The 228516-nt window shown below is 59.3% G+C and carries 207 protein-coding genes, 1 tRNA gene and 1 pseudogene (2 of these 209 cut by a window edge); 122 read left to right on the top strand and 87 right to left on the bottom strand.

Going from position 1 to position 228516, the window contains the following annotated elements; all coding sequences use genetic code 11:
• The 4 genes in view from HPQ64_RS15120 to paaG are tightly spaced (at most 59 nt apart) and all read right to left on the bottom strand, a layout consistent with a single transcriptional unit that may run on beyond the window.
• Nucleotides 1-284, bottom strand: partial view of a TetR/AcrR family transcriptional regulator gene (locus tag HPQ64_RS15120; RefSeq protein ID WP_172889337.1) — the start only. The gene continues 316 nt to the left of window position 1, outside the view; only the first 284 of its 600 coding nucleotides appear in the window; it begins with the start codon at nt 282-284; the stop codon falls past the left edge of the window.
• Nucleotides 285-334: 50 nt separating this feature from the next.
• Nucleotides 335-1645 carry a phenylacetate--CoA ligase PaaK gene (gene paaK, locus HPQ64_RS15115; protein WP_172889336.1) on the bottom strand — a complete coding sequence of 437 codons (1311 nt, stop codon included), beginning with the start codon at nt 1643-1645 and terminating at the stop codon, nt 335-337.
• A 59-nt stretch (nt 1646-1704) separates the two neighbouring features.
• The gene (paaI, locus tag HPQ64_RS15110) at nt 1705-2130 is read right to left on the bottom strand and encodes a hydroxyphenylacetyl-CoA thioesterase PaaI (RefSeq protein WP_172889335.1); all 426 of its coding nucleotides are present in this window, start codon (nt 2128-2130) and stop codon (nt 1705-1707) included.
• Nucleotides 2130-2939: a 2-(1,2-epoxy-1,2-dihydrophenyl)acetyl-CoA isomerase PaaG gene (gene paaG, locus HPQ64_RS15105; protein WP_172889334.1), complete on the bottom strand. Its 810-nt coding sequence runs from the start codon at nt 2937-2939 to the stop codon at nt 2130-2132. Before paaG ends, paaI begins: the two co-directional genes overlap by 1 nt.
• Nucleotides 2940-3134: 195 nt before the next feature.
• Between paaG and paaN the strand changes: the two genes are divergently transcribed.
• The 7 genes from paaN to lhpI all read left to right on the top strand — a co-directional run bounded on the left by paaN (nt 3135) and on the right by lhpI (nt 10611).
• The gene (paaN, locus tag HPQ64_RS15100) at nt 3135-4796 is read left to right on the top strand and encodes a phenylacetic acid degradation protein PaaN (protein WP_172889333.1); all 1662 of its coding nucleotides are present in this window, start codon (nt 3135-3137) and stop codon (nt 4794-4796) included.
• Between the two features lie 65 nt (nt 4797-4861).
• Nucleotides 4862-6019, top strand: coding sequence for an ABC transporter substrate-binding protein (locus HPQ64_RS15095; protein ID WP_172889332.1), 1158 nt, complete (start codon nt 4862-4864; stop codon nt 6017-6019).
• A gap of 127 nt (nt 6020-6146) precedes the next feature.
• Complete coding sequence (locus HPQ64_RS15090; RefSeq protein ID WP_172889331.1) at nt 6147-7019, top strand: branched-chain amino acid ABC transporter permease; 873 nt, start codon at nt 6147-6149, stop codon at nt 7017-7019.
• Between the two features lie 2 nt (nt 7020-7021).
• On the top strand, nt 7022-7966 hold the full coding sequence (locus HPQ64_RS15085) for a branched-chain amino acid ABC transporter permease (RefSeq protein ID WP_172889330.1): 945 nt from the start codon (nt 7022-7024) through the stop codon (nt 7964-7966).
• Nucleotides 7963-8751, top strand: a complete 789-nt coding sequence (locus HPQ64_RS15080; RefSeq protein ID WP_172889329.1) for an ABC transporter ATP-binding protein — start codon at nt 7963-7965, stop codon at nt 8749-8751. Before HPQ64_RS15085 ends, HPQ64_RS15080 begins: the two co-directional genes overlap by 4 nt.
• Nucleotides 8738-9460 carry an ABC transporter ATP-binding protein gene (locus HPQ64_RS15075; protein ID WP_246270716.1) on the top strand — a complete coding sequence of 241 codons (723 nt, stop codon included), beginning with the start codon at nt 8738-8740 and terminating at the stop codon, nt 9458-9460. Before HPQ64_RS15080 ends, HPQ64_RS15075 begins: the two co-directional genes overlap by 14 nt.
• A 203-nt stretch (nt 9461-9663) precedes the next feature.
• Nucleotides 9664-10611 (top strand): bifunctional Delta(1)-pyrroline-2-carboxylate/Delta(1)-piperideine-2-carboxylate reductase, encoded by a 948-nt coding sequence (lhpI, locus tag HPQ64_RS15070; RefSeq protein WP_172889327.1) that lies wholly within the window; start codon nt 9664-9666, stop codon nt 10609-10611.
• A gap of 61 nt (nt 10612-10672) precedes the next feature.
• On the opposite strand, the gene HPQ64_RS15065 is transcribed toward lhpI, so the two are convergent.
• Entirely contained in the window at nt 10673-11038 is a 366-nt protein-coding gene (locus tag HPQ64_RS15065; RefSeq protein WP_172889326.1) for an SPW repeat protein, read from the bottom strand.
• Between the two features lie 305 nt (nt 11039-11343).
• Between HPQ64_RS15065 and HPQ64_RS15060 the strand changes: the two genes are divergently transcribed.
• From HPQ64_RS15060 to dhaK, 13 genes are all read left to right on the top strand, one after another.
• Entirely contained in the window at nt 11344-11766 is a 423-nt protein-coding gene (locus HPQ64_RS15060) for a hypothetical protein (protein WP_172889325.1), read from the top strand.
• 206 nt (nt 11767-11972) lie between these two features.
• A complete protein-coding gene (locus HPQ64_RS15055) occupies nt 11973-13292 on the top strand; it encodes an ABC transporter substrate-binding protein (RefSeq protein ID WP_172889324.1) in 1320 nt (439 codons plus the stop codon).
• A gap of 67 nt (nt 13293-13359) precedes the next feature.
• Complete coding sequence (locus HPQ64_RS15050) at nt 13360-14307, top strand: carbohydrate ABC transporter permease (protein WP_172889323.1); 948 nt, start codon at nt 13360-13362, stop codon at nt 14305-14307.
• Nucleotides 14304-15248: a carbohydrate ABC transporter permease gene (locus tag HPQ64_RS15045; RefSeq protein WP_172889322.1), complete on the top strand. Its 945-nt coding sequence runs from the start codon at nt 14304-14306 to the stop codon at nt 15246-15248. The genes HPQ64_RS15050 and HPQ64_RS15045 overlap by 4 nt, the downstream gene beginning before the upstream one ends.
• Nucleotides 15245-15439 (top strand): hypothetical protein, encoded by a 195-nt coding sequence (locus tag HPQ64_RS15040; protein ID WP_172889321.1) that lies wholly within the window; start codon nt 15245-15247, stop codon nt 15437-15439. The genes HPQ64_RS15045 and HPQ64_RS15040 overlap by 4 nt, the downstream gene beginning before the upstream one ends.
• A 19-nt stretch (nt 15440-15458) precedes the next feature.
• Entirely contained in the window at nt 15459-16556 is a 1098-nt protein-coding gene (locus HPQ64_RS15035; protein WP_172889320.1) for an ABC transporter ATP-binding protein, read from the top strand.
• Nucleotides 16549-17568: an ABC transporter ATP-binding protein gene (locus tag HPQ64_RS15030; RefSeq protein ID WP_172889319.1), complete on the top strand. Its 1020-nt coding sequence runs from the start codon at nt 16549-16551 to the stop codon at nt 17566-17568. The genes HPQ64_RS15035 and HPQ64_RS15030 overlap by 8 nt, the downstream gene beginning before the upstream one ends.
• An 11-nt stretch (nt 17569-17579) precedes the next feature.
• Nucleotides 17580-18185 (top strand): dihydroxyacetone kinase subunit DhaL, encoded by a 606-nt coding sequence (dhaL, locus tag HPQ64_RS15025; RefSeq protein ID WP_172889318.1) that lies wholly within the window; start codon nt 17580-17582, stop codon nt 18183-18185.
• Nucleotides 18182-18571 (top strand): dihydroxyacetone kinase phosphoryl donor subunit DhaM, encoded by a 390-nt coding sequence (gene dhaM / locus HPQ64_RS15020; protein WP_172889317.1) that lies wholly within the window; start codon nt 18182-18184, stop codon nt 18569-18571. The genes dhaL and dhaM overlap by 4 nt, the downstream gene beginning before the upstream one ends.
• On the top strand, nt 18568-18864 hold the full coding sequence (locus HPQ64_RS15015; protein ID WP_172889316.1) for an HPr family phosphocarrier protein: 297 nt from the start codon (nt 18568-18570) through the stop codon (nt 18862-18864). The genes dhaM and HPQ64_RS15015 overlap by 4 nt, the downstream gene beginning before the upstream one ends.
• Entirely contained in the window at nt 18857-20476 is a 1620-nt protein-coding gene (ptsP, locus tag HPQ64_RS15010) for a phosphoenolpyruvate--protein phosphotransferase (RefSeq protein ID WP_172889315.1), read from the top strand. Before HPQ64_RS15015 ends, ptsP begins: the two co-directional genes overlap by 8 nt.
• Nucleotides 20466-20891 carry a hypothetical protein gene (locus tag HPQ64_RS15005; RefSeq protein WP_172889314.1) on the top strand — a complete coding sequence of 142 codons (426 nt, stop codon included), beginning with the start codon at nt 20466-20468 and terminating at the stop codon, nt 20889-20891. Before ptsP ends, HPQ64_RS15005 begins: the two co-directional genes overlap by 11 nt.
• Before the next feature lie 22 nt (nt 20892-20913).
• Nucleotides 20914-21909, top strand: coding sequence for a dihydroxyacetone kinase subunit DhaK (gene dhaK / locus HPQ64_RS15000; RefSeq protein WP_172889313.1), 996 nt, complete (start codon nt 20914-20916; stop codon nt 21907-21909).
• A gap of 5 nt (nt 21910-21914) precedes the next feature.
• Here dhaK and HPQ64_RS14995 read toward each other — a convergent pair whose 3' ends face one another.
• The 5 genes from HPQ64_RS14995 to HPQ64_RS14975 all read right to left on the bottom strand — a co-directional run bounded on the left by HPQ64_RS14995 (nt 21915) and on the right by HPQ64_RS14975 (nt 26520).
• On the bottom strand, nt 21915-22523 hold the full coding sequence (locus tag HPQ64_RS14995) for an HhH-GDP family DNA glycosylase (protein WP_172889312.1): 609 nt from the start codon (nt 22521-22523) through the stop codon (nt 21915-21917).
• Nucleotides 22524-22583: 60 nt separating this feature from the next.
• Nucleotides 22584-23426, bottom strand: coding sequence for a universal stress protein (locus HPQ64_RS14990; RefSeq protein WP_172889311.1), 843 nt, complete (start codon nt 23424-23426; stop codon nt 22584-22586).
• A gap of 145 nt (nt 23427-23571) precedes the next feature.
• The gene (locus HPQ64_RS14985) at nt 23572-24276 is read right to left on the bottom strand and encodes a GntR family transcriptional regulator (RefSeq protein WP_172889310.1); all 705 of its coding nucleotides are present in this window, start codon (nt 24274-24276) and stop codon (nt 23572-23574) included.
• Entirely contained in the window at nt 24269-25372 is a 1104-nt protein-coding gene (locus tag HPQ64_RS14980) for a Gfo/Idh/MocA family protein (protein WP_172889309.1), read from the bottom strand. Before HPQ64_RS14980 ends, HPQ64_RS14985 begins: the two co-directional genes overlap by 8 nt.
• On the bottom strand, nt 25369-26520 hold the full coding sequence (locus HPQ64_RS14975; RefSeq protein WP_172889308.1) for an isocitrate/isopropylmalate dehydrogenase family protein: 1152 nt from the start codon (nt 26518-26520) through the stop codon (nt 25369-25371). The genes HPQ64_RS14980 and HPQ64_RS14975 overlap by 4 nt, the downstream gene beginning before the upstream one ends.
• A 178-nt stretch (nt 26521-26698) precedes the next feature.
• Between HPQ64_RS14975 and HPQ64_RS14970 the strand changes: the two genes are divergently transcribed.
• The 5 genes from HPQ64_RS14970 to HPQ64_RS14950 all read left to right on the top strand — a co-directional run bounded on the left by HPQ64_RS14970 (nt 26699) and on the right by HPQ64_RS14950 (nt 30955).
• Nucleotides 26699-27727: an aldo/keto reductase gene (locus HPQ64_RS14970; protein ID WP_172889307.1), complete on the top strand. Its 1029-nt coding sequence runs from the start codon at nt 26699-26701 to the stop codon at nt 27725-27727.
• A complete protein-coding gene (locus HPQ64_RS14965) occupies nt 27720-28544 on the top strand; it encodes an N-acyl homoserine lactonase family protein (RefSeq protein ID WP_172889306.1) in 825 nt (274 codons plus the stop codon). The genes HPQ64_RS14970 and HPQ64_RS14965 overlap by 8 nt, the downstream gene beginning before the upstream one ends.
• A 226-nt stretch (nt 28545-28770) precedes the next feature.
• Nucleotides 28771-29412 (top strand): N-formylglutamate amidohydrolase, encoded by a 642-nt coding sequence (locus tag HPQ64_RS14960; protein WP_172889305.1) that lies wholly within the window; start codon nt 28771-28773, stop codon nt 29410-29412.
• Nucleotides 29409-30008 (top strand): DJ-1/PfpI family protein, encoded by a 600-nt coding sequence (locus tag HPQ64_RS14955; RefSeq protein WP_172889304.1) that lies wholly within the window; start codon nt 29409-29411, stop codon nt 30006-30008. Before HPQ64_RS14960 ends, HPQ64_RS14955 begins: the two co-directional genes overlap by 4 nt.
• Complete coding sequence (locus HPQ64_RS14950) at nt 29906-30955, top strand: NAD(P)-dependent oxidoreductase (RefSeq protein WP_343036018.1); 1050 nt, start codon at nt 29906-29908, stop codon at nt 30953-30955. Before HPQ64_RS14955 ends, HPQ64_RS14950 begins: the two co-directional genes overlap by 103 nt.
• 15 nt (nt 30956-30970) lie before the next feature.
• Here HPQ64_RS14950 and HPQ64_RS14945 read toward each other — a convergent pair whose 3' ends face one another.
• Nucleotides 30971-31918, bottom strand: coding sequence for a GlxA family transcriptional regulator (locus HPQ64_RS14945; RefSeq protein ID WP_172889302.1), 948 nt, complete (start codon nt 31916-31918; stop codon nt 30971-30973).
• Between the two features lie 525 nt (nt 31919-32443).
• Between HPQ64_RS14945 and HPQ64_RS20815 the strand changes: the two genes are divergently transcribed.
• Nucleotides 32444-32590, top strand: a complete 147-nt coding sequence (locus HPQ64_RS20815; RefSeq protein WP_172888616.1) for a hypothetical protein — start codon at nt 32444-32446, stop codon at nt 32588-32590.
• Nucleotides 32591-32758: 168 nt separating this feature from the next.
• On the opposite strand, the pseudogene HPQ64_RS14935 reads toward HPQ64_RS20815, so the two are convergent.
• Nucleotides 32759-33625 (bottom strand): annotated as a pseudogene (locus HPQ64_RS14935) (LysR family transcriptional regulator).
• A gap of 110 nt (nt 33626-33735) precedes the next feature.
• On the opposite strand from HPQ64_RS14935, the gene HPQ64_RS14930 reads away from it, so the two are divergent.
• Nucleotides 33736-34953, top strand: coding sequence for a pyridoxal phosphate-dependent aminotransferase (locus tag HPQ64_RS14930; RefSeq protein ID WP_172889301.1), 1218 nt, complete (start codon nt 33736-33738; stop codon nt 34951-34953).
• Nucleotides 34954-35346: 393 nt separating this feature from the next.
• Here HPQ64_RS14930 and HPQ64_RS14925 read toward each other — a convergent pair.
• A tRNA-Gln gene (locus tag HPQ64_RS14925) sits at nt 35347-35420 on the bottom strand.
• A gap of 407 nt (nt 35421-35827) precedes the next feature.
• Between HPQ64_RS14925 and HPQ64_RS20235 the strand changes: the two genes are divergently transcribed.
• Nucleotides 35828-37294 (top strand): Ppx/GppA phosphatase family protein, encoded by a 1467-nt coding sequence (locus HPQ64_RS20235; protein WP_425483830.1) that lies wholly within the window; start codon nt 35828-35830, stop codon nt 37292-37294.
• Nucleotides 37295-37316: 22 nt separating this feature from the next.
• A complete protein-coding gene (locus tag HPQ64_RS14915; RefSeq protein WP_172889300.1) occupies nt 37317-38024 on the top strand; it encodes an RlmE family RNA methyltransferase in 708 nt (235 codons plus the stop codon).
• 1 nt (nt 38025) lies between these two features.
• Here HPQ64_RS14915 and HPQ64_RS14910 read toward each other — a convergent pair whose 3' ends face one another.
• Nucleotides 38026-39456, bottom strand: a complete 1431-nt coding sequence (locus tag HPQ64_RS14910; RefSeq protein WP_343036017.1) for a DHA2 family efflux MFS transporter permease subunit — start codon at nt 39454-39456, stop codon at nt 38026-38028.
• A 257-nt stretch (nt 39457-39713) separates the two neighbouring features.
• Here HPQ64_RS14910 and guaB point away from each other — a divergent pair, with 257 nt between their 5' ends.
• Complete coding sequence (guaB, locus tag HPQ64_RS14905; RefSeq protein ID WP_172889299.1) at nt 39714-41216, top strand: IMP dehydrogenase; 1503 nt, start codon at nt 39714-39716, stop codon at nt 41214-41216.
• Between the two features lie 54 nt (nt 41217-41270).
• Nucleotides 41271-42566: an RsmB/NOP family class I SAM-dependent RNA methyltransferase gene (locus HPQ64_RS14900; protein WP_172889298.1), complete on the top strand. Its 1296-nt coding sequence runs from the start codon at nt 41271-41273 to the stop codon at nt 42564-42566.
• A 15-nt stretch (nt 42567-42581) separates the two neighbouring features.
• Here HPQ64_RS14900 and HPQ64_RS14895 read toward each other — a convergent pair whose 3' ends face one another.
• Nucleotides 42582-43814 (bottom strand): tetratricopeptide repeat protein, encoded by a 1233-nt coding sequence (locus tag HPQ64_RS14895; protein ID WP_246270715.1) that lies wholly within the window; start codon nt 43812-43814, stop codon nt 42582-42584.
• 256 nt (nt 43815-44070) lie between these two features.
• Here HPQ64_RS14895 and HPQ64_RS14890 point away from each other — a divergent pair, with 256 nt between their 5' ends.
• Complete coding sequence (locus HPQ64_RS14890; protein ID WP_172889296.1) at nt 44071-44547, top strand: MarR family winged helix-turn-helix transcriptional regulator; 477 nt, start codon at nt 44071-44073, stop codon at nt 44545-44547.
• Nucleotides 44548-44614: 67 nt separating this feature from the next.
• Nucleotides 44615-46162: a glutamine-hydrolyzing GMP synthase gene (guaA, locus tag HPQ64_RS14885; protein WP_172889295.1), complete on the top strand. Its 1548-nt coding sequence runs from the start codon at nt 44615-44617 to the stop codon at nt 46160-46162.
• A gap of 18 nt (nt 46163-46180) precedes the next feature.
• Here guaA and HPQ64_RS14880 read toward each other — a convergent pair whose 3' ends face one another.
• The gene (locus HPQ64_RS14880; RefSeq protein ID WP_172889294.1) at nt 46181-48625 is read right to left on the bottom strand and encodes a GcvT family protein; all 2445 of its coding nucleotides are present in this window, start codon (nt 48623-48625) and stop codon (nt 46181-46183) included.
• Nucleotides 48626-48887: 262 nt separating this feature from the next.
• Between HPQ64_RS14880 and HPQ64_RS14875 the strand changes: the two genes are divergently transcribed.
• The 3 genes from HPQ64_RS14875 (at nt 48888) to HPQ64_RS14865 (ending at nt 53329) form a co-directional block, all read left to right on the top strand.
• Nucleotides 48888-49673, top strand: coding sequence for a DeoR/GlpR family DNA-binding transcription regulator (locus HPQ64_RS14875; RefSeq protein ID WP_172889293.1), 786 nt, complete (start codon nt 48888-48890; stop codon nt 49671-49673).
• 292 nt (nt 49674-49965) lie between these two features.
• A complete protein-coding gene (locus tag HPQ64_RS14870) occupies nt 49966-52389 on the top strand; it encodes a GcvT family protein (RefSeq protein WP_172889292.1) in 2424 nt (807 codons plus the stop codon).
• Nucleotides 52390-52396: 7 nt separating this feature from the next.
• The gene (locus HPQ64_RS14865; RefSeq protein WP_425483823.1) at nt 52397-53329 is read left to right on the top strand and encodes a phosphotransferase; all 933 of its coding nucleotides are present in this window, start codon (nt 52397-52399) and stop codon (nt 53327-53329) included.
• 52 nt (nt 53330-53381) lie between these two features.
• On the opposite strand, the gene HPQ64_RS14860 is transcribed toward HPQ64_RS14865, so the two are convergent.
• The gene (locus HPQ64_RS14860) at nt 53382-54158 is read right to left on the bottom strand and encodes an inositol monophosphatase family protein (protein WP_172889290.1); all 777 of its coding nucleotides are present in this window, start codon (nt 54156-54158) and stop codon (nt 53382-53384) included.
• A 225-nt stretch (nt 54159-54383) separates the two neighbouring features.
• Between HPQ64_RS14860 and HPQ64_RS14855 the strand changes: the two genes are divergently transcribed.
• From HPQ64_RS14855 to HPQ64_RS14840, 4 genes are all read left to right on the top strand, one after another.
• Complete coding sequence (locus HPQ64_RS14855) at nt 54384-55325, top strand: ABC transporter substrate-binding protein (RefSeq protein ID WP_172889289.1); 942 nt, start codon at nt 54384-54386, stop codon at nt 55323-55325.
• 194 nt (nt 55326-55519) lie between these two features.
• Nucleotides 55520-56548, top strand: coding sequence for a quaternary amine ABC transporter ATP-binding protein (locus tag HPQ64_RS14850; protein WP_172889288.1), 1029 nt, complete (start codon nt 55520-55522; stop codon nt 56546-56548).
• A complete protein-coding gene (locus tag HPQ64_RS14845; RefSeq protein WP_172889287.1) occupies nt 56545-58590 on the top strand; it encodes an ABC transporter permease in 2046 nt (681 codons plus the stop codon). Before HPQ64_RS14850 ends, HPQ64_RS14845 begins: the two co-directional genes overlap by 4 nt.
• The gene (locus HPQ64_RS14840) at nt 58587-59462 is read left to right on the top strand and encodes a phosphotransferase (RefSeq protein WP_172889286.1); all 876 of its coding nucleotides are present in this window, start codon (nt 58587-58589) and stop codon (nt 59460-59462) included. The genes HPQ64_RS14845 and HPQ64_RS14840 overlap by 4 nt, the downstream gene beginning before the upstream one ends.
• Nucleotides 59463-59603: 141 nt before the next feature.
• On the opposite strand, the gene HPQ64_RS14835 is transcribed toward HPQ64_RS14840, so the two are convergent.
• Together HPQ64_RS14835 and HPQ64_RS14830 are read right to left on the bottom strand one after the other, a co-directional pair.
• Complete coding sequence (locus HPQ64_RS14835) at nt 59604-59861, bottom strand: PilZ domain-containing protein (RefSeq protein ID WP_172889285.1); 258 nt, start codon at nt 59859-59861, stop codon at nt 59604-59606.
• A gap of 99 nt (nt 59862-59960) precedes the next feature.
• A complete protein-coding gene (locus HPQ64_RS14830) occupies nt 59961-60305 on the bottom strand; it encodes a TraR/DksA family transcriptional regulator (protein ID WP_172889284.1) in 345 nt (114 codons plus the stop codon).
• A 159-nt stretch (nt 60306-60464) separates the two neighbouring features.
• On the opposite strand from HPQ64_RS14830, the gene HPQ64_RS14825 reads away from it, so the two are divergent.
• The 4 genes from HPQ64_RS14825 (at nt 60465) to der (ending at nt 64704) form a co-directional block, all read left to right on the top strand.
• Complete coding sequence (locus HPQ64_RS14825; RefSeq protein ID WP_172889283.1) at nt 60465-61043, top strand: NnrU family protein; 579 nt, start codon at nt 60465-60467, stop codon at nt 61041-61043.
• 198 nt (nt 61044-61241) lie between these two features.
• On the top strand, nt 61242-61916 hold the full coding sequence (locus HPQ64_RS14820) for a tetratricopeptide repeat protein (RefSeq protein WP_172889282.1): 675 nt from the start codon (nt 61242-61244) through the stop codon (nt 61914-61916).
• Nucleotides 61913-63280: a PQQ-like beta-propeller repeat protein gene (locus HPQ64_RS14815; protein ID WP_343036016.1), complete on the top strand. Its 1368-nt coding sequence runs from the start codon at nt 61913-61915 to the stop codon at nt 63278-63280. The genes HPQ64_RS14820 and HPQ64_RS14815 overlap by 4 nt, the downstream gene beginning before the upstream one ends.
• A 23-nt stretch (nt 63281-63303) precedes the next feature.
• Complete coding sequence (gene der, locus HPQ64_RS14810) at nt 63304-64704, top strand: ribosome biogenesis GTPase Der (protein WP_172889281.1); 1401 nt, start codon at nt 63304-63306, stop codon at nt 64702-64704.
• A 16-nt stretch (nt 64705-64720) separates the two neighbouring features.
• On the opposite strand, the gene HPQ64_RS14805 is transcribed toward der, so the two are convergent.
• The 9 genes from HPQ64_RS14805 to rpsF form a co-directional block, all read right to left on the bottom strand.
• Nucleotides 64721-65458, bottom strand: a complete 738-nt coding sequence (locus tag HPQ64_RS14805; RefSeq protein ID WP_172889280.1) for an SDR family NAD(P)-dependent oxidoreductase — start codon at nt 65456-65458, stop codon at nt 64721-64723.
• Complete coding sequence (gene purF, locus HPQ64_RS14800) at nt 65458-66936, bottom strand: amidophosphoribosyltransferase (protein ID WP_172889279.1); 1479 nt, start codon at nt 66934-66936, stop codon at nt 65458-65460. The genes HPQ64_RS14805 and purF overlap by 1 nt, the downstream gene beginning before the upstream one ends.
• A gap of 119 nt (nt 66937-67055) precedes the next feature.
• Complete coding sequence (locus tag HPQ64_RS14795) at nt 67056-67676, bottom strand: CvpA family protein (RefSeq protein WP_172889278.1); 621 nt, start codon at nt 67674-67676, stop codon at nt 67056-67058.
• An 80-nt stretch (nt 67677-67756) separates the two neighbouring features.
• Nucleotides 67757-69148, bottom strand: coding sequence for a DNA repair protein RadA (gene radA, locus HPQ64_RS14790; RefSeq protein WP_172889277.1), 1392 nt, complete (start codon nt 69146-69148; stop codon nt 67757-67759).
• Entirely contained in the window at nt 69148-70278 is a 1131-nt protein-coding gene (alr, locus tag HPQ64_RS14785; protein ID WP_210260284.1) for an alanine racemase, read from the bottom strand. The genes radA and alr overlap by 1 nt, the downstream gene beginning before the upstream one ends.
• A gap of 148 nt (nt 70279-70426) precedes the next feature.
• The gene (locus HPQ64_RS14780; RefSeq protein WP_172889276.1) at nt 70427-71908 is read right to left on the bottom strand and encodes a replicative DNA helicase; all 1482 of its coding nucleotides are present in this window, start codon (nt 71906-71908) and stop codon (nt 70427-70429) included.
• A 221-nt stretch (nt 71909-72129) separates the two neighbouring features.
• Entirely contained in the window at nt 72130-72738 is a 609-nt protein-coding gene (gene rplI, locus HPQ64_RS14775; RefSeq protein WP_172889275.1) for a 50S ribosomal protein L9, read from the bottom strand.
• Nucleotides 72739-72889: 151 nt separating this feature from the next.
• The gene (gene rpsR / locus HPQ64_RS14770) at nt 72890-73138 is read right to left on the bottom strand and encodes a 30S ribosomal protein S18 (protein WP_029057383.1); all 249 of its coding nucleotides are present in this window, start codon (nt 73136-73138) and stop codon (nt 72890-72892) included.
• 12 nt (nt 73139-73150) lie between these two features.
• Nucleotides 73151-73573: a 30S ribosomal protein S6 gene (gene rpsF / locus HPQ64_RS14765; RefSeq protein ID WP_172889274.1), complete on the bottom strand. Its 423-nt coding sequence runs from the start codon at nt 73571-73573 to the stop codon at nt 73151-73153.
• A gap of 437 nt (nt 73574-74010) precedes the next feature.
• Between rpsF and HPQ64_RS14760 the strand changes: the two genes are divergently transcribed.
• From HPQ64_RS14760 to gmk, 9 genes are all read left to right on the top strand, one after another.
• Nucleotides 74011-75303 (top strand): hypothetical protein, encoded by a 1293-nt coding sequence (locus HPQ64_RS14760; RefSeq protein ID WP_172889273.1) that lies wholly within the window; start codon nt 74011-74013, stop codon nt 75301-75303.
• A gap of 596 nt (nt 75304-75899) precedes the next feature.
• A complete protein-coding gene (locus tag HPQ64_RS14755; RefSeq protein WP_172889272.1) occupies nt 75900-76520 on the top strand; it encodes a glutathione S-transferase family protein in 621 nt (206 codons plus the stop codon).
• Between the two features lie 263 nt (nt 76521-76783).
• Nucleotides 76784-77728 (top strand): ACP S-malonyltransferase, encoded by a 945-nt coding sequence (gene fabD, locus HPQ64_RS14750; RefSeq protein WP_172889271.1) that lies wholly within the window; start codon nt 76784-76786, stop codon nt 77726-77728.
• A 26-nt stretch (nt 77729-77754) separates the two neighbouring features.
• Nucleotides 77755-78492 carry a 3-oxoacyl-[acyl-carrier-protein] reductase gene (gene fabG / locus HPQ64_RS14745; protein WP_172889270.1) on the top strand — a complete coding sequence of 246 codons (738 nt, stop codon included), beginning with the start codon at nt 77755-77757 and terminating at the stop codon, nt 78490-78492.
• Nucleotides 78493-78777: 285 nt separating this feature from the next.
• Nucleotides 78778-79014: an acyl carrier protein gene (locus HPQ64_RS14740; RefSeq protein WP_160774673.1), complete on the top strand. Its 237-nt coding sequence runs from the start codon at nt 78778-78780 to the stop codon at nt 79012-79014.
• Nucleotides 79015-79090: 76 nt separating this feature from the next.
• Nucleotides 79091-80356, top strand: a complete 1266-nt coding sequence (gene fabF, locus HPQ64_RS14735) for a beta-ketoacyl-ACP synthase II (protein WP_172889269.1) — start codon at nt 79091-79093, stop codon at nt 80354-80356.
• A 97-nt stretch (nt 80357-80453) separates the two neighbouring features.
• Nucleotides 80454-81641, top strand: a complete 1188-nt coding sequence (gene mltG, locus HPQ64_RS14730; RefSeq protein WP_172889268.1) for an endolytic transglycosylase MltG — start codon at nt 80454-80456, stop codon at nt 81639-81641.
• 37 nt (nt 81642-81678) lie between these two features.
• Nucleotides 81679-82569, top strand: a complete 891-nt coding sequence (locus HPQ64_RS14725; protein WP_172889267.1) for a YicC/YloC family endoribonuclease — start codon at nt 81679-81681, stop codon at nt 82567-82569.
• Nucleotides 82570-82573: 4 nt separating this feature from the next.
• Entirely contained in the window at nt 82574-83266 is a 693-nt protein-coding gene (gene gmk, locus HPQ64_RS14720; protein ID WP_172889266.1) for a guanylate kinase, read from the top strand.
• A gap of 89 nt (nt 83267-83355) precedes the next feature.
• On the opposite strand, the gene rsmA is transcribed toward gmk, so the two are convergent.
• The 6 genes from rsmA to lptF all read right to left on the bottom strand — a co-directional run bounded on the left by rsmA (nt 83356) and on the right by lptF (nt 91046).
• Nucleotides 83356-84195 carry a 16S rRNA (adenine(1518)-N(6)/adenine(1519)-N(6))-dimethyltransferase RsmA gene (rsmA, locus tag HPQ64_RS14715; protein ID WP_172889265.1) on the bottom strand — a complete coding sequence of 280 codons (840 nt, stop codon included), beginning with the start codon at nt 84193-84195 and terminating at the stop codon, nt 83356-83358.
• A gap of 14 nt (nt 84196-84209) precedes the next feature.
• Nucleotides 84210-85229 carry a 4-hydroxythreonine-4-phosphate dehydrogenase PdxA gene (gene pdxA / locus HPQ64_RS14710; protein ID WP_172889264.1) on the bottom strand — a complete coding sequence of 340 codons (1020 nt, stop codon included), beginning with the start codon at nt 85227-85229 and terminating at the stop codon, nt 84210-84212.
• A gap of 2 nt (nt 85230-85231) precedes the next feature.
• A complete protein-coding gene (locus HPQ64_RS14705; protein WP_210260283.1) occupies nt 85232-86158 on the bottom strand; it encodes a SurA N-terminal domain-containing protein in 927 nt (308 codons plus the stop codon).
• 165 nt (nt 86159-86323) lie between these two features.
• Entirely contained in the window at nt 86324-88759 is a 2436-nt protein-coding gene (locus HPQ64_RS14700; protein ID WP_172889263.1) for an LPS-assembly protein LptD, read from the bottom strand.
• Nucleotides 88759-89856, bottom strand: a complete 1098-nt coding sequence (gene lptG / locus HPQ64_RS14695) for an LPS export ABC transporter permease LptG (protein WP_172889262.1) — start codon at nt 89854-89856, stop codon at nt 88759-88761. The genes HPQ64_RS14700 and lptG overlap by 1 nt, the downstream gene beginning before the upstream one ends.
• Nucleotides 89857-89858: 2 nt before the next feature.
• The gene (lptF, locus tag HPQ64_RS14690; RefSeq protein WP_172889261.1) at nt 89859-91046 is read right to left on the bottom strand and encodes an LPS export ABC transporter permease LptF; all 1188 of its coding nucleotides are present in this window, start codon (nt 91044-91046) and stop codon (nt 89859-89861) included.
• 306 nt (nt 91047-91352) lie between these two features.
• Between lptF and HPQ64_RS14685 the strand changes: the two genes are divergently transcribed.
• The gene (locus HPQ64_RS14685) at nt 91353-92858 is read left to right on the top strand and encodes a leucyl aminopeptidase (RefSeq protein WP_172889260.1); all 1506 of its coding nucleotides are present in this window, start codon (nt 91353-91355) and stop codon (nt 92856-92858) included.
• Between the two features lie 81 nt (nt 92859-92939).
• Here the strand turns inward: HPQ64_RS14685 and HPQ64_RS20640 are convergent, their stop codons facing one another.
• Nucleotides 92940-93062 (bottom strand): hypothetical protein, encoded by a 123-nt coding sequence (locus tag HPQ64_RS20640; protein ID WP_281358302.1) that lies wholly within the window; start codon nt 93060-93062, stop codon nt 92940-92942.
• A gap of 389 nt (nt 93063-93451) precedes the next feature.
• Here HPQ64_RS20640 and HPQ64_RS14680 point away from each other — a divergent pair, with 389 nt between their 5' ends.
• The 3 genes from HPQ64_RS14680 to HPQ64_RS14670 are packed head-to-tail and all read left to right on the top strand — an operon-like array spanning nt 93452 to nt 95318.
• Nucleotides 93452-93901 (top strand): DNA polymerase III subunit chi, encoded by a 450-nt coding sequence (locus tag HPQ64_RS14680; protein ID WP_172889259.1) that lies wholly within the window; start codon nt 93452-93454, stop codon nt 93899-93901.
• Nucleotides 93898-94596 carry a class I SAM-dependent methyltransferase gene (locus HPQ64_RS14675; protein WP_172889258.1) on the top strand — a complete coding sequence of 233 codons (699 nt, stop codon included), beginning with the start codon at nt 93898-93900 and terminating at the stop codon, nt 94594-94596. The genes HPQ64_RS14680 and HPQ64_RS14675 overlap by 4 nt, the downstream gene beginning before the upstream one ends.
• Before the next feature lie 20 nt (nt 94597-94616).
• Entirely contained in the window at nt 94617-95318 is a 702-nt protein-coding gene (locus tag HPQ64_RS14670) for a class I SAM-dependent methyltransferase (RefSeq protein ID WP_172889257.1), read from the top strand.
• A gap of 6 nt (nt 95319-95324) precedes the next feature.
• Here HPQ64_RS14670 and HPQ64_RS14665 read toward each other — a convergent pair whose 3' ends face one another.
• The 3 genes from HPQ64_RS14665 to HPQ64_RS14655 all read right to left on the bottom strand — a co-directional run bounded on the left by HPQ64_RS14665 (nt 95325) and on the right by HPQ64_RS14655 (nt 99531).
• A complete protein-coding gene (locus tag HPQ64_RS14665; RefSeq protein WP_172889256.1) occupies nt 95325-96029 on the bottom strand; it encodes an HAD family hydrolase in 705 nt (234 codons plus the stop codon).
• A 105-nt stretch (nt 96030-96134) separates the two neighbouring features.
• On the bottom strand, nt 96135-97418 hold the full coding sequence (locus HPQ64_RS14660) for a hypothetical protein (protein ID WP_172888615.1): 1284 nt from the start codon (nt 97416-97418) through the stop codon (nt 96135-96137).
• A 358-nt stretch (nt 97419-97776) separates the two neighbouring features.
• Nucleotides 97777-99531 (bottom strand): adenylate/guanylate cyclase domain-containing protein, encoded by a 1755-nt coding sequence (locus HPQ64_RS14655; protein WP_172889255.1) that lies wholly within the window; start codon nt 99529-99531, stop codon nt 97777-97779.
• Nucleotides 99532-99724: 193 nt separating this feature from the next.
• On the opposite strand from HPQ64_RS14655, the gene HPQ64_RS14650 reads away from it, so the two are divergent.
• Complete coding sequence (locus tag HPQ64_RS14650; RefSeq protein WP_172889254.1) at nt 99725-99964, top strand: hypothetical protein; 240 nt, start codon at nt 99725-99727, stop codon at nt 99962-99964.
• Nucleotides 99965-99971: 7 nt separating this feature from the next.
• On the opposite strand, the gene HPQ64_RS14645 is transcribed toward HPQ64_RS14650, so the two are convergent.
• Both HPQ64_RS14645 and HPQ64_RS14640 read right to left on the bottom strand, forming a co-directional pair.
• A complete protein-coding gene (locus HPQ64_RS14645; RefSeq protein ID WP_172889253.1) occupies nt 99972-101855 on the bottom strand; it encodes an ABC-F family ATP-binding cassette domain-containing protein in 1884 nt (627 codons plus the stop codon).
• 57 nt (nt 101856-101912) lie between these two features.
• Complete coding sequence (locus HPQ64_RS14640) at nt 101913-102749, bottom strand: CE1 family esterase (protein WP_172889252.1); 837 nt, start codon at nt 102747-102749, stop codon at nt 101913-101915.
• Between the two features lie 232 nt (nt 102750-102981).
• Between HPQ64_RS14640 and HPQ64_RS14635 the strand changes: the two genes are divergently transcribed.
• On the top strand, nt 102982-103806 hold the full coding sequence (locus HPQ64_RS14635) for a cyclase family protein (RefSeq protein ID WP_172889616.1): 825 nt from the start codon (nt 102982-102984) through the stop codon (nt 103804-103806).
• A 394-nt stretch (nt 103807-104200) separates the two neighbouring features.
• Here the strand turns inward: HPQ64_RS14635 and HPQ64_RS14630 are convergent, their stop codons facing one another.
• Both HPQ64_RS14630 and HPQ64_RS14625 read right to left on the bottom strand, forming a co-directional pair.
• Nucleotides 104201-105325, bottom strand: coding sequence for a M20 family metallopeptidase (locus HPQ64_RS14630; RefSeq protein ID WP_172889251.1), 1125 nt, complete (start codon nt 105323-105325; stop codon nt 104201-104203).
• A 479-nt stretch (nt 105326-105804) separates the two neighbouring features.
• Nucleotides 105805-106332, bottom strand: coding sequence for a DinB family protein (locus tag HPQ64_RS14625; RefSeq protein ID WP_172889250.1), 528 nt, complete (start codon nt 106330-106332; stop codon nt 105805-105807).
• A gap of 229 nt (nt 106333-106561) precedes the next feature.
• Between HPQ64_RS14625 and HPQ64_RS14620 the strand changes: the two genes are divergently transcribed.
• The 3 genes from HPQ64_RS14620 (at nt 106562) to HPQ64_RS14610 (ending at nt 110176) form a co-directional block, all read left to right on the top strand.
• Nucleotides 106562-107266 (top strand): glutathione S-transferase family protein, encoded by a 705-nt coding sequence (locus HPQ64_RS14620; protein ID WP_172889249.1) that lies wholly within the window; start codon nt 106562-106564, stop codon nt 107264-107266.
• A 210-nt stretch (nt 107267-107476) separates the two neighbouring features.
• Nucleotides 107477-107899 carry a nucleoside-diphosphate kinase gene (ndk, locus tag HPQ64_RS14615; RefSeq protein ID WP_172889248.1) on the top strand — a complete coding sequence of 141 codons (423 nt, stop codon included), beginning with the start codon at nt 107477-107479 and terminating at the stop codon, nt 107897-107899.
• A gap of 195 nt (nt 107900-108094) precedes the next feature.
• Entirely contained in the window at nt 108095-110176 is a 2082-nt protein-coding gene (locus HPQ64_RS14610) for a molybdopterin-containing oxidoreductase family protein (protein WP_172889247.1), read from the top strand.
• A gap of 8 nt (nt 110177-110184) precedes the next feature.
• Here the strand turns inward: HPQ64_RS14610 and HPQ64_RS14605 are convergent, their stop codons facing one another.
• Entirely contained in the window at nt 110185-110910 is a 726-nt protein-coding gene (locus tag HPQ64_RS14605) for a glutathione S-transferase family protein (protein ID WP_172889246.1), read from the bottom strand.
• Between the two features lie 97 nt (nt 110911-111007).
• Here HPQ64_RS14605 and HPQ64_RS14600 point away from each other — a divergent pair, with 97 nt between their 5' ends.
• Nucleotides 111008-111730: a helix-turn-helix transcriptional regulator gene (locus HPQ64_RS14600; protein ID WP_172889245.1), complete on the top strand. Its 723-nt coding sequence runs from the start codon at nt 111008-111010 to the stop codon at nt 111728-111730.
• Here the strand turns inward: HPQ64_RS14600 and purN are convergent.
• Together purN and purM are read right to left on the bottom strand one after the other, a co-directional pair.
• Nucleotides 111727-112383, bottom strand: a complete 657-nt coding sequence (gene purN, locus HPQ64_RS14595) for a phosphoribosylglycinamide formyltransferase (protein ID WP_172889244.1) — start codon at nt 112381-112383, stop codon at nt 111727-111729. The two genes, HPQ64_RS14600 and purN, sit on opposite strands and share 4 nt — an antisense overlap.
• 1 nt (nt 112384) lies before the next feature.
• Entirely contained in the window at nt 112385-113461 is a 1077-nt protein-coding gene (gene purM / locus HPQ64_RS14590) for a phosphoribosylformylglycinamidine cyclo-ligase (RefSeq protein WP_172889243.1), read from the bottom strand.
• Nucleotides 113462-113608: 147 nt separating this feature from the next.
• On the opposite strand from purM, the gene HPQ64_RS14585 reads away from it, so the two are divergent.
• From HPQ64_RS14585 to HPQ64_RS14565, 5 genes are all read left to right on the top strand, one after another.
• On the top strand, nt 113609-114211 hold the full coding sequence (locus tag HPQ64_RS14585; protein ID WP_210260282.1) for a CDP-alcohol phosphatidyltransferase family protein: 603 nt from the start codon (nt 113609-113611) through the stop codon (nt 114209-114211).
• Nucleotides 114208-115302 (top strand): AI-2E family transporter, encoded by a 1095-nt coding sequence (locus HPQ64_RS14580; RefSeq protein ID WP_172889242.1) that lies wholly within the window; start codon nt 114208-114210, stop codon nt 115300-115302. The genes HPQ64_RS14585 and HPQ64_RS14580 overlap by 4 nt, the downstream gene beginning before the upstream one ends.
• Nucleotides 115295-115984 carry an HdaA/DnaA family protein gene (locus tag HPQ64_RS14575; protein WP_172889241.1) on the top strand — a complete coding sequence of 230 codons (690 nt, stop codon included), beginning with the start codon at nt 115295-115297 and terminating at the stop codon, nt 115982-115984. Before HPQ64_RS14580 ends, HPQ64_RS14575 begins: the two co-directional genes overlap by 8 nt.
• 120 nt (nt 115985-116104) lie before the next feature.
• A complete protein-coding gene (locus HPQ64_RS14570; RefSeq protein WP_210260281.1) occupies nt 116105-118339 on the top strand; it encodes an RNA degradosome polyphosphate kinase in 2235 nt (744 codons plus the stop codon).
• Entirely contained in the window at nt 118332-119861 is a 1530-nt protein-coding gene (locus HPQ64_RS14565) for a Ppx/GppA family phosphatase (RefSeq protein WP_172889240.1), read from the top strand. The genes HPQ64_RS14570 and HPQ64_RS14565 overlap by 8 nt, the downstream gene beginning before the upstream one ends.
• A gap of 36 nt (nt 119862-119897) precedes the next feature.
• On the opposite strand, the gene rnd is transcribed toward HPQ64_RS14565, so the two are convergent.
• A complete protein-coding gene (gene rnd, locus HPQ64_RS14560) occupies nt 119898-121124 on the bottom strand; it encodes a ribonuclease D (protein ID WP_172889239.1) in 1227 nt (408 codons plus the stop codon).
• Between the two features lie 478 nt (nt 121125-121602).
• On the opposite strand from rnd, the gene aspS reads away from it, so the two are divergent.
• On the top strand, nt 121603-123390 hold the full coding sequence (aspS, locus tag HPQ64_RS14555; protein WP_172889238.1) for an aspartate--tRNA ligase: 1788 nt from the start codon (nt 121603-121605) through the stop codon (nt 123388-123390).
• A gap of 165 nt (nt 123391-123555) precedes the next feature.
• Nucleotides 123556-125340 carry an ABC transporter ATP-binding protein gene (locus HPQ64_RS14550; RefSeq protein WP_343036015.1) on the top strand — a complete coding sequence of 595 codons (1785 nt, stop codon included), beginning with the start codon at nt 123556-123558 and terminating at the stop codon, nt 125338-125340.
• A gap of 53 nt (nt 125341-125393) precedes the next feature.
• Here the strand turns inward: HPQ64_RS14550 and HPQ64_RS14545 are convergent, their stop codons facing one another.
• The 3 genes from HPQ64_RS14545 to HPQ64_RS14535 all read right to left on the bottom strand — a co-directional run bounded on the left by HPQ64_RS14545 (nt 125394) and on the right by HPQ64_RS14535 (nt 129771).
• A complete protein-coding gene (locus HPQ64_RS14545) occupies nt 125394-127466 on the bottom strand; it encodes a hypothetical protein (RefSeq protein ID WP_172889237.1) in 2073 nt (690 codons plus the stop codon).
• A 75-nt stretch (nt 127467-127541) separates the two neighbouring features.
• Nucleotides 127542-128723, bottom strand: a complete 1182-nt coding sequence (locus tag HPQ64_RS14540) for a hypothetical protein (protein WP_172889236.1) — start codon at nt 128721-128723, stop codon at nt 127542-127544.
• Between the two features lie 154 nt (nt 128724-128877).
• The gene (locus tag HPQ64_RS14535) at nt 128878-129771 is read right to left on the bottom strand and encodes a sugar kinase (RefSeq protein ID WP_172889235.1); all 894 of its coding nucleotides are present in this window, start codon (nt 129769-129771) and stop codon (nt 128878-128880) included.
• Nucleotides 129772-129935: 164 nt separating this feature from the next.
• Here HPQ64_RS14535 and HPQ64_RS14530 point away from each other — a divergent pair, with 164 nt between their 5' ends.
• The gene (locus HPQ64_RS14530; protein WP_172889234.1) at nt 129936-131537 is read left to right on the top strand and encodes an EAL domain-containing protein; all 1602 of its coding nucleotides are present in this window, start codon (nt 129936-129938) and stop codon (nt 131535-131537) included.
• 636 nt (nt 131538-132173) lie between these two features.
• Here the strand turns inward: HPQ64_RS14530 and HPQ64_RS14525 are convergent.
• The 7 genes from HPQ64_RS14525 to HPQ64_RS14495 form a co-directional block, all read right to left on the bottom strand.
• Nucleotides 132174-132536, bottom strand: coding sequence for a hypothetical protein (locus HPQ64_RS14525; protein ID WP_172889233.1), 363 nt, complete (start codon nt 132534-132536; stop codon nt 132174-132176).
• Nucleotides 132537-133343: 807 nt separating this feature from the next.
• The gene (locus HPQ64_RS14520; protein ID WP_172889232.1) at nt 133344-134246 is read right to left on the bottom strand and encodes an N-carbamoyl-D-amino-acid hydrolase; all 903 of its coding nucleotides are present in this window, start codon (nt 134244-134246) and stop codon (nt 133344-133346) included.
• Nucleotides 134243-135475: a Zn-dependent hydrolase gene (locus HPQ64_RS14515; protein WP_172889231.1), complete on the bottom strand. Its 1233-nt coding sequence runs from the start codon at nt 135473-135475 to the stop codon at nt 134243-134245. Before HPQ64_RS14515 ends, HPQ64_RS14520 begins: the two co-directional genes overlap by 4 nt.
• Nucleotides 135472-136716: a diaminopropionate ammonia-lyase gene (locus HPQ64_RS14510; protein WP_172889230.1), complete on the bottom strand. Its 1245-nt coding sequence runs from the start codon at nt 136714-136716 to the stop codon at nt 135472-135474. The genes HPQ64_RS14515 and HPQ64_RS14510 overlap by 4 nt, the downstream gene beginning before the upstream one ends.
• Before the next feature lie 88 nt (nt 136717-136804).
• A complete protein-coding gene (locus HPQ64_RS14505) occupies nt 136805-137842 on the bottom strand; it encodes a TRAP transporter substrate-binding protein (RefSeq protein ID WP_172889229.1) in 1038 nt (345 codons plus the stop codon).
• A gap of 31 nt (nt 137843-137873) precedes the next feature.
• On the bottom strand, nt 137874-139157 hold the full coding sequence (locus HPQ64_RS14500) for a TRAP transporter large permease (RefSeq protein WP_172889228.1): 1284 nt from the start codon (nt 139155-139157) through the stop codon (nt 137874-137876).
• Nucleotides 139157-139690 (bottom strand): TRAP transporter small permease, encoded by a 534-nt coding sequence (locus HPQ64_RS14495; protein ID WP_172889227.1) that lies wholly within the window; start codon nt 139688-139690, stop codon nt 139157-139159. Before HPQ64_RS14495 ends, HPQ64_RS14500 begins: the two co-directional genes overlap by 1 nt.
• A gap of 125 nt (nt 139691-139815) precedes the next feature.
• Between HPQ64_RS14495 and HPQ64_RS14490 the strand changes: the two genes are divergently transcribed.
• The gene (locus HPQ64_RS14490) at nt 139816-140685 is read left to right on the top strand and encodes a MurR/RpiR family transcriptional regulator (RefSeq protein ID WP_172889226.1); all 870 of its coding nucleotides are present in this window, start codon (nt 139816-139818) and stop codon (nt 140683-140685) included.
• 159 nt (nt 140686-140844) lie between these two features.
• On the opposite strand, the gene HPQ64_RS14485 is transcribed toward HPQ64_RS14490, so the two are convergent.
• On the bottom strand, nt 140845-144540 hold the full coding sequence (locus HPQ64_RS14485; RefSeq protein ID WP_172889225.1) for a vitamin B12-dependent ribonucleotide reductase: 3696 nt from the start codon (nt 144538-144540) through the stop codon (nt 140845-140847).
• A 728-nt stretch (nt 144541-145268) separates the two neighbouring features.
• Between HPQ64_RS14485 and HPQ64_RS14480 the strand changes: the two genes are divergently transcribed.
• Nucleotides 145269-145913, top strand: coding sequence for a response regulator (locus HPQ64_RS14480; protein ID WP_281358301.1), 645 nt, complete (start codon nt 145269-145271; stop codon nt 145911-145913).
• A 140-nt stretch (nt 145914-146053) separates the two neighbouring features.
• Nucleotides 146054-146440 (top strand): NADH:ubiquinone oxidoreductase subunit NDUFA12, encoded by a 387-nt coding sequence (locus HPQ64_RS14475; RefSeq protein WP_172889223.1) that lies wholly within the window; start codon nt 146054-146056, stop codon nt 146438-146440.
• Between the two features lie 113 nt (nt 146441-146553).
• Here the strand turns inward: HPQ64_RS14475 and HPQ64_RS14470 are convergent, their stop codons facing one another.
• Nucleotides 146554-147210, bottom strand: coding sequence for an alpha/beta hydrolase (locus tag HPQ64_RS14470; RefSeq protein WP_172889222.1), 657 nt, complete (start codon nt 147208-147210; stop codon nt 146554-146556).
• A gap of 322 nt (nt 147211-147532) precedes the next feature.
• Between HPQ64_RS14470 and HPQ64_RS14465 the strand changes: the two genes are divergently transcribed.
• From HPQ64_RS14465 to HPQ64_RS14430, 8 genes are all read left to right on the top strand, one after another.
• Entirely contained in the window at nt 147533-148714 is a 1182-nt protein-coding gene (locus HPQ64_RS14465; RefSeq protein WP_172889221.1) for an aminotransferase class V-fold PLP-dependent enzyme, read from the top strand.
• Between the two features lie 106 nt (nt 148715-148820).
• A complete protein-coding gene (gene sufB / locus HPQ64_RS14460) occupies nt 148821-150293 on the top strand; it encodes a Fe-S cluster assembly protein SufB (protein ID WP_172889220.1) in 1473 nt (490 codons plus the stop codon).
• Nucleotides 150294-150341: 48 nt separating this feature from the next.
• Nucleotides 150342-151097: a Fe-S cluster assembly ATPase SufC gene (gene sufC, locus HPQ64_RS14455; RefSeq protein WP_172889219.1), complete on the top strand. Its 756-nt coding sequence runs from the start codon at nt 150342-150344 to the stop codon at nt 151095-151097.
• Between the two features lie 22 nt (nt 151098-151119).
• The gene (gene sufD, locus HPQ64_RS14450; protein WP_210260279.1) at nt 151120-152436 is read left to right on the top strand and encodes a Fe-S cluster assembly protein SufD; all 1317 of its coding nucleotides are present in this window, start codon (nt 151120-151122) and stop codon (nt 152434-152436) included.
• A 2-nt stretch (nt 152437-152438) separates the two neighbouring features.
• Nucleotides 152439-153695 carry a cysteine desulfurase gene (locus tag HPQ64_RS14445; RefSeq protein WP_172889217.1) on the top strand — a complete coding sequence of 419 codons (1257 nt, stop codon included), beginning with the start codon at nt 152439-152441 and terminating at the stop codon, nt 153693-153695.
• Nucleotides 153696-153703: 8 nt separating this feature from the next.
• Nucleotides 153704-154099 carry an SUF system Fe-S cluster assembly protein gene (locus tag HPQ64_RS14440; RefSeq protein ID WP_172889216.1) on the top strand — a complete coding sequence of 132 codons (396 nt, stop codon included), beginning with the start codon at nt 153704-153706 and terminating at the stop codon, nt 154097-154099.
• A gap of 57 nt (nt 154100-154156) precedes the next feature.
• Entirely contained in the window at nt 154157-154531 is a 375-nt protein-coding gene (sufA, locus tag HPQ64_RS14435) for a Fe-S cluster assembly scaffold SufA (protein ID WP_172889215.1), read from the top strand.
• 86 nt (nt 154532-154617) lie between these two features.
• A complete protein-coding gene (locus HPQ64_RS14430; protein ID WP_172889214.1) occupies nt 154618-155010 on the top strand; it encodes a TfoX/Sxy family protein in 393 nt (130 codons plus the stop codon).
• Between the two features lie 9 nt (nt 155011-155019).
• On the opposite strand, the gene HPQ64_RS14425 is transcribed toward HPQ64_RS14430, so the two are convergent.
• The 5 genes from HPQ64_RS14425 to parE all read right to left on the bottom strand — a co-directional run bounded on the left by HPQ64_RS14425 (nt 155020) and on the right by parE (nt 161352).
• Entirely contained in the window at nt 155020-156081 is a 1062-nt protein-coding gene (locus tag HPQ64_RS14425) for a GGDEF domain-containing protein (RefSeq protein WP_172889213.1), read from the bottom strand.
• A 159-nt stretch (nt 156082-156240) separates the two neighbouring features.
• Nucleotides 156241-157653, bottom strand: a complete 1413-nt coding sequence (locus HPQ64_RS14420; protein WP_172889612.1) for a DEAD/DEAH box helicase — start codon at nt 157651-157653, stop codon at nt 156241-156243.
• A gap of 182 nt (nt 157654-157835) precedes the next feature.
• Nucleotides 157836-158267: a hypothetical protein gene (locus HPQ64_RS14415; protein WP_172889212.1), complete on the bottom strand. Its 432-nt coding sequence runs from the start codon at nt 158265-158267 to the stop codon at nt 157836-157838.
• A gap of 96 nt (nt 158268-158363) precedes the next feature.
• Nucleotides 158364-159281 (bottom strand): sulfotransferase family 2 domain-containing protein, encoded by a 918-nt coding sequence (locus HPQ64_RS14410; protein ID WP_172889211.1) that lies wholly within the window; start codon nt 159279-159281, stop codon nt 158364-158366.
• Nucleotides 159282-159285: 4 nt separating this feature from the next.
• Nucleotides 159286-161352: a DNA topoisomerase IV subunit B gene (gene parE, locus HPQ64_RS14405; RefSeq protein WP_172889210.1), complete on the bottom strand. Its 2067-nt coding sequence runs from the start codon at nt 161350-161352 to the stop codon at nt 159286-159288.
• 914 nt (nt 161353-162266) lie between these two features.
• Between parE and HPQ64_RS14400 the strand changes: the two genes are divergently transcribed.
• Complete coding sequence (locus HPQ64_RS14400; protein ID WP_172889209.1) at nt 162267-163106, top strand: tetratricopeptide repeat protein; 840 nt, start codon at nt 162267-162269, stop codon at nt 163104-163106.
• A gap of 54 nt (nt 163107-163160) precedes the next feature.
• Here the strand turns inward: HPQ64_RS14400 and HPQ64_RS14395 are convergent, their stop codons facing one another.
• The 4 genes from HPQ64_RS14395 to erpA all read right to left on the bottom strand — a co-directional run bounded on the left by HPQ64_RS14395 (nt 163161) and on the right by erpA (nt 165871).
• Nucleotides 163161-163442 carry a hypothetical protein gene (locus tag HPQ64_RS14395; RefSeq protein ID WP_172889208.1) on the bottom strand — a complete coding sequence of 94 codons (282 nt, stop codon included), beginning with the start codon at nt 163440-163442 and terminating at the stop codon, nt 163161-163163.
• Nucleotides 163443-163509: 67 nt separating this feature from the next.
• A complete protein-coding gene (locus HPQ64_RS14390) occupies nt 163510-164658 on the bottom strand; it encodes an alanine racemase (protein ID WP_172889207.1) in 1149 nt (382 codons plus the stop codon).
• Nucleotides 164659-164690: 32 nt separating this feature from the next.
• Nucleotides 164691-165479, bottom strand: coding sequence for an exodeoxyribonuclease III (gene xth / locus HPQ64_RS14385; protein ID WP_172889206.1), 789 nt, complete (start codon nt 165477-165479; stop codon nt 164691-164693).
• Nucleotides 165480-165526: 47 nt separating this feature from the next.
• Complete coding sequence (gene erpA, locus HPQ64_RS14380) at nt 165527-165871, bottom strand: iron-sulfur cluster insertion protein ErpA (protein WP_172889205.1); 345 nt, start codon at nt 165869-165871, stop codon at nt 165527-165529.
• Between the two features lie 166 nt (nt 165872-166037).
• Between erpA and HPQ64_RS14375 the strand changes: the two genes are divergently transcribed.
• From HPQ64_RS14375 to HPQ64_RS14310, 14 genes are all read left to right on the top strand, one after another.
• Complete coding sequence (locus HPQ64_RS14375) at nt 166038-167255, top strand: deoxyguanosinetriphosphate triphosphohydrolase (protein ID WP_172889204.1); 1218 nt, start codon at nt 166038-166040, stop codon at nt 167253-167255.
• 93 nt (nt 167256-167348) lie between these two features.
• Nucleotides 167349-169115: an arginine--tRNA ligase gene (gene argS, locus HPQ64_RS14370; protein ID WP_172889202.1), complete on the top strand. Its 1767-nt coding sequence runs from the start codon at nt 167349-167351 to the stop codon at nt 169113-169115.
• A 104-nt stretch (nt 169116-169219) separates the two neighbouring features.
• On the top strand, nt 169220-171346 hold the full coding sequence (locus HPQ64_RS14365) for an SPOR domain-containing protein (RefSeq protein WP_172889200.1): 2127 nt from the start codon (nt 169220-169222) through the stop codon (nt 171344-171346).
• Nucleotides 171347-171411: 65 nt separating this feature from the next.
• Nucleotides 171412-172422, top strand: a complete 1011-nt coding sequence (gene nagZ, locus HPQ64_RS14360) for a beta-N-acetylhexosaminidase (protein WP_172889199.1) — start codon at nt 171412-171414, stop codon at nt 172420-172422.
• 43 nt (nt 172423-172465) lie between these two features.
• Nucleotides 172466-173350: a segregation and condensation protein A gene (locus HPQ64_RS14355; RefSeq protein ID WP_172889198.1), complete on the top strand. Its 885-nt coding sequence runs from the start codon at nt 172466-172468 to the stop codon at nt 173348-173350.
• 82 nt (nt 173351-173432) lie between these two features.
• Entirely contained in the window at nt 173433-174062 is a 630-nt protein-coding gene (gene scpB / locus HPQ64_RS14350; protein WP_246270752.1) for an SMC-Scp complex subunit ScpB, read from the top strand.
• 2 nt (nt 174063-174064) lie between these two features.
• A complete protein-coding gene (locus HPQ64_RS14345) occupies nt 174065-175183 on the top strand; it encodes an ABC transporter ATP-binding protein (RefSeq protein WP_210260322.1) in 1119 nt (372 codons plus the stop codon).
• Between the two features lie 233 nt (nt 175184-175416).
• Nucleotides 175417-175653 (top strand): twin-arginine translocase TatA/TatE family subunit, encoded by a 237-nt coding sequence (locus tag HPQ64_RS14340; protein ID WP_172889196.1) that lies wholly within the window; start codon nt 175417-175419, stop codon nt 175651-175653.
• Between the two features lie 38 nt (nt 175654-175691).
• Nucleotides 175692-176162 carry a Sec-independent protein translocase protein TatB gene (gene tatB / locus HPQ64_RS14335; protein WP_172889195.1) on the top strand — a complete coding sequence of 157 codons (471 nt, stop codon included), beginning with the start codon at nt 175692-175694 and terminating at the stop codon, nt 176160-176162.
• Nucleotides 176159-176950, top strand: a complete 792-nt coding sequence (gene tatC, locus HPQ64_RS14330; protein WP_172889194.1) for a twin-arginine translocase subunit TatC — start codon at nt 176159-176161, stop codon at nt 176948-176950. Before tatB ends, tatC begins: the two co-directional genes overlap by 4 nt.
• 95 nt (nt 176951-177045) lie before the next feature.
• Entirely contained in the window at nt 177046-178320 is a 1275-nt protein-coding gene (serS, locus tag HPQ64_RS14325) for a serine--tRNA ligase (RefSeq protein WP_172889193.1), read from the top strand.
• A gap of 5 nt (nt 178321-178325) precedes the next feature.
• On the top strand, nt 178326-179084 hold the full coding sequence (gene surE / locus HPQ64_RS14320) for a 5'/3'-nucleotidase SurE (protein WP_172889191.1): 759 nt from the start codon (nt 178326-178328) through the stop codon (nt 179082-179084).
• Nucleotides 179085-179107: 23 nt separating this feature from the next.
• Nucleotides 179108-179788 carry a protein-L-isoaspartate(D-aspartate) O-methyltransferase gene (locus HPQ64_RS14315; RefSeq protein ID WP_172889189.1) on the top strand — a complete coding sequence of 227 codons (681 nt, stop codon included), beginning with the start codon at nt 179108-179110 and terminating at the stop codon, nt 179786-179788.
• 282 nt (nt 179789-180070) lie between these two features.
• The gene (locus HPQ64_RS14310; RefSeq protein WP_172889187.1) at nt 180071-181390 is read left to right on the top strand and encodes a peptidoglycan DD-metalloendopeptidase family protein; all 1320 of its coding nucleotides are present in this window, start codon (nt 180071-180073) and stop codon (nt 181388-181390) included.
• 33 nt (nt 181391-181423) lie between these two features.
• On the opposite strand, the gene HPQ64_RS14305 is transcribed toward HPQ64_RS14310, so the two are convergent.
• Entirely contained in the window at nt 181424-182311 is an 888-nt protein-coding gene (locus HPQ64_RS14305; RefSeq protein WP_172889185.1) for an ATP-binding protein, read from the bottom strand.
• A gap of 239 nt (nt 182312-182550) precedes the next feature.
• Between HPQ64_RS14305 and yajC the strand changes: the two genes are divergently transcribed.
• From yajC to HPQ64_RS14280, 5 genes are all read left to right on the top strand, one after another.
• Complete coding sequence (yajC, locus tag HPQ64_RS14300) at nt 182551-182886, top strand: preprotein translocase subunit YajC (protein ID WP_160774776.1); 336 nt, start codon at nt 182551-182553, stop codon at nt 182884-182886.
• A gap of 67 nt (nt 182887-182953) precedes the next feature.
• Nucleotides 182954-184564: a protein translocase subunit SecD gene (gene secD, locus HPQ64_RS20450; RefSeq protein ID WP_172889183.1), complete on the top strand. Its 1611-nt coding sequence runs from the start codon at nt 182954-182956 to the stop codon at nt 184562-184564.
• Nucleotides 184565-184574: 10 nt separating this feature from the next.
• Nucleotides 184575-185531: a protein translocase subunit SecF gene (secF, locus tag HPQ64_RS20445; protein WP_172889181.1), complete on the top strand. Its 957-nt coding sequence runs from the start codon at nt 184575-184577 to the stop codon at nt 185529-185531.
• Between the two features lie 22 nt (nt 185532-185553).
• Nucleotides 185554-185952 (top strand): Mth938-like domain-containing protein, encoded by a 399-nt coding sequence (locus HPQ64_RS14285; RefSeq protein WP_172889179.1) that lies wholly within the window; start codon nt 185554-185556, stop codon nt 185950-185952.
• Nucleotides 185953-185979: 27 nt separating this feature from the next.
• Nucleotides 185980-186843, top strand: a complete 864-nt coding sequence (locus tag HPQ64_RS14280; RefSeq protein WP_172889177.1) for a phytoene/squalene synthase family protein — start codon at nt 185980-185982, stop codon at nt 186841-186843.
• A 4-nt stretch (nt 186844-186847) separates the two neighbouring features.
• Here the strand turns inward: HPQ64_RS14280 and trmFO are convergent, their stop codons facing one another.
• Nucleotides 186848-188257 carry a methylenetetrahydrofolate--tRNA-(uracil(54)-C(5))-methyltransferase (FADH(2)-oxidizing) TrmFO gene (gene trmFO / locus HPQ64_RS14275; protein WP_172889176.1) on the bottom strand — a complete coding sequence of 470 codons (1410 nt, stop codon included), beginning with the start codon at nt 188255-188257 and terminating at the stop codon, nt 186848-186850.
• Nucleotides 188258-188333: 76 nt separating this feature from the next.
• Nucleotides 188334-189170 carry a hypothetical protein gene (locus tag HPQ64_RS14270; protein ID WP_172889174.1) on the bottom strand — a complete coding sequence of 279 codons (837 nt, stop codon included), beginning with the start codon at nt 189168-189170 and terminating at the stop codon, nt 188334-188336.
• Nucleotides 189171-189428: 258 nt separating this feature from the next.
• Here HPQ64_RS14270 and HPQ64_RS14265 point away from each other — a divergent pair, with 258 nt between their 5' ends.
• Entirely contained in the window at nt 189429-190064 is a 636-nt protein-coding gene (locus HPQ64_RS14265) for a hypothetical protein (protein WP_172889172.1), read from the top strand.
• Between the two features lie 255 nt (nt 190065-190319).
• On the opposite strand, the gene HPQ64_RS14260 is transcribed toward HPQ64_RS14265, so the two are convergent.
• The 3 genes from HPQ64_RS14260 to uvrA form a co-directional block, all read right to left on the bottom strand.
• Complete coding sequence (locus HPQ64_RS14260) at nt 190320-190469, bottom strand: DUF1127 domain-containing protein (protein WP_172889169.1); 150 nt, start codon at nt 190467-190469, stop codon at nt 190320-190322.
• A gap of 375 nt (nt 190470-190844) precedes the next feature.
• On the bottom strand, nt 190845-190994 hold the full coding sequence (locus HPQ64_RS14255) for a DUF1127 domain-containing protein (protein WP_172889167.1): 150 nt from the start codon (nt 190992-190994) through the stop codon (nt 190845-190847).
• Nucleotides 190995-191283: 289 nt separating this feature from the next.
• Nucleotides 191284-194187: an excinuclease ABC subunit UvrA gene (gene uvrA / locus HPQ64_RS14250; RefSeq protein WP_172889610.1), complete on the bottom strand. Its 2904-nt coding sequence runs from the start codon at nt 194185-194187 to the stop codon at nt 191284-191286.
• Between the two features lie 520 nt (nt 194188-194707).
• On the opposite strand from uvrA, the gene HPQ64_RS14245 reads away from it, so the two are divergent.
• Nucleotides 194708-195217: a single-stranded DNA-binding protein gene (locus tag HPQ64_RS14245; RefSeq protein WP_172889165.1), complete on the top strand. Its 510-nt coding sequence runs from the start codon at nt 194708-194710 to the stop codon at nt 195215-195217.
• Between the two features lie 68 nt (nt 195218-195285).
• Here HPQ64_RS14245 and HPQ64_RS14240 read toward each other — a convergent pair whose 3' ends face one another.
• The gene (locus HPQ64_RS14240; RefSeq protein WP_172889163.1) at nt 195286-196236 is read right to left on the bottom strand and encodes a cation diffusion facilitator family transporter; all 951 of its coding nucleotides are present in this window, start codon (nt 196234-196236) and stop codon (nt 195286-195288) included.
• A gap of 137 nt (nt 196237-196373) precedes the next feature.
• Here HPQ64_RS14240 and HPQ64_RS14235 point away from each other — a divergent pair, with 137 nt between their 5' ends.
• Entirely contained in the window at nt 196374-196778 is a 405-nt protein-coding gene (locus HPQ64_RS14235) for a hypothetical protein (protein WP_246270713.1), read from the top strand.
• A 9-nt stretch (nt 196779-196787) separates the two neighbouring features.
• Here the strand turns inward: HPQ64_RS14235 and HPQ64_RS14230 are convergent, their stop codons facing one another.
• Nucleotides 196788-197459: a MarC family protein gene (locus HPQ64_RS14230; protein WP_246270712.1), complete on the bottom strand. Its 672-nt coding sequence runs from the start codon at nt 197457-197459 to the stop codon at nt 196788-196790.
• Nucleotides 197460-197720: 261 nt separating this feature from the next.
• Between HPQ64_RS14230 and gyrA the strand changes: the two genes are divergently transcribed.
• The gene (gyrA, locus tag HPQ64_RS14225) at nt 197721-200426 is read left to right on the top strand and encodes a DNA gyrase subunit A (RefSeq protein WP_425483829.1); all 2706 of its coding nucleotides are present in this window, start codon (nt 197721-197723) and stop codon (nt 200424-200426) included.
• Nucleotides 200427-200537: 111 nt separating this feature from the next.
• Here gyrA and HPQ64_RS14220 read toward each other — a convergent pair whose 3' ends face one another.
• On the bottom strand, nt 200538-200885 hold the full coding sequence (locus HPQ64_RS14220; protein ID WP_172889160.1) for a hypothetical protein: 348 nt from the start codon (nt 200883-200885) through the stop codon (nt 200538-200540).
• Nucleotides 200886-201517: 632 nt separating this feature from the next.
• Complete coding sequence (locus HPQ64_RS14215; RefSeq protein WP_172889158.1) at nt 201518-201901, bottom strand: hypothetical protein; 384 nt, start codon at nt 201899-201901, stop codon at nt 201518-201520.
• A 44-nt stretch (nt 201902-201945) separates the two neighbouring features.
• Between HPQ64_RS14215 and coaD the strand changes: the two genes are divergently transcribed.
• The 5 genes from coaD (at nt 201946) to tgt (ending at nt 206013) form a co-directional block, all read left to right on the top strand.
• Entirely contained in the window at nt 201946-202446 is a 501-nt protein-coding gene (gene coaD / locus HPQ64_RS14210) for a pantetheine-phosphate adenylyltransferase (protein ID WP_172889156.1), read from the top strand.
• Nucleotides 202447-202502: 56 nt separating this feature from the next.
• Complete coding sequence (locus HPQ64_RS14205) at nt 202503-203042, top strand: peptidylprolyl isomerase (protein ID WP_425483821.1); 540 nt, start codon at nt 202503-202505, stop codon at nt 203040-203042.
• A gap of 55 nt (nt 203043-203097) precedes the next feature.
• Complete coding sequence (locus tag HPQ64_RS14200; RefSeq protein WP_484496826.1) at nt 203098-203559, top strand: peptidylprolyl isomerase; 462 nt, start codon at nt 203098-203100, stop codon at nt 203557-203559.
• Nucleotides 203560-203773: 214 nt separating this feature from the next.
• Nucleotides 203774-204859 carry a tRNA preQ1(34) S-adenosylmethionine ribosyltransferase-isomerase QueA gene (gene queA, locus HPQ64_RS14195; RefSeq protein ID WP_172889153.1) on the top strand — a complete coding sequence of 362 codons (1086 nt, stop codon included), beginning with the start codon at nt 203774-203776 and terminating at the stop codon, nt 204857-204859.
• Nucleotides 204856-206013, top strand: a complete 1158-nt coding sequence (gene tgt, locus HPQ64_RS14190; RefSeq protein ID WP_172889152.1) for a tRNA guanosine(34) transglycosylase Tgt — start codon at nt 204856-204858, stop codon at nt 206011-206013. Before queA ends, tgt begins: the two co-directional genes overlap by 4 nt.
• Before the next feature lie 36 nt (nt 206014-206049).
• Here tgt and HPQ64_RS14185 read toward each other — a convergent pair whose 3' ends face one another.
• Both HPQ64_RS14185 and galU read right to left on the bottom strand, forming a co-directional pair.
• On the bottom strand, nt 206050-206481 hold the full coding sequence (locus tag HPQ64_RS14185; protein WP_172889150.1) for a DUF4864 domain-containing protein: 432 nt from the start codon (nt 206479-206481) through the stop codon (nt 206050-206052).
• A gap of 146 nt (nt 206482-206627) precedes the next feature.
• On the bottom strand, nt 206628-207518 hold the full coding sequence (gene galU / locus HPQ64_RS14180; RefSeq protein ID WP_172889148.1) for a UTP--glucose-1-phosphate uridylyltransferase GalU: 891 nt from the start codon (nt 207516-207518) through the stop codon (nt 206628-206630).
• A gap of 197 nt (nt 207519-207715) precedes the next feature.
• On the opposite strand from galU, the gene kdsA reads away from it, so the two are divergent.
• The 3 genes from kdsA (at nt 207716) to eno (ending at nt 211339) form a co-directional block, all read left to right on the top strand.
• Nucleotides 207716-208564, top strand: a complete 849-nt coding sequence (kdsA, locus tag HPQ64_RS14175; protein WP_172889146.1) for a 3-deoxy-8-phosphooctulonate synthase — start codon at nt 207716-207718, stop codon at nt 208562-208564.
• 90 nt (nt 208565-208654) lie between these two features.
• The gene (locus HPQ64_RS14170; protein ID WP_172889144.1) at nt 208655-209971 is read left to right on the top strand and encodes a UDP-glucose dehydrogenase family protein; all 1317 of its coding nucleotides are present in this window, start codon (nt 208655-208657) and stop codon (nt 209969-209971) included.
• A gap of 93 nt (nt 209972-210064) precedes the next feature.
• A complete protein-coding gene (gene eno / locus HPQ64_RS14165) occupies nt 210065-211339 on the top strand; it encodes a phosphopyruvate hydratase (RefSeq protein ID WP_172889142.1) in 1275 nt (424 codons plus the stop codon).
• Between the two features lie 69 nt (nt 211340-211408).
• Here the strand turns inward: eno and HPQ64_RS14160 are convergent, their stop codons facing one another.
• The 4 genes from HPQ64_RS14160 to HPQ64_RS14145 all read right to left on the bottom strand — a co-directional run bounded on the left by HPQ64_RS14160 (nt 211409) and on the right by HPQ64_RS14145 (nt 216843).
• A complete protein-coding gene (locus HPQ64_RS14160; RefSeq protein ID WP_172889140.1) occupies nt 211409-212071 on the bottom strand; it encodes a DsbA family oxidoreductase in 663 nt (220 codons plus the stop codon).
• A 64-nt stretch (nt 212072-212135) separates the two neighbouring features.
• On the bottom strand, nt 212136-213326 hold the full coding sequence (locus HPQ64_RS14155; protein WP_172889138.1) for a hypothetical protein: 1191 nt from the start codon (nt 213324-213326) through the stop codon (nt 212136-212138).
• 5 nt (nt 213327-213331) lie between these two features.
• On the bottom strand, nt 213332-214957 hold the full coding sequence (locus HPQ64_RS14150; protein WP_172889136.1) for an AMP-binding protein: 1626 nt from the start codon (nt 214955-214957) through the stop codon (nt 213332-213334).
• A gap of 5 nt (nt 214958-214962) precedes the next feature.
• The gene (locus HPQ64_RS14145; protein WP_172889134.1) at nt 214963-216843 is read right to left on the bottom strand and encodes an extracellular solute-binding protein; all 1881 of its coding nucleotides are present in this window, start codon (nt 216841-216843) and stop codon (nt 214963-214965) included.
• A 439-nt stretch (nt 216844-217282) separates the two neighbouring features.
• Here HPQ64_RS14145 and HPQ64_RS14140 point away from each other — a divergent pair, with 439 nt between their 5' ends.
• Entirely contained in the window at nt 217283-217906 is a 624-nt protein-coding gene (locus tag HPQ64_RS14140; protein ID WP_172889132.1) for an invasion associated locus B family protein, read from the top strand.
• A 78-nt stretch (nt 217907-217984) separates the two neighbouring features.
• Here HPQ64_RS14140 and hspQ read toward each other — a convergent pair whose 3' ends face one another.
• The 3 genes from hspQ to HPQ64_RS14125 form a co-directional block, all read right to left on the bottom strand.
• A complete protein-coding gene (gene hspQ, locus HPQ64_RS14135; protein WP_172889130.1) occupies nt 217985-218308 on the bottom strand; it encodes a heat shock protein HspQ in 324 nt (107 codons plus the stop codon).
• Nucleotides 218309-218506: 198 nt separating this feature from the next.
• Nucleotides 218507-219547, bottom strand: coding sequence for an HpcH/HpaI aldolase/citrate lyase family protein (locus HPQ64_RS14130; RefSeq protein WP_172889128.1), 1041 nt, complete (start codon nt 219545-219547; stop codon nt 218507-218509).
• A 107-nt stretch (nt 219548-219654) separates the two neighbouring features.
• Nucleotides 219655-220533: a lysophospholipid acyltransferase family protein gene (locus HPQ64_RS14125; protein ID WP_210260277.1), complete on the bottom strand. Its 879-nt coding sequence runs from the start codon at nt 220531-220533 to the stop codon at nt 219655-219657.
• Between the two features lie 175 nt (nt 220534-220708).
• Between HPQ64_RS14125 and HPQ64_RS14120 the strand changes: the two genes are divergently transcribed.
• Complete coding sequence (locus tag HPQ64_RS14120) at nt 220709-221662, top strand: AEC family transporter (protein WP_172889127.1); 954 nt, start codon at nt 220709-220711, stop codon at nt 221660-221662.
• A 59-nt stretch (nt 221663-221721) separates the two neighbouring features.
• On the top strand, nt 221722-222801 hold the full coding sequence (locus HPQ64_RS14115; RefSeq protein WP_172889125.1) for a CaiB/BaiF CoA transferase family protein: 1080 nt from the start codon (nt 221722-221724) through the stop codon (nt 222799-222801).
• A gap of 3 nt (nt 222802-222804) precedes the next feature.
• On the opposite strand, the gene HPQ64_RS14110 is transcribed toward HPQ64_RS14115, so the two are convergent.
• Complete coding sequence (locus HPQ64_RS14110; RefSeq protein ID WP_172889123.1) at nt 222805-224043, bottom strand: UbiH/UbiF family hydroxylase; 1239 nt, start codon at nt 224041-224043, stop codon at nt 222805-222807.
• A 221-nt stretch (nt 224044-224264) separates the two neighbouring features.
• Here HPQ64_RS14110 and HPQ64_RS14105 point away from each other — a divergent pair, with 221 nt between their 5' ends.
• The 5 genes from HPQ64_RS14105 to HPQ64_RS14085 all read left to right on the top strand — a co-directional run.
• Entirely contained in the window at nt 224265-225215 is a 951-nt protein-coding gene (locus HPQ64_RS14105; RefSeq protein WP_210260276.1) for a DUF2182 domain-containing protein, read from the top strand.
• Nucleotides 225216-225433: 218 nt separating this feature from the next.
• Nucleotides 225434-226156 (top strand): CDP-alcohol phosphatidyltransferase family protein, encoded by a 723-nt coding sequence (locus HPQ64_RS14100; protein ID WP_172889121.1) that lies wholly within the window; start codon nt 225434-225436, stop codon nt 226154-226156.
• A 22-nt stretch (nt 226157-226178) separates the two neighbouring features.
• The gene (locus tag HPQ64_RS14095) at nt 226179-226910 is read left to right on the top strand and encodes a TerC family protein (protein WP_172889119.1); all 732 of its coding nucleotides are present in this window, start codon (nt 226179-226181) and stop codon (nt 226908-226910) included.
• A gap of 272 nt (nt 226911-227182) precedes the next feature.
• Nucleotides 227183-228160, top strand: coding sequence for a quinone oxidoreductase family protein (locus HPQ64_RS14090; RefSeq protein ID WP_172889117.1), 978 nt, complete (start codon nt 227183-227185; stop codon nt 228158-228160).
• Between the two features lie 12 nt (nt 228161-228172).
• Nucleotides 228173-228516, top strand: the start of a protein-coding gene (locus HPQ64_RS14085) for a LysR family transcriptional regulator (RefSeq protein ID WP_210260275.1). The gene runs 658 nt beyond the window's last position; only the first 344 of its 1002 coding nucleotides appear in the window; the start codon lies at nt 228173-228175; its stop codon lies beyond the right edge, outside the window.

Raw genomic sequence — 228516 nt, 5'->3', positions numbered from 1 at the left:
AGCGCACCGACATAGTTGCGCAGGCGCTGCTCGGCCGCTCGTGAAGGATCGTGAGCGGCTTCGACGCCGGCGATCAGCTCGTCCAGATGGTCGCGGATAATGTCGAAGAGAAGCTGATCCTTGTTCGCATAGTAATGGTAGAGCAGCGCCTTGGAGACGCCGCAGCCTTGCGCGATCTGGCTCATCGATGCGCGGTCGAAGCCATGCTCGGAGAACAATTCCGCCGAGGTCTTGAGGATCGCCTTGCGCTTCTCGTCGTAGTCTTCCGCGCGCGGACGCGCCATCTGCCTGCTCCGTTATCGATGAACCATGTGAGGGGACGGACGCTCCGTTATCAGGATTTCGGCCTATGGTCGACCACGCGCTTCGCTTTGCCCATGGATCGTTCGATCGATCCCGGAGCGGCGACGAAAACGCGGGCGGAAATGCCGATGACGTCCTTAATGTGTTTCCTGAGCTCCGCCGCCTGTATCTCGCGGCTTGATGAATCGGCCTGTGTCTCCGTCGCCTCCACATGAACGGTCATATCGTCCATGCGGCCCTCGCGCGTAAGCTCGATGTAATAGTGCGGGGCAAGCCCGCTGCAGCGAAGGATCTGCTCTTCGACCTGTGTCGGGAAAACGTTAACGCCACGCACGATCATCATGTCGTCCGACCGGCCGGTAACCTTTTCCATGCGGCGCATGGAGCGCGCGGTGCCAGGAAGCAGGCGCGTAAGGTCCCTCGTTCGGTAGCGCACGACCGGCATCGCTTCCTTGGAAAGGGAGGTGAAGACAAGCTCGCCGACTTCCCCGTCGGGCAGGACTTCGCCCGTCGCCGGGTCGATGATCTCCGGATAGAAGTGATCCTCCCAGATGTGCAGGCCGTCCTTCGTCTCCACGCATTCGTTGGCGACACCCGGACCTATCACCTCCGACAGGCCGTAGATGTCGACGGCGTGCATGTCGAAGGCCTGTTCGATCTCGCCGCGCATCGCGTTTGTCCACGGTTCGGCGCCGAAAATGCCGACTTTCAGTGAAGAGGCGCGCGGGTCGATGCCCCGGTGGCGGAATTCGTCAAGGATCGCCAGCATGTAGGACGGCGTCACCATGATGATGTCCGGCTCGAAATCCTGAATGAGCGAGACCTGGCGCTCGGTCATGCCGCCGGACATGGGGATAACGGTGCAGCCCAGTTCCTCGGCTCCGTAATGCGCGCCGAGACCGCCGGTGAAAAGGCCGTAGCCATAGGCCACGTGAACCTTCATGCCCGCACGCCCGCCCGAAGCGCGGATGGAGCGCGCGACCACCGTCGACCATGTCTTGATGTCGTTTATCGTGTAACCGACGACTGTGGGTTTGCCTGTGGTGCCCGATGATGCGTGCACACGCACCACCTGCTCGCGCGGGACGGCGAACATGCCGAAGGGGTAATTGTCGCGCAGGGTCTGTTTGGTCGTGAAGGGGAAATGCCTGAGGTCGGCCAGTTCCTTCAGATCTCCCGGGTGAACGCCCTTTTCGTCGAACGCCTGCCGGTAATGCGGCACGTTTTCATAAGCGTGGGCGAGCGACCATCTGAGCCTTTGCAGCTGTAGCGCGGAAATTTCGTCGCGCGAAGCGGTCTCGATCGGCTCCAGATCGCCGGGACGGGGGGAGAGGTCGAGCATTTGGACGTTCCTCCGATAACCGTGCCTTGCTGTTGCGACACGGTGATTATTTCTTGTTTTCAGACATCGACGAGGGTGCCGGCAATGGTGCGGGAGTTTCCGCGAAATTCGGCGACCGTTTCGCCGGCTTCATTTGTGACCGTCACATCCGTGATGCCGGAGCGGCCTTCGCGGTAACGTTCCACCGCGCTAGCCGTCAGTCGTTCTCCCAGACGGGCTGGCCTGAGGAAGGATACCGCACAGTGGCTTGCCACCGTGCTCTGGTTCCAGCTGTTGCAGGCAAACGCAAAGGCGGAATCGGCAAGCGTGAAGATGTAGCCGCCGTGGCAGATGCCGTGGCCGTTCACCATGCGCTCGTCGATGGTCATGGCGATCTCCGCCTTGCCCGGGCCGACGTCCACGATTTTCATGCCAAGCCCCTGGCTGGCTTTATCCTCGGCCCACATGGCCTCCGCGCAGGCTTGCGCAAGTTGCTGTGGCGTCATCACTTGTCCTCCACGGGCGGCTTGCCGGTGAATTCGGCGGCGCGCTTTTCCATGAACGCGCGGACGCCTTCCGCGTAATCGGGGGAGCGTCCGGCGCGGCCTTGAAGATCACGCTCGAGATCAAGCTGAGTGTCGAAATCGTTCGTAGCCGAGGCTTCCATCGCTTGCTTGATCAGGCCAAGGCCGTAGGTCGACGCCCGCGCCAGATCATGCGCGATCTTGGAAGCTGTGGGGATGAGATCGTCATCGGGAACGGCCCTCCAGATCATGCCCCATTCCTCGGCTTGAACGGCCGGAACCGGCTCGGCCAAAAGCGCCAGCGCCTTCGCCCGCGCCATGCCGACAAGACGCGGCAAGGTCCATGTGCCGCCGGAATCCGGCAGGAGGCCGATCTTGGAAAACGCCTGGATGAATTTCGCGCTCTCGCCCGCTAGCACGATATCGCAGGCGAGCGCGATATTGGCGCCGGCACCGGCAGCGACACCGTTCACGGCGGCAATGACGGGCTTGGGCAGCGCCTTTATGCGTCGAAGCAGCGGATTGTAGTAATTTTCGATGGTGACTGTGAGATCGGGCGGCGCACCATCCTTCGGCGTGACCCTGTCCGATAGGTCCTGGCCGGCCGAAAAGGCACGTCCCGCGCCCGTCAGGAGCACGGCGCGGATCGTATCGTCCTTTGACGCTTTCTCCAGCGCTTCGGCCAGATGCTCATGCATTTCCACGTTGAAGGAATTCAGCTTGTCGGGCCGGTTGAGCGTGATCGTGAGCACGCCTTCGGCGGTCTCGGTCAATACCGGTGCGTCGGCCATCGATGTTTCCTCCCAATACCCGCAGACCGGGCGATTGTGAGTCCGGTCTTGCGGTTACACGTCGGCAGTTCGTGAATTTTTCACTTGACTGACCGTCCGGTCGGTTAATTATTATGTCTTAACGAAATGCGCTGTCAATCACCGGCGGCAAATCCAATTGAGCGGGACACCAAGTCTCTGCAGGGGAGGAAGCTCATGGCCGATTTTTTCGCCACCCACAGGGCGACGCTCGACAAGGCGTTGGAGACGATCCGAACGCGCGGCTATTGGTCCGCCTATCCGGAAATGCCGTCCGGCAAGATCTATGGCGAGACGGCGAAGGACGATGGCGAGGCGGCCTTCAAGGCGCTTCTTGGAAAGCCGTTCGATCTCAGCCAGCCTTCTGATGGCGGAAGCGTTGGGGAGGAAGTCAGCCCCTATGGCCTGAAGCTTGGCATCACTTATCCGAGTGCGTCGGCGGATACTCTGGTCAGTGCCGCCAAATCGGCGATGAAGGGCTGGGCCCACGCGACGCCGCAGGAGCGGGCGGGCGTGTGCATCGAAGTCCTCCATCGACTGAACAAGCAAAGCTTTCTGCTGGCGAACGCGGTGATGCATACATCGGGGCAGGCATTCATGATGGCCTTTCAGGCAGGTGGCGCGCATGCGCAGGACCGGGGCCTGGAAGCTGTCGCCTATGCTTATGACGAGATGACGCGCATCCCCGCTCATGCGCGTTGGGAGAAACCGCAAGGCTCCAAGGAGCCTCTCGTTCTCGAAAAACAGTTTCGCATCATCCCGCGCGGCGTGGCGCTCGTCATCGGTTGCTCGACATTTCCGACGTGGAACTCCTATCCGGCGTTTTTCGCGAGCCTTGCGACCGGCAATGCGGTGATCGTCAAGCCGCATCCGGGCGCGATCCTGCCGCTTGCGCTGACCGTACGCGTGGCCCAAGAGGTGCTGAAGGAAGCGGGATTTGACCCGAACACCATTCTTCTTGCCGCCGACAGCGCCGAAAAGCCGCTGGCGAAAGACCTCGTCACGCATCCCGATGTCGCCATTGTCGACTACACCGGATCGCCCGCATTTGGAGAATGGGTGCGGGAAAATGCGAAAGGCAAGCAGGTCTATACCGAGGAGGCGGGCGTCAATTCCATTGTCGTCCACTCCACCGACAACCTGAAGGGAATGGCGAGCAACATCGCCTTTTCGCTTTCGCTCTATACGGGGCAGATGTGTACGGCCCCTCAGAACATCTTCGTACCGAAGGAAGGCATCGAGACGGAAGACGGGCACAAATCCTTCGACGAGGTGTGTGAGGCGATCAAGGTTTCCATCGACAAGCTGCTGGGCGATCCGCAGCGCGCGGCTGCGGTGCTGGGTGCGGTACAGAGCACGGCGACGATGGAGCGCGTTAATGCATCGAGATCGCTCGGGCGCGTGGTGCGCGACAGCACCCCAGTCGAGGGCATGGACGAGGCGCGCACGGCAACGCCGCTCGTCATCGCCGTCGAGGCTAAGGACGAGGGCGCCTATCTGCAGGAGCGCTTCGGCCCGATCAGCTTTATCGTCGCGACCGACGGCATCGAGGACGCAATAGAGCGGGCGGCGAATTCGGCGAAAACGCGCGGTGCGATAACCGCTTCGCTCTACTCCACCGACGAGGCGGTGGTGGAGAAGGCGATCGAGGCGTTCGGTGAAGGAGGCGTGTCGCTGTCGCTGAACCTCACCGGCGGCATATTCGTCAATCAGAGTGCCGCATTTTCGGATTTTCACGTCACGGGCGCAAATCCGGCCGGCAATGCCAGCCTTTGCGACAGTGCGTTTGTGGCAAACCGTTTCCGCGTGGCAGGCGTGCGGCGGCCCGTCGCCGCCTGAGGGAGAAACCGCGCGAGGAGTCTCGATCAGGGCAAGTCCTCATCGGACATTACAGGGAGGAAGACATGGCAAATTTCTGGAACAAGATCGGGCGTGCCGCCGCGACCTCGGTTGCGGTGCTGGCGCTGGGCGCGGCAGCCCATGCCGCGGATACCATCAAGATCGGCTCGTCGCTTTCGATGACCGGCCCGGCCTCCTTCCTGGGCGACCCGGAAGGCAAGACGCTTGAGATGTATGTCGAGGAAATCAACGCCAATGGCGGCGTCAACGGCAAGCAGCTTGAGCTCGTTGTTTATGATGATGCGGCCGACGCCAACAGCGCGCGCACCTTTGCGACCCGCCTTGTCGAGGATGATGAGGTGATCGCGGTCGTCGGCGGCTCGACCACGGGCGCGACCATGGCCATGGTGCCGGTGTTTGAGGACGCGGGCATTCCGTTCATCTCGCTTGCGGGTGCCGTGGTCATCATCGATCCGGTGAAGGAATACGTCTTCAAGACGCCGCATACCGACCGCATGGCCTGCGAGAAGATCTTCGAGGACATGAAGAAGAACGATATTTCGAAGATCGGTATGATTTCCGGCACCGGCGGTTTCGGCAAGTCGATGCGCGGCCAGTGTATGGATGTGGCCGGCAACTACGGCATCGAGATCCTGGCCGACGAAACTTACGGGCCGAAAGACGCCGACATGACGCCGCAGCTTACCAAGATCAAGGGAACGCACGGCATTCAGGCCGTGGTCAATCCCGGCTTCGGCCAGGGGCCGGCCATCGTGACCCGCAACTATCGTCAGCTCGGGATCGACGTGCCGCTCTATCAGAGCCATGGCGTTGCGTCCAAGTCGTTCATCGATTTGGCGGGCGAAGCGGCTGAAGGCGTGCGCCTTCCCGCGGCCGCGCTTCTGGTCGCGGAAAAATTGCCTGACGACGATCCGCAAAAGGCGGTGGTGACCGGCTACAAGACGAAGTACGAGGAAACGACGGGCGAGCCGGTTTCCACCTTCGGCGGCCACGCCTATGACGGCTTGATGATCCTTGTCGAGGCGATGAAGCGTGCCGGCTCCGAAGACCCGGCCGCAATCCGCGACGAGATCGAAAAGACGCAAGGTTTCATCGGCACGGGCGGTACGGTCAACATGTCGGCGGAAGACCATCTCGGTCTCGATCTGTCCGCCTTCAAGATGCTGGAGATCAAGGACGGCGACTGGACGATCGTCAACTGATCCATCCTGTATGACCGACAGGTCCGGGGGCGCTTCCCGCGCACCCCGGACCACCTCCAGGCAAAACCATGCCGGATCGTGACGGGCCCGAGCCCTCTCGTTTCCGGCATCAAGGATGCGAAATGGCATGGCCGAATTCCTGCAATTCTGCGCGTCCGGGCTGACCGTTGGCGCGGTCTACGCGCTCGTCGCGCTGGGCTTCACGATCATCTACAACGCTTCCGACGTCGTGAATTTCGCGCAGGGCGAGTTCGTCATGATCGGAGGCATGACGACCGTATTCGCGACCGCTGCCGGGGTTCCGCTGCCTGCCGCCGTATTGATCGCCATCCTTGCTGCGATGGCCATCGGGCTGCTGCTGCATCGCCTGGCGATCGAGCCGGCAAGGGGCGCTTCGCCCGTGACGCTGATCATCATCACGATAGGGGCCTCGATCTTCTTGCGGGGCCTTGCGCAGATCGTCTTCGACAAGCAGTTTCATTCCCTGCCGTCTTTTTCAGGAGATACGCCCATAAATATAGGCGGGGCGCTCGTGCTGCCGCAAAGCTTCTGGGTGCTTGGCGGGGCGCTTGTCATCGTTATCGCGCTCTGGGCCTTCTTCAACCGTACGGTCATCGGCAAGGCAGTGCTTGCCACGGCGGCTAACCGGCTGGCCGCGCGGCTTGTCGGCATCAACACATCCTTCGTGATCGGCCTTTCCTTCGTGCTTTCCGCGGCAATTGGCGCAATCGCCGGCATCCTCGTTACGCCGATTACCCTGACAAGCTACGACATCGGCACGCTTCTGGCGCTGAAAGGCTTTGCCGCCGCGATGCTGGGCGGGATGGGCAATCCCATCGGCGCGATTATCGGCGGGCTTCTCGTTGGCCTGCTGGAAGCCTTCGGCGCGGGCTATATCTCCTCCACCTACAAGGACGCGATGGCCTTCATCGTCATTCTCGCTGTTCTTTTCGTCATGCCCTGCGGCCTGCTTGGCCGTGCCAGCGTGGAAAGGGTGTGACCATGCGCAAGCTCATGTCAAACCGCCTTGTCGTACCGGCGTTCCTCGCTCTGCTTGTCGTCGCGCTTGCCTTCGTCATGCCGTCGAATTTTTATTTCCGGGTCGCGGCTCTCGTCTGGATTTCAGCACTTGCCGTGATCGGGCTGAACCTCTTGATGGGGTTCGCAGGTCAAGTGAGCCTGGGTCATGCGGGTTTCTTCGGCCTTGGTGCTTATTCGGTGGCGATCCTGCCGGCTCAATTCGGCTTGCATCCAGTCATCGCGCTGATCGCCGGGGCGGCAGGTTGCGCTTTGCTCGCATTCGTCGTCGGGCGGCCGATCCTGCGCCTCAAGGGGCATTATCTTGCCGTCGCTACCCTCGGCTTCGGCATTCTGGTATCGATGGTGATCTCCAACGAGGCGTGGTTGACGGGTGGGCCGGACGGGATGCCCGTGTCCCGGCTCACCCTGTTCGGTTGGCGTGCGCGCGGCGCAGACACGTGGTACTGGATCACCGGCGGGCTGATGGTGGTCGGCGCGCTGCTTGCGGTGAACCTTGTGGCGAGCCCGACGGGTCGCGCACTTCGCGCCCTGCATGATTCCGAAGTCGCGGCGCGCGTCGTGGGCGTGGATGTCGCCCGCTACAAGCTGATCGTATTCGTCATCTCCGCCATTTATGCGTCGGTCGCAGGTTCGGCGCTCGCCCTCGTCAACGGCTTCATCACGCCGGATGCCGCCGGCTTCCTGCATTCAATCCAGCTTGTGACCATGGTCGTGCTGGGCGGCATGGGCTCGATCCTTGGCTCGGTCGTGGGCGCTGCGGTGCTGGTGGTGCTGCCGCAGGTGCTCACGGTTTTCCATGAATACGAGCACCTGATGCTTGGCTTCATGATGATGGCTTTCATGATCCTGCTTCGCAGTGGAATTGTTCCAAGCCTGTCCACGCTGATCGCCGGGAGGCGGGCATGAGTGTGATCAAGGTCGAGGAAATTGGCATTTCCTTTGGCGGCGTGAAGGCGGTCGATCATGTGAGCTTTTGCGTCAATGAAGGCGATGTCTTTTCGATCATCGGGCCGAACGGTGCGGGCAAGACGACGCTCTTCAACCTCGTCTCGGGCGTCTATCAGCCGAAGTTTGGGAAGGTGTTTCTGGAAGGCGCGGATGTGACGGGCCTTGAACCGCAGGTGCTGGCCAGGCGCGGTCTGTCGCGGACGTTCCAGAACCTGCAGGTCTTTTTCCGTATGACGGCACGGGAAAATGTCATGGTTGGGCGACACCTGAAGGAGGAGCGTGGGCTTTTGGCCCACCTGCTGGCGCTTCCGGCGACCGCCCGCCAGAACCGCGAAAGTGCCGCGTCGGCCGATGTTTATCTGGAGCGCGTCGGGCTCGGCGCCTATGCCGACACACCTGCATCGGCCATGCCCTACGGGGCGCTGAAGCGGCTTGAAATCGCGCGTGCGCTTGCCGCTGAACCGAAGGTGCTTCTGCTTGACGAGCCGGCTGCCGGCTGCAACGCGGTGGAGACGGAAGAGATCGAGAAGCTCGTCCGAAAGATCGCCGATGAAGGAACGACTGTCGTCCTCGTCGAGCATGACATGAAGATGGTGATGCGCATTTCCGACCGTGTACATGTTCTGGAATTCGGCAAGACGCTTGCCGAAGGCACGGCGGAAGAGGTGAGAACGCACCCGAAGGTGATTGAGGCATACCTCGGCACCCATGGTTCGAAGGAGGCCGCCGTTGCGCTCGGATGAAGCCCTTTTGCAAATCGATGCGCTGCGCTCCGGCTACGGGCGGATCGAGGCGCTGCACGGCGTTTCGATGGAAGTTAATCGTGGCGAGATCGTTGCGCTCGTCGGCAGCAACGGGGCCGGTAAGACGACGCTTTTGCGCGCGGTGTCCGGCGTCCAGCCGGTGTCGGCGGGTTCGATCTTCTTCGATGGGCGGGAGATCACGAAATCCGAACCGCATTCGCGCGTCAAACGCGGCATAGCGCAGGTTCCTGAAGGAAGGCAGATTTTCTCGCCGCTTTCTATCGAGGACAATCTGCGCCTTGGCGCCTACTTGCGTAAAGGAGTGGAGATCGACCGTGACCTTGACATGGTCTACGATCTGTTCCCGGTCCTCAAGGAAAGACAGCGGAACCCGGCGGGCGGCCTTTCCGGCGGCCAGCAGCAGATGCTGGCGATCGGCCGCGCGCTGATGAGCGGGCCGAAGCTTCTGCTCCTCGACGAACCCTCGATGGGGCTGGCGCCCATCCTCGTCGAACAGGTGTTCGGGATCGTGGAAAGGCTGAGGGACGAAAGCGGCGTCACCGTTTTTCTGGTCGAGCAAAATGCCTTTGCCGCGCTCTCCATTGCAGATCGGGGCTATGTCATTGAAACCGGCGAGATTGCCATAAGCGGAACCGGCAGGGAGCTTCTGGACGACGAACGCGTGCGTGAAGCTTATCTCGGCGTTTGATGGATAGGCAAAAAATCCGTGGAGTGAATTGGCATTCGATCGGTATAGCGCAATGAAAATTCAGGATTTCCCGATATTTTCTTCCGCACCGGGTTTACCTGCGCTGTCTGAGGGTTGTCTTATGTGGCCGATCGGGGATTCCCGGATGGGCAGGCAAGATGCCGCGTGCCGGGACCGACCAAACAGAATTTCGGGAGCCGGCCATGCTGCATCTGGACGAACGCGCCACACGTGAAGCCCTTGAATGGCGACCGCTCGTCGAAGCGCTGCGGGAGATGTTCAAGACAGGCTGTGAAATGCCTGTGCGCCATCACCACGATTTCGAAGTGCCGGGAGAGCCGGACGGAACACTTTTGCTCATGCCCGCATGGCTTCCGGGAAAGTACATCGGCGTGAAGATGGCGACCGTCGTGCCCGGAAATGGTGGGCGCGGACTTCAGGCGGTGATGGCGAACTACTGCCTTTCGAGCGCAATGACCGGAGAGATGCTGGCGATGATCGATGGTGGCGAATTGACCGCACGCCGCACCGCCGCCACCTCGGCTCTTGCAGCCGACTATCTGGCGCGAAAGGACGCGAGCCATCTTCTGGTTGTAGGGACCGGGCGCATCGCGCGAAACCTGGTGCCCGCGCATGCCGCCGTCCGCAAGATCGAATACGTTCGGGTATGGGGGCGGGACCCCGTGAAAGCTCTGGCATTCGCGGAAGAAATCGCCAGGGAAGAAGGCATCGCCTGCGCGCCGGTGAGCAACCTGGATGAAGCGGTATCGGAAGCGGATATCGTGACTGCCGCCACGCTTTCCGATCAACCTCTGATCCGGGGTGAAGCCTTGCGCGAGGGGACGCATGTCGATCTCGTCGGCGCTTTCAAGCCGTCGATGCGCGAAAGCGACGATGAAGCGGTCCGCCGTTCCGCCGTCTTCGTCGATACGAGGGCGGGCGCGCTCAAGGAAGCCGGCGATATCATTCAAGCTATCGATTCAGGTGCAGTCGGGCCGGAGGCCGTCAAAGGCGATCTCTTCGACCTTGTGCGTGGCGCGCAGCCGGGCCGGACGAGCGCTTCCGAGGTCACGCTGTTCAAGATGACCGGGGCCGCGCTCGAAGACCTTGCCGCAGGCATTCTGGCCTATGAGGCCTCGGCGAAGGAATAAATGGCGATTGCCGGCGCGCCCGGTTCTCCCGGGTGGACGCCGGGAAGCGTCCCGGCTCTCTTCAGGTCATGAGGCCGGGAGTGTCCGACGCCGTGATGACCGTCCAAAGCGACAGGACGACAACGCAAGCACCCACGACGATATGGTTCCACGTCGCGACGGGCATGCTCGAGAACTCGAGCGCCCATGGCGCGATGACAAGCCACAGGCCGAAGATGACGCTGAACCATTCTTCCGACTTGTGGAAGGCGGAAAGCGCCGCAAAGGCCGCGGCCGTTATCAGGGCACCCATTATCCAGGCATTCCAGGTCGGGTTCATGGCGTCGGCATAGGCCAGGGTCCAGGGCGAAACGATCATCCAAAGCCCAAGGCCAAGGCAGATTACATCCTTCCACTGCAGCGACAGTTTTCTCGAAAGCGTGCTCATGGCTTACTTCCTTTCGCAAGTTTTGTGCGAAATCAGGCCGGTGGCCGTGTAGCCCCCAATTTCTCCGTCCTTGCGAATATCAGGATACCACTGGAACACATGTCGCCAAATCCGAATGGAATTTGGCAGCATGGATACGTTCAAGATACTGACATTGAAAAGTTCTCTGGTTCAATACAGGCCGTTTCCGAAAGATGCATCGGCATTTTTCGGGTTTTAACTTCTGAAATTGTCGGAAAGCTCGGTTCATCGACCACGATAATTGGTGGGTGGTTACGAAGCTTTTTTAAGCGGTGCCGCTTTTCTTGGAACATATCCTGAAATTTTCGAGCCGGATTTCGCTTTCGTGGAAAGCGCTCCATGCGCGGGAAAACGTCTATCCGCGCCTGCCCGGCATCGCCACCCGTGACCGGTCATCTGATGTCGAGATCGGCCGGCCCGATGCCGGCAAGTCCGCCCGCCCAGGCCGCTTGCCAATGCCGGGCTGTCGGCAAACGAAGCCGTCAGCCTCTGCAAACCGTGTCCGGTTCCGGGAAAAATCTCAATTTTGTAGGTTTTTCAATACGATCGTCGAAAACGGGCATTTTTTAAACCGGGTGGCAGTGGCCTTACACCGGGCGGCAGTCGCCCGCGCCCGGGGATCCCAACTTCCTCTGCCGAGAAGGCTGCACAGGTTTATTTCCGGTTCGAAATTACGACGGCAGGATCATGAATCACACTTCATCTAAATTGAAGCGGGTCAAATAAATCAATAAGATCAATGGTATAAAGCGGGTTCCTTCACGGTTAGGCGTTCGGGAATTCTTCTTGACATTGTTTAATTTGTTAGTTTAGCTAAACATAACCGGCGGAAAATTTTTGACTGCCAGCCGTCGGAGGGGCGGCCGTTTGTCTCGACAAAAGAATGGGCGGTCATCAATCTTGGGAGGAAATTATGCGCATCCTCGTGACGACTGCGCTGGCCGCAGCTGTGTCCGCTGTGTCCTTTTCTGGCGCGAACGCTCAGGACAAGGAGATCACTCTGTGTTGGGCCGCCTGGGATCCGGCGAACGCTCTTGTCGAGCTTTCCAAGGATTTCACGGCGAAAACCGGTATCGGCATGAATTTCGAATTCGTGCCGTGGACGAGCTTCGCCGACCGTATGCTGAACGAACTAAACTCCGGCGGTAAACTCTGCGACCTGATGATCGGCGACAGCCAGTGGATTGGTGGCGGCGCCACCTATGGTCACTATGTCAAGCTGAACGATTTCTTCGAAAAGGAAGGCATCTCGATGGATGACTTCCTTCCCGCAACGGTAAACGCTTATTCGACATGGCCGAAGGGAACGCCGAATTACTACGCGTTACCCGCGATGGGTGACGCCCTTGGCTGGGTCTACCGCAAGGACTGGTTCGAGCGCCCGGAAATCCAGGAAGCGTTCAAGGCCGAATATGGCCGCGATCTGGCCGTGCCAAAGAACTGGACCGAGCTGCGTGAAATCGCCCAGTTCTTCCAGGGCCGTGAAATCGACGGCAAGAAGGTCTACGGCGCCGCAATCTATACCGAGCGCGGCTCGGAAGGCATCACCATGGGCGTGACCGCGGCCCTTTATCCGTGGGGCTTCAAATACGAAAACACCCCCGGCAAATACGATATGGAAGGCGCGGTAAACTCGGCCGAAGCCGTAGAGGCTCTCGAGTTCTACAAGTCGATGTATGAAACCGCGACGCCTCCGGGCCATTCCGATGCTTACATGGTGGCCAATCTGGACGCCTATAAGTCCGGCCAGGTGGCGATGCAGATGAACTGGTTCGCCTTCTTCCCTGGCATTGCCAAGGATGAAACCGTCGGTGGCGACGTGTCCGGCTTCTTCGCCAACCCCCCGCAGAATGTGGAAGGCTCCACGCTCGGCGGGCAGGGCATTTCGGTCGTTTCCTACTCCGACAAGCAGGAAGAAGCGCTTGAATATATCAAGTGGTTCGCACAGCCCGACGTCCAGGCCAAATGGTGGGCGCTCGGCGGCTATTCCTGTCACGTCGCGGTCGCGGGAGCTGATGATTTCGCCGAATCCACGCCGTTTGCGGGCGAATTCCTGAAGGCGATGGGGTCAGTGAAGGACTTCTGGCAGGAGCCGATCTACGCCGAACTCCTGCAGGCCATGCAAAAGCGCGTGCATGACTATGTCGTGGCCGACCAGGGTACGGCGCAGGAGGCGCTCGACAAGCTGATTGAAGACTGGACCATTTCCTTCGAGGACGACGGCAAGCTCTGAAGAGCCTCGTCGCAATCAGCGCGGGCCGGCATCGCCCGGCCCGTGTCCCTTCCGGAGGCCCAGGATCATGACGGATCAGACAATTCAAAGAATTGCCTCTGACACGCCTGACGTTGCGCCGCGTTTCGTCAGGCGGGTGCGCGGCCTTTCTGACAGGGCGATCACCTGGCTGTTCATCGGCCCGACCCTCGCCATTCTTCTGGCGATCAACATCTTCCCGCTTATCTGGACGGTCTATCTGTCCTTCACGAACTATCGCGCGAACCAGCCGGGGCGTGAGGTCAAATGGGTCGGCACGCGCAACTACGAGCGCCTGCTCGGCTCGGAGGATATCTGGGGTTATCTGCAGGCAACCGCGCATTTCGTTGTCTGGACGATGGTGCTGCAGGTCCTTGTGGGGTTCGGTCTTGCGCTGCTGATCAACCGGAATTTTCGCGGCGCCAGTTTCTGGACGACGCTTATCCTGATCCCGATGATGCTGTCGCCCGCCGTCGTGGGCACCTTCTGGACCTATATCTACCAGCCGCAGACGGGCATCTTCTCCTACATCATCGATTTCTTCGCGGGCACCGGCGCAATCGACATGATCGGTTCCGTAACGCTCGCTCCATGGGCGATCATCATCGTCGATACGTGGATGTGGGCTCCCTACATTATGCTGCTTTGCCTCGCCGGGCTTCGCTCGATTCCCGACTATCTTTACGAGGCGGCCGAGATCGACCGGGCGAACGCGCTCCAGAAGTTCTGGTACATCACGCTTCCGCGCGTGCTTCCCTTCCTGATGCTGGCAGTGCTTTTCCGCGGCATCGAGAATTTCAAGATGTTCGACATGGTGGTGGAACTGACCTCGGGCGGTCCCGGCTCGACGACGGAGCTTGCCTCGATAAACCTCAAGCGCGAAGCATTCGAGAAGTGGCGCACGGGCTTCAGTTCCGCCTTCGCCATCATCCTTTTCGTCACCGTGTTCGGTCTCGGAAACATCTACGTCAAGGCGCTGAACAAGGTGAAGTCATGAGCATTGCCGCAAATCCGGGCCGGACGGGCGCGCGCGGCAGATGGTTCGCCGGCAGCGCGGTCGCGCTCTATGCCCTTATCGCGATGATCCCGCTTTTCTGGATTTTCGCGACGGGCTTCAAGTCGCCGCCCGACTCCATCGCCTATCCGCCGAAGGTCTTCTTCGATCCGACGCTGGAAGGCTATGTGAACCTCTTCACCAGCCGCTCGCGCCAGACGGACGAATACATCGAGACGCTCGGGCCCCCGAAGACCTGGTATGAGGAGATCGCCCGTTCGCGCAACATGGTGATCACCGGTCCAAGCCGCTTTGCGGACCGATATTGGAACTCCGTGGTGATCGGCTTTGGCTCGACATTCCTCGCTGTTTTTCTCGGCACGCTGGCGGCCTATGCCTTCTCGCGGTTCAAGGTGCCTTTGAAGGATGATCTCCTGTTCTTCATCCTTTCCACGCGGATGATGCCGCCGATTGCCGTCGCGATCCCGATATTCCTGATGTATCGCGAACTTGGCCTATCCGACACCAAGGCTGGCATGATCCTGCTCTATACGGCGGTCAATCTATCGCTTTCCGTATGGCTGTTGAAAGGCTTCGTCGACGAGATCCCGCGTGAATACGAGGAAGCAGCGGTCGTCGACGGCTATACCCGGCTGCAGGCTTTCCGGAAGGTGGTGCTGCCGCAGATGCGCGCCGGGATCGCCGCCACCGCGATCTTCTGCCTGATCTTCGCCTGGAACGAATATGCCTTCGCTTTGCTGCTCACATCTGGCCAGGCGCAGACCGCACCTCCCTTCATCCCGATCATCATCGGCGAGGGTGGCCTCGACTGGCCGGCGGTCGCTGCGGGTACGACGCTGTTCCTGCTTCCGGTTGTGGTCTTCACGGTGCTGCTCAGAAACCAGCTTTTGCGCGGAATAACTTTCGGAGCGGTCAGAAAATGAGCAAGACAGGAACCTCCGTACCTTCGCGCCTCTTTCGCCGCGCTCCCTGGGAAAACGCCGCAACCGTGCTCATCGCGCTTGGCATCGTCATGCTCATGCAGCCGTTTTCCATGTGGGCGTTCGGCTGGTCGTTCGCGGTCATTCTCACCGGCACGGTCGCGTTCGTGATCGTCAGTCACTTTCCGGAATGATGGAGGGAGGCGCTTCGATATGGCCGAGATAAGACTTGAGAACCTGCACAAGGCGTTTGGCGATTTTACCGCCGTGCGCGAATCGAGCTTTACCATCGCAGACGGTGAGTTCTTCGTGATGCTGGGGCCGTCCGGCTGCGGCAAGACCACGACGCTGCGCATGATCGCGGGCCTCGAGCTGCCGACCTCGGGCCGCATCCTGCTGGATGGCGAGGACGTGACGTGGAACCGCGCTTCGGCGCGTGACATCGCCTTCGTGTTCCAGCTCTTCGCCCTTTATCCGCATATGACGGTGCGGCGGAACATTTCCTTCCCCTTGCGTATCGCGGGCTTGCCGAGGCGCGAAGTTCGCGAGCGCACGGAAGCTGTCGCTAAACTTCTCCAGATCGAACATTTGCTGGATCGCGGCGTCGGCGGCCTTGCGGCGGGCGATCGCCAGCGTGTCGCGCTCGGGCGTGCCATCGTGCGCCGGGCGAAGGCTTTCCTGATGGACGAGCCGCTCGGCGCGCTCGATGCAGAATTTCGCGATGTCATGTGCGAGGAGCTTCGCGTCCTGCACAACCGGATCGGCGCGACGACTGTTTACGTCACCCATGACCAGGTCGAGGCCATGTCGATGGCCGACCGTATCTGCGTCATGAACCACGCCGAAGTGCTGCAGATCGGCTCTCCGCTGGAAGTCTACGACCGTCCGGCGACGAAATTTGTGGCCGGTTTTATCGGCTCTCCGTCGATGAATTTCCTGCCCGCCAAAGGCGGGTTGCCTACCGGCAGCCGTGCCATCCGGGTGAATGGCTCTGAAATCGCGATTCCCGAAACGCAAGCCTCGCTTGAAAGCGCGGAGGCCTTCGTCGGCGCCCGGCCTGAGCATATCCGGATCACGGGGGAAGGAGCCTTGAGGGGACGGGTCTTCGGTGTCGAATATATGGGCGCGCGTCAGCTTGTGACCGTGGATACCGACGTCGGGCGGCTCAGGGTGCGCTCGCCGAATACGTTGCGTGTCAATGACGGGGAGACCGTCGGTCTCGATTTCATGACGGAACGGCTTGCCGTCTTCGATGCCGCGACGGACCGGGCGGTCCCGACCTTGCGGGCGCAAGGAGGCTTGAATGGCTGAAGCTTCGCTCGCCCGCGTCACGAAGCGCTTCGGCGAAACGCTTGCCGTCGATAATGCCGACCTTACTGTCGCGAACGGCGAGTTCATGGTCCTGCTCGGGCCGACGGGGGCGGGAAAGACGACGCTCCTGCGCCTGATCGCGGGCCTTGAGACGCCGGACAGCGGCAAGGTCACCATTGGCGGCAGCGACGTGACGGTGCTTGCGCCCGCCATGCGTGATGTCGCCTTCGTCTTTCAGCAGTATTCGCTTTATCCGCATTACACGGTTTTCGAGAACCTTGCCTTTCCGCTTCGCGCGCCCGGGCGGCGCATGGGCGAGCAGGCGATCCGCAAGCGTGTGTCCGAAATCGCGGAAATGCTCCGCATCGGCCACAAGCTGAAGAACAAGGCGACGCAGCTCTCAGGCGGCGAGATGCAGCGCGTATCCATCGGGCGGGCACTGGTGAGGGAGCCGAACGTCTTTCTCATGGACGAGCCCTTGAGTTCGCTCGATGCAAAATTGCGTGAGGATCTTCGCGTCGAATTGAAGCGCATCCAGCGTGACCTCGGAGCGACGATTGTTTATGTCACGCACGATCAGCTCGAAGCCATGACGCTGGCAGACCGGATCGGCATCCTGGACAAGGGGAAGCTGGTGCAGGTCGACGAACCGCGCACGATCTATGAACGTCCGGCAACGGTCTATGCGGCGCAAAGATTGGGTAGCCCGCAGATAAACCTTCTGCCTGCGGGCCGGCTCGGATTGACACCCGGCAATGCGAACGCGATTACCGCCGGCGTCAGGCCCGAGGATGTGGAAGTGGGAACGCCCAGTGGGTTCGACGCTCGCGTCATCGCGGTGGAACGTCGTGGCGCGGAGATGATCGCGCTGCTCGAGGTGGATGGCGGTCAGCAGGTTCATGCGCTTCTCGACGCTCACCGGCCGGTCGGGGAAGGCGCGAGCCTTCAGATCGCGGTTCGGCCCGGTGCTCCGGTCTGGTTCGACGGCAAGCAGCAACTCATCAACGCATAGGGAAAGGCCGAATGACTTCCGATGTTCTGAATGCGCGCCTGATCGACCTGATCGGCGACCGGATAGAGGCGCACGCCGACGAACTGACCGAGCTCGATCAGGCGATCGGCGACGGCGACCACGGAGACAACATGCGCCGTGGGTTCAGGGCGGTTTCCGCCGAAAGGGATGCGCTTGCGAACATGACGTTCGGCGAGGCGCTAAAGAAAGCCGGCATGACGCTTGTGATGAAGGTCGGCGGTGCGTCGGGCCCGCTCTACGGTTCGGCGTTCATGGCCATGGGCAAATCGACCGAGGCGATGCCGGAAAGCCGGGCGCAGGCCGCACAGCTTCTGGAAGCGGGCATAGAGGCGGTCAAGGCTCGCGGAAAATCCGATGTCGGCGCCAAGACCATGCTCGATGTTCTGGTGCCGGTGCTGAAATCGATAGAGGCCGGCGCGGATATCGCGGATGTCCGAAAGGCGGCGGATGAGGCCGTCGAGGCCACGAAGCCGATGCTGGCGACCAAAGGGCGCGCTGCCTTTCTCGGCGAACGTTCTGTCGGGCATATCGATCCGGGTGCGCGGTCCTCTGCGCTGATCGTTCACGCCGTTTGCGATGCGTTGGAGGAAAAATGACCGATAAGGTTTCAATCGTAATCGTTTCGCATTCCCCGGAGGTTGCCAAGGGTGCCGCCGACATGGTTCGCCAAATGGTCGGCGACGACATTGCGATAGCAAGCTGCGGCGGCAATTCGGAAGGCGGATTGGGCACGGACGTCGCGGCGATCATGAAGTCGATAGAGGCGGTCTGGTCGCCCAGGGGCGTTGCGGTTCTGGTCGACCTTGGCGGAGCCGAAACCAACAGCGAGATGGCGATAGAGCTGCTCGGTCCGGAAAAGGCGAAACAGATCGTGATCTGCAACGCACCGGTGGTGGAAGGCGCGGTCATGGCCGCTACGGAAGCGGCCGGCGGCTCCGACCTTGAGACCGTGCGGCAGACAGCGGAGGACTTCAAGGCATGAGCGAGGCTGCGTCGAATATCGAATGGATCACCGCATCGGCGATGATCGTAGACGAGACAGGGCTGCACGCACGCCCCGCCGTGAAGTTGACGAAGCTTGCGAAAACATTCGAGGCGAGCGTGGAAATCCGCTCCCAGGCGCAGGACCGCTGGGTAAATGCCAAATCGCCCAATGCCGTGATGAAGCTCAAGGCGGCCTATAACACGCCGCTTCTGATCCGTGCGAGCGGGCCGGACGCGGCGGCTGCAGCCGAAGCTCTGGCCGATCTTGTTGAGCGGAATTTCGATGCCTGAGACTTTGAACGAGCGGATCCTGACAGGTGTCCCGGTATCGGGCGGATCCGTTCTGGGCGTCTGTCATCGTCTTGCCGACAAAAGGTTCACGCGGGTCAAGGGCAACCCCGGGGAAGAGGCGGTAGCCTTGAGGAACGCGATTTCGCGCGCTGGAAAGGAGCTTGAAGAGCTTTCCGCCGGGCTTGATCGGCTCGCTGCCGAAATCCTGGAATTCCAGCAGGTCCTGCTCGAAGATGATGATTTGCTTGAACCCGTATTCTCCCGCATCGACAGTGGGGAAAGCGCGGATGGCGCATGGGCTGCCGTGTTTGCCGGCGAAATCGCCGAATACCAGGCGGCAGATGACGAATATATGGCGGCACGCGCGGCCGACCTGGGTGATCTGCGCGATCGCGTCCTGCGCGCTCTCTCCGCGCCTCAGTCCGCCGGCGACACGCCGCCGGACGGCGCTATCGTGGTGGCGGGCGACCTTACGCCGTCCGCGTTTCTCGAACTGGATTGGACAAGGCTTTCAGGCGCTGCTCTCGGTGCGGGGAGCGCGACGAGCCATGTGTCGATCCTCGCGCGGGCGCGTGGCGTGACGATGGTTGTCGGCCTCGGGGAACTTGACGAAACGCCCAGTGGCGCAACGCTAGCGCTCGACGGGCGAACGGGAACGATGATCGTCGCGCCATCGAGTGAGACGCGAGCGCGGTTCCAGGAGCGGATTGCGCAAGAGGCCGGCCTCAAGGCTCAGGAGGCCGAAATCGCCCGCAAACCCGCAATCACACGCGCCGGGCGGAAAATCCGCGTTCTCGTCAATGTCGACGATCCGTCGATACTGGACACCCTCGACCCTGACATCTGCGACGGGATCGGCCTCACCAGAACGGAATTCCTCTTCTCCGAAGGCCCGCCGGACGAAGAGACGCAGCTTCAAGCCTATGAAACCATCGTGCGATGGGCGAACGGACGTCCGGTCACGATCCGCACGCTCGATGCCGGCGGCGACAAGCCGGTGCCGGGTGTCACGCTCGATGGCGAGCAGAACCCGTTCCTCGGCGTGCGCGGCCTTCGGCTTTCACTGCTTGACCGCTCGCTGTTTCGCGTTCAGTTGCGGGCGATTGCACGCGCCGCGCGGCTTGGCCCCGTCAAATTGATGGTGCCGATGGTCACCGCGCCCTTCGAGCTGGAAGAGGCGAGGGAGGAGCTTGATCTGGCAATTGCCGAACTCTCCAAAGAGGGGCTTGCGCATGCCCGTCCCGAATGCGGCATCATGATCGAAACGCCCGCAGCGGCCCTGACAGCGGCGGACTGGGATGCGGATTTCTATTCAATCGGCTCGAACGATCTCATCCAATATGTGACCGCCTGCGCGCGTGATAACCCGAACCTTGCGAAGCTTGCGGACCCGTGCAATCCGGCGGTGCTGGAGCTGATCGGGCGAACGGTCGCGGCGGGCAAGGCACGCGGTGTTGAGGTCAGCCTTTGCGGTGACATGGCTTCCTCGCCGGAGCTTGTGCCCCTCCTGCTTTCGCTCGGGCTGGAGTGTTTCTCGGTTGCCCCGGCGCAGGTCGGCCCCGTAAAGCTTGCCATCTCTTCAACCGAGGGAGATATGGCGAATGGCGAGTGATACCCAAGCCGGCGAAGATCCGCTCTCGGAATACAAGATCATGCTGCGCGACCTGATCGAGCGGCGGCCATCCGGCACGCGCCAGCGCATTGCTGAAGCCTTCGGAACGCACAAGAGCTTCATCAGCCAGATCATCAATCCGAATTACCGTGTTCCGCTGCCCGCACAGCATATTCCAGCGCTTTTCGACGTTTGCCACTTCTCGGCAGAGGAGCAGGAAGCGTTCTTGAAGGTCTATGCCCGCGCGCACCCCAACCAGGCGGCGGCGATCGAGGAACTCGCCGGTATCGAACGGGATGTCGTGCATATCAAACTGCCGGAGTTCGCGAATCCTATGATCCGCCGGGAAGTGGAGACGGCAATCCGCGCCAATGCGGAGCAGATAATCAAATTGGCCGAGAAGCTTTTGAAGTAAAACTGATTTCGGGAGGAGACCGATGAAAAAGCTGATCAACGCGACCGACGACATACTTGCCGAAAGCCTTCGCGGGTTCGCAGCGGCACATGCGGATATCGTGGAGCTTTCCGAGGAGCCCCGCTTCGTCATGCGCAAGGGTGGCGCGGTGAAGGGCAAGGTGGCGCTGATTTCCGGCGGCGGGTCGGGCCACGAACCGCTTCACACCGGCTTCGTGGGCAAGGGCATGCTGGACGCGGCCTGTCCGGGGCAGGTTTTCACCTCGCCGACGCCGGATCAGATGATTGCGGCTGCGCAGGCGGTTGACGGTGGCGCCGGCGTCCTTTGGATCGTCAAGAATTATTCGGGCGACGTGATGAACTTCGAAATGGTGTCGGAGTTTCATGACGGGAAAAGCGCGACCGTGCTGACGAACGATGATGTGGCGGTTGAAAGCTCCACCCACAGCCAGGGCCGGCGGGGCGTCGCAGCAACCGTGATCGTGGAAAAGATCGTGGGCGCGGCCGCAGAGCAGGGGGCGGATCTTGCGGCCTGCAAGGAGCTTGGCGACCGGGTGAACGCGGCCTCCGGCACCATGGGCGTTGCGCTGACAAGCGGCATCGTGCCGGCCGCCGGCAAGCCGACGTTCGATCTCGGCGAAGGCGAGATCGAGATGGGCGTTGGCATTCACGGCGAGCCCGGACGCCGCCGCGAAGCGCTGAAGCCGGCCGATGCGATCGTGGAAGAGTTCGTCGAGACGATCCTTGCGGACCTGAAGCCGCCTTCCGGTCAGGAAGTCCTGGTTCTGGTGAACGGCATGGGCGGAACGCCCTTGATGGAGCTTTATCTGGTTTACGATGCCGTCGCCCGGCAGTGCGCTGAGCGCGGGCTCAAGATCGCGCGTTCTCTGGTCGGCAACTACTGCACGTCGCTGGAAATGCAGGGGTGTTCGGTCACGATCACGAAGCTGGATGACGAGATGAAGTCGCTGTGGGATGCACCCGTCAGGACCGCGGCGCTGAACTGGGGCAACGGTTGACGATCTTAATGCTTCAGATGGGCCTGCCGTATCAGGCCGGCCTCCACCCGGGCGAATGTAAGGCTCTTGCGATCATAGGCTGAAAGGTCGATGCCAAGCGCCTCGGCCGTCTTCGCAACGACGGTAAGGGGTGTGGGGTCGGCCTTTCGCCAGAAGGGGCGCAATTCCCGCAGGAATATATTCGCGGTAACCGGGCCGATCCCGTGAAAGGCGCAAAGGCGCGCTTCGAGATCGGTGCTGTCGGTTGCATCATCCTCTATCCGGTAAACCCGGCCGCCGTATTCCTCCAGCAGCCTTGCGCAGTTGCGCAGGAACTGTCTCGATTTACTCTCGTCGTAGCGAACGTAACCGCCTTCCCGCATAACCGGGCTCACCAGAAAATCCCAACCGGCGGCGATGATCTTCTCAGGCGTCAGCAAGCCGTGACGCTCGAACGAACGATAGGTGTTTTCCGCGATGGCGCCGGAAATGCGCCCGCCATAAAGCTGGCTTGCCAGGAACCAGCGGAAATATGCATCCTCGCCACCCGCACTCAGATCGATACCGAGAGCTTCGGAATAAAGCTCGCTCTTTTCCAGTGCTTCGAAATCGATTTGCCCCTTGGTTTGCGTCATGTCGATGCTCTCGGGGACTTAGGAAGCTTCAGGCGGCGTTCCTTGCTCTCGTGTGTGCGGTCAATGCGAAAGCAGGAGCGGCACGTTGCTGTTCTCGAGCATTTCCCTGGTCGTTCCGCCAAGGATATTCTGACGCAGCCTTGAGTGACCGTAAGCGCCCATGACGAGCAGGTCGATATTCAGATCGCGGGCCCTGTCGAGCAGGACTTGGGAGACTGGACGGCCAGCCGAGGCGACGCTCGATACATCGACCTTCAGTTCGTAGCGGGAAAGCACGAGCGCGATATCCGCTCCGGGCTCTTCACCATGGTCCTCCTCGCCCACCACCGGATCGACGATCAAAACGCTGATGTCCTTGGCGCCTTGCAGGAAAGGATGAGCGTCGGAGACCGCACGGGCTGCTTCGCGCCGTGCGTTCCAGGCAATCATGGCGCGTTCGCCGAATTTGTCGGATTTCGTATTTTTCGGCACGAAAAGCACGGGCCTGCCGGAATCGAACAACGCCCCGTCGATTGCTTTCATCTCCGCGGACGTCAGTTCGCCTTCCGTGGAACGGAGAACGATGGCGAGATCGCAGTAAATCGCATGGCGCGCGACGATGTCGTCCTCATGCCCCGGTAAAGATATTTGGGGGCGAATGTCGAAGGAAATGCCTTCGCGGGTGAGCCTTGCGTTTATGTCCGCGGTCGCGGCCTTCAGGTCCTCCTCGCGCTGTTTGCCCTCTTCGGCCCAGATATCGATGTAACCTTGGCTGCCGTAACCGTAGAACGGCAGGATCGGGATTTCGCCCAGGATCAAGACGGAAAGATGCGCACCGAAGGCCTTTGCAAGCGAAACGGCCGCCTCGATGTCGGCGGGCCCGGTCTCTATTTCCGTCAGCGCTAACAGGGTCTTGAACGGCATTCCGGTTATTCCTGAAGGGAGGCGACGTAGGGTCAAATTTCGTTTCAGTATTGCGCGCATTTCATGCGTCGAACAAGGCGTTGCCGCTTTTGCCGGACCTCTTTCGCCAGATCTGATCCGGATTTTGCGGGATACGCCCCAGGTTTCAAACGGCGCGCAGACCGTGCGATGCGATCAACTTGATCATCATTGTCTTTGCGCGGATACGGTGTTCGCGGTGGATATTGCGCGCACGTTCCGCATCGCCCGCCGCAATGGCTTCGACCAGCGCGCGGTGGTCCTCGTTAGATCGGTGCGGCGTGGGGCGCATGTGCAGCGTAAGCAGTCTCGCGCGGTGCACCTGGTCGGAATAGGTCGCAACGATCGTCTGCAGGCGACGGTTCCCGGCAAGGCTGACGAGCTTGTGGTGAAACCGCTCGTCAGCCTCCGCCCAGCGGTGTCGGTCGTCATCTGCAAGGGCGGTCTCCATCTCCTGGATCAGGGCGCGAAGCCTGGCGAGGTCTTCCTCGTCCGCCCCGTTCTTGGCGACATCGTGGGCGGCAAGGGATTCAAGCTCCGTCAGGATGGAGTAGATCTCTTCCATGTCCGCCGGAGAAAGCGGCAGGATCCGAACGCCCCGGCGCGGCTTTACTTCAACGAGGCCTTGCCCCTCCAGAACGATCGCCGCCTCGCGCACCGGCGTCCGCGACATGCCGAGCATTTCCGCCAGTTCCGTTTCAAGGTGGCTGGAGCCCGGCAGCAGCTTGTTCGTGATGATCATCTCACGCAGCATCCGCGTTGCGCGCTGCGTTTGGGACAGGGGCTTTTTGCCGGATTGCGCCTGCGGAATTACGGTCGGGGTCTCAGTCATCGTTTTCGCCGGTCTGGCTGTCACGCAAGCTGATGAAGCGCCCCTTCATGGCCGCGCGGTAGACCGCCTCTTCAATTTCCATATTGCGAAGATAAGCCGAGGCTTCGTTTTCCAGCGCGGTGCCTTTTAACAGGTGATCTGTAACATGTTTTTGCAGCTCGAAGACGCAGTCTCCGCCGAAGCCTTCCCTCGACCGGGGCGAAAAAAGGACAATCCAATGCTGGTCGCCGAGGGCCCTGAAGGAAAGATTGCCGTTTCCGTCGAGCGCGAGCACGCCCTTCGATCCCTCAACGAGACATTCGCCCATGGTCAGGCGCGGGTTTTCGGCCACGTGGTCGACAAGCCGGTTGCCGTCGAAGACCGCCCGTCGCCCGTCGCCGTAACGGTAGATGAATATGCCGCTGTCTTCGCCGGCGATTGCCGGGTTTAGGCGGCGCAGGTCCGCGAACACCGCTTCCGGTTCGCCAAGCAGAAATCTGAAAGTGTCGATCCAGTGAACGGCGGTTTCGTGGATCAGGAACCGTTCCATCTTCTGGAAATAGGGCTGGCGCGACAGATAGGCGTCCTTTCCCTGTCCGTCGCCTGGCCTGAGCCGGAAGGTCGCCTGGTAGACTTCGCCGATGCGGCCTGTTTCGATCTCCCACCTGATCGCCCGATACCAGGGCTGGAAGCGAAAATTCTCATGGACGATAAGTTTTATCCCCGCATCGGCGGCGAGCCGGATGGCCTCTCGGGCTTCCTTTAGGGAAGTACAGAATGGTTTCTGACAGATAATTGCCGTTACGGTACTTTTTGTCGCCTCGCGAATGAGGCCGAGGTGGGCTGAAGGCGGTGCCGCGATGTCTACAATGTCGGGCTTCAGGCCGCGAAGGATTTTTAAGGCGTCGGATTGGACCGCAATGGAATTTAAATCGGCCCCGTTTGCCACGAGCACGGCGCGCGCCTTTTCAACCTCGGAATCGGCAAGGCCGACGATTTCGGCGCCGTCGTTTCTGAGCCATCCATCAACATGAAACGTGCTGAAAAAACCCGCGCCGACCATGACGACACGCAGCTTTTTCAATGATTTACCGGAGTGTTCTCCATCGTCGTTCATGCTTGCGCGCCGTTTCGATAGGCTTCCAGAACGGCCTCCGCCACGCCGTTTGTAGAAGCGGTACCGCCAATGTCGGGCGTGAGGCAGGAACCCGAGGATAAGACTGAATTCACAGCTTCGTGAAGCCTCCTGCCGGCTGTCAGCATATCTTCCATTTCGTGTTCGCGCCCAAGCCAGTCGAGCATCATGGAAGCCGAAAGGATCATGGCGAGCGGATTGGCGATATTGCGCCCCGCAATGTCCGGCGCGCTGCCGTGGCAAGGCTGGAAAACGGCATGATCGGCACCGATGTCGGCGGACGGCGCAAGGCCGAGACTGCCCATGATACCGGCGCCAAGGTCGGAGAGGATATCGCCGAACATGTTTTCGGTGACGATGACATCGAACATCTGCGGCCTCTGCACCATCCATAGCGCTGCCGCGTCGACGTAGGCGCATTGCGCCTCTATGTCTGGATTTAGCGCCGCGCGCTCCTGAAAGATCTTCCGGAAGAAGGCAAATGCCTGAAAAACATTGGCTTTATCGACGCAGTGGACTCGGCCCGGCCCCTTGCCGTTCTCCTTTCTTTGGCGCGCAAGCCGGAAGGCGAAATCGAAAAGCTTCTCCGAAACCCTGCGCGTGATCACCAACGTTTCGCGGGCTTCCTCGTCGCGGATAACTTCGCCCTTTCCGTGAGACGCGAACAGGCCTTCGGTCGACTCGCGGATGATGACGAAATCGACACCGCCTGTGTCCGCGATACGCAGTGGCGATCCCTGGCCGGGCATCAGGAATACCGGCCGCACGCCCGCGAATAACTCCAGCGCGAAACGCAGTTCTATCTGGGGCGCTATCTCGGTCCCGTCAGGGTAGCGGATATCAGGAAGGCCCATCGCCGAAAGCAGAATTGCATCCGCGTCTCTCGCAGCGTCGAGGGAGCTATGCGGCAATGCCACTGCGTGATCTCGGTAATGGCCGGCACCTGCCGGCAGGGGTTGGAATTGCAAGCAGAAGCTGCTGGAGGAAGCTGAAATCTCACCGAGGATATCCAATGTCGGGCGCATGATCTCCGGCCCGATCCCGTCACCGTCGAACACTGCGATCGCGAACGTCTTCTTATTGGATTGAGGGCGGTTTTGCGCCTCCGGCCCGGCCGTCGTCTTGTGCATGGTCGGCTCTTTCTCCGTTCGACCTGGGAGGTTGTTCAAATTGGGCTCATGTATAATGTATAAATTTATGTATACAATAAACATTAGTCGATTGGAGAATGTGAATTTTGGAAGCGTTCGACGTTGGAATTGCCGATATGCTTCACTGGAAAAATGTTCGGACAGGGAGCGGCAAATAATGACAAAGCTTGAAAAAAGACGTTTGTTTGAAAACGGTCAGGAGGTCTCCAGCCTCTGTCTCGGCACGATGATGTTCGGCGACCAGACCAATGAGGCCGAATCGGCAAGGATCCTGGACGCCTTTTTCGAGGCGGGGGGCAACTTCGTCGATACCGCGGATACCTATGCGAAGGGGGCGTCGGAGCGAATTCTCGGCCGGTTGCTGAAGGAGCGCGGCGAGGAGTGTTTTCTCGCGACCAAAGTCGGTAATCCCGTTCCTGAAATCGACGACCAGGGTGGATTGGCGCCGGAACGCATCCTTCGCGCCGCCGACCTTTCACTGGAACGGCTCGATCGCGAGACGATTGATCTCTACTACCTTCACCTCGATGACGCGCGGGTTTCGCTCGACGAAATAATTTCCGTACTTGGCGAGCTGATTGACGCAGGCAAGATCCGTCATTGGGGTTTTTCGAATTTCCGGCCCTGGAAGATCGCCGAGATGGTTCGCACTTGCGACAATCTGGGTATCGCGAGGCCGGTTGCCGCCCAACCCTACTATCATATTCTCAATCGCGTCGTTGAAACCGACTACATACCCGCTTGCCGCCACTTCGGTATCGGCGTCGTGCCGTATTCCCCGCTCGCGCGCGGTGTGCTGACCGGAAAATACCGGGGAGAAGCGCCCGAAGGATCGCGCGGCGCACGGGGGGACGCGCGCATTCTCGAAACCGAATTCTTTCCCGAGACGATCAGGCTTGCGAACCAGGCGGCCGATCATGCGGTGAAAACCGGACGAGATCCTGTGGGGCTGGCGCTCAACTGGGTGCTCGCGAACGACGCGGTTTCCAGCGTGTTGATCGGCCCAAAGACACTGTCCCAGGTCGAAGCCTATATCTCGGCGGTCGATACCGATTATACGGCGGCCGACGAAGCATTCCTCAGCGGTCTTTGCGCAACGGGACACACGCCGGTCTCCGGCCACAACGACCCGCGCTATCCGATCGACGGCAGGCGCACGCCTTTGGGGAGCAGCACCGATGGATGAAACCTACGAAGTCTACGCCTTGAAGTATGCGCAGCGTGGCGGGCGGACGCGTGGCGACTCGTTTCTGTTCGATGATGACCACGCCTCGCCGCATGACATCGACTACTATATCTGGCTCATCCGCAACGAAAACCGCATGATAGTGGTCGATACCGGCTATGACGAAGAGGAGGGGATAAGGCGGGGGCGGCCGGTACTGCGCGACCCCGCGGTTTGTCTCGCCGACTTTGGCGTTGATCCTGATGCGGTCGAGACGGTGGTCGTAACCCATCTCCATTATGATCATGCCGGTTCGCTGGACCGCTTCGCCAACGCGCGGTTCCACCTGCAAGAGGCCGAGATGGCATATGCGACAGGCCCTTGCATGTGCCATCAGGCGCTCAACCATCCGTTCACAGCCGATCATGTGTGCCAGATGGTGCGCAAGGTCTATTCAGGACGGGTCGTCTTTCATGACGGAGTGGGCTCGGTTGCGCCCGGCGTTGAGGTACATGCCCTTGGCGGCCACTCGCGCGGACTTCAATGCGTAAGGGTCAAGACGAATGCAGGATGGCTTGTTCTCGCTTCCGACGCTTCGCATTACTACGAGAATTTCAGGCGCAGAAAGCTTTTTCCGATTGTCGAAAATGCCGAGGCAATGCTTGAAGGGTTCCGGCGTCTGCCGCTGCTTGCGAGCAATGCGAAGCTTGTTGTGCCAGGCCATGACCCGCTGGTCCGGCAGATCTTCCCGTCCGTCGCAGAAGGCGCTGAAGGAACGGCCATCCATCGGCTCGATGCCGGTCCGTCGGCTGGCAAATGGGAGCAGTTTGTCCCATGATCCTTGGCTGCACCGGCGACGATTTCACGGTCTCCTCCGGCCCTACCAACACGCTGATGAACCGTGGAATGCGGACGGTGCACCGCTAAGGTTTGTCGAAAGATGATGCAACGGCATGTTCGGTCTATGTGCTTTGTCGCGTTGGATAAGGCAATCGCGCTTCTTGCCTAATTCAGGCTTTTTCTCAAGCTGCGAATAGCGCCCATCGGCCCAAGGGAACGGCATATTGCGTGACCGGCAAAGCTGCCGTGAAGAACGGTATTGCACGATCCGATTTGGCAGAAATTTAATCTATTATGACATTTCCGCCAAATCGTTTGAGCGTTATCCCAGACAAGAATGCGCGGAGTTATGGAAGCCGGGTCAAGCGCTCGATGCACAGGAGTGTGAGCTGCCGATGCGCCCTGTGTTGCGGCCCTACCATGAGGCTTTGAAGCGGATGCTCGACCAGGCCCGGCGTTCGCACGGCACCGCGCTGCTGCTGTATACACACTCGATAAGGTCTCTTGTTTCCTTGGTTTCGTCCGTTCCGCTTCCCGGTGCTTGCCTGGGTTCCAACAAATACGCGCGCGCGGGCTTAAAGATGGTGGGCCCGATCGCGAACGTGGTTCGAGCACATGGTCTGGAATGCTCGATAGACGAGCATTCCCTTGGCGGATGCGTGACCGGAAACGCGGGAGACCCGAAAAACGACATCCATGCCATTTGGATGGAAACGGCGAAGAGGGTCTATCTCGATGAATCCGATCAGCGGGCCGAGCCGGCGCGCATGCATGTTCTGCTCGATCTTTACAGCGCCGTTTTTGAGGCGCTTGCAACGTTCAAACCGATTTTTCCTACAAGCGTAAATGAAGGTACCAACTTATGAAATCCGTTGCTTTCCTTGTCTTTCCAAATGTAGAGGACCTCGATCTCGTCGGTCCCTGGCAGGTTCTTACAACCGCCGGCGTGATGACTGAAAAGCTGAAGTGCTACACCGTCGCGAAAGACGCAGGAACGCTTCATTGCTCGAAGGGGCTTCGGATCATCCCCGACATGACGCTTTCTCAAATGCCGAACCCGGACATACTGCTGGTCCCTGGTGGCCGGGGTGTCGATGATGCTCTGAAAGACGAGGCCACGATGGAGTGGATCACCGAGGCCGCAAAAACAGCGGAATGGGTCACTTCGGTCTGTGCGGGCGCCTTGATGCTGCTTGGAGCCGGTCCCGCGCGTGGCCGCCGTATCACCACGCATTTCAACCGAATCGCGCAGGCGCGCGGAATGGGTAGCGCCAAAGAGGTCCTCGAAAACGTTCGTTATGTCGACGATGGAAACGTTGTCAGCTCCGCAGGCGTGTCCGCGGGGATCGACATGGCGTTATGGCTGACGGGGCAGATCTTCGATCCGGAGTTTGCCGTTCAGGTGCAGAAACGGATGGAATACACCCCCCTGCCTCCTTATCAGGACCTCTGGACCGACTGATGAAGCCGAAGCCAGCTTGCCTGATCCTCGACCAGATACATCCAGCCGGCCTGGAGTGGCTTGAGGAGGGTGGTGTCGAACCGGTTTTGGCATGGCGGGGAGCATCGCCGCCTCGGGACAGAGTGCGTGCGATCATAACCAGACGGTCGGAGGTTGATGCGAACCTGATGGGTGCCTATCCGCTGCTCGGCGTGGTCGTCGTTCACGGGTCCGGGACGGACGGAATTGACAAAAGTGCTGCCGGGCAACGGGGTATTGTCATCGACAATACCCCCGGCACGAATGCAAAAAGTGTGGCGGAGCATTGCCTGGCGTTGGTATTGGCCATGCTCCGCCAAATCCCGCAGTCGGATGCGGCCATGCGGCAGGGAGACAGGGAATTCCGGGACCGCGCCAGGATCGTGTCTCTTTCCGATCTTGAGTTCGGCGTCTTCGGGTATGGGCACACGGGGCGAGCGATGGCTGCTTTGGCGAGTGCCGTCGGTGCAAGGGTCGTCGTGCATGGACGAGAAAGGGCCTTGGCCGATGCCGCGTCCGCCGGATTCCGCGTCACGTCTGATCTTTCCACTTTTCTTCGTCAGATCGACGTTTTGTCCCTCCACATACCGTTGACGCAAGAGACCCGCGCTCTGATCGGAGCCGAAGAGATCGCCCTGATGAAGCAAGGCTCGTTCCTCGTAAACGCGGCGAGGGCGGGGCTCGTAGACGAACTGGCCTTGGCGCTTGCCCTGAACGAAGGGAAACTGGCGGGCGTGGCAGTCGATACGTTATCCGGAGACGAAAGGACAGCCACAGGTCCGTTGGCGCAGGCGAAAAACTGTATCCTATCTCCGCATCTTGCGGGATCGGGAACACTTGAAAAAAAGACGACGGCCCTGGAAGCGAGCAAGAAGGTTCTCGCGCACATCAAAGATTTGTCCGCGAGAACGACCGGCTCGCATTCATGACGAAACCGCTGCCGACTAACGTCGTGGAAAGCTGCCGCGCAACTGACGTTTCCAGGCTTGTACGAGATGCGTCCGCGATGCGAAGCCGCAACGGGTCGCGATCTGCGGGATGGACAAAGAAGTCTCGCCGATGAAACGGGCTGCCGCTTCGATCCGCATAGCTTCGACAGCCTTGGCGGGTGTGCGCCCGGTCGCGGCCTTGTAACGCCGGGCAAAGCTGCGCGGCGACATGCAGCAATGCGCCGCGAGAGCTTCGACACTCAGGCGCTGGTCCAGCCGCTCCAGAATCCACGCGTGGAGAGCGTCGAACTCGCCTTTTTCGGTCGCGCTTTGCCTGAGCAGCGAGGCGCTGAATTGAGCTTGGCCGCCGTGGCGGCGCAAAAAAACGACAAGTTCGCGCGCGACGGCGAGGCTCAGCGAGCGTCCGTGGTCTTCTTCGATCAGGGCAAGCGCGAGGTCGATGCCCGCGGTAACACCTGCCGATGTCCACAGTTTGGCGTTTATGCGTGAGAAAATCGCGTCGTGATCAACGCGGATCTCGGGGTGCTCTCGCGCCAGCTTTTCGCACCAGCGCCAATGCGTCGTCGCCGTGCCGCCGTCGAGCAAGCCGGTGCGTGCCAACAAAAGAGCCCCGCTGCACACCGACACGATCCGTGCATTTTCAGCAGCGGCCTTCCGGATAATTGAGGACAACTCATCGCGAGTTTTGGCCTCCATCCGGCGTATCCCGGGGCCACCGGGGATGAGCAAAGTCATCGCCTCAAAGCCTGATATTTCGCAAACCGGAATTGTTTGAAGAACGATCCCTGCGCTGCTGCGAACTGGCCCGCCGGACAAGGAGGCGATTTCTGTCTCGTAAGCTGCATGCCCGCCCAGGGAAGAGGCAGATGAAAACACCTGGAGCGGGCCGGTGATGTCGAGAAGCTGAACGCCTTCAAAGGCCAATGCGATCACTTTTGTCATATTCGGTCACCTCTGGCAGGAAATTAACCGATTATGATATTTCTGCCAATTCTTCACGATGTTAAACACGCAATCACTGCAAGGAATTCCGCAAGCGGCGGATATCTCTGTGCATGGCAACAGGACGCCTTCGGCGGCTTCATGGCGTGGTCATTGCGTTGCCAAAGCCGGCAGGAGGCACACTTGCCGTTGCGTACAATTTTTTCGAGGAAATCGATTGGATCCGGGCAGAAGCTTGAAGGTCCTCAACCGGTTCAGTCCTTTTGCGCACCGGCTGGTATTCGAGCGGTTTGGCGCGGAGCCTGGGGACCGTGCCCATCCAGGTGGGTGCTGATGAGGGAAGACCTGTCCAGCTCACCACCTGAAGTTCGCGTCACGTGAAAGCCCGCAGTTGCAAACAGGTGCAAGCCGAAACGCGCGACACAGGAAACGAAAGTAGGCCAGAGGGAGATACGAATTGTTGTCCAATATCAAGTCGTTGCTCACTGCGGCAGCCGTAGCCGCCGTGATGGCCCTGCCGCAGGCGTGGCGGAGGAATTCATAACGATCGGCATAGGCGGCGTGACTGGCGTCTACTACCCGACGGGTGACGTCGTTCATCATCGCCATCCGCCGGCCTACAAGGGTGCCGGCGTGCGCGACGCAATAGAAAGGGTCCGCGCGCGACCCTAATATTTCTGCCGCCCTACAGCCTGGGCTTCGATCCGAGCGAGAACGCTTTTTCAAAGCTCAAGGTGTTGCTGCGCGCCAAGGCTCGGCGAACGGTCAGCGCCTTTGCGGGATGTTGTCGGCTCTCTCATTTGCTTGTCCATTCCCACCGAGTGCGCCAACTATTTTAGGTCACGGATTTTTGCCGCTACAGAAGTCGACGAGCGCATTTACGGCGGCGATCTGGGCCGTCGAAGTGTTCCACAGAATTCCGACTTCCCGCGCCTCGCCGTCTTGCAAAATCTTTTTTTCCAAGGGCAGCCCTTCGGGCCAGGTTGGCGGCCAGTCAGGCAGAATTGCAACGCCCAGCCCCCGGCTGACGAGAGCGGCGATCGCATCCAGCGTATCCAGCTCCAGCCATTCCTTCACCGCCAGACCGTGCGCGCGAAGATAGCGGTCAACAATCTGGTCGCCCCACTGATTGCGGTCATATCTGATGAAGACCTGTTCCGAGAGTACAGCGTGAGGTTCGCTCAGGTTCATGCCTTCCGGCGCGATTAGCACCAGCGGCTCTTTGCGTTAGGTGAGCCATCCAATTGATTTCGGGATAACGAAGTGCGGACGAACGATTACAGCCGCGTCGAGTTCTCCAGCCAGCACGCTGTGATAGAGATTTACCGATGAATCGGGACGCAGGAAGAACTCGATTTTCGGGTGACGCTTTCGCAAACCGGCAACAAGCTCGGGCATCAAGCCGGTCATCGCGGTGGCTGTGGCTCCGATGCGCAGCCTTCCCTCGGGTTCGTCACCGGCGGCGATGGTGTGAAGGTCTCGGATGCCGTCGATCAATGGGCGCGCATGGCGCAGCACCGCCAACCCGGAGGCGGTGGGCCGCACTGTTCGCCCGGCGCGCTGGATCAGCTTATGCCCCAGGTCTTTTTCCAGTGCCCGCAATTGTTGAGCCAGGGCAGCCGGAGTGACGTTCAATCGTCGGGATGCCTCGGCTATCGAGCCACACTCGGCTATGACTACGAAACTTTCGAGAAAGCGGGTATTCATAGATAAAATATCCATCTTTTAAAGATGCTAAAAACAATATTTTCCTTCTTTTGATTTCGTTCTAACAACATTTCATTCTTGAAAACGACCCTGTTTTGCGAGGAGCCGGCATGGCAATCGAAACCAAGTTCAACAAGTTGGGTACAGACGAGGCACCCGGGCAGGAGACGCGGCAGAACGCTCAACACGTTGAGCTGCTGTTAAAGGGAGGCAAGCTAGCCGGGCGCGTGGTCGATTTCTCGCACGGTGATGTCGACGCTCATGAGCCGACACCAGGTGCTTTCGACCTCTTTACAGCGGGTGTCGAACGGGGCGGGAGCCAAGCCTATACGGAGTATCGTGGCGATCTGGATATTCGCTCGCTTGTCGCCCCCAGACTGGCGGACTTCACGGGCGCTCCGGTTGATGCCTTTGATGGTTTGATCGTGACGCCCGGGACCCAAGGAGCCCTGTTTCTCGCCATCGCCTCAACCGTCGACCGAGGCGACAAGGTTGCGATAGTTCAGCCCGACTATTTCGCGAACCGAAAACTGGTCGAGTTTTTTGAAGGCGAAATGATTCCGGTCCAGATGAACTATAAGCAGGCCTCGGAAAGCGAGGCTGGCCTTGATCTTGACCAGCTTGAAGAAGCGTTCAAGGCAGGAGCCCGCGTGTTCCTGTTTTCCAATCCCAACAATCCGACGGGCGTTGTTTATTCCGCCCGCGAGATTTCACGGATTGCCGATCTTGCTGAAAAATACGGCGCCATCGTTATCGTCGACCAGCTTTATTCACGCCTGCGCTACACGGGTACATCTTACACGCATTTCCGGGCGCAAGCCGTCAATCCGGAAAACGTCATCACCATTATGGGGCCGTCGAAGACCGAATCGCTTTCGGGCTATCGGCTCGGTGTCGCCTTTGGGTCGTCCAGGATTATCGCCCGGATGGAGAAGCTTCAGGCCATCGTCAGCCTTCGGGCGGCGGGCTACAGTCAGGCTGTCCTGCGTGGCTGGTTTGACGAGCCGGTTGGCTGGTTGGAAGAGCGCATCCGCAAGCATCAGGCTATTCGCGATGGCTTGGTCAATGTGCTGCGCGGCATGGAAGGCGCCTTCGTGCGACCCTCGATGGCAGGCAGTTATTTGTTTCCGCAACTGCCTGACCTCGCGGTGAGCTATTCCGATTTTGTCAAAATTCTTCGCCTTCAGGCGGGAGTTATCGTTACGCCGGGGACAGAGTTCAGCCCCCATACCGCAAACAGCGTGCGGTTGAACTTCTCGCAGGATCACGAAGCCGCGGTCGCCGCAGTCGAGCGCCTGGCTCTTCTCGTCGAAAGGTACCGCAAATGAGCGCTTCGATGCCGATCCCGCAGGGCAACTATGTACCGGCTCTACGTCTGGGCAACATGGTCTACACATCGGGGATGATCCCTCGAAAAGAGGCAAACTCCAGGCGACTGGCCAAGTACCTGTGAAGGCAACTATCGAGGACTATCGCCGTGCTGTGGAATTGGTTTGCGGGAATGCACTAACGGCGGCTCGCGGTCAGTTGCGAGACGGCGAAGATATCGGCCGGATCGCAAGCATGACCGTTTTTTCGCAGCCGAATCCTGCTTCACCGCCCATTCGAAGCTGGCCGATTTTGCGTCCAACCATCCTATTGCCTCTTCTCGGAATTCGGCGGAGGGGGATTGGAGCGAAGCGGAGGGAGATTCGCTAGATTATTGTGATGTCTCGGTAAGATGGCTGGGGAACCTGGATTCGAACCAGGACTAACGGAGTCAGAGTCCGCGGGTCTACCGTTAACCTATTCCCCAGTGTAAGAGGCAATGCGCGGGAAGAAGACGTCCGCGGTGCCGATGGCGTTGTTATATACAAATCGGCTGGGCCGATGCAACACCGTGCGGCGAATTTTTCGTGCGCTCCAAACGCCTGTGCAAAACGGTGGCGGTGCCAAATAGACAGGCATGTCCAACACTCGCGCTTCCATCTGAGATCCGCATGTTGGATTTGCTCAATGGGCGCAAGCTGCTACACTCACGTCAACTATAGATTGGAGGGCGGCGCTTTAAAGGAGCGCTGCCGAGGGCTTGAAGTGAGCGACACGGGCGAAATCGGGCCGGAGATATTCCGGTCTGTGCCCGATACCGCGGAGACATCGGATGATGGACGCAAACCATCGCGACGAGGGCCTCACAAGAGGCAATGGGCGGATGGCGGACGTCTGACCGAGGCTCCGCAACCGGCAACCGCGGGTGGCTTGTCCGTCCATGCGGCTCCGGGCGGATCGGGCACGAGGCAGTCAAGAAAGAAGAGGCGTCGGCGCCGTCCGAACAGGGCCGAGCGCAGAGCGGAGCAATTCTCCGAGATCCCGGAGAACTCGCAGGCTCAGCCGTCGTCTGCAGGGCCTTGCAAGGCTGCACCTGCCCATTCCGGAAACTCAAATCGCAAATCCTTGCCCGATTCCGCCCGTCCCCGCGTGGTGGACGACGGGCATGTCATCAATGGGCATGCAAGCAAGGAAATGGCCGCAGAGTGTGCGGAATACCGCGGGAATGAGGAAAGCGCCGCGATTTCCAAATCGCGGTATCTCAACGGCAGGAATTCCGGGCATTCTCCCACGAGCGCGGAGAAGGGCAGGGAAGCTGAAGACGCACGCAGGCAGACGCCTCTATATGCCGCACTCGATCTCGGGACGAACAACTGCCGCTTGCTGGTGGCGCGCCCGGAAACGCGCGGGTTCAGGGTCGTTGATGCTTTTTCCAAAATCGTTCGCCTTGGCGAGGGGCTTGGACATACACGGAGACTTTCCAACGAGGCGATGGACCGTGCCGTCGAGGCGCTCGACTGTTGCCGGGACAAGCTCATCCAACGCGGTGTTGAAAGGTTTCGCCTGATCGCGACCGAAGCGTGCCGGGCCGCTGAGAACGGTGAAAGATTTATCGACCGCGTGCGCGATCAGACGGGTCTTTCCCTTGAGATCGTTTCGCGGGAAACTGAAGCCCGGTTGGCGGTCGCCGGATGCGCATCGCTAGTGGATCCGGAGGCCGACGGCGTCGTGCTCTTCGATATTGGCGGCGGCTCCTCGGAGATCGTCTGGCTTGACTTGCGCAACCGCTGCGGAGCGCGGGGCTACGCCTTGACGAAATTCATACGCGCATGGATTTCGCTTCCTGTGGGTGTAGTCAATCTGGCCGAGCGCCATGGTGGGCGGAACGTCACGGTGGATGTCTTCGAAGCGATGGTGGGGGACGCGGCGGCCCATCTGGAATCTTTCGCTCTCGGTGAGCAACTGACGGAAGCGATTTGCTCCGGCAAGGTTCACATGCTGGGCACTTCGGGCACGGTGACGACGCTCGCGGGTGTGCATTTCGGCTTGAAGCGCTATGATCGCCGCCGGGTGGACGGTGCGTGGCTCGACCATGAAGACGTTTCGGCGATGATAGATCGTTTGCGGTCGATGCCTTACGAAGAGCGGGTGAAGAACCCTTGCATCGGCGCGGATCGTGCCGATCTCGTACTTGCCGGCTGTGCAATTCTCGAGGCAATTCGCCGGCGCTGGACCTGCCAGCGGCTCAGGGTCGCCGACAGGGGCTTGCGCGAGGGAATCCTCATGGAGTTAATGTCGGCCGACGATGTCTGGCGCAGATCGCGACCCGGCAAATGGCACGGTAGGCGCCGGCAAAGATAATCTGGCAAACCGGAAAGGTTTCATGACCACTTCAGGGCGGGGTCGCGGCGAGCGCGGCCTTCATCAACGCGTCAAGACGGCGGGTAAGCGCACGGAATCCTCCACGCGCTGGCTCGAACGCCATCTGAACGATCCTTATGTCCGGCGCTCGAAGATCGACGGCTATCGCTCTCGCGCGGCATACAAGCTGTTGGAGATCGACGAGAAACATAAGCTTTTGAAGCCAGGGATACGTGTCGTGGATCTCGGCGCCGCCCCTGGCGGTTGGTGCCAGATTGCAGCCGATGTGACCGGATCAATCGATGGGGCCCCGCTCGTGGTTGGCATCGATTATCTGGATGTCGAACCGATCCCCGGTGTGACGCTCTTGAAGAAAGACTTTCTGGATGACGACGCGCCGCAAGCATTGATAGATGCACTTGGCGGCCTCAAGCCCGACCTTGTCTTGTCCGATATGGCCGCGCCGACGACGGGTCATCGAAAGACGGACCATCTTCGGACAACTTACCTCTTTGAGGTCGCAGCGGATTTTGCCCGGGAGAACCTTGCCCCAGGCGGCAATTTCCTGTCCAAGGTCTTTCGTGGCGGCACGGAGAATGAACTGCTTCGCCAATTGAAGCAGGATTATCATTCCGTCGTTCACGTAAAGCCACCGGCGAGCCGCAAGGAGAGTCCTGAGCTTTATGTTCTTGCCAAGGGATTTCGCGGGTGCAGAGACAGCAATGGGTAACTTAAGCCCTTGTGTCGGAAGGGGGACGAGACGCTCCGCCCACCGTAGCCGCATGCCCTGAAACCGAAGCCCCGGCACCGCGGTCCAGCGTCAGAAATGAGATTGCGGACAAGAGCACGATGCCAGCGATGACGAGAAATGCGATCGCATAGTCCTGCGGGCCGGCGCCTTCGTTACCGCGAATCATAGACGCCGCCGAAAGTGTCAGCGCGGCCAAGCTCACCCCTATCGACAATGACAGTTGCTGTGCCATTGAGGTGAAGCCGGTCGCGCGGCTCATCTCAGCATCGTCCAGGTCCGCAAATGCGATTGAGTTCAACGCGGTAAATTGCAGCGACCGAAAGAATCCGCCGATAAAAAGAACCGCGATCATGAGAGCTGCCGGTGTTTGGGGCGAGAAAGCGGCGCAGGCTGCAATCGATATGGCTGCGAGCAGTGCATTGAGGCTGAGCACGTTTCTGAATCCGGCCCGCGCCAATATGCGCGGTGCGGCGAATTTCATCGAGATCGCGCCGGCCGCCGCGGCGAATGTGATAAGGCCGGAGTTTATTGCGCTCTTGCCGAATCCCTGCTGCAGCATCAGCGGCAACAGGAATGGGATCGCCCCGATACCGAAGCGGAAAAAAGATCCTCCGAAAAGGCTGACACGGAATGTCGGAATTCTCAGCAGCGACAGATCGAGGATCGGCGCGGACGCTGTATTCGCATGTTGGACATAGGCAATTCCCGAAAGCAAACCGATCGCAACCAGGAAATGGCCCGTGTGTCCGGCAATATGGGTATTGGGCACCAGTTCGGACCCGAACAATAGGCCCGAAATGGCAACGGCGGAGAGGCAGAAACCCTTCAGATCGAAAGGCGGTTTCTCCTTTCCTCGAATGTCCTCGAAATAGAGGGTTGCAAGCCCGACCCCGAGCAGGCCGACGGGGACGTTTATCCAGAATATCCAGGGCCATTCGGCATAGGTGACCAGGAAACCGCCGAGCGGTGGACCCACCACCGGACCGATCAACGCGGGCACCGTTACCCAGGTCATCGCCTGAACGAGCTGAGATTTCGGAACCGCGCGCAGCAATGCAAGCCGGGCGACAGGCACCATCAGGGCGCCGCCCACCCCCTGAACGACACGCATGAAAATGAGCTCGGCGACACTTGACGCAGCGCCACAACCGACCGACGCCAGAACAAATATCGCGACCGCCCAACGAAACACATTGCGCGTGCCGAAACGGTCGGCAATCCAGCCGCTGACTGGCATGAAAACGGCCAGCGCGATCAGATAGGACGTCATAGCCAGATGCAGGCGAACGGGATCGATCGAAAAACTTTTCCCGATTGCCGGCAACGCGGTGCCCAATATCGTGGAATCGAGCGTTTGCATGAAGAGGGCGCAGGCGACGACAAGCGCGACCAGTCTTTGGCGAGGAAGCACTGGAAACTCTGAAATGTGGAGGTTTTGACGACTTATAGCAGGATTTGATGTGATCGGATCAATTGCAAGTCGATGTTATATGATAGATTTCTATCAAGTTGCGCGAAAATTGCGTGATCATGCCGCTTCCCATCCCGTCACGGCCATGTTATTGACCCGCGCCAACTTCTCCGGCACTGCCTGAGTCGCTCATCGTTCGCCATGGTTCCCGGCGCGCGACCGGTCGGTGCTATTTCGCAAGCAGGGAGAACTGGCCCATGCCGTCCATTTACGAACCGACTTTCGGTCGCGAAGCACTGACTTTCGACGACGTTCTCTTGCTCCCCGGCCATTCGGAGGTTCTTCCGGCGGAGGCCGACCTGCGCGGACGCGTCACGCGCAGCCTGTCGCTCAATTTGCCGATTCTGTCTTCCGCGATGGACACCGTGACGGAGGCGCGATTGGCCATCGCCATGGCGCAGGCCGGCGGCATTGGCATTTTGCATCGCAATTTCACGCTGGATCAGCAAGCCGAGCAGGTTCGCCAGGTCAAGAAGTTCGAGTCCGGCATGGTAGTCAACCCGCTGGTGATTGGACCGGACGCGACTCTTCAGGACGCTCTGGACCTCATGAAACATGCGGGCATCTCTGGCATTCCTGTCGTTGAAAATGGCGGCAAGGGAGGGCAGGTGACGGGTCGTCTCGTTGGTATCCTGACGAACCGTGACGTTCGGTTCGCATCTTCGCCGGCGCAACCCGTTCGAGAACTTATGACCCGCGAAAACCTGATTACGGTTCGCGACACCGTTAACCAGGAAGAGGCCAAGCGCCTCCTGCACCAGCACCGGATCGAAAAACTCGTCGTCGTGGACGATGATTACAATTGCACGGGCCTAGTCACGGTCAAGGACATAGAAAAAGCCCAACTTCACCCGAATGCGTCCAAGGATGATCAGGGCAGACTGCGGGTCGGCGCCGCAACCTCCGTCGGCACCGAAGGCTTTGAGCGAGCGGAGCGCCTTATAGATGCGGGTGTGGACCTCGTCGTCGTCGATACCGCGCACGGACATTCGCAGCGTGTCCTGGATATGGTCGGCAGGGTGAAGACATTGTCGAACTCGGTGCAGGTGCTTGCAGGCAATGTGGCGACGCGTGACGGAACCAAAGCGCTGATCGATGCTGGTGCTGACGCGGTGAAAGTCGGTATCGGACCGGGGTCGATCTGCACGACCCGTGTCGTCGCGGGCGTCGGCGTGCCTCAGCTGACAGCTATCCTCGAAGCTTGTGAAGAGGCCAACAAGCAGGATGTTCCGGTCGTTGCCGATGGCGGCATCAAATACTCCGGCGATCTTGCCAAGGCGCTTGCCGCCGGCGCCGCTTGCGCCATGGTCGGCTCCCTCCTTGCCGGTACGGAGGAAAGCCCGGGCGAGGTTTATCTTCACCAGGGGCGTTCCTACAAATCCTATCGCGGCATGGGGTCGGTGGGCGCCATGGCCCGCGGTTCCGCCGACCGTTACTTCCAGGCAGAAGTGCGCGACTCCCTGAAGCTCGTTCCCGAAGGCATCGAAGGTCAGGTGCCTTACAAGGGGCCCCTTTCAAGCGTCCTGCATCAGCTTGCCGGGGGCTTGCGCGCCGCAATGGGCTACGTCGGCGCCAAAACAATTCCTGAACTTCAGGAAAAAGCGCGTTTTGTGCGGATTTCCGGTGCAAGTTTGCGGGAAAGTCATGCCCATGACGTCACGATCACCCGTGAATCGCCGAATTACCCGTCGAACGTCTGATTTTGAAGTGATCGATCAGGGCGTGCCGGCCCGTTTCAATGGAGCGCAGATAGGATGAAGGATGGCGGACGTATCGCCGCGGCGATCGATGTCCTGACCGATATCGAAAGCCGCCGCCGCCCCGTGCAGGATGCGCTCAAGGATTGGGGAACCAGCCATCGTTTCGCAGGCTCCGGCGACAGGGTCGCGATAGGCAACCTCGTGTTCGACGCATTGCGGTCGAAAGCATCGCTCTCGTTCATGATGAACGATGCGAGCCCGCGCTCGCTTGCCCTCGCTGTTTATGGAATATCCTGGGGCGGGGGCATGGAAGGAATCGCAAGCGCGCTTGAAGACGACAGACATGCTCCGCCGCCGCTTTCGGAAGAAGAGGCCGAAAGGCTCAAAGCCGCTTCGCTTGAAGGTGCGCCGGATTGGATTCGGGCCGACGTACCTGAGTGGCTTTGGCCAGAGTTTTCCACCGAATTCGGCGAAGATGCGGTCACGGAGGGCAGGTCTCTCGCAAGCCGCGCGCCGATCGATATGCGGTTGAACCGGTTGAAGGCTTCCCGCGAAAAGCTGTTGAAACGGCTGCATCATCTGGGTGCGGAGCCAATGTCGCTTTCTCCTCTCGGTCTGCGCATCGCGCCAGCTGAAGGCGCAGGTCGGATGCCGCATGTTCAAGCCGAAGAAAGTTTTCGGAAAGGGTGGTTCGAGCTTCAGGATGAAGCAAGTCAGATAGCGGCCCTGCTGGCAGGCGCCAAAGGCGGCGATCAGGTTCTGGACCTTTGCGCAGGCGGCGGCGGCAAGACGCTCGCGCTGGCGGGCGAAATGGAAAACCGTGGGCAGATCTACGCTTATGATGCAGATCGCCTGCGCCTTGCGCCGATACATGAGAGGCTTCGCCGCGCGGGCGTTCGTAACGTTCAAATTCGCGATCCTCAAACTGGCGGCTTGGAGGACCTTGAAGCGCGGATGGACCTGGTTTTCGCGGATGCTCCGTGTTCGGGAACCGGGGTTTGGCGCAGGCGTCCGGATTCAAAATGGCGCCTTTCGGAAAGGGCGCTCGGCGGCCGCAAGGCGGAACAGCGGGACGTCATTCGCACAGCAAGCAAATATGTTCGTCCCGGCGGGCGGCTTGTCTACGTCACCTGCTCGCTGCTTCCATCCGAAAACCGAGACCAACTCATCAGCTTTCTCGAAGAAGATCGTCGTTTCAAGCCGCTGGACTTGAAGGCCGAATGGGGAAGGGTGCTTGGAGGTACTGCCGATCGGGCACGATTCGATGACTCCGGCTTCGCTACCTTGTCGCCCGCCAGAAGCGGTACGGATGGCTTTTTCGTCAGCATTCTCCGCCGGGAAGATGTTTGAAAATCTCTGCTGGCATTAGATCTTGCGCAAGAGCGGGAAGGCCTTGCCCTGCTCGTCTTCGCCTTCGCGATCTTCTTCGGGAGATTGATCTTCATCACCGAGGTTTGCCTCGTCAGGCCGATCGACCGGCCCCGCTTCGGCTCCTCCGTTGGGCTGGGGCGCTTCTTCTTGTTCCGCGTGACCGATTGAATGCGATTTCGGCGCTGGTGCCCGGTCGGTGTCAGACAGGAACAGGGGGGCTTCACCGTCCGCATTTCGGGCTTCTTCCGCAAGCTTGCGAATATTAACCAGCGTTTCCGCTTTGATATCCGCCCGGGCGCCGCCGGCCAGCAGAATTTCTCGGGCGAGCGAGTTTTTCCCGAGGGCCGAGAGCGAAGAGCCGAGAGCCTTGCCGGCGTGCTTGTTCGTCGGATCGAGCGTCCATGCCTGCTCCGCATAGGCCACCGCGCGTAGAGGCTTGCCCGCTTTTCGCGCGGCTTCGGTCAGATGAATCAGGATCCGGGTATCCCGGGGAGTGATTTCGAGCGCTCGCAGGAAAGCATTCTCCGCAGCTTCATAGTCCTGCATTTCGGCAAGGATTGCGCCTTTGAGGTCATAACCTTCCGGATTGGACGGTTCACGCTCGATAACCGCGCAGGCGCAGTCGTAGGCTTCCTTGCTGCGTTTGCGCTGTTGCAAGGCGCGTCCGAGACCGAGATAAGCCGGAATATAGTTGCTATCGATTCTGAGTGCCTGCCTGTAGCGGGCGATGGCCGCGTCAAGTTGAGTGGTATCAAGCGAGCTTGCATCGGCGGCAATTGTGAGGGCGGCGGGATTGCTTGGCAGTTCATTGACTAGGCGTTGCGCCAGCGGCAAGGCTTCGCCGGGTAGGCCCTGTTTTATGAGGATCGTCGCCAGGCCAAACAGGGCGTTTTTGTTTTTCGGATCGAAATCTAGAACGGCACGGAACGCTTCTGCCGCGTAGTCGTAATTTTCCAGCAGCAGGTGAGCATTGCCAAGGTTCGAGCGTGCCCTGGTATGGTCGGGATCGTTGAAGACGACCTGACGCAACACAGGAACAGCTTCCTCCAGTCGTCCCACGCGCAGCAAGGCGGTTCCCGTCCGGTATTTTAGGTCGAGGTCCGTCGGGTGGCGTTGGTGGAGGTTTTCATAGATCGCAAGGGCCGCGTCGTAATCGCCGTTCCGCTCAAGCCGGGCGGCTTCGGCGACGGCCGCATCTATGGAGATCTTGTCGTCGAACACTGCCATATCGAGCGTTGTCCCGTCGGTGAAGATCGAAAACCGCTTTCATCCGGCCCCGGTGGGCATGCTCGGCGCGGTTTTACAGCCGAATCGTCCCCAATCCCCACGCAAAAGGGTAGGTGTCGCACGACCTGCGGTCAAAGCGCCATTTGAGCGTCCTTCGGATTATGGACAGCTTTATGTCGTAAACCGTTGCGCCGCTGGTTTGTATCGTTTCAAATGAATTGAGTTTACGCTGGAAGATTTTCGGAGGCGTGGCTTCATGGGACGTAATAAGGCGCAAGCCGCCGATCAGATATCGCTGTTCGACAGCGAAGTCGCATTTTCGGAAAACTATCTTCCGTTTCGCGTGTTGCACGCCGCACGGCTTGTCGAACGAAGGATCGCCAAGGCGCTGTCGGAAGAGTTCGATCTTTCGCTTGCCGAGTGGATGGTGCTACGCGCGTTGCTCGATGCCGATTGTGTGTCAGTGCGCGATCTCGTACCGCTTACCGGGCTTGATACGGTGGCTATAAGTCGCGCCGCGACGAGGCTGTCGGATAGGCGCTTCCTCAAAAAAATAATCAACAAGCAGGACAGGCGTCTGGTTGTACTGACCCCTTCGAAAGCCGGGCGAACGCTGGCGTGCGAGGTCGACCGCAAGTTATCGGATCTGGAAACCGCCTTCCTCAAGGGGCTGGGTGTTCAGGAACGCGTGCGCCTTGGACAATTGCTCGGCGCCATTATCGACAGCGCATGAATATCCAGTGCCGAGTGGGGCGCATTTTTGGGTTTAAAACGCGTGGGTAAGGGGCTAGAAGCGGCGCATGACAGATAGCGTTCTCATCATCGACTTTGGCTCCCAGGTCACCCAGCTCATAGCGCGGCGCGTGCGCGAGTGCGGGGTCTATTCGGAAATTGTGCCTTTCCAATCTGCCGAGAAGGCATTTCGAGAAATGCAGCCCAGGGCGGTGATCCTCTCCGGCGGGCCTGCTTCAACAACGGATGTCGGCAGTCCCCGCGCCCCGCAAGAGGTTTTCGAGGCGGGAATTCCGGTTCTCGGTATCTGCTACGGACAGATGACGATGGTCGCGCAATTGGGCGGTGAGGCTGAACCTGCCGATCACCGGGAATTCGGCCGGGCCTTCGTGGAGATCAAGAAGAACAGCCGTATTTTCGACGGGGTCTGGGAAGCGGGCGAGCAGCACCAGGTGTGGATGAGCCACGGCGACCGTGTGATCAGTCTCGCGCCGGGATTCGAGGTTTTCGCAAGCTCGCCGAACGCTCCCTTCGCGGTATCGGCGGATGAAGAACGCAACTTCTATTCCTTTATGTTCCACCCCGAGGTGATCCATACGCCGGACGGCGCTAAACTCTTGCGGAATTTCGTGCAGAAGATCGCGGGATGTTCCGGCGACTGGACGATGGCCTCATTCCGCGAGGATGCGGTGGCGCGCATTCGAGAACAGGTTGGGGATCGAAAGGTCATTTGCGGCCTGTCGGGTGGCGTCGATAGCGCGGTTGCCGCCGTCCTCATTCATGAGGCAATCGGCGATCAACTGACCTGCATTTTCGTCGACCATGGGTTGTTGCGCATGAAAGAAGCGGAGCAGGTCGTCACCCTTTTCCGCGAACATTACAACATCCCGCTTGTCCATGTGGATGCTTCGGACACTTTCATCAGCGCGCTTGAAGGCGAGAGAGACCCGGAAGCCAAGCGAAAGACGATCGGACGCTTGTTCGTTGAGGTATTCGAGGCCGAGGCGAAGAAGATCGGCGGGGCGGAATTCCTGGCACAGGGGACGCTCTATCCGGATGTCATTGAGAGCGTATCCTTCACCGGCGGTCCGTCGGTGACAATCAAGTCGCACCACAACGTCGGCGGCCTGCCCGAGCGTATGAACATGAAGCTCGTCGAGCCGCTGCGCGAACTCTTCAAGGACGAGGTGCGCATACTCGGTAAGGAATTGGGCCTGCCGGATGCTTTCGTTGCCCGTCATCCGTTCCCGGGGCCCGGTCTCGCCATCCGCTGCCCGGGTAGTATCAGTCGCGAAAAACTCGATATATTGCGCAAGGCTGATGCGATCTATCTCGACGAAATCCGCAAGGCCGGACTATACGACGCGATCTGGCAGGCGTTTGCCGTGCTTCTTCCGGTGCAGACCGTGGGCGTGATGGGTGACGGGCGGACGTACGAATATGTCTGCGCCTTGAGGGCCGTCACCTCCACAGACGGGATGACCGCGGACTTCTATCATTTCGATATGGAATTCCTGTCGAAGGCGGCGACCCGCATCATCAACGAGGTCAAGGGCATCAACCGCGTCGTCTACGACGTGACGTCCAAGCCCCCCGGAACGATCGAGTGGGAGTGAGAAAGCCGACTTCGGGCGTCAGGCTTTCACGCGCTCCATTTTCGGATCGTAAAGGGGGCTGAGCGTGACGCTGCAAGGCACGCGTTCGGTGGCGACCTCAAGCTCATACTCGCCCTCGGCAATGTAATCCGCGCTGACACCTTGCGGATTGCGGATGTAGCCCATGCCGATCGACTTTCCGATCGTATGGCCGAAACCTGCTGACGACAGCCAGCCAACCCTTTCGCCATTGCGGTAGATCGTTTCACGGCCGAGCAAAATGACGCTTGGGTCTGCGATGAAAGTCGCCATCCTCTTCTTCACGCCTTTCTGGCGTTGGGCTTCCACAGCGGCGCGCCCTTTGAAGTCGAAGTTTTTCTTCATTTTTACCGCCCAGCCGAGGCCGGCTTCGTCCGGGGTGTGGTCGGGCCCGATGTCGGAACCCCATGCGCGGTAGCCTTTTTCCAGGCGCAAGGTTTCGATCGCTCGGTATCCGGCATTGACGAGGCCGAGGGGGGCGCCGGCTTCGTGAAGCGCGGCATAAACGGTCGCTGCGTATTCCACCGGAACATGCAGTTCCCAACCGAGTTCTCCGACATAGGTCACGCGCAACGCCGTGACCGGGCAGCCGGCGATGCCGATCACCCTTGCCGTGCCGAAGGGGAATGCTTCATTGGAGACGTCAGCCGACGTGACCTTGCTCAGGATATCGCGCGCTCTCGGGCCCATCAGCGACAAGACCATATTGGATGAGGTGATGTCCACGAGCTGGACGTTCATTCCATCTGGAATGTTTCGCGATATCCAGTCGAAATCATGCGTCGCGAAACCGGTGCCGGTGACGATGTAATATTCGTCGGGCTTCATGCGCGCGACCGTCAGATCGCACTCGATGCCTGCGCGGTCGTTCAGCATCTGGGTATAGACCAGGCTGCCGACGGGCTTGTTGACGTCGTTGGAGGCGATCCAGCTCAGCGCGTCGCAGGCGTCCGGCCCTTTGAGGACGAATTTGGCAAACGAGGTCTGGTCGAAAAGGGCGGCCGCTTCACGGCAGGCTTTATGCTCGCGCCCGACAGCATCGTGCCAGTTCGGCCGCCCGAAGGTGTAGATATCCTTCTGCTCCTCTCCGGCTGCGGCATCGGCGAACCAGTTCGGCCGCTCCCAGCCGAGTTTTTCCCCGAACACCGCACCGTCGGCCATAAGCTTATCGTAGAGCGGCGATTTTCTGCAAGGACGGCCAGAACGGTGCTCTTCGGACGGCCATGCCATCGTGTAGTGCTTGCCGTAAGCTTCATAGGTGCGCTTGCGGATCCAGTCGTCGTCGAAATGCGGACGCCCGAAACGGCGGATGTCGGCAGGCCAGAGGTCGAAAGGCGCTTCGCCGTTTCGCACCCATTCGGCCAGCGCCATTCCTGCGCCGCCACCGGCTGCGATGCCGAAGGCATTGAAGCCGGCGCCCACAAAGAAGTTTTGCTGCTCCGGGGCTTCGCCGAGGATGAACATCCCGTCGGGCGTGAAGCTTTCCGGGCCGTTGACGAGTTCCTTGATCCCTGCCGTTTCAAGGGCGGGTACCCGGCCTAGCGACAGTTCCATCAATTGCTCGAAGTGATCGAAATTGCTGTCGAGCAAGGTGTAATGGAAACCCTTTGGAATGCCGTCCTTTGCCCAGAGGATCGGGTTAGGCTCATAGCCGCCCATGACCAGGCCGCCAACCTCTTCCTTGTAGTAGGTGAGGCGGTCCGGGTCGCGCAGTGTCGGCAGGTTTGAAGGCACGCCCTCAATTCGTTCCGTGACCATGTACTGGTGCTCTACCGGTACGAGAGGCACATTGACGCCGCAGGACTTCGCGAAGGCGCGCGTCCATTGTCCGCAGCAGGCGACGACCTTTTCGCAATCTATGCGCCCGTGTTCCGTCTCAACGCCTTTGATGAAGCCATCCTGAATATCGACCGAGAGCACCTTCGTGTCCTCGATTATCCGGGCGCCTGCCATCCGCGCGCCTTTCGCCAGCGCCTGAGTGATATCGGAGGGGTTGGCTTGCCCGTCCGTCGGCAGGAAGGCCGCGCCGACGACGTCATCGATGTTCATCAGCGGCCAAAGGTCGAGCGCTTCTTTCGGTGACAGAAGCTGCATGTCCAGGCCGAAGCTGTGTGCCGTCGTCGCCTGACGGCGTACTTCCGTCCAGCGTTCCTCGTTGCAGGCAAGGCGGAGGCCGCCATTCATTTTCCAGCCGGTTGCCTGCCCGGTTTCTTCTTCCAGCTTGTTATAGAGATCGATGGAATAACCCAGAAGTTGTGTCACATTGGCGTTCGACCGCAACTGCCCGACAAGGCCTGCCGCATGGAATGTCGTTCCGGATGTAAGCTTTCTGCGCTCAAGCAGGACGACTTCGACCCCGGCTTTTGCGAGATGATAAGCGGTTGAACAGCCGATAATGCCACCACCGATGACAACCACCTGAGCGGAAGAGGGAATTTGGGTCATCTGGTCCTCTGTGAGCCTTGAGCTTTCTACAGGCTGGCCGTCAATACCTTCAGGCGTGCCGACTCGCCGTTGTTAACGTAGGACGTTCCAAGAAATCCACAAATTTCCTCAAAACATGCACAACTATCCGCAAAAGTCCACGTTTTGACTGAAATGAACGTTGAATAATGTGATATTGTCATGAAACCCACAGTGAATGTGGCCTTGCGTGGGAATTTCTCTTAGCGTGAGTCGTTCGGCCACTCGCAGGAGACTGATACGCATGGATGCATTTCCCAATCACACGCAACGACAGATCCTGAACGAGTTGCGTAAGGTCGGCGGATTGCAGAAGATCAGCGTTCTGGCGGAGGCGTTGGGTATTTCCGGAGAAACCGTTCGTCGTAACGTCAAACGGCTCGTGGAAATGGGGGCTGTGGAGAAGTCGCACGGCAGCGTTCAACTGATCGACCAGGAAGAACAGGAAGAGGGTAATCTGCAGGAGCGGCTTAGTCTGAACCGGACGGCAAAAAAACGCATTGCCGGTTATGTAGCCAGAATGATCCCCAATGAATGTTCGCTTTTTCTCGATATCGGCAGCACTACCGCTTTTATCGCCGATGCGCTTCGCGGTCACCGCAAGCTGACGATCGTGACCAACTCCGTCTATGTCGCCTACCGCCTTTCCATGCGCAACGACAACCGCGTTTTCATGGCCGGTGGCGAACTGCGAGGCGAAGACGGCGGTGCCTTTGGCGCGGATGCGATGGCGTTCGTCTCCAATTTCCATACGGAATTCGCTATCCTCTCCACCGCCGGCCTCGATCCGCGAAACGGCTTTACGCTCTTCGACCTGGAGGAGGCCAAGTTTTCCCGGCATATAATGAAAAATTCCGGCACGCGGATTATGGCTTGCGATTCAAGCAAGTTCGGACGCGAGGGGCCCGTAACGATCGGCAATCCCGATCAGGTGGATCATCTTGTGACCGATGAAGGGCTTCCGGAAGACTTGCGGGCGGCAATGCGCAATTGGGGCATTGAGGTCCACCTTGCCGATTGGGTGGGGTAACAACGCGTGAGGATATTGGCGCTCGCTTAGTGTTCGTCCGTGCCATGCTGACAAGGTGTCTTTTTCGCGTATGCCGGCTGCGCATGATTATCGCGGCGAAGGTATTGAAGCCGATACCCTTTCCGGATCGAGCGGCCTTTGCCTGCGAGTCAGGGCTTCGGGCCCGAATTCGCCTTGTGGGCTGATTTGCACAAAAAGCTACAATCAGTGTTGATATATGTGGAGTAATGTTGCTTTTTGAAAGGGCCGCCGTTCAGCATGCCGTTCGCGTCGTCAAAGCGGGGAGCCGGGAATGGGCCAGTTCGAAGCAAAGCACCTGATCATTGGCGGTGGCATCATCGGGTGCTCGATTGCCTACCATCTGGCAAAGAACGGCGAAGAGGATGTCGTGCTTCTGGAGAAGGCATCTCTCACCGAGGGGGCGACCTGGCATGCCGCGGGCCTTGTTGGCCAGCTTCGGTCTTCGCGCAATACGACCAGAATGTTGCAGCGTTCTGTCGCCATGTACGACAGCCTTGAAGAAGTTTCGGGCATGGCATTCGACTGGAAGAAAGTCGGCAGTCTTCGTCTAGCGGTGACCAAGGAGCGCCTTCTGGAAGCCCGGCGACTGACCACCATGGCGCGCAGCTTCGGCCTCGAAATGCATATGATCACCGCCGAAGAAGCGAAGGCGCTCTTCCCCTATATCGATGCTTCAGGGGTTCTCGGTGCGGCCTATATCCCTTCCGATGGCTATGTGGATCCGGCGAGCCTGACCCAGGCGATCGCAGCCGCTGCGCGAAAAGCCGGTGCCACGATCAGGCAGGGTATCAAGGTCGAGGGTTTCGAGGTCAATGATGGCCGCATTACGAAGGTGTCGACCTCCAGTGGTGACTACACGGCGGATGTCGTCGTCCTTGCCGCCGGCATGTGGAGCCGCGAGCTTGGCGCGAAGCTTGGGATTCGCGTGCCGGCATGCGCTGTCGAGCACCAATATATCGTCACCGAGCCGCTGCCCGACCCGGAGTTGGTCAAGAATCTGCCCACGCTGCGTGATCCGGAACGGCTGGTCTACTATAAGCCCGATGCTGGCAGCCGATTGGTGATCGGAGGTTATGAGGAGGGAACCTTGCCGTTCGGCGACGACGGCATTCCCGGCGAGTTCACCCGCCAGCTTCTTCCCGATAATCTGGATCGCTTCGCGCCTCTGGCGGCATTGGCGGCCGAGGTGACGCCCATTCTGAATGAGGTCGGCGTCAGGACTGTGATCAATGGTCCGATCCCGTATTCCGCCGACGGCGACTTCGTCATGGGTTGGGCGCCGGGCTTTGACAATCTGATGATGGCGACAGGCTTCCTTTATGGAATAGCGGCTGGCGGCGGTGTGGGCGAAATGATTGCCGAATGGATTACGGAAGGACGGCCGAGCCTCGATCTCTGGCCGCTGGACGTTCGCCGCTTCGGCCCGCATCACGGTACGAAAGCCTTCATGTACCCACGCGCGGTGGAGCACTATGCCCACCATTACAAGATGCGCTATCCGGGTGAGGAGCATGAAAGCGCCCGTGGACTCCGCCTCTCGCCGCTCTACGGGATCCTGAGGCATCGTGGCGCGGTTTACGGCTCCAAAAACGGCTGGGAAAGGCCGCTCTGGTTCGCGCCTGAAGGGGTGGAACCGGTCGACCAGCTTGATTTCCTGCAGCCGGGCTGGCACGCGTTTGCAGCCGAAGAGCACAAGGCTGTTCGCGAAGGCGTTGCTTTGATCGACCAGTCGAGCTTCGCCAAATTCGAGATGATCGGCCCGGGTTCTCTCGATCTCCTGCAAAGGCTCGCGGCCTGCGACATGGACAAGCCCGCCGGCTCTGTCATCTACGCCCAGTTGTGCAACGAGCGCGGCGGGATCGAGGCGGATTTGACGATCACCCGCCTCGGCAAGGATCATTTCTATATCGTTACAGGTTCGAGATTCGGAACGCACAATGCGGACTGGATCCGCCGGCACATGCCAAAGGATGGCTCCGTTCAGCTTGTCGAAATGACGTCGGCGCGCGCGGTCATCAACATTTGCGGGCCTAGGTCGCGTGAGGTCTTGCAGGCGGTCTGCGAGCAGGATGTTTCAAATTCCGCATTTCCTTTCGCCACGGCGCAGGAGGTCATTGTAGGCGCCGCGCCGGTGCGTGCGGTCCGCATCGGTTTTGTCGGCGAACTGGGCTGGGAGTTGCATGTGCCGACCGAATTCGGCGCGCATGTCTACAGTGTTCTGCGCGAAGCGGGCGAAGCATACGCAATCCGCGATGTCGGTTATCGCGCGATCGACAGCTTGCGCCTCGAAAAAGGCTATCTCTACTGGTCTGCCGACATCTCTCCCGACTATACGCCGATTGAGGCCGGGCTCGGCTTCCGGGTCCATCTGAAGTCGGGCGGAAACTTTATCGGCCGCGACGCGCTGGAGAAGCAGAAAACGGGCGGTCCGCGGCGCAAACTCTGCACTTTCGTAACCGCATCCAGGCTTCCGGTCTTTGGCGGAGAGACCATTCTTCATGGGGGTGAACCGGTCTCCCTCGCGACATCGGCCGGGTTCGGTCACACCGTCGGGAAGACGATAGTCTTCGGCTATCTGGATGCCGCGTTATGGGATCGTGGAATGTTCGAGGTAGAGGTCTTCGGTGACCGTCATCCGGTCGAGCGTGTCGATGGGCCGCTATACGACTCGCGCAACGAACGGCTGAAATCCTGAGGAGAGTTTGATGGCAAACAATGCGGAGTTGGTCCTTGCAGCTCTTCGCAACGCTCCAGGTTTTTCCGATATCAAATCGGAGGAATGTTCGATCACCCGCCTCGGTGGTTTGACCAATCTGGTGCATCGGGTGACGGCCCCGCAGGGCGACGTGATTGTTCGCATTCCGGGAGAGGGCACGGAAGAATATATCGACCGCGCGGTCGAGATTACCAATGCGAGGGCTGCCCATCGTGCGGGCGTGTCGCCTGAGGTCATCTGGGCCAGTGCCGAAAGCGGCGTCATGATCACGCGCACCATAGACGGCATCGCCACCATGACGCCCGATCTTTTCAAATCCCGTTCGGGTTCGCCCGTGCGGGCCGGAGAGGCGCTTGCGAGATTGCATCGGTCTGGCGAGGCATTCGACTTCCGGTTCGAGCTGTTTTCCATGATCGACGGTTATCTGAAGGTGCTCTCCACAAGGGATGTGGAACTGCCTGACGGATACCATGACATCGTAACGGCGGCGGAGCCGGTCAAGGATGCGCTAGCTGCCAATCCGGCCGAACTCGCACCCTGCCATTGCGATCCGCTATGCGAAAACTTTCTGGATGATGGCAAGGTCATGTGGGTCGTCGATTGGGAATACTCAGGCATGAACGATCCGCTATGGGATGTAGGGGACCTCTCGGTCGAAGCGGGCATGGACGAGGCGCGCGAAGCGGAGCTTCTTCACGGTTACTTCGGCAGGGCGCCTACGGCGGCGGAGAAGGGCCGTGTCGTAGTCTACAAGGCGATGTGCGACCTGCTTTGGACCTTGTGGGGGCTGATCCAGCATGCCGACGAGAACCCGGCGGAAGATTTCTGGGTTTACTCTACAACCAGGTTCGAGCGCTGCAAGGCGCTGATGCAGAGCGAGGAGTTTGCGGGCCACGTTGCGGCGGTCAGAGCAGGATAGCCTTCCTGCAAGCTGGCACTATCCAGGTCGTTGTTCCGCCCCTGCCGATTGTTCAGGCGTTTAGAACGGCGAGTATTTCGTCGCGCAGAGCCGGAGTCGCGGCGGTGACGACGCGACCGTCGGAGGCAAGGCCAAGCGGGCCGCCGTTCCAATCGCACATCACGCCACCGGCGGCTTCGACAAGCCCGACAAGGGGGAGGTAGTCGTAAGGTTCGAGCCCGAAGTCCACCACAGCGTCGATTTGGCCCGAGGCGACGAGGGCGTGGGGATAGCAGTCATAGGCCATTCGGCGAGTATGCCCGATGCTGCAAAGGCGCGAAAAACGCGCTGGGTCGTCCGCGTTCATCTGCTCTGCCTCGTTGATATAGACCATGGCGTCGCAAAGGCGCGTGGTGCCGCGAGAGGTTATCGTCTTTGTGTTAAGCGTTGCGCCATGGCCTTTAACGCCGACATAGGTTTCGTTAAGCGCCGGCATCCGTACGATCCCGAGTTGGGGCAGATCCTTCGCATAGCGCCCGAGCAACATTCCGAACAGCGGATTTCCGGTGATGAATGAGCGCGTTCCATCGATAGGATCGATGAACCAGACTGCCTCCGCATCCGGATTGTCCGTCCCGAATTCCTCTCCGAATATTCCGTCCTGGGGAAATGCCGAGGCAAGCTCCTTGCGAATAAATGTTTCCGTTTCCCGGTCCGCGATGGTTACCGGGCTATTGTCGGCCTTGGCCTCAAGAGCCAGCGGCGCACGGAAGTGCGCCATCGCGATAGGGCTTGCCCGTTCCACGATTTCAGTAGCCAACTGAGCGATCTTTTCAATATCCGTTTTCATGCTCGCTTCCAGCCGCGCGGGTCGTTGGGGGGGCTCGGCAATCGATAGTCGGCATTACACGTGAAGTTTGCACTAAAGGCCATGCAAAAGCACGCTGGGCAGCCATGCAAGACGTCTATATCCACAAATCATGTTGGTTTATGTTGCGTTTTGTGGAATCGTTGATACGTTTTTATTCCGGTCGTCGAAAGGATCGGACAAGGAAAATCAGCGGGGAATTCTGAGATGGCTCGTAAATTCTTGGCGGCCGTGGCCGCTTTCTCCACCTTGGCGGTTCATACGGCGGCAGCGGGGCCGGAATCGACAGACCCGATCAAGCTGACGACCCATGATTGGACCGGTCAGATCGTGACCACCACGATCATGGGCGAAGTGCTCAAGAACGCCGGCTATAATATCGAATATGTTCAGGCCGATTACATTGCCCAGTTCGCCGGCCTGAAAACCGGCGATCTCCACGTCGCCATGGAAATCTGGGAGACAACGGGTCGCGAAGCCATGGATGAGGCGACCGCAACCGGCAATGTCGTGAACATGGGCGAAACGGGCATGGTCGCCATTGAGGAGTGGTGGTACCCCGCCTATATGGCGGACGTCTGCCCCGGCCTGCCGGATTGGAAAGCCCTTAATGATTGCGCGGAAGAATTCGCCACACCGGAGACCGCGCCGCTTGGCCGTTATCTCGGCGGGCCCGTTACCTGGGGCGGCTTTGATGATGAACGCGTCGAGGCTCTCGGCATGGATTTCGAAGTTGTCCATGCCGGCACGGACGCCGCCCTTTTTGCGGAGCTTGAATCCGCCTATCAGCGCAAGGCGCCAATCGTGTTGTGGCTCTACTCGCCTCACTGGGCTCCTTCGAAATATGAAGGCAGCTTCGTGAAATTCCCGCCTTTCTCCGTGGAGTGCTATAACGATCCGTCCGCCGGCATCAACCCCGATGCCGCCTACGACTGCGGCAAGCCGACCGGTCCGATCTGGAAAGTTGCCTGGAAAGGCGTCGAGGAAAAGTGGCCGGGCGCCGCCAAGGCGATCAGGGCATTCCACGTCAGTAACGAAGATATGGGCGAGATGGTCGCGAAGGTCGATCTTCAGGGAATGTCGGTTGAGGATGTGGTCGCAGAATGGATGGCGGCAAACAAAGATAGCTGGAGTTCCTGGGCTCAGTAATGAAAACTTCATCGGCGGTGTCCGGAAAGGCACCGCCGTTATTGTGTCTGACGACCTGATGCCCTGGAGCGCTTGTCCTGAAAGCGAGATCGCATTCGTAACGAGAAATCGCTGCAGAATCAAAGATTTGAGCATGTCCTTATCGCGAAATCCGATTCTGAATTCGCGGGATATGCTCTAGACCGGAGTTGGCGATGGAGCGCCCTGTCATCCTTGATTGCCGCGGAGTCTGGAAACTCTATGGGCCTCAAGCCAAGGGTTTTCTTGAAAAGCACAACGGCGCACCCACCGACCGGGAGTTGGCGGATGGTAACATCATCAGTGCCGTGCGGGACGCTAGCGTTGAGATCCGGAAGGGCGAAATTTTCGTCATCATGGGATTGTCCGGATCTGGAAAATCCACCCTGGTGAGGTGTTTGTCCCGCCTTGTCGAGCCGACGGCGGGTGAAATCCGTTTCGAAGGCAATGATTTGCTGGCGATGAGTGAGAGCGAACTCATTCATCTTCGGCGCAAGAAAATGGGCATGGTTTTTCAGCACTTTGCCTTGTTGCCGCATCTCACTGTACTGCAGAACGCGGCTTTCCCGCTTGAGGTTCAGGGGGTGAACCGCCGCACCCGGGAGGAAAAGGCGCGACAGATGATAGATATCGTCGGCCTGACGGGGCGGGAAGACTATTACCCGCGTCAGCTTTCCGGCGGTCAGCAGCAGCGCGTCGGCATCGCCCGCTCGTTGGTCGCGGACCCTGACCTTTGGTTCCTCGACGAACCCTTTTCCGCGCTTGATCCGCTTATCCGCCGTGAAATGCAGGACGAGTTTCTCCGTCTTCAGTCCATGCTGCACAAGACGATCGTCTTCATCACGCATGATTTCGATGAGGCGATCCGCCTTGCCGATCGTATTGCGGTCATGAAGGGGGGGCGTATCGAGCAGACGGCAACGCCCGAGGAACTGGTTCTCGATCCGGCGACGCCTTATGTCGAGGAATTCACCCGTCATGTTCCGCGCGCCAAGGTGACGAAGCTGCGCTCAATCATGTCGCCGGGCGTTCCCGAAGGCACTTATGCCGGAGAACTTTCAGGCAATCTAACTGTCGCGGACACCGTTCGCCGGATCGATGCCGCGACGCATCCCTTCAAGGTGACCGGCGAAGGAGGAGAGGCAATCGGAACCGTAGACGCCCGGACCGCAATAGATATCATGATAGGGCGGGCGGGCGCATGACGGATGGGGTGCACCACCATGCTGAATCGGCTCAGGCCCCGGCACCGGTTTTTGCCGCCGTACCCTCTGTTTCCCGGATCTTCTGGATAATACTTTTTTTAATCACATGGGCGCTGTCGACCTGGTCGTTTGCGCTCTACAAGGCATTCGATGCACGCTGGATCATCCGCTATCCAAAGAATCTGGAAATACCTCTCGACAGGTGGATTTCCAATGCGACGAACTGGCTCGTCGAGGACTTAAGCTTCGGGCTATTCACCTTTCGGGATTTCACCCGGTTCATCTCATCCCTTGTCGAGGCACCATATGACCTTACGCGGTCATTTCTGATCGAGGGTTTTACGATCGGGCAAGGGCAGCAGGCGCTGGAAGTTGCGCCGCCCCTCAGTTGGATCGCGATCATCGCAATTGTCGTTGCCCTTGCCCTTTACGCCAAGGATTGGGCGCTCGCCCTGTTGGTGGGGTTCTGCTTTTCTTATCTTGCCATCTTCGGGCAGTGGGAAAGCGCCATGGTCACGCTCGCATCGGTGCTCATCGCCGTTCCCATTGGCGTTGTCGGAGGGCTTGCGCTCGGCATTGCCGCCTATCGGATGCCCGCTTTTGAACGATTCCTGCGCCCCGTTCTCGACTTGATGCAGACGGTCCCGGTCTTTGCGTATCTCGTCCCGATCCTTGTCCTTTTTGGTTTCGGTCCGGTGGCCGCACTGATCGCGACGGTGATCTACGCAATGCCGCCGATGGTGCGCATCTCGACTGTGGCACTACGCACGGTGCCGGAGGAAGTGATCGAAGCCGGGCGCATGGTTGGCTGCAGGCGCGGGCAACTCATGTGGAAGGTGCTTGTGCCCACCGCGATGCCGTCGCTCATGGTCGGCGTCAATCAGGTCATCATGCTCAGTCTCAATATGGTCATCATAGCATCCATGATCGGGGCAGGCGGGCTTGGCTACGACGTTCTGACCGCATTGCGGCGTCTTGATATTGGCGGAGGCATAGAAGCCGGGCTCGCTATCGTCGTCATGGCCATAGCATTGGACCGTCTAAGCCAGGCATTCGCCGTGCGGCGGGTTCGCCCACCCGGAAATTCGCAAATGCCATTTCATAAGCGCCACCCCGTTTTGACGCTTGTTGCCCTGATTACGATCTCGACAACGCTGGCGGGTGTCTATTTTCCGGAATTTCGGGAATATCCGGCAAATCTTACCGTCACGACGGGAACGTTCTGGAATTCCGCGATAGAGTGGATAAACATCAATTTCTTCGACGCGATCGAGGCGGTCAAAACGGTTTTGCTGAATTTCCTGCTCCTTCCGGTAAAGCGCTTCTTCACCGGTATCCCGTGGGCTTGGGGCATCGTCGTCGTCGGTTTGGCGGCAGCACGTATCTGCGGTTGGAGGTTGGGCATGATGGCCGCTGTGATGACGTTCTTCATCGCAGCGTCAGGCCTCTGGCGTGAGGCAATGACGACCATCTACCTTTGCTCGGTTTCGGTTCTGATCGCGAGCCTGATCGGTATTCCGTTGGGGATATGGGCCGGCCAGAACCCGAGGGCCAATTCCATTATCGGCGCAATGATCGATACGCTGCAGACGCTGCCAAGTTTCGTCTATCTGATCCCGGTCGTGATGCTTTTCCGCGTTGGCGACTTTTCGGCAATGATAGCCGTCGTGCTTTACGCGCTGGCGCCGGCCGTGCGCTATGCGGCGCATGGCATTCGTTCTGTCGACGAAGAACTGATTGAGGCGGGCAAGGTGTCCGGCTGTACCGAGCGTCAGATCCTCTGGAGGATCAAGCTGCCTCTTGCGGCGCCGTCCCTCCTGCTCGGCCTCAACCAGACCATCATGCTGGCGATATCGATGCTTGTCATAACGGCTCTCGTTGGTACGCGGGATCTCGGCCAGGAGGTTTATATCGCGCTTACCAAGGCCAATATTGGCCAGGGCATCGTCGCTGGACTATCGGTTGCCTTCATCGCGATAATCGCGGACCGGGTGGTCACGGCGCTGGCCCGCTCATCTCAACAAAGGCTGGGACTGGAATGAGCGCACTTGAAGAGGCGATAAAAAAAGCGCGGGCATTGTCGTGTTGGGCCGATCCGCAGGACATAGAGCCACTTGAGGGTGGCATTACCAATGTCAATCTGACGCTTAAGGACCAGGGCCGAAAATACGTGGTCCGCTTCGGAGATGACATCCCCGAGCATGGCGTCATGCGGTTCAATGAACTGGCCATCAGCCGGGCCGCGGCAGCTGCAGGCATTTCACCGGCGGTACATCATGCCGAAGCCGGCATTCTCGTGCTTGAATTCGAAGAAGCCACGGCGTTGTCCGAGGCCGATCTGCACGATCAGGGCACGCTGGTGGACGTAACCCGTCTTGTCGCCAGGGCGCACCGAGAGGTTACCGTGCTTGCGCGAGGGCCGATAATGACCTTCTGGGTGTTTCATGTCCTGCGTGACTATTGCGGGTTCCTTTCGGCGCGCAATTCACCTCACATCCAGAAGCTCCCGCAGTTGATGCAGGAAGCCGAAAGGCTGGAAAAAGCGGTTGGCAAGATCGATCTCGTACTTGGGCACAACGATCTGCTGCCGGCCAACATCTTGCGTGGAGAAGACCGCTATTGGCTCGTGGATTGGGAATATGGCGGCTTCAACTCACCGCTTTTCGACCTCGGCGGTCTCGCGACCAATTGCGTCCTGCCGGATGAGGCTGAGCGGCTGATGCTGAAGACCTATATCGGTAGGGAACCGGACACCCGCCTTATGCAAAGCTATGGCGCAATGAAATGCGCCTCGCTATTGCGCGAAACGATGTGGAGCATGGTGTCGGAACTCACGTCGTTTATCGATTTCGATTACCTGACTTACACCGAAACCAATCTTGAGCGTTACCGACGAGCCTACGAAAGACTTTGAGGGTGCCTATAGGCGCCAATAACACGCGCTTCAAGTCGAGGAGCGGGGTGGCAAACGTGGGATGCGGGACAGGTCTGTTTGTGTCGGTTGTCGAAACCTTCGCTCGCCTTCCCGTTTCTTTCGCGTATTGGTGTGTTGGCCTTAAAGAAACCGTTCGAAGGATACGCCCATTTCCCGGTCGTTGCGCCATTTGACGAGTGCGATGACGTGGATGTCTTCGTTGACGATCCTGAATTCGAACTCCGTCGGGATGCCGATAGTGCTCTCAAGCTTCAGCCGGGCGCCGGTATCCGAAAGATTGCGGACCATGCAATCGTAGACGGAGTTGCCGTTGATAATGATCTTGCCGCCTTTGATGGTGCGGCGGCGAGGAGCTATTCGGCGATCCTGCTCCGACATTCTGCTCTCCAAAATCCCTGAACCCATAACCTTTTTCTCGGTTTTCCGTTTGGGATCAAGTGCCATCCAAAAGCTTGAGAAATCGCAAATGCAATTTGCTCAGTTTTCCCTCGCGCCTGCGCAGTGGACGCAATGACTGGCGGATGGGTCGATTTCCAGGCGCTTCTCGGCGATCTCCTCCCCGCAGTCGAGGCAATATCCGTAGTCGCCTGTCTCGATTCTGGCTAACGCAGCGTCGATACGTTGAAGTTCCGCGCTTCTGCTGCGTTCGGAGGCCTGTGCCATCGCCTGCATTTGCAAGGCATCCATCCTCGAAAGGCGCCCGACGGATTGCTGGTCCAGGTTGACTGTCGCGCGCGAATCCTCGGAGATTTCGCTCAGTCGCTTGATCTCGTTTTTCCGTTCAAGAAGTCGTGTTCTTGCAGCATCGATATCGATGGACATTCGTGCATTCCTGATCGCAAGGCGCCCGTCAGTTTCAAAGCTTAACCGAAAAAGTATCGCTTCGTCACGGAGTTGACACGGCATCCGCAATCCTTCAAAGCCGGGTGACGGCGGGTGCGGTTGGCATCGGCTTTACTGACAAGCTGGAGTGCGGAACGGATGGCATATCTTGTCCTGGGGCTGGTTCTCTTTCTCGGCACACACAGTTTGCCGATGTTTCCGGATGCCGATTCCCACCTGAAAGCCCGACTTGGCGAAGGGGCCTTCAAGGGTATCTTTTCGCTGGTTTCCGTGGTCGGTCTCGTTTTCATTGTGATCGGTTACGGGGATGCGCGTTTCGCCGGGCCAGCACTCCTTTACGAGCCGCCGGTCTGGTTGGCGCATTTGGTCATGCTCCTGATGTTGCCCGTATTCATCCTCGTCCTTTCCACATATCTGCCGGGAAGGATAAAGGCGGGCGCAAAGCATCCGACGATCCTGGCGGTAAAGATTTGGGCTTTCGCGCATTTGCTGGCGAATGGCGACGCGGCGTCCGTTCTGCTGTTCGGGTCGTTTCTTGCCTGGGCCGTTGCCGACCGCATATCGCTCAAACGCCGGGGCATGCCAGGTGGTGTGGCGCCGGGTGAGGGGGCTCTGCGCAACGATGTCGCGGCGATTGCCGGCGGACTTGTCATCTATGGCCTGTTTGTGTGGCAACTTCATTCGTGGCTCATTGGCGTTCCGATATTGCCGGCCTGAATTAGCGCTGTATTTTGCCGAAAAATTCTGGCATTCCGTGCCTCGCCTCACTGCCGCCATCAATGCGTTGGAGGGAGGGGCGCTGTACGTTTGCCAGCGACAGCACGAGTGGATACTGTGGCGCGCCGCCAAACAAGCGGAGCGGCGACTTGACGAGCCGCACGAGGCGGCTTCAACCGGATTGGGAATACTGAAGGCATGTCCGATATTTTCCGCGAAGTCGACGAGGAAATCAGACGCGAGCGATATAAATCGCTCTGGGACAGGTTTGGTCCTTACGTCATCGCCGTGGCGGTGTTGATCGTCGTCGCAACCGCGGGCTATCGGGGTTGGCAGTATTGGCAGACCACCGCGGCCCGGGAGGCTGGAGACCGTTTCATTCAGGCGATCAACCTTTCCGACGAAGATCAGCAGCAGGAGGCGATTGCGCGGCTTGAAGGCCTGAGCGATGCAACGGGCGGTTATCCGTTGTTGTCGCGCATGCGCAAGGCAACGGACCTTGCCCTGTCGGGCCAGAAGGAAGAAGCCCTGGCCGAATTCGATGCGGTTGCCGCCGATGGTTCATACGATGGGGTCTACCGTGACCTTGCAGCGTTGCGGGCCGGGTATCTTGCCATGGAATCTGAGGATTATGCCGGAGTGGCGGATCGTCTTGAAGCGCTGACGGGAGAGGACAATCCATGGCGTTTTCTTGCGCGCGAGGCGCTGGCATTTGCCGCCTGGAAGGATGGCGACAATGCGAATGTGCGCAAATGGCTCGATGGTATCGTGGAAGCGGAGGGCGTTCCCGCCGAGGTTGAAAGCCGGGCCAATCTCCTTCTTGAGCTGTTGAACGCCGCCGAGGGCACGCCGGAAGAAGGAAAGAATTCGTGACGCGCGCTGCCATTCGTCAAGGGCCGCTCCGCACGGCCTTGGTCATCTCCGTCGGGCTGATGCTTGCCGGCTGCGGAACCGTTTCCGACTTCGCGGATTCGGTAAACCCGTTTTCCTCCAAGGAGAAGATCCTTCCCGGCGAGCGTCAGGCTCTTTTTGACGTTGATAATAATCCTGCCCGGATTACGGGGCAGGAAGCATCGGTTGGCCCGGCGAGCGGCGGTCAGGCGTGGCCGCAGTCCGGTGGGGACGCAAGCAACAATCCGGGCAATGTCGCCGTGTCGGCGTCGGGTGCCCGCGCCTGGCGTGCTTCGCTCGGTTCCTCCGGCGGAGGTATCGGCAGCTTCGTTTCCTCGCCGATGCGCCTTGCCGCGCGCCCGGTGTCCGATGGCGGGCGGATTTACGTCTACAAGCAGGACGGCACCGTTGTAGCGCTTTCCGCCGGCAACGGTGGACGCGTATGGACGCGCAGCCTTCGCCCGGAGGGCGAGCGGGATGTCGCCGCCGGGGGCGGTGTTGCGACGGACAATGGCGGCGTCTTCGTCGCCACCGGTTACGGCCAGCTTGCCGCGCTCAATGCATCCAGTGGCGCCGTGCTTTGGACGGTCGATCTCGATTCGCCGGCTCGTGAGGCGCCGACAGCCGCGAACGGGCACGTTTTCATTGTAACGCAGAACAACGAGGTGGTCGCCGTTTCGCAGGAAGACGGAGCCGAGAAGTGGACTTTCTCCGGCATTCCGGAAACGGGCGGCGTTTTGTCGGCGGCCAATCCGGCGGTTTCCGGCGATACGGTCGTCTTTCCGTCTTCTTCCGGTGAAGTGCTCGCCATGGATATCGAAAAGGGCGAGCCGAGGTGGATCGACGGTGTATCCCGGTCTTTCCGCACGCGCGCTGTTTCCGGCTTGGTCGATGTGGCGGGAAGTCCTGTCATCGCGGATGGGACGGTCTTTACAGCAGGTGTCGCAGGCCGCGTGATCGCGACCGATCTCAAGACGGGCGAGCGCAAATGGGAACTCGACTATGGTTCGGTTCACACGCCTGTTGCATCCGGCAATGCGCTGTTTTTGATCGACCTTGACGACAATCTCGTTGCGATCGAGCGTAAATCCGGAACGCCTTTGTGGCAGCTTCCGTTACCGCAGCCTGAGGACGACGACGACCGCGCGAATTGGGCGGGGCCGCTCCTGGCGAACGGTACGCTCCTTGCGTTTTCCAGCGACGGGCGGATCGCGCGGGTGGATGCCAGGACGGGCCGCCTGCTGGATACGCGTGAAACCTCGGTCGATATTTACGTCAGCCCGATCGTCGCCGGCGGACGCATCGTCGCCGTTTCGTCCAAGGGCGAAGTGGTGGCGTTCAACTGAACCCAATTTGAAAAGGCGCACCCGTGGTTGCGAAGGTTGCGATTGTCGGCCGGCCGAACGTCGGCAAGTCGACGCTGTTCAATCGTCTGGTCGGCAAGCGTTTGGCGCTTGTCGATGATACTCCCGGTGTCACGCGCGACCGCCGGGTCGGTGATGCGCGCCTCGGCGACCTGAAGTTTCAGGTGATCGATACAGCCGGCCTTGAAGAGGCTGCCGCCCATTCTCTTGAAGGGCGGATGCGCAAGCAGACGGAAGAAGCGATCGGCGAGGCCGATGTCGCTCTTTTCGTTATCGATGCGCGCTCGGGCCTGACGCCGACGGACGAAACCTTCGCCGATCTTTTGAGGAAGTCGCCGACACCCGTTCTCCTTCTTGCCAACAAGGCTGAAGGGCGCGCGGGAGAGGGTGGCTTGCTCGAAGCCTATTCGTTGGGCCTCGGCGATCCGATCGCAATATCCGCTGAACACGGCGAGGGCCTCGCCGATCTTTACGAAGCGCTTCGTCCCGTTGTCGATGCGGCAGAAGAGCGGGAGGGCGCTGACACTGCCATAGCCGAGACGGACGTCGACGTTGAGGACGTGGAGGAGAGTGCCCCGGCCGGTTCCGCTGAGCGCCCCTTGCGGATCGCGATTGTCGGCCGGCCGAACGCCGGCAAATCCACGCTGATCAACCGTGTTCTCGGGGAAGAACGGCTTTTGACCGGACCGGAGGCCGGGATCACGCGCGATTCCATCGCTGTCGACTGGGTTTGGAAAGACCGGCATGTGAAGCTTTTCGACACGGCAGGCCTGCGTCGCAAGGCGCGCGTACAGGAGAAGCTCGAAAAGCTCTCCGTCGCCGATGCGCTACGCGCTATCCGCTTCGCCGAGGTTGTGATCGTCACGCTTGACACCACGATTTCCTTCGAAAAGCAGGATTTGCAAATCATAGACCTTGTCGCCCGCGAAGGGCGGGCCGTGGTCATCGCGCTGAACAAGTGGGACCTTGTCGAGGACCGCGCGGAAGCCATGCAGGCGGTCCGTGATGCCAGCGAGCGCTACCTCAACCAGATCCGCGGCGTTCAGATCGTCACCCTGTCCGGATTGCACGGACAAGGCCTCGACAAGCTGCTGGATGCCGCCTTCAAGGCGCATGAGGTCTGGAACCGGCGCGTGTCGACATCGCGGCTGAACCGTTGGCTAGACGGTGTGTTGACTCACCATCCGCCGCCGGCCGTTTCAGGCAGGCGCATCAAGCTGCGCTACATGACGCAGCCGAAAACGCGCCCACCGCATTTCGTGGTGTTTTGCTCCAAGCCGGACAATCTCCCGGAAAGCTATACGCGCTACCTGGTAAACGGCCTGCGTGAAACATTCGACATGCCGGGCACGCCAATCCGCCTGTCTTACCGCAAGGGCGAGAACCCTTATCACTCGAAGCGGTAACGTTTGAAGTTTCTTGTTAGCCGACGGCGGTAAGCCGTTCATCAACCAAAGAAAAAGTCTCTCCGGTATCAGTGCAGTCCGGCGTCAGAAGGGCCAGTAAAGCAGGCACAACATCTTCCGGTTTCTGCAGCGTTTCCGGATTTTCACCGGGCATCGCCTTGGCCCGCAAGGCGGTGCGTGTCGGACCGGGATCGAACAGATTGGCGTTCACGGACATGGATTGCGTTTCGTTCGCATAGGTGTGAACGAGCGCATCGAGCGCGGCTTTCGTCGTTGCCTGAATGCCCCAGTACGGCTTGCAGTCCTCCGCCATATCGGAAGTGAGGAACACGGCGCGCCCCGCGTCGGACTGGCGAAGCAGCGGGTCGAGCGAGCGGAGCAAGCGCCAGTTGGCGGTAACGTTCACCGCAAGCGCCTCTTCGAAGACTTTGGGTGTTATGTGGCCAATCGGGGAAAGCACGCCGAGCACGCCCGCGTTGCCGACGAGGATGTCGAGCTTTTTCCAGCGTTCGTAAATCGCGGCTCCGAGCCGGTCGATCGCTTCAAAATCCTTCAGGTCGAGCGGCACCAGTGTTGCCGAGCCACCTGCCGTCCGGATTTCGTCGTCAAGTTCTTCCAGTCCGCCGACGGTGCGTGCGATCGCGATCACATGCGCGCCTTCGGCCCCCAGTGCCTTGGCGACTTGATAGCCAATACCGCGCGAAGCTCCGGTAACGACGGCCACTCGCCCCTCGAAACGCTTGGCTTCAGTCATCATCCGGCCTCCGCCAGGCGGGTCGCCTTCACCACGTCGTCAGGCTTTTCGTGGTCGGTTAGCGCGGTCGGATATTCGCCGGTGAAACAGGCATCGCAGAACTGGGGAATTTCGTTGTTCCTCTTGGCTTCGCCGACGGCCCGGTAAAGCCCGTCGATGGTAAGAAAGGCGAGGCTGTCGACCTTGATATAGGCAGCCATTTCCTCGATCGACATGCGCGAGGCAAGCAACTTCGCTTTTTCCGGCGTGTCGACGCCGTAGAAACAGGAATTTGAGGTCGGAGGGCTCGCAATGCGCATATGCACTTCACGCGCGCCCGCCTCGCGCACCATTTGCACGATCTTGAGCGATGTCGTGCCGCGCACGATGGAGTCGTCGACCAGTATGACGCGTTTGCCGTTCAGCATTTCGCGGTTTGCGTTGTGTTTCAGCTTCACGCCCATATGGCGGATGGAATCCGTCGGCTGGATGAAGGTGCGCCCCACATAATGGTTGCGGATGATGCCGAGTTCGAAGGGCAGGTTGGCGGCCTGCGCGAAACCGATCGCGGCGGGCGTGCCGGAATCTGGCACCGGCACCACCAGGTCGGCATCCGCCGGGGCCTCGCGTGCCAGTTCTTCGCCGATCCGCTTGCGCACGCCGTAGACGTTCACTCCGTTGACCTCGGAATCCGGCCTTGCGAAATAAACGTATTCGAAGATGCAGAACCGGGGATGGTTGCGCTGATCGAAGGGGCGAAGTGACTGCAGCCCGTCCTTGGAAACGACGACCATTTCTCCGGGCTGGATATCGCGTACGAAGCGCGCGCCGATGATATCCAGTGCGCAGGTTTCGGAGGCGAGAACGTAGGATCCGTGCAGGTCGCCAAGAATGAGCGGCCGAACGCCGAGTGGATCGCGCGCGCCTATCAGCTTTTTCTCCGACAGTGCGACGAGGGCATAGGCCCCTTCCACCTGGCGCAAGGCGTCGATCAGCTTGTCGACGAGCTGCTTGCCGTCGCTGGTGGCGATCAGATGCAGGATCGTTTCGCTGTCGGAAGTCGACTGAAAGATCGAGCCGCGTTGTTGCAACTGCCGCTGCAGCGTCATGGCATTGGTGAGATTGCCATTGTGCGCCATGGCAAAGCCGCCGCCCGCGAAGTCGGCATAAAGTGGCTGAACGTTGCGCAACGCCGATGCGCCGGTCGTGGAATAGCGCGTGTGGCCGATCGCACAGGAGCCGGCGAGACGGTCGAGCACGGTCTTTTTCGTGAAGTTGTCGCCGACGAGGCCCATATGCCGTTCGCTGTGGAACTGGTTCCCGTCGAAGGTGACGATCCCGGCCGCCTCCTGTCCCCTGTGCTGGAGGGCATGCAGGCCGAGCGTGGAAAGCGCTGCGGCGTCGGAGTGGCCGAAAATGCCAAAAACCCCACATTCTTCGCGCAGATGGTCGCCATCGGCATCGATGAAGGGGTTGGTATTCAAGGTATCGCCGGACATCTTGTCCTATCTCTCGATCCTGGAACCGCCAGCAGTGTGGCAGGCTTGATCGCGTTCAGGTTCCTGGTCGCAAGCCGCATAAGTATTTCCCTGGCGGCTTGCCCCGTATATCAAACGGATCAATTGCCGCCCGAAGTCGTCAATTGATCAAGGCCTTGCCGCTCGTTTTCCGAATAGTTCGGCTCATCCGCCGGCGCGGAGGCGGCATCTCCGCTTGTCCTCTCGCCACGGTTTCGTATCCGCTCGAGGATTGCCTTCTCGGGGTCTTCGGGAAGCGCGGCAATGAGCCGGTTTCCGATGCTGTCCATCAGCGGTTTGGACTTCGCCCTCGCGATCCACTGCGGCTGGGTCTCCTGCGGCACGAACCAGTTGAAGAACAACATTGCCACGACGACGAGAAGCAAGCCGCGAACGGCACCAAAGACGAAGCCAAGCGTACGGTCCAATGCTCCGATCCGGCTGTCCAGCACGAAATCGGAAATTCGCATGGTGATATAGCTCACGATGATCAGCGTGACCAGAAATACTGCCGCCACAGATACGCCGAGTGCCACATATTCCTGCGAGACGTATTGCTTCACCAGGGGAAGAACCTGCCCGTATAGCAGATAGGCTGCCACGGCGGCCGCCACCCATGATGCGATCGACAGGACTTCGCGTACGAAGCCGCGGATCATGGCCAGAACCGCCGACAAAAGCATGATCACGAGAAGGATTCCGTCGAGAAGCGTGATTGGCATTGCTCGGTTCAGCCCCTGATCCTCGCCGCCGTGGGCGTTTGTCGGTCCAGATTGCCGCGTGGACCCGTCGCGGATGTCCTTCAGTCCTGCGCTTCGCTGCTCCGGCCCGCAGCGATACGGGCAACCATGTCGCCAAGCTCCGCCAAGCCTGTGATCGACGGCATGTCCTTCAAACCGTCCTTCAGATTTGCCTGCGGCGCAAGTGCGCTTGAGAAGCCGAGTTTCTGCGCTTCCTTCAGCCTTGATTGCGCCTGCGAGACGGGCCTGACCGCACCCGACAGGCTGACTTCGCCGAAATAGACGCAATCGGGAGGAAGGGCAACCCCGCTAAGGCTGGATACGAGTGCCGCGGCAACCGCCAGATCCGCCGCCGGCTCGTTGATCCGAAGGCCGCCGGCCACATTCAGGTAGACGTCGTGCTGTGTGAATTTCACCCCGCATCGCGCCTCAAGGACGGCCAGGATCATGGACAGACGCGCGCTGTCCCAGCCGATAACCGCCCGACGCGGCGTGCCGAGCGGCGAGGGCGCGACGAGCGCCTGGATTTCGATCAGGAGGGGGCGAGTGCCCTCGAGGCCCGCGAAAACCGACGCGCCCGGGCTTGAGGAGTTGCGCTCGCCCAAAAAAAGCGCGGAGGGGTTGGCGACCTGCTTCAGCCCGTTGTCGGTCATCTCGAAGACGCCGATCTCGTCCGTTGCGCCAAAGCGGTTCTTGACCGACCGCAAGATGCGGTACTGATGCGCACCGTCGCCTTCGAAATAAAGAACGGCGTCGACCATATGCTCCACCACGCGCGGCCCTGCGATCTGGCCGTCCTTCGTCACATGGCCGACCATGACGACGGTTGCCCCGCTCGTCTTGGCGTATCTGACAAGGGCTTGCGCCGAAGCGCGGACCTGGGTGACCGTGCCGGGTGGCGAATCGGCAAGTTCCGTCCACAGCGTCTGGATGGAATCGATAATGACGAGTGCCGGCGGCGGGCCGGATTTCAGCGTTGCGAGTATATCTTCGACGGAGGTTTCAGCCGCAAGGCCGACATCCGCGTCGGTGAGGCCGAGACGTTCGGCACGAAGGCGCACCTGATCGACCGCCTCTTCGCCGGAAATATAGACGGTCTTGTGGCCGAGGCGTGCGATCTGGGCCGCCGCCTGGATCAGAAGCGTCGATTTGCCGATGCCCGGATCGCCGCCGACGAGAAGCGCGGAACCGCGCACGAAACCACCACCGGTTACCCGGTCGAGTTCGGCGACCTTCGTGCTGATCCGCGGAGCTTCCTTGTTTTCTCCGGTAAGGCCGACGAGCGGAACGACACGCCCTTTTCGTGCCAGCGCCTGACGCGGGGCGGCTCCCACGCCGCCGGTTTGTTCCTCGACGATGGAGTTCCATTCGCCGCAGGATTCGCAGCGTCCGGCCCATTTTCCCGTAACCGCGCCGCAGTTCTGGCAGACGAAGGAGGATGCGCGCCGCGCCATCAGGTTTGCACTCCCGCGGGAGCGTCGATGTATTCCCGCCCGAATCGGCGGCCAAGCGCAGTCAGGAATTCATAGCCGATGGTGCCGGCGCGCTCGGCCGTTCTGTCGATCGGCATGTTCGGCCCGAAGACTTCGATCATCGTTCCGGGTGTCAGTTCGCTTTCCGGCACGTGGCTGACGTCCACCACCGTCTGATCCATGGAGACACGCCCCACAACCGGCAAGTCCTTGCCGGATAGATGAAAATTCGCGCCCTCCCGCTCGTCCGTGCCGCCTGCGCGGCGCAGGAAACCGTCTGCGTAGCCGATCGCGACAAGGCCGGCGCGCATGTCCTGCGGGGCCGTGAAGCGGGCGCCGTAGCCAATCGTTTCGCCTTGTCTGAGCGTGCGGACCATGAGCAGGCGTGCTTCCACAGTGACGACGGTTTCAAGCGGAGTATCGGCGGTTATGCCCGCCTTCGCGCCGTATAGCGCGATTCCCGGGCGGGTGAGATCGAAATGATAGTCCGGCCCGATCATTATGCCGCCGGAATTGGCGAGGGAATGCCGTGCACCGGGGAAAAGTCTGGAAACATGCTCGAACCTGTCGCGCTGGCGGGCGTTCATCGGATGGCCCGGATCATCCGCGCAAGCCAGATGCGACATGACGAGGTCTGGCGAAAAAGGCGCATAATTTCCGATAGTTGCGGCGAGGTTCTCGGCTTCGGAAATTGACAGGCCAAGCCGGTTTATCCCGGTGCAGACGTGCAATCCGGCAGGCAGAATAAGGTCCGAATGACGGAGGAAATCCGCCCATTCCTCGACCTGCGGAAGCGAACCGAGGATGGGGCGAAGGCCGTTTTCCGCGTAAGCGCCGGCAGCACCCGGGTAAAGCCCGTTCAGAATATATATCCCCGCCCCGGGGAGGATGGCGCGAAGCTCAAGGCCCTCATCCGGCGTGGCGACGAAAAACGTCCTTGCGCCAGCGGCATATAGCGCCTCCGCAGCCGGTTTTATGCCTATACCATAAGCATTTGCCTTGACCACGGCACCGCATTCCGACGTAACGGAATGACGCCCGGAAAGCGCGCGCCAATTGCGGGCGAGGGCGCCAAGGTCAATGGTTATCCGGCCGTTCGAAAGTGGGTTCAATGCTCGCACCGGTGCTGAGGCGCTAGAATGCGCCGAATCGGTTTCCGCCTTCACCCTAGACCACCGAATTACGTCACGAAAACGATCCGCGAGGAAATATCCAGAAAGGGATTTTTCAATTCCAGGCGGGGCGAAAAAGGTTCCTGAGTTAGTCGTGGCGGTCGGGCAGGCGGTCCGTATCGGCAAGATCGGAGAATCGGGTGTATTCGCCCTGGAAGTGCAGGTCGACGGTGCCGGTCGGACCGTGACGCTGCTTGGCGATGATCACCTCGGCCCGGTTCTTCACCCGCTCGATTTTTTCCTGCCACTTGAAGAATTCCTCGGTGCCTTCCTCCGGCATGGTTTTTCCGAGGTAGTATTCCTCACGGTAGATGAAAAGAACCACGTCGGCGTCCTGCTCGATGGAGCCGGATTCGCGAAGGTCGGAGAGGATGGGGCGCTTGTCGTCGCGCGATTCAACCTGACGCGAAAGCTGCGACAGGGCGATGATCGGCACGTTCAGCTCCTTGGCGAGCGCCTTGAGCCCCGTCGTGATCTCGGTGATTTCCTGAACGCGGTTACCCTGGCTTTTGCCGGATCCCGTCAGAAGCTGGATATAGTCGACGATCAGAAGGTCGAGGCCGCGCTGGCGCTTGAGCCTTCTTGCGCGTGCGACGAGCTGGGCGATCGAGATGCCGCCCGTCTGGTCGACGTGGAGCGGCACCGTTTGCATGTTCTGGGAGGCGGCGACGAGCATTTCGAACTCCGCCTCGTTAAGGTCGCCGCGCCGGATCTTGGAGGAGGAAATTTCCGTTTGCTCGGAAATGATACGCGTCGCCAGCTGCTCCGCCGACATTTCCAGCGAGAAGAAACCGACCACCCCGCCGTTGACGGTCTTCAGGGTGCCGTCGGGCTGCTCCTCCGCCATATAGGCTTCGGCGATGTTATAGGCGATGTTGGTGGCGAGCGACGTCTTGCCCATGGCCGGGCGGGCGGCGAGCACCACAAGGTCGGACGGCTGGAGCCCGCCCATCTTTTCGTCAAGATCCCGCAGACCTGTGGATATCCCCGAAAGCTTGCCCTGGCGCTGGAAAGCGGCGGCCGCCATTTCGATCGTCTGCGTCAGCGCTTCGCCGAAACCGACGAAGCCCGTGTTCTCGCGCCCTTGTTCGGCCAGTTCGAAGAGCCTGCGCTCCGCATCGTCGATCTGCTGGCCGGGCGGCATGTCGATCGGCGCATCGAAGGCGATGTTGACCATGTCCTCGCCGATGCGGATCAGGTTCCGGCGAATGGCGAGGTCGTAGATCGCGCGGCCGTAATCCTCCGCGTTGATGATCGAGGTGGCATCGGCGGCAAGGCGCAGGAGATATTGCGCCGGCGCCAGGTCCGCGATCTTGGCATCGGCGGAAAAGAAGGTTTTCAGCGTGATGGGAGAGGCGATCTTGCCCGCCCGGATAAGCTGGGCGATCTTCTCGTAGATATCGCGATGCGGCTCGACATAAAAATGCCCCGCCTCGAGGAAATCGGATACGCGGTAGTAGGTCTCGTTGTTGACGAGGATCGCACCGAGAAGCTGCCGCTCGGCTTCCGCGTTGTGCGGAGCGACCCGCATCAGTTCAGCCGGCTCTACCTTTTGAAGCTGCCCATTCATCTCTGCCCCCGCACTGCCCACACTTGGTTACCCTGCGAAAGGCTTCGGGGGAAGGAGAATGAGGCTGGAGCGCCGCGGATTCTTTCCTGTGGGGATCAACGGGGATAACTCAGACAACCCGTTGACCGTGGCGCAGCGGCCCGCAGCTGCCGAAAAAACACAAAAAACGGCGCCAAAATGGCGCCGTTCTCCACAATCGATCATCCACGAAGGGATAAGGCTCAGGCGTTTTCCTCGCCTTCGGCCTCTTCGCCGGCGGCCTCGGCTTCGCCCTCGGCAACTTCGCCTTCAGCGCCTTCGCCCTCTTCTTCTTCCTCTTCGAACTCGAAGACGTCGACATCGCGCTGGGTGAGGTCCTCACCGCGGGCCTGACGCTCCGCCTCGTCGTTCGAACGGGCGACGTTGACCGTGACCGTGACCTCGACCTCAGGATGGAGAAGGATCTCGACCGCGTGCAGGCCGATGGTCTTGATCGGGCGGTTGAGGCGCACCTGATCGCGGCCGATGGAGAAACCGCCCTCAGTCAGAACGTCGGCGATGTCGCGCGTCGAAACCGAACCATAGAGCTGGCCGGTCTCGCCGGCGGAACGGATCGCCACGAAGCGCTCGTTGTCGAGCTTGGCGGCAACACCTTCGGCTTCCGTCTTGCGCTCGAGGTTGCGGGCCTCAAGCTGGGCACGCTCGGCCTCGAAGCGGGCAAGGTTGCCCTTGTTGGCGCGAAGCGCCTTTTCCTGCGGCAGCAGGTAGTTGCGCGCATAGCCGTCGCGAACCTTCACGACGTCGCCCATCTGGCCGAGCTTGGCGATACGCTCCAGAAGAATGACTTCCATGATAGTCTCCTTGACCGTCTGTCCCGCGTCTCCTTGTCGAAACGAGAGCGGTTAGGGGCAGGTGGTTGGTCCCGAATGCCCCAGCCGGGAGGCCCGGACGTTCCGGGCCGGATCGGGCAGCGGCGCGCGCTGCCCTCAAATTTTCCGCGTCTTACTTGATCACGAAGGGAAGCAGGCCGAGGAAGCGCGCGCGCTTGATGGCGCGGGCCAGCTCACGCTGCTTCTTCGCCGAAACCGCGGTGATGCGGCTCGGGACGATCTTGCCGCGCTCGGAGATGTAGCGCTGGAGCAGACGGATGTCCTTGTAGTCGATCTTCGGCGCGTTGGCACCCGAGAACGGGCACGTCTTGCGGCGGCGGAAGAACGGACGGCGGGTGGGAAGCTGTGCAATATCGACCATCGTTCGCTCTCCTTATTCTGCGTCGCCACGGCGCGGACCACGGCCGCCACCGCCGCCGCGCTCACCACGATCACCGCGGTCGTCGCGGTCGCGGCGCCGGCGATCATCGCGATCGCGCTTCTGCATCATTGCGGAGGGCTCTTCCTCGTGTTCCTTGACCTTGATGGTCATGAAACGAAGGATATCCTCGTTCAGGCCCATCTGGCGCTCCATCTCGGCGATGGCTGCCGGCTCGGCCGTCAGGTTCATCAGCGTGTAGTGCGCCTTGCGGTTCTTCTTGATGCGGTAGGTGAGGGTGCGAAGGCCCCAGGTCTCGACCTTGCCGACGGAACCGCCGTTTTCCTCGATCAGTGCCTTGTACTGCTCCGTCAGAGCCTCGACCTGCTGCGGCGAGACGTCCTGACGAGCAAGGAACACATGCTCGTAGAGAGTCATGATGTTTTGCCTTTCTTTATACGCTTCAAACGTGGAACCTGGCGCTAAGCCTCTTCGAGCCGCCGGAAAGGCGAACGAAGCAACTTCGAGAGCGGAGACACGGGAAGTCGGACCCTCCTTCAGATCCTGTCACGCCTTTCTTGTGAAAAGGCGCGACCTTCCGTTCAGCCCCCGGCCAAAGTCCCGGATGAAGCGGGGCTTATACCTGAGTTGCGAGGAAACGCAAGCGCGGTGAAGGGGAAACGGGAAATTCCGGGCATGGGGCTGGGGGTAAATGTCGGGTGTGGTAACCGGTACGGGATGGTGGATGTGAGGATTGGGATGCACCCGACCGTCATTGTTAAAATGTTAGTTTGCTTGATGGCGAGCGAATCACCCGGTGAAAATTATGCATAAATCGCGCCTCAAATAATTTTTTTGTTGTACGGGGGTAAGGGATGGACGCTTTTGTAGCTATCATTTCTATAATTATGGGCTGTTTACTATCTTTATTTGGATCTACTTCATCATTAGAGCCGTTGCATTACGGTTACTCGATTGAGCTAACTGTAGAAGCCGATGGAAAGGTTTATTCCGGGCGCGCAACATATGATTGTCATTTTGAAGGGCGCGTTGAACAACAAGGCATTTCCTGGGCTCACAACTTGTTGCGATACAAGGGAGAAGGAGATGCTCTCGCGGTCCGCCTTGCCGATGATCGAGTAATACTCGTTGACTTCAAGTTGGGTAAAGGCTTTTGCACTTTGAACGACGATGGCCTTTTTTGGGGTTGGCGAGGTGTAAAGGATCTCGGAGTGTCGGGCGATCATGATCGCGGGTTCGAGATCGTGAGGAAAGGATACATAGACAGGGAAGACCTGGAAGAAGCCAAGAGCATCGTCGAGAAAGCGTATGACGAAGAAAAAACGGTAGATCTTTTAACTTTCGAGAGACTGCCATTTTCATTCTGGCTGTTTGATAATGCCGATGACCCTTCAACGATGCGGGGTATTGATCCGCGTGTGCCTAATCGAGCCCTTGGTGAGGATGTCCGGCTCAAGAGCCTCATTATGCGGCCTAGCCGTGACGGTGCACAAAGTAAGCTGGCTGATACCTTTCCTTGGGCAGTTAAAGACACTTCTGAAAGCTTCTTTGCGTCCCATCGTTGGCTTGCATGGATTGTAGTCGGTGATATTGCGAAGTTCCCTGTGGGGGCGGACTATCCAGGGTTGCCAGGGCAACGAATAGACGGTGAAGCACGGTTCAAAGACGTGTCGGAGGCCTTTGGGAGTGGGGCCGGATTAACCTCTGCGTCAAATCGCGCCCGAATTGCTAAAGAAAGGGAAAGGTTCGTTGTTTCGAGGATCGACATTTCGGGAAATAAGGTTGAGTTGCGCTGGCACTCTCCGAGTGAACTTCAACATCCTTGGGGTGATCGGGACTACGTCCTTTTGGACAATTTAGCACTCGAAGAAAAATCAGGTGGCACTGCAAGATGGTCGCTGTGGAATCCGGAATTCTGTGTGAGCGATGACGCCTGTTTTCGGCTCGAAACAGATACTTACGGGGATGGTTATCCTTTTAGCTGGAATGGGGCAGCCAGCACATCGTTCCACGCCATAGGACGTGGAGGCGGGCGCGGATCCGTCATCTATGTTCTGGATAGCGAAACAGATATTGTCTATGCCATCAGGCTGGATAATTTAGGGGGAAAATTCCCTTATATTTCGACGCGTTACTGGCAAAGATAATTGCGCATATCTTTCCCCGTTAAGGCTGATGGGGGCGTGTCTGAGCGCCCAATGTCATCCACGATCCGAAAAGATTAGGCAACAAATTCATGTCTCGCAGCGCCAGGAGTATTGGTCTCTTGCAGCGACTCATAGCTTCAATTGATGTCAATTATATCTGCTGAGATCAAGGCCAGGCGCATCCTCTCAGTTCGTCATGCGCGGGCTTGACCCGCGCACCCATACAACCGCCGAGTGTTTCTCCTGCGCCCTATGGGTCGCCGGGTCTGGGCCTCCCCGATCAGGCCGGGGACAGGCGGCGATGACGAAGGAGAGGGCACGGCGTGTGGCGTGACGTTAGGACACGGTGTGTGGAGGGAGGTGCCCGCCTCCGCGGGCATGACAGGAGTGGTGCGGCGACATCGGGCATGAGCGTCGCATCTCCTGTTTCGGATACACCGCATTGTTACCCCGAGATCATTTCCGGGGCATGACAGTTGCGTGACTGGCCAGCGTGGCGGCGGTTTGATGTTTTCATGAACGACGCCCGGCGTTATTCCGCGCCTTGAAACGACTCCGGTTCCACGCAAAGCGCTGCCGGCAGAGGTAAGCCCGTCATGAAACTGATCGGCCGATCATCTTCGATCAACGTGCGCAAGGTGTTGTGGACCTGCGCCGAACTGGCGCTTGATCCGCTGCGCGAGGAGGAGGGCGACACTTCATCCGCGAGGGGAGCCCCGGATGTTCTCGCGCTCAACGTCAAAGGGTTGGTTCCGGTGCTGGTCGACGGCAATCTGGTGTTGAGCGAGTCCAATACGATTTGCCGGTATCTCGCGGCCCGGGAAAGGCGGTTCGACCTTCTGCCTGAAGCGCCCGCCGCCCGCGCGGTTGTGGAAAGCTGGATGGACTGGCAGGCGAGCGACCTGAACGCCGCCTGGCGCGGTGTTTTCATGGGACGGGTGCGGCGGCATCCGGATTTCGCCGATCCCGCATTGCAGGAAAGAAGCATACGCGACTGGACGGCGCAAATGCGCGTTCTCGAGGCCCAATTGGTCGCCACCGGCGCCTATGTTGCCGGTGCCTTCTTCACGCTGGCCGATATCGTGCTTGCCCTTTCCACCAACCGATGGGAGCGGACGCCGATGGAACATGCCGATCTGCCCGCCGTTGCGGCGTGGATGGAGCGCCTGTCTTCCCGTCCGGGTTTTGTGAAATACTGCCGCGACGGAATTGCGTAAGGGTTCGGCGAGGCACATCGCCAAAAGAACTGCGGTGTTCCCCGTGGCGACGGCAGTCTGGTGGCCCATGCGCGTTTGCGCGCCTGATCGTCTTTATTGACATCAATCGGCCAACCACCGGCATCATACGGCCGATAATCGGGCATAAATTGCGCCCCGACCCTTGACAGGCACGCCTTAGCCCGTGTTCTTGCGCTCGATCGAATGACGCACGTGCGGGCTTGGATTCTGCGGCGTGCGGGAAAATTGAGGCCGGGGCCGAAATGAGCATCGCATTCACCTTTCCGGGGCAGGGCAGCCAGAGCGTGGGCATGGGCAAGGAGCTTGCCGATGCCTATTCGCAAGCGCGCGAAGTCTTCGAGGAAGTCGATACAGCGCTTGGCGAACCCTTGAGCAAGATCATGTGGGAAGGGCCCGCCGAAACGCTGACGCTGACCGCAAACGCCCAGCCGGCGCTGATGGCGGTGAGCCTTGCCACCATGCGCGTGCTTGAAGCGAAGGGGCTGGACCTGAAGGCGAGCGTTGCCTTCGTCGCCGGACATTCGCTCGGCGAATATTCGGCCCTTGCGGCTGCCGGCAGCCTGAGCATATCCGACGCCGCACGCCTGCTGCGCATTCGCGGAAGCTCCATGCAGCAGGCGGTGCCCGTTGGCGAAGGGGCGATGGCCGCGCTTCTCGGCCTCGATTTCGAGGCGGCAAAGGCTGTCGCGCAAGAGGCGGCGCAAGGCGAGGTCTGCCAGGCGGCGAACGACAATGCGCCGGGGCAGGTGGTCGTCTCCGGCCACAAGGCGGCTGTGGAACGCGCCGTGGAAATCGCCAAGGGCAAGGGCGCACGCCGCGCGGTGCTCCTGCCCGTCAGCGCGCCGTTCCATTGCACGCTTATGGCGCCTGCCGCCGACGTGATGGCCGATGCACTCTCCAACGTGGATATCAAGACACCAGCCGTGCCGCTGGTCGCCAACGTGCTGGCGAGCGCAATATCGGACCCGGGCGAGATTCGCCGCCGCCTGATCGAGCAGGTGACGGGCACGGTGCGCTGGCGCGAATCCGTGGAATATCTTGCGAGCCAGGGCGTCGACACCTTCTGCGAGATCGGCACGGGCAAGGTGCTGACCGGCATGGTCAAGCGCATCGCCAAGGAGGCCGAGGGAATTGCGGTCAACACGGGCGCGGATATCGACGCGCTGATGGAACGCATTTCCGGTTGAAATTCAAGACACAGGGGAACGCCCAGATGTTCGACTTGACGGGAAAGACCGCGCTGGTGACCGGTGCGACGGGCGGCATCGGTGAGGGTATAGCCCGTGCGCTGCACGAACGCGGCGCGACGGTGACGCTATCGGGAACGCGGGCCGAAAAGCTGGAGGCGCTCGCCGCCGACCTTGGCGAGCGCGTGCACATCCGCGCGGCCAACCTTTCCGACCGCGAGGCGGTGGACGCACTGGTGCCGGCGGCCGAAGGGGCGATGGGCGGGCTCGACATCCTGGTCAATAACGCAGGAATTACCCGCGACAACATCTTCATGCGCATGAAGGACGAGGAGTGGGACCAGGTGATGGAAGTGGACCTCACCTCCGCCTTCCGCCTTACGCGCGCGGCGATCAAGGGCATGATGCGCCGCCGCTACGGGCGCATCATCGGCATTACCTCCGTTGTGGGCGTGACCGGCAACCCCGGCCAGGCGAACTACGCGGCGGCGAAGGCGGGCATGATCGGCATGACGAAATCGATCGCGCGCGAGGTGGCGAGCCGAAACATCACGGCCAACGCGATCGCGCCCGGCTTCATCGAAACGGCGATGACGGATGCGCTGAACGACAAGCAGCGGGAATCGATTCTCCAGAGCGTTCCGGCCGCCCGTCTCGGCACCACTCTGGACATTGCCGCCGCAGCTGTATATCTCGCCAGCGAAGAGGCCGGTTACGTGACCGGCCAGACGCTTCATATCAACGGCGGTATGGCCATGATATGATTGAAGGAATTGCCTTTGGGGCGTCGCGCTGCGGTTGCGGTTCCGTTGCGTGCCCCTCTGGCTGGTCAAGCCCCGTAAAGTGTGTTACCAACCCGCCGGCCGATTGACATGTTCATGAATGGACTGCAAACGGCTCGAATCCGCGCCGACGACGAATTCAAAGTTTTCGGGGAATGGAACGGTTCGGGCTGGTGTGGCGACGCCGGTGTTTTTATGATCCCGGTCGGTCGCAGCGCACGGGGCGTCTTGAGTTCGAGCACCGCGAAGTTATCGAGGAACTAGAAAATGAGCGATATCGCAGATCGTGTTAAGAAGATCGTTGTCGAGCACCTGGGCGTCGACACCGACAAGGTGAAGGACAACGCAAGCTTCATCGACGACCTTGGCGCAGACAGCCTCGACACCGTCGAGCTGGTCATGGCGTTCGAGGAAGAATTCGGTGTGGAAATTCCGGATGATGCCGCCGAGACGATCCTGACTGTCGGCGATGCCGTGCAGTTCCTCGAAAAGAACGCCGGTTGAGCGAAGTGCTTGAAACGGACGGTTTTTAGCCTACCGTCCGTTTCGCATTTTAACGGCGTATGAAGACGGGATTGTGATGAGGCGAGTTGTCGTAACGGGAATTGGAATGGTCACGCCGCTCGGCTGCGGTGTGGAGCCCACCTGGAAACGCATTCTGAACGGCGAAAGCGGCGCAGGCCGTGTCGAGACCTTCAAGGTCGACGATATACCCTGTCAGATTGCATGCCAGATACCGCGCGGCGACGGTTCGAACGGGTCGTTCAATCCGGACGACTGGATGGACCCGAAGGAACAGCGCAAGGTCGACGATTTCATCATCTACGCCATGGCGGCCGCCGATCAGGCGCTTGCCGACGCGGACTGGAAGCCGCAAGACTACGAGGACCAGATCCGCTCCGGCGTGCTGGTCGGCTCCGGCATCGGCGGGCTCGAAGGCATTGAAAAGGCGTCGCTTCTTTTGGCCGAAAAAGGCCCACGGCGCATCAGTCCCTTCTTCATTCCCGGACGGCTTATCAACCTCGCCGGCGGATACATCTCTATCCGCCACGGGTTGCGCGGCCCGAATCACGCTGTCGTGACGGCCTGTTCCACCGGAGCGCACGCCATCGGCGACGCATCACGGCTTATCGCGCTCGGCGATGCGGACGTGATGGTGGCCGGCGGCACGGAATCTCCGATCACACGCCTTTCTCTTGCCGGCTTTGCCGCCTGCCGGGCGCTGTCCACCAGCTATAACGACACGCCCACCAAGGCATCACGCCCCTATGACGAGGGCCGCGACGGCTTCGTGATGGGCGAGGGGGCGGGCGTCGTCGTGCTCGAGGAATACGAGCATGCTCGCGCACGCGGTGCGAAGATCTATGGCGAAGTGATCGGCTACGGCCTTTCGGGCGATGCCTATCATATCACCGCACCGACGCCGGATGGCGACGGCGCCTATCGCTGCATGGAAGCCGCGCTGAAGCGCGCCGGCGTGATGGCTGGCGAGGTGGACTACGTCAATGCGCATGGCACCTCCACGCCGCTTGGCGACGAAATCGAGCTGGGCGCCATCCAGCGGCTTGCCGGAAACGATGCCGCAAGCATCACCATGTCTTCCACGAAGTCCTCCACCGGCCACCTGCTTGGCGCGGCCGGGGCCATAGAGGCGATCTTCTCGTTGCTTGCCATGCGGGACGGCGTCGCACCGCCGACCATCAACCTCGAGAATCCGTCGGTGGAGACCGAAATCGACCTGGTTCCCAACAAGGCCAAGCCGATGGAAATCAACGTCGCCCTGTCGAACTCCTTCGGCTTCGGCGGAACGAACGCATCGCTGGTTTTCCGCAAGGTGGCAGCGTAACGTCCGTTCCCCGCTTTGGCCATATTCAGGCCGTTGCTTTTCCTCAAAACGCAACGGCCGGTAAAATATAGACAAGGCAGATCGGGTGGCGAACAACATGAGTGACAACGGCAAGTCCGATAACGGCCTGTCGCAAGGCGCGGAAGACGCAGGGGAATTCCGCGTCAACCCAAAGAGCCCGCGCGAGGCGATCCAGCCCGAACCGGCCCCACAGCCGCCCGTACGCTCAAGACACGTGCGAAACCCCGTTGTCATATTCATAAATTTCCTGCTGACGGTCGCCGTTCTTGGCGTCATTGCGGTCGGTGTCGCGCTTTACTGGGGCAAGGCGGAGTTCGACAAAAAAGGCCCGCTTGACGAACGCAAGACGGTTATCATCGCCTCCGGATCCGGGCTCAACTCCATCGCCGCCACGCTTGAAGCCAATGGTGTGATCGACGACGAGACGGTCTTCAAGGCCGGTGTGTGGGTTTACAAGAACGCGGGCAAGCTCAAGGCCGGCGAATACGCATTCGCGCCCGGTGTTTCCATGCAGGAGGTCATGCAAGACCTCGTCGAGGGCAAGGCGGTCTATCATGCCGTGACCTTCCCCGAAGGCTGGACAAGCGCCCAGATCGTGGAACGGCTGCGCAACGACCCGATCCTGGTGGGGGAACTGGAGGATATCCCGCCGGAAGGCTCGCTTCTGCCAGATACCTACAGCTTCACGCGGGGGACGACGCGCCAGCAGATCGTGAACCAGATGAAGCGGGCACAGGACAAGGCTCTGACCGAAATCTGGGCGCGGCGCAGTGACGACCTGCCGATCGAAAGCCCGGAGGAACTGGTGATCCTCGCATCGATCGTGGAAAAGGAAACCGCAAGGGCGGATGAGCGCCCGCGTGTGGCGGGCGTCTTCGTGAACAGGCTCAACCGCGGGATGCGTCTGCAATCGGACCCGACCATTCTCTATGGCCTACACGGAGGGGAAGCCTGGAAGGAGGATCGCTCTGCGATAAAGCAATCCGAGCTCAAGACCGATAACCCTTATAATACGTATCAGATCGCCGGATTGCCGCCGGGCCCGATCGGAAATCCCGGTCGCGCGGCGATGGAGGCCGTCGCTGCACCCTCGCGCACCAAGGACCTCTATTTCGTAGCTGACGGCAGCGGCGGGCATGCTTTTGCAGAAACCTACGAGCAGCACCAGCGCAATGTGCGACGCTGGCGTGAAGTGGAGCGCGAGAAGCGCGCGCAGGAAGCCGAAGAAGCTGAAAATGGCGGCGATAACGGCGCGAGCCAATGAGACGGATTTTGCGAGCCAGCCGCTGGAGTGTGCATAGATGACATTGGCCAGTATGACTGGATTTGCCAGGTCGGAAGGGACGCGGGGGGCCGTCCGCTGGACCTGGGAGCTGCGTTCGGTGAACGGCAAGGGGCTCGACATCCGTATGCGGCTGCCGACCGGCCTGGAGGACATTGAAGCCTCCTTGCGCGAGGCTGCCGCCAAGGTGCTGAAACGCGGCAATGTGACGATCGGCCTCAGCTTGCAGCGTGAACAGGGCAATGCGGTTCTGCAAGTCAACGAGGCGGCGCTGGAAGCCGTGCTGAACGCCGTGCATGTGCTGCACCGGCGCCTGCCGGACGCCGCGCCCGTATCGCTTGACGGGATCCTTTCGCACAAGGGCGTTCTGGAACTGAAGGAACCCGAGGATGACGAGGCTGAGGGGGCTGCCTTGCGGGTAGACCTTGGCGAAAGCTTCCAAAAGGCGCTTGCGGACCTGGATGCCATGCGCCGTTCGGAAGGAAAGGCGATTTGCGATCTTTTGCTGTCGCAGCTCAGTTCCATCGAAACGCTGACGAAACGGGCGGAGGACCATCCGGCGCGAACGCCGCAGGCCATTCGCGAACGCATGCGCGCACAGGTGGAAATGCTGCTGGAGGCGAGCGATGCCTTCGACGCCGCCCGGTTGCACCAGGAAGCGGCCTTGCTTGCCACACGCGCCGACATCCGCGAGGAAATCGACCGTCTCTACGCCCACGTCGCGGCTGCCCGCGATCTTATCGAAAAGGGAAGCCCGTCGGGACGGCGCCTTGACTTTCTGGCGCAGGAGTTCAACCGCGAGACGAACACGCTCTGTTCCAAGTCGAACGACACGGAAATTACGGCCATAGGACTGGAAATGAAGGCCGTCATCGACCAGATGCGCGAGCAGATACAGAATGTGGAGTGAGAGTATGAGCGAAGCGCCCAATGGCACAGTCGTCACCGCGGACGAAGCGGAAGCGAGCCGCCGCGGGCTCATGCTTGTGCTTTCCTCACCCTCGGGTGCCGGCAAATCGACAATCGCACGCCAGCTTCTGGAGCAGGAGAAACCGCGGATCGACCTGTCGGTCTCCGTGACGACCCGCCCGCGGCGCACCAGCGAGATCGATGGCGTCCACTATCATTTCATCTCGCAGGAACGATTCCAGCACATGCGCGAGCGCGACGAGCTGCTGGAGTGGGCCGAGGTGCACGGCAATTTCTACGGCACGCCACGCGATCCGGTTGAAAAGGCGCTGGAAAGCGGGCGGGACGTGCTCTTCGATATCGATATCCAGGGCACCTTCCAGCTTTACGAAAAGATGCGCTCCGACGTCGTCTCGATTTTCATTCTGCCGCCTTCCATCGCGGAAATGAAATCGCGCCTGCACCGCCGTGCGGAGGACGACGGAGAGGTGATCCTGCGCCGGCTTGAGACGGCTGTGGGAGAAATGCGCCACTGGAAGGACTACGACTACGTGATCGTCAATGAGGATCTGGAGCGCGCTTTCAAGGGTGCGCGTGCGATCCTCCAGGCGGAACGCCTGCGCCGGGTGCGTTCTCCCGCCATCGGTCCCTTCATCGAAGGCATGGTGAAGGATCTGGAGCGGGAATTGGGGAAGTAGCCCGGCAGTGGACCGTCGCGAAAATTAGCGTCGATCGTTGATGCGCGTGACGTGCGGTGTGTCCGGAGAAGAGCGCTGGACGCGCCGCCTCATGTCGCGAATGTTTTCGCCAGTGCGATAAAGCCTTCCACCGGAATTTCCTCTGCCCGCCGAGTCGGTTCTATGCCGGCTTGGCGAATGAGCGATTCCGCATCGGCGGAAAGCGGCTTGAGGCTTGCGCGCAGCATCTTGCGGCGCTGGCCGAAGGCGGCCGCCGTCACGCGCTCCAGCGCCTTGAGGGGGCAGGCGAGAGGCTCTGCCTTCGGCGTCAGGTGAACGACCGATGAGGTGACTTTGGGCGGCGGGGTGAAGGCCTTCGGGCTGACATCGAAGAGGATTTTCGCTTCCGTGCGCCATCCGGCAAGAACGCCGAGACGGCCATAGGCTTTGGTTCCGGGCTTCGCCACGATCCGCTCCGCCACTTCCTTTTGAAACATCAGCGTCAGGGACGACCACTCGGGCGGCCAATCCTCGCAAGCGACCCAGTTGACGAGAAGCTGCGTGCCGACGTTGTAAGGCAGGTTAGCAACGATCTTGAGCGGCCCGCCGTGCGCCACATCCCTCAGGGCGACCTTCAAGGCATCGCCCTCGATGATCTCCAGGCGGCCGGAGTAATGGTCGGAAATCTCGGCCAGCGCACCGAGACAGCGCCGGTCCTTTTCCACCGCGACGACACGTTTGGCGCCGGCTGCCAGAAGCCCGCGCGTAAGACCACCCGGACCGGGGCCCACCTCAAGCACCGTCATGTTTTTCAGATCGCCCGCTGAACGCGCGATGCGGGATGTGAGGTTGAGATCGAGCAGGAAGTTTTGGCCGAGGGATTTGCGCGCGTCGAGACCGTGCTCGCGTATCACTTCCCTGAGCGGGGGGAGATCGTCGATCTGGCTCATCCGAAGGCTGCGCCTTAGTCGATCGTGCGCGGGTCGGCAAGCGCGGCGGCAAGGCGGACGGCCGCCTCGAAGCTTGTGGAGCGAGCCTTGCCCGTTCCGGCGAGCGAAAATGCCGTGCCGTGGTCGGGCGACGTGCGCACGAAGGGCAGGCCGAGCGTTGCGTTGACCGCTTCGTCGAAGGCGACGGTCTTTACCGGCACGAGCGCCTGATCGTGGTACATGGCAAGGGCGCAATCATAGGTTTCACGCGCCCGCTCGTGAAAGAGCGTATCGGCAGGATGCGGGCCGGTGGCGGTGATGCCGGCAGCCTTCAACTCATCGATCGCCGGGGCGATGATCTCTACCTCCTCGCGGCCCATGGTTCCGTTTTCGCCGGCATGCGGGTTAAGGCCGCAAATAGCGAGGTGGGGATCGGCGATGCCGAAACGCTCCTGCAGGTCACGCGTGACGATTTTCGCCGTGGAGACGATCAACTCCCTCGTCAAGGCGGAAGGCACGTCCTTCAAGGGAATATGCACCGTCACCGGGACGACCAGCATGTCCGGCCCCGCCAGAAGCATGACTGCCTGACGCCATCCGCCTTCGAACTTTGCCGCAAGCGCGCCCAGAAACTCCGTGTGACCGGGATAGGTAAAGCCTGCGTCGTAGAGGACCTTTTTCGAAATCGGGTTGGTGACCACCGCCGAGGCTACGCCTGAGCGCACATCCTCCACCGCCTGCTCGATCGATTTGACGACTGCCTTGCCTGAGCCGGGCACGGGTTCTCCCGGAAGGTCGTCAAGTCCGATCGCAACCGGGACGACCGGCAGCGCATCGTTGAAAACCTCGACCGTATCGCCCGGCTCGACCTGCTTTATCGGTACGTTCAGGTTTAACCTTTGCGCTCGTTTTTGCAGAAGATCCGCATCGCCAAGCACATAGAAGGCGGGCAGCCCTTCGCGCATGCGCCTCGACCACGCCATCAGCGTAATATCCGGCCCGATGCCGGCGGGTTCGCCGAGAGTGACAGCAAGGGGGAGGGAGGGGTTGCGCATGATCAGCGATAGTCGATCAGGGCGCGGCGTCGCAGGTCGCGAAGATATTGACGTGACATCTGCTGTCCTTCCTTCGCGCGCAGTTCAACCTCAAGCGCCGCGCGCGCATCCGCCGTGCCGGCGAATTCGCGCTTGTCGCACAGGGCAGTCACCTCGTAGCCCTTGTCGCCAAGTTCCACTTCGACGGCCCGCCCGATCGTCGTCTGCTTGACCTTGTCGCGCAGATTTGGCGGGATCTCGGATTCAAGAAGGCGGCGCGCTGGCATGGCCACGACTTCCTTAAGGCCCTCAGCGATATTCCTGGCCTCTTCGCAGGTCGTGAAGCGGGAGCGGAACTGATCGACCTCGCGCTTGCGCTGTGCCTTGTAAGAGTTCGAAGCCTTGGAAGGTACGACGAACACGAACTGCTGGAGGCTGTATTCCACGCTCTTGTTGGCACTTTCGGATTCCTGCTCGCGGAGCGCGGCGATGACATCGGCGTCCGAAATCTTCACCTCCGCCCTGAATCTGAGGCGCACGGCCTCACTCCAGGCGATCTGGGCCCGCAGGCGGTCCTTCAATGTTTCGGGCCTGACGCCCTGCTGGCGGAGGGCCGCGGACAGGCGGCTTGGCGTCAGCTTGACGTTTCTCGCGATGTCGGAGAATGCGGAATCCACTTGGGATTCCGAAACATCGATATTCAACCGGCTGGCTTCCTGCAGCTGCAACGTTTCGTCCACCAGTTCCTCCAGCGCGGCCTTGCGTGCCGCCGCTCCCGAACGCCGGCTCGTCAGCTGAATAAGCTTCGCGCGCTGATCGACGTCAAAGCTGGTGATCGCCTTGTCGTTGACGATCACTGCGATCTTGGTGGCCGCGCCTGCCGGCGTGCCCGCCGAAGCGGCAAGAAACAGAAGAAGAAAGGAGAGGCGGAACAAGTGCATCAAGTTCATCTTTTCGCTCCGTGGCCGAGCATATCCGCGGCGGAACAGATTTGTTTTTCTCATATCCGGTTGTGGCACATGCCTACGCCGAATTGAAGGGCGTCGTGCGGCGGAAACCGGCAATCCATTCGTTCCGAAAACGGAGCGTCGCACCTTCGCGGGGTCAATTCTACGCTACTCTTCCGAAATGCCGGACGAGAACTGCGTCGCCCCCAGAGTGCGGAAGCCGAGGCGAAGGAAGAACAGCCTGTCCGTCAGTTCGCCGTTGTTCCGGCTCCTGTCTTCCGAATAGGTCATCGAGACGGAAAAGCCTTCGTCGTCGTAGCCGACGCCGATCCCGTTTTGAACGACATTGGCGTTTTCGACGTCATATCTCAGCGAACCGAACAGACGCCAGTTTTCCTCGATGCGAAGGCTGGTGGAGCCAAGCAATTCCTCACGCGGGTCGTCTATTCCAAGGTCAGGCTGCGCGTCGAGGAAGGCATAAGCCAGCGTGCCGACGACGGGGCCGTATATGCCGGACGCCTGAACCTGCGCGCGGTTCACGTTGAAATCGTCGCGGTCGAAACGCGCTTGCGCGCCGACGCGGAAACCGAACGTGGAATCGAAATAGAGGCTGCCGACATAGTCTGACTGTGTGGAATCGAGGCCGGAATTGCCGGTAGCATCTAGGATGTCCGGCGTGGCGAAGGAGTTTTCGCCGGCAAGCTGATACGAGCGGCCGAAAAGCGCGCTGAGATGGCTGCCCTGGTCGAGCTGTAACTTGTACCTGACGCCGATGTTGGCGCGCGTGCCGCCTTCTGAACGGTCGAAGCCGGAAAACTTGTCCCATTCGAACAGCGTCGTGGAATCGAACACGATGCTTTGCGCGTCCTCATTCGGCAGGTCACCGATGCGTTGCTCGTTGGGCCGGGCAATGATCTGGCCAATCGGTTCCAGGACGTGGTTGCCGCCGTCGAATGTGGCAATGAAGGGATAGCGGTATTCAAGCCCCGCAGCCGGCATGATGCGGCCCACCACCGCCTCGTCGGTCAAGGCGGCGACGTTGTCGTCGGCGGAGGCGAGGAAGAAAACGTCCCCCTGCACATAGGCGAAGGGTGTGAAGACCTGGCCGAGAGGGTCGATCAACGACCTGCGCCACTGCCCGTCGATCGTGGCGCGGGTGAAGGTGCCCTCGACGCCGCGGAAGCGGTTGGTCGTGTTATTGACGCGGATCGCATCCGTCTCGTCACGAGTGAGGCTGGTGAAATTGCCCGCAAGGGAAAGCTCGCCGCCCGCCAGTGGATCTTCGAAGATGTAGTTCCAGTCGATCACCGGATGCACGAAGGGCTGCTTGTCCTGCAGGTCCGAGCCGACCGGGGAAAATGGAACGCCGGGATTCAGCGAAGGGGGATTCGCGGAATAGTCTTCCTGAGAGATGCGGAAGGCATAGGCGTCGGCCTCGAAGCGGTTGCGTTCCGTTTGCCCCAGCAGGAAGACGTTCGAAATGTCGCTGGCGCTGCCGAATTGGGTGAAGTTGTAATCCCTCAGGAACGCCCGGTCTGTACGAAGCGACGCATCCCAACCCCACGACCAGCGGGAGTTGATATTGAACCGGCCGTCCGACGCGATAACGCCGCGAAAATCGCGGTCGCCGCTCGATCCCGCGAATTCTTCCGGTTGTGCCTGGTAAAGCCCGCCCGCGCTGAAGGAATAGCTGCCGTTGGCCAGACGCTGGCGCCATTCCCCCTGGACCAGCGCTCCCTGTTTTGTCAGAGGCGTCGCCTGGAGCAGCAGGTCGCGGCTTTCGTCGATGACGATCTCATAGGGAACGGTCGCGCCGACGCCGACACGATCGCCGATGACGAGCGAAGGTACGAGGAAGCCCGTCTTGTTACGCACCGTGGGATCGGGCATCGACAGATACGGCAGATAGGCGATCGGTTTGCCGAAGAATTCGAACTTCGCGTCTTCGAAGTAGATCGTCTGTTCCTGCTGATTGTGGATGATCTTCGCCGCAGTCACGCGCCAGAGCGGGGGCTTGCCCGGCGGCGTCGTCGGGCGGGTGTAGACGGTGTAGAGCCCGTTTTCGAAGGTTGTCAGGTTTCCGTCAGCCCGGTTCGCGCTGCCCGCGATGAAGCGCGTGCGCTGGGGCGTGTCTAGCTGAAGCGCCTTGGCGAAACCGTTGCGGAAATCCTCAGAAAGTGTCAGCGTTTCCGCCGTTACGACGTTGCCATCCGGCTCCGTCATTCTCACGTTGCCGGAAGCCGTGAACGTTTGATCCCGGCGGTTGAGATCGACCCGTTCGGCTTCCACCGCATAATCGCCATAGTAGATCTGAACGTTGCCGATTGCGGAAATGATGTCCCGGTCGAAGTCGTATCGAAGCTCGCGGGCTTCCAGGAGGAGAGGGGTTTCTTCCTCCACGGATGAGCCTAGGGCGCCGAGAACCGCATCGCCTTGCGCGCGAAGCTCCGCCGAGCCCGTCAGCGCCGATGCGAAAACGATTCCCGCAAGCGCGGTGGTGCGCAGGAGAATGTCCGTGAGGTTGCGGGCGCGCGGGGACGCAGTGCGCGCGATTTTCGCGCGCGTGTCACGAACCGTATGCGGGAAGAGCTGCGGCTTGCCCATCAGCCGTCTTCCTGATGCAAGAGGATCGTGCAACCCATCAAAATACCCAGTACTCCAGGAGCCCATGCGGCAACGACTGGCGGCACGAGGCCCGCACCACCGAAATCTTTCGCCAGTTCGGAGAGAACGTAAAGCACGAACCCGGCGAGGATGCCACCCACAATCAAACGTCCGATCCCACCCATACGCGAAACTCTTAGTGAAACCGAAGCGGCGATCAGCACCATCGCCGCCAGAAGCAGAGGTCGAGATAGAAGTACCTGATATTGAAGCGAATATCGATAGGCGGGCAGACCCGCGCGTTCCGAAAGCTCGACAATCCGCGGAAGGTCCCAGAACGCGGTCGCCTCCGGCGCGCCGATACTGGAGCGAATCTCCTCCGGCGTCAGGTATGTGCTGACAGAATAATTCGCGAATTTCTGTGGATCGCCGCCGGTGGTGTAGACGGTGGCATCCGAAAGACGCCAGTTCCCCTCGTCGAGGACCGCCTCGTTCGCTTCGATGCGTTCCAGGAAACTGCCGTTCCGGCCGAAAGTCAGGAGCATTACGCCGAACAGCCTTTCGCCCTGGTCGACGAGCTGGCGCGCGTGAAGGATCGATTCGCCGTCTTTACCGTCCTGACGCAACCACACATCCTCCGTCGTCTGGAGCAGGAAGCTTTGCTCGTGGCTGAAAAGCCCGGCGGCAATCTCGTCGGAGAGGGTTCGCGAATAAACGGCCAGAGGATTGTAAACGGTGATCGCCAGCGTGCCGATAGCCATCCCGACGAAAAGCCCGGGTGCCACGAACTGCCAGACGGACACGCCCGCCGCCCGGGTTACCACCAGTTCGAGAGAGCGGCTGAGCGAAAGGAACGTGGCTATCGAGCCGAACAGGACGGCAAACGGCAGCACTTCCTCCATCAGCTGCGGCACGCGCAGCAATGAAATCAATGCGACGCGAAGGACTGAAAAGCCTTCCTCGTCGCCGGAGCGGCGCACGAGCTCTAGAAAATCGAAGATAAAAATGAGCGCGGCGGCCAGGAGGAAGAGGCCGGCTATAGCGCCGATAAAGCGACGGGAGAAATAGGAGGCGAGCGTAAATCCCTTGAGCGTCATGATCAGGCGACCCCGCCCGATCTGTCGGCACGCTTGCGCGACAGGAACTCTTCCGCACGCTCGGCAAGATGCTCGGCACGGGTGACAAGGGAAACGATCCATGCGGGACGGGAAGACATCAGGCTGAGCCAGAGTGCGGCCGCAAACCCGGCCACCGGTACGGCGTAGAGTGCGAAACGGGCCGCAGGTGCCGCGGAAACCAATGTCAGCGCACCGAAACCAACCGTGCGAAGCGCTATGCAGGCCGTGATCGCGGTCAGGAGTGCGACACTGCGGTTCTGGCGCGTCGTGCGCGCCGTTCCAAGACACGCCAGTACGATCATTGCGAAGGCGAACGGATAAAGCGGCTGACTGAGCCGGTCATGTATTTCCGCGAGGATCCTGTCCTGGTTCTCCGCAGCGTAACTATCGCCGGGCGGCGGGCTGAGGAGTTCGCGCATTGATCGCTCGGTCGCCTTGTAGGTGGGTTCCGCAGCCTGAGGGATAAGGCTTGAAAGATCAAACGCGTAAGACTGGAAGCGCACGATCGAAATCGCGCCGCTGCCGCGCGTGCGCCGCTGGATCGTGCCATCCTGCATGACGAGCAGCGTGTGGTCTGCAGCTTCCACGATTCGCCCGCGTGCGGCTTCATAAGTGCTGATGGTGCCCGCCGCCCGCTCGTCGTGCATCATCAGCCCGTCGAGCTGACCGTCGCCGGACCGGTTGCGGATATGGAAGGTCAGGCCGTCCTCGACGCCGATGAAGCGCCCCGGCTTGACGATGTTTGCGACAAGATCGACGCGAACGCGCGTAATTTCGTTGCGCAGCAGGGAAAGGGAAGCCGGAGAAAGATATAGCGCCAGAAACGCTGATAGAAGGCCGACGCCGCAAGCGAACAGCAATACCGGTTTGCGAAGGATATTGCGGGAGGCGCCGGATGCGGTGATGACGATAAGCTCGCTGTCCTGGGACAGGGAATTGAGCACGAGAACGAGAGCGATCAGCAACGCGAACGGAGCGACGGCGAGAACCAGGAACGGCATGGCCAGCATCGTGATGCCGACGAACTGGACAATCGTCTGGCCCTTCGAGGTTACGAGATCAAGCTCCCTGAGCGCCTGCGTCGCCCAGACCACGCCCGACAGCGCGGTCAACGCCATGAAGAAGGCGAGTGTCAGGCGTCGAAAAACATAGCGCTCGAACGTTTTCATGGACACACGGTTGTTTTTTGTCGGCGAATAACGGCAAGTTCGAGAACGGTTTGGCAAGGACCGTGCCGACAGGTGACGCCGAGTCGCTGATGTTCCGGTATTTTTAAACGAATTTAGGTAAAAAAAAGCGGAAGAAAAAGGGTTAACAAACCGTTGGTGCGTCACTGTTGCGAATGCGCAAGGCGTTCGCCGCTTGCCCGATGGATGCAAGCGCGCCATTGTTGGCCTCAACGCTTACCGATCACCGTATCCACTCCGTGATGCGGACCATCCGAAATCTTCGCCAATGAGAAAAGGGAAACCGCCTTGCTGCCCGATATTTCATTCGCCAATCCCGCTGCTCCCAAAAAGGGCGTAGCAGTTGTTTTCGCAGACGAGAAACTGAAACTCGGCCCGGTGGCGGGCGAATACCTCGCCGGTGCCGATGGCCTTCTGGAAAAGGCTGCGAAGGCTGCTTCGTTCAAGGGGAAGGCGAACGCCATCCTCGATCTGATCGCTCCGGCCGGCCTTTCCTGCGACCGGCTGATCGTCATCGGCCTCGGCAAGCCCGGGGAGCTTGGCGAAAGCGAATGGATGAAGCTTGGCGGCGTCGCCATGGGGGCGATCAAATCCACCAAGGCGACGGCGGCAACCGTGCTTCTGGAACTGCCGGATGCTGGGCTTGCGCCGGAAATGGCGACGTCTTTCGCCGCCGGGGCGAAGCTGCGCGCCTACACTTTCGACAAGTACAAGAGCAAAAAGACGAATGACGATGAAAACGGCGAGCCGACCTCACCCGTCAAGCTTGCCATCGGCGTCGAAAATGCCAGAGACGCCAGGAAGCTTTGGACGGCTGGCGATGGCGTTACCGACGGCGTAATACTCGCGCGCGACCTCGTGAACGAACCGGCGAACGTGCTTGACACGGTGGAATTTGCCAAGCGCGCCAAGGCGTTGGAAGCCCTCGGCGTCGAAGTCGAGATCCTTGAAGAAAAGGACATGAAGAAGCTCAAGATGAATGCGCTTCTGGGTGTCGCCCAAGGGTCGGTAAAGCCGCCGAAGCTCGTGATCATGAAATGGAACGGTGGCAAGAAGAACGACAAGCCGATCGCATTCATCGGCAAGGGCGTCGTCTTCGATACCGGCGGCATCTCCATCAAGCCGGCGGGCGGTATGGAGGACATGAAGGGTGATATGGGCGGCGCGGCGGCTGTAACCGGGCTCATGCATGCCCTCGCGGCACGAAAGGCCAAGGCGAATGTGATCGGCGTCATCGGCCTTGTGGAGAATATGCCGGACGCCAATGCGCAGCGCCCGGGCGACATCGTCACCGCCATGTCCGGAGCGACGATCGAAATCATCAATACCGATGCAGAAGGCCGTCTCGTGCTCGCCGATGCGCTCTGGTACACGCAGGACCGCTTCAAGCCCAGGTTCATGATCAACCTTGCGACTTTGACGGGCGCGATCATCGTTGCCCTCGGCAACCATCATGCGGGCATCTTCTCCAACGATGACGAGCTTGCCGAAAACCTTGCCAAGGCCGGCAAGGCGACGGAGGAAAACGTCTGGCGCCTGCCGCTTTCCAAGGATTACGACAAGCTGATCGACACGCCCAATGCCGACATGAAGAATACCGGCGGTCGTGCGGCGGGCTCGATCACCGCGGCACAGTTCCTGCAGCGTTTCGTCAACGACGTACCGTGGGTGCACATCGACGTCGCGGGTACGGCAATGGGAAGTCCGAAAACGGAAATCAGCAAGGGGTGGGCTTCCGGCTTCGGCGTCCGTCTGCTGGATCGTCTCGTTGCCGAGAACTACGAAGGCAAATAAGCCTGCAAGCTTCTGCCTGAAACGAAGAAACCCGCCGTTCACGGCGGGTTTCTTCAAATGGAACGGTGTGGTTACAGATAGTCAGCAGGTCTTGTATGCGCCGCAAGCGCTTACCGCCTCATCGGCCACGAGCGTTCCCATCCCGGCGGTAACGCCCGCAAGGCCCATCACCAGACCGAAGAAAAGAGCAATACGCACAGCCATATAATCCGGACTCCCGTCTCAATCCCGCATTAAATGGGAAGGTAGACCTTCCACGACCCCGAGGCTGTGACGTGAATCACGTCCCGCCCCCTCCGGCGCCAGAGGTTCGCCGCTTCGAGTTGGGAAAGGGTTAATGAAGGAAACTGTGGCCAAGTAAAGTCGCAAGCGCGCGATGAGAGCGTGATGGAATTGGCCTGTTGCGAAAACGCCGCACTTCCTGTTCGCCCGTCGCTCAGGGATTGAAGGTCGGCACTGCCTGCCACGCGCAGTCGCCGTTTTAAAAGAGCACGGGAAATCCCAAGGGTTTAGAATTGAACGGGTTTTCCATGCGCGGGCATGGGGGCGGATTGCGATTGACCTGACCGCGATCAAAGATAACAGTCGCTTGCATGACCGAGGTTCTCTTTTATCACCTGACGTTGCGCCCGCTTGAGGATGTGTTGCCTGGGCTTCTGGAAAAATGCCTTGAGCGGGAATGGCGCGTGGTCGTTCAGACCGGCTCCGACGAAAGAGTGGGTGCGCTCGATTCGCTCCTGTGGACCTATCGCGATGATTCGTTTCTCCCACATGGCGCGGCCGGGGACGGAAACGGGGCCGAGCACCCGGTTTTCCTGACATCCGGGCCGGACAATCCCAACGCGGCGAATGTGCGCTTTCTTGTCGATCGTGCATCGCCCCCGGATCTGGCGCCATACATGCGAGCCGTGTTCGTGTTCGACGGGCACGATCCGGATGCGCTGAACGATGCCCGCGCGCACTGGAAAAGCGCGAAGGACGCCGGCCACGACATTACCTATTGGCAGCAAACGGAACGCGGGGGCTGGGAGCAAAAGGCATGAGTGATACCGGCGATGAGGACTTCATGGCACGGCGCGATGCCGCGCGCGAAAGGCTTGACCGCATTTTCGGATCGAAAGGCGGTGATGCGGATGACCGACGCACATGGTTCGAGGAGGTTTATGACACTGCCGGGGGCGACCCCGCAGCCGTGCCCTGGGCGGACCTCAAGCCGAAGGAAAAGCTTCTGGGATGGCTTGCCCGGCATCCGGGAGAGGGCAGGCGGGCAATCGATATAGCCTGCGGGCTTGGCGACAACGCAGAGGCGATCTCCGCCGCCGGCTATTGCACGACCGCCTTCGATCTCGCGCAAGGGGCGGTTGATTGGGCGCAGGCGCGGTTCCCGAATTCATCCGTGGACTATCTGCAGGCCGACCTCTTTTCGCCTCCCGTGGAATGGCGGGGCGCATTTGACCTCGTCCACGAGTGCTACACCGTGCAGGCGCTGCATGGGGACCTGCGTGAAAAATCCTATTCGGCAATTGCCTCCCTGGTGAAACCCGGCGGAACATTGCTCGTCATCAGCCGTTCGCGTGGCGAGGGCGAGGAAGCTTCCGGTCCGCCGTGGCCGCTGATGCCTTCGGAGTTCGCTCGTTTTGAAGGCGAAGGCCTGAGGCTTGTCGGCAGTAATCCATATATCGTCGAACGGCCTGGACGCATCATCCCGCATGTGATCGCCGAATATCGACGCGATTGAGAGAGGCTTCCGGCTGTCCGATGGACGATCTGAGCGATCCCCGGTTCCATGCCCGCCGGTTGGCAATTCGCGACAAGGTGGCTGCGCTGCGTGCTGAAAATTCCCGGCATGAAGCTTCGGGCGGAAATGACGTTCGGGATATCTATGCAGAGGCTGGATGCGATGCAACGGCCGTACCCTGGGCCGATCTCGCGCCGAAACCTGAACTGATCGACTGGTTGTCGCGGAACCCGGGTCAGGGCATGCGGGCGATCGACGTCGCCTGCGGGCTTGGCGACAACGCAGAGGCGATCTCCGCCGCCGGCTACCGGACAACCGCGTTCGACCTGTCGCGCTGTGCCGTGGACTGGGCGCTGCAGCGGTTCCCCGAGACCGGTGTCGAATATCGACAAGCCGATCTGCTCGACGTGCCGCATGAGTGGCGCGGCGCTTTCGATCTCGTGCATGAATGCCACACGATCCAGACGTTGAACGGAAAAGCGCGCGACAAGGCGTTTTCCGCCATTTCCGATCTCCTTGCGCCTGGCGGGATCCTGCTTGTTCTGGCTTCGCTGCGAAGCGAAGACGCGCAGGTTCCCGGCCCGCCCTGGCCGTTGACGCCTTCGGAGCTTGCCCGGTTCGCAGGCTTCGGCCTTGTACACGACAGCGAAAGGCGCTTTTCGGTTACCTGGTTTGGGCGGGAGTACCCGCAGATTTTTCAGGTCTGGAGGCGGGTGCGATGACGGGGCTTACTTCGCCGGTCTTAGCCGGTCGAGTATCAAAGGCAATTCGCTGAGGTTGGCGATACGGTGGAAGCGCGGATCGTTTTGCGGTTCTTCCGCATGTTCCAGCGCCCACGTGAGGTCATGCGGCACGTGGACACCGTGGCTTCCCGCCCGAAGGGCCGGAAGGACATCGGATTTAAGCGAATTACCGACCATCGCCGCACGCTCCGGCCCGTCGCCGTGGCTGCGGAATATCCGCTCATATGTCTCGGCCTGCTTGTCGCTGACGATCTCCACGGCATCGAAATAGCGGTCGAGGCCGGACTGCGCGAGCTTGCGTTCCTGATCGAACAGATCGCCCTTGGTGATCAAAACGAGGCGAAAAGCCCCGTGTAATGCTTCCAGCGTTTCCTGTGCGTGGGGAAGAGTTTCAACCGGGTGGGAGAGCATTTCGCGCCCCGCCTCCAGGATATCGCCGATAATCTTTGCCGGAACGGCTCCTCCGGTCACCTCTATCGCCGTCTCCACCATGGAAAGGGTAAAACCCTTCACGCCGAAGCCGTAGTGGCGAATATTTCGCTTTTCCGCGGCGAGCAAACGATCCCGCAGATGCTCTTTCGCCGTGAAATCGCTGAGGAGAGTGGCGAAACGCTCCTCCGTCAGCTTGAAGAAGCGTTCGTTGTGCCAAAGCGTGTCATCGGCGTCGAAACCAATTGTCGTAATGGCCATTCGCACCGGTCTTTCGCTTGAGATTAACCGATTGCATAAAGACATGGAAAAAGGCCGGCGTCGTTGCAAAACGCGCCGGCCTTCTTGTCATGAAGCGATATCGGTTTACTGCGTGTCGAGCCTGAGTTCCTCGGTTACTTCCGCAACCTCGACACTGCTTTCCTCCACGCCGCCCGCGTCGGCGGAGGTCTCTTCGTCCGGGTCGCCCGGAGCCTCTTCCGTTGCGGTTGCGTCGGCTTCCATGGCCTCCATCGCGTCCCGGTACTCGTCGATCTTGCCGTAAACATCGCCGACACCGAGTGTTTCCTTCGCCCAGTCGACGACTTCCTGATCGACGATGCTGCCGGTTGCCGCCAGTGTTTCGGCCAGCGCTTCATCAGAGACTGCGGCTTCCAGCTCGGCCGCCTGCGTCTCTGCCTCCGAAAGGTTGCTCTCCGCTTCGGCGAGCGCGGCTGCTTCTTCTGTCTCAAGTGCTGCTGAAAGGGCCTCGATCTCGCCGTTGAGCGCGGCCGCATCCTCTTCGCTGAGGTCGTTCTGATCGATTGCGTTCAACTCGCCGAGGCGGGCTTCAAGGTCCGCGATGGTCGCGTTGGCGTAGTCGAAATCGTTATAACCGTCGAGTTCCGAGAGACCTGCCACCGCGGCCTGAATTTCTGCGAGCGATGCCGCGAAGGCCTCGCGTGCAGCCGCTGCCGCTCCCTCAAGCTCGCCCAGCTCCGCCAGCGCATCCTCATATGCGATCGAATTCGTGATGAACTCCCTGAAGGCGACCATGCGCGGCGATTGGGAATTGATGTAGGCGTTGATGTTGCGCCCAAGCGAATTGTTGCCGCGCAGCTTTGCGTGAATGTTCTTTTCTTTCAGATCTTTGAGACCTTTTTGCTTGCCAAGCGGATGGGCCGAGGGAATAGCGTCAACCTTGGCAAGCGAAGGCCGCGAAGCGGAGTTGCCGCGCGATTTCGTTGATGAGGCGGTGGATTTTCCACGAGATTTTCCCCCGCCCTTTTTGTCGGCACCGAAGATGCCACCGATGAAATCCTGCACGCCGCGCCCGACGGAGTTCACCGCGCCGCCGACTGACCGGCCGTTGCCGCTTGCGACCGAGCTTCCGCCCTTCTTGCCGGAATTTCCGCCGAAGCCATGTCCATTGCCCCGGCCGTTGCCTCCGGCGCTGGCGCTGCCGCCGCCTTTACCGCTGCCGCCGGCGTTCCCATTGCCGCCGCCGTTACCGCCGCCGTTGCCATTTCCACCGCCGTTGCCGCCGCCATTCTTGGCATAGGCCGCCGTCATGTCGTCGAATGTGGGCGAAAGCCCGCTTGCCAGCACGGGCGCCATGGCTATCAGTGATGCACACGCTGTTACCGTCAGCGCTTTGTTGATTAGTTTCATGAGCGGACTTCCTCCGGATCTCTGCAATTCCCCGACTCAATGTAACGTCGCGGGCATTACCTGCGTGATAAGGAAATGTGTCGTCTTTGAGTCAAAGTTTACCGTCGTTTCTTTCTGATACGCTGGCGATGCGAAATGGTCACATTGCGAGTTTCAGCGATATCGCAGCGGCATTTTGGACGTGCATCATTACGCCTGATCGGGAAGGGCAGTGCCGGCCCGCACGCCAAATGGTTGGGAAAATCGCTCCCGGTCCCGCATTTGCCGAAGGCCCGCCGTGGTGGCGAAGCTTGTTATCGTGGCTGATAGATCCTGGCGCGAAAGGTTGGGCGATGGAACCGCGCATGAACGAGCAGGCTCACTTGTGCACCTCGGACGCCGCGCCTTTCTCAAGCCCTTCGCGCAAGTGCTGCGTGTCCTCTTCCTTCGCAAAGTGAAGCGTGTCCAGGAAGCCGTCTATCGTGAAGTCCGGATCGAGCGACTTGATACGGCCCATATGCGCCGCCGCGGCGGTCTGATCGCCGAGCCAGCCGTAGGAGGCGGCGATGAAGGCGTGCTGCAGCACATCGGTCGACGACATGTGCATGAAAGCTTCGATCGCTTCGGAATATTGCCGGGCGGTGAAATGCGCCTTGCCGAGGTGGCTCCAGAACCGCTCGGGATGATGCGGATTGAGTATCATCGCCCGTTTGATCCAGTCGATCCCTTCCTTCGGGTTGCCGAGCCAGGTAAGCAATTCACCCTGTTGGACGACCACGAGATCGTAATTGGGATTGAGCGCAAGCGCCCGTTCCTGGTGGTAGCGTGCGTGGGTGAGGTCGTTCCGGTTTACGTTGATGGCGGCAAGGATGCGGTGGACGTCGGCGTCGTTGTCGTCCAGCGACAGGGCGAGCTCGAGTTCCCGTTCCACTTCCGCGAATGTTGCATTCGCGTCGTCGCACCAGCCATAAACCCAGGACTGGCCGAGGATACACCCGCGCCAGGCGTGAGCATGGGCGTAGTCTGGATCGAGTTCAAGCGCGCGGGCGATCAGGGTCTGCGCCAATTCGTTGTCTTCGCGTGCGCTGCGGTGATGACGCACCTTGGCGGCAAGCACGCATTCGTAGGCTTCCATGTTCGATGGCGTCTTGCGCGCGAGCCTGTCCTGCTGGGCGGCCTCAACCCGGCCGGGCAGCGTTGCTACGATTGCAGACGTCACTTCATCCTGAATGGCGAAGATATCGTCGAGCTTGCGGTCGTATTTCTCCGCCCAGATATGTGCATCCGTTGCCGAATCGATGAGCTGGACGGTAACCCGCAGCCGGTCGCCGCCCTTGCGCACGCTCCCTTCCACGAGGTATTGCGCACCCAGTTCTTGCGCAACCTCGCGTAGGTTTACCGACCTGCCCTTGTAGACGAAGCTCGAATTGCGCGAGATGACGAAAAGCTCGTGCCGGCGCGAAAGCTCGGTCAGGATATCCTCCGTCAGACCGTCGACGAAGAACTCCTGATCCGGATCGTCACTCATGTTCGCGAACGGGAGAACCGCGATGGTCGGCTTGTTCGTCCGGGGGCGCTCGCGGTCTTTCGCCTGAGTTTCGCCCCGCCCTTCGTTCGGGCTTGCGACAAGCGCGCGCCACACGTGTACGGGCCGCGCGATATTCTTCAAGGAGCGTTCGCCGAGATCTTCGAAACCGATGTCCAGGCGGTCCCTGACCTGATCGTATACGGCCTGCGACACGCAAAAACCGCCGATATCCGCAAGCTGCTCGATACGCGCGGCGACATTCACGCCGTCGCCGAATATGTCGGCGTCCTCAAAGATGATATCGCCGAGGTTGATGCCGATCCGGAACTGGATGCGCCGCTCATCAGGAACATCCGCGTTCCGGCGAGACATCCGCTCCTGTATCTCGGTGGCGCAACGCACCGCATCCGCAACGCTCTGGAATTCGACGAGCATCCCGTCGCCCGTCGTCTTGATGATATTGCCCTGGTTCTTGGCGATCGCCGGGTCGATCAGCTCGATCCGATGCGTTCTGAGCCGCGCGAGCGTGCCTTGCTCATCGATTTCCATAAGCCGGGAATATCCGGCCATGTCTGCTGCAAGCACCGCGGCAAGTCGTCTTTCCATGTTTTCTTCCTCTTGGAAAGAGATTGTACCACGAGACGATTGCTTAAAAATCAAGTGTTTTTAGTTGAATGAGCGTTGCTGCGGAACTGCCGACGCCAGCGTTCAGATGTAATAAACAGTTATTCTTTACAATGGGAATTCCAACAGGGGGCAAGGTGAGTCCCTGAAAAATCAGATTGAATGGCGGGTAGACATGAAAAAACTGCGCCCCACTTGCAGCCACTGCATCTACTGGACGGAAGATCACACGGCAGATCCGGCAACGGCGGGCCATTGTCATCGCTACCCGCCTGGCATCTACATCAACCCTCAGTCAGGCGTGGTCGTCCAGAAATTCCCGACGACCGATCACCATCACTGGTGCGGGGAATGGAACGGCGACGACACGCGTCTTGTCCAGGCTCTGCATATGCAGCTGGAACAGAGCATTTAGTGCTGCGTCACGCAGCGCCTTCATATTCCGACGAAAGCTCAAGCCAACGCTCTTCGATCTCGGCGAGTTTCTTTTCAGCGTCGGAGCGGTCCTTGGCGAGTTTTATCGCCTTCGCCGGATCGCGGGCGTAGAGATCGGCATTGGCCAGTGCCGCATCGCATTTCGATATCAGCGCCTGTTGCTTTTCCATCTCCTTTTCGCAAGCCGCGATTTCCTTGCGTAGCGGGGCCAGTTGGGAGCGGCGCTCGGCAGCCTCACGACGCCGGTCCTGCGCGGATTTCCGGTCGCTATCGTCTACCTGCGGCTTGCCGCCGTTTTTAGGTTTTTCGTCGCGCGACAGGATCAGTCGGCGGTAGTCGTCCATGTCGCCGTCAAAGGCCTTCACCCCGCCGTTTGCAACGAGCCAAAGGCGGTCCGCGCAGGCTTCCACAAGGTGCCTGTCGTGCGAAATCAGGATCACCGCGCCGTCGAAACCGTTGATCGCGTGGATCAGCGCCTCGCGGCTGTCTATATCCAGGTGGTTCGTCGGCTCGTCGAGGATCAGGAGGTTCGCGCCGTGAAAGGTGGCGAGCCCTAAGAGCAACCGCGCCTTCTCGCCGCCGGAAAGATCTTTGGCTGCGGTATCCATCCTGTCCGTAGGCAGGCCGAATTGCGCGACGCGCGCACGCACTTTCGCTTCCGCAGCGTCCGGCAGCAACCGGCGCACATGGTCGACCGGGCTTTCGGCAGGGCGCAGTTCATCCAGTTGGTGCTGCGCGAAAAAGGCGATCTCCAGCTTCGCCGCGCGGGTGATATTGCCCGACTGCTCGCCAAGCCTTCCGGCGATCAGTTTCGCGAAGGTCGATTTGCCGTTGCCGTTGGCGCCAAGCAGCGCGATCCGGTCGTCCGGATCGATATTGAGGCTGAGGTCTTTCAGCACCGGCTCGCCGCCATAGCCGACGGCGACATTCTCAAGCTTGATGATGGGCGGGGAAAGCTGGGCGTTCGGATCGGGGAAGGTGATCGGCTGGACGTGATCCTCGATTACGGAGGCGATCGGCTGCATCTTCTCAAGCATCTTGAGGCGCGACTGCGCCTGGCGCGCCTTGGTCGCCTTGGCGCGGAAACGGTCGACAAAGGCCTGCAGGTGCTTTCTCTGCGCGTCCTGCTTTTCCTTCGCCTTGGCCTGCAGCACCATCGCCTCGCGCCGCTGTCTGTCGAAGCTGTCATAGCCGCCGCGATAAAAGGTGAGCTTGCCCCGGTCCAGGTGAACGATGGAATCGACCGCCTTGTTCAGAAGGTCGCGGTCGTGGCTGATGATGATGACCTGATGCGGATAACGCGCGACATAGCTTTCAAGCCAGAGCGTGCCTTCGAGATCGAGATAGTTTGTGGGCTCGTCGAGTAGCAGAAGATCGGGCTCGGAAAAAAGAAGCGCGGCAAGCGCCACGCGCATCCGCCAGCCGCCGGAAAAGGCGGAGCAGGGGCGCTGCTGTGCCGCTTCGTCAAACCCGAGGCCGGAAAGGATCCGCCCCGCGCGCGCTTCCGCCGTATGGCTGCCGATGTCGGCAAGGCGGGTGTGGATTTCCGCGATGCGGTGCGGATCGCTTGCGGTTTCGGCCTCGGCGATGAGGCGCGTGCGTTCCTCATCGGCTGCCAGCACGGTGTCGATCAGGCTCACTTGCGTGCCCGGCGCCTCCTGCGCGACCTGGCCGATACGCACGCCCCTCGGCGTCAGGATATCGCCGGATTCGGCCTGCGCCTCGCCCGTTATCAGCCGGAAAAGCGTGGATTTGCCGGCGCCGTTTCGGCCGACGAGACCCGCCTTGGAGCCTGCCGGCAAGGTGACGCTTGCCTTGTCGATGAGCGTTCGCCCGGCGATCCGGTATGTGAGTTCGTTGATCTGCAGCATGGCGCGGATCAATGGCAGGAGCGAGGCCGGAGTTCAAGGGGCATCAGCCTTTGAACGTTATCCCTTGTGCGCCCGCTCACCGTTGAAGATGCGCCATGCGCGCTTGATGTTTTCGGCCCGGAAGCCGTGCCCGCTCGGGTAGAGACAGACCTCCAGCCGCTTGCCGGCGTTGTTTTCCTTGCGCGCGCACTCCATGTCGGAAAGTTCCTCATGGCCTGCCGGCTTGTAGCCGCCGATGCGCGTCATCAGCTTAAGCGCTTCGAAGACATTGCCCTGCTTGGCCTCGCGGATGCGCCGCCCGTCAAGCGGCACGACCTTGTCATTCGTGCCGTGGTAGTGGATGAGGTTGACCGGCCCGGTGGGGCATTCGTCCGGCACTGGCTCCCAGAAGGTGCCGGACATCGGCGCGAAGCCCATGAATTCGTTGCCCCGGTAGCAGGCGAGGTGCCACGTCACCATGCCGCCAGCTGAAAATCCGGTCATCATGATGCGGTCGGGAGCGATCCCGAACCGTTCTTGCAGATCGGCTTTCAGGCTGTCGAAATACGCAAGCTCGTCCTGTCTCAAAAATTGGCTCGCGCCCGGGCGATGCGGCAGGTTCCAGTGTCCTTTCACGCCGTTCGCCGCGATGAACGCGACACCCAGTTCGTCGGCAATTTTCGTCAGCGCCTTGTTGCGGATCGTTTTGACGGCAGCTCCTCTGTGGCCGTGCGCGTAGACGATGGCGCCGAGATCGTCGATCTTTTCGTAACCCTCTGGCAGCACGATCCGGTAGCTGCGTTCGCCGATCAGGCAATCGCTGTCCCTTCCGCAGGCGTTGGCCGGATTGACCCCGCCGAGCATCGCCGCCGAAAGCAGTGCGGCGGCGCAGATTCCGATTTTATAGAACTTCATGAATGAACGCTCCGCTGGAAAACCCCGACTGATAAGTATAGGACCGGATAAGCCGTTTGACCGCCCCCTAACGTCAATTTGAGCGTCGAGCTTCCTCGCGACATCGAAAGCTTGCGCCGTAGCTCCTCCCGAAGCGCGGCAGATCGTTTTCGCGACAATTGTTTTGCAATTTTATTCCGCAGCGTCATACGCTCGATCCGCAGTCATGACATTCAAGACAGGGGGAAACGCCATGTGCGTGCCAGGATGCCAGGAAGCGGTGATGCGTCGCCTCAGCCGGCGGGGCTTTTTCAAGGGATTGGGGGCGGCAGGTGCGGGGGCGGCCGTTTTCACCGCCTTTCCGCCGCCGCGCCCCGCGCATGCGCAAGGGGCTTCATTCTCCAGGGTGGTGGATCTCACGCATCCGCTCGGGCCGGATTTCCCGACATTCTTCGGCAAGCCCCAGCTTTCGATGGAACGGAACGCCGCCTTCGCCAAGGACGGCTACAACATGTTCACCTGGACGGTCGTTGAACACACGGGCACCCATCTTGATGCGCCGATCCATTTCTCGGCGGATGGCGCAGACGCCGCATCGATCGGAGCGGACCAACTCGTCGTGCCGCTCGCCGTTGTCGATATCAAGGACAAGGCGGCATCGAACCCTGACTATCGGGTCACTCCCGATGATCTGAAGACCTGGGAAGCGGCGAACGGCGAACTGCCGAACGGCGGATGCGTGGTGATGAACTCCGGTTGGGCGCAATATGTAACGGGCGAGAAATTCCGCAACGTCGATGCCGAGGGCGTCATGCATTTCCCCGGCTTCCATGTGGAAGCGGCCATGTACATGATGGAAAAGGGCGTCGTCGGCATGGCGGTCGACACCCTTTCTCTCGACTTCGGAGCGTCGAAGGATTTCTCGACGCATTACGCCTGGCTGCCGTCCGGGCGCTGGGGCGTGGAATGCGTGGCGAACCTTGACGAGGTTCCGGCGACGGGCGCGACCTTCGTTCTCGGCGGGCCGAAGATAAAGGGCGCTTCCGGAGGCCCGAGCAGGGTATTCGCTCTGGTTTGAGCGCTCTCTGGTACCGCGCATCGAGCGTTGTTACCGGACGATCGGATGACGTGAACCTGGCTTCACCCTCACCCGGCGCTGCCGCGCCGACCTCTCCCTTCAAGGGAGAGGTAAGGGAGCCTGCGGTCGGCATTTATGCTCCTGAATTACGCGGTGTCCCAATTTGTTGCACTTGATATCGGGTAGAGGAGGGGCCACTTGCGCACCTTCTCCCCGCGAAGTCGGATGTTTCCGACTTCGCCATTTATTTTCCAAACTCGGGAACACCCGAGTTTGGGCGTCGGATGTTTCCGACTTCGCCATTTATCTTCCAAACTCGGGAACACCCGAGTTTGGCGGGAGAGGGTCGGGGAGAAGGTGCCCTAAAGGCGCATTTGCGACGCTGCGGTTCCGCTCACTCAAGTGTTTCGTAAAGCCGCTTGATGAGCGTCATGCGCGGAACGAGCGATGAGATGAAGATGTGCTCTTCAAGCGTATGGGCGCCGTTGCCGTCGGCTCCCATCCCGTCGATCGTCGCCAACTTGTCGGCGATGAAGTTGCCGTCCGATCCGCCCCCCGTATGTTCGCCGATCAATTCGAAGCCGATTTCCTGGGCCAGTCCGGCGGCATGGTCGAACAGGCGTTTCGAAGCGTCACTCTGCTCGAACGGCGGACGGTTCATTCCGCCCGTCACTGTGACGGTACAGCCGTCAGTCTGCGGCTTGAGGTTCATGATTTTCTCGACCATTTCCTGGCCGGCTTGCGCCGTCGGCACGCGCAGGTCGATTTCCGCGCGCGCGTGCTGGGCAATCACGTTGGAGCCGGTGCCGCCTGAAATCACGCCGACGTTGACGGTGATACCGCGTTCGTAATCGGTCATCGCTTCAAGCGTCAGGATCTGATGTGCCAGTTCCCTGATTGCGCTGCGCCCGTCCTGATGGCGCGCCCCCGCGTGCGAAGGGCGCCCTTCCACAGCCAGTTGAAAGCGGGCAACCCCTTTGCGCGCCGTTACGATATGCCCGCCGTTGCGCGCAGGCTCCGTCACGATGCAGTATTTCGCGCGCCCGCCCAGTTCCTCGATCAGCGCTTGGGATGTCGGGCTGCCGACTTCCTCATCCGAAGTGAAGAGGTGCCAGACAGGCAGGGACGGGGCCTTCCGCTCCTCGGCGATGCGGCGCATCGCATCGAGCGCGATATAGGCGCCTGCCTTCATGTCACAGACGCCCGGGCCATACAGCCTGTCGCCGTCGCGGCGGATGGGAAGCGCGGTGGCGAGCGTGCCTTTGGGATGTACGGTATCCAGATGGCTCAGGGTCAGGATATAAGGCTCGTCCAGACCGCCCCAAGGCGAGCGCACCAGAAGGTGTCCACCGTATCCTTCGCGGCCCGGAAAACGCTTGATGCCGGCACCGAAACCCGAAGCTTCGCCCGCGACGATGCCCAGCAGCCGGTCGAGGTCGGTGGCATCGGGCGTATTCGTCTCCACCTCTACCCAGTGGTTGATGCCTTCAACCAGCGCGTCGACATCCGGCTCCGCCATGGCATTGTCCTTTTTTCGAAATCTGTTTGAAGGGCAGGCGTTTGCGGCATGTCCGGCGCAAGCGATCCCTGCCTGTGAATCGGAAAGTGGCAAGGACTATCGCAGATGCCTCGGCACGCTGGCAAACACGGCGGATAAATATTCCTCGCTTGCGCGTTACTCGGTCGAAGGTGGGAACAGGCGACGCCGGGGGCCATCAATGTCTTCGAGGTGAAGAAGGATTCAAGCGAAAATCCCGCCGCTACACCTGATTTCGATGCCGCGCCGACTCGGTCCAACCCTGGCAAATCCGTATTGGGAAGCTTGCTGGCAGCAGTATCAGGGGCCGGTCAACGAACCCTGTTTCATCCGGTTTGAGGGCTATATGAATGTCACATTCTATCGCCGATGCCTGAAAGACGTGTGCGAGATGGAAGGCCGTCCGTTCTCCGGTTTCATCCACGTGGAGCACTGGCACGGTTGATCGCTTATGATCGGGATCACGCCGCCGATGCGTCTTTCGACATTCCAATCCCGGTTTCGCGCTGGAAGTAGATCATGTCGAGCGCTTCTGGCTTCTTGCCAAGCATCGTCAGGAAAGCATGCGCCTGACCGCGATGGTGGGTCTGGTGATTGAAGAAGTGGAACATGGCCGAACCGAGCGGCTGCTCCATCACCAAAGGCTTGCGGATGGTGCGATAGAGGATTGGGCGCATGATGTCGGATTCGTTCAATTGCTGTATGAAGCCGAGAATACGTCCGTCCACGCTTTCGCGACGCTCCTTCAGGGACGCAAAGTCCTCCGTCAGCACTTCGTCCAGGCTGTCGAGTGAATCTCCAAGGCCCGTGAAGCGATGCATCCATATGAGATCGGCGACGAGCAGATGGTCGAGCGTGCCGTGCACAGACCGGAAGAACGCGCCGAGATCGCGGTGGTATTCTTCCGATGTAAGCTCATCACAGGCTTTCAGAATACGGGCGTTGGCCCAGCGGTTGTATTCTGCGAACATGAGCAATGCGGCCTTCATCCCGACCTCGCTTTCCAAAGACGCATCGGTTTCCAATGGATTTATGAAAGCATGGAGCGGCCGTGTGCGCATTGAGCGGCGTCAAATTTGGGCCAATCTGCCGCTTGAGCCGCCATTTCGCGCGCTGGATGCGGAATTCCGTACGGTCGATCACGCAGCCGTGCTTCGAAGTTGCGTCGAATGCGGTTAGTTTCGCGCGCGAACGATGACCCATTACTGGAGGTTACCCTTGAAACCGATCCTGTACGATCTGTGCGGCGCCAATCCCGAACAGCGTTTCAGCCCCTATTGCTGGCGTACCGTCTACGCCCTGGCGCACAAGGGGATCGAGGTTGAAGTTCGCCCGACACCCTTCACGAAGATCAAGGACATCGCGCCGGACGCCGGCAAGACGGTGCCGATCCTCGTTGATGGCGACAGGGCCATTTGCGACAGCTGGGCGATCGCGACCTATCTCGAAGACACCTACCCGGACAAGCCGAGCCTCTTCGGCGGTGATGGCGGGCGTGCCGCCAGCCGCTTCGTCGAAGGTTACATCATCTCTTTGATGCCGATTTTCGCTTCGCTCGTCGTCAAGGATGTCCACGACGTTCTGGCACCGGAAGACCAGGCCTATTTCCGCACCACCCGCGAAGAGCGTTTCGGCAAGACGCTTGAAGAAGTGCAGGCCGGTCGTGAAAACCGCCTGGGCGATCTCGCCAAGGCGCTGAAGCCGCTGGAAATCATGCTCGGCAATCAGCCGTTTATCGGCGGCGATGCGCCGCTTTACGGCGACTACGTTATCTTCGCCGCTCTCCAGTGGGGTAGAGTGGTCAGCGATATCGAGCTTCTGGAAGCCGGCACCCCGGTGCATGCCTGGTTCGAGCGCTTGCTCGACATGTATGACGGTCTCGGCCGCAAGGTCGCAACCGGTCAGGCGGCTGCTGCGGCTTGACCTCGTGCGCCATCGTCTGCGGCCGGGGGTGTTGAGCCCCGTTTTCCGGCCTTGCGGCGATCAAGGCACAAGGCTATACCCGTGCCCGCAACGGGGATGAGCCGGCGAGCGCTTTCGGCGCGGTGCCGGCTTGTCTTTATCGGGTTCAAAATGCTCGCAGCCGCGGCGAACCGAACGCCGCCTGCGTAATGACAAGACGGGACTGGATTTATGGCGATCGAACGCACTTTCTCGATGATCAAGCCGGATGCGACCAAGCGCAACCTGACCGGCGCCATCACGGCCATGCTGGAAGAAGCCGGCCTTCGCGTGGTTGCTTCCAAGCGCGTGTGGATGTCTCGCCGCGAGGCGGAAGGTTTCTACGCGGTCCACAAGGAACGTCCGTTCTTTGACGAACTGGTGGAATTCATGTCCTCCGGTCCGACCGTCGTCCAGGTTCTGGAAGGCGAGAATGCGATCGCGAAGAACCGCGAAGTGATGGGTGCGACCAATCCGGCGGACGCCGCGGAAGGCACGATCCGCAAGAAATACGCCGAATCCATCGGTGAAAACTCCGTCCATGGCTCCGATGCGGCTGAGACTGCGGCGGAGGAAATCGCCTACTGGTTCTCGCAGACCGAAATCGTCGGCTGAAATCGCCGTCGGATTTCTCGATAACCTTTTTGGGCAGGGCCGGCGTCGAGCCGGCCCTGTTTTTCTTTTTCCTCGACGCAAGCGGACGAACTGGCCAAATGGCGGAACTTCGCCAATTGCCGGCGGCTTGACAGAGGCGGCCATCGGGTCGACAAACACCGTCTTTCTGGAATTTATCCTCGCGATGGAATGCCCATGAACGCGCCGGTTATCCGCTCTTCCGCCTGCCCGCACGATTGCCCGTCGACCTGCGCGCTCGACGTTGAAGTGATGCCGGACGGCAGGATCGGGCGTATTCGCGGCGCGAAGGACAACCGCTACACCGCCGGCGTCATCTGCGCCAAGGTTGCCCGTTATGCCGAGCGGCTCTACCACCCCGACCGGTTGACGCATCCGCTCGTGCGTGTCGGTGCAAAGGGGGATGGGCGGTTCGAGCGTGTTTCGTGGGAAAAGGCGCTGGATATCGTTGCTGAGAAATTTCTGGAGGCGGAAGAACGTTTTGGTGCCGAGGCCGTCTGGCCATATCATTTCGCCGGTACCATGGGCCTTGTACAGCGCGATGGCCTGCATCGGCTGCGGCACGCTAAAAGCTATTCCCGCCAATATGATACGATCTGCACGAATATGGCCTGGAATGGCTATATCGCCGGGACGGGACGGCTTGCGGGGCCAGATCCACGCGAGATGGCGGTGTCCGATCTGGTGGTGATCTGGGGCACGAACCCGGTCAACACGCAGGTCAACGTCATGACCCACGCGGTGATGGCAAGGAAAACGCGTGGCGCGAAAATCGTCGTGATAGATGTCTATCCGACGGAAACGCTGAAACAGGCCGATATAGGCCTTGTGCTGAAACCGGGCACGGATGCGGCACTTGCCTGCGCGGTGATGCATGTCCTCTTCCGCGACGGATATGCGGATCGCGAGTACCTTGAAAAATATACCGATGCGCCGCGTGAGCTCGAAGCGCATGTGAAGACGCGCACGCCTGAATGGGCCGCATCTATCACCGGTCTGACGATTGACGAGATCGAGAGTTTTTCCCGTCTGGTGGGCGAGACGAAACGGACATTCTTCCGCCTCGGCTATGGTTTCACCCGCTCACGCAACGGCACTGTTTCGATGCATGCCGCTTCCTGCATCGCCTCCGTCACCGGAGCGTGGAAATACGAAGGTGGCGGTGCTTTCCACAACAACGGGCGTATCTATGAACTTAACAAGACCATGGTCGAAGGTCTTGATATCGTTGATGAAACTACGAGGAAACTTGACCAGTGCCTGATCGGGCGCATCCTGACTGACGACCGTGAGGCGCTTCAGGATGGCCCGCCTGTGGCGGCAATGCTAATCCAGAACACCAACCCGGTTTCGGTAGCGCCCGAGCAAGCCCTTGTAAAAGAAGGGTTTTCCCGAGAGGACCTGTTCGTTTGCGTGCACGAACAATTCATGACCGAAACGGCGCAGATGGCCGATGTCGTCCTGCCCGCAACGCAGTTTCTGGAGCATGACGACATCTACAAGGGTGGCGGACACCAGTACCTCATTTTCGGACCGAAGCTGACGGACGGGCCCGGTGAAGCCAGGGAAAACCTGTTTGTCCAGAATGAGATAGCGCGCCGCACGGGGGCGAAGCAACATCCCGGCTTCGGCATGACGGCCCGTGAGCACATCGACTGGATGTTGCAGAAATCCGGCTACGGAACGCTTGAGGAACTGGAGGAAAAGCGCTGGCTCGATTGCCAGCCCGATTTCGAAACAGCGCATTATATCAACGGCTTCGCCTATCCCGATGGCAAGTTCCGCTTCAAGCCTGACTGGACCCGTATTCCGGCCGCCAACAACGGGCCGATGGGGCCCTGGGCGGATATGCCGGTCTTGCCCGATTACTGGCCTGTGGTTGAGGAAGCGGATGAAACCCACCCCTTCCGCCTTGCGACCTCGCCTGCAAGATCTTTCCTCAATTCCACGTTCAACGAAACGCAGGGATCGCGAAAAAAGGAAGGCCGGCCGGAGGTGATGATCCTTCCCGGTGATGCGAGCGCTCTCGGTATCGAAGATGGCGATCTCGTCGTTCTCGGCAACCGGCGGGGCAGGGTAACGCTCCACGCAAGGTTGACGGATGGCCTGAAAAAGGGCGTGGTAATCGCGGAAGGCATCTGGCCGAATGATGCGTATCCCGATGGAAACGGCATCAACACGCTGACCGGAGCGGATCCTGTCGCGCCCTATGGCGGAGCCGCTTTTCACGACACCGCCATATGGATCAAGAAGGCCTGAGTTTCATCTCAGGCCGCAGCCGGGACGATCGCCTTGTCCTTGAAGACCTCTTCCTCGAAGCGGATGACATAGGCGCGGAAGGCCGGAACCGTCTCGGCATATGACCTGAGTGGCGACGTGAATGCCGGGTTCAGGATGTTCGACAGAAGGCCCACAATCGTGGCATCGATCGTGGTTGGCTCGTCGCCCAGAAAGAACGCCTTGTCGTCGAGATATCCCGCGATCGCATCGAGATCCCGGCGCCCGGCATCATAGATCGCCGTTTGTTCATGCAGGCCAAGGCCGTGCGCGGCCAGTTTCTCGTCGAGCGATCGCCTGATTTCCATGAAGGCGGGTTGACGCTGATCTTCCGGCAGTGCGCTCAAGACGCCGTTTATCATTGTCGTTTCGTTTCGCGGGTCGATCCAACGGCTGTAGAGGATCACCCAATAGAGATGATCCTCGCCAAGGCGGCGGAATGCTTCCGCGACTGACAATTCCATTGTTGTCAGGGACCTGTCGGCATTTAGCCCGTGGTAACGCTCCAGATGCGCCTGAATGAGCGCGCTGTCGGGTATGACGAGTTCGCCATCTCTCAGCACCGGCACCTTGCCGCGCGGTGTCACGGAAAGATCGACGATGTATTCGCAGATATACGGCTTGCCGGCCATGGCAAGCAGGGCTTCGGCCTTATAGCAAAAGGCGCTGAGGCTGCGGGTCCCCGGCATCGAAGGGAAAGCTATGAGTGTAAGCATGACGTGATCTCCCGGTTTTTGGATAGCCGCTTGATACGCCAGTAGTACTGACAGCATAATGTCAGCATCCTCCCGTTCGGTTCCAGGGACGTTGACGATGCGCCGCGCCGACAGACTGCTGCAGATCATCCAGGTGTTGAGGCGTGAGCGAAGACCGGTAAGCGGGCGCTACATCGCGGAGGAGCTTGAGGTTTCGCTAAGGACTATCTATCGCGACATGGTGGCACTGGAGGCAAGCGGCGTGCCGATACGCGGTGAGGCCGGGGTCGGCTATATCCTCGAAGCAGGCTACGACCTCCCGCCAATGATGTTCGACACCGACGAGATGGAGGCCGTCATGCTGGGCCTGCGCATGGCAGAAAGCAGAGGCGATGCGGCGTTGGCCAAGGCGGCGCGAAATGCGGTGGCGAAAATCGCGGCGGTGCTGCCCGCTACGATGCGCGATGAATTTATCGAGATCCCCCTGTATGCGCCCGTTTTCGAGCCGTTTCCGCAAGAGCGGATCGAACTTCCTGAATTGCGCGCGGCGCTCAGGAGCGGGCAGATCGTGGAAATTCTCTATCAAGTGCCGGATCGTATGCCTGAAAGGCGCAGGATCTGGCCGATCGTGCTCGGTTTTTTCCAGCAATCGCGCGTGCTCGGCGCCTGGTGCGAGTTGCGTCAGGATTTTCGCAATTTCAGAACGGACCGGATTATCGAAATGACGGTTACAAACCGGCGCACACCGGTGAACCGACAGAAACTCTTCTCCGACTGGAAGGAGCAGCAACTCCTGGAACTGGAACGCTACAAGCAGGAGCGGAAGGTCGCAGCGAGCTAATTTTCCGGTACAATCAAGGACCTGAAGTCGTTCGAGCCTTCAACGCCTGTTAGTACGCGCATTCCCTCAACACTTGTTCGTTCTGACGCTACGAGCGCAAGTGCTCGCGGATAGATCTTGTGCTCCACTGCGAGGACGCGTGCCGCGAGCGTCGCGGCATCGTCGCCGTCCATCACCGGTACCGCTCCCTGCACGATAATCGGGCCGGCATCCATCTCGCTGCGGACGAAATGGACTGTGGCGCCGTGAATGCGGCAGCCTTCGGCGAGGGCGCGAGTGTGGGTATCAAGCCCTTTGAAGGATGGCAGCAGCGCCGGGTGAATGTTGAGAATACGGTCATGCCAACGGTCTGTGAACCACGGCGTAAGGATGCGCATGAAGCCGGCCAGGCAAATGAGATCGATATTCCTGTCGCGGATTGCCCGGTCGAGTTCTTCCTCGAATGCCTGTCGAGAGCCGCGGCCGCGATGGTCGATGGTGGCAGTTTCGATACCCTCCGCCGACGCTTTCTCAAGCCCGCCGGCCTCCGGCACGTTCGACACGACAAGCGCGATTTCAGCGGGATAGTCATTGGCGCGCGCGGCCTCGATCAGCGCGGTCATGTTGCTGCCGCGTCCGGAAATCAGGACGGCAACGCGCTTCCGCAACGTCATCTCAAAGCTCCAGTGCGCCTTTGAAGACCACGGCCTCGCCTTCACGCGGAACCAGACGGCCGATTTCGACGACTTTCTCACCTTCCTCGACTAAAATTTCGCGAATGATGCCGGCTTCCCGTCTGGAAGCGACGACGACCATGCCGATCCCGCAATTGAAAGTCCTGAGCATTTCCGCTTGCGCCACGCCGCCTTCCGCCGCGAGCCATTTGAATACAGGTGGCACGGAAACCGCCGAAAGGTCGATTTCGGCACAAAGCGTGTGCGGAAGAACGCGCGGAAGGTTTTCAGGCAGCCCCCCACCAGTGATATGAGCAAGTGCCTTTACGCCTGATGTGCGCCTCATCGCCGCAAGAAGCGGCTTCACGTAAACCCTGGTCGGCGTCATCAGTGCTTGAGCCAGCGTTGAACCGATGGCGAAAGGCGCTTCATCCTTGAGGGATATGCCGGAGCGCTCGACAATCCTGCGAACCAGCGAGAAACCATTGGAGTGAACGCCCGACGAGGCAAGGCCGAGCAGAACGTCACCTTCGCCAACGTCGTGGCGCGGCAACAGCCCTTCGCGGTCGACCGCGCCGACCGCGAAACCGGCAAGGTCGTAATCCTTTTCGGCGTACATGCCCGGCATTTCCGCCGTTTCGCCGCCGATCAACGCGCAGCCGGAAATGCGACAGCCTTCCGCGATGCCCTTGACGACGCTTGCCGCAGCTTCCACATCGAGCGCGCCACAGGCGTAATAGTCCAGGAAAAACAAGGGCTCGGCGCCCTGCACGACGAGGTCGTTGACGCACATGGCGACAAGATCGATGCCGACAGTGTCGTGCAGGCCGGTTTCGATTGCGATCTTCAGTTTCGTGCCGACGCCATCATTGGCGGCGACCAGGATCGGATCCGTGAAACCAGCGGCCTTCAGATCGAACAATCCGCCAAAGCCGCCGATCGTGCTGTCGGCACCTGGCCGGGCGGTCGCCTTCACGAAGGGCTTGATCCGGTCGACCAGGGCATTGCCCGAGTCGATGTCCACGCCGGCATCGGCATAGGTGAGACCATTCGCCTTTCGGCTGGAAGTATCGCTCATCGAGGTTCTCCGGAATTCTTTCCGCCGCGTCTACAATGCGGGCGGAGCAAGGGCAAGGCGGGAACGCAGGAATTCGCAATTCCGCAGTGCCGTGAAAGACGGTAAAGGGAACTGCGATAGTTTGCTATAAATGTGGAATTCATGGAGATGCTGCGGGTGACGGTGCCCAACTTCATCACCATCGCAAGGCTCATTGCGGTCCCTGTATTCGTCTGGCTCGTCGTTGATGGGCGGGAGGCGACGGCGTTCTGGGTGTTTCTGGCAGCGGGAATTTCGGATGCCGCCGACGGATATATCGCTCGGCAGTTCGACCTGCGCAGCCAGCTTGGCGCATATCTGGACCCGATCGCGGACAAGTCTCTTCTGGTGGCTGCTTTCGTCTCTCTCGGACTTGCCGGGCTCATTCCGAGCTGGCTGGTCATTGCGGCTGTCGCGCGCGATTTCCTGATTATCGGCGCCGTTGTCGTATCCTGGGTCATGGATCATCCGGTAACGGTCAAACCCCTTTTCGTCAGCAAGGCGAATACGCTTTCCCAGATCACTTTGATAACATTCGTTCTGGGGCAGGCGGCTTTCAATGTCAGCGTGGATATGGTGGAAGCCGCCATGGTTTGGATCACCGGCAGCTTGACGCTGGTATCTGCCGCTGCGTATCTCGTAACGTGGCTGCGCCACATGGCGGGTGAAGAAATTTCGCAACCGGTCAACGGTGCTGCGAACGGCGACCGGAACGGAGACAAGCGACCGTGACCCTGCAACGCCAAATCTCGTTCTGGCTGTTGGCGCTGGCCGCCGCAATCGCCTTTCTTTATGTCTTCAGCCCCATCCTGCTGCCATTCGTTGCCGGCATGGCGCTTGCCTATCTTCTGGACCCCATCGCCGACCGGCTGGAGGCAATAGGCCTCAGCAGGCTGGCAGCGACGGTCACCATTCTTGTCCTTTTCGTGATCTTATTCATCGTGGCGTTGATCGTCATTCTGCCGGTTCTGGGCAGTCAGCTTGCCGGTTTCATCGAGAACCTGCCCAGGTTGATCGGCAATCTTCAAGGCATCATAACGGAACAGCTCGGCGCCCGCCTGCACTCAATTACCGGTATCGGCGTCAAGGATCTGCAATCGAATTTCGGCGATATCCTGAGCAAGAGCGCAAGCTGGTTCGGCGGCTTGCTCCAGTCCGTCTGGAGCGGGGGGCAGGCGGTTCTTTCCATCGTCTCCCTTTTCGTGGTCACACCTGTCGTCGCGTTCTACCTTCTCCTCGACTGGGACAGGATGGTGGCAAAGATCGACGACTGGCTGCCGCGCGACCACCGGGACGTCATTCACCGGCTCGCGCGGGAGATGGACAAAGCTGTGGCCGGATTCGTTCGTGGCCAGTTCAGCGTTTGCCTGTTGCTCGGCATATTCTACGCCGTTGGCCTTGCCGCCGTTGGGCTCAATTTCGGCCTGCTCATCGGGTTGGGCGCAGGGATGGTGAGTTTCATTCCCTATGTCGGCGCGACCTTGGGGTTCGTCGTCTCGCTTGGCGTCGCGCTCGTTCAATTCTGGCCGGACTGGCCCTGGATCGTGGCTGTTTTCGGTGTTTTTGCTGTCGGTCAATTCCTGGAAGGAAATATTCTGCAGCCGAAGCTGGTGGGGCGCAGCGTCGGCCTGCATCCCGTTTGGCTCATGTTCGCTCTTTTCGCTTTCGGTTATCTTCTGGGCTTTGTAGGGCTGCTGATTGCTGTTCCGGTTTCGGCGATGATCGCGGTTCTGGTGCGCTTCGCCCTGGAACAATACAGGTCAAGCCGGCTTTATATCGGAACCGGCGTGCCGCCGAACGCAAGGGAAAAGGACGATGCCTGACCCGATTGGCGCAGGCCAGATCCCTCTGGACCTGCCGTTCGACGAGGCGCTTGGCCGCGACGACTTTTTGATCGGCGCTTCCAACCGAAGCGCCTTCGAGATGATCGATCGATGGCCGAATTGGCCATCAGATGTGGTGCTTCTGGCCGGGCCCATCGGCGCCGGCAAGACCCATCTCGTCGAAATCTGGCGGGAACTGTCGGGCGCCCGAAAAGTGTTTGCCGCAGATCTTCATCGTACAGAACCTGCCTCACTTGCCGCGCAGGGCGCATTGGCGGTCGAAGATGCCCACGCGGGATTTGATGAAAAGGCGATGTTTCACCTGCTGAACACCTGCCGCCAACTGGGCGCGCAAGTGCTCATCACCAGCCGCACATGGCCGCAAAGCTGGAAGTTGACGGTGCCGGACCTTGTATCGCGCCTGCGAGCGGCAACACCAGTGGAAATAGAGGAGCCGGACGACGATCTTCTGCGTCGTCTCCTGGTGAAGCTTTTCGCGGACCGACAGATCATGGTCGATCCCGGCGTGATCGACTTTCTGGTCGTGAGGATGGAGCGTTCGCTTGCGGTGGCCGGCATGGTCGTCAACCTGCTGGACCGGATGTCGCTTGCCGATCGGCGGAAAATCACACGTCCGCTTGCCGGCAAATGCCTGGAAATGCTGGCGGCGAGCGGCGAGTAAGCGGGCGGTTCATTCATCTTTTTACCTAAGGTCTTTGCCAGATGTTCGCGGGCAATGGAAAATCCGTCATAGTCCAGGGATAGGAATGCATCTGACCGTTCTCGATCCGGAGTTGGATATATGACCGAAACGACAGAAACGCCGGTAGAGACAAAGCGCATGGAGGCGACCGAAAACCAGCCGGTCGCCGTGTTGCCCAAACGCTTCGACGCCGCCGAAGCACTTGCAGGGCAGCCGGAACGCTTTATGAATCGCGAGCTTTCCTGGCTGCAGTTCAACCATCGGGTTCTGGAAGAATCAGAGAATGAATCCCACCCGATGCTCGAACGCCTGCGTTTCCTGTCGATCTCGGCGAACAACCTCGACGAATTCTTCATGGTTCGCGTCGCAGGCCTTCGCGGCCAGCAACGGGCGGATGTGGCGACGCGCTCCGAAGACGGGCTGACGCCCACCGGCCAACTCGAACGGATCGGGCGGGCCGCGCAGCGCCTCCAAAGCGAGCAGCAAAGATGCTGGCGTTCCCTAAAGGAAAAGCTTTCCGAGGAAGGGATCATCATCGTCGACGGGCCCGATCTGAAGAAAGCCGAGTTGGCGTGGCTCGAAGACCATTTCCTGTCTCACATATTCCCGGTACTGACGCCGCTCGCTATCGACCCTGCCCATCCGTTCCCGTTTATCCCGAACCTCGGTTTCACGCTCGTTCTTGAGCTGGCGCCCGCAAAGGGCGGGCGGGGGATGACGGCGCTTCTGCGCATGCCTGTGCAACTCGACCGCTTCGTGCAATTGCCGAGCCAGAAGAACAACAAGGACGTTCAGCGCTTCATCACAATCGAAAATGCGATCGGGCTTTTCATCTCACGGCTCTTTCCCGGTTATGAAGTGCGCGGCAAGGGTGTTTTCCGGGTCATCCGGGATTCGGATATCGAGATCGAGGAAGAGGCGGAGGACCTGGTGCGGCTCTTTGAGTCGGCGCTCAAGCGGCGCCGGCGGGGTTCGGTGATCCGGCTGGAAATCGAAAAGTCCACGCCCAAGGCGCTAAGGGAGTTTGTGGCGGAGGCGCTCGATGTTAATGAAGACGAGATATTTCTCGTCGACGGGCTTCTGGCGCTCAACAACCTCTCCCAGCTTGTCAGCATCGACCGGGACGACCTGAAGTTCCATCCGTTCTCCGCGCGCTTTCCCGAACGCATCCGCGAGCATGGCGGCGACTGCTTTTCGGCGATCCAGCAGAAGGATATTGTCGTCCACCATCCATATGAATCCTTCGACGTGGTGGTGCAGTTCCTGCGGCAGGCGGCGCAAGATCCGGACGTTGTCGCGATCAAGCAGACGCTTTACCGGACGTCCAACGATTCACCCATCGTCAAGGCGCTTGCCGAAGCCGCGGAGGCGGGAAAATCCGTTACGGCGCTCGTCGAACTGAAGGCGCGCTTCGACGAGGAAGCGAACATCCGCTGGGCGCGGGATCTTGAGCGTGCGGGCGTACAGGTCGTCTTCGGTTTTCTCGAGCTTAAGACGCATGCGAAACTTTCCATGGTCGTTCGCCGCGAGCACGGCGAACTCAAGACCTACTGCCACATCGGCACGGGCAACTATCACCCGATCACGGCGCGGATCTATACGGACCTTTCGTTCTTTACGGCTGACGAGGTGATTGCGCGGGATGTCGCGAAGATATTCAACTACATCACCGGTTATGCGGAGCCGGCCGAGCTTGAGAGGCTGACCGTTTCACCGATCACGCTGAGGAGCGATATCCTGAGGCTCATCCGCCAGGAGGCGGAGCACGCAAAGGCCGATCGTCTGGCGCAAATCTGGATGAAGATGAACTCGCTGGTCGATCCGGAGATTATCGACGCGCTTTACGAGGCAAGCCAGGCGGGTGTGGAAATCGATCTCGTCGTGCGCGGCATTTGCTGTTTGAGGCCTGGAATCCCGGGGCTTTCCGAAAACATCCGCGCCAAATCCATCGTTGGGCGCTTCCTGGAGCACAGCCGCATCTTCTGCTTCGGAAACGGCTACGGCCTTCCCTCTGCGAAAGCTCTCGTCTATATCGGCTCCGCCGACATGATGCCGCGTAACATCGACCGGCGCGTGGAGGCGCTCGCGCCCCTTCTGACACCAACTGTGCACGAGCAGGTTCTGGAACAGATCATGGTCGCCAACCTTAAGGACAACCAGCAAAGCTGGCGTTTGTTGCCGGATGGCGGGCATGAAAGGATCGTGCCGACGAAAGGCGAGGAACCCTTTAATGCGCACGAATATTTCATGACAAATCCCTCGCTATCGGGACGCGGCAAGTCCTTGAAGCGCCACTCCCCGAAATCGATCCTGGAACCGCAAAAGCGTGGCTGATGTAACCGAAAGCGAATTGCCGGTGCGTGGCCGCCTGAACGGAAGCGGGCCCGTCGCCGTTATCGACATCGGATCGAACTCTGTGCGTCTTGTCGTCTATGAACGGCTGTCCAGGGCCCCGACAACCCTGTTCAACGAGAAGGTGCTGGCGGGACTTGGACGGGGCGTCGGCAAGACTGGCAGGCTGGCGAATGAATCCGTGGCGCTGGCTCTTTCCACGCTGGTACGCTTTCGCCGCATCTGCGACCAGTCGGACGTGAAGGCGCTACATGTCCTTGCGACGGCTGCGGCGCGCGATGCGGAGAATGGCGCGGAATTTATCGCGGATGCCGAACGTATCTGCGGCGTGAAGGTAAAGGTTCTTTCCGGAAAGGACGAGGCGCGGCTTTCCGCCTACGGCATCATGTCCGGCATCTGGCACCCTGCCGGCATTGTCGGCGATCTAGGCGGCGGCAGCCTCGAACTCGTGGAGGTGGAGGGTGAAACCGTGGGGCGCGGCAAAACGCTGCCGCTCGGTGGAATACGGCTTCAGGAACAGGCCGATGGCAAGCCGGCAAAAGCACAAAAGATTGCCGACGAGCACCTTCAGAAGATCGATTGGCTGTCAGGCGGGGAGGGGAAGGACTTTTACGCGGTTGGCGGTACATGGCGTTCGCTTGGGCGGCTTCATCTCTTCCAGAAGGGGTATCCGCTTCATGTGATGCACGACTATTCGATCGCTCTCGATGAAGCGATCGACTTCTGCCAGATGGTCGTGCGTCGCGAAGTGGACACGATCGATTGCATCGAAGTCGTTTCCAAAGCACGGCGGCCGCTGCTCGCTTTCGGGGCGGCGGTGATGGAGCGCACCCTGAAGCGGATGAAACCGCGCAGGGTCGTATTCTCCGCCCTTGGCGTGCGCGAAGGGCTGTTATTCGATCTCATGACGCCCGAAGCGCGCGCAATGGACCCGCTGGTGGAAGCGGCGCGGGAGCTTTCTCTCTTGCGTTCCCGCTCGCCTGCTTATGCCGAGGAGCTTATCGACTGGACAGGCAGGCTTTTCGCAGCGACAGGCATCGATGAAACCGATGAGGAAAAACGCCTGCGCGAGGCAAGCTGCCTCTTGTCCGATATCGGATGGCGCGCTCATCCGGATTACCGAGGCGAGCAAAGCCTGAATATCATTTCAAATGCCGGATTCGTGGGGGTAGACCACGCCGGCCGCGCCTATCTGGCACTTGCGGTCTATTATCGCCACCAGGGCCTGATAGACGATGCGTTGAGCCCCCGCATTCGCGAACTGGCCAGTTCGCGGATCAAGGAAAGAGCAAGAATCCTCGGAGCGGCATTACGCGTCGCATCCGTGATCACGGCATCTGTCGAAGGCATCCTTCCATTAACGGAAGTGGTCGTCGACGGGGATTCCGCCATGCTGCGGCTTTCGGGCCAGCTTGCTGATCTCGATGGCGAACGCCTGCGAAAGCGAATGAGCCAGTTCGCCAAGCTGGTCGGCATGAAGGGCATCGTCCTGCCGCTGCCGTGATGGCGATTCCGGCGGACGTTGCGCGCCGTGCTTATTTCACTCCGCTGCCATTTGCGACTTGCCGCGGCCTTGTCGCCGTTTGCGTTTGGGAGCGGGCTCTTCGGCAATATCGGCCGATTGCGGAACGGCAACAACGCGCCGCCCATTGAAAGCCAGCGCGATCTCGCCGGTCTTGAGCTTTAATGCGGTTTCGCCAAAAAGTTCTCGTCGCCAACCTTTAAGCGCTTCCACATCGGCTTCATCGTCCGCGGCGATCCGCTCTAGATCCTCAACGGTGGCGATGACTTTCGCGGCAACGCCATGCTCTTCGCTTATGAGTTTCAACAACACCTTCAGAAGATCCACGGCTGCGGCCGAACCATCCGGCGCCGGACGGCCCTTCGGCAGTGTGGGAAGCTGATCTTTGGGAATCTCCAGCGCGCGCCTTACTGCGGCCAGAATATCCTCCGCCGATCGTGAGCGCTCGAACCCTCGCGGGATCGTGCGAAGCGCGCCAAGCGCATTGGCGTTTTTCGGCTGTTGGGATGCGATCTCGTAGATCGCGTCGTCCTTGAGTACACGGTTGCGCGGCACGTCCCGGTTTTGCGCCTCGCGCTCGCGCCAAGCAGCAAGTTCTTGAAGTACGGCCAGTTCAATCGGTTTGCGCACCCGTAACTTCAGGCGCTGCCAGGCTTTGTCCGGATCTGTGCGATAGGTCGCCTCCGAAGTCAGGACTTCCATTTCGTCCTCAACCCAGTGGCTGCGGTCCTGTTCGGCGAGGTTGACCTGAAGGAAACGATAGACTTCGCGCAAATGGGTGACATCCGCGAGGGCATATTCGAGTTGCTTTTCCGTCAGCGGTCTGCGCGACCAGTCGGTAAAACGAGACGATTTGTCGATTCGCGCGCCCGTGATCTTTTGCACCAACTGATCGTAGGAAATCGAATCTCCAAAGCCGCAAACCATTGCTGCGACTTGCGTATCGAAAACGGGATGCGGGATAAAGCCGCCGCGGTGATAGACAATCTCTATATCCTGCCGCGCAGCGTGAAAGACCTTCGTCACCGCTTCGTTTTTCATCAAATCAAAGAATGGTTCGAGGTCCAGCTCACTCGCTAGCGCATCCACGATGATCGCTTCGTCGGGAGACGCCATTTGAATGACGCAGAGCTTCGGCCAGAAAGTCGTTTCACGCAGGAATTCGGTATCGACCGTGATGAATGCGTGCTCTGACAAACGATTGCAGGCGGCGGCAAGTTCTGAGGTTCTTGAGATTACTTTCATGGTGATCGCGACATATACCTCAGCTCCGCCCATTTGTCGCCACGAAACCGCCGAAGTGCGACCATCATCCCCCAACCACCTGTCGAAGATACTGAAATGAGGGTGATAACCGCAAATTTTGCGCCTTTGCTATTCGAGGAGATTGCGAATCATTCGCGAGGAAGTAGGCGAAATGTCTTTTTGGCCGGTGCCGGGAACGGCACGATGATGGTCAGCACCATCATGTCCGCTTCGTTGCAACGACGCTTCATGCTCATCCTGAAGCGATTGTAGTGCGCTTGGAGGTGCGGCGGCCGGCTTGTGATCGGCCTGCCGGATTGATAAATCACCGGCTCGGCGCCTCATGCCCCTTGCAACAAACTGGCGGCATGTGCCCGTGCGAATCTTGACTTTGCCGACGTGGCGTGGCTTGTCCACCCGGCGCGCCCGATGCGCGGCAATACCGATTTCCATTTCTGACACTTGGCCGAGGACACTTATGCATCGCTATCGCAGCCATACGTGCGGAGATCTGCGCGAAGCCCATGTGGGTGAGACCGCTCGCCTTTCAGGGTGGGTTCACCGCGTGCGCGATCATGGCGGACTGTTGTTCATCGACCTGCGCGACGACTACGGCATTACCCAGTGCGTGGTCGATCCGGATTCTGCCGCTTTCGCCCTTGCCGAAACGGTTCGCGCGGAATGGTGCCTGCGCATCGACGGAGATGTGAAGAAGCGCTCCGATGAAACGATCAACTCCAATCTGCCGACGGGCCATATCGAGATTTTCATTCGCGAGCTGGAGGTGCTTGGCGCGGCGAAGGAGTTGCCGCTGCCTGTTTTCGGCGAGCCGGAATACCCGGAAGATGTTCGCTTGACGTATCGGTTTCTGGATCTTCGCCGAGAAACCTTGCACAAGAACATCAAGATCCGCTCCCAGGTAATCGCCTCCATCCGCAAGCGGATGTCCGATGTCGGCTTTACCGAGTACCAAACGCCGATCTTGACCGCGTCTTCACCCGAGGGCGCGCGAGACTTCCTTGTGCCTTCGCGGCTTCATCCGGGCAAATTCTACGCGCTTCCGCAGGCGCCGCAGCAGTTCAAGCAGCTCTTGATGATGTCGGGCTTCGACCGCTACTTCCAGATCGCGCCTTGCTTCCGCGACGAAGATCCGCGCGCCGACCGCCTGCCGGGCGAATTCTATCAGCTCGATCTCGAAATGAGCTTCGTCGAGCAGGAAGACGTCTTCCAAGCGATGGAACCCGTGGTGCGTGATCTCTTCAAGGAGTTTTCCGGTGGGAAGCCCGTAACGGAAACGTTCCCGCGCATTCCCTATGCGGATGCGCTTCGCAAATACGGCACCGACAAACCCGACCTTCGCAATCCGATCGAAATGCAGGGTGTCAGCGAGCATTTCGCTGGGTCGGGCTTCAAGATCTTCGCCCGCATGCTGGAAGGCAGCTCGCATAATGAAGTGTGGGCGCTACCTGCTCCTGGCGGCGGCAGCCGTGCGTTTTGCGACCGGATGAATTCCTGGGCGCAAGGCGAAGGCCAGCCGGGCCTGGGTTACATCTTCTGGCGCAAGGAAGGCGAGCACCTTGAGGGGGCCGGCCCGATCGCCAAGAACATAGGGCCCGAGCGGACCGAGGAGATCCGACTTCAGCTTGGCCTCGGCGATGGTGATGCAGCTTTCTTTATTGCGGGCGAGCCGAAGAAATTCGTGGACTTCGCCGGCAAGGCGCGCGTCAAGGTCGGCGAGGATCTGGAACTCATCGACCGGGACCGCTACGCGCTTGCCTGGATCATCGACTTCCCGATGTACGAGTGGGACGAGGACGAAAAGAAGATCGAGTTCTCGCACAATCCTTTCTCGATGCCGCAGGGCGGATACGAAGGTCTGACCTCGAAAGATCCGTTGGAACTCAAGGCCTATCAGTATGACATGGTCTGCAATGGCTACGAGATCGCTTCGGGTGCGATCAGAAACCACAGCCCCGAAACGATGAAAAAGGCCTTTGCGATCGCCGGTTATGACGAAAAGACTCTTGAGGAAAAATTTGGCGGCATGTACCGGGCCTTCCAGTATGGCGCTCCTCCGCACGGCGGCATGGCCGCGGGTATCGACCGCATCGTCATGTTGATCGTCGGTGCGATAAACCTGCGGGAGGTGACGCTATTCCCGATGAACCAACAGGCACATGACCTCTTGATGGGAGCGCCGTCGGAAGCAACGCCGAAACAGCTTCGCGAGTTGCATATCCGTCTCAACCTCCCGGAAAACGGCTGAATTCTGAAGCCGGAGGATTGCAACCGAGGCTGAAAACAGGCTAAGGGCGTTTGACCTGCCGGTCGGACGCCCGCTTGCGTTCCAGCCGGTACATATGACGTTCCGTCGTAGCGGAAAGCCGTCACGCGTCGCATATGCGCAGATTGTCGCCCAGGGTGAATTTACGTGCTGAACCGTTTGCTGGCCCGTATACTCGAGGATCCGGACGGCGCTCCGGCCCTGATCGGCCGCCTCGTTTCCGAGAACGCGCGAGCCTATCTTCCGCAATATCTGCTTGCGTTTGTCTTCATGGGTCTTGTCGCTGCGACGACGGCGGCGACAGCCTGGATCATGAAGGACGTGGTGAACGAGGTTTTCATAAACCGCGAAATCAATACGGTTTATGTCATTTCAGCCGCGGTGGTCGCCATATTCGTGGTCAAGGGGGCGGCTACCTACGGACAGACTATGCTCTTGCAGCGCATCGGCAACAATATGGTCGCCAATGTGCAGCGGCGTATCTATCGGCATGTCGTCCGGCAAGGGTTGACGTATTTCGACGAGACGTCTTTTGGTGATATCGGCACGCGACTTTCACACAACTCGCGGGCTGCACGCGCTGCGCTGGAAATGGTTGTCACCAGCCTCGGCCGCGACCTCTTCACCCTGATCGGGCTTTTGTTCGTTATGATTGCCCAGGATCCGATCATGAGCCTCATCGCGCTCGTGATCATGCCGCCTGTTGTCATTCTGGTCGCAAAGCTCGTGCGCCGGGTCCGCAAGGTTGCGAAATCCCAGTTCGTGTCGATGACGGATATCCTGTCATTGGTCAAGGAGACGGCTGGCGGTATCAGGATCGTGAAAGCCTTCGGGGTGGAAGATGTTCTCACCAGCAGGATGGACAAGGCGATAGGGGACGTAGAAATTCAGGCGAACAAGATCGCCCGGCTGACGGCGCGCACCTCGCCGATAACCGAAACGCTCGGCGGGCTGGCGGTCGCGGCTATCATCCTCTACGGGGGATATAGCGTGATCGAAATGGACAGGGATCCCGGCGGTTTCTTCGCGTTCATTACCGCGCTGCTTCTAGCCTATGAACCCGCCAAACGATTGGCGAGATTGAACGTCGCACTGAGCAACCAGCTTGTCGGTGTGCGGTTGATGTATGACCTGCTGGATCGCCCGATCAACCTTCGAGACAAATCGGGCGCGCGGGACCTGGTGATCGAACGGGGCGAACTCAAGTTCGATAACATTATTTTCCGCTATAAGGATACGCCCGCGCTCAACGAATTTTCGATGGTGGCGCCGGCCGGGAAAGTGACGGCGCTCGTCGGCGCATCGGGTGCCGGCAAGTCGACGGCATTTTCTTTGCTCGAACGCTTCTATGACGTGGAAAGCGGTGAGGTTTCCATCGATGGTATCGATATTCGAGATGTAACCCTGGCTTCCTTGCGCGCCAATATCGCACTGGTAAACCAGGATACTTTTCTTTTTGATTTAAGTATCCGCGACAACATCGCGCTTGGCCGAAAGGATGCGAGCGAAGCCGAAATCATGGACGCGGCAAAAGCCGCCAATGCTCATGGCTTCATCATGGACCTGCCGGGCGGTTATGACGCATCGGCGGGCGAGGGCGGTTTGCAGCTGTCCGGCGGCCAGAGGCAACGCATTGCCATTGCACGGGCCATGCTTCGCGATGCGCCGATACTGCTGCTGGATGAAGCGACTTCGGCGCTGGATGCGGAAGCGGAAGCCAAAATCCAATCCGCACTGGCACGGCTTATGAAGGGGCGTACGACGCTCGTGATCGCCCACCGGCTTGCGACCGTTCGCGACGCGGACAAGATCGTCGTCCTCGATCGAGGAAAGGTCGTTGAAGAGGGAACCCACGACGAACTCTTCGCCGCAGATGGAATTTACCGACGGCTTTGCGACCTGCAGTTCCGCTCGCCCGACGCGGCGGCGTAATCGTTGCCGGCCGACCCGGTTTTGTCCTTCGATCCGGGTTAATCCCGATATCGCTACTGAGCCGCCTTGATCTCCAGACCGAGTATCTCGGGCAGCTGATCGGGAGCGGTTACCAGCATTCCGATGACCTGGGCAAGGGGCACCGGCGAATCCGGCTTGATGGAAAGCTCGATCCGTTTCTGATTGGTCAGGAACGTCCTCACGGCTTCTCGAAGGCTGTTTCCGAAATCGGTGTCTGCCGCAGCGCCAAGTGCATTTTGTGCCTGATCCGCAAGGCCATGTGCAAGGGTATCAGTAGACATGTTTGCCTTTGCGGCCTCTTTCTCCATCATTGCCGCAATCACCCGCGCGTCGGATATTTCGATGGTACCGCCCTTGATCGTCGCTGTGGCGAGAGCTGCTTGCGCCTGATCCGGCCTTTCAAAGGCAAGGCGTGGTATTCCGCCTATTACAAGATCCGCGCGGGCCTTGATCCCATCTTTCATCTCGAATGAAAGGCGTTCAAGCGTCAGATCTTGCGTCTCTTCATCCCAATTGATTCGCAATTCGTCGTCGTAGGTGATCTGCGTTATTCCCATTCCTTCCAGTAAGGCACGTGCGTCTTCATCCTCAAGAAGGGAAATGGGGAAGGAAAGCTTGTCCGTCCTGCTCGTGACCTCTGTCGGGATCGGGTCGATGAAACCCGATGCCGAAAAGCGGTAGTTTTCCAAGGAGATATTTTCCGCAACATCAGGCGCCGTGATATCGAGGCCTTCGATATCCAGCCTGCCAAGTCGTGGAATCACCGGAAGGATGTCGTAAAGTCCAGGCTCATGCCCACCCGCGCTGGCGACCACAAGGTCGACGTATCTTGGTAGTTCAGCAAGTTCCAGGCCCGACAACTCGAAACGCTTCAGGCCGAATGAGATATCATCGGGTCCCTTGAAGGACACACCGCGTATGAAAGCGCGCTCAACGCCCTCATAGGAGAGCCCCTGTCCGCCCATGCTTTCTATAACGCCGTTGAGGTTCGTTGCCTCAACGGCCACGGCGTCGATATCGAGGTATGAAAGGCTCATGCCGCCAAGAAGCGCCAGCCCGTCGCGGGCCTTGGCTATAAGTTCCTCTTCGCTTGCATTCTCCAGTTCTCCGAGCGCGATCGAATCGAGAAATTCGCCGAGATCGAAGGCTTTGGCGGCAGGATCCAGAGAGAATCCTCCCATCCCGATCCTTTGGATCGCGGCCTTGCCTTCATGGAATGATACGGAAACCCCGTTGATTTCCGATGTTTCCAGGATCGTTCCTTCCTGGTTGGCGTCGTCTGCTGGCATGATCGAGAACGCACGTAGGATGGGCTTGATATCCAACCCGCGGCTGATGGAGTTTTCCGCCTCCTGGCGGATTGTCATATCGACCGCATTCGCGCCGTCGCCGATGGAGAAGGTTTGCTCGGAGATGAAGTTTCCGATGCTGTAGGTTTCAATCTGCCCGTTCGATATGCCGACACTGCGAATGTCTTCGTAGCGGTCGTAGCTTTGCGATCCATCGGGCATCTCTTTGCTGAAAATCTCCAAGTTCTTGGAGCTTGCCTCAGAGCCGCGTATTGCGACCGCCCAGCGGAGCCACTCGAAATACCGCGAAATCGGTTTATTCGGATCATCATCAATTCTGGGAAATGCGGGCAGGAAGTAATCCGTCGTAAGGGCGTCCGTCTGCTTCACAACGATGTTGAAGGGGTAGGCCTTTCCAGCCGTATCGCCGCGCCCCTTTTCAACTATCGCCCCCTTGGCATGGAACTCCGCAGTGCCGGGCGCTTCCCAATTTCCAATGTTCAAGCCTTCCGGAACCGGTTCCACATCGCTCAGATGCGTTTCGGGGATCCTGATTGTTATCGCGGCATCCAGGTTCCCGCCCGCGGGCAGGTCGAATACGAGAGGGAATTTTATTGTCGCCCCGATCAAGGTGGCGCCGTCAGGATCGCGTTCCTCAAGACGTTCATAGGTTGCAGTTGATGCCCCGAGGCCGCGAAGCCTTTCGAACCATTCCTTGATAGCTTCCGTCGCCGGATTGGCGAATGAGGAAGTGCTTGCAAACGAGAGGAACAGAAGCGACAGGCCGATCCCGGCCGTGGTATTCCCTCGAGGCATCATCATGGCTTCGGCTTTCGCTATCTTGATCCTTGAACGAAAAGAGGAGGCGCATCGGCCCCCTGTAAATCGGTGCTACCTGGCTTGGTTGGCCTGAATATCCACGCCAAGAATATCGGGCAGAGTTTGAGGCGCGACCATTGCCGCGCCGATGATCTGAGCGACGGGCACGGGATTCGCCGGGTTTGCAATCACCCGAAGCGAATTCGGTTCTTGCAGGAATGCGGAAAGCGCCGTCGCGACCTTTTCCTGAAACTGCGGATTGTTGAGAATCGATAGCATCAGCGGTAGCGCGCCCGTTAGTTGGCCAACGAACGCCGAGCGATCGGTACCGGCTTCCCGAGCTTGCTTTTCAAGCAGGCGCTCGACCACTGATTTGTTCTGCAAGTCGATCGAAAGGTGTTCGATGGAAAGTCCCTGGAGGAGCCCCATCGCAGCCTGCGGATTTCCTTGCGCCTTGTCGAGTTGCTCGACCAATTCGCGTGTGACACCGTTGATGCGGGCGGAAAGCGAAAGATCCGCGACATCCTCGCCCGATATTGAAATCATCTCCATGTTGAGCTTGCCGTCATCAGGTGTCCACCTTCCAACGCCATGGACCGATATGTTGACCTCATCGTAGCCGAGGTCGTCGAGCATTTTCTTGCCGTCGTCGTCAAGCTCCTCTCGCGAGACCTTTAGGCCGCGCAAGGAGATCGCTCCCGCGGTCGGCAAATCTCCCTCAAGGGAATCGACGGTGATTTTAATCTGTTCGATCGGTACGGCACCCTGATCTTCCGTCCGAATCTCGATGCCGTTGACCTCGGCTGAACGATAAAGCGGAGCGATGGCATTATTCGCGCTGGCCTTCGACACTTCCTCGGGCGAAGGCATCACCGTATCCGTCGTCTTTAGGCTTTGAACGGTCAATCCGCCATCATCGGCTTCGATGGTGATGGTGGTCATTTCAAGCAATCCGATCGACAGCCGGTCGTTGTCCAGGATGCTTGCGTTCTGCAGCAAGGTTTCCCCAACGACAAGCTTCGCTGTCTTTTCATTTTCCTTGATGTCGACCGAAAGATCGCCAATGCGTATACCATCCCCATCCTGCGAGACGGAGCCGATGCTTCTGATCGTCGCCCTTCCGGCTTCGACCGTTTTCAAAAAATGATCGGCAGTTTCGTTTCCGGTCGGGTCAAAGGCCGCCGCAGGCCAACTGAGGGCGGTAGCGCAGACCAACGTGGCGGCGAGAGCGGTATTTCTCAGTCCGAATTGCATTATTGCAGCTCCATGAAGTCGATCTTGATTGTTGACTGCTCCCTGCCTGCGGCCGCTTACGATGCGACAGGAATTCGACCGCGACAAGCCGCCGAACGGCATTTGATCCAACAGGACCCTCGACCGCAGTGGATACCTTCCTAGCGTGGTCGCACTACCCGACTTCCTTCCATGAGTTTGTGGCAGTTTCCACATCGGCCAGCGTCGGCAGGCTTGCCTCATTCCCCAGATGCCGGATCGAATGCGTTGATGCCGCCCGCGCGAACCGGAAATGTTCCGCCCAGCCGCTCTCCGGGGCGGCGAGATAGGAATAGATGTACGCGCCGTGAAAAATGTCGCCCGCGCCGTTGGTGTCGACGATCTGTTCCGGCGGCACGAAAAGTGAAGGAAGGAACTGGATGTCGCTTTTCCCTTCATACCAGTAGATGCCGCGTTCGCCGAGCGTGACACCGCCTACCTTGCAGCCTTTGGAACGCAGAAATTCAAGCGTATCGGCGGGAGATTCCCCGAGCTTCGAGCAGAATAGTTCGGAGACAACGGCGACATCTATAAAAGGAAGTAATTCCATGGTGTTATCGCGAATAGTTCCCCCATCGAGTGATGTCGTTATCCCGGAATCTCGGCATTTCTTCGCATAGTGAAGTGCTGCATCAGGCATGTGACCGTCGAGATGTAGGGCCCTGCATCCGGCAAGGTTCAGTTCCTGATAGGGGTGCAGAAAGTCGTTATCCCGGCAACGCACGATGGCGCGCTTTCCTTCCTTGGGCATGATGAAGGAAAGCGAAGATTCGCGGACCTTGCGACCGTGGATGGAAATGCCATACTTCGCGGCCATGTCGAGAAACATGCGCGATAACCAGTCATCCGCCTGCGAGCACATCAGATCCGGATGGATGCCAAGCTTTGCGCAGGCGAAAGCGGCCGTGACGGCGTTGCCTCCAAAGCTGATCGCGTAATCTTCGGCGATAGCTTTTTCATCGCCTACCGGCAGCTGGTCCGTCAGAAATGTGACGTCTATATACGCCTGGCCAATGAATAGCGCTTGCATAGGGTGGCGACTCCCGCAGATTCGTTTGATGAATTCGCTTGTCTGTTTTACGAGTATCGGTTTGATCGGGAAGAGGCAAAAACCTTTAAAGAGCATGCGGCGTTCAGCCCGCATTTACTATCTTTAGGGATACTCGACGCGGTCTGAATCCTTGGAACCTGCCAGTGTCGCGACGATACGCACTCTTTCTGCGCTCTCTTGCCATCGCGCTCGTGCTTGCGATTGCGCCACTTGTTGCTGCGAATTTCGTTCTCAACAGGTTCGCGGAAAGCCAGGCGCGCGCCGAGATGGCGGCGATCGCGAAGCGTTATATTGCGCGCTCCGAAAAGGCGATCGACGAAGCCGTCCAGACCCTGCAAATGCTCCATCGCGACGGAGCGACGACTTGTGCCAACGCCGACCGGGCACGATTTCGAAATGCGCTGGCGGATGCACCGTTCCTCCAGAAGATCGGTCTTGTAGACCATGCCGGTATTCGTATGTGCATTGTACCCGATCAGGCGATGAGCGGGGAAGCGGTGTTGCCTGTGCTCAGGTCTGATGCACCGCTGGTGGGTATCGGCATGCTGACCAGTGGTTTTGAAGGTGCGCGGATCGCGCTCGTAAGCTGGCGACTCGAAAACGGTATCCGGTTGTTTGCGGAGATTGCGCCTGCGTCCATTGCCATTGATCCAGGGGCTGACTTTCTTCGCTCATTCCGGCACGTGGAACTGACGCTGGGGGGTAATGTCCTTTGGTTGAGCTCCGGTGAGGCGGTGCTCGAGGGCTTTGAAGCCGATCGTCCGATGACGGAGGCCGTGAGCTCGGAAAAATATCCGCTGAGCGCCGTCGTCACCGCGCCTTCTTCTGCGGCAAGCCATCTTGTTCGCGACCTCAAGGTCATCTCTGCTATCGCGAGCGCCGGCTTCGCGATCCTTTTCGTCATGGGCGTGGTGTGGATTTCATGGAAGCCGGACAGTGAGGCGGAGGATGAATTTGTCCAGGCGATCCGAAATAGCGAATTCATTCCCTATTACCAGCCGGTTATGGATATCGAAACCGGGCGGTTGCGAGGCTGCGAGGTGCTAATCCGCTGGCTACGGCCGGACGGGACCATCATCTCGCCTGGCCAGTTCATGACGTTCGCGGAGACATCAGGTCACATTTTCGAAATGACGCGCCAGATCATGCGCAAGACGAGATCGGAGATGGAGGATCTTTACCACGACAATCCGGACTACAAACTGTCCATCAACCTTTTTGCCGGGCATTTCGACGATCGTCAGATCATCGATGATATCGTTGAAATTTACGGTGGCTCGAAGATCGCCTATCAGCAGATCGTCGTTGAGGTAACCGAGCGTCAGCCTTTGGCAAACATGGATGTTGCCCGCAAGATCATCGCCGAATTGCAGGCGCTTGGCGTACGTGTTGCCCTTGATGACGTCGGGACGGGACATGGCGGTCTTGCCTATCTGCAAAGGCTTGGCATCGACATCATCAAGATAGACAAGATGTTTATCGATTATCTTGGAACAGACGACAACTCAACGACCATAGTTGATACGCTTGTCGAGCTTGCCGACAACCTCGGCATGGGCATCATTGCCGAGGGCGTTGAAAACATGGAACAGATCGAGCGGCTGCGCGCGCTTGGCGTATCGGCTGCGCAAGGGTTCGTTTTCGCGCCTGCGCTTCCGGCCAAGTTGTTTCTGGAACTTGCTCAAGCCCTCTCAGCCAAACCGCATGATATCGGCGTGGTTCAGGCAGATAAACTTGCAAGCTGAGATCAACGCGAAGGCGAAGAAAGGCACTTTCGGCGGTCGGAGTTTCTGCGCTCGGTCGGTTTTCAAGCACGCGGCGTTATTCCTGACGCCCGCTTAAAGTTTCGAGGCGGGAAGACATTCAGAGGCCCGATTTATTCTCAGCGTTTATCTGTTTGTCGGTCAGGCCGAAGTGGCAACTTTACATTCTGGTCTGAAACAAATTCGCCCGGTACAGCATGCGCTTGACATCCTCGCGGCCTAATCCGAATGGAGAAACGCCTACATGACGTATGTTCTTCAGGAGGGCGTAGTCGTCCTTTTTCGGTTATTCACAAGGATATCCACAGAGGTTGAGCGCGGTGAGCACAAGCACTGATATCAATCGCGCCACTGCTCAACGCAAAATATCAAATGCGGGCGCTTGTCGCGTCGGATGGGAACCATCCGCCGATAAAAAGCAAAAAATATCTATACCTTAATAATAAAATTGATGCCTAAAATTAGAAATGTCGGGAGACACTTCGTGCGGTGGCTCGCCAGCCTGTCTTCATTTTCCTTTTGCATGCAAGCACGGCAGTGGAGGCGTAAATGTCCTCGGAGCTTCGGAATTTCGTTCAACTGCATGATGAGTAAGCAGGCAAGGAACTTACTGGTATATCAATCTTCTACGCTGAAGAGCAGCCTTCCATTTTTTATCAATTTCATAGACGGCCTTACATTCGTGCCGATGCCGCGTTGTAATTCGTTGGCCCGCACAGGAATCAACTCGACGTTCACACCGGTATGTCTTAGCGGATGGCTGACGTATTCGCAGTCGCTTCCTTTTTCCCCATCTTCGGCTCTGGTCACCACGACAAATTGAAACGGCGAACCCGGATAGTATTTTCCATCCGCCCGCCCACCAACAAGGTAAATCCTCGATGGGCGAATACCGTGTTTAAGACGGCGCACAACCGCGTTTAAAGCCGCTTCTTCCGACCCGTATACACCTGTGTTTGAGTGGGTGGCCAAAGTATCCATGATTGACCGCCAAATTCGCTGTTGCCGCAGCCAACTTCGGGCACTAAATGAATAATATGTCGGTATTATGGCTAATATTTTAATATTAATGGGGTAGTAATTGCTGCAGATCGCTTATTCGAAAAATCTTGACAAGCAATAATGATCAACAAGCTTTCTTCTGTGGATGTTGGACTGACCGACAAGAGGCGAGGTTCGAATGAATCCTCGGTCTGATGGTGAAAACCCCTTTTTCGATACTAAATGCTATGATTCAATTCAAAGTTGAATAGGCTTATTCGCTGATAGGGGCGGATTATAGGCGCAAGTCGGTGGCTTGACGGGGTGAGTTTTATGAAGGAACCGAAATCATATCGGTCGTGGGTAGCCAGCTGAAGAAAGCGGTTGATTTTACGGCGCCTGACTGTCGTTTGAGCATGTTCCGTAAAGGTGCGGTCTAATCTTCAATGTCACCCAATCGTTTAGGAAAAAGCTCCCTATCATGATCAGTTTTCTGATTCTGATTTAAGAAATTGAAGTTTCGTACCGTGGAACTCGGGCAAGCGGCAATTGGGTGTTCATAGAGGTTTGGAGGAGCTTAAATGAGAAGGGCGTGTTCGATGCTTTTCTAGCAAAGGAATCGATCGCCCATAGACATTAAAGGTGCCAAAAGATCGCCCCGACTGAAGGGGCGATCTGATGTGGGCGTTGCAAGGCATTTCGTTATATTCGGCCGAATCGGGTGCTGATGCCGGCAAAAGTGGTCTAAAGCATTGAATCCGGGCCGATTTCTAATCACGAAAGCGACTAGTTTTCGTGGAAAGCGCTCTAGGTTGATATCGCGGTATAATCTTGCGGTTGTCGGTGGAGAGAGAAATTAAAGACGTTCGACCTGATTTCGGTGCAGCGATCAAGATCGACGACCGCGGTCACAACTTCATCTCCAACCGTCACGGCCCTTGCCACGATTTCGCCCGTAGGAGCCACGATGACGCTCCCGCCGATCAGGTCGCAGTCCTCCTCGCGCCCGGCTTTGGCGACTGCTGCTGCCCAAAGGCCGTTTTGATAGGCGCCTGCCTGAACACTGAGCTCATTGTGGAAGTACTGCAGGTGATCGTGTTCGGGTGCAGGTGGATAATGCAGCGGCGTATTGTAGCCGAGGACCACAAGTTCGGCTCCCCCAAGGCCCAGCATTCGCCAGGTCTCCGGCCAGCGGCGATCGTTGCAGATACACATGCCGATACGGCCGTCGAATGCATCGAACACCGGGAAGCCAAGATCGCCCTTCTCGAAATATCGCTTCTCGAGATGCTGGAACGGCCGCCATGGTTCATGCTCAAAATGGCCGGGTAGATGAATTTTGCGGTATTTACCGGCAATTTTCCCAGTCTGATCTACGAGGATCGCAGTGTTGAAATAACGCCCCTCCGGGGTGAGTTCCGCATATCCGAGATGGAAGCCCATTCCGAGTTCCGCCGCGGCTTCAAAAAGGGGGCGGCTTTCGGTGGACGGCATTTCGGTCTCGAACCAGCGGTCACGCCATTCCGGCTCTTCCCGATACCAGCGCGGAAAGAACGTGGTGAGAGCAAGTTCGGGAAATACGACGAGGCGCGCACCCCGGCCTTTCGCTTCACGCATCATCTCGACCATCCGCGCGACGGCCGAGCTTCGCGGCTCATCGGCAGCGATCGGGCCCATTTGGGCGGCAGCGAGGATGAACTTGCGGCTCATTGCGCTTCTCCAAGTAAGTCGAGGGAGACGTCGAGCAGGATTTCGGCGCCCGCTATCAGTTCCTCAGGCTCCGTGTGCTCGGCTATGTTGTGGCTCAGGCCACCGGCTGAGGGAACGAAGATCATTGCCGTCGGGCAATTTGGTGCGAACATCTGCGCATCGTGCCCCGCGCCTGAAGGCATGCGGCGGACCGAAAGCTGGCGTGCCATGGCCGCGGTTTCGACCTTGGCAACAATCGCCTCGTCAAATGCGACCGGCGCGAAGCGGGCCAATGAACGGGCCGTAATCTTGCAGCCTTCGTCCTCGGCAAAGGTTTGGGCCGCGGCATTCAGGCGGGCTTCCGCTTCCTTCAGCCTTTCATCGTCGGTATTGCGCAAATCGACAGTGATAACCGCGCGTTCAGGCACAACATTCACGAGGCCGGGCTCGAATGTAACCGAGCCCACTGTCGCGACCTGAGGCGGGCCGAAATCGGTTGCGATGGCTCGGGCTTCGACGGCAATGCGTGCGGCGACGAATCCAGCATCGCGGCGCAAATCCATCGGCGTCGTGCCTGCGTGGTTCGACTGGCCGGAGATTTTAAATTCCGTCCAGGAAATTCCTTGAACGCCGGTCACCGCACCAATACGCACGCCGTCACGCTCAAGCACCGGTCCCTGTTCGATATGAAGCTCAAGGAAAGCAGCAGGCGTCAGCGTTTTCGGCTGGATCTCGCCGGCATAACCGATCCGGGCGAGCTCCTCTCCGAAGGTGGCGCCGTCGATGCCCTGAACTGCCAGCATTTCGGAAAGATCCAGAGCGCCCTGGTGGACGCCAGAACCCATCATGTCAGGAGCGAAGCGCGCTCCTTCTTCGTTCGTGAAAGCGGCGACGGCGAGGGGCCGTGCCGTGCGAGCCCTGGCGTCATTGAGTGCGGCAACGACTTCAAGGCCGGCCATGACGCCAAGCGCGCCATCATAGAGCCCACCCGTCGCAACCGTATCGATATGCGAACCGATCATCACGGGCGCACCGCATTCCGCTCCCTCCCGAAGGCCCCATATATTGCCGATGGCATCGATGGAGACGGTCAGGCCCAATTCCTCCATCCAGTGCACCAACTGGTCGCGTCCCGCACGGTCATCATCGGAAAGGGCGAGACGGCATACACCGCCGCCGGGCAGGGCACCGATTTCGCCAAGGTCCCGCAATCGTTTGAGAAGCCGTTCACCGTTGATTTGAGGTTTCATGCGGCGCGCTCCCGCACCGTAGCGGCATCCGCGCCGACAAGTTCAGTATATAGGGCGGGGTCGGTGTCGCCCTCGGTTCCGAAGACGAGAACTTTCGACTGAGGTCCGAGGGAGAGTGTCGCGCGCGCTTCGTCATCAGCCATGGCGGCGAAGAGGCCGGCAAGACCGGCCACCGCGCTTTCGCCCGCCACAATGGGAGTATCGCCTTCTGCTGGTTCCGCGAGGCGGCGCATCATCTCCACCGCGGCATCGTCCGGCAGTGCCATCGCCGCATCGCCATGGTCTTTCAGGATTTCCCAGGCAAGCGCTGAAACCTCGCCGCAGGCAAGGCCCGCCATCAACGTATCGAGGTCGCCTTCCACAGGAGTTGGTGCACCGGAGCGGAAGCTGTCCACCCAGCAAGCGGAGAGATCAGGATCGGCAAGCACGATCAACGGCCGCTCCGCGCCCCAACGCCGCTTGGCCTGCGCGGTGACCGCAGCTGCCATGCCGCCGACGCCGGTTTGAAGGAAGATATGCGTGGGCTTTTCGCCGAGCGCGTCGAAGGCTTCCGCCGCCATCAGCTCATAACCCTGCATAACGTCCTTCGGGATTTCCATATAGCCTGGATAAGAGGTGTCGGAGACCACGAACCAGCCTTCGCGCGTCGCGGTTTCCTGAGCCTGTCGCACGCTGTCGTCATAGTTGCCTTCGCAGCGCCGCACCTCGGCGCCATAGCTTTCGATAGCTTGCTCGCGGGCTTCGGAAACGGTGGCGTGGATAAAAATTACACACCGGCAACCGAACGTCTGCGCGCCCCAGGCGACCGAGCGCCCATGATTGCCGTCCGTCGCACAGCACACGGTGATGGCGGCGACTTTGTCACGATGATGGCCGGCAAGAATCTGCTCGATCCCGACATCTTTGCCTGTTTGCGCAGAAACCTCCCGGCAAAGCAGACGCGCCACCGCGTAGGCGCCGCCGAGCGCCTTGAAGCTGCCAAGTCCGAACCGGCCACCCTCATCCTTGTAGTGAATCGTCGCAACACCCGCTTGTGACGCGAGACCTGGTAGCGCGACAAGTGGCGTAGGGGCATAGCCTGGCCAGGTCGAGATTGTCCCGCGCGCCAGCTCAAAATGGCTGTCGTTCAGGATATCGTTTTGCCGTTCATTCCAGGGCGCGTCCTTGCGCGCGGCTGCATTCATCACCAAGGCGAAGGGCCGCTCGGCCTCGCCTTCATGTCTCACGATTTCGCGGGTCATTCCGTATTTTCCGTTGGGTGCCGGGATCTTGGCAGGTCCCGGCTGTTTAGCATGGTCCGGGGAAGAGGTTCCCCGGACCATGCTGTGATCAGAAGTTGTTTTCTTCCTTGATGGAATTCAGCAGCGAATCCAGCATCTCCGTTCCGGGAGCGCCGTACTGCTCTTCGATAAGCTTACGCACGGCAGGTTGTGCGGCTTCGGCAAATTTTGCCTGTTCCGCCGGCGGGATTACGTTCACTTCCATCTTCTTTGCAAGTGCGGGCAGCCCCTTGTCGGAGGCCTCGATCACGCGGCTCATGGAGCGCCCGGCTTCGGTTGCCACTTCCGAAGCCCAGTTGATGAGCGTCTTATGCTCGTCGGAGAGTCCGTCGTAGAATTCGGCGTTCATCGTCCAGATATACGGCGTGATGATGTGGTTTGTGACCGAGAGGTATTTCTGCACTTCATCGAATTTGGCGAATGCGATTATCGGTACCGGGTTCATCTGGCCGTCGGCAACGCCGGTCTGAAGCGCGGTATAGACTTCGGCCCAGGGAAGGGGTGTCGGTTGGCCGCCAAGGGAGGAGACGATCGTCTCATGCGTCGGCAACGTCATGGTGCGGATACGCAAGCCGGCCATGTCTTCGACCGAGGTGATCGGCTTTTTCGAGTTCGTGAAGGCGAAGAAACCGCCCGAGTCGATCAGACCCAGCACCTTCAGGTCGGTCGTTCCTTCCAGATCGGAGATAAATTTCTTGCCGAATTCGCTGTCCTTGGAGATAACGCGGCTTGCCACGCCGATGTTCGGGAAGGCGAAGGGGATGTCAAAGACGCCAACGAGCGGATAATGCTGCGCCATGCCGCCCGACGAAGAAATGGTGCTCTCCACGATCCCGGAGCGAACCTGCTCGATCACCTCGTTATCCTTTCCGAGCTGGCCGTTCGGGAAGAGCTGCACCTCGATTTCACCGTTCGAGCTTGATTCTACGAGGCTCTTGAAAACGGCTGCCATTGCGCCCGAATGGCTGGCGAAGGGATCCTCCGGATTAAGATGCGCAAGTCGGATCGTCACGTCGGCGGCAAAGGCTTGCGCGGACAGGCAGGCCGCGGCCAACCCGATACCAAGGGTTTTGATCGCATTGTTCATGGCTGTTTCCCTTCTGGTTGTTTGAGACCGCTCACAAGCCGAGCAGCCTTGGTATGAAGAGGGTAAGGTCCGCCCAAAACGCGATGACCAGAAGAATTGCGACCTCGGCCAGGATGAAGGGCCAGAGTTCGCGTGTGATCTGTTCCACCTTTTCGCCGGTAACCGAGGCGAGGACAAAAAGACATGCGCCTACGGGCGGCGTCATAAGCGATATGTTCAGCGCGAGGATGATCATGATCCCGGCATGAACGGGGTCCATTCCGAGTTTCAAGGTGAGCGGTGCGAGGACCGGAGCCAGGATGATCAGGGTGGCGTTGATATCCATGACGAGACCGATCAGCAGAAGAAGAAGGACGATGAGCCCGATCACCACCTGCGGGTTCTGCGAAACTGCGAGCATGGCTTCGGCGATGGCCTGAGGAACACGGTTGAACGTCATCCACCAGCCGAGGATCGTCGCAGATGCGATTATGAGGAAGATCACGCCGGTGATCCGGGTGGTTCTGACTCCGATCTCGTAAAGGTCCTGCCAAGAGAGTGCGCGATAGATGACACCGCCGACGAAGAGCGCGTATGCGACCGCGATTGCCGCTGCCTCGGTCGGTGTCGCGAATCCGCCGAGGATCGAGCCAAGAATAAAGATCGGCAGGAGTGCCGCCAGAAAGCCTTCGCGCAGCGCGGAGAGCACCAGTCTCAAGCTTGGTCTGCCTTCGCCTTTGGGGAGGTTTTTCCGCCGTGCCGTCAGTGCGATCACGATCATGCAGATCGCACATATCATCAGTCCTGGCAAAATGCCGGCGGCGAAGAGGCCGGCGATCGAAACGCCCATGATCGAGCCGTAGATGATCATGAGCGTGGAAGGGGGGATCGTCGGTCCGATGATCGAACCCGCCGCCGTAACCGCGCAGGCGTAGCGTCTCGTGTATCCGGCCTTTTCCATCGCAGGCACAAGGGTGTTGCCGAAGGCGGCGGCGTCGGCTGTCGCCGAGCCCGTGATACCGGCAAACATGACCGAAGCGACCATGTTGGAATGGGCCATGCCGCCCCGCAGCCAGCCAACGAGCGCATCCGCAAGTTTCACGAGGCCGGATGTTATTCCCGACCGGTTCATGATCTCGCCCGCCAGGATAAAGAACGGCATGGCAAGGAAGGGGAACAGGTCAAGTCCGGCGAAGACGCGGTCGGGAGCCATCTGCATGAAGCGCGGCCCCATATCGAAAATGCCGACCATTCCCGCTACACCGATGGCAATGCCGACCGGCATTCCGAGAGCGAGGAACCCGAAGAAAGCAAGTGGAACCAGCCAGACGCCCATTATTCCGACCCCCCCTGGGCCACACGGGCCGCGACGACCTCAGGAGCTCGTGCGGCGAAAAAGTCATGAAGGCCCATGAGCGCGAGCTGAGTACATGCAACGAAAGCTGCGAGAGGTACACCGGCGAAGGCGTAACCTTTTGGCATGGCGTAAATCATCGTGACGCGACCGAAACCTTTTTCGGTGAAGCCCAGCCCGTACCAGAAAAGAGCGCCGAAGAAAGCTAGACCTATCACATCGAATGCTACCGCTAGCCAGCGGCGGAGCGGGGCTGGAAGCCTCTCGAAAATGAATTCGACGCCGATATGTTCGCGGTAGGCAATGCCTGAGGAGACGGCGAGGAGAGCCATCCAGATCATCAGGTAGCGCGCCAGCTCCTCGGTGAAAGTAAGCGGTAACGGGATGACGTAACGAACCAGAACGCCGAGCCAGACGTCAAGAACGAGCAACAGCAGGAGAAGGACGCAAACCCTCTCGACAAGCCAGTTGATCCGCAGGCTCCAGCGCTTGGCGTTGAGGGCGATATCCGTCATGCATCATCCCTGTCGTACGGCGGTCGGCTTGCATCTTGACCTCGACGATGAAACAGGTTTTTCATGAAGTCAACAACGATAAAAAAATGATTTCGAAAGCAAATGATATCCGGCAGGAGGCGGCGATGCAGGCCATGGGGAAGCAGCAACAGGCGGAATCGCCCACGCAACGCATCCACCGCACCTATGCAGAACTACCTGAAGGCGAAAGAAAAGCCGCCGATCTTATCCTCGACATGCCCGGAGAGCTTGCGATTTGGTCGGCGTCCGAACTCGCGGAAAGGGCGAAGGTCTCCAATGCGACGGTTTCACGCCTATTTCGCCGGCTCGGATACGGCTCCTACGAGGAGGCGAGACGTGCGGCTAGATCGATGAGAGCAGTCGGTTCTCCGCTCTATCTCGCAGAAAGCGCCAAGGGGGCGATACAGGAGCGAGACTTTCTCGCGCGCCATATAGATATCGAGATGAAGATAGTCGAGGCGACCCTTGCGATGGTAAATCCGCTAACGCTGGATGCGGTGGCCGAGCTTCTCACAAAGCGCAGGCGGCTCAGGGTAGCGGGTTTTCGAAACAGCTATTTCGCTGCTGAATACGCAAGAACAATGCTGGCTCAGTTCCGCCCGGGAGTAGAAATGCTGAACGCCCCCGGCCAAACCCTCGCGGAGGGAATCGCCGGCGTCGGGCCAGGTGATGTAGTGCTTGTCATTGGGTTGCGACGGCGTCCCTCAAGCTTCACCGACTTCGTTCGATCGGTAACGGAGGCGGGGGCCGATGTCGTTCTCATCGCTGATCGTTCCATTCGGGAGGCGCCCGCGGTAGCGCATTACAATCTGAGTTGCATCGTCGAAACGCCTCAGGCGGTCGATTCCTATGCCGGCGTTCTGGCGCTCCTGCGTCTGCTTGCGCTTTCAGTCCTGGCGAAACTGGACGTCCAAGGGCGGCGGCATCTTGAACGCATCGAAACGATCCACGAAAAGCTTTCCGAGCTTGAGTGAGTTCGCTCGTCTCACCGGCTCCTTTTCATCATATCGGTCGATCGTGGGAACAAAAAAGTGCCTCACCCAATGGGTGAGGCGATCTGTTGTTCATAGCAGCCAGGTTTTGGGTCCTTGCACCAACCCTTTGCGAGATGCTGCGGGAACCGCAGTTCTGGGTCAGCTACAGCCGCTCGTTGCGCCGCAAGTGTCGCACTTCAGACATGTGCCGTTGCGCACCATGGTGAAATTGCCGCATTCGGAGCAGCTTTCGCCTTCGTAGCCCTTCATTCGCGCCTGGGCGACCTGTTCGGCGACGGACGGTGCCGCCTCCGTCTGGCCGACCGAGATTTGAGGCTCTTCGGACGGAGCGGCATCCCGCTGGAATGCTGTGGCCACCGCCGCCGTCTGGACACGAATGCCGCTGCCGGAAGAACGGGCTGTCGTCGCGTTGTTCAGGTCGCCAGCCGGCTCGTTGCCGTTGCTGATCAGGCGGAAACGCTCGGTCTGGCCGCGGATCAGGCCGTGCGATACCACCGGATGCTGAGAATCTTCCGAGCGCCCCTCGTTCGGACCACTCGACAATACGGTGTTGCCGATCGCTTCCGGCGGAACATGGGCCAGATCGTGCCTGCCGAGGTAGGAGATCGCGAGTTCCCGGAAAATGTAATCGAGGATCGAGGTCGCGTTCTTTATCGCCTCGTTGCCTTGCACCATACCTGCCGGCTCGAATCGGGTGAAGGTAAAGGCGTCTACATATTCTTCCAGCGGCACGCCATATTGCAGGCCGAGCGAGATGGCGATGGCGAAATTGTTCATCAGCGAGCGGAAGGCCGCGCCTTCCTTATGCATGTCGATGAAGATTTCGCCTAGCCGTCCGTCCGCGTATTCGCCGGTCGTGAGATAGACCTTGTGTCCACCGACGCGGGCTTTCTGGGTATAGCCTTTGCGCCGGTCGGGCAGCTTTTCGCGCTCACGGATTGCACGCTCGACGATTCGCTCGACGATCCGCTCCGCCACCACTTCCGCGCGGCCCGCCTGCGGCTGGGCAACGAGAGCTTCGACCGCGTCTTCATCGTCTTCTTCCGCGTCCGCCAGAAGCTGTGCGTTCAACGGCTGGGAAAGCTTCGAGCCGTCGCGGTAGAGTGCGTTGGCCTTGAGCGCCAGTTTCCAGGACAGCATATATGCGTCCTTGCAGTCCTCGACGGTTGCACTGTTCGGCATGTTGATCGTCTTGGAAATCGCGCCCGAAATGAACGGTTGGGCTGCCGCCATCATGCGGATGTGACTTTCCACCGAGAGGTAGCGCTTGCCGATTCGCCCACAGGGGTTGGCGCAATCGAACACCGGATAGTGCTCTTCCTTCAGATGCGGTGCGCCTTCCAGTGTCATCGCCCCGCAAACGTGTGTATTGGCGGCTTCGATGTCGGCCTTCGAGAAGCCGAGGAAAGAAAGCAGGTCGAACTCCGGATCGTCCAGACGATCGGCCGGCACCTGCAACGCCTTGATCAGGAAGCTGTCGCCAAGCGTCCAGCGGTTGAAAACGAACTTGATGTCGAACGCCGTCTTGAGCGAGCCTTCGACCTTGTCAATCGCCTCGTCAGTGAAGCCGCGCGCCTTCAGCGATGCCGAATTGATCGCCGGCGCCTGCTTCAGCGAGCCGTGACCGACGGCATAGGCTTCGATCTCGGCGATCTCGCTTTCGCCGTAACCCAGCGTACGGAGTGCTTCCGGCACGGCGCGGTTGATGATCTTGAAATAGCCGCCGCCTGCGAGTTTCTTGAATTTCACAAGGGCGAAGTCGGGCTCGATGCCGGTCGTGTCGCAGTCCATGACAAGGCCGATTGTGCCGGTCGGCGCAATAACCGTCGACTGGGCGTTGCGGTATCCGTGCTTTTCGCCGAGTTCAAGCGCCTTGTCCCATGCGGCCCTTGCCCTTTCGACGAGAGTCTGGTCGGGGCAGGTGGCGTGGTCGAGCGGTACCGGCGCGGTCTGAAGCTTTTCGTATCCCGAAGCCTCGCCATAAGCGGCACGGCGATGATTGCGGATCACGCGAAGCATATGTTCGGCGTTCTTCTCATAACCCGGGAACGCGCCGAGTTCGCCTGCCATTTCTGCGGAAGTCGCGTAGGAAACGCCGGTCATGATCGCCGTAATCGCACCGCAGATCGCACGGCCTTCCTCGCTGTCATAGGGAATGCCAGAGGTCATCAGCAGTCCGCCGATGTTGGCATAGCCAAGGCCAAGCGTACGGTATTCGTAGGAAAGCTGCGCAATTTCCTTGGACGGGAACTGCGCCATCAGCACGGATATCTCCAGTACGATCGTCCAAAGCCGCACGCCATGCTCGAATGACTGCGTATCGAACGAACGATCCTTTTTACGGAATTGCAGCAGGTTCAGTGACGCGAGATTGCAGGCCGTATCGTCAAGGAACATATACTCCGAGCACGGGTTCGATGCCCTGATTTCCCCGGAAGCGGGGCAGGTGTGCCAGTCGTTGATCGTTGTGTGATACTGGATGCCAGGATCGGCCGAAGCCCAGGCGGCATAGCCGACCTGCTCCCAAAGGTCTTTCGCCTTGACGGTCTTAAGCACCTTGCCGTCCCGGCGCGCCGTGAGATCCCAGTCGCCATCTTCCGTAACGGCTTTCAGGAAGCCGTCGGTGACACGCACGGAGTTGTTCGAATTCTGACCGGAAACGGTGAGATAGGCCTCCGAATCCCAATCGGTGTTGTAGGTTGGGAATTCAATGGAAGTATAGCCCTGCCGCGCGAACTGGATAACGCGGTAGATGTAGTTTTCCGGCACCAGCATTTTCTTCGCTGCGCGGATTTCACGCTTCAGCGCCGGGTTCTTCGCCGGGTCGTAGCAGTCGTCGCCGGGGCCTTCGCAATTTACGCAAGCGCGCATGATCGCGGTGAGGTGCTTCTGGCAGATCCTGGAGCCGGTGACGAGCGCGGCAACCTTCTGCTCTTCCTTCACCTTCCAGTTGATGTAGTCCTCGACGTCCGGGTGATCGATGTCGACGACGACCATCTTTGCAGCGCGCCGCGTCGTCCCGCCGGACTTGATGGCGCCAGCGGCGCGGTCGCCGATCTTCAGGAAGCTCATCAGGCCCGACGATTTGCCGCCTCCGGAGAGCTTCTCTCCCTCGGACCGTACGCGTGAAAAATTGGAGCCGGTGCCTGAGCCGTATTTGAAAAGGCGCGCTTCACGTACCCAGAGGTCCATGATGCCATTGTCGTTGACGAGATCATCCTCGACCGACTGGATGAAGCAAGCATGCGGTTGCGGATGTTCGTAGGCGGATGCGGAACGAACGAGTTCACCCGTCTGAAAATCGACGTAGTGGTGGCCCTGGCTCGGTCCGTCGATGCCATATGCCCAGTGTAGGCCGGTGTTGAACCACTGCGGCGAGTTGGGGGCGACCTTTTGCGTCGCGAGCATGTAGCGCAATTCGTCGAAGAACGCCCGGGCATCGTCTTCGGTGTCGAAATAACCGCCTTTCCAGCCCCAGTAGGTCCAGGTTCCCGCCAGCCGGTCGAATACCTGGCGCGCATCGATCTCCGAACCGAAGCGTTCTTCTTCTGGCAGCCTTGCCAGTTTCTTTTCGTCGGGTACTTGGCGCCACAGCCAGGAAGGAACGGTATTTTCCTCCACAGGCTTGAGGTGCTTCGGCACACCGGCCTTGCGGAAATACTTCTGTGCGAGAATATCGGCGGCGACCTGCGAAAATTGTGCCGGCACCTGGATATTGGCCAATTGGAAGACGATCGAGCCATCCGGATTACGGATTTCGCTGGTTGCCTTTCGGAACTCGATATCCGCGTATGGCGATTGGCCTGCTTTTGTGTACCGCCGCTCGATCCGCATCTTTATAGCCCTTCCTCTCGTCCCCGGGCGGGGATAGCTGACGTAGCGACAATCTGAAATTTGCCGCATCTGAGCCGGCGCTTTCGAGAAAAAGCACCGGGACGGATTGTCGCCACCTGTTAATCGGCCGCCGCGTTCATAGCGCCGCGTCATGATTGGAATGGCCCTGCCACACTATATATAGCATTCAGAGCCTCGAACGTCACGAAATACGGTGTCGGGAGGGCCATAAAAAACCCGCCGGCAAACCCGCTAACTTGCCGATAGATTCTCCAACTGGCCGTCTATTTAAAGGACGCGAGGTGCTTGAGCCCCAACCCCGCAACGCGCACTGTGACTGTCCTCAAGGTAAAGTGAAAAATCTGTAAGCGTCAAGCGTCTGGAACAATCTATTGTAGGTGGAATCGTGTTACCCACCAAATGTTGTGCTTATCTGTGGATAGCGGTAATTGCGCAGACGCATGGCGAAGATACGCTTGCAGAATTTCATATTCAGGTTTCCTCGCGCATCGCGAAGCCCCGGCAGCGTGCCTTGAGGCCAGACAATGCGGACGTCGAATCGGCCAGCGATTCCGATTTTTTTTTGAAGGCTAACATCCCGACACGGGCAGTTTAATGAAAATTAGACGAAAATTCGGGCTGTTGCCTGAACCCGCCGGAAATCCGGGGCATGGTTGGATAATCCTTTCAGCCCGCGAATCGCGGGCGGCGAAGAGGTTAACTCAAGTATGGTCAGGCATATTGCGTACGGGCGGAAGATCGAAGACCTGGATATTATCGTCGTTGACGACGCCCGCCCCATGCAAACGATCCTCCGGTCGACATTGCAGAGTTTTCGCGTTCGACGCGTGCGGACATTCGATAGCGCAGAAGAAGCGCTGGACGCCATGCAGATCGATCCGCCGAACATGTTGCTGACCGACTGGTACATGAAGCCCATGAGCGGACTGCATCTCCTGCAGCGCATTCGCCGAAGGAAAATGTCGCCGCTCTGCTTCCTGCCGATCCTTTTCGTCACGGCTCATGGTACGCGTACGGTCGTGGAAAAGGCATTGCGGGCGGGAGCGCAAAACGTCCTCATTAAACCGGTGGCGCCGTCAGCCCTTCATGCGAGACTGCAGTGGACACTTCGCGACCATCGGGAGTTCCAACTGCTCGATGACGGCCGATACGTAATAGATGGCATGGCGGAAGCGCTCGATCGCCATGCGCGCAAGGTCGCGCATATAGCGAATGTTTTCCATCGCGAAGCGTCGCCCAGCATGACGCGCAAGATCGAGATGCTGGCTGCAAGGCGCGCCGAGGCCGCACGCAGGCGCGCCGCCTATTCCGGCGAACGCCCCGACGGTTTTGCGGCCGTTCGCGTACGGTGACCAGCGTAACCATGCGAAACCCATTTATCGGCCGGTAAATACGCCTTCGTGGTCTGGACATAAGAATTAGCTCGCGTCATATTCGCCCGCGATTTTCAACGGCGGCGAACCGCCAACACGCTTGGGAGCGCTTTATCCCCATGAAGACCCTGATTCTGCAGTTCTTCACGTGGTGGAACAGCGCCACTTGGGGGACACGTTTCTTCACGTGGCGAAAAGGCGAATTCGTCGGCGAGGACGAATTCGGCAATAAATACTATCGCGAACGTGGGGGCACCAAGCGCTGGGTGATCTACAAGGATCTCGCTGAGGCGTCTTTGATCCCGCCCGGCTGGCACGGTTGGATGCACCACCGTGTCGACACTCCGCCGACCGATCAGGCCTATCGCGCGCGCGAATGGCAGAAGCCGCACAAGCCGAACCTTACCGGTACACCTGGCGCATATCGTCCGCACGGGTCGATCCTTACGCCGGAAAGCCGGCCCAAGGTAACGGGCGATTACGATGCCTGGACACCCGGTTCCTGAATGGTCAAAATCGCCTTGTAGGCAAAAATCGGTTTTTCGTTCGATGCACTGAAAAAACGCCGGCCCTTGTCACGAGGCCGGCGTTTTTTATCACATCTGGATAGATGGCCTGATCAGGCGACTTCCGTGTCCACGCCCAAGCGCTTGTCGAGGTAGTTGCCGCAGATGTCCATCAGTTCTTCGGTGTGGTTCTCGAAGAAATGGTTGGCGCCGCTTATCGTCGTATGGTCGATCACGATGCCTTTCTGCGTCTTGAGCTTGTCGACCAGCACCTGAACGTCTTTGGCAGGCACGACCTTGTCGGAATCGCCGTGGACGATGAGGCCGGATGAGGGGCAGGGCGCCAGGAATGAGAAGTCGTGCAGGTTCGCCGGCGGTGCGACAGAGATGAAGCCTTCGACCTCCGGGCGGCGCATCAGAAGCTGCATTCCGATCCAGGCGCCAAAGGAAAAGCCCGCAATCCAGCACGAGCGGGCATCGGGATGAATTGTCTGCACCCAGTCGAGGGCCGCCGCGGCGTCGGACAATTCGCCCTGTCCGTGATCGAAGGAGCCTTGGCTTCGTCCCACGCCACGGAAGTTGAACCGGAGAACCGCAAAGCCACGCTTGGCGAACATGTAGTGAAGCTGGTAGACGATCTGATTATTCATCGTGCCGCCGAATTGCGGGTGTAGATGAAGCACCAGCGCTATCGGGGCGGTCCGCGATTTTGCCGGGTGGAACCGGCCCTCGATTCGTCCGGCCGGGCCGTTGAAAATCACCTCTGGCATTGGGAGTGCCTGTCCTTCCTGTCTTTGGGCGCCGACCGTGGCTTTGCCACCCGCGCTCCGGGCATGTTCGGACTAAGGGTATTTGCGTAACTCGCCTTGACTTGGCGAACCCTTGTTCCTAGAACCTAGTTTAGAATCGTTCGAAAAACGAACGTGGCGTCGGCGGCAGATGGAAACGTTTGAAGGTTTCGAAATCAGGCGCCGTCACCGATGCGGACACGTTATCCTCATCTCGCCCGCGAAATGCAAGGATTGCGTGATCCGTCAGACCTTTAAATTTAGGAACCTGGCGGTCTTTTGCCACCTAATGTGAGTGTTGTTCGTGAGTGCAGGCGGCGACCATATCTATCTCGATTATAATGCATGTGCGCCGCTGCGCGTGGCCGTGCGCGAGCTTATGGTGGAGGTGCTTTCGCAGCACGGTAACGCTTCTTCCATACACGGCCCGGGTCGCAAGGCGCGCGGCCGCATCGAGACGGCGCGCGAGCAGGTGGGCGCCCTTGCCGGTGCCGTTGCAAAGAATGTGATTTTCACGAGTGGCGGTACGGAAGCCAATGTCACCGCGCTTTCGCCCGAATGGCTGAACGAAGGTAATCGGCTGCGTCTTGATCGCGTTTTCGTCTCGGCGACGGAGCATCCCTCGGCGCTGTCGGGCGGCAGGTTCGATCCCGACGCGGTTGAACGGATCCCGGTCGGGCCCGACGGCGTAGTTGACCTTGACGCGCTGGAGGCGAGGGTAAAGGCTTCGAATGACGAAGGCGAACGCGTTCTAGTTTCCGTCATGGCGGCAAATAGCGAAACGGGCGTGCTAAATCCGGTTGCGGAGATCGGCGCCCGGCTGGCAGAGACGAATTCGATCTTTCACGTCGACGCCGTTCAGGCCGCAGGGCGTATGCCCGTGGACGTTTACCAATGGAGGGCGGATGCGGTTTCGCTCTCAGCTCACAAGATTGGCGGGCCGCAGGGTGCGGGTGCGCTGGTCTTGGGGGCGGAGGATGTGCGGCCCGTCTCGCTGCTTACGGGCGGAGCGCAGGAGAACCGCCGCCGGGCCGGTACGGAAAATGTCGCCGCGCTCGCTGGTTTCGGCCTGGCTGCCGAAATCGTTGCGCGTTCGCTTGACGAACGGGCGGAAATATCGCGCCTGCGGGACTTTATGGAAGAAGGACTTCGCCATATATGGGCGGACACGGTGGTGTTCGGTGAGCGCGTTGACAGGCTTTGTAACACGACCTGTTTCGCGGTGCCTGGCGTCGGGTCGGAGATGGCCTTGATTGCGCTTGACCTGGAAGGCATTGCCCTTTCCTCGGGGTCTGCCTGTTCATCGGGCAAGGTATCGGTGTCGCATGTGTTGAATGCGATGGGGGTGGAGGAAGATGTTGCCCGCTGTGCGCTCCGCGCGAGCATTGGCTGGGCTACGAAAAGACAGAACATCGAGAGGTTTCTCGAGGTCTGGAAAAAGGTTTCCGGGCGTATTCGGCCCGGCAAGGCCGGAGCTGCCGCATGAAAATGGGGCTCGGCCGATTGAGTTAGCCGCCCGGGGCGCGTATGGTCCCGAGCGATCATAGTGCGACCACCCGCGGTCCTTGAAACCGTGTTGGAAGGAGACACGCATGCCTGCTGTTCAGGAGACGATCGACCGGGTCCGGTCGATTGATGTCGACCAGTATAAGTACGGCTTCGTTACGGAAATTGAATCCGACAAGGCCCCAAAGGGCCTGAACGAAGACGTTATTCGTTTCATTTCGGAAAAGAAGGGCGAGCCCGAGTGGATGCTTGAGTGGCGTCTGGAGGCTTATCGCCGCTGGCTCACTATGGCCGAACCCACGTGGGCTCGAGTTTCCTATCCGCAGATCGAGTTCAACGAGCTTTATTACTATTCCGCTCCGAAGAACACGCCGGGCCCCAAGAGCCTGGACGAGGTCGATCCGGAACTGCTGGCGACTTACGAGAAGCTTGGCATTCCACTTCGCGAGCAGGAAATCCTGGCTGGCGTTGAGCCGAAGAACCGCGTCGCGGTGGATGCTGTGTTCGACAGTGTTTCGGTGGTGACAACCTTCAAGGAAGAGTTGAAGAAGGCGGGCGTCATCTTCTGCTCTATTTCTGAAGCGCTCCGCGAGCATCCGGAACTTGTGCGCAAGTATCTTGGTTCCGTGGTGCCGGTGTCGGACAATTTCTATGCCACGCTAAACTCGGCCGTTTTCTCTGACGGTTCATTTGTCTACGTCCCGGAGGGCGTTCGCTGCCCGATGGAACTGTCGACCTATTTCCGCATTAACGAGCAGAACACCGGTCAGTTCGAGCGCACGCTCATCATCGCCGAAAAGGGCGCGTATGTAAGCTATCTCGAAGGCTGCACCGCACCGCAGCGCGACGAGAACCAGCTTCACGCGGCCGTGGTCGAGCTCATCGCGCATGATGATGCCGAAATCAAATACTCGACGGTCCAGAACTGGTACCCGGGCGACAAGAACGGCAAGGGCGGTATCTACAACTTCGTCACCAAGCGCGGCGATTGCCGGGGCAGGAACTCCAAGATCTCATGGACGCAGGTCGAAACCGGCTCGGCGATCACCTGGAAGTACCCGTCCTGCATCCTGCGCGGCGATAACTCGCGTGGCGAATTCTACTCGATCGCCGTTTCGAACGGTCACCAGCAGATCGACAGCGGCACGAAGATGATTCACCTTGGCAAGAACACGTCTAGCCGGATCATTTCCAAGGGCATTTCCGCCGGCAAGTCGGAAAACACCTATCGTGGTCTGGTGTCTGCCCACCGCAAGGCGACGAATGCGCGCAATTTCACCCAGTGCGACTCTCTCCTGATCGGTCAGGACTGCGGCGCCCACACCGTGCCTTACATGGAATCGAAGAACTCTACGGCCGTCTTCGAACACGAGGCGACGACGTCGAAGATCTCCGACGACCAGATGTTCTATTGCCAGCAACGGGGATTGTCGGAAGAGGAGGCCGTGGCGCTCATCGTCAATGGCTTCGTCAAGGATGTGATCCAGCAGCTGCCGATGGAATTCGCGGTTGAGGCGCAAAAACTCATCAGCATCTCGCTGGAAGGTTCCGTCGGTTGACGTTGAACTTTCTGGTTAACCAGATCAATAAGTTACGGATGAAAACTCATGCTTGAGATCAAGAACCTGCACGCCCATGTCGGCGACGACGAAACGGAAATCCTGCGCGGCGTGAACCTGACGGTGAAGCCGGGCGAAGTGCATGCCATCATGGGGCCGAACGGCTCCGGCAAGTCGACGCTGTCCTATATTCTTGCCGGCAAGGACGATTATGAGGTCACCGAGGGCGATATCCTCTTCAACGGCGAAAGCATGTTGGAGATGGAGCCGGACGAGCGTGCCGCCGCCGGGCTGTTCCTCGCGTTCCAGTACCCGATCGAGATTCCGGGTGTCGCCACGATGACCTTCCTGAAGACCGCGCTGAACGCGCAGCGCAAGGCGCGCGGTGAAGATGAGCTGTCTACGCCTGCGTTCATGAAGCAGGTTAAAGAAAAGGCTGCCGAGCTTAACATCACGATGGATATGCTGAAGCGCCCGCTCAACGTCGGTTTTTCCGGCGGCGAGAAGAAGCGCTCGGAAATCCTGCAGATGTCCCTGCTTGAGCCGAAGCTTTGCGTCATGGACGAAACGGATTCCGGCCTCGACATCGACGCGCTGAAGATTGTTGCGGAGGGCGTGAACCGTCTTCGCTCACCGGATCGCGCCATGGTCGTCATCACGCACTACCAGCGTTTGCTGGATCACATCGTGCCAGACGTCGTCCATGTCCTGTCTCGCGGGAAGATCGTGAAGACGGGCGGCAAGGAACTGGCGCTCGAGCTGGAGAAGAACGGTTACGCCGATTACGTCGGACAGGCCGCGTGACACGAAGGGACGAGCGATGAATATGGAAACGCGCAGTCTCAAGACGAGCGCCGAGACGGAACTCGCGAGCCTCTTCGATGGCGCGCGCGAGCAACTCGCCGGATCGGACGCCGTCATCAAACTCCGAGAGCAAGCTTTTTCGGCTTTCGATGAGCGTGGCCTGCCTCACCGCCGGGTGGAGGAGTACAAGTACTCCGATGTCCGGGCAAAGCTGAAGTCAGCCTCCAAGCTCGTTGCCGCTGGCTCGAATGCTGAAGCGAAATCGGCGCTAGAGGCCGTCGAAACCTATGGAGATCTCGAGCGTTATCGCATTGTGATCAACAACGGTCGGCTGATGGCGGAGCTTTCCGACATTGAGGCGCTGAAAGGCGAGGGCGTTACCGTATCGAATCTGAACGCCGCGCTTGCTGACGCGCAGGACGAGGCGGACGGCCTTCTCAACGTTCCCTCAATTGCCGCAGCTGACCCGATGATCATGCTGAACACGGCGCTCGTCCTCGGTGGTGCAGTGGTCTCCGTCGGTGAGGGAACGGAAGTCTCCAGGCCAATCGAGATCGTCTATACGGCAAGTACAGCCGGCGCCCGTTACACGCGCTGCCGCATCGAGCTCGGCAAACGCGCGCAGGCGACCATCCTCGAAAGTTTCGAGGACAATACCGCCGAGGCGGAAGGCAATGCCGTGTCCGATTTTGTCATTGGTGATGAGGCCAGGCTGACGCTTGCGCGGGTCGTGACGGGAGAAGCGGTGCATGTTTCATCCGTGCTGATGAATATCGGCGGGTCAGCCGAGGTTAAGGCGATCGGCTTTAACATGGGGACTGATTTCGCCCGCACGCAATCCTTCGTCACTTTCTCCGGCGAGCATTCGAATGCCTCGCTTTACGGCATCACCATGGTGCGCGAGAAGCAGCATTCCGACCACACGCTCGTCGTCGACCACAAGGTGCCGAATTGTGAAAGCCGCGAGCGTTTCAAAGCGGTGATCGACGATTTTGCCGAAGGCGTTTTCCAGGGCAAGATCATCGTGCGCCCCCATGCGCAGAAGACAGACGGCCAGATGATGACGCAGGCGCTCCTCCTCTCGGAAGATGCGTCGATGTCGAACAAGCCGGAGCTGGAAATCTTCGCCGACGATGTCCAGTGCGCGCATGGCGCCACGAGCGGGCAGATTGACGAGGACCTTTTGTTCTATCTGCGTGCGCGTGGCATCCCCGAAGCGCAGGCCAAGATGCTGCTCGTGCTGGCATTCCTCGCGGAAGCGGTTGAGGAGATGGAGGATGAGGGTATCGTGTCCGCGCTTGAAGGCCGCATTCGCAACTGGCTCTCGGTTGAGGAGTAGGAATGGTGACTGAGGCCGACGTTATTCAGACGAAAAGCACGCCTTACGACGTGGCGGAAGTGCGCAAGGATTTCCCGATCCTGTCGCGTGAGGTCTATGGCAAGCCGCTCGTCTATCTCGACAATGGTGCGTCGGCCCAGAAACCGCAGGCAGTCATCGACGCCATGACCAAGGCCTATTCCGAAGAATATGCCAATGTACATCGGGGCCTGCATTTCCTGTCGAACCTCGCGACGGAAAACTACGAGGCGGCGCGCGAAACTGTGCGCCGGTTCCTAAACGCACCTTCGGTCGACGAGATTATTTTCACGCGCTCCACGACCGAAGCGATCAACCTGGTGTCCTACGGTTTCGGGACGGATCTGATCGGCGAGGGCGATGAGATCGTGCTCTCCATCATGGAGCATCATTCCAACATCGTGCCCTGGCATTTCCATCGTGAGCGCAAGGGCGCGGTCCTGAAGTGGGTCTATGTCCGCGAAGACGGTTCCTTCGACCTCGAGGCCTTCGAAAAGGCGTTGACCGAGCGCACGAAGCTGGTCGCGATCACGCATATGTCGAATGTCCTCGGCACCGTGGTGCCGATCAAGGAGGTGTGCCGGATCGCGCACGAGCGTGATATTCCGGTTCTGGTGGATGGTAGTCAGGCCGCCGTTCACATGCCGGTTGATGTTCAGGACCTGGGTTGCGACTTTTACGTCTTCACCGGTCACAAGGTCTACGGGCCGACCGGAATCGGCGCGCTTTGGGGGAAGGCGGAGCTTCTGGAGCGTATGCGCCCCTTTAACGGTGGCGGTGAAATGATTGAGGCCGTGACGGAAGATAACGTCACCTACAATCATCCTCCGCATCGCTTTGAGGCCGGGACGCCGCCGATCGTCCAGGCGATCGGCTTGGGCGCCGCACTGGACTACATGGAGATGCTTGGGCGGGATCGTATCGCCGCACACGAGGCCGAATTGAAGGATTACGCGCACAAACGCCTTGCCGAGATCAACTCGCTGCGAATCTTCGGGGAGGCTCCGGGCAAGGGGGCGATCATTTCTTTCGAGATGGAAGGCGTTCACGCCCATGATGTGTCGATGATCATTGATCGCAGCGGTGTTGCGGTACGTGCGGGCACGCATTGCGCTCAGCCGCTTCTCGAGCGTTACGGCGTAACATCCACCTGCCGGGCGAGCTTTGGCCTCTATAATACGCTTGATGAAGTCGACCGTCTTGCGGAGGCGCTACAAAAGGCGCACGCTTTCTTTTCATGAGTGATGAGATGACCGATACGACAAACACGACGATTGAACCGGAAGGCCCGAACGAGGCTCGTATCGGATCCTCGTCGAGCACTATCCCCTCAGAAGAGCTCGAACGGTTGACGCACGATATCGTCGATGCGTTGAAGACGGTCTATGACCCGGAAATTCCTGTCGATATCTATGAACTCGGCCTAATCTATAAGGTCGATATAGAAGACGATCGCTCCGTCGCAATCGACATGACGCTGACGGCGCCCGGATGTCCCGTTGCCGGTGAAATGCCTGGTTGGGTGGAAGATGCCGTAGGCGCGGTGGCCGGCGTCGGTCCGGTTACTGCAACGATCGTCTTCGATCCGCCGTGGACGCCCGAGCGTATGTCTGAAGAAGCGAAGGTCGCGCTTAACTGGTTTTAAGATGCTCTTTTGATAACTATATCTAGGCTAACCGTAAGCGATCGGATGTGAGCGACAATGGCTAAGATGAAATTCCCGGTGATGAAGCTGACCGATGCGGCGGCTGACCGTGTTCGGGAAATTCTGGAAAATTCCGACAAACCTGCCCTCGGCCTAAGGGTCGGGGTGAACAAGGGCGGCTGTGCCGGTATGGAATACAGCATGGATATTGTCGAGGAGGCTTCCGCCGGCGACGACGTTATCGAGGAGAAGGGCGTGACGCTTTTCGTCGATCCGGCTGCGGTCCTTTTCCTGCTCGGCACGGAAATGGATTATGAGGTTACCAAGTTTCGATCCGGCTTCGTGTTCCGAAATCCGAACGAAGTTTCGGCATGCGGCTGCGGTGAATCGGTTGAGCTGAAACAGGCCGACCCGTCCTTGCTGGCTTCCTGATCCGAATACGAAACCGCTCTCGGCTATAAGCTGTCTTCTCGGCGCAGGTTTGTTTCCACGCACCCTCGTGCCGGCAGGATTTGAGGGTGAAGAAATGGTTGCTTCGTTCGTCGGATTCGGAAAACTTGGTTATGGCCGTTAGTTCCACACTCCAATATGTCGCAGACGTGGTGGCTGACCTTGGCGATATCCGAGTCAAACGCATGTTCGGTGGCGCGGGACTTCTCTGCAATGACCTAATGTTCGCGTTGGAAGCTGGCGGCGCGGTCTACTTCAAGGCGGATGAGGTCAATCGTCCGATATATGAGGGCGCGGGAAGCGTTCCATTCAGCTACGAAATGTCAGGCAAACCGAGATCAATGTCATACTGGTCGGTGCCTGAGAGTGCTGTGGATGATCCGGATGAAATACGAAAATTGGCGGTTGAAGCGCTGGAGGCTGCTCGCCGTTCTGACCGCAGAAGGAAGGTCGGCAACTAAAATCTGGCTTTAGGCAACCTGCGGTGCACTCTTCGATCCGTCCAGGTCGCTTTCGCCGCAAACCTGATTCCGGCCGCCATGTTTTCCGGCATAGAGCGCCTTGTCCGCCCGCGCGATAAATGAATGTGCCGTATCATCGCTTCGCATGGTCGCAGCGCCGATGGTTATTGTGATACGGCCAAGATTCTCCCCGGTAGAGCGTTTAACCAGTTCCTTTGACATGACGGCGCGGCGGATCTGCTCGGCAACGGACATTGCCTGTTGCAACGTCGTGTGCGGCATGAGAATGGCGAATTCCTCACCGCCGTATCGGCAAGGAACGTCTTTGCCTTTTACATTCTGCTTGGAGGCGACTGCCACGAGACGGAGAACCTGGTCTCCCGTCTGGTGCCCGTAGTTGTCGTTGAATCGCTTGAAATGATCAATATCGGTGATAAGCAGCGAGAGTGGCTCTTTTGTATCTGCCGCGTGGCGCATCATCCGTTCGATCGACTGATCGAAATGCTTGCGGTTGTAGAGGGTCGTCAACTCGTCGGTGACCGATTCATGCCTAATGGCTTCAAGGCTTTCCCGAAGCGATTCGATCTGCCCACGAGATTCAATCAGCTGTTGTTCCAGGGCGGAATTTGCTTGCGCGGTATCTGTCGTCGCCTTCAGCAGTCTGGTTATCAGCGAATTGAGCTGGTCAGGGCTCTGAAGGTTTTCAAGCGCAATTCTCGCGCCTTCCAGTGAGTTTCCGTATTCGGAAACAATATCCGAGTTCTGCGATAGCCGGTCCAGCATATCCCGGATTTCAGCGGAAAGCTTGGTACCCACCTTGTCGATCCGGTCGCCCAATCGGTTCGGAGACAAAAACCGGTTGTAGATTTCCTGTACGCTCTCGGAGGAAAGATGCTCTGCATCGTCAGAGACGTCGTTTACAGCCTTGTTGAGCGCATGATTGAAACCGGCTGCGTAGGTGTACCAGACTTCATAAAAGCGAGGATATGCGGGCAGCGCGTGCTGACGAAGATAGTCGAGCGCGCGTTCCGCATAGACGATTGTCCGGGTGTGATCGTCTTCCTGAGCCATACCCCATCCTGTACAGGTGGTCGCAAATCCAGCGACGACGCACTTGCTTCATGAAGTGCATGAATATTGGCGCCGAAGGTTTAAGGCGGGGTTAAACGAGGGGGAATTCTCCCTTTTTCGTCCCGAAATGTTTTCTGGGTCAGAAAGGTTTCTCTGGTATTAGCTCGCGCGCTTGGGCCGTATTTCTCTTAGGAGGAAGGCTGGAACCTGATCGCTCAAGCCGAACACAACGTTATCTGCGTTGCGTGAGCTTCTGTTATTCTTGCCCTTTGATACGCCGTTTGAAGAATTGTCGCCGCGGCTTCTCCGTTGAGACGGCGCATTGGTTGACTTGTGACTGTCATCCTTTGTCTTGCCATCGGCATCAGCCTGGTGACCTTTATCCGATTTGCCTTGGTCCTTGCGCGTTCGGCGTGCTTTCCTCTCTGCCGCCGCTGCTTCGAAGTCGGTCGCATCTCCGAGCCAGTCGATCTTTTGATCGATCAGCTTCTCGATGGCGTCGAGATATTTGCGATCCCCTGGCGTGACGATCGTCAAGGCGACACCGGTACGTCCGGCACGTCCTGTTCGGCCGATCCGGTGAACGTAGTCCTCGGCATGGGTCGGGATGTCGTAGTTAAATACGTGGCTCACCTCGGGAATGTCGAGGCCTCGAGCCGCAACGTCGCTGGCGACAAGGATCGAAATGGTCCCCTTCCGGAAATTGTCCAGCATCGTCATTCGGGAGCGCTGGTCCATGTCGCCGTGGAGCGCGCCAACCGAGTAACCATGCCGGTCAAGAGAGCGGAATACTGTCTGCACATCGCGTTTGCGGTTGCAAAAGACGATCGCGTTTTTAAGTTCTTCCGCTTGATCGATGAGCTCGCGCAAGGCTGCTCGTTTTTCGAAGTCCTTTATACCCGCTGCGAAAACCTTCTGCGTTATCGTGTCGACGGTGGAAGATGTCTTGGCAACTTCAACCCGAGCCGGATTGTGCAGGAAGGTTTCCGTCAGCCGCTGGATCTCGGGCGGCATGGTGGCGGAGAAGAACAGTGTTTGCCGCGTGAAAGGGATCAGCTTGCAGATGCGCTCGATATCGGGAATGAATCCCATGTCCAGCATACGGTCGGCTTCATCGATCACAAGGATTTCCACACCCTGCAGGAGGAGTTTGCCTCGTTCGAAATGATCGAGCAGGCGGCCGGGAGTGGCGATGAGCACATCCGCCCCCCGGTCGATTACCTTGTCCTGGTCGCCGAACGATGTGCCGCCTATAAGAAGCGCCACATTGAGCTTGTGGTTCGTGCCGTATTTCTGGAAATTGTCCTCTACTTGGGCCGCCAACTCGCGCGTCGGTTCCAGAATGAGCGTACGCGGCATTCGAGCTCGTGCGCGCCCTTTTTCCAGAAGCGTCAGCATCGGCAGCGTAAAGGAAGCGGTTTTACCCGTTCCCGTTTGCGCGAGGCCCAGGACATCGCGCCGTTGCAAGACGTGGGGAATCGCACCGGCTTGGATCGGCGTTGGTTCTTTATAGCCGGCGGATTCGACCGCCGAGAGGACTTTATCGCTCAGTCCAAGTGAGGAGAATGACATATTACCTTGATATCGCTCGATGAATTTTTGCTTCGCGTTGTGTTTGGCCGCCCGAGATCGCTTTTCTTCGGAGATGCCGCGATCTGCGCGCACACTAACGTTAGACTTGGAAATGTCAATGATCGCCCGGCAATATAATGTACGGACAAGAATTATCTTTCCGTATCTCGGCGAATCGATTGCTAGTTACTTGCAGGTTGATAAATGTAGGCATCCAATTTGTCTTCTTCCAGAAAGAGTTCATAAGTCATTTCATTGCCGTCGACGGTGAGCGTATCGACAAACGCTGTTGTGCCTGTCACTTCGCTTTCACTGCGAATGTCCAGAATGCGGTCGCCGGAGGTTTCCACCTCGCTCACTTCAATGTTCGATTGTGTCTTTCCGTCGCCGCGGGCTTGAATGAACAGGCGGTCCCGATCCGCAAGCCGCACGATCACGAAACGCAATCCGGAGTCTGTTGGGCCGGAGATTGCGGCGATCTGTAATGCGTCAACGGGAAATTGTCGTGCCGCATCCGCTATCTTGTCAGCCCGGGCGTCGCCAGGTGCGTTGGCGGCGATCAGAAGGGTGAGAGCGGCTGTTTGAATTCGCCGAATACTGGATTTGGCTGTCATCAGATCCCGAACCATCGCTTGTCGATGCGATTTTATATTGGCGCTGCAGAGCTTGCTGGCAAGCTGTCGCCTGAGCGCGATGCCGCTATGGTGTGGTCACGCTAGCGGGAGCAAGGAAAAGGTATTTTTATCGCCGGTGTAGGCATTGTCGTAAAATCGCAGAAAATCCTCCAGATATCTCGAATGGATGCGGCGCTTCGCGTCCTGTGGAAGCGCATTGTATCGCATTGCGTCTTCAAGAGCCGACGCTTCGTCGATTTCAGGATAGGGTCCAACATCCGCGAGGCGCGTTTGCGAAAGCAGGGATCTCAGGTCTTCCCAGTCGGTAGCCAGCCTCTCTGCGCGAATTAGCATCTCGGGGATCATGTTCCCTTTGTGGCAAAGCAGGGATGTCTGGCTGCGCGTATGATTGTCGGCGCGGGTGTCGCCGATCGTGCAGGCCCGTTGCACGAATTCCTCGAACTTCATTCCGCTTCGAAAGCCGCGGAGTTTCCATGCGTCGGAAACGGAGTCCCGTTCTGCTATCTGCCGGCGGTAGCATGCCGCGAGCCTGTGCCCGGGATGACGGATGATTGCGAATGAGAAGGCGGGCGTTTGCCGGTACAGGAGTTCGCGTGGCGAGACCAGTTTCGTGCCTTCTATCCAGCCTCCCGGGTTTTTCACGGAAACGGCTGTCGGTGCGCCTCTGCTTTCCCGGACAATATGCTCAAGCGGGTGCCGAAGCAGCATGCTTGCCGCGTGCGGTATCCTGATAAAGGCTATGTCCTTTTCCGCCATCAGCACGCAATGCCTGTCGCGAAGAGGGCGGCGGTTGCGGTCGAGAACTGTGTAAATTGACTTCAGCATTATTATCAAGATTGGACAATTGTTGGAGGCAAAACACTGTTTCGAGTCGCAATCTGCTGCAAGACACGAATACGCTATATAAACCGGGTATAGCAGGAAGGCGGTCAGCCCCGTATTTTCAACCGTCGTTAGCCGGGCCGCTCCAACGCGGCCCAACGAATAAAGCAAGATCCTAAACGTCCAGATCCTCCGCGAATTCGGCGTTGTCCTGTATGAATTGAAAGCGCGCTTCCGGTTTATTTCCCATAAGCCGGTCGATCGTTTCTTTCGTTGAAAGCTGATCGATATCCTCGATACGCACCTGAAGCAGTGTGCGTTTTTCCGGGGCCATCGTGGTTTCCTTGAGCTGGGCCGGCAGCATCTCGCCGAGGCCTTTGAAGCGCCCGATTTCGATCTTTCCCTTGCCTTTGAACTCTTTGGCGATCAACTCGTCCTTGTGCTGGTCATCCCTTGCATAAATAGTCTTTCCGCCCTGGCTCAGGCGGTAGAGTGGGGGAACGGCAAGGTAGAGGTGCCCGTTTGTGATCAGGTCGGGCATCTCGCGGTAAAAGAAGGTGATAAGAAGCGAAGCAATATGTGCGCCGTCGACATCCGCATCGGTCATGATGACGACCTTTTCGTAGCGTAAGTCACTGTCGCGGTAGGAATTCCGCGTTCCGCAGCCGAGCGCCTGAATAAGATCGGAAAGCTGCTGGTTGGCGGCCAGTTTGTCGCGGCCTGCGTTGGCGACGTTCAGGATCTTGCCACGTAAGGGCAGTACGGCTTGCGTTGCCCGGGCGCGAGCCTGTTTCGCCGAACCGCCGGCGGAATCGCCTTCCACGATGAAAAGTTCGGTGCCGGCTGCCTGGCTGGTTGAGCAGTCTGCGAGCTTTCCGGGAAGCCGCAGCTTTCGCACCGCAGTCTTGCGGGCGACATCTCTTTCCTGGCGCCTGCGAAGGCGCTCCTCCGCACGATCGATCACCCATTCCAGAAGTTTGTTGGCTTGGTTGGGCGAAGCGGTCAGCCAATGGTCGAATTGATCGCGCAATGCATTTTCCACGACCCGTGTCGCCTCGTTCGTCGCGAGCTTGTCCTTAGTCTGGCCCACGAATTCCGGTTCACGGATGAAGACGGAAAGCATCGCCCCGGCCGATGTAAGCACATCGTCGCCGGTGATCAGCGCGGCTTTCTTGTTGCCCGTCAACTCGCCGTATGCCTTCAGGCCCCGCAGGAGGGCATATCTCAGACCCGCTTCATGGGTCCCGCCTTCCGGAGTCGGCACGGTGTTGCAGTAGGAATTTATAAAGCCATCTCCCGCAAACCACGTGACGGCCCATTCTACGGCACCGTGCCTGCCGTTACTGTGCGTCCGTCCCGCGAAAACGTCGTCAATTACGCGGCGTTCCTTACCAAGGGCTTCGGTCAGATAGTCCTTTAGGCCGCCCGGGAAATGAAAAGTAGCTTCGCTCGGTGTCTGGTCCTTTTCGCCGATCAGTTCCGGCGCACAGCGCCAGCGAATCTCCACACCGGAGTAGAGATACGCTTTCGAGCGGGCCATCTTGAACAGTCGCGCTGGCTGGAAGCGTGCCGAACGCCCGAAGATTTCAGTGTCCGGCTTGAATTTTATTACCGTGCCGCGCCGGTTGTGGACGTCGCCCACATTGGCCAGCGGGGATTGGGCGAGCCCGCGCTTGAATACCTGGCGATAGAGCTTGCGTGAGCGAGCGACCTCTACGATCAATTCCTCAGACAATGCGTTTACGACCGATATGCCGACGCCATGCAGACCACCCGAAGTTTCGTACACCTTGCTGTCGAATTTACCGCCGGCATGCAGCGTGGTCATGATGACTTCGAGCGCTGATTTGCCCGGAAACTTCGGATGTGGGTCGACTGGAATGCCTCGGCCATTATCCGTTACGCTTAGGTAGCCATCCGCATCCAGCACCACCTCGATCCAGCTCGCATGGCCTGCCACGGCCTCGTCCATCGAATTGTCGATGACTTCCGCGAAGAGGTGGTGAAGCGCCTTTTCGTCGGTGCCGCCAATGTACATGCCAGGCCTGCGGCGCACGGGCTCCAGGCCTTCAAGCACCTCGATATGGTCGGCCGTATAGTCGCTGTCGATTGCCGACGAACCGCGTGGCTGCACAGGAACTTCCTTCAGCTTTTCGCGGCGCTTCTCCGCTGTCGCTTTTCCATCGTCCGGCTCGGGGCCGGTCGCATCGGCATTTGCGAACAGATCGTTTTTTGCGCTCATCTGGCTTTACCGTTTCGAGGTGCGCTTCACCATGGCCCCTTCATTGTGCTTCGAAGCTTCGTGTTCAGGGTCGGAGAAGGAGAGTGAGGCGAATCGCTGACCATTGTGGCAGTTACGCGACAGCGGGACAAAGTTTCGATTTACCTTATGCCCGCAATTCTAAAGCATATCCCGCCAAAACGAAATCAGGTCTGGCGGCAAGAATATATCGCAACGATTTGATTTCATGTCGATTTCTTGCTTCTGGAAAGTGGTCTCACTTGCGTAGGGAATCCTCTTTGCATTCGATGCATGGGAAGGCTTCAAGTCACTGGTTTAGGGTGTTGCGAAAACCAAATCTAAACCCGGTCATGTTCAAATGATTTCAATGTGAAACGACAGATGGGTCCAGATCCTAATGCCGAGGCCCTACGGCCTTTCGACCAGCGTCCCTGCGCGTGCCCGCCGCGCTGTGTCGTGCATTGCTTCGCCCGTCATGGGTTTGCCCGTTCTGTTGTTCTGCTGCAACAGCTGAATCGGAATGCTTAGGGTATCTTGGATCTTGAAAAGTCTTGCCGCCATTCGGTCAAGATCTGCGGGCTTGTCGCTTTTGTCGGCCCGCGGCCGATGGCGGGCCAACTGCAGCGGATGTCGTTGCATCCGATGTCGATATTGGTGGCGAGATTCGGTCGGTCTTCCCTCGTTTTCGGGGGGTAGCGGATGGGGAGTGGACAACAAGAGTTTCATGGATCGGCAAATGATCTGAATTACGCCGTAGTATCGCCGAAAAATCCCTGCACAGTGTTGGTAATTCAGCCCCGCACGCAGGGTCCCGAGGTCGACGGTGGCAGGTGAGTGCGAATGGGTAGCGCCGGGAAAACCGGCCGGTAACAGAGAGGCGTCTTCGCTAATCCGGCGAATGACGAACGGATGTCATGCGATCGAAGAGATCGGGGATTTATCTTGCCTTGCTGGCTGCGGCGACGATTGTTGCCGGGCCTGCGCTGGCGCTGGATGAAAAGAAGGCAACCGAGGGTGGTGTCGTTGAGCCTTCGGATCTTTCTCCCGGCGAAGCGCTGCGCGTGGGAACCCGTTTCTACTATTCCGGCGAAAAGGCGCGTGCAGTGGATTCGCTGCGCTTCGCAGCGGAGAACGGCCACCCTCTGGCCGCCTGGAAGCTTGGCAAGATGTACGCCGCCGGGGATGGCGTGAAGGAAGACGATCTTAAGGCGTTCGAATATTTCCGCCAGGTCGCGAGCCAGTATGGTGATGACAGTCCGACGTCGCCTCGCGCCCCATTCGTGGCCAGTGCGTTCGTTGCGCTTGGCAGCTATTATCTGACAGGTATCGGTGAAAGCTCCGTACAGCCTAACGTCGCACGGGCGCGCGAAATCTTCACCTATGCCGCGTCCTATTTCGGCGATGCAGACGCTCAGTATCAGCTCGGTAAGCTTTATCTGGCGGAAAGCAGCCCGAACAAGCAGATGGCCGCCCGATGGCTGAAGCTTGCCGCGCGCAAGGGGCATGTCGACGCTCAAGGGCGGCTGGGTGATCTTTTGTTCACGTCTAGCTTCCATGGCGATGCCAAGGTGCGCGGGCTTATGTGGCTCAACATCGCGCGAGCCAGCGCCACCGGGCCCGAACGGCAATGGATTGTCGATGCGCAGGAGCGCTGTTTCGGGCTGGCGGACGAAAGTATTCGCCGGCGGGCGGAGCGGCTTTCCAATGCCTGGCTTGAGAAGAATGCCCCGGTATTGGCCGACAGCGGACAATAAAGTCAGAGACAGGCGCGGCTAACGGCATTCGCAAGAACGTAGTATTTGGGTCTTTCAGCCTTTTGATGCGTTCGGCCGTGTTGTGTTCTGTGCAGGATTAGGCGTGTCGTTGAGGTCGGGCACGTCGAGTGAAGTTATCGGACATTGTGTCTCGATGCGCTGCCAGGAGGTGTTGTTCAGCACGATCTGGCATTGCGCCAGCCATGGGCCGTTTGGCCCGCTCAGGCATACCACGTCGCCCAATTGATAGTCGGCTCCGCGGTAGCGGCAGGTACAGTCGATGTTTTCGCCGGCCCAACTCTTCAAAGTGGACGCGGGAAAAAGAGCAAGCGCCATCAGGAGGGCGCTAATGACTTTCCACCTCATGGACAAATATTAGCACGAACCGCCTGTCGTGCGCAGATCATTTGTTGTAGGTGTTCCAGCCGTTGATGCGCCGCCACTCGCCAAGATTGACGCCTTGTCCGTCGACCACGTGGTAGGTGTCATGAGCGGCGGCCGTCATGCATGCGTGGTTCGCAAGGACTTGAAGTCGGCTTCCGATCGGAAATCTCGTGAAATCAATTTCCTGACCGTCGCGGGTTGTGACATAGCCGTGCTCCTGGCTCACACCTTCCATTGTGAGATTCGGGATGACCTTGCCGTCTTCGTCCGCAAGGAATCCGTAGCCACAGTCGTTTTCCTGTGTCGCACAGGAGCGATCTTTCGATAGGGCGAGCCCGCCTGCGTCCAGGATCAGCCGGTTCAGGTGCGGGGCGTGGCTGATGACGCTTGCAAGCACGCTTACTGCCATGTCGTCGAGAGTCGTAACGCCGAGGTTCGCCTGGAAAACGTCCTGGAACATGTACACGCCAGCCCGAACTTCCGAAACACCGTCGAAGGAGCGTCCGAGCTGGGCTGTGGGCGTCGATCCGACGCTCACGATCGGACGTGGAATTCCCGCCTCGCGAATTGCATCCGCGGCCGCCACCGTGGTGCTTCTTTCCTGTTCGGCCATAGCCTCGATCTTGGCGAGAGAATTGGCGCTATAGCTCTCCCCGCCATGCGCCATGACGCCGAAAAGCTGAAGCCTGTCCGCATCGTGGACCGTTTGCGCGATCTCGATCAGCCGGGCTTCGTCGGGCCGCAATCCCGTCCTGTGCCGGTCGACATCGATTTCGAGAAACACCCTCAGCGGCGGTCCATCGATCGTTGCGGAGGCCAATGCCCTTGCCGTTTCCAGCGTGTCGAGACAGACGGCTACATCCACTCCCTTGCGATTGAGAGCGGACACCCGGTCCAGTTTCGACGGAATGATGGATACCGCATAAAGGATGTCCGTCAGGCCGTGGGCCGCAAAATATTCAGCCTCCCGCAGTGTCGATACGGTCCACCTGTCGGCCCCGTGTTCCGCGCAGATGCGTGCGACGTCGATGGATTTTGCGGTCTTCAGATGCGGCCGCAGCGGGACACCGATCTCGCGGAAGCGATCCGCCATTGCCTTGATATTTCGTTCCAGCCGATCGCGGTGAAGGATCAGACAAGGCGTTTCGAGATCGGCGGGAAGGGGCATCGTCAGATTTCTCGCACCATGGAAATGTCTTTTCAGGTGGCCAGGTTCACCCAGACGGGAACATGATCGGACGGTTTTTCCCAGCCGCGCACGTGCTTGTCTATACCGCAATCTTTAAAAAGGTCAGTTGCTTGCGGCGACATGAGGATGTGGTCGATGCGAATGCCGTTGTTCTTCTGCCACGCACCTGCCTGATAGTCCCAGAAGGTATAGACGTCCGCGCCGTCGGTGGTTGCCCGCAACGCTTCGGTGAAGCCCAGGTTGGCAAGCGAGCGAAAAGCCTGCCTGCTCTCCGGCTGAAAGAGGGCGTCTTCGACCCAATTTTCAGGGTTTTTCGCGTCGATCGGGTCGGGTATCACATTGTAGTCGCCAAGCAGGAGAAAGACTTCTTCGCCCGCCAGATTTTCCATCGCCCGTTTTTGCAGACGCTCCATCCAGGAGAGTTTGTAGGTGAATTTCTCGCTGCTGACCGGATTTCCGTTCGGCAGGTAAAGGCAACCGACGCGCACCGTCCGCGCAGTATTGGGCAGGGGGACGATACCCTCGATATAGCGGGCCTGTTCGTCGCCATCGTCGCCCGGTAGCCTGCGAATCACCTCATCGAATGGAGTTTTGGACAGGAGAGCGACGCCGTTGAAGCCTTTTTGTCCATGCGTTTCAACGTTGTAGCCGAGATCTTCGAACGCCTCGCGGGGAAAGCTTTCGTCAATCGACTTGATCTCCTGCAGGCAAGCAATGTCGGGGGTTGTTTCCTTCAACCAGTCGAGAACGGTATCTATACGCGCTTTCACGCCGTTGATGTTCCAGGTGGCGATCTTCACGCGCAACTCTCCTGAAGTGTTTTTTTGGTATCGAACGGTTTGTCGCGTCAGAACACCGAAAAGCTCGTGCCGCAGCCGCAGCCTGCTGTGGCATTCGGATTGTTGATCTGGAATGCCTGCCCGATAAGATCGTCGACGAAATCGATCTCCGATCCTTCCATATATTGCATGGATACCGGATCGATAAGCACGGTCGCGCCATCGCGTTCAAGAACGAGATCGTCGGCTTCCCGTTCGCTCACAAGGTCGTACTTATATTGAAAACCGGAGCAGCCGCCACCTTCCACGCTGACGCGCAGAACCGTGCCGGGAGCTTCCTTCGACAGGATCTTGGCAATCCGGCGCGCGGCGCGTTCCGTTATGACGACAGGCGTGCTGATCGTTTCGGTCATTATCTGATATCTCGGCTCTTTGAGCGGGCGTGACCGGAAATCCGTGTCATGATCGCTCCGCCCTTGTTTGAAAGCTTATCAGATAGGTATGAACGGGCGAAGTGTCCGTCAATAAGCTTTCCTTTGCTGGAAGTTCATCGGGGTCAGAATCCAAGCGGGAGCCGATATGGTCGCCACATTGGGATACGGGGCGCAGCCGCGCGCGGCATATGCGGTCAATCCGGATGAAAGCCGGGGCAGGCTTTATCCGGAGTCGGAGAGCCCTACGCGCACGCCCTTTCAGCGTGATCGAGACCGGATCATTCATTCCGCAGCATTTCGCCGTTTGAAACACAAAACGCAGGTTTTCGTCTATCACGAGGGCGATCATTACCGCACGCGCCTCACGCACACGATCGAGGTCTCGCAGATTGCGCGTTCGCTGGCCCGCGCCTTGCGGCTCGATGAGGATCTGGCGGAATGCCTGGCACTCGCACACGACCTTGGCCATACGCCTTTTGGTCATGAAGGCGAGGATGTCATGCATGAATGCATGGCGCCTTACGGCGGGTTCGACCATAACGCCCAATCCTTGCGCGTCGTGACGAGGCTGGAGCGCCGCTATGCGGATTTCGACGGCCTGAACCTCTCATGGGAAACGCTGGAGGGCCTCGTCAAGCACAACGGGCCGTTGATAACGCGCGAGGGTGAACCTCTCTGCAAATTCGCCGGTACCGAATTGCCTTTCGCCGTTCGCAAATTCGCCGAAGAATACGATCTCTGGCTGTGGTCCTGGCCCAGCGCGGAAGCGCAGGCGGCAGCGATCGCCGACGATATCGCCTATGACGCGCATGATCTGGATGACGGATTGCGCGCCGGCCTCTTCGAAGTTGAGGAAATGCGAGAGGTACCCTTCCTCGCCAGCATTCTTGAGGAGGTGGATGACCGTTATCCGGGCCTCGAGCTGCCGCGCAGAATCCATGAAATCGTGCGCCGCTCCATTACGCGGATGGTAGAAGATGTGATTTCGGAAGGAATTCTGCGCCTTGGCAAGCTTGATCCGCGGTCCGCGAATGACATTCGCAATGCCTCCGGAGCCATGGTCGACTTTTCTCCGGGCATGCAGCTTGCGGAAAAAGAGGTGAAAGCCTTCCTGTTCGCGCATGTCTATCGCCATGAAGAGGTTCTTGCCGTCAGAAGGCGGGTTTCGAAGGTTGTGCGGGACTTGTTCGACCGTTACATGGCCGAGCCTGCCGCCATGCCCGACGAATGGCATGAAGGTCTGGAAGGTGCGGATAGGGCGGGCATTGCCCGGCGCGTTTGTGACTATATCGCCGGGATGACGGACCGTTATGCCGTCGATGAGCATCGCCGGTTGTTTGACGATACACCTGAATTGGGTTAGTTCCCCGCAAAGTTCCCGAGATTGAAATTCCCGAAATGGAAAAAGACGCGCTGTCGGCGATTGCCGCCAATGCGTATCACGCCGAGTGCATCAATGAACCTGTTTGCCGATTTCTCCGCCCGCGTGCGTAACTCCGTCGAAAGCCTCGAACTGAACGGCGATCGAGCGCCATTAGACCTGTCGCGGATCGTTGTGGAGCCGCCACGCGATCCTGCGCACGGTGATCTTGCGACCAACGCGGCGATGGTGCTTGCCAAGCCGTTAAAGACGAACCCGCGAGAGCTTGCGGGTCGCATCGCAGAAGCTCTCCTTCAGGATGGCGACATTGTCTCTGCCGATGTCGCGGGGCCGGGCTTTATCAATCTTCGTCTAGCAGACTCGGTGTGGCAGAAAATTCTCGGTTCCGTCCTCGATGCTGCTGAGAATTTCGGGCGATCCGTCTTCGGCGAGGGCAAGAAGGTTAACGTCGAATATGTCTCGGCGAATCCGACCGGGCCAATGCATGTCGGCCACTGCCGGGGTGCGGTCGTGGGCGATGCGCTTGCGAACCTGCTTGCTTTCGCCGGCTATGATGTGACGCGTGAGTATTACATCAATGATGCCGGCGTTCAGATCGATGTGCTCGCCCGCTCTGTCTTCCTGCGCTATCGCGAGGCGCTGGGTCAGGAGATCGGGACGATTCCGGAAGGTTTTTATCCCGGAGACTACCTTGTGCCGGTAGGAAAGGCGCTTGCGGAAAAACATGCCGATGCGCTTTTGGAGATGGAAGAAGGCGAATGGCTTCCCCTTATACGTGAATTCGCGATCGAGGCGATGATGGAGCTGATCCGCGAGGACCTGGCGCTTCTGAACGTCCATCACGAGGAGTTTTTCTCCGAACGCTCGCTGCATGATCGCTCAAGGGGCGGCAAGTCGGAGATCGACGAGATGCTGGAGGATCTCCGCGAACGCGATCTCGTCTATGAGGGGAAGCTGCCGCCGCCCAAAGGCCAATTGCCGGAAGACTGGGAAGACCGCGAGCAGACGCTTTTCCGGGCGACCGACTATGGTGACGATATCGACCGGCCGCTCAAGAAATCGGACGGCTCCTATACGTATTTTGCGGCGGATGTCGCTTATTTCCGCTCCAAGTATCTGCGCGGCTTCAAGGAGATGATCTATATCCTCGGCGCGGATCATGGAGGTTATGTGAAGCGGCTTGAGGCCGTCGGCCGAGCGGTCTCCGGCGGCGAGGCGGAGGTGATCGTGCGCCTCTGCCAGCTTGTGAAGCTATTCCGTGCGGGCGAGCCGGTGCGCATGTCCAAGCGCTCGGGCGATTTCATCACGTTGCGGGACGTGGTGGAGGAGGTCGGGCGCGATCCCGTACGCTTCATGATGTTGTTCCGCAAGAACGACGCCCCGCTCGATTTCGATTTCCAGAAAGTGACGGAGCAGTCCAAGGACAATCCGGTTTTCTATGTTCAGTACGGACATGCCCGGTGCCGCTCGGTCATGCGCCAGGCGCGCGAGGAGATGGGCGATGCGGATCTTTCGCAAGGCGCATTGCGGAGCGCGGATTTCGCTCTGTTGAGTGATTCGGGTGAAAAGGAGCTGATCGCGCGCCTTGCCGTCTGGCCAAGGGTTGTCGAAGCGGCGGCCGAGGCGCATGAGCCGCACCGCATCGCGTTTTACCTGCATGATCTTGCTAGTACGCTGCATTCACACTGGAATAGAGGCAAGGATCTGCCGCAATTACGCTTTATTAACGCTAAAGAACCACAAACGACACTGGCACGCCTAGCATTGGTTAAGGCTATCTCGTTTGTGCTTGCGTCGGGACTTGATATTCTTGGCGTCGACGCTCCCGAGGAGATGCGGTAACCGCATAGCGCGTCCGGTTCGATTTGCGGGAACTGTCTTGCCCGTGACGAACGCAACGAAGCGGAGAAACCGGATAAGACATGTCCAGTCGCTCGAATTTTCCGATGCCCGATAGCAATCGTCCGGCTGACCGGCATGCGCGGGGTGATGGCGCTCCGGAGTTCGAAGAGGACCCGCTCGTTGAGCTTGCCCGCATCGTAAGTGAAGGAAGTGGCGGCTATCAGCGGCGTCAGGATGCCGCGCCCGAGCCGCAATCTCTCGACCCGGTTCCTTCGCAGCCCCGGCATGAGCTGTCACATTGGTCGGACGAGCCGCTGCGTGGTTCTGTCGAGGAAGCGCACCATGAGGAGCCGGCGACTGAAGGCGAGCTTTACCAGGAGGACGACGGGCAAGGGACGGTGCCTGAATATTCGCCTTATGGTGCTGAGGAACCGGCTTATGAGGAGCCTGAATATGAACGGGCGCCTGAGGCTTATGAGGATTCGTATCAGGCAGAACAAACCGTTCAGCAATACACCGAACCGGCTCCATATGCGGACCACGCTTATAGTGCGCCGCAACATGGCGAACCTGTAACTCAGCCTGACGAGGGATATAGCGCAGAGCCCGACAATGCTCCTGCTTCCTATGACGATGGTTACGGCCAGGCCCACGAGCCTGAGGAGCTTGTTGAGCAGGCACCTCAGGGCGACGCGACCGCAGGTTTCGAGGATGAATTGCGTTCCGCGTTCGACATCAGCATCGGCGGTCGGGCAAGGTTCGAGCAGGAACCTTCTGCGGAACAGCCGGCTGGCGCTGAGGGGGAGCCTTCAGCCGCAGAGGATGATTTCGATGATCTGTTCGTGGATGAAGCGCGGTCCGCGCCTTCTGCCGCCGCTACGTCGTCGGTAGAACCTCAAGCTCCGCATTATGAGGTTGCCCGGGAGAGAGCGCCCGCGGAAGAAAGATATGAGCGGGATGTCGGGCAAGAGGGAGATTATTACGAGGAAGAAAAGCCGCCGGAAGGTGGTTATGACCTTGATGCCGTAGCGCGCGCGATGCAGGAGAGCGACCCGGCCCTGACCGGTCACGGCGTCTTGCCTCCTCATCCGGAAGCGGAAACGCGAGCGGCGCCTGAAGGGCGCGGCAAGCGCCGGGGGCTTGCGGTCGCAGTGGCAATAGTCGGCCTTGCCGTTGTCGGCGGTGCGGCGTTTGCTCTCATCGACTTCGGCGACTCCGGCGTCGATATCGGCCCGCCGCCGGTAATAGCTGCTCAGGAAGGTGATTTGAAGATATACCCGGCTACCGAAGAGCCGAAGGAGCAGACGCAAAGCAAGCTGATCTATGACCGCGTGCGCGGCGTCGAAAGTACCGGTGAGGAACGCCTTGTCCTGCCCGATGAAACGCCCGTCGCCTCTCTACCGCCGGCACCTGAAACGACCGAGCCCGCCGCGACGGACGGTACCACGCGCACCGTCGCGCCGAAGCGCGTCCGCACGGTGATCGTGCGCCCGGATGGTACGATCATTTCCGGCAGCGATGGTGTGGAAGATACGGCTGAAACGGCGGCCCTGTCGGAGCCGGCACTGCCGTCCACGTTGGGCGAAACGGCTGCGCCAGGCCTGCCAGATACGACAACGCCGCCCGCATCCACGCCTGATCTCGCACGACTTTCCGGCGTACAAAGTGCCGCTCCCGCCAGCACTGCCGCACCTGGGGCTACGCCGCAGCAACCGCGGGAAGAAGCCGCTGACCGAACTGCCCCCGAAGCTGCCCCTGTTCAGGGCGAGGCCGTGCTGCCGCGCGCAAAGCCGGATGCCCCTCGCACGGTCGTCGCCTCCGCGCCGGCTGCTACCAGCGGTCAGGCGTCCGCTGACCAGTCCGACGGCGGGCCGCTCGATCTTACATCGCAGCAGCAGGCGGGCGCACCGCCACGGCCCTCGGCAGCCGCCACGCAGCCGCAACGCTCTCAGCCTGCGGCGTCCTCAAGCGGGAGTATCCCTGCGGGCGCTTACATCGTGCAGGTTTCTTCACAACGTACCGAAGATCAGGCCCGGCAGGCGTTTGAAGGCCTGCAGGGGCGTTTCCCGTCGGTACTCGGTTCGGTTACGCCGGTTATCCAGCGTGCGGACCTTGGGGATCGCGGCGTGTTCTATCGTGTGCGCATCCCTGCCTCCTCGCGCGATGAGGCGATCGGCCTTTGCGAGAACCTGAAAGCTGCGGGTGGGGACTGCTTCGTGCGGCGCAACTGATAACGCGGTCCGTCTGATCCGCAATACCTCATCTTTCGGCTCCGTGCCGCTGTCCGGACAGGTAGTTGATGGCAAAGGCATTCATCTGTGGTGCATCGTCGACAAGCCTGTCGATCGATGAGCGCGCGTTTTTCGCCGCCGAGCGGCCCTGGGGCTTAATTCTCTTCGCCCGGAATTGCCACGAACCTGAGCAGATCCGCGATATCGTCGCAGAATTTCGCGAATGTGTGGCTGATATCGACGCACCGGTTCTGATCGATCAGGAAGGTGGGCGGGTGCGCCGTCTTCGCCCGCCAATGGTCGCCGATTATCCGCCCGGTGATACTTATGGCCGGATATTCGCCCGCGACAGGCACGCGGGCCTGCGCGCGGCCTGGCTCGGTGCCCGCCTGATCGGCGGTGACCTTCGTGATCTCGGGATTAATGTCGACTGCCTGCCGATCGTGGATGTGCGTTTCCCCGATACCGATGATGTGATCGGCGATCGCGCCTATGGCGATACGCCGGACCAGGTCGCCGAGATTGGCAGGGCCATAGCGTCCGGTCTTGAAGCGGCGGGTGTTTTGCCTGTTCTCAAGCATATTCCCGGACATGGCCGGGCGACGGTGGATAGCCACCATGAGCTGCCTGTTGTTGACGCTGCGAAAACGGATCTCTACAACGTTGATTTCGTGCCGTTTCGCAGGTTGAGCGACTTGCCCCTCGCCATGACGGCGCATATCGTCTACAGAGCGCTTGACCCGCAAAACTGCGCCACGCATTCGTCGAAGGTGATTGCGGAGATCATTCGCGGCGAAATCGGCTTTGATGGCTGCCTGATGAGCGATGATGTTTCCATGCGCGCTCTTGGTGGCGATATGCGAGAGCGCGTTACAGGCCTCTTTGCTGCCGGGTGCGATCTCGCCTTGCATTGCAACGGCGATTTTGCGGAAATGCGGAATGTCGCAGCGGCATCGCCTGAATTGCGCGGAAAGGCGCTGGTGAGGGCGAATGCCGCGAAAGCCCGGATTCATGCTCCCGAGCCGGTCGACCGGGGTGCTCTTCGCGAGGAGTTCGAGCGGTTGATCGGAGATTGAACGCGAGAAAAGCGTGTCGAGCCGTTCGTGAAGGAGACCGCTCATGCCCGCTTCGGGTGACGGGCCGTCGGTGCAGGACGATTTTCTGGATGGCGCGGGCGGATCTTCAGCGCTCGGGGCGGAGCGCGCCACGGATGACCCGGCTTTTGTGGTTGATGTGGACGGTTTCGAAGGCCCGCTAGATCTGCTCTTGTCCTTGTCGCGCAATCAGAAGGTCGATCTCACTCGCATCTCCATCCTGGCGCTTGTCGAGCAATACCTTCGGTTTGTCGCCGAAGCGCGTCGGCTGAGGCTTGAGCTTGCCGCCGACTATCTCGTCATGGCCGCCTGGCTTGCCTATCTGAAGTCGCGGCTTCTAATTCCTGAAACAAGGAACGACGACGAACCGACCGGCGAGGAACTGGCGGCTGCGCTTGCGTTCCGCCTTCGCCGCCTCGAAGCCATGCGGGAGGCCTCAGCCAGGTTGCTTGCGCGCAATCGCCTCGGGCGGGACGTTTTCGCGCGCGGAATGCCGGAAACGGTCTCGATAGAGCGTGTCGGCCACTACAAGGCCTCGCTTTACGATCTTTTATCGGCCTATGCCTCTCAACGGCAGCGCCAGTCGGTAACGTCGGTTCATGTCCGCCGGCGCACTGTCTGGTCGCTTCAGGAAGCCCGGGATTTGCTTGTGCGCCTGATCGGCCAGACGCTGGACTGGACGCCGATCGATTCCTATCTCTTGCGGTATATCGCGGACCCTGGGCAACGCTCCACAGTGCTCGCCAGCTCTTTTTCGGCCAGTTTGGAACTTGTCCGGGAGGGGGAAATCGAGCTAAGGCAGTCCGGTCCCTTCGAGCGGCTATACCTGCGTAAGCGTTCGGGAGAAGAAAACGCGCAGCAGGCCGAAGGCCCGCCCGGTGATGGAGAACAGACAAATCGCGATGAATGAGGCGGAAGGCTCCGGCGCTCAATCCGTGGAAACGGGAAAAACGGCTGGCGGACGGCAGCGCGATGACCATTCCGGCATTCGCATGCTGGAAGCACTGCTCTTTGCTTCCGGCGAACCGCTCGGTGTCGAGGAACTTGAAAAACGCCTGCCTGGAGATCACGACATAAGGGCGCTCCTCACGGAACTGCAGCGCCAGTATGCGACGCGCGGTGTAAACGTCGTCAACGTTGCCGGCAAATGGGCGCTGCGCACCGCCGAAGATCTTTCATACCTTCTTCGCCGGGAACAGATCGAAGAACGCAGATTGTCGAGGGCCGCCTTGGAAACGCTGGCGATCATCGCCTACCACCAGCCGGTCACGCGCGCTGAAGTTGAAGAAATTCGCGGCGTGTCGACGTCAAAGGGCACGCTCGACGTCCTCATGGAGACCGGATGGGTACGCATGCGGGGTCGGCGGCGTACTCCGGGCCGACCGGTCACTTATGGGACGACGGAAGCGTTTCTGGAACATTTCTCGATTGCCGCAATCGGTGACCTGCCAGGCCTTGAGGAACTGAAAGGCGCAGGCCTTCTCGACAGCGCGGTTCCGGCCAATTTCCAGGTGCCGATGCCCGATGATTCAAGCGATCTTCAGGAAGATGAAGATCCGCTCGAACAGACGCTGCTCTTCGATACGGCCGACGATGAAGACGGTGAGACGGATCCCAGATGACCATGTCGATAAATCCCCGGAACGCGGCGAATTCGGCGGGCCGCTGGGGCGTGCGCGGCACTGCCGCGGCGACCATCGCCGCCCGGCTTGCATTTGAGCGTGTCAGCCACGATTATGATGGCGTTTCCTCCGTGCGCGACGTTTCGCTCACTATTGAGCCTGGCGAGGTTCTTTGCCTTCTTGGTCATTCCGGCTGCGGCAAGACCACGCTTCTGCGCCTCGCCGCGGGTATCGAACGGCAGTCGGCCGGCCGCGTTCTGATCAACGAGCAGGAGGTTGGCGGTCCTTCCCGGTTCCTGCCGCCGGAAAAGCGCGGCATCGGGCTCATGTTTCAGGACTATGCGCTGTTTCCGCATCTTTCCATCATTGATAACGTGATGTTCGGCCTGCGCGGGCTTTCGGCGGAGGACGCCCGCCGTGAGGCTCTTGCCGCGCTGTCTCGCGTTGGTCTTCATGGCTATGCCGAAGATTATCCGCATGCCCTTTCCGGGGGCGAGCAGCAGCGCGTGGCGCTTGCAAGGGCCATTGCCCCGCGCCCTGGCGTTCTTTTAATGGATGAGCCGTTTTCAGGACTTGATCGAAGGCTCCGCGACAGCGTGCGCGACGAAACGCTCTCTGTGCTGCGAGAAACCCGCGCAACCTGTATCCTCGTCACGCACGACCCCGAGGAAGCCATGCGCATGGGCGACCGTATCGCCTTGATGCGAAAGGGCGCGATCACGCAGCTTGGTACGGCGGACGAGCTTTACAATCACCCCGTGGACCTATTCGTCGCCCGATTCTTTTCGGAACTCAACGAGATTGAAGGCGTGGCGGAAGCGGATGCCGTCGAGACCGTGTTCGGCCGTTATGCCGCACCTGGTGTGAAGCCGGGCGATAACGTCGATGTGTCCCTCCGTCCGCAGGGAATAATGCTGGGGGAGCCGGGGGAAGGGCGGGCCGGACGCGTTTTGCGCCGGCGTTTTGTTGGCGAGGTGGACCTGATCGACCTTGCGGTGGAGGGCCTTGAGCACGAAATAAAGGCCAGGGTCCGTGACGGTGGCCGTTTTGCGGTCGGCATGGATGTCGGGGTTCGAGCCGACGAAAGGGACGTGCTGGTCTTCAAGCGCGACGAAAGTTGAATGACAGGTGGGCGAATGAGCGGTGCAACTTCCCAATCGATTGGTTGCGAAAGCTTCGTCTTTCCTGCAATAGTGCCGCGCCGGTCGCAGAGCCGGTCCTGGGCATGGTCCCGCGAAATGGACCCGTTTTGCGGATTGAACCAGCCTGCGGCTGCGTGAATAAGGGTCGGCTTCTTGAAGCTCCGGACAAGATGATCTGGAGGGAAGCCGGTCGACGACAAGGAGTTTGACGTATGGGTATCAGCTTTTGGCAGATCCTGATCATCGCGGTGATCATCGTTCTGCTTTTCGGCCGCGGCAAGATTTCAGAGCTGATGGGCGACGTCGCTAAGGGCATCAAGAGCTTCAAGAAGGGGCTCAACGAGGACGATACCGCGGAAGCCGAGAAAGTCGATCCGAAGACGATCGATCACAATCCGGCCGAGAGCGCATCCGCTCAGCAATCCAAGGACAAGTCCAAGGCCAGCTGACGCCTTGCGGCGCGGTTGGCTGAGGGTGGCGGCGGCTCATGTTCGATATCGGCTGGACGGAACTTCTCGTGATCGCGATGATCGCGATAATCGTCGTGGGTCCAAAAGACCTGCCGAAAATGCTGCGCACCTTCGGGCAGACGGTGGGCAAGCTTCGGCGCATGGCCGGCGAATTCCAGTCGACCTTCAACGAGGCCTTGCGCGAGGCGGAACAACAGGCCGACATCGCGGATATGAAGAAGCAGGTCGAAAAGGCTGGCAACTTCGATCCGCTGTCGGACCTTAAGAAGTCGATCGAGACCGAGCCGAAGAAGCCCAAGCCTGCCGAAAAGGTGGCGCCAGGCGATGCGTCGGCTTCGGTTGGCGGCAAGCGGGAAGAGGCGCCTGAGAAAGTGGAAACCACGGCGGAACCTGCAGATGCGGGTGAGGCGGCCGTCGACGGTCGGGCCGCCGCCGGGGCGGATCGGGGCGTTGACGAGAAGAAGGCCGCTGAAGGCTCTAAGGCATGACGCAGGAAGATATCGACGCCAGCAAGGCGCCGCTCATCGAGCATCTGATCGAGTTGCGTCAGCGGCTCATGAAGTCGGTGATAGCAATCATCATTGCTTTCATCGCCTGCTTCTACGTAGCGACCGACATATTCAACATCCTGATCGTGCCGTATGAGCAGGCGGCGGGCACCGAACGCTCGATCGAGCTAATCTACACGGCGCCGCAGGAATATTTCTTCACGCAGTTGAAGCTGGCGCTTTTCGGTGCGTTGTTCCTCGCCTTTCCGGTGATCGCCTCGCAAATTTACATGTTCGTCGCGCCCGGGCTCTACAAACATGAGCGCGGCGCGTTCCTGCCGTTCCTGGTCGCAACGCCGATTCTTTTTCTGATCGGCGCCGCACTCGTCTATTTCCTCGTCATGCCGCTTGCCATGGGCTTCTTTTTGTCGATGGAGCAGGCGGGAGACGCCGGCAAGGCAAGCATTCACCTTCTTCCGCGCGTCAGCGAATATCTGGGACTTATCATGATCCTGATATTCGCCTTCGGCCTCGTGTTTCAGCTTCCTGTTCTGTTGACGCTTCTTGGCCGCGTCGGCCTCGTGACGGCTGACGGATTGAAGCAGAAGCGCAAATACGCGGTCGTGATCGCCTTCGTCGCCGCGGCTGTGCTTACACCGCCCGATCCCATCAGCCAGATCGGTCTTGCGCTACCGACGTTGCTTCTCTACGAAGTCTCCATTCTTTCCGTCCGGCTCGTCGAGAAGAAGCGCGAAGAGCGGGAAGCGGAAGAGGCGGATAGCGACTGAGATCGCTTCAGGTTCATGACCTGGCCCCTTCAGCTTGCCGGCGTTCTGTATCGCGGTTTGCTTGGCAGCCGTGACACTGTCAGCCGGGGTTTTTCATGCACGACATCAAGTGGATCCGCGAGAACCCTGAGACCTTCGACGTCGCGATGGCGCGGCGTGGTGTGGAACCTCAGTCCGCGCGCCTGATTGCACTCGACGAAACGCGCCGCGCCCATGTTGCAAAACTGCAGGAGGCGCAGGAGCGCCGCAACGCCGCATCTAAGGAGATCGGCAAAGCCAAGGGGTCGGGCGATGAGGCGCGCGCGCAGGAGCTTATTGACGAAGTCGCCAAACTGAAATCCTTCGTTCAGGAGGGCGAGGAGGAGGAGCGAAAGCTCGGCGCCGCCCTCAACGAAGCGCTTTCCACGATTCCGAACCTGCCGCTCGACGATATTCCGGACGGTGTCGATGAAGCCGATAATGTGGAATTGCATGTCGTCGGCGAAAAGCCGTCTTTCGCGTTTGAGCCCAAGGAGCATTTCGAGCTTGGCGAAAGCTTGGGCGGGATGGATTTCGAGACGGCGGCAAAGCTCGCCGGATCGCGTTTCGTCATGCTCAAGGGCCAGGTTGCGCGGCTTGAACGGGCGCTCGGCCAGTTCATGATCGACCTACACACGGGTGCGCACGGCTATACGGAAGTTTCGCCGCCGCTGCTGGTGCGTGATGAAATTCTTTACGGGACCGGGCAGTTGCCCAAGTTCGCTGAAGACCAGTTCCGCACAACCGACGATCGCTGGCTGATCCCCACCGCCGAAGTGCCGCTCACCAATATCGTCAATGGCGAGATTATGGACGAAGGCGCGCTTCCCATGCGGGTGACGGCGCTTACCTATTGTTTCCGGTCCGAGGCAGGGTCCGCCGGGCGTGACGTGCGCGGCATGCTGCGTCAGCATCAGTTCCAGAAGTGCGAGCTCGTGTCGATAACCCGGCCGGAGGAGTCGCTCGACGAACTGGAGCGCATGCGCGAATCCGCTGAAACCGTTCTAAAGAAGCTCGGCCTTCATTATCGTGTCGTCACGCTTTGTGCGGGCGACATGGGGTTCGGCGCGCGCAAGACCTACGATCTTGAGGTCTGGCTGCCGGGGCAGGGTGCCTACCGCGAGATTTCCAGTTGCTCCGTTTGCGGGGATTTTCAGGCGCGGCGCATGAACGCTCGTTATCGCCCGGCTGGCGAAAAGGGCGTTCGTTTCGTCCATACGCTGAACGGTTCCGGCGTTGCAGTCGGGCGTGCGCTTATCGCCGTTCTTGAGAATTACCAGAACGAAGACGGATCCGTCACGGTTCCGGACTTGCTCAGGCCCTATATGGGCGGATTGGAACGGATCGGCTGAGGCTCATGCGTATTCTTCTCACGAACGACGACGGCATCAACGCGGAAGGTTTCGAGGCGCTGCGCGCAATTGCGGGAGAGCTGTCCGACGATGTCTGGTGTGTGGCACCCGAGACCGATCAGAGCGGAACCGCTCATTCTCTGACGTTGCATGATCCCTTGCGGGTAAGGAAGATCGACGAGCGCCGGTTCGCCGTACGTGGCACGCCGACCGACTGCGTCATCATGGGTGTGCGGGAATTGATGGACGGCCCGCCCGATCTTGTCCTTTCCGGTGTCAATCGCGGTCAGAACGTTGCCGACGACGTCACTTATTCCGGCACCATCGCAGGTGCGATGGAAGGCATCCTGATGGGTGTTCGTTCCATTGCGCTGTCGCAGGCCTATTCCTGGAAGGAGGGACAAAAGCCCGATTTCAGGACGGCGACGACACATGCGCCGGGCCTCATCCGTAGGCTTCTCGATATCGAACTGCCGGGCGATACGCTGCTCAACGTGAATTTTCCAGCTGTTCCCGCCGAAGAGGTTGCCGGCATCGACGTCACGCGGCAGGGAAAGCGGGAGGTCGGTGCGCTCTATGTGGATGCGCGCGTTGACGGGCGGGGCGTGCCTTATTACTGGCTGGCCTTCAAGGGCGAGGAGGAAACGCCGGCGGAACATACCGACCTCGGCGCTCTTCGCGCGGGCTATATCTCGATCACGCCCATGAAACTCGACCTGACGGCCGAATCGCTTAGGGATACGCTCGTCACCGCGCTAAAATAAGCGTTGGGTAGGGGGGCGTGCACTTGAACGACGATTTCGACCATGAAAGCCCGGAGCCAACGCCTCAGGAGGCGGAAGCGAGGGCTGGACTTGCCCTGGAACTCAGGAAACAAGGTATTCGCGACAGGCGGGTCCTGTCGGCGATAGAGCGTGTCCCGCGTCGTTTCTTCCTCACCGCCAACTTGCAGAAGCACGCCTACGACAATACGGCCCTGCCGATCGAATGCGGGCAGACGATCTCCCAACCCACTGTCGTCGGTATGATGACGGAGGCGCTCGACGTAAAGCCGGAGCACCGCGTTCTGGAGATAGGCACCGGTTCCGGCTTTCAGGCCGCGGTGCTGGGCCATCTCGCCGACGAGGTGCATTCGGTAGAGCGTTACCGCACGCTTGCCGATCTCGCGCGTGACCGGCTTTCGGCGCTGAAGCTGCCAAATGTCACCGTGCATTTTGGTGACGGCATGTTGGGTCTGGCCGAACATGCGCCGTTCGATCGCATCATCGTGACGGCAGCGGCCGACAAGGTTCCGCAAGCGTTGATGGAACAGCTTGAGGACGGCGGAAAACTGGTTGTCCCGGTCGGCCCCTCCGGCGGCATTCAGGAGCTTGTCCTTTACGAAAAGACGCCGAACGGCCTTGTGGAGCGTAATCTTGGCGCCGTTCGCTTCGTGCCTCTTCTCCCCGGTGCGGCGAGCAGCCTTTAACCAATCTCCCTGCCGGTGCGCTGCTGCCAGCTATAAATGGTTACCGTCTGCGGATGTTCATTTGGCGAAACGGCCACGCCCGCGTCTACTCGGCTGCAAGTGCTTGAAATGAACAACGAAACGGGAAATTTCCTTTAAGGGAATTTCCCTGCGGAAAAGACGTAGCGCCAGAGCAAATCGCCGCTCATTCGGTCGTTTTTCGCGGCTTTTAAGCCTTTATCAACGTTACCGCGATTTACTTGTGAAGAACATTCCTCCGGTGTCTTGAGTCCGAGTAGCGCCATGATTACGCAAATCACCAGACGGCAAGCCCACTATCTGTCGCGCACCGCGGTTGCGGTCGTCCTGGCGGCGATGGCAGCGGGGTGCAGCTCCCATGTCGACCGGTTCGAGGGGCCAATTTACACCGGCAGTACCGGGAATCAGAAGAAGATCCTGAATCAGGAATTCGAGCAGCCGAGTTTCGAAGATATCGCTGCCGGGCCGACGGCGTCGACCGTCAAGCGCGGCAAGGTCGAAACGGCGGCGCTGCCGCCCGCAAGCGGGTCTTCCCCGTCGATTACTACTGGTTCGATTTCCAAAACCTCGAGGCTTTCACCGACGTTGAAGCCGGTTTCCTCGGACAATAATCTGGCCGGTACCAATGCGCGGATTCCGCGTACGTCGCGCGGCTGGTCGACTGCGGGCGGCACCCAGGTCACCGTCAGGAACGGTGATACGCTTTATTCCATGTCTCGGCGCTATGGTGTCCCGCAGAATGTGCTGGCGGATGTAAACGGGCTGGACTCGGCAACGTCTCTCAAGGCCGGTCAATCGATCGTAATTCCGACCTATAGCGCTTCCGGACGCGAAGCCGCGTCGAATTTTGCCCCTGTGCGCCTGCCCTCGGCGAACGGGGAGCCCAGCGTGACGGGTTCCGTGCCGAAATCCGAGGCGCGCCTGAACGATACTCTCCCCAGACCGGAACCGAAGCCCGAAACCGTGCGCGTCGCTGCCGCGCCCGCGGCGACAGTGACGGACGCCTCCATCGGGACGCCAAGCCGCAAGCCGGCGGGGTCTCGCGTTACTTCCGCATCCGCGGCGAACAGGGCGGTTAAACAGGAAGTCGCGCCTTCCGAACCCTTGCGTTCCGTCAGCACGAAGCGCATTGAGCCGAAGAGCGATGAAAAGCCCGAAAAGGTGGAGGTTGCCGCGGTCGCAAACGCTGCGCGCGATCCCAATGAAGGCCGCTTCCGCTGGCCGGTGCGGGGGCGCATCATTTCGGAATTCGGTTCGAAGCCGGGCGGAACGCGAAACGACGGTATCAATCTCGCCGTACCGGAGGGAACCGAGGTCAAGGCCGCCGATGACGGGGTGGTCATCTACTCCGGCAACGAGTTGAAGGGCTACGGCAACCTTATTCTGGTGCGCCATAGCGACGGCTGGGTATCGGCCTATGCCCACAACAGCAAACTGTCGGTATCGCGCGGCGACAACGTTCGCCGGGGCGACACCATCGGATATGCCGGCGCGACCGGCTCTGTCAGCCAGCCGCAGGTTCATTTCGAGCTTCGCAAGGGCAACAAGCCCGTCGATCCGATGCGCTATATGGCGAACTCCTGATCGCCACGCGTGAACCCCCGATATTTCTTGCCCCTATTCGCCGAGCGTCTTTCCAAGGCGCCCGGCGAGATCCTGTATGTATTGGAAAGCGACACGCCCTGACCGGCTTCCCCGTGTCTGCGCCCATTCGATAGCCTCGGCCCTGAGCGCTTCACGCCCGATGTCCAGACCATAATGATCGACATACCCTTCGATCATCGTCAGGAAATCGTCCTGGCTGCAGTTGTGAAAGCCGAGCCAAAGCCCGAAGCGGTCCGATAGCGAGACCTTCTCTTCCACGGCCTCGCTCGGGTTGATGGCAGTCGACCGTTCGTTCTCGATCATGTCGCGCGGCATCAGGTGGCGGCGGTTTGATGTCGCGTAGAAGAGTACGTTTGCCGGGCGTCCCTCGATTCCGCCTTCCAGCACCGCCTTGAGGGACTTGTAGGAGGTGTCGCCGCCGTCGAAGCTCAGGTCGTCGCAAAAGACGATGAAGCGGTGCCGGCTCTCCTTCAGATACGCCATCAGCCGGGGCAGGCTTTCGATGTCTTCGCGGTGGATTTCGATAAGCTTCAGGCGGTGGTCCGAGCCGTCCTTTTCCAGGGTCGCGTTCACTGTCGCGTGCGAGGCTTTCACGAGGGATGATTTTCCCATCCCGCGCGCACCCCACAAAAGCACGTTGTTTGCAGCATAGCCCTTCGCGAATCGTTCCGTGTTCTCAACGAGTTGGTCGCGCATCCGGTCGATGCCGTGCAACAGTCCGATATCGACGCGGTTGACCTTTGCCACACCTTCGAGACGTTCGGGATGAAGGTGCCAGACGAAGGCGTCCGCCGCCTCGAAATCGGGACTCGCCGGTTCCGGCGGCACGGCGCGTTCGATCAAACCGATCAGGCGGTCCAGTTTCGTGGCGATCTGGCTTGCATCGGTGTCTTGCGGCATCTTCGCGTTCCCGGTGATTGTTGTTGCGTCGCCTGCAGGCTGTCGTTAATTCAGGCTCCATTATCACGACGGTGCCAAACGCCAAAGTGGTCGTGCGGATGGGGTACGGCGTGCCTTGCATTAGCGGGCATGGTCGCTATAGTCCGCGCACCATTGATCAATGTACGGTCTTGTGGAATTCCAGGTCGGACTGAAATGCTCTGCCGACTGGATCACCACAGTTTCCCGAGGAGATGTTCATGCTGATTACTCCTGCGTTCGCGCAAGGCGCTCCTGCGGCGGGCGGCGCGGATTTCCTGATCTCGATCCTGCCCTTTATCCTCATCTTCGTGATCATGTATTTCCTGATCATTCGCCCGCAGCGGCAGAGGATGAAGCAGCATCAGGAAATGGTGTCGAACCTTCGGCGCGGCGACACGGTCGTGACGACCGGCGGGCTTATCGGCAAGGTCTCCAAGGTCATTGATGACGGCGAGGTTCAGCTGGAACTGGGCGAAGGCGTCAAGGTCCGCGCGGTGCGCAGCATGATTCAGGAAGTGCGCTCCAAGTCGGAACCTGTGAAGGAAAACGGCTGAGCGACGGCCAACTGACGCCGGATTGAGCTGAAACGCCTCTGTCCGGCAATCGAACGGGTTCCCTGTCATGCTTTATTTTGCACGTTGGAAGATCGCGCTGGTCGTCCTCGTAGTCCTCGCCGGTCTCGTCTCCACGCTGCCGAACTTCTTTTCCACCGAAAGTTTGAGGCAAATGCCGGATTGGCTGCCGAAGCGCCAGATCGTGCTTGGGCTGGACCTGCAAGGCGGCGCCTATCTGCTTTATGAGGTGGACAAGCAGGATTACATCCAGAAGCGCTTGAAGACGCTTGTGGGCGATATTCGTCAGACACTGCGTGAGGAACCGCGCATCGGCTATACGGGCCTGGGTGTGCAAGGGCAGGGCGTGCAGGTGCGTATCCGCGATGTTGAGCGCATAGACGAAGCGCGCGAACGTCTCTCCGGTCTCGCAAATCCGCTGGTGTCATCGCTTTTCGGCGGGCAGCAGGTCAACGAATTCGAGTTGAACGTCTCGGAGGATGGGCTCGCCCGCTTCACCTTCACGGAGGAAGGCCTTTCGCAGCGCGTGCGATCCATTGTCCAGCAGTCGATCGAGGTTATTCGCCGCCGTGTTGACGAGCTTGGCACGACCGAGCCGAACATCCAGCGTCAGGGTGAGGATCGTATTCTCGTAGAGGCGCCGGGTGAGAACGATCCCCAGCGTTTGAAGGCGCTTGTCGGCCAGACTGCGCAGCTGACCTTCCACATGGTGGACGTGTCCATGTCCGCGGAGCAGGCGCTGCAGACGCGCCCCCCGGCAGGCACCATCGTCATGGATTCCATCGACGAGCCGCCGATCCCCTACCTTCTGGAAGAAGCGCCGCTCCTGTCGGGTGAGGATCTCGTCGATGCGCAGGTCTCCTTCGATCAGCGTACCAACGAGCCTGTCGTGAATTTCCGCTTCAACACGTCGGGTGCGCGCAAGTTCGCCATCGTGACCCAGCAGAATGTCGGGCGGCCTTTCGCGATTGTGCTCGATGACGAGGTGATCTCGGCACCGGTCATACGTGAGCCCATCACCGGTGGCTCGGGCCAGATTTCGGGCAATTTCGACGTCGAATCTGCGAACGATCTCGCCGTGCTCCTGCGTGCCGGCGCATTGCCGGCCAAGCTCACCGTCGTCGAAGAGCGCTCGATCGGCCCAGGCCTCGGTCAGGATTCGATCGATGCCGGTCGTCTTGCATCGCTGATCGGTGCGGCCGCTGTCGTCATCTTCATGGTGTTGGCCTATGGCCGCTTCGGCGTCATGGCCGATATCGCTTTGACGGCGAATATCCTGCTGATATTCGGCGCGCTGACCTTCCTTCAGGCCACGCTCACTCTACCGGGTATTGCCGGCATCGTGCTGACGATCGGCATGGCGGTGGACGCCAATGTGCTCATCTTCGAGCGTATTCGAGAGGAATCGAGAGCCGGCAGATCGGCGATAAGCGCGATTGATGCCGGTTATTCCCGTGCGCTCGGTACAATCCTTGACGCCAATATCACGACGCTGATCGCCGCCGTTATCCTGTTCCAACTCGGTTCCGGTCCGATCCGCGGCTTTGCCGTTACACTTGCCATCGGCATTTTCACCACGGTCTTCTCGGCATTCACCTTCTCGCGCATGCTTGTCGCGCTATGGGTGCGCTGGCGCCGGCCGAGCCATCTGCCGATTTGAGGAACAAGTCATGCTTCTGAAACTGGTTCCCGAAAATACCCATTACCGCTTCATGTGGCTGCGGCGGTACAGCTTCCCGCTGTCGGCGATCGTGGCGGTCGCCTCGATCGTCCTGTTCTTCGCTGTCGGACTGAATTTCGGTATCGACTTCAAGGGCGGTACGGTCATCGAGATGAAGACCAATGAAAGCCCGGCGGATATAGCGCGGATCCGGGCCGACCTCGGAGCGCTGGACCTTGGAGACATTCAGGTTCAGAGCTTTGGCGGGCCTGACGAAGTCCTTGTTCGTATCCAGCAGCAGGAGGGCGGTGAGACCGCTCAGCAGGCAGCCGTTGCCAAGGTTCGCAGCAGTTTTGAGGATAGGGTGGAGTTCCGCCGGATCGAGGTGGTTGGCCCGCGCGTTTCGGGTGAGCTTGCGCAGGCGGGCACCATTGCCGTGATCTCGGCGCTCGTGGTGATCCTCTTTTACATTTGGTTCCGGTTCGAGTGGCAGTTCGCCGTTGGCGCCATCGTCACGACGATCAATGACATCATCGTCACGGTGGGCCTCTTCGTCGTCCTGCAGCTTGAATTCTCGCTGTCGAGTATCGCGGCGATTCTGACGATCATCGGTTATTCGCTGAACGATACCGTCGTAGTTTACGACCGTATTCGCGAAAACCTGCGCCGATACAAGAAGATGGCGCTGCCAGAGCTTCTGGACAGGTCGATCAACGAGATGCTGTCGCGCACGGTGATGACCTCGGTCACCACGCTTTTGGCGCTGATCGCCCTATATATCTTCGGCGGCGAAGTCATCCGCACGTTCACGCTGGCGATGATCTTCGGCATCGTGATCGGTACATATTCGTCGATCTTCCTCGCCGCACCCATGCTGATCTTCCTGAACCTGCGCCCGGGCGGCGGTCAGGCCAAGGCCGGCAAGGAGGATGCGGAGAAGGACGACAGCGCGGCCGCGCCGGCGTAACAAGGCGCTGGAAGGTTCCGCAATGGCTCAAAGAGGACAAGGCATCGTCATTCGCGATGCGCATTTTCCAGGTCGAGCACCTGTTGATGCCTATGGCAACGGCGGTTTCCGCTTCGCGAAGATGTCGCATCGCGGTTCCATCCTTAGCGTGCCTAGCGGGATCTACGGTTGGACTCCGGCGGCTGTCGAGGAACTGACGGTGGAAGCTTTCGAGCGGGTATTCGAGGAGGCTGGCGAAATAGAAGTGCTTCTGATCGGCACCGGGCCTGACATTCGCCGCATCCCGCCCTGGCTGAGGGAAGAGTTTCGCGCCCGCGCCATTCGGGCCGATGCCATGGCCACCGGGGCGGCTGTCAGAACCTATAATGTGTTGCTCTCCGAAGACAGGGCCGTGGCAGCGGCACTTCTCGCCGTGGACTGATCCGTGCGGCGTTCTAATTCTCCTACAATGAAGAGTGCCGCCGACCATTGCCAGTCGTTCGTTCGCGAGAGCGACCGGGATCGCTATCTCGCTTCGCTGTTCGCGGGCGATGAAATGCGGCGCGGCCTATTCGCGCTTTTTGCCTTCAACACTGAGGTCTCGCGAGTGCGCGAGATCGTGTCCGACCCGCTTCCCGGCGAAATCCGCCTGCAGTGGTGGCGTGACGCGCTGGAGGGCGAGGGGCATGGCGATGTCGAAAGTCACCCCGTCCTGGCGGAGCTTCGCTGGGCGATGGATCGTTTCAATCTGCCGGCCGCCCCGCTGTTGAACCTGATTGAGGCGCGCACCTTCGATCTTTATGACGATCCGATGCCTAGCCTGAACGATCTTGAAGGCTACACCGGCGAAACGTCATCCGCGCTCATACAGCTTGCGTCGATAGTGCTGACGAATGGCGAGGATCCGGGCACGGGTGAGGTTGCGGGCCATGCGGGCATTGCCTATGCGGTCACCGGGCTCTTGCGCGCGCTTCCCCTTCATGCCGCTCGCCGGCAGATGTTCCTGCCTGCCGATGTGCTCAGGCGCCATGGTGTTGAGCCGGAGACCGTTTTTCAGGGCAAGACAACGCCTCAGTTGAAAGCCGCGGTTGAGGAACTGCGCCTTTACGCGACAGATCATCTGCTTCGCACCCGCAGCCTGATCGGCTGTGTCGGCCAGAAGGTCATTCCCGCTTTCCTGCCGGTCTGCCTTGTGGAGCCTCATCTGGAGCGCATGAGGAAAAAAAACTACGATCCCTTGCGCGACTTCGTCGAGCTTTCACCCTTGAGGCGGCAGTGGATGCTGTGGCGCGCGTGGAAGCAGGCTTGCAAGAGTTCCCGGCACAGCGCCTGAAGGCTTACTCCGCTGCTTCCCGTTTTGGCGAGACACCTGCGATCCAGCCGTCGAAATCGGCAAGTGCGCGGCGGGAAAGCGCTAGGTTGCGCGCTTTCTTCTTTGCCTGGCCGCGCAGGCGCTTGCCGTCTTCGTCCTTTGTCGGGGCTTCGACGGGCGGAAACAGGCCGAAATTCACATTCATCGGCTGGAAGGAACGCGGTCCATCGCCTTCGCGCGAGATATGCCCGCCCGTAATATGAGCGAGTATCGCGCCCATCGCCGTGGTCTCGGGCGGCCTTGCGATATCGTGGCCGAGGCGTTCGCTTGCTGCGAAAATTCCCGCCATGCAGCCGACCGAGGCTGACTCCACATAGCCCTCGCAGCCGGTAATCTGGCCCGCGAAGCGAATGTCTGGCCTTGCCTTCAGCTTCAGTGTCGCGTCAAGCAGTTTCGGCGAATTCAGGAAGGTGTTGCGGTGCAGGCCGCCGAGGCGTGCGAAGGATGCGCTCTCAAGGCCCGGGATCATCTGGAAAATCTCGACCTGGGCGCCGTATTTCAGCTTCGTCTGAAAGCCGACCATGTTGTAGAGCGTGCCCAGGGCGTTGTCCTGGCGAAGCTGCACCACCGCATAGGGTTTGACGGTCGGGTTGTGGGCATTTGTCAGGCCCATCGGCTTCATCGGCCCGTGGCGCAGCGTTTCGCGTCCGCGCTCCGCCATCACCTCGATCGGCAGGCACCCGTCGAAATAGGGCGTATCTTCCCATTCTTTAAATACGGTTTTCGGCCCGTCGATCAACGCATCAACGAAGGCCTCGTATTGGTCCTTGTCGAGCGGGCAGTTGATGTAGTCTTTGCCCGTTCCGCCGGGGCCCACCTTGTCGTATCGCGACTGGAACCAGGCTTTGTCCATGTCGATGCTGTCGAAATGGACAATTGGGGCGATCGCGTCGAAAAACGCCAGTTCGTCTTCGCCGGTCGCCTGCTGGATCGCCTGGCCGAGTGCGGGAGAGGTGAGTGGGCCGGTGGCGATGATCGTGCTGCCCCAGTCTTGCGGTGGCAGGCCGTCAACCTCGCCACGCTCGATTTCGATCAGCGGATGGGCTTCCAGTGCCTGGGTGACCGAATTGGAAAAGCCGTCACGGTCGACGGCAAGCGCCCCGCCTGCCGGCACCTGATGCGCGTCGGCCGAGCGCATGATCAGCGAGCCCGCGCGGCGCAGTTCTTCGTGCAAAAGGCCGACGGCGTTGAATTCGGCATCGTCGGAACGGAAGGAATTGGAGCAGACCAGTTCGGCAAGGCCGTCGGTCTTGTGCGCGTCGGTGCCGCGAACCGGGCGCATTTCGTGCAGGACAACGGGCACGCCCCGGTTCGCCATCTGCCAGGCGGCTTCGGATCCGGCAAGGCCGCCGCCGATCACGTGGACTGGCTTCATCGTCGATTTGTCCTTTGTCTTGCTTCGAAGCGCCTGCGCCATCGCATGATGCCTGGCAATGCTATATGTGCTTGCCTCAAGGCCTCGCAAGGGTTTTTGCGGTGGAGGAGATCGCCCTGAAAGCGATCCGGCGCAAATCCGTCTTGAGGTAGGAAAGCCTGTCGGCGCGGAACTCGGCCGGCCCTGTCGGGTTCAGGCTCTTGTCCCACTTCCTGTCCTTCCAGCGCTCGTAAAGCACCTGGTCGAGTGCGTTTTCCTCAAGGATCCTGTCTTTCCATTTCTGCGGCAGGTTGTTCTTGTCGTAGATTCGCAACGACGTGACGTTTCGTGACGTCGGTTCCTGTTCGATGCCAAGCTCGGCCGCGGTTCGCCTCAGGAACTCGTTGCTGTGCCTGTAAGACCCCACATAGTGGAAGTCCCGCAGGTATCTTTCCATGATTTCGAGCCTTTCCTGCGACGAAATGAACTCCAGCTTCGGATAGCCGATGCCGAGGTAACGGAAGAGGAAATGCTGGGAGACCGGGTTTTTCTGGACGGACCTGTACCAGAGCCCGAATGGCGCGATTTCGCGCCCGGCTTCAAGGCCTTTCTGCATCGTGAAATTATAGTGCGACACGAAAAAGCCGACCGGATCCCGAAGGTTCACGCACTCCCGTATTTCCTGTCCATCGAAAAGGTCGATCAGGCAGCGGGGCAGATGATGCCCCGAAAGTATTTGTCTCTCGGTGATGTCGGAAGGGATCGTTTCGGGAATCGGGCCAGGCCTGAAAATACTGCGGATGTTCCCGTCCTTCAGACCCAGCTCCACGGTCTGACCGCCCGGCAGTGAATCACGAAGGAAACCGCGAATGGTCGATCCGGCGCATTTGGGTATATGGACAATGAAATAAGTGGGGATATCCGTATTTTTCATGAGGGTGGAAGTTTTCACGAGCTTTAAGTTTCTGTTCAACTTGCGTAGAGGGTGACACGACTGCCGAAACCGGCATTGACGGATATTCCGGCGCTATTGCGGCGTCCCGTGTCCGGGATGTCGCAACCCTGGCTGAAAACCGCGACCACACGGTCCGGCACCGTTTGGCCGCGCCTTTAGTGGCGGATGTGGGGTGTGAATGCAAACCCTTATGCGGGAGTGTTCGCATTTCTTTTTACCTGCGAAGACGGAAGTTAAATGTTCCGTGGCGGCATAAAATATTCGCTTCTGACCGCCGCCTCCGCGGTGTTGCTTGCAGCCTGCGGGGCCGCTCAGATCAGCAGCTATTCGGGTGGCTGGTATCGCCAGCATTCCGGGGTGATGCCGCGTGACGACGGCAGGATTTACGTTTGTCACGGCTTTGGTTGCGCTTACAAGACGCCCGTCGATTTTTCGTTCGGCCAACGGGCGAAGCTGCGCAAGATTTTGGCGGCAGGCGGGCGCTCGCCCGAGGCAGAGCGCCGGGCGATCGCGAAGGCCGTTGCCTGGAACGAGGCGCGCGTCGCCCCTGTCGTCGGATCCGCCGATGACGTCGGCGGCTACGATCTCCGGAATTCGGGCAAACAGGGCCAGATGGATTGCATCGACGAAGCGACGAATACGACCAGTCTGTTGCTCGTTGCGCAGCGTCAGGGTTTGCTTCGCCATCACGATGTTGTGTCGCCGGTTGCACGCGGTTTCTTCATTGACGGCGAATACCCGCACGCGACGGCGGTCGTTGTCGAGAAGCAAAGTGGCAAGGCCTATGCAATCGACTCCTGGCCACGCGGCAATGCGAAATTGCCGGTGGTTCAGGACCTCGACCGATGGTTCGCAGCACTTCCCGAGGCCTGAGTATTTACCGCAATACCGCCAAAATTTTGGAAACCTTACCCAAAAAGACAACGCCCACCGGTGGGAGGAGAACCGGTGGGCGTTGTTTTTGAAAGCCGGTTCCGGGGGGAGGGAAGAACCGGCTTGTGGGTTGCCTAGGCTTGGGAGGGGGAACGCTTCGGCAACCTCTTCGGAATTAAATATGGTACCGGTTATGTATTTTTCCAGATAGATGCTATTGCATGGCAGACTTGCAAAAACTGCATAACAATCCGGTCAGCGAACCACATAGCGCGACGGGCAGCCGGCTGCACGGCAGCCAAGGCCAAGGTCTTCAAGCTCGCGCAGGGAAAGTCTTGAGAGTTCGTCGCGGGTCTGACGGTATTTTTTCCAGGTCTGATAGCTTCGAATAACGGTCTCGAGCATTGGTTCACTCTTGTTCCGATTGTCTTTCGGCGCTCCGGACGAAGCAGGGCGCCTGCGTTGGTGGCGGTCTAGCGGTTTTACCCGCTGAATTGGAGGTCTCGGCGAACATGACAGTTCTGCGAATGCTGCAGAGCACAATCATGTGAGGGTGGCGTTACGATCGCGCGCCACATGCCGCAGGACGGAACTTTGGAAAAGATCGGATATCTGCGCAGTGGATACGCGCCCGAAAATGCGAACGCCCGCCGGTGGGAGGAGGTACCGGCGGGCGACGCAATGTCCGGCTAGGGCTGGGAGGAGGATGCCTTCGCCGGGAACGTTCAGAAGTATAGGGAGGAGGAATACTTCATGAACGCAAAGCTTTTCAAATTTCGTTTAGCGAACCTGCTGGCGGGCGACGAAACGAATGTCGCCACGGCCGATGCCGATGTCGCTGAGTTCGCGGTTTGAAAGACGTGACAGTTCTTTCACTGTCTGCTGATAGGTCTTCCAGCTGCGGTACTTGGTGCGGATCGAATCGAACATTTACTGCCTCCATCCATCGGGGAGTGGGGCGGCAGCGGCGTTTCCGTCGTGCCGTCGTGTTGATCCTTATGTATTTAATTCACCCCGTGAAAAAAAGTGCGTTTTCTGCACGGCAGCCATGCGCATTGTGCAATGCAATAAAATGAATGAACGCAATAGTTTACGTTACGGAAATCACCTCTGCGAACGGAATGTGCATGTTGCTATGCAAAAAAGCACCCGCTGGCCTTCAGCGGGCGCTTTTCAAGGAGCTAGGCCAAAAATTCAGCGTTTTGCCGCTCTGCCGGTGTTATTCCGCCGCCGTCATGCGCCGCTGCGGGCGGCGTTCCAGAAGCTCCAGAAGATACTGGCCGGTGTAGCTTTCCTTCACCTTCACCACATCCTCAGGCCGGCCTTGCGCGACGATGGTCCCGCCTCCATCCCCGCCCTCGGGGCCGAGATCGACGATCCAGTCCGCCGTTTTAATAACTTCGAGATTGTGCTCGATCACAAGCACCGAATTGCCCTGGTCGACGATGTGGTGCAGCACCTCGAGTAACTTTGCCACATCGTGGAAGTGGAGCCCCGTCGTCGGCTCGTCGAGAATATAAAGGGTGCGGCCGGTGGATCGGCGCGAAAGCTCCTTGGCAAGTTTCACGCGCTGCGCCTCGCCGCCGGAAAGTGTCGTCGCCTGCTGGCCGACCTTGATGTAGTTGAGTCCGACCTTGGAGAGCGTCTCCATCTTCTCGCGTACCGCCGGCACGGCGGAGAAGAATTCGGCGGCCTCTTCCACGGTCATGTCGAGGACATCGGCAATCGACTTGCCCTTGAACAGCACTTCCAGCGTCTCGCGGTTATAGCGTTTGCCTTTGCACACGTCACAGGTGACGTAGACATCCGGCAGGAAGTGCATCTCTATCTTGAGGACGCCGTCGCCCTGGCAGGCCTCGCAGCGTCCGCCCTTCACATTGAAGGAAAAGCGCCCCGGCTGGTAGCCGCGCGCCTTGGCTTCGGGAAGGCCGGCGAACCATTCGCGGATCGGCGTGAAGGCGCCCGTATATGTCGCGGGGTTGGAGCGTGGCGTGCGCCCGATCGGAGACTGGTCGATGTCGATGATCTTGTCGAGGAACTGCAACCCTTCGATCCGGTCGTGCGGAGCGGGCGCCTCGCGCGAGCCGTTGAGGTGGCGCGATGCCGCCTTGAAAAGCGTATCGATCAGCAGCGTCGATTTTCCGCCGCCCGAAACGCCGGTGATGCAGGTAAATGTGCCGAGGGGCAGATCCGCGGTCACATTCTTCAGGTTGTTGCCGCGTGCTCCGACGACCTTGAGCCGTTTGGTGTTGGAAAGCTTTCGCCGTTCCTGGGGCAGGGGGATCGCCAGGTCGCCTGAAAGATAGCGCCCGGTCAGCGACTGGGAATCGGCCATAATGTCTTCCGGCGTGCCTGCGGCGACGATTTCACCGCCGTGGATGCCCGCTCCCGGTCCGACGTCGACCACGTGATCGGCGGTCAGTATCGCATCCTCGTCGTGTTCCACCACGATCACGGTGTTTCCGAGGTCGCGCAGGTGGCGCAGCGTGTCGAGAAGCCGCGCGTTGTCGCGCTGGTGCAGGCCGATAGACGGTTCGTCGAGCACATAAAGCACACCCGTCAGGCCGGAGCCGATTTGCGAGGCAAGCCGGATGCGCTGGCTCTCACCGCCCGAAAGCGTGCCGGAGGCGCGCGAGAGCGTCAGATATTCAAGGCCGACATCGTTCAGGAAGCGCAGGCGCTCGCGAATTTCCTTCAGGATGCGCCCTGCGATTTCCTTTTGCTTCGTGTTCAGCTTTTCCGGCAGCATGTCGAACCATTCGCGCGCCGCGCGGATGGAGAGGCTCGTCACTTCGCCGATGTGCCGGCCGGCGATCTTCACGGCCAGCGCTTCCGGCTTCAGCCTGTTGCCGCCGCAGGCCTCGCAGGGGTGGTCGGATTGGAAGCGCGACAGCTCCTCGCGCACCCATTGCGATTCCGTCTCTCGCCAGCGCCGCTCGATGTTGCCGATCACGCCTTCGAACGGCTTTTGCGTGCTGTAGCTGCGCGCGCCGTCGTCATAGACGAATTCGATCTGCTCCTTGCCCGTGCCGTAGAGGACCGCATGCCGGAAATCGGCATCCAGCTTTTCCCACGGCGTGGTCATCTTTTCCTTGTAGTGGCGGCAGAGCGCTTCCAGCGTCTGCGTATAATAAGGAGAGGTCGCCCCGGTTCGCGACCATGGCAGCACCGCGCCGTCGCGCAAGGAAAGCGTGTGGTCGGGCACCACGAGGTCGGCTTCGAAAGCGAGCGTCGTTCCCAGTCCATCGCAGGTCGGGCATGCGCCAAATGGGTTGTTGAAGGAAAAAAGTCGCGGTTCGATTTCCGAAATCGTGAATCCGGAGACGGGGCAGGCGAATTTTTCCGAAAATATCAGCCGTTTCGGTTTGCCCTGCTCGTCCGTCTGGTCGGCGAATTCGGCGATCGCGATGCCGTCGGCAAGCTGCAGCGCGGTTTCGAAGGAATCCGCCAGCCGGTTGCCGATATCCTCGCGCACCACGATACGGTCCACAACCACGTCGATGTCGTGCTTGAATTTTTTGTCGAGCGCCGGGGCGTCGGCGATCTCATGAAAGGTTCCGTCGATCTTGACGCGCTGGAAGCCCTTCTTCATGAGTTCGGCCAGTTCCTTGCGGTACTCGCCCTTTCGCCCGCGCACGATCGGCGCGAGCAGGTAAAGCCGCGTGCCTTCTTCAAGGTCCAGCACCCGGTCGACCATCTGGCTCACCGTCTGGCTTTCGATGGGAAGGCCAGTTGCCGGTGAGTAGGGAATGCCGACGCGCGCATAGAGAAGGCGCATGTAGTCGTAGATCTCGGTTACCGTGCCGACGGTGGAGCGCGGGTTCTTCGAGGTCGTCTTCTGCTCGATGGAGATGGCTGGCGACAGCCCGTCGATCTGGTCGACGTCGGGCTTTTGCGAAAGTTCCAGGAACTGGCGCGCGTAGGCCGAAAGGCTTTCCACGTAACGGCGCTGACCTTCGGCGTAGATCGTGTCGAAGGCGAGCGAAGACTTGCCGGAGCCCGACAGCCCTGTCATGACGATCAGCTTGTCGCGCGGCAATTCCAGGTCGACATTCTTCAGATTGTGCTCGCGCGCGCCGCGCACGGAAATCGTCTTGGCGTCGGCGCGGTGTCCGGAATGCATGTCGTGGAACTCTCGCGAAGGGGCCATGAACCGGTATCCTTGGCAGATATCCCCGTCGCGAAGGCAGGACGCATGGCTGGGGATAAGCAATTAGGCGATTTATTTTCGTCTTACGTGGTACGTGTCACTCAAGCTGCGGGTCAGCGATAAGGAAATGGACCAACGAAGGTCGATTGTCGAGGTTCATGATGGCGCGGGCCTGTAACTTTTATTGACTGACGTTACGGTATGTATTTATGAGAACATAGCAAGAACAAATTCGGGGTGGCAACACCGAATTTTCGGTCGGGCAGGGATGCACCGTCCCGCCGTTGCAGCAAAACCGCCGTTTTCGAAACGAAGGAATTCTCATTCACCTTTTTTACCCTTATAAGGAACAAATGTGGAACCAAATACTTTCTCCTCGTTCCTTTGTGGAAAACGGCGGAAAGGCCGGGAGCGGATGGAAGTTGGGGTCTAGGCTGATGGCAAAATCTGGTATCGCCACCACGAACAGATTTTGGAAGCAAGGAGAGGCGACATGGCGGGAAGCGTTAACAAGGTGATCCTCATCGGCAACCTGGGAGCCGATCCTGAAGTTCGCCGCATGCAGGATGGCCGTCCGGTCGTGAACCTTCGCATCGCCACGTCCGAAACCTGGCGCGACCGCAACACCGGCGAGCGCCGGGAAAAGACGGAATGGCACCGTGTCGTCATTTTCAACGAGGGCCTTGCCAAGGTCGCCGAGAATTACCTGAAAAAAGGCTCCAAGGTCTATATCGAAGGCCAGCTCCAGACCCGCAAGTGGCAAGACCAGTCGGGCCAGGACAAATATTCGACCGAAATCGTGCTTCAGGGGTTCAATTCCACGCTCACGATGCTCGATGGCCGTGGTGAAGGCGGCGGTGGCGGCGGGGATTATTCCTCCGGCGGCGGATACGGCGGCCAGAGCGGCGGTGGCTCGGGCGGCGGCTATGGCGGAAGCCAGGGCGGCGGTGGCGGCCAGAGCGGCGGCTTCGGCGGTGGAATGGACGACGAGATCCCATTCTGAGATAGTATCGCCAAGCGAAATTCAATCGACAGAATTTGCAGAAAAGCGGGGCCGGGCTGGCCCCGTTTTTAATGGTCGGCCGCTTTTTCCGCCGCCAGCATCTTGTCATGGTGGCGTGCGGCCTGTGCTTCGATGAAGATGCGCTTGACGATCGGGAAGCGCTCCTTGATGGCGATTTCAAGCGCGTAGATCGCTTCTTCCACCTTGCCGACGGTGAGATTGTTTTCAAAGTCGATGGAAACGGCGAGAAGCACATCCTGCGGCCCCCGATGCAGGGTGCGCAATTCGTTCATGCGTGTCACCGTCGGCGTGGCCTCGACGATCGAACGAACGGTATTGGTCACATCCGGATCGGCGGCCTCGCCCACCAGAAGCCCCTTTGTCTCATAGGCAAGAACGGCAGCGGCGCCGGCAAGGATCAGGCCGATCATGATGGAGGCCGCGCCGTCCATCCACGCAAGGCCGAGGTACTGGACGCAGAGCAGGCCGGCGAAGGCAACGGTGAGGCCGAGCATGGCGGCTGTATCCTCGAAAAGGACGGTGAAAACGGTCGGATCCTTGGAGTCGCGGACCGCTTCGAATATGCCGCGTTTGCCGCGAATGACGTTGAACTCCTTGTAGGCGATCCACCATGCGGCTGCTTCGAAGATCATCGCGAACACCAGCACGATGTAAGCTACGAACGGGCTTTCGACCGGGTGCGGGTGCATAACTTTCTGGATGCCTTCGTAGATCGAGACGCCCGCGCCGACCGCGAAAATCAGGATCGCGACAACAAAGGCCCAGAAATAGATTTCAGATCCATAGCCAAATGGGTGTTTTTTATCAGCCGGTTGTTTGGCTTTCTTCATGCCGTACAATAGCAAGCCCTGATTGCCGGTATCCACGAGAGAGTGGATGCCTTCGGAGAGCATGGCGGAGGAGCCGGTATAGGTGGCGGCGGCGAATTTGGTCACGGCGATCAACGAGTTGCCGACTAGAGCCGCGATGATTACTTTCTTCGAACCCTGCCCAGCCATTTCTTGCCTTCCTCACGTCCTTTTCGCGACCAGTCTTGCTGATTTCCGTCCGGATAACAAAGCTTTGATCCCGCCGGCCTTACTCAAGTGCCGTAACGGTGGAAAATGATGCCGGCAAGACCATGGGAGCATGCCAGATGACCTCGATGAGGATAAAGCGAACTTTCCGGGCGGGAATAATTCTGCCGCTCGCCGGCGTTGCTGCCTTGGCCTGCGCCGGATCCTCCGGCGCGGGCGAGGCGGATATCGTGGAGGCGAGGGCGACAAGGACGGGCGAGGGCGTCTGGCGCTTCGACGTCACCGTCAGCCACGCCGACGAGGGGTGGGGGCACTACGCCGACCGGTTCGATATCGTCGCTCCGGACGGTACGGTGCTTGGCGAGCGCATCCTCCTGCATCCGCATGTGAACGAACAGCCGTTCACGCGGTCGCTCACGGGGGTAAAGGTGCCTGATGGCGCAACGTTCGTGGAAGTCCGTGCGAACGATAAGGTACACGGCCTTGGCGGGACGTCGCTGAAGATCGACCTGCCGCGCGATTGATATTCGGTTCTAGATGGCGGTCATCACGAAGCTGGTTATCCCATCCGCGATAAATTGAACGGAAAGCGCTGCAAGCAACACGCCAAGAAGCCGGGTAATTACCATGCTTGCGGTTTCGCCCAGCAAACGTTCGATCCTGGAGGCCAGCAGGAAGGAAAGCAGGCAGCTTCCGACGATTACCAGCACCACGGCAATGAGGCCGGTATAGGCGATTGCGTCATTGGCTTCGGAGCTCAGGAGGATGACGGCGCTGATGGCCGCGGGGCCCGAAATCAGCGGAATCCCTAGCGGGAAAACGGCGACGCCATGCAGGTCGTCATGGTGTCCGGCCATGGCCTTTTCCGCCGTTTCCGATTTCCGCTTCTGGCGCTTTTCGAACACCATCTCCACGGCGATTATCAGGAGCAGCAGACCGCCAGCGATCTGAAAGGCAGGTACGGAAATGCCGAGCGTCTTCAAAACGCTTTTTCCAGCCACGAGGAAGACCATCAGGATGGCGCCGCCTATCAGCGTCGCCTGAAGCGCGATCTTGCGCCGCTGAGCGGTGCTCGCGCCTGCGGTGACCGCCAGAAACATGGGCGCAAGACCGACCGGATCGATCGTCACGAAGAGCGTGGCGAAGGCGTTCAGGAGATAGTCCGACAACATGGGCAGGCCTCGAATCGTGGTGCGAGCAAACATCTATAACAGGCTCGTAAGCGCAGTTCTCGGGCACGCTTCGACAAACTATGCACACATTCTGAAATCGCGTTTCCAACTATTTGTATTTATTGAGAAAAATACTTCCAAAACCGCCGCTCCCGATTTGTCGGGAAATGCGGAATCGGCTATAAATTGCCAACCCTCCATCAGACACGAGAAACTTCCTTGTCAGATCAGGATACAAACCCACCGTCAGGCGGCCTGCCGTCGGATATCCGCGCGGTTTCGATCACCGATGAGATGAAGCGCAGCTATCTCGATTACGCGATGAGCGTGATCGTCAGCCGCGCGCTTCCGGATGTTCGCGACGGCCTGAAGCCGGTGCACCGTCGCATTCTCTACGCGATGCACGAGAACGGCTACGACTGGAACAAGGCCTACAAGAAGTCGTCCCGCGTCGTCGGTGACGTGATGGGTAAATATCACCCGCATGGCGACAGCGCGATCTACGATGCACTTGTGCGAATGGCGCAGAATTTCTCGCTCCGTCTGCCACTCGTCGACGGCCAGGGCAATTTCGGCTCGGTGGACGGCGACCCGCCGGCGGCAATGCGCTATACCGAGGTGCGCCTTGCAAAGGCCGCGCATAGCCTGCTGGAGGATATCGACAAGGACACGGTCAATTTCCAGGAGAACTACGACAACTCCGAGAGCGAACCGGTCGTCCTGCCGGCACGCTTCCCGAACCTGCTCGTCAATGGCGCGGGCGGCATCGCCGTCGGCATGGCGACGAATATCCCGCCCCACAACCTGGGGGAGGTTATCGACGCTGCAATCGCCGTGATGGAGGACCCGGGGATCACGCTGGAAGACCTGATGCAGATCGTGCCAGGCCCCGATTTCCCGACAGGCGGTATCGTGCTAGGCCGTTCGGGCATTCGTTCGGCGTACGAAATGTCGCGCGGCTCGATTCTGATGCGTGGCCGTGTCCACGTGGAGGAGGTGCGCAAGGACCGCGAAGCGCTGATCATCACCGAGATCCCCTATCAGGTGAACAAGGCATCGATGATCGAAAAGATCGCCGATCTCGTGCGCGACAAGCGGATCGAGGGGATAGCCGATCTTCGCGACGAATCCGATCGGGACGGCATGCGCGTCGTGGTGGAGCTCAAGCGCGACGCCGTGTCGGATGTCGTGCTGAACCAGTTGTACCGGTTCTCGCCGCTGCAGACGAGCTTTGGCGCCAACATGGTGGCGCTGAATGGTGGCCGGCCGGAGCAACTCGGCCTGAAGGACATGCTTCAGGCCTTCATCCATTTCCGGGAGGATGTGGTCCAGCGGCGCACGCGCTTCCTGCTTGCCAAGGCGCGCGACAGGGCGCACGTGCTGGTCGGCCTCGCGATTGCGGTCGCCAATATCGACGAGGTCATCCATCTGATCCGCACTGCGCCCGACCCGGCGACCGCACGCGCCCAGTTGATGGAACGTAATTGGCCGGCGAAGGACGTTGCGCCGCTCGTGACGTTGATCGACGATCCGCGCCACCGCGTGGCGGATGACGGCACCTATAAGCTTTCCGAAGAACAGGCCCGGGCGATCCTGGAGCTTCGTCTGCAGCGCCTGACGGCTCTTGGGCGCGACGAAATCGCCGACGAGTTGAACAAGCTGGGCGAAGAGATCAAGGAATATCTGGAAACACTGCGTTCGCGCGCGAAGATCCAGGAAATCGTCCGCAACGAGCTCACCGCCGTCCGCGACGAGTTCGCAACGCCGCGCCGCACCGAATTGCTTGAGGGAGGGGCAGACCTTGAGGACGAGGACCTGATCCAGCGCGAGGACATGGTCGTCACCGTCAGCCATGCCGGTTACATCAAGCGCGTTCCCCTCGACACCTACCGCGCCCAGCGCCGGGGAGGAAAAGGGCGCTCCGGCATGTCGACGAAGGATGAGGATTTCGTCACCCGTCTCTTCGTGGCGAACACCCATACGCCGGTTCTGTTCTTCTCCTCGCGCGGCATTGCTTACAAGCTGAAGGTCTGGCGCCTGCCCATCGGAGGGCCGACTTCGCGAGGCAAGGCCTTGATAAACCTCTTGCCTCTGGAAGCGGGCGAGCAGATCACCTCGATCATGCCTTTGCCTGAAGACGAGGAAAGCTGGGCGAACCTGCATGTCATGTTCGCGACGCGCCGCGGCACGGTGCGCCGGAACAAGCTGTCCGACTTCGTGCAGATCAACAAGAACGGCAAGATTGCCATGAAACTTGAGGACGGTGACGGCATCGTCGGCGTCGAGACATGCACCGAAAACGACGACGTGCTGCTGACGACGGCGCTCGGCCAGTGCATTCGGTTTCCCGTCACGGATGTACGCGTCTTTGCCGGCCGAAACTCGGTCGGCGTCAGGGGAATTGCGCTCGGGACGGAAGATACCGTTATCTCCATGTCCGTGATCCACCACTTCGATGCGAGCGCGGAAGAGCGAGCCGCCTACCTCAAGCGCCGGCGGCTGATGCGCGGTGAAACGGAAGAGACGGCGGCAGAAACCGAGGAAGGCGTTTCGAACGGAGAGCTTTCTGAAACCCGTTACGTCGATATGAGCGCCATCGAACAGATCATTCTGACGCTTTCTGAAAACGGTTATGGCAAGCGCACATCGTCATTCGAGTACCGGACGACCGGGCGTGGCGGCAAAGGCATTGTCGCCATGGCCGTCAACCCCCGGAACGGGCCGCTCGTTGCGTCTTTCCCGGTTGAGGATGACGATCAGATCATGCTGGTGACGAACGGTGGCCAGCTGATCCGTTGCCCGGTGGATGGAATTCGCATCGCCGGCCGTTCCACGCAAGGGGTCATTGTCTTCAATACGGCCGAGGACGAGAAAGTCGTTGCCGTGGAGCGCGTTTCCGAGGTGGATGCCGAGGAAGAGATAGACCTGGGCGGCGAAAATGGTGACAACAATGGCGAAGTGCCGGGCCCCGAAGACGGTGACAACGGCGAGGCTGAATAAGGGCGGTCCGTCAGCAGTTTGATTAAAAAGGATAAGGCGCGCCGAACTGAAATCCGGCTGCGCCTTTTTCATGCGGGTTTGTGCCTCGCTGCAGGTATGATCTGTTCCGGATCAGCGCGCAGCGACCCGCAGCAGCGTGGAAGTGGCCTCTTCGACGTTGCGCGTTTCAATGGTCACGGTGCGGATCCGCGTGCCGGCCGAATTGCCTGTAAGAGCGCTGAGGCACTCGGACGACCAATCGCCCCAAGCCTGACCATGGCAGGATCCGGGAAGTTTGCTGTCCAGCCTGTCTGCCTTCGCAAGGGTCGTAAGGGATGGGGCCGTAACCGGATTTTCCGAGAGGGCGGTATCGGCGACGACTGCCGCGCCAGCCACGATCATCACGGCTGCAGCGGTAGCGACCGCCAGTTCCTTGAACCGGGGAAAGGCCGAAGTCATGTATGAAGGAAGCGTGGTCATCAATGATTCTCCCTGCATCGCGATTTGCGATTACCGATGAGCCACAATCTCCCGTCTCGTTTATTTATTCAGTGACAGGCATCACAGGTTGCGTGATTGCCTAGCTTTGTCTCTGACGACCATTGGTAAGAAAGTCGAAAAGGACAGGTCCGGCGGTCCGCTCGTCAGACGCCTCGTTGGTTGGGCCGGCCCACCCTGCCGCGAAACAATCAGGATCCTCATCGCGGAAAATGACGCCTTCGCACCCTCTCCGGGGCGAAGCGGCTTCGTCGACTATGCTCGCAACATCCGGCCGATCCAAAGCCGCGGCTATGCCACCCGCATAGGTGGAAAAGCCGACTGTCAGCCCAATCAACATGAAAACTGCACCGCACCAGGCAACGAACACAGCCGGCATGCGGAATCCACATAGCAAGTTCATCAAATCGAAATGGGAAGAAAACGCAGCGTTTTCAATCAACTTCGGCGGGTGCGGAGGTAATTAATTCGTGACCATATCGGGTGTCGATCTGACGCCGCGGTGGAAAACCTGCGCCTGGTTCGATGAACTACATGATCTCAAATGAATAGCGGCGATGTGTCGGGGAGCCACATCGCCGCCTATCTATGTGATCCGGGGTCAGGAATACGGATCACTTTTCCAGTTTTGTACGGACCAGAACAGTGGTCTGGCCGAAGGTCTTTGCCTCGGTGACATAGGCAGTTTGATCCGTCCCGGCAATCTTCGCGATATCGTCGCACGCTTTCGATGCGTCGGTGACGACAATGTCCTTACACGCCACATGAACGAGCGGCAGGGCGCGATCGCCCTTCTTCGCGACATTCGTTTCGACGCCCTGATCCGCGCTGACAATAGCGATGATCAATGCGGCGAAAGCCGAAGCCAGAACCAGACTCCAACGACCTATGGCACTCAGCATTTGTGCCTCCCTTTTTATAGGTGTGGATACTAACAGCTTTGCCTTGTCGTGGAAAGAAAACGTTTGCTCGTTGCGTAATTGCCACATTTCCAGCATCGGCGAGCTTGTATCGTCACGCCTGTGCGGTTAGACAGAGCAGCATGAATCGCATTGCACTCTATCCCGGTTCCTTCGATCCCGTGACGAACGGGCATCTCGACCTTTTGCGCCACGCCCTCGGGCTCGCGGATACCGTCGTCGTGGCAATCGGCATTCACCCCGGCAAGAAGCCCCTGTTTTCTTTCGAGGAAAGGGTGGAGATGATCAAGGAGGTCGCCAGAGCCGCTTTCGGCCCTGAGAATGCCGAACGAATCCAGGTCGTGGCATTTAGTAATCTCGTCGTCGATTCTGCGCGGGATCACGGCGCGTCCTTCCTGATCCGCGGGCTGCGGGACGGGACCGATCTCGACTATGAAATGCAGATGGCGGGAATGAACGGAACCATGGCGCCGGAAGTGCAGACAGTCTTTCTCCCGGCCTCGCCGGACGTTCGCCATATCACCGCCACGCTGGTCCGGCAAATCGCTTTCATGAACGGAGACATCAGCCACTTCGTTCCCGAAACGGTTGCAAGGCGTATCGCCGACAAGCTTGCCCGATAGGCGTAATAGCCTATCTACCGCCAGCGGCTGCGCCACGATATCAACAGGAGATCTTCTTGAAACGCTACATATCCGCATTGGCGGCATTCGGTTTGGCCACCATTATTTCGGTCGCCGTTTCCGCCCAGGAACTTGATCCCGAGAACACGCTCTACATGGATCTCAAGGATGGCCGCGTAACGATCCGTCTTCTTCCCGATGTCGCGCCGAAGCACGTCGATCAGGTCAAAAAACTGACGCGCGACGGATTTTATGACGGTATCGTTTTCCACCGCGTGATCGAAGGTTTCATGGCGCAGACGGGAGACCCGACCGGCACCGGAAGGGGCGGATCGGATCTGCCGGACATTCCCGCGGAATTTTCCGACGTGCCGTTTGCACGCGGAACAGTCGGCATGGCGCGGGCACGCGATCCCGACAGCGCTAACTCTCAGTTCTTCATCATGTTCGCACCAGGTGAATTCCTGAACGGCAAATACACCGTTTGGGGCGAAGTGGTGGATGGCATGGAGCATATCGACGCCATCAAGCGCGGAGAACCGCCACAAAACCCCGACAAGATCATCAAGATGCAGGTTGCCGCCGACGCCGGCTGATGGAGTGGCGTACGCGCGTTAAACGAACAAAAGAAAGGGAATTCCGATGGCCGAGATAAAGGATCCGGAAAACACGTTGCTGATGGAGACTTCCAAGGGGTCCATCGTTATTGAAATGCGACCTGATCTGGCGCCGGGCCATGTCGAGCGTATCAAGGAACTGGTGCGAGACGGTTTTTATGACGGCGTCGTGTTCCACCGCGTTATCGACGGTTTTATGGCACAGACCGGCTGCCCTCATGGGACGGGCACCGGCGGGTCCGGCAAGAAACTGAAGGCGGAATTCTCGAAGGAAAAGCACAAGCGCGGCACGGTTTCGATGGCGCGCGCAATGGACCCCAATTCCGGCGACAGCCAGTTCTTCATCTGCTTTGAGGACGCGCCTTGGCTCGATGGCCAGTACACGGTCTGGGGACAGGTGATCGAAGGCATGGAAAATGTCGATCAGATCAAGCGCGGCGAGCCTGTGCGCGACCCCGATAAGATCTCCTCGCTGAAGGTCGCCGCCGACGCCTGATAACGGCCAACTTGCGTACATGCGGGTTTTTGAGCCACGGACGGATTGCCGTTCGTGGCTCTTTTCGTTATCAGGCGTGACTTCCAACTGGAGCATATCCCGCGAAATCTGATTCGAATTTCGCGATAAGGATATGCTCAAGATATTGATGCTGGAGCGAATTCTTGTCACGAAAGCGATCCCGCTTTCGTGGAAAGCGCTCTAGGATGAGGCCATGCGCGTCGACCTTTTCGATTTCGAACTGCCGCAAGACCGGATTGCGCTCCGCCCCGCGCGGCCGCGTGATTCCGCACGCATGCTGGTCGTCCGCCCGGGCGGGACTTCGCCCTTCGAGGACCGCGGCGTAAAGGATCTGCCGGATTTGCTGGAGCCGGGTGACGCTCTTGTTTTCAATGACACGAAAGTCATTCCGGCACAGCTTGAGGGCATTCGCGTCCGTGAAGGCGTCACCGCGCGCATCGGTGCGACACTTCACATGCGGGAAGGTGGCGACCGCTGGAGCGCCTTCGTCCGCCCTGCGAAAAAACTCCTTCCTGGCGATCGCATACGCTTTGGGACAGATTCCAGCACCTGCCTTTTCGGGACGCTCGACGCCACGGTTGCGGAAAAGGGAGATGCCGGAGAGGTTCTTCTCGTCTTCGACCTGGCCGGGCCGGATCTCGATACTGCGATCGCCACAGTCGGTCATATTCCGCTTCCTCCCTATATCGCGGCCAAACGGCCTGACGACGAGCAGGACCGGATCGACTATCAGACGATCTTTGCGGATAAGGACGGCGCTGTCGCGGCTCCCACAGCCGGGCTGCACTTTACGCCTGAACTGATCGAATTGCTGGACAAGCGCGGGATCGAGCGGCATACGGTCACGCTTCATGTCGGAGCGGGCACTTTCCTTCCGGTGAAGGCTGAAGATACGGATGCCCACCGCATGCATGCCGAATGGGGCGCCATTTCCCGGCAAACCGCCGAAGCACTTCGCAAGGTCCGCGCGCGTGGAGGGAGGATCGTTTCCGTGGGCACGACGAGCCTCAGGATTCTCGAAAGCGCTTCTCGGGAAACCGGCGAGCTGCGGGAATTTGCCGGGGAGACACGGATTTTCATCACTCCCGGCTACAAGTTCCGGGCGATTGATGCGTTGATGACGAATTTTCACCTACCGAAATCCACGCTGTTCATGCTCGTTTCCGCTTTCAGTGGTCTTGAGACAATGCGCGCGGCCTATGAACATGCAATCACGACGGGCTATCGCTTTTATTCCTATGGCGATGCTTCGCTTCTCTTTCCCGAAAACGGCCGATGACGAATAACGACATCCACCCTTTCTCCTTCCGCCTGATTGCGACCGACGGCATGGCGCGGCGCGGAGAGATCCGCACACCTCATGGAACCGTCCGCACGCCCGCTTTCATGCCAGTCGGCACGCAGGCGACCGTCAAGGCGATGTATCCCGATCAGGTTCGCGAACTAGGTTCCGACGTGGTTCTGGGCAATACATATCACCTTATGCTCCGCCCTACCGCCGAGCGTGTAGCCAGGCTTGGCGGGCTCCATAAATTCATGAATTGGTCGCATACGATCCTGACGGATTCCGGTGGCTTTCAGGTGATGTCCCTTGCCCAGCTTCGAAAACTCAGCGAGAGGGGCGTCACTTTCCAAAGCCATGTGGATGGCCAAAAGATAGAGATGACGCCGGAGCGCTCGGTCGAGATCCAGCAGCTTCTCGGCTCCGATATCCAGATGCAGCTCGACGAATGTATTGCATTGCCAGCTCCGCGTGAGGAAGCGGAACGGGCAATGCACCTCAGTCTTCGGTGGGCGGAGCGGTCGCGTGCACAATTTGAGGCGATGGGTGGACCGGGAAGGGGGCAGGCGCTTTACGGCATCGTGCAGGGCGGGACCGACCCCGAGCTTCGCCTTGCGTCGGCTGACGCGCTTTCGCAGATGCCGTTTGAGGGATATTCGGTTGGCGGGCTTGCGGTCGGCGAGCCGCAGGAGGTGATGCTCAAGACGCTGGAGATAACTACTCCGGCCATGCCTGTGGACAAACCGCGCTACCTCATGGGTGTGGGCACGCCGGAGGATATTCTGGAAAGTGTGGCGCGCGGGATCGACCAGTTCGATTGCGTGTTGCCGACGCGTGCTGGCCGGCACGGGCTGGCCTATACGCGCTATGGGAAGGTCAACCTGAAGAACGCGCGCCACGCGGACGATCCACGCCCGCTGGATGGGAAGTCGCCCTGCGAAGCGAGCAATCGCTACTCTCGCGCTTATCTGCATCACCTCGTAAAGGCGGGAGAGGGGCTGGCCGCAATGCTGCTGACCTGGAACAATCTCGCCTATTATCAGCAGCTTATGCAGGGTATTCGCGATTCGATCGAGGCGGGGACTTTCGAAGAATTCAGAGCATCGACACGCGCTGACTGGGCGAGAGGCGATATTCCGCCAATTGGCTGAAGACGGTTTAACCCAGCGAATTTAGATGCTGTCGTTTCAAATCGCCTCACCCTTGTCTCTCGCTAGGTAACATCCGGAGATTTTCCAGCTTCCGTCCGGCTGCTGTTCGAAAGTGTATAACGCGTGCCACGCATCGTCGTTCCGGTCGATGATCCAGACTTCCTGGGAGGGGCCGACAGGCGTGTCCTTCGTTCGGCCAAAACTTACCGATTTTGGCCGGTAGACCGGTTTGTAACCCTGCCGCACCATGTGAAGGAAGACTTCCGGACGCTGGAAGCGCTGCCGAATAACCGGAGCCGCAAAGGAGAAGGCCAGTTCGCCGTCGTCCGAGCGAAAGGCCTTCATCTGGCTGGTGATGATCTTTTGGAACTCCGCGCTGCGCTCGTCAGCCGCGACCGGGTTAACCGGTATCAACAATGCGGCGGCAAGCAGGAGGGACGCGAATGCAATCCACCCGGTTCGAAACATCGGGAGCCTCCATTTCGAATCTACGCCATATGATACGCCAAAACTGGCGAAATGGATGAATCAAGTCTGAAACAGAGATTCGTGAGATATTAGCGCCCCTTCACCCGATATCGAGAGACTGAAGGGAATAGAACGTTTTTTCCTATTCAAGCGAGTTTTTTCGCCAGGATGCCTTCCAGGAGAGGCCGTACCTCGTTCGCGAGTTTTTCATCGTCCATCGCAAATGCGATATTCGCAGAAAGGAAGCCCGCCTTCGATCCGCAATCGTAGCTTTCACCTTCGAAGCGCAGGCCTTTAAAAGACTGGTTCTGCATCAGCGATATCATCGCATCAGTCAGTTGAATCTCGCCGCCGGCACCTTTTTCCTGCTCGGCGATCAGATCGAAGATTTCGGGCTGCAGGATGTAACGCCCGGTGATAATGAGGTTTGACGGTGCAGTACCCGGGGCGGGTTTTTCCACCATACCGTTGATGTCGACGACGGCGGAATCAGCATCACCTTTGATTTTGACGATGCCGTAATTTTGGGTCTGGTCCTGCGGAACCTCTTCCACCGCAATCACGTTGCCACCGGACTCTTCATAAAGCTCCACCATCTGCTTGAGGCATCCCTTGCCGGCCTTTATGAGGACATCCGGCAGCAAAATGGCGAAGGGTTCATTGCCGATAAGATCACGGGCACACCAGATCGCATGGCCAAGACCCAGCGGCTCTTGCTGACGGGTAAAGCTTGTGGTTCCGGGAGAGGGACGAATACGGTCCAGGATTTCCAGTGCCGCGGTCTTGTTGCGCTCGCGCAGAGTGTCCTCGAGTTCATATGCGATGTCGAAATGATCTTCGATGACGTGCTTGTTGCGCCCGGTTACGAAAACGATGTGTTCTATGCCGGCTTCGCGGGCCTCATCCACCACATACTGAATGATGGGCCGGTCCACGATCGTCAGCATTTCCTTGGGCACCGCCTTCGTTGCCGGAAGAAAACGGGTCCCAAGACCGGCGACAGGCAGAACCGCTTTGCGAATACGTTTGAAGGGCATGAGCACCTCGCTCTTTAGTGATATGAATCCCTTACGCCATTTAGAATGGCGAGAACAGGTTTAGTCCGCACAAAAATCGGCAAGATTAAGGGGAAGAATTTGAAATCGGGCTTGATGCTCAGTCTCCGGTCAGTTGCAGCGAGATGCCGCTGGCTGTATGCACGCAGACAGATATTCCATCCTCTCGGGAGCGCACGATGAACGAACCGCAAAGCTGCAACAGGCGTGTCGAAGTCGGTGGCGTCCCGTTTGATAACGATCTGCCTTTTTCGTTGATCGCGGGTCCTTGCGCAATGGAGAGCCGCGAGCATGCGCTTGAGATGGCGACCGCGGTGAAGGAGATTTGCGGCAATCTCGGCATTCCGGTCGTGTTCAAGTCTTCCTTCGACAAGGCGAACCGGACGAGCCTCGGAAGTGGCCGCGGGCTTGGCGTCGATGCGGCGCTGCCGGTCTTCGCGGAAGTGCGCGAACGTTATGGGATGCCGGTCCTGACCGATGTCCACCTTCCCGAACAATGCGCAAAGGTCGCGGAGGCGGTCGATGTTTTGCAAATCCCCGCTTTTCTCTGCCGGCAGACGGATCTTTTGGTCGCGGCGGCGCAAACGGGACGTGTGATCAACGTCAAGAAAGGCCAGTTCCTGGCGCCCTGGGACATGAAGAACGTACTTGCCAAGGTCGTCGATAGCGGGAATCCGAATGTCCTGCTGACCGAACGCGGCGCTTCCTTCGGCTACAACACTCTCGTATCCGATATGCGCTCGCTGCCGATCATGGCTCGAACAGGAGCTCCGGTCGTGTTCGATGCCACCCATTCCGTTCAGCAGCCTGGCGGGCAGGGAGGTTCGACAGGGGGCGACAGGGAATTCGTGCCGGTTCTTGCGCGCGCTGCCGTCGCGGTCGGTGTGGCGGGGCTCTTCATTGAAACGCACGACGATCCGGACAATGCGCCTTCCGACGGCCCGAATATGGTGCCGATAGATCAACTAGGCGCACTTTTGAGCGAACTGAAGGCGATCGACGCCGTCGTCAAAGGCCAGCCGACATAGACCTGCAATACGCCGTGTGCAGGGCCAACTTCGCTGCAGCAGCGGATCAGGCTTCGTAACGATGTTCCAACCAGGGATGGAAATACCGTCATGCGAATTACGATGATCGGCACAGGCTATGTCGGCCTCGTTTCTGGGGTCTGTTTTTCGGAATTCGGCTTCGACGTAACCTGTGTCGACATCGACGAGGGCAAGATCGAGCGCCTTAACAATCTGGAGGTGCCGATATTCGAACCCGGTCTCGACACTTTGATCGAGCGAAACTACGGGGAAGGGCGCCTTTCCTTCACGACCGATTTCGAGGGCGCCGTATCGCAGTCGGATGTGATTTTCATAGCTGTTGGAACGCCCTCTCGCCGAGGCGACGGGGAAGCGGATCTAACATACGTGTTTGAAGCGGCGCGCCGGATCGCGAAGTGCATGAAACCCGGCACCACGGTGGTGATCAAGTCTACCGTCGTCGTAGGTACCTGCCGAAAAGTTGCCGGGATTATCGCCGAAGAACGTCCCGGGATGGATTTCTCGATCGCATCGAACCCTGAATTCTTGCGCGAAGGATCGGCGATAGAGGACTTCATGCGTCCTGACCGCGTGGTGGCCGGCGTGACGGATGAACGAGGCAAGGATGTGCTTCGTCAGCTCTATCGGCCGCTTTACCTTCGTGAAACCCCAATCGTCACGACGACGCTGGAGAACGCGGAACTGATAAAATACGCCTCTAACGCCTTTCTGGCGATGAAGATCACCTTCATCAATGAGATTGCCGATCTTTGCGAGAAGGTCGGCGGCGATGTTCAGAAGGTCGCAAGCGCCATCGGGCTCGACAAGCGGATTGGGTCGAAGTTCCTCCATGCCGGACCGGGATATGGCGGCTCCTGCTTTCCGAAGGACACGTCCGCGCTTGCCGCAACGGCGCGCAAGTATGAAGCGCCCCTTCGCCTGATCGAAACGACAATGTCGGTGAACGAAGAACGAAAGCAGGCCATGGCGCAGCGTATCCTTCACGCTCTTGGCCCCAATCCCGCCGGCAAGACCGTAGGAATTCTGGGTATCGCGTTCAAACCGAATACTGATGACGTTCGGGATGCCCCGTCGCTTGTTATCGTTCCCGCCTTGCAGGCCGCAGGCGTCCAGGTTCGGGCGCATGACCCGGAGGCCCGCGAACAGGCCGCCTCCCTTCTTCCGGGAGTGCAATGGTGTGATGCGCCATATGATGTCGCGGAGGGGGCAGACGCCCTTGCTGTTTTGACCGAGTGGAACGTTTATCGGGGACTATCACCGAAAACACTGGCGGGCCGGATGCGGGGCAAGGCCGTAATCGATATGAGGAATATCTGGCAACCGGAAGACATCGGCGCTGTGGGTTTGATCTATACCGGTATAGGACGTGCGGGCAGATCCTTTTGATTTTCAACCGCGTCCGCAGACTTGGCGCGAATGTTTTCAGTAAAAAACGATCAGTGACACCTGCGCGAGCATGTGTCCGGAAAGGGAGACCAAATGACGGCAATCGTCGACATCATCGGCCGTGAAATTCTGGATAGTCGAGGCAATCCTACTGTCGAGGTCGAAGTTCTTCTCGAAGACGGGTCCCAGGGACGGGCGGCCGTGCCGTCCGGTGCGTCAACCGGCGCGCATGAGGCCGTCGAACTTCGCGACGGCGGTACCCGTTACCTCGGCAAAGGCGTCGAGCAGGCGGTGCAGGCCGTGAACGGGGAGATTTTCGACGCGATCGGCGGTCTTGATGCCGAAGACCAGATCCAGATCGACGAGGCAATGTCTGCCCTTGACGGAACGGAAAACAAATCCCGCCTTGGCGCGAATGCAATTCTGGGCGTTTCGCTTGCCACCGCGAAAGCCGCCGCGCAGGCATCCGGCCTCCCGCTCTACCGATACGTCGGCGGCGTGAACGCCCGTGTATTGCCGGTGCCGATGATGAACATCATCAACGGCGGGGCGCATGCGGACAACCCGATTGATTTTCAGGAATTCATGATTATGCCGGTCGGTGCGCCTACCCTTAAAGAGGCGGTGCGCATGGGAGCGGAGGTTTTCCATACCCTCAAGAAGGCGCTCAAGGATGCCGGCCACAACACCAACGTTGGCGACGAAGGGGGTTTTGCCCCCAACATCGAATCGACCGATGCCGCTATCGGTTTCGTGATGAAGGCGATTGAAAAAGCCGGCTACAAGCCGGGCGAGGACATGTTCCTTGCTCTCGATGCCGCATCCACCGAGTTCTTCAAGGACGGCAAGTATCACCTCGAAGGTGAGGGCAGGCAGCTTGGATCGGAAGAGATGGCCAAATATCTCGCCGACCTCGTGTCCCGCTATCCGATCATCTCCATCGAGGACGGCATGGCCGAGGACGACTGGGATGGCTGGAAGGCGGTTACCGATCTGGCTGGCGACAAATGCCAGCTTGTGGGCGATGACCTGTTTGTCACCAACTCGGCGCGCTTGCGTGAAGGCATCGACAAGGGTGTTGCCAACTCCATCCTCGTCAAGGTCAATCAGATAGGCTCGCTCACCGAAACGCTGGACGCGGTGGAAACCGCTCATAAGGCCGGCTACACCGCCGTCATGTCCCACCGCTCCGGAGAGACGGAGGATGCAACAATCGCGGATCTCGCGGTTGCGACGAACTGCGGCCAGATCAAGACCGGCTCGCTTGCCCGCTCCGACAGGCTTGCGAAATACAATCAGCTCATCCGCATCGAGGAAGAACTCGGGCCGCAGGCGCGCTATGCGGGACGCTCGATCCTGCGCGGGTAGGATTTTGTGATACCAGATTGAATAAAGGCGGCCCAGCAGCCGCCTTTTTTTCGTTCCGTTGCCAGCCACTCAGGCGGCGGCGCCCGGTTTGGTTTCCTTCGCGTGCTTGATGGCCGCGATGATGGTTTCCGGAGTTTCGGCGCCCATCAGCGCAAAGCGCTGGTCGATGATCACGCAAGGGACGCCGTTGACCCCCATCTGATGCGCGCTTTCGATCTCGGACTTGACACGGTCAAGATCTTCGTCCGTGGCAAGCCGTTCGGAAACACGCTTCGCGTCCATCCCGATTTCCCGGGCGACGGCGATGAGATTGGCTCTATCGGACAAATCCACGCCTTCGAGGAAATACATCTCGAAGAGGCGTTGAACCGCCTTGTCTTCCAGTCCTTCCGCGCGCGCCCAAAGTATGAGCCTGTGGGAATCGAGCGTATTCGGTGATTTGGTGATCTTGTCGAACTGAAAGTCGATCCCGTCGCTCGCCCCTGCCGACTTGATCCTGTCGTAAATTTCCGCCGCGCGTTCCGGCCCTCCGAACTTGTCGCTCAGATAGGCCTGTCGGTCCTTGCCTTCACGTGGGAGTGTGGCATCAAGCTGGAAAGGGCGCCACCGGACGGCCACCGGGATCTCGGGAATTTGCTTGAGCGCACTTTCCAGGCGTTTCTTGCCGATGAAACACCACGGACACATCACATCGGAAACCACGTCGATGACGATCGTTTGCTCTTCGTTCATTTTATGCCTTCCCGCCACGAGCGTCGCGCGTCGAGGCGTTTATTACCTGATAAAATCGATACCGTCAGCCGAACCGTGTCGTACGGGCGAAAGCTTTAACCCGCTCGCCGACCCGTTCCGCCGCTGCCGCTCCATGGACAACCGCGACCGGTCCGCGCCCAGTTACCTGCACCACAAGGTCTTCATCGCGTGAGACCAATGTAGCTGCCGACGCCAGTCTGTTGGCGAGCGACCTTTCGGCACCTAGAGCAACCTGCCCGGTTTCCCGGAGAAGACCTCGCGCAAGCTCCTCTAGCCAGATCACCTGGAGCTCAATTCCACGCTTGCGCGCAATCTCCTCCGAACGACTCAAATAGTCCTCGAAAGTTAAAGGGTCGATAGGAAGCCACTGCTCGTCGATCAAGAAACGATCACGAAATGTCGAAAACCAGTGGTTAGCGAGCCGCCGGCGAACGCCCGTTCTGGCTGCAAAGGCAAGGCGAGCGGCAAGCTCGCCATCGCTACGCGGTTCGACGATCACGTCAGTGGCGCCTGCCAGATACAAATCCGTAGCATCAATCGTATTCGATGCCGCGGCTATGATCGGTAATGTGACATGGCGAGGATCGGCCCGCAGCCTGAGTATCTGTTCTTGAGCGGTTTCCACGTCAGAATCGATCATCACGGCCAGGAAAGGAGCTTCCGATAGGTAATAGTCAGCCATGTCCGACGTAAATGCACCGACAAGCTTTATACGGTCCCGGTTTGCGGCCTGGATCGAAGCGAACCTGCGGCCGGTGCCGACGATCAGGAAACCGGCGTCGGCAAGGAGCCTCGGGCGCCTTTCATACATATTCCCGAGGGGACCGAAAACTTTGCGTCTCAGTCGTGCTTCTTCAATGCGCCTGGTCAGCCTAGCGACATCGGCAAGCCTGGTCTGAAGGTTGGGCAGGGGAAAACCGCGCCCCAAAACGGCGGCAGGCCGAAGCAGGGGAGGCAGTGTGCCCGACTTGGTAAGCATTACAATCAGTGGAATTTCGACCGACAAGCTCCTGAGTTCCGCATGGAGGCGGTCGATCAAGTCGCCTTCCGTAGGCGAGCCGCTAACCACCACAAGCGCTGCATCCGGGAGGCGCGAAGACGCAAGAAGCCCCTGAAGCCCTTCGGCGTCATCGACAAAGGCCGGCAAGACCTCTTCTCGAAAGGCGCCATAGAGCTTGGGCAGCAGGCCATGGTCCGCGCAAATAACGCAGTAACGGAAATCGCAAAGCTGCATCTATGTCACGCGACCGCGGCCCTGAGTTTGTGAATGCGAGCAGCTAGAGCTTCCCTGTCCACTTTTCCTCCGTCAGTTCGCGGTATGGCCGGAAGGGAGAGTACCCTATTGGGAACCTCCGCAAGACCGACGCCTTCAGCATCAAGGTAAGCGAAAAAGCCTTCCGTATCGAGCAGGGTGCCGCGCTCCGGAACAAGCGCGGCATAGAGACGGGCGCCGAGTGTCACATCCTCGACAAGGAAGGCGGCGGCATCCGTCAAACCCGGAAATGACGAGTAGAGCGAGTCCAGAAGCTGGAGAGGTCCTATGCCGGGCGCCGCCTTACCCGGGATACCGAGGCCGGTTATGCCGCTTTCGGTTCGCCGTACGGGAACGAGAGTATCGACGTAACCGGATTTGTCGCAAGGGATATGTACCTTGCTTGCCGGCCACGCGGAGCCGGCCACCATCGGACCGCGCACCCTTAACGTATTTGGTGCCGTTTCGTCATCGATGCCGACTTCAACGAGAATTGGCGGGTTCTTGGCACTTGAAGGTGCGCCCAAAGGGCCGAATTGGATTGCGCGCGGAAGCACGCTAGCGCCGCGGCCAAGAACGATCATCGCAAATTCATCGGCGACGTGAAGGTCGTATAGCGCCCGGTTGGTGGTGAAGGGCGCAGGGTGCGGTGCATTTCCGCTCCATACCGAAACAATTTTTCCTTCGGCTGTCTGAAGCTTTCGCTCCAAAGAGGCGACAAGCGCGCCAGGGCACAATACGTAGTCCGCTTCGATCCCGTCTGCGTGATTGGCAAGGGTGCGAAGTGCGGTTGGATGGTGAAGATGAAGCGATCCGCCCGTCATGAGCCATGGAACTAGGCCGGCTCCTATTCCAACCATCCCCGTGAGAGGATAGGGGGAGAGAATTTTCGCTCCATCGGCAAGCCCGGTTTCCAGAAAAGGCATGAAGCCTGCGGCAATCCAATGGTTATGGCTGCGGGCGACAGGCAGAGGCTCACCACTTGTCGATCTCGACCATGTCAGCGTCGCCACATGGTCGGCAGCGTTTTTATCCCTGCCTAAGGTCGGTGTCGGTAATTCCTCTCGGTTCATCTCCGAGAGAACGGAGGCAATGTCGACCAGGCCGTCGGGAACTTCGTTTCCTATTCCGAATACGAACCTTAGACTGAAAAGCTCCGCTGCCGTTTCCCGCGCCTCATCAGCAACATTCTGGTTTTCAACGCGATCTCCGGCGACAAGTGCCTTGGCGCCCGCCCGCGTCAACGCTTTCACGACGTCACGACGCCGCCAATGCAGCGGCAGCGGTGCGACAACCAGGCCCGCCCGCAACGCGGCAAGGAAGGTGATGACGCTGTCGACCGTGTTTGGTGCGTGAAGGCCCAGGACGTTGTCTACCGAAAGGCCGACTGCTGCGAAAAATCCCGCCAAACGCGAAATTTCTTCGTCGGCTTCGCCATAGGTCAACTGCCTCGGTGCGCCTCCCGTCCAATCTGAACGGTCGGGAGCATCGCAAATCGCGATCCGGTCCGGATTTTTCGATGCGGCTCTCCGAAAAAGCGCATCCAGCGTATTTCTGCCCCAGATGCCACTCTTTGCATTCGCGTTCAGGATCTCTTCCGACGTCAGGATCATCGTCTTCAGTTTCCCGCGTTTGCTTCGACAGCCGTGGAAGACCACCAGGCTTCCAGCCGGGCGCCTGCGACAGATGCCCGGTCTGGATGTTCTACCGTATTCCAGCGGGCGATCCATTCTTCTGAAACATGGAAAAGGGGCACCACATAGTGACCGGAGATAAGTGTGCGATCGAAAGCGCGAACGGCCGCTACGAATTCTTCCTGAGTGCGCGCGGCAAGCAGGGCATCGATCATTGCGTCGACCGCGTCGCTTTCCACCCCGGCGAAATTGAAGGACCCGTCCGTATTCGCCGCCTCGCTGCTCCAGCGATAATTCTGCTCATTGCCTGGAGAAAGTGAAGACGGCCAGAAATTAAGCACCATGTCGTAGTCAAAAACCTGCCGGCGCTGCTGGTATTGAGCGGCATCCACGGTTCGAATAATCGTATTGATGCCAAGGAGCTTGAGCAGGCGTTGATAAGCGAGTGCAAGACGCTCCTGATCTTTCGAGGCAACCAGGATTTCGAATTCCAGCGGCTTTGCATCGCGGTCCTGCATCACGCCCTTGCGGATGTTATAACCTGCTTTTTGAAGTAGTCCGACAGCTTCTCGCAAAACCGTCCGGTCGCGGCCGGAGCCGTCGGCTTCCGTCGGACGCCACTCGCCTTCCATGACCTCCTGTTCTATCTGGCCTTGAAAGGGTTTTAGAAAAGAGCGTTCGATTTCGCTCGCCGGCTGGCCGATCGAGGACAAGATCGAATTGTCGAAATAACCCGCCGTTCTCCGATACAGCCCGTAATAGAGATTTCGGTTCACCCATTCGAAATCGAAAAGCATCGCAAGGGCTTTGCGCACCTGCTTGTCAGCGAAAAGCCTCCGGCGGGTGTTGAATACGAAGCCATACATCCCGGCCGGTGTTTCCAGTTCGAAAACGTCGCGCACGACATCACCGCGTTGGGCTGCCGGAAAATCGAACCCGGTTTTCCATCTCGCGGGATCGCTGATCGGGAGCACGGTAACCAAACCCTTCTGGAACGCCTGCTGGAGCGCATTTTCATCCCGGTAATATTCGACTTTCACCGCATCGAAATTGTAGAGCCCCTGCTGGGCGGGCACATCCTTGCCCCAATAGTTCTGATTGCGTCGATAGGTGATTTGCGTTCCCGGCTCCACGGATTCGATTACATATGGTCCGGAACCGATAGGCGGTACCAGCGTGCTCTTGTCGAAAGTGTCCGGATCGATCGTATGGCTTGCGAAAATCGGTGAAAGCCCGAGCAGCAAAGGCAGTTCACGGTCATTTCCGTTTTCGAAGGTAAATCGAACCGAGAGAGGGCCGGTTTTCTCGATCGATTTAATGCGCTCGTACCTGGCACGAAAATGCGGCCGCCCTTTCTCCCGCAAGACCTTGAAGGAAAATACGACATCCTCAACTGTGACGGGCTTTCCGTCGGAAAATTTCGCATTCGGATTAAGCGTGAATTCGATCCATTCTCGTGTCTCGGGCAAGCGAACGCTTTCGGCAAGGAGCCCGTAGAGCGAAAATGGTTCATCGTGATTCCTTGCCAGGAGGCTTTCGATCACGAGCGCACCGAATCGCGAATCCCGGATTCCACGAGCCGATGAGGTGCCCCCCTGAACGACGAACTGATTGAGACTGTCAAACGAGCCCTGCACGCCGTAGGTTACGCGGCCACCCTTCGGCGCATTGGGATCCGCATACGGAAACGAGGCGAAATCCGCAGGCAACGCCGGCTTCCCGTGCATTGCGATCCCATGCGCAGCGGGAACGTCTTGCGACAGAGCCGGGGAGGCAACAAACGCAACGGCCGATAGCGCAAGCGCAAACGCCAGAGACAGCGTCTTCAAAGGCGGTCTTTGGGGAAGGGCGATCAACCTGACCATCCGGGCAGCCTTACGGGAGAATCATTCTGTTAAGGTTAACACACCAGTTTAGAATTGGCGGGGAAGGTGATTCGGGTAAAGGGGGTGGCTGCGGATTCGGCACTGGAAAACCGGTAATTCCGTTTCAGATCCAGCATGAACTATCAACGTTCTATCCTGTTGGCCTGCGAAATTGCCGCGTCGGGGAGCGTTGCTCAATCGCCTCGTTGAAAGATCGTTGATCGGGCGGGGGGGAATGCCCGCTGGAATTTTTTGCGCGGTCCTTGTAAAGATGCCGCCAAATGAAAGCTTTGAACCGACTAGGTCAATGTCTTGCCGCAATCCGAAATCAAACGGGGGCGCGGCCAAGGGCGGCGGACTGGCGATGATTGCCGCTGCGAGCCAAGGAGCCATTCGGCACGTAGACCAGATGGCAAACAGGAATTGAGGACGACTTCGTATGGCGAGGAAATTCAAGCGCGGACTGGCGATATGGGCTTTTGCATCGATGGCCGGCCTCAGCATGGTCGCCGGTGCCGCGGCTCAGGAGGTTACGCCTGGTGAGGATTCTCCCTGGATCAAGGTATGCAATACCGATCCGAAGGCGAATAAGGAAGTTTGCCTGATCACTCAGGAATTGCGCACCGATACGGGACAGTTCCTAGCGTCCGTCGCCGTCCGGCAAATTTCGGGCGAAGCGCGAAAGACATTGCTTATCGCAGTTCCGCCAGGGATGCTCATTCAACCGGGCCTGAGGGTCCAGGTCGACAGTGGCAAGCAGACCGAAGCGAAATACGGCATTTGCTTCCCGAATGCCTGCTATTCGGAGCTGGTTGTCGACGACAACTTCATCAATTCGATGAAGAAGGGCGGGGCGCTGAAGCTTACGACCCTGAATCAGCAGGCTAAGCCCGTGCCTTTCGAACTGTCGCTGATCGGCTTCACCAAGGTTTATGAAGGCGAGCCGATTGATCCCGCCGCCTTGCAGCAGCGTGAGCAGAAGCTTCAGTCAGAATTGCAAAAGCGTGCGGAAGAAGCGCGTCAAAAGCTGATCGATAAGCAGAAAGAAGTCACCGGCAACTAATTGTCGGAAAAAATCCAAAGAAATTCGCCGCGGAATGAAGGATTCCGCGGCGTTATTTTTAAATGATTCGATTAACGCTCAGTGGAGGTCGACATCCCGCGGTCGATAGCTTCCATCGGGTTGTTCATCGAATATATCATGAACTTGAGGATGGCGAACTGGCTCGCCCGTGTCGTCGGGAATGAGATTTTGCTCTGAAACGTATGCGACGTATTCAGTCTCTGCGTTCTCGGCAAGCAAATGATAGAAAGGCTGGTCGCGGCGCGGACGCACGTCTTCCGGAATGGCCTGCCACCATTCCTCCGTGTTGCTGAAGGTCGGATCCACATCGAAGATCACCCCTCGAAAGGGGTAAATCCGGTGGCGGACCACCTGTCCGATGCTGAACTTCGCCGTACGCACTTTTCGTTTTACTCCGCTTGATTTTATTTGGCACCCCGGTCGGATTATGCCGTGTTGGCCGCTGATCCGCCAATTTCATGACGACAATATCATTTAAGACGCCGCCCGCATTTGGGCGCCTTAAAAGTCACGGCGATCCTTTCATGTCAAGTTAACGATGATCGCAGGGGCGCCTTGCACCCGGATGATGGTTCCGGCCTAGAGCCCGTATATTTCAGCGAATTCCGGATCCTTGGCAGCCACACGCTCGGCGAGATCGAGAATGACTTTAGCCTGCTTCCAGGTAGCGTCATCCTGCATTTTCCCGTCGATCATTACCGCACCGGTGCCGTCGGGCATTGCATCGACGATTTTACAGGCAAATGCGACTTCGGCGGGGTCTGGACTGAAGACGCGTTTGGCGATTTCGATCTGGCTCGGGTGGAGCGACCATGCGCCGACGCATCCCATGAGAAAAGCATTTCGAAACTGGAATTCGCAGGCTTCGCTATCGGAGAAATCGCCGAAAGGTCCGTAAAAAGCCCTGATACCGGCCGACATGCAGGCATCCACCATTTTTGCGACGGTGTAGTGCCAGAGGTCTTGTAGATGGGCGGTTCTTCCGGTCGCGGTTCCTGCGTCGGAAAGAACCGCATAATCGGGATGACCACCGCCGACGCGCGTCGTTTTCATTCCGCGCGAGGCTGCGAGGTCGGCCGGGCCAAGGCTCATACCGTGCATGCGCGGGCTCGCGGTTGCAATGGAATCGACGTTCTTCACCCCCTCCGCCGTTTCCAGGATCGCATGAATCAGGATCGGCCGGCCTATCCCCGCGCGCGCTTCCAATTGCGCCAGAAGCTGGTCCAGATAATGGATATCCCACGGTCCTTCGACCTTGGGCAGCATGATCACGTCCAGCTTTTCGCCGACGGCTGGAACAATCTCCAAAAGATCGTCCAATACCCAAGGGCTGTTCAGGCAATTGATCCGGGTCCAAAGGCCGGTGGAGCCGAATTCATTGTCCCGGGCCATCCGTATGAAGCCTTGCCGGGCGGCCAGTTTCTGGTCCGCGGGTATTGCGTCCTCCAGATTTCCGAGCACGACATCCACGTCCCTGATCAATTCCGGAACCTTCTTGCGCATTTTCTCGATGTGCGGGGGCACGAAATGGATCATGCGCTCCAGCCGGGTCGGCACTTCGCGGTAAGGGGCAGGGGCTCCAATGGCAAGCGGCTGGTAGTAGGCACGCGGCGTCTTCATGGGGGCGACCTTCCTTCTGCGGTGTATTACTGCCGATACCTATATCAGGCTATGCTGCAGTGCACCTATAAGCCAAACAGAGAATAAGAAGGAAGCAGGCGTCCTGCTCACCCCCATTTTCGATGGATCCACATCCATTGGCTCGGATATTCGCGGATCCACTCTTCGAATTGGCGGTGGATCATACGGGTTGCCTCTTCGACATCCGCCCTGCGGTCGCCGGTGATGGGGTAATCGAGCGGCTTTGCTTCGATGCGGAACTTGACACCCCTTTCCCGCACGACCCTGGTAATTATCAGGGGAAGCCTGTTCCCCCGCGCGATTGTTGCCGGAAAGGTGGTCGCATATGCCGGGCGACCGAAAAAGGGCACTTTCGGTCCGCGAATATCCCTCAGGTCCGCCAGAAAGGAAAACATGCCCCGGCTGCGGACGATCGAGAGGATACGCCTTGCGGTGTCATGGCTCTTCGCAAAGAGCCCGCCCGGATATAGGCTTTGTCGTAGCCGAAAGATTTCACGATCCGAGTATGGGTTCTTGGTGGCCTGATAAACGCCGGCTGGCTGGTGTCCGGCAACGATGCCGCCAAGCGCCGTTACTTCCCAGTTGCCGCTGTGCATGGAAACCACAACACACCCCACACCATCGATCTGCCGACGGGCTTTCTCGAGATCGAATGTGAAACGGGCGCGGTCGGAGGTCACGCGGTCGAGCAGGATCGTCTCCGCTGTGACCCGGCCAAGATTCTCCCACATATCACGCGCAATCGCCTGGCATTCAGCCAAGGTCTTTTCCGGATACGCAGCCTGAAGATTTGCGAGCGCCCGCTTGTGCCGCCGGTTGAACGGCGCGAGATGGCGCCAGAACCAGCCCATGATCGCCGAAGCCGCGTCGATCGGCATCAGCCGGACGAGCGTGAGCAAGATTTTTAGACCGAGCCATTCGATCCGGTAGCGAATGATCGTCAATGGACCTTTGCGCCACTTCAAGCCCTTGTACCGTCCCTTGCAAGCTGAAATAACGGCGCAAATCCGCCGAAGCCGCGTTCGTGCGGCGTTGACCGCCAACGGCTAACCCGTTAGGCCTGCGGTGATTACTCAAGTGTTGCAGGTTTGGCAACCGCCCGGTGCCAGATAAACCGAAGGCACTTACCGGAAGGACTTCATGGAAAAGGTCATTTCCCTGGCTCTGCCGTTTTTCGGGCTGATCTTCCTTGGCGTGGCGGCCGGGAAAATACGGAAGATTCCGGCGGCCGGACTCGAATGGATGCGATTTTTCGTCATCTATATCGCCTTGCCGGCCCTTTTCTTCCGGCTTCTCGCTCAAACGCCGATAGAGGAATTGACGAACATCGCCTATGTTTCGGCGACGACATTCGCCACCTATTGTGCGTTCGCGATTGCCTTTCTCGTGGGCATCCTAGCATCCCGCGGTAACATCCCTGAGGCGACAATCCAGGCGCTGGTCGGTTCATATTCCAATATCGGCTATATGGGACCGGGGCTGACGCTTGCTGTACTCGGACAATCAGCGGCCGTGCCAACCGCGCTGATCTTCTGTTTCGACAACATCTTACTGTTCACTCTCGCCCCTCTCATGATGGCGATAGGCGGGACTGAAGACGAGCCCCCACTCAAGACCGCGCTTACCGTGCTGCAGCGGATTTTCACGCATCCGTTCATCATTGCCACGATCGCCGGCGTTCTTGCCGCCGCGGTGGAATACCAACCGCCGCAAGCACTGGATACCTTGCTGACCTTTCTCAGCAACGCTGCAGCACCTTGTGCCCTTTTCGCCATGGGTGTGACAGTGACGCTTCAGCCTATGGGGCGCATACCGCTTGAGCTTCCCGTTGTTCTCTTTGTCAAGCTGATCGTGCATCCGATCATCATACTTACGCTCCTGCTGTGGATTGGCGGGTTCGATCCTGCCTGGGTCGCGACTGCCGTGCTTATGGCCTGCCTGCCCCCGGCAGCGAATGTTTTTGTCATAGCGCAGCAATACGGCGTCTACGTTCAACGCGCCTCGAGCGCTATTCTCATCGGAACGATAGTCTCAACAGCAACTGTTACCGCCTTCATGTATGCGATCACCAACGATATTCTGCCGATGCGGTAAAAGGGCGGTTTGACAACCGGCGTTTTTCGCAATCGCGCCGGGTAACAGAGAGGTGCCTGATGACGGCCAGACCGTTAGCGGGAATAAAGGTTCTCGATTTCACGACCCTTTTGCCCGGGCCGCTGGCAACTCTCATCCTCGCGGAAGCCGGCGCGGAAGTGACGAAGATCGAGCGTCCGGGTGGCGAAGACCTGAGGCGCTATCCGCCGTTCATCGGCCAGACATCGGCCGCGTTTGCTCTTCTGAACCGTGGCAAGGCATGTCAGGAAGTCGATCTGAAGGATCCTGTTGCGCGCGAGGTGCTGATTCCGCTGGTGAAAGAAGCGGACATACTGGTTGAACAGTTTCGCCCCGGCGTGATGGAGCGGTTGGGGCTCGGTTTCGAGGAGCTGAAGGCAATCAATCCAGGCCTGATCTACTGTTCGATTACGGGATACGGTCAAACGGGAATTCGCGCCGGCGAGGCGGGACACGATATAAACTACCTGGCGCTCACGGGGCTTCTGGCGCTTTCTTATGGAAGTTCGGACTGCCCGGTGCTGCCGCCGACGCAAATCGCCGACATCGGCGGCGGCAGTTTTCCAGCTGTCATGAATATTCTGCTTGCCCTGCTTCAACGGGAACGAACGGGAGAGGGCGCGCGAATAGATATTGCGATGGCGGATGCCATGTTCACTTTCGCGCTCTTCGCGCATGCGGAATTGGCGGCTAAGGGAAAGGTGCCGCCAAACGGCCAGGCACTTTTGACCGGCGGGTCGCCGCGTTATCAGCTTTATTTCACGAGTGATGGGGAGGCGATCGCCGTTGGCGCGCTCGAGCAGAAATTCTGGATCGCGTTTTGCGATGCAATCGGGCTTCCGGAAGATCTGAGAAGCGATACTGTGGACCCTGCTGCAACCGAAGCTGCGGTCCGCGCTCTTGTCTCCCGTCGCACTCGGGCTGAATGGGAGCCTATTCTGGCCAAGGCGGATTGTTGCGCGACGCCAGTGAAAACGCTGGCCGAGGCGATGAACGATCCCCACTTTCTCGAGCGTGGATTGTTCGACCACGAGATCGCCGGATTGACCAAAGCCGTCGCTGCCGCCGTCGTCCCCATCGATCCGCGATTTCGTGAGCGTTCTGGCAGCGGAAGCTCGTAAGCATTACGACGCGCGCGGCTGCGAGAAGCCTTTCATCAGTCGGGGCCGCGAAAACATCGGTGCGATACCCTCGCGCATGAGAAGCCGCCGCAAGGGGCCGACCTTGCCGGCAAGATAAAGGCCGACACTTCGGGCTAGCTGTACCGGCAACAGGTCGGTCAGCAGGGAACGGTTCAAAAGATCGACGCCTGTTGTTCGCGACAGGATGTCGGGACGGCGCGCGCGCTCGTAACGCAACAGCACTTCACCCGAGCCTATGTCGATGCCTTGCTGGCGAGCATTCGCCACGATTTCGCCAAGGGCGGCGACATCCCGCAATCCCAGATTAAGGCCTTGTGCGCCAATGGGAGGAAAGACATGAGCAGCCTCGCCAACGAGCGCGCAGCGATTGCGCGCTACGGTTTTGGCGCTAAGGCCTCCGAGCGGATAGCACTGCCTGCGGCTTGAGACCTTCATGGCGCCATAAACGGAATGGGCGCGACGTTCAATTTCCAACGCGAGTTCGGCATCGGATAAATGCTTGAGGGTTTCCGCGGTGTCGGGCTCTACCACGCAAACGAGGGAGGACCTGCGACCGGGCAGGGGAACCAGCGTGAAGGGGCCACTTCTGGTATGGAATTCAGTCGAGTGATTGTAGTGGGGGACGTGGTGCTCGAGATTAAGCACAAGCGCGCTCTGAGGATATCGCCATTCCGAGACCTCTATGCCGGCCGCATCGCGCACCTTGGAGCGCCGTCCATCCGCACCGATCGTCAAAGCCGCTTCAACGGTGTTTCCGTCATCGAGTGAGACAATTACGCTCTGCGCCCCGATGGTCAGGGCGTCGGCCCGCGCGTCGAAGCGTTGCAGGTTTTTTTCCCCTGAGCATGCCTTGGCAAGGATAGCGTTGAGATCCTTGTTTTCGACGTTGTAGCCAAATGCCTCGAGCTTCAACTCACTCGCGTCGAAAACAATTTCCGGTGCGCGGATCAGGCGTTCAGTCGCATCGATAATGCGCATATGGCTCAAGGGAGCAGCATGCGGGCGGATGGCGTCCCAAAGGCCAAGGTTTTTCAGCATTTCGACGGAGGAATCGAGAAGCGCGGTCGTGCGGCCATCTTCCGACTGGCCGCTCGGCGCGATGAGAGCGGTGGAAAACCCCTGGCGGGCAAACAGGATTGCGCAGGCCATTCCCGATGGCCCGGCGCCTACGACCGCCACATCCACTTTTGCGGAAGACTTTCCGGCGGTTTTAGCGGCCATTGAGATGCTCCATTCTTGACGCTGTGCATTTGAAATTGAATTCTTTTTTTGAAATTGCAAGCCGCGCCAATGAGCGTTTCGTCGCATCAGGCATCTAACGAATGCTCCTTGCCGCCAAACCTCTATATTAACGACTGCTCAAGCGATTGCGCAGTCCTTAACGAAATTGCGCCGGATATGGCGAGATGCGGATGATTGACCGAGCCTCCATGCGAGTATCGATGACCGGCAGCCGTGCCCCGGAAATGGCGCAGATCCTTTCGCCAGCCAGACAAGGGCGCGCGAAAGTGCAAGATCGCCGTATTCGGATGCTCGTATTCCTGTCGATCGGCTCGGCAGCACTTATCGGCTGGGCGTACCTGGGTGCCATGGTTTCCGCGATGGTGCCGGTAATGGACATGGCCGATCTCGGCCCCGGCATGCAGATACTAAACAGTTTCAACGTGTTCCATGGCCTGTCGGCGGATGCGCGAGCCGCGCTTGCGGTGCTTTGCCTGCCAGCGGGTTTTGAGACGTTCGGCATGCCGGCGGCATCTCACTGGACGGCCACGGACTTCGGGCTTGTTTTCGCGATGTGGGTGATGATGACGCTGGCGATGATGTTGCCAAGCGCCGCCCCCATGATATCCGCATATGCCGAAACCGCCGCGGCCAATGCAGAGACGAAAGTGTCTTCGATCTTCGCGGTTTCGTTCGGTTATCTCAGCGTTTGGATGGTGTACGCGCTGGTTGCAACGGTGGGTCAATGGCTTCTTGTCGAGGCACGGCTTTTATCGGAAATGATGGCTCCGGCGACGATGGTTTTCGCCGGCACGACGATGCTTGCGGCCGGGGTCTATCAGTTCACGCCTGCGAAAAAGGCCTGCCTGATGCGGTGTCGGCGACCGCTCGAATTTTTCGCCATGCGTTTTTCCAGCCGCGTTTCGAGAGCCTATATCCTTGGAAATGAACAAGGTTTACTTTGTCTCGGCTGTTGCTGGGCGCTTATGACGGTTATGTTCGCTGTTGGCGTCATGAATATATTCTGGATCGCCCTTTTGGGTGCATTCATGGCACTTGAAAAATCCATTTCTTCCCCTTGGCCCTCGCGTCTGATCGGCCTTCTGCTTCTGGCGTGGGGCAGCGCTGTTATTGCCGCAAGCCCGGCGGGGCAGGGATTGCTCGCAGGCTGACTGGACGGGAAGTTTGTCGCCATCTTCGTTCAAATCCGCATGGAAATCACCGGATTCGCAATTCCGTACTCGCAATCGTAACCTGTCGCGGATATGAGCATTGCCGCAGCGGATCATTTTTCCGGATCCGTTAAATGTTGACGACCCGTGATATTCTACGGAAGGATTCGCGCTCGGGGGGCGGCCCTGTGTCGCAGGCAGGAGCTGGATAACGACGGATGGCGGACGGCAAGGCGCAAACAGCGGAACACGGGGCACCCGGCGCCCTTTTCCTGATCCATGTTCTAACCGCACTCGGTGCGCCCGTAGCGCTGCTCGCGCTGCTTGCCGGCGCACGTGGCGAGTGGGGTGAATTGTTTATCTGGCTGGGCGTCGCCCTCTTGATCGACGGGATCGACGGTCCGCTTGCCCGTCGTTTCCAAATCGCTACCAGAATGCCGCGATGGTCGGGTGCGGCCCTCGATTTCGTGATCGACTATGCGACCTATGTTTTCCTTCCCGCCTTCGTATTGGCCGGAAGCGACATGCTTTCAACACCCTGGAACTGGATTTGCGGTGGTCTGGTGGTCTTCACCGGGGCGCTTTATTTCGCAGATAACGGCATGAAGATGCCTGATGGGTCGTTCAAGGGATTTCCCGTCGGCTGGAATATGGTCATCTTCGGCTTGATGGCGCTGTCGCCGTCCGAGACGTTTACAATTGTTTTCGTCATAGCGTTCTGCGCACTCACTTTCGCGCCCATACGCTTCGTTCATCCGGTTCGCGTCGCCAGATGGCGGGTTTTGACATTGTCGGTTACCTTCGTCTGGTTTGTCGCGGCGGGTGTGGCGATCGCCCAGGCGATGATGCCGGAACCACTGGCCGCCTGGGCGCTGGGGCTTTCCAGCATCTACCTTCTTACCGTTTGCGCCGTTCAGCAGATCCTCGACCGCTACAGTTAAGTCACCAGACCGAGATCAGTGAATGTTCACCTGGCTGACCGACCCTGCGATCTGGGCAAGCCTTCTTACGCTCACGGTGATGGAGATCGTTCTCGGTATCGACAACATCGTTTTCATTTCCGTAATCGTTGGCCGGCTTGAAGAGAAAGCAGCGAAGCGAGCCCGCCAGGTCGGTCTCGCTCTGGCGCTGATCTTCCGGATCATCCTCCTGTCTATGCTGGCCTTTCTGATCGGGCTGACGGAACCGGTCTTCACAGCATTCGGCGAGCCGTTCTCCTGGCGTGACATTATCCTGCTTGCCGGCGGCATATTCCTGCTGGTCAAGGGAACGCATGAGATTCATAAGGGTATCGAAGGCGACGAAGAGAGCGTCGCCGACAAGGCGGCCAAGGGGTTTATGGCGGTGATTGCACAGATCATCGTCATCGACATGGTGTTTTCGGTCGATTCCATCGTCACGGCGATCGGCATGGCGGAACATATCGGGGTGATGGTCGCCGCCGTTACGATCGCCATGGCGGTCATGTACGTCGCTTCGGGCCCAATCGCGGAATTTATCCAACGCCATCCGACCACCAAGATGCTCGCGCTCGCCTTTCTGCTCCTGATCGGCGTGGCACTGGTTGCGGACGGTCTCGGATTCCATATTCCGCGCGGTTACATTTATTTCGCCATGGCATTTTCCGCAGGCGTCGAGATGATCAATATCACCGCGCGCGGTAACAGAAAGCGGGAAGACAGGAACTCTTCCTGAGCGTACGGATTTCCTGATGCGTTGGAGCCTGTTGCCGGGCATCCCTTGCTGAAGCGCGGACAGTGAAGAGAATTTCACCTTTGAATCCCGGGGGCGGTCAGGCTCATGTTCAAATGTCAAAATCAAAAGCTCCACTAGACTCATAAAGCTGCTAGTGATCCTTTTGATTCCGACATTCGCTCGCCCAAGTGCTGCAATGGAAGGCAGATACCGGGGTCCAGACCCTAGCCCGCCATGATCAGGGCAACCCGGAAAATATCGAGGTGTTTCATATGGTCCATGCAATCAAAGTTCATGAAACCGGCGGCCCGGAAGTCATGCGGTGGGAGGAGGTCGAGGTTGGCGATCCTGGCGCGGGTGAAGCCCGCATCCGTCACACGGCGATCGGCCTCAATTACATCGATACCTATTTCCGCTCAGGACTTTATCCGGCACCTGCCGGCCTACCTTTCATTCCCGGCAACGAGGGGGCCGGCGTCATCGTTTCGGTGGGTGAGGGAGTCGACAACCTGAAGCCGGGCGACCGGGTCGCATATGCGGGCCCGGTCGGTTCTTATGCCGAAGAGCGTATTATGGCAGCAGACCGGCTCGTCAAGATCCCCGATGGCGTGGATGACAAGACGGCGGCGGCCATGATGCTCAAGGGCATGACCGCAAGATATCTGCTCCGTCGCACATACAAGGTTACCTCCGAGACAACATTGCTGTTCCATGCCGCTGCCGGTGGTGTGGGCCTGATTGCCGGGCAGTGGGCCAGGAAGCTCGGCGCGACGGCGATAGGAACGGCAGGTTCGCCGGAGAAGGTGAAACTCGCGCTGGAAAACGGCTATTCCGATGTGATCAACTACCGGGAAGAGAATTTCGCCGAACGTGTGCGGGAAATCACCGGCGGCAAGCTTTGCGACGTCGTTTATGACTCAGTCGGGAAGGATACCTATCCCGGATCCCTGGACTGTTTGAAACCTTTGGGACTGTGGGTTTCCTTTGGCCAGTCTTCCGGCCCCATTTCGGATTTCAACATGGCCGTCCTTTCCCAAAAAGGCTCGCTTTTCGCGACCCGTCCGACCTTGTTCACCTATATCGCTTCGCGTGAGGACCTTGAGGAAACGGCGAACGACCTTTTCGGCGTCGTGCGGGCCGGTGACGTGAAGATCCAGATAAATCAGGAATATGCGCTGAAGGACGCCATACGCGCGCATCAAGACCTTCAGGGACGCAAAACGACGGGCGCTACCGTCCTCATACCTTGATCGAAATTCACGGTGCCGAACCTAGGGCCCGGCATTTTCACGGTGACGCTAGGAGATAGAAGACTGGATCAGGCGCGGCAACTTTACGGGCCATCTTTACGCTATTTCGCGGCGGCGGCTTCGGCGGGGTCGATCCGGGCGGCCGCACGCGAACTCAATGTCGCGTCATCGGCCGTCAATCGACAGATACTCTGGCTGGAAGGCACACTCGATCTGAAGTTGTTCGATCGTGTTGGCCGAGGTGTGAGACTGACAGAAGCCGGCGAAATCCTGCTTGCGCATATTCGCCGTTCCTTTTCCGATTTCGATGCCACCCTTGGCGAGTTGCAGGCCTTGAAAGGATTGCGACGAGGTTC

The sequence above is a fragment of the Hongsoonwoonella zoysiae genome, from assembly GCF_013266695.1.
GTDB classification, from domain to species: Bacteria; Pseudomonadota; Alphaproteobacteria; order Rhizobiales; family Stappiaceae; genus Hongsoonwoonella; species Hongsoonwoonella zoysiae.
The sequence above is the reverse complement of the archived record's forward strand: the minus strand, read 5'-3'. Positions and strand labels throughout refer to the sequence as shown.

Bases quoted from the DNA above. Each gene is read 5' to 3' on its own strand.
- paaK (WP_172889336.1), bottom strand. From the start codon at position 1,645: ATGCTCGACCTCTCCCCCCGTCCCGGCGATCTGGAGCCGATCGAGACC.
- paaI (WP_172889335.1), bottom strand. From the start codon at position 2,130: ATGACGCCACAGCAACTTGCGCAAGCCTGCGCGGAGGCCATGTGGGCC.
- paaG (WP_172889334.1), bottom strand. From the start codon at position 2,939: ATGGCCGACGCACCGGTATTGACCGAGACCGCCGAAGGCGTGCTCACG.
- paaN (WP_172889333.1), top strand. From the start codon at position 3,135: ATGGCCGATTTTTTCGCCACCCACAGGGCGACGCTCGACAAGGCGTTG.
- HPQ64_RS15095 (WP_172889332.1), top strand. From the start codon at position 4,862: ATGGCAAATTTCTGGAACAAGATCGGGCGTGCCGCCGCGACCTCGGTT.
- HPQ64_RS15090 (WP_172889331.1), top strand. From the start codon at position 6,147: ATGGCCGAATTCCTGCAATTCTGCGCGTCCGGGCTGACCGTTGGCGCG.
- HPQ64_RS15085 (WP_172889330.1), top strand. From the start codon at position 7,022: ATGCGCAAGCTCATGTCAAACCGCCTTGTCGTACCGGCGTTCCTCGCT.
- HPQ64_RS15080 (WP_172889329.1), top strand. From the start codon at position 7,963: ATGAGTGTGATCAAGGTCGAGGAAATTGGCATTTCCTTTGGCGGCGTG.
- lhpI (WP_172889327.1), top strand. From the start codon at position 9,664: ATGCTGCATCTGGACGAACGCGCCACACGTGAAGCCCTTGAATGGCGA.
- HPQ64_RS15065 (WP_172889326.1), bottom strand. From the start codon at position 11,038: ATGAGCACGCTTTCGAGAAAACTGTCGCTGCAGTGGAAGGATGTAATC.
- HPQ64_RS15055 (WP_172889324.1), top strand. From the start codon at position 11,973: ATGCGCATCCTCGTGACGACTGCGCTGGCCGCAGCTGTGTCCGCTGTG.
- HPQ64_RS15050 (WP_172889323.1), top strand. From the start codon at position 13,360: ATGACGGATCAGACAATTCAAAGAATTGCCTCTGACACGCCTGACGTT.
- HPQ64_RS15045 (WP_172889322.1), top strand. From the start codon at position 14,304: ATGAGCATTGCCGCAAATCCGGGCCGGACGGGCGCGCGCGGCAGATGG.
- HPQ64_RS15040 (WP_172889321.1), top strand. From the start codon at position 15,245: ATGAGCAAGACAGGAACCTCCGTACCTTCGCGCCTCTTTCGCCGCGCT.
- HPQ64_RS15035 (WP_172889320.1), top strand. From the start codon at position 15,459: ATGGCCGAGATAAGACTTGAGAACCTGCACAAGGCGTTTGGCGATTTT.
- HPQ64_RS15030 (WP_172889319.1), top strand. From the start codon at position 16,549: ATGGCTGAAGCTTCGCTCGCCCGCGTCACGAAGCGCTTCGGCGAAACG.
- dhaL (WP_172889318.1), top strand. From the start codon at position 17,580: ATGACTTCCGATGTTCTGAATGCGCGCCTGATCGACCTGATCGGCGAC.
- dhaM (WP_172889317.1), top strand. From the start codon at position 18,182: ATGACCGATAAGGTTTCAATCGTAATCGTTTCGCATTCCCCGGAGGTT.
- HPQ64_RS15015 (WP_172889316.1), top strand. From the start codon at position 18,568: ATGAGCGAGGCTGCGTCGAATATCGAATGGATCACCGCATCGGCGATG.
- ptsP (WP_172889315.1), top strand. From the start codon at position 18,857: ATGCCTGAGACTTTGAACGAGCGGATCCTGACAGGTGTCCCGGTATCG.
- HPQ64_RS15005 (WP_172889314.1), top strand. From the start codon at position 20,466: ATGGCGAGTGATACCCAAGCCGGCGAAGATCCGCTCTCGGAATACAAG.
- dhaK (WP_172889313.1), top strand. From the start codon at position 20,914: ATGAAAAAGCTGATCAACGCGACCGACGACATACTTGCCGAAAGCCTT.
- HPQ64_RS14995 (WP_172889312.1), bottom strand. From the start codon at position 22,523: ATGACGCAAACCAAGGGGCAAATCGATTTCGAAGCACTGGAAAAGAGC.
- HPQ64_RS14990 (WP_172889311.1), bottom strand. From the start codon at position 23,426: ATGCCGTTCAAGACCCTGTTAGCGCTGACGGAAATAGAGACCGGGCCC.
- HPQ64_RS14985 (WP_172889310.1), bottom strand. From the start codon at position 24,276: ATGACTGAGACCCCGACCGTAATTCCGCAGGCGCAATCCGGCAAAAAG.
- HPQ64_RS14980 (WP_172889309.1), bottom strand. From the start codon at position 25,372: ATGAACGACGATGGAGAACACTCCGGTAAATCATTGAAAAAGCTGCGT.
- HPQ64_RS14975 (WP_172889308.1), bottom strand. From the start codon at position 26,520: ATGCACAAGACGACGGCCGGGCCGGAGGCGCAAAACCGCCCTCAATCC.
- HPQ64_RS14970 (WP_172889307.1), top strand. From the start codon at position 26,699: ATGACAAAGCTTGAAAAAAGACGTTTGTTTGAAAACGGTCAGGAGGTC.
- HPQ64_RS14965 (WP_172889306.1), top strand. From the start codon at position 27,720: ATGGATGAAACCTACGAAGTCTACGCCTTGAAGTATGCGCAGCGTGGC.
- HPQ64_RS14955 (WP_172889304.1), top strand. From the start codon at position 29,409: ATGAAATCCGTTGCTTTCCTTGTCTTTCCAAATGTAGAGGACCTCGAT.
- HPQ64_RS14950 (WP_343036018.1), top strand. From the start codon at position 29,906: ATGGCTGACGGGGCAGATCTTCGATCCGGAGTTTGCCGTTCAGGTGCA.
- HPQ64_RS14945 (WP_172889302.1), bottom strand. From the start codon at position 31,918: ATGACAAAAGTGATCGCATTGGCCTTTGAAGGCGTTCAGCTTCTCGAC.
- HPQ64_RS14930 (WP_172889301.1), top strand. From the start codon at position 33,736: ATGGCAATCGAAACCAAGTTCAACAAGTTGGGTACAGACGAGGCACCC.
- HPQ64_RS14915 (WP_172889300.1), top strand. From the start codon at position 37,317: ATGACCACTTCAGGGCGGGGTCGCGGCGAGCGCGGCCTTCATCAACGC.
- guaB (WP_172889299.1), top strand. From the start codon at position 39,714: ATGCCGTCCATTTACGAACCGACTTTCGGTCGCGAAGCACTGACTTTC.
- HPQ64_RS14900 (WP_172889298.1), top strand. From the start codon at position 41,271: ATGAAGGATGGCGGACGTATCGCCGCGGCGATCGATGTCCTGACCGAT.
- HPQ64_RS14895 (WP_246270715.1), bottom strand. From the start codon at position 43,814: ATGGCAGTGTTCGACGACAAGATCTCCATAGATGCGGCCGTCGCCGAA.
- HPQ64_RS14890 (WP_172889296.1), top strand. From the start codon at position 44,071: ATGGGACGTAATAAGGCGCAAGCCGCCGATCAGATATCGCTGTTCGAC.
- guaA (WP_172889295.1), top strand. From the start codon at position 44,615: ATGACAGATAGCGTTCTCATCATCGACTTTGGCTCCCAGGTCACCCAG.
- HPQ64_RS14880 (WP_172889294.1), bottom strand. From the start codon at position 48,625: ATGACCCAAATTCCCTCTTCCGCTCAGGTGGTTGTCATCGGTGGTGGC.
- HPQ64_RS14875 (WP_172889293.1), top strand. From the start codon at position 48,888: ATGGATGCATTTCCCAATCACACGCAACGACAGATCCTGAACGAGTTG.
- HPQ64_RS14870 (WP_172889292.1), top strand. From the start codon at position 49,966: ATGGGCCAGTTCGAAGCAAAGCACCTGATCATTGGCGGTGGCATCATC.
- HPQ64_RS14860 (WP_172889290.1), bottom strand. From the start codon at position 54,158: ATGAAAACGGATATTGAAAAGATCGCTCAGTTGGCTACTGAAATCGTG.
- HPQ64_RS14855 (WP_172889289.1), top strand. From the start codon at position 54,384: ATGGCTCGTAAATTCTTGGCGGCCGTGGCCGCTTTCTCCACCTTGGCG.
- HPQ64_RS14850 (WP_172889288.1), top strand. From the start codon at position 55,520: ATGGAGCGCCCTGTCATCCTTGATTGCCGCGGAGTCTGGAAACTCTAT.
- HPQ64_RS14845 (WP_172889287.1), top strand. From the start codon at position 56,545: ATGACGGATGGGGTGCACCACCATGCTGAATCGGCTCAGGCCCCGGCA.
- HPQ64_RS14840 (WP_172889286.1), top strand. From the start codon at position 58,587: ATGAGCGCACTTGAAGAGGCGATAAAAAAAGCGCGGGCATTGTCGTGT.
- HPQ64_RS14835 (WP_172889285.1), bottom strand. From the start codon at position 59,861: ATGTCGGAGCAGGATCGCCGAATAGCTCCTCGCCGCCGCACCATCAAA.
- HPQ64_RS14830 (WP_172889284.1), bottom strand. From the start codon at position 60,305: ATGTCCATCGATATCGATGCTGCAAGAACACGACTTCTTGAACGGAAA.
- HPQ64_RS14825 (WP_172889283.1), top strand. From the start codon at position 60,465: ATGGCATATCTTGTCCTGGGGCTGGTTCTCTTTCTCGGCACACACAGT.
- HPQ64_RS14820 (WP_172889282.1), top strand. From the start codon at position 61,242: ATGTCCGATATTTTCCGCGAAGTCGACGAGGAAATCAGACGCGAGCGA.
- HPQ64_RS14805 (WP_172889280.1), bottom strand. From the start codon at position 65,458: ATGACTGAAGCCAAGCGTTTCGAGGGGCGAGTGGCCGTCGTTACCGGA.
- purF (WP_172889279.1), bottom strand. From the start codon at position 66,936: ATGTCCGGCGATACCTTGAATACCAACCCCTTCATCGATGCCGATGGC.
- HPQ64_RS14795 (WP_172889278.1), bottom strand. From the start codon at position 67,676: ATGCCAATCACGCTTCTCGACGGAATCCTTCTCGTGATCATGCTTTTG.
- radA (WP_172889277.1), bottom strand. From the start codon at position 69,148: ATGGCGCGGCGCGCATCCTCCTTCGTCTGCCAGAACTGCGGCGCGGTT.
- HPQ64_RS14780 (WP_172889276.1), bottom strand. From the start codon at position 71,908: ATGAATGGGCAGCTTCAAAAGGTAGAGCCGGCTGAACTGATGCGGGTC.
- rplI (WP_172889275.1), bottom strand. From the start codon at position 72,738: ATGGAAGTCATTCTTCTGGAGCGTATCGCCAAGCTCGGCCAGATGGGC.
- rpsR (WP_029057383.1), bottom strand. From the start codon at position 73,138: ATGGTCGATATTGCACAGCTTCCCACCCGCCGTCCGTTCTTCCGCCGC.
- rpsF (WP_172889274.1), bottom strand. From the start codon at position 73,573: ATGACTCTCTACGAGCATGTGTTCCTTGCTCGTCAGGACGTCTCGCCG.
- HPQ64_RS14760 (WP_172889273.1), top strand. From the start codon at position 74,011: ATGGACGCTTTTGTAGCTATCATTTCTATAATTATGGGCTGTTTACTA.
- HPQ64_RS14755 (WP_172889272.1), top strand. From the start codon at position 75,900: ATGAAACTGATCGGCCGATCATCTTCGATCAACGTGCGCAAGGTGTTG.
- fabD (WP_172889271.1), top strand. From the start codon at position 76,784: ATGAGCATCGCATTCACCTTTCCGGGGCAGGGCAGCCAGAGCGTGGGC.
- fabG (WP_172889270.1), top strand. From the start codon at position 77,755: ATGTTCGACTTGACGGGAAAGACCGCGCTGGTGACCGGTGCGACGGGC.
- HPQ64_RS14740 (WP_160774673.1), top strand. From the start codon at position 78,778: ATGAGCGATATCGCAGATCGTGTTAAGAAGATCGTTGTCGAGCACCTG.
- fabF (WP_172889269.1), top strand. From the start codon at position 79,091: ATGAGGCGAGTTGTCGTAACGGGAATTGGAATGGTCACGCCGCTCGGC.
- mltG (WP_172889268.1), top strand. From the start codon at position 80,454: ATGAGTGACAACGGCAAGTCCGATAACGGCCTGTCGCAAGGCGCGGAA.
- HPQ64_RS14725 (WP_172889267.1), top strand. From the start codon at position 81,679: ATGACATTGGCCAGTATGACTGGATTTGCCAGGTCGGAAGGGACGCGG.
- gmk (WP_172889266.1), top strand. From the start codon at position 82,574: ATGAGCGAAGCGCCCAATGGCACAGTCGTCACCGCGGACGAAGCGGAA.
- rsmA (WP_172889265.1), bottom strand. From the start codon at position 84,195: ATGAGCCAGATCGACGATCTCCCCCCGCTCAGGGAAGTGATACGCGAG.
- pdxA (WP_172889264.1), bottom strand. From the start codon at position 85,229: ATGCGCAACCCCTCCCTCCCCCTTGCTGTCACTCTCGGCGAACCCGCC.
- HPQ64_RS14705 (WP_210260283.1), bottom strand. From the start codon at position 86,158: ATGAACTTGATGCACTTGTTCCGCCTCTCCTTTCTTCTTCTGTTTCTT.
- HPQ64_RS14700 (WP_172889263.1), bottom strand. From the start codon at position 88,759: ATGGGCAAGCCGCAGCTCTTCCCGCATACGGTTCGTGACACGCGCGCG.
- lptG (WP_172889262.1), bottom strand. From the start codon at position 89,856: ATGACGCTCAAGGGATTTACGCTCGCCTCCTATTTCTCCCGTCGCTTT.
- lptF (WP_172889261.1), bottom strand. From the start codon at position 91,046: ATGAAAACGTTCGAGCGCTATGTTTTTCGACGCCTGACACTCGCCTTC.
- HPQ64_RS20640 (WP_281358302.1), bottom strand. From the start codon at position 93,062: ATGGCTGTGCGTATTGCTCTTTTCTTCGGTCTGGTGATGGGCCTTGCG.
- HPQ64_RS14680 (WP_172889259.1), top strand. From the start codon at position 93,452: ATGACCGAGGTTCTCTTTTATCACCTGACGTTGCGCCCGCTTGAGGAT.
- HPQ64_RS14675 (WP_172889258.1), top strand. From the start codon at position 93,898: ATGAGTGATACCGGCGATGAGGACTTCATGGCACGGCGCGATGCCGCG.
- HPQ64_RS14670 (WP_172889257.1), top strand. From the start codon at position 94,617: ATGGACGATCTGAGCGATCCCCGGTTCCATGCCCGCCGGTTGGCAATT.
- HPQ64_RS14665 (WP_172889256.1), bottom strand. From the start codon at position 96,029: ATGGCCATTACGACAATTGGTTTCGACGCCGATGACACGCTTTGGCAC.
- HPQ64_RS14660 (WP_172888615.1), bottom strand. From the start codon at position 97,418: ATGAAACTAATCAACAAAGCGCTGACGGTAACAGCGTGTGCATCACTG.
- HPQ64_RS14655 (WP_172889255.1), bottom strand. From the start codon at position 99,531: ATGGAAAGACGACTTGCCGCGGTGCTTGCAGCAGACATGGCCGGATAT.
- HPQ64_RS14650 (WP_172889254.1), top strand. From the start codon at position 99,725: ATGAAAAAACTGCGCCCCACTTGCAGCCACTGCATCTACTGGACGGAA.
- HPQ64_RS14645 (WP_172889253.1), bottom strand. From the start codon at position 101,855: ATGCTGCAGATCAACGAACTCACATACCGGATCGCCGGGCGAACGCTC.
- HPQ64_RS14640 (WP_172889252.1), bottom strand. From the start codon at position 102,749: ATGAAGTTCTATAAAATCGGAATCTGCGCCGCCGCACTGCTTTCGGCG.
- HPQ64_RS14635 (WP_172889616.1), top strand. From the start codon at position 102,982: ATGTGCGTGCCAGGATGCCAGGAAGCGGTGATGCGTCGCCTCAGCCGG.
- HPQ64_RS14630 (WP_172889251.1), bottom strand. From the start codon at position 105,325: ATGGCGGAGCCGGATGTCGACGCGCTGGTTGAAGGCATCAACCACTGG.
- HPQ64_RS14625 (WP_172889250.1), bottom strand. From the start codon at position 106,332: ATGAAGGCCGCATTGCTCATGTTCGCAGAATACAACCGCTGGGCCAAC.
- ndk (WP_172889248.1), top strand. From the start codon at position 107,477: ATGGCGATCGAACGCACTTTCTCGATGATCAAGCCGGATGCGACCAAG.
- HPQ64_RS14610 (WP_172889247.1), top strand. From the start codon at position 108,095: ATGAACGCGCCGGTTATCCGCTCTTCCGCCTGCCCGCACGATTGCCCG.
- HPQ64_RS14605 (WP_172889246.1), bottom strand. From the start codon at position 110,910: ATGCTTACACTCATAGCTTTCCCTTCGATGCCGGGGACCCGCAGCCTC.
- HPQ64_RS14600 (WP_172889245.1), top strand. From the start codon at position 111,008: ATGCGCCGCGCCGACAGACTGCTGCAGATCATCCAGGTGTTGAGGCGT.
- purN (WP_172889244.1), bottom strand. From the start codon at position 112,383: ATGACGTTGCGGAAGCGCGTTGCCGTCCTGATTTCCGGACGCGGCAGC.
- purM (WP_172889243.1), bottom strand. From the start codon at position 113,461: ATGAGCGATACTTCCAGCCGAAAGGCGAATGGTCTCACCTATGCCGAT.
- HPQ64_RS14585 (WP_210260282.1), top strand. From the start codon at position 113,609: ATGCTGCGGGTGACGGTGCCCAACTTCATCACCATCGCAAGGCTCATT.
- HPQ64_RS14575 (WP_172889241.1), top strand. From the start codon at position 115,295: ATGCCTGACCCGATTGGCGCAGGCCAGATCCCTCTGGACCTGCCGTTC.
- HPQ64_RS14570 (WP_210260281.1), top strand. From the start codon at position 116,105: ATGACCGAAACGACAGAAACGCCGGTAGAGACAAAGCGCATGGAGGCG.
- rnd (WP_172889239.1), bottom strand. From the start codon at position 121,124: ATGAAAGTAATCTCAAGAACCTCAGAACTTGCCGCCGCCTGCAATCGT.
- aspS (WP_172889238.1), top strand. From the start codon at position 121,603: ATGCATCGCTATCGCAGCCATACGTGCGGAGATCTGCGCGAAGCCCAT.
- HPQ64_RS14545 (WP_172889237.1), bottom strand. From the start codon at position 127,466: ATGCCTCGAGGGAATACCACGGCCGGGATCGGCCTGTCGCTTCTGTTC.
- HPQ64_RS14540 (WP_172889236.1), bottom strand. From the start codon at position 128,723: ATGCAATTCGGACTGAGAAATACCGCTCTCGCCGCCACGTTGGTCTGC.
- HPQ64_RS14535 (WP_172889235.1), bottom strand. From the start codon at position 129,771: ATGCAAGCGCTATTCATTGGCCAGGCGTATATAGACGTCACATTTCTG.
- HPQ64_RS14525 (WP_172889233.1), bottom strand. From the start codon at position 132,536: ATGGATACTTTGGCCACCCACTCAAACACAGGTGTATACGGGTCGGAA.
- HPQ64_RS14520 (WP_172889232.1), bottom strand. From the start codon at position 134,246: ATGAGCCGCAAGTTCATCCTCGCTGCCGCCCAAATGGGCCCGATCGCT.
- HPQ64_RS14515 (WP_172889231.1), bottom strand. From the start codon at position 135,475: ATGAAACCTCAAATCAACGGTGAACGGCTTCTCAAACGATTGCGGGAC.
- HPQ64_RS14510 (WP_172889230.1), bottom strand. From the start codon at position 136,716: ATGACCCGCGAAATCGTGAGACATGAAGGCGAGGCCGAGCGGCCCTTC.
- HPQ64_RS14505 (WP_172889229.1), bottom strand. From the start codon at position 137,842: ATGAACAATGCGATCAAAACCCTTGGTATCGGGTTGGCCGCGGCCTGC.
- HPQ64_RS14500 (WP_172889228.1), bottom strand. From the start codon at position 139,157: ATGGGCGTCTGGCTGGTTCCACTTGCTTTCTTCGGGTTCCTCGCTCTC.
- HPQ64_RS14495 (WP_172889227.1), bottom strand. From the start codon at position 139,690: ATGACGGATATCGCCCTCAACGCCAAGCGCTGGAGCCTGCGGATCAAC.
- HPQ64_RS14490 (WP_172889226.1), top strand. From the start codon at position 139,816: ATGCAGGCCATGGGGAAGCAGCAACAGGCGGAATCGCCCACGCAACGC.
- HPQ64_RS14485 (WP_172889225.1), bottom strand. From the start codon at position 144,540: ATGCGGATCGAGCGGCGGTACACAAAAGCAGGCCAATCGCCATACGCG.
- HPQ64_RS14480 (WP_281358301.1), top strand. From the start codon at position 145,269: ATGGTCAGGCATATTGCGTACGGGCGGAAGATCGAAGACCTGGATATT.
- HPQ64_RS14475 (WP_172889223.1), top strand. From the start codon at position 146,054: ATGAAGACCCTGATTCTGCAGTTCTTCACGTGGTGGAACAGCGCCACT.
- HPQ64_RS14470 (WP_172889222.1), bottom strand. From the start codon at position 147,210: ATGCCAGAGGTGATTTTCAACGGCCCGGCCGGACGAATCGAGGGCCGG.
- sufB (WP_172889220.1), top strand. From the start codon at position 148,821: ATGCCTGCTGTTCAGGAGACGATCGACCGGGTCCGGTCGATTGATGTC.
- sufC (WP_172889219.1), top strand. From the start codon at position 150,342: ATGCTTGAGATCAAGAACCTGCACGCCCATGTCGGCGACGACGAAACG.
- sufD (WP_210260279.1), top strand. From the start codon at position 151,120: ATGGAAACGCGCAGTCTCAAGACGAGCGCCGAGACGGAACTCGCGAGC.
- HPQ64_RS14445 (WP_172889217.1), top strand. From the start codon at position 152,439: ATGGTGACTGAGGCCGACGTTATTCAGACGAAAAGCACGCCTTACGAC.
- HPQ64_RS14440 (WP_172889216.1), top strand. From the start codon at position 153,704: ATGACCGATACGACAAACACGACGATTGAACCGGAAGGCCCGAACGAG.
- sufA (WP_172889215.1), top strand. From the start codon at position 154,157: ATGGCTAAGATGAAATTCCCGGTGATGAAGCTGACCGATGCGGCGGCT.
- HPQ64_RS14425 (WP_172889213.1), bottom strand. From the start codon at position 156,081: ATGGCTCAGGAAGACGATCACACCCGGACAATCGTCTATGCGGAACGC.
- HPQ64_RS14420 (WP_172889612.1), bottom strand. From the start codon at position 157,653: ATGTCATTCTCCTCACTTGGACTGAGCGATAAAGTCCTCTCGGCGGTC.
- HPQ64_RS14415 (WP_172889212.1), bottom strand. From the start codon at position 158,267: ATGACAGCCAAATCCAGTATTCGGCGAATTCAAACAGCCGCTCTCACC.
- parE (WP_172889210.1), bottom strand. From the start codon at position 161,352: ATGAGCGCAAAAAACGATCTGTTCGCAAATGCCGATGCGACCGGCCCC.
- HPQ64_RS14400 (WP_172889209.1), top strand. From the start codon at position 162,267: ATGCGATCGAAGAGATCGGGGATTTATCTTGCCTTGCTGGCTGCGGCG.
- HPQ64_RS14395 (WP_172889208.1), bottom strand. From the start codon at position 163,442: ATGGCGCTTGCTCTTTTTCCCGCGTCCACTTTGAAGAGTTGGGCCGGC.
- HPQ64_RS14390 (WP_172889207.1), bottom strand. From the start codon at position 164,658: ATGCCCCTTCCCGCCGATCTCGAAACGCCTTGTCTGATCCTTCACCGC.
- erpA (WP_172889205.1), bottom strand. From the start codon at position 165,871: ATGACCGAAACGATCAGCACGCCTGTCGTCATAACGGAACGCGCCGCG.
- HPQ64_RS14375 (WP_172889204.1), top strand. From the start codon at position 166,038: ATGGTCGCCACATTGGGATACGGGGCGCAGCCGCGCGCGGCATATGCG.
- argS (WP_172889202.1), top strand. From the start codon at position 167,349: ATGAACCTGTTTGCCGATTTCTCCGCCCGCGTGCGTAACTCCGTCGAA.
- HPQ64_RS14365 (WP_172889200.1), top strand. From the start codon at position 169,220: ATGCCCGATAGCAATCGTCCGGCTGACCGGCATGCGCGGGGTGATGGC.
- HPQ64_RS14355 (WP_172889198.1), top strand. From the start codon at position 172,466: ATGCCCGCTTCGGGTGACGGGCCGTCGGTGCAGGACGATTTTCTGGAT.
- scpB (WP_246270752.1), top strand. From the start codon at position 173,433: ATGCTGGAAGCACTGCTCTTTGCTTCCGGCGAACCGCTCGGTGTCGAG.
- HPQ64_RS14345 (WP_210260322.1), top strand. From the start codon at position 174,065: ATGTCGATAAATCCCCGGAACGCGGCGAATTCGGCGGGCCGCTGGGGC.
- HPQ64_RS14340 (WP_172889196.1), top strand. From the start codon at position 175,417: ATGGGTATCAGCTTTTGGCAGATCCTGATCATCGCGGTGATCATCGTT.
- tatB (WP_172889195.1), top strand. From the start codon at position 175,692: ATGTTCGATATCGGCTGGACGGAACTTCTCGTGATCGCGATGATCGCG.
- tatC (WP_172889194.1), top strand. From the start codon at position 176,159: ATGACGCAGGAAGATATCGACGCCAGCAAGGCGCCGCTCATCGAGCAT.
- serS (WP_172889193.1), top strand. From the start codon at position 177,046: ATGCACGACATCAAGTGGATCCGCGAGAACCCTGAGACCTTCGACGTC.
- surE (WP_172889191.1), top strand. From the start codon at position 178,326: ATGCGTATTCTTCTCACGAACGACGACGGCATCAACGCGGAAGGTTTC.
- HPQ64_RS14310 (WP_172889187.1), top strand. From the start codon at position 180,071: ATGATTACGCAAATCACCAGACGGCAAGCCCACTATCTGTCGCGCACC.
- HPQ64_RS14305 (WP_172889185.1), bottom strand. From the start codon at position 182,311: ATGCCGCAAGACACCGATGCAAGCCAGATCGCCACGAAACTGGACCGC.
- yajC (WP_160774776.1), top strand. From the start codon at position 182,551: ATGCTGATTACTCCTGCGTTCGCGCAAGGCGCTCCTGCGGCGGGCGGC.
- secD (WP_172889183.1), top strand. From the start codon at position 182,954: ATGCTTTATTTTGCACGTTGGAAGATCGCGCTGGTCGTCCTCGTAGTC.
- secF (WP_172889181.1), top strand. From the start codon at position 184,575: ATGCTTCTGAAACTGGTTCCCGAAAATACCCATTACCGCTTCATGTGG.
- HPQ64_RS14285 (WP_172889179.1), top strand. From the start codon at position 185,554: ATGGCTCAAAGAGGACAAGGCATCGTCATTCGCGATGCGCATTTTCCA.
- HPQ64_RS14280 (WP_172889177.1), top strand. From the start codon at position 185,980: ATGAAGAGTGCCGCCGACCATTGCCAGTCGTTCGTTCGCGAGAGCGAC.
- trmFO (WP_172889176.1), bottom strand. From the start codon at position 188,257: ATGAAGCCAGTCCACGTGATCGGCGGCGGCCTTGCCGGATCCGAAGCC.
- HPQ64_RS14270 (WP_172889174.1), bottom strand. From the start codon at position 189,170: ATGAAAAATACGGATATCCCCACTTATTTCATTGTCCATATACCCAAA.
- HPQ64_RS14265 (WP_172889172.1), top strand. From the start codon at position 189,429: ATGTTCCGTGGCGGCATAAAATATTCGCTTCTGACCGCCGCCTCCGCG.
- HPQ64_RS14260 (WP_172889169.1), bottom strand. From the start codon at position 190,469: ATGCTCGAGACCGTTATTCGAAGCTATCAGACCTGGAAAAAATACCGT.
- HPQ64_RS14255 (WP_172889167.1), bottom strand. From the start codon at position 190,994: ATGTTCGATTCGATCCGCACCAAGTACCGCAGCTGGAAGACCTATCAG.
- uvrA (WP_172889610.1), bottom strand. From the start codon at position 194,187: ATGCATTCCGGACACCGCGCCGACGCCAAGACGATTTCCGTGCGCGGC.
- HPQ64_RS14245 (WP_172889165.1), top strand. From the start codon at position 194,708: ATGGCGGGAAGCGTTAACAAGGTGATCCTCATCGGCAACCTGGGAGCC.
- HPQ64_RS14240 (WP_172889163.1), bottom strand. From the start codon at position 196,236: ATGGCTGGGCAGGGTTCGAAGAAAGTAATCATCGCGGCTCTAGTCGGC.
- HPQ64_RS14235 (WP_246270713.1), top strand. From the start codon at position 196,374: ATGACCTCGATGAGGATAAAGCGAACTTTCCGGGCGGGAATAATTCTG.
- HPQ64_RS14230 (WP_246270712.1), bottom strand. From the start codon at position 197,459: ATGTTTGCTCGCACCACGATTCGAGGCCTGCCCATGTTGTCGGACTAT.
- gyrA (WP_425483829.1), top strand. From the start codon at position 197,721: ATGAAGCGCAGCTATCTCGATTACGCGATGAGCGTGATCGTCAGCCGC.
- HPQ64_RS14220 (WP_172889160.1), bottom strand. From the start codon at position 200,885: ATGACCACGCTTCCTTCATACATGACTTCGGCCTTTCCCCGGTTCAAG.
- HPQ64_RS14215 (WP_172889158.1), bottom strand. From the start codon at position 201,901: ATGCTGGAAATGTGGCAATTACGCAACGAGCAAACGTTTTCTTTCCAC.
- coaD (WP_172889156.1), top strand. From the start codon at position 201,946: ATGAATCGCATTGCACTCTATCCCGGTTCCTTCGATCCCGTGACGAAC.
- queA (WP_172889153.1), top strand. From the start codon at position 203,774: ATGCGCGTCGACCTTTTCGATTTCGAACTGCCGCAAGACCGGATTGCG.
- tgt (WP_172889152.1), top strand. From the start codon at position 204,856: ATGACGAATAACGACATCCACCCTTTCTCCTTCCGCCTGATTGCGACC.
- HPQ64_RS14185 (WP_172889150.1), bottom strand. From the start codon at position 206,481: ATGTTTCGAACCGGGTGGATTGCATTCGCGTCCCTCCTGCTTGCCGCC.
- galU (WP_172889148.1), bottom strand. From the start codon at position 207,518: ATGCCCTTCAAACGTATTCGCAAAGCGGTTCTGCCTGTCGCCGGTCTT.
- kdsA (WP_172889146.1), top strand. From the start codon at position 207,716: ATGAACGAACCGCAAAGCTGCAACAGGCGTGTCGAAGTCGGTGGCGTC.
- HPQ64_RS14170 (WP_172889144.1), top strand. From the start codon at position 208,655: ATGCGAATTACGATGATCGGCACAGGCTATGTCGGCCTCGTTTCTGGG.
- eno (WP_172889142.1), top strand. From the start codon at position 210,065: ATGACGGCAATCGTCGACATCATCGGCCGTGAAATTCTGGATAGTCGA.
- HPQ64_RS14160 (WP_172889140.1), bottom strand. From the start codon at position 212,071: ATGAACGAAGAGCAAACGATCGTCATCGACGTGGTTTCCGATGTGATG.
- HPQ64_RS14155 (WP_172889138.1), bottom strand. From the start codon at position 213,326: ATGCAGCTTTGCGATTTCCGTTACTGCGTTATTTGCGCGGACCATGGC.
- HPQ64_RS14150 (WP_172889136.1), bottom strand. From the start codon at position 214,957: ATGATCCTGACGTCGGAAGAGATCCTGAACGCGAATGCAAAGAGTGGC.
- HPQ64_RS14145 (WP_172889134.1), bottom strand. From the start codon at position 216,843: ATGGTCAGGTTGATCGCCCTTCCCCAAAGACCGCCTTTGAAGACGCTG.
- HPQ64_RS14140 (WP_172889132.1), top strand. From the start codon at position 217,283: ATGGCGAGGAAATTCAAGCGCGGACTGGCGATATGGGCTTTTGCATCG.
- HPQ64_RS14130 (WP_172889128.1), bottom strand. From the start codon at position 219,547: ATGAAGACGCCGCGTGCCTACTACCAGCCGCTTGCCATTGGAGCCCCT.
- HPQ64_RS14120 (WP_172889127.1), top strand. From the start codon at position 220,709: ATGGAAAAGGTCATTTCCCTGGCTCTGCCGTTTTTCGGGCTGATCTTC.
- HPQ64_RS14115 (WP_172889125.1), top strand. From the start codon at position 221,722: ATGACGGCCAGACCGTTAGCGGGAATAAAGGTTCTCGATTTCACGACC.
- HPQ64_RS14110 (WP_172889123.1), bottom strand. From the start codon at position 224,043: ATGGCCGCTAAAACCGCCGGAAAGTCTTCCGCAAAAGTGGATGTGGCG.
- HPQ64_RS14105 (WP_210260276.1), top strand. From the start codon at position 224,265: ATGACCGGCAGCCGTGCCCCGGAAATGGCGCAGATCCTTTCGCCAGCC.
- HPQ64_RS14100 (WP_172889121.1), top strand. From the start codon at position 225,434: ATGGCGGACGGCAAGGCGCAAACAGCGGAACACGGGGCACCCGGCGCC.
- HPQ64_RS14095 (WP_172889119.1), top strand. From the start codon at position 226,179: ATGTTCACCTGGCTGACCGACCCTGCGATCTGGGCAAGCCTTCTTACG.
- HPQ64_RS14090 (WP_172889117.1), top strand. From the start codon at position 227,183: ATGGTCCATGCAATCAAAGTTCATGAAACCGGCGGCCCGGAAGTCATG.